We start from the raw sequence: 230,686 nt of genomic DNA, 5'->3' as shown, positions 1-230,686 counted from the left end.
GATTCCGCTCGACGTCGACCGCGAGGGCCTTGAGCGGCGAGACGTACAGCACCCGGCAGCGCTTCTTGGGCTCGGCGGGCGGGGGCGTGCTCGCGAGGGAGTCCAGGGAGGCGAGGAAGGCTGCGAGGGTCTTGCCGGAGCCGGTCGGCGCGACGACCAGGACGTCGGAGCCCTCGCCGATGGCGCGCCAGGCACCGTCCTGAGCTGCGGTGGGCGCGTGAAAGGCCCCCGTGAACCAGCCTCTGGTCGCGGGGGAGAACGAATCGAGCGCGGTCCTCGCCATGACCCCATCGTGCCTCGGACCACTGACAACGGTCGGCCGACGAGCGGTCCGGACCTTGGACGCGCAGGTCAGCGGCGGCGCGCCGGACGCAGAATGGGCGCATGGGGAGCAGCGGTGGCCCGGCGGCGGGCCGGGTGAGCGGGGGCACCGGCGGGCGCGCGTCCGGCGAGTGGGCGCGGCACTGGCAGCATGCCGGGCTGCCCGGCCTCGACCTGCTGCGCGCCCGGTACGTCCGCCACACCTTCCCCCGCCACAGCCACGACGGGTTCGTGCTGGCCGCGGTCAGCGGCGGCATCGAGGAAGTGGGCCTGCCCGAGGGAACGGTACGGGCCGGCCACGGCAGCGTCGTCATGATCAACCCGGAGGTGCCGCACACCGCGCGGGCCGGCGTCGACGAGGGCTGGACGTACTCCACGCTGTACCCCTCCGCCGAGCTGGTCGCCGGGATCGCCGCAGAGACCACCACGCTCCGCGGCACCCCCGGATTCGCGGCGACCGCCGTGACCGACCCGCACACCGCCCGCCTCATCCACGAGGTGCACCGGGCGGCGGAGGAGGGCGACGCGCTGGCCGCCGACAGCGTGCTGCGCATCGTCGTGGCCCGGCTGCTGCGCGCGCACGGCGGCCCCCTCCCGGTCCGTACGTCGCGCTCGGCCGGAGCCCTGCGGGCCGCGCGGGCCCGCGACATCCTCCAGGAGCGGCTGGCCGACCCACCGTCCCTGGAGGAACTCGCCGCGCAGCTGGGAACGAGCCCGTTCGCGCTGCTGCGCGCCTTCAAGGACGCGTACGGCATGCCGCCGCACACCTGGCTCACCGACCTCCGGGTACGCCGGGCCCGGCGGCTCCTGGAGACCGGCAGCACGCCCGCCGAGGCCGCCGTCACGGTCGGCTTCGCGGACCAGCCGCACCTGAACCGGCACTTCACCAGGATCGTCGGGGTGCCGCCCGGCGCGTACCGGCGGGAACGCGGCTCGGCCGGCCGTCAGGGCGCCCTCGCATTCCCGGCCACCGGGAGGGAGCCGGGAGAGGGCCGCAAGAACGTACAAGACTGGCGGGGCGGCCCTGCTTAGCGTGGCGACGTGCCTGAACAGATCGAACAGACCGCACCTCAAGAGATACCGGACCCGCACCGCACCCCCTCGGGCGCGGCGCCGGGCAAGTCCGATGCCGCCGTCATCAGGGACGCGCTCGGCGTCGGCGTCGCCGTCGGCCTCTCCGGCTTCGCCTTCGGGGTCACCTCGGCAGGTGCGGGCCTGACCGTAATGCAGAGCTGCCTGCTCAGCCTCCTCGTGTTCACCGGTGCCTCGCAGTTCGCACTCGTCGGCGCCCTCGGGGCGGGCGGCAACCCGTTCGCCGCCGCGGCCGGGGCGTTCTTCCTGGGCGCCCGCAACGCGTTCTACGGGCTGCGGCTGTCCGGGCTGCTCGGATACCGGGCCGGGGTGAAGCCGTTCGCCGCGCAATGGGTCATCGACGAGACCTCCGCCGTCACCTTCGCGCAGCCCGACCGGCGCAGCGCCCGCCTCGGCTTCACCGTCACGGGCCTGACGCTCTACGTCCTGTGGAACCTCACCACCCTCGCCGGCGCGCTGGGTGCCGAGGCGCTCGGGGACACCGACGCGTGGGGCCTGGACGCGGCCGGGCCCGCCGTCTTCCTGGCGCTGCTGGCCCCCATGCTCAGGACGACCGCGGAGCGCGCCGCTGCCGGGCTCGCCGTCGTCCTCATGCTGGCCACCCTGCCGGTGCTGCCCGCCGGGGTGCCGGTCCTGGTCTCCGCCCTGGCCGCGCCCGCCGTGCTGCTGGCCCAGGGCGCCCACTCCCGTAAGACGTCCGGTGCCAAGGAGGAGAGCCGGTGAACACCTGGATCGCGATCGGCGCCACCGCCATCGGCTGCTATCTGCTCAAGTACGCGGGCCTGCTGGTGCCCGCAGGTCTCCTGGAACGGCCTCTCGTCAAGCGGCTGGCCGCGCTGCTGCCCGTGGCCCTGCTGGCGGCCCTCACCGCGCAGCAGACCCTGAGTGAGGGCAGCCACCTCCTGCTGGACGCCAAGGTGGCCGGCGTCGGCGCGGCGGCCCTCGCCCTCGTGCTGCGCGCACCGTTCCTTCTCGTGGTCGCCGTCGCGGTGCTGGTCACGGCGGGGGTGCGGGCGCTCGGGGGCTGACCTGAAGGGCGGCGGGGCGCACGGCTTACGGGTACGCGGGGGCTGCCCCGAGGGGGCAGCGCGACCCCGCGGCCCTTCGGGGAGCCCCGCCGTGCGCCTACGGGTGCGGGCCCGGCCCGTCGTCCGCCCCCTCCGTGCCCAGCCGGCGGGCGTCCTGCTCCGGGCGCAGGAAGAGCATGACCGCCGCTCCGGCCACCGTCACCAGGCCGGCCATCAGTCCGTACGCGCCGAAGTACCCGGAGGCCACGGTCGCGCCCGCGTCCACGATGTGCCCCATGACGAGCGGCGCGAGCACTCCCGCCAGGGCGAACACGCCGGTCAGCGCCCCCAGCGTGACACCGCGCCGGTCGGCGGGGGAGATCCGGGAGACCGCGGTCGCGGCGACGGTGAGGACGATGTCCGTGACGGACAGCGGCCCCAGCAGCAGGACGATCTTCAGCCACAGCACGTCCGTCGCCGCGAAGCACACCGTGGCCGCGCCTGCCAGGATCATCACCAGTCCGGTCTTCACCCCTGAGGGCCAGCGGAGGCGGGGCGGCAGGCCGGCCGCCGCCCGCTTGACCGACCGCTGCACGAGCACCCCGTGGACCAGCATCGCGGCGCCCTTGGTCAGCGCCGACAGCATGATCAGCAGGCTCGCGCCGCGCAGCGAGAGCCCGCTCACCTCCTGGAAGTAGTCCGCCGACCAGGTCAGCCCCGCCGACAGCGTCCAGTACGCGGCGAACGAGCCCAGCGCGGCCGCCAGCCAGGTCCCCGACAGCAGCAGCCGCCGGTACGGCACGGGCGCTGCCTGCCGTGCGGCCGCCGCCCCGTCCGGAGCACGCCGCCTGCCCACCGCAGGGGCCAGCGGCCCCTCCGCGCCGTACCGGAGCCAGACCGCCGCCCAGACCAGCCCGACGATGCCGACCACCCCGAAGGCCCAGCGCCAGCCCCAGTGGTCGATCACCACGCCCAGCGTGGGCGCCGCGATCGCCACCCCGGCCGCAGCGCCCGCCAGCAGCACCGCCGTCGGCAGCGTGCGGTCCTTCCGCTCGAACCAGCCGTACAGGTGATGCAGCGCCACCGGAGAAGCCGGACCCTCCGCCGCGCCCAACAGGACGCGCGTCGCCACCAGCACCCCGAAGCCGGCCGCGCCGACCAGCATGGGGAGCTGCGCCGCCGACCACAGGAGCGCCATGCCCAGCAGCAGTACGGAGGTGCGCACCGTACGGGTGAGGAACGACCCCGCCAGCGCCGCCAGGCTGAACAGCGCGAAGAACGCCGACGACGCCGTACCGAACTGTTCGCGCGTCAGCCCCAGATCGCGCATCACCGGGTTCGCGGCCAGACCCATCACCGTCTTGTCGGCGAAGTTGACCAGCATGAAGGCCAGCAGCAGCCAGGTCGTGCGCCAGGCCCGTCCCCGTACGTCGGCGGCAGCGCCCGGTGCGACGGCCGGTGCGGCCCCGGCGGCGGACGTCACCGAAGCCGCCCCGCCGCGGCCCCGCCCCCGTCCGCCGTGCCGCACGAACAGCCGTCCTCGTCCGCGTCGGCGCCCGCCACGACACCGACCGCGATGCCTCCGCCGGCCCGCCGACGGCCTCCCTCGCTGCGCGTCAGCTCCGTGGTGAGGTCCGTCCCCCCGGCCACCGCCGCCGACTCCGCTGCGGCCCACCGGAAGACGCCCTGGGCCATCGTGGACGACTCGGCGGCGGCCCGCTTCGCGTACACCTCGGCGCGGACCCGGGCCACCTCGCGGTCCTCCGGCGCCGCGAGCGCCGCCGTCTCCGCCAGATGGGCGGCGAGCCGCAGTTCACCGCGGCCCAGCAGGTCGGCTGCCCGCCGCGCCAGCATCACGGCACCGCCCGCCGCCTCCGCCAGCTCCGCGGCCAGCTCCTCTTCGGGGGCCGGCTTCAGATGCGCCGGGTTCTGGTCGTACCAGCCGCCCCACAGCCGCCACAGGTTGCGGACCACGAACTCCGGCTCGTCGTAAGCGGGGTGGAGGTACGGCTTGGCCAGCAGCTCGGCCGGCACCTTCACCCGGTGCAGGACCTCGTCCAGGCGCAGCCCCGCGTTCATCAGCTCCCGCGTCTGGGTGCACAGCGACTCCAGCAGCTCGGCGCTGTCCCCGAGGGCCTGCGCGACGCGCGACGCCCCGACGATGGGCACGCCGTGCCCGGGGAGCAGCACCTCGGCCCCCAGCTCCGCCATGGCGCGCAGCGCCCGCGCCCAGTCCTCGGGGTAACGCTGCACCTTCTGGGGATTGCCGGCGTTCGGCGAGTTCCAGATGAACAGATCGCCCGTGCACAGCGTCCGCAGCTCCGGGATCCACACGTAGGTGGCGTCGTCCGTCTCGCCGCGCGCATGGAAGAGCTCGAAGGTCAGCTCCCCGTGGCGGAGCGTGAGCCGGTCCCGGTAGGTGGTGTCCGGGTAGCGGTACCGCGTCGGCCAGTTGAGCGACGGCACCCCGAACTGCCGCCGGTTGATCCAGGAGTTGTAGCCCGCCGTCTCCCGGTACCGGTCGAAGCGCGCCGCGACCGCCTCGTGGGCGACGACCTCGGGCACGGCGACACCCCGCGCCCGTGCGTCCTCGTCGAACGGCGCGACACCGAAGACGTGGTCCACGTGCCCGTGGGTGTACACGACGCTCCGCACCTCCTTGCGCGGCGTGCCGTCCTCGGGTGTGCCGAACGCCGTCACCGCCGTGTGCAACTGCCCGGCCGTGCGGACGTCCCCCGAGTCCACCAGCACCAGCCCGTCCGATCCGGTGTCGAACACCGCCACATTGGCGAACGCGGGGAAGAACCCGGTCCGCTCGCCGATGCGCACGAGAGCGTCACCCGTGTACCGCCCCGAAAGATGGGCGAGGAGGGTGTCCTCGCCCTCCCAGACGCGGTCCACGTAGGTGAGGTAGTCGTCGAGGTTGTGCTGCGTCATAGAAAGCGGCTCCCTGCGAAAGGATCGGATGCCCACCGGTGCGCTGCGGCCTTCTCCGGCCGGTGCACCGAGTCTGAGCCGCCCGTGGACCAGGGGACATCCGTCGCCGTCACACCCGCCGACGGCCGGTACTGTGACGCGTCACAACCCTCGCCGTCCCCGTGCGGCGCGGGGCCGCGCCCCGAGAAGGAGGCACGAGTGCCGCTCTCCGAAGCCGCCCGCCGCCTGGCCCTGCGCTGCGAGACGCGCGTCAACGAACTGGCCCGCGAGATGACCGGTGACGTCTTCGCGGACATCCCCGGATACGCCGAGCTTCCCGACGACATGAAGGACGTCGAGATCGCCGCCACCGCGCGGCACGGGCTGCGCCTCTTCATGCGGCGGGCGCGCGGCCAGGACGGCCGCCACGGGGACCACGCGCTCTTCAGGGAGCGCGCCGCCCAGCGCGCCGAAGAAGGGCTGCCCCTGCACCTGCTGCTCCGCACCCACGCGCTGGGCACGTACGCCCTGTGGCGGACGCTGCACGAGGAGGCCGGCCCCGGCGAGGAGGCCGCCCTCGCCGAACTCGCCGACTTCCTCCTCCGCAACCAGAGCAGCGTCATCGGCGCGGTCGCGGAGACCTACCTCGACGAACGTGCCGCCCTGGACGCCGAACGACGCGAGGAACGCCGCACCCTGGCCCGCGCGCTGATCGACGGCGCGCCGCCCGCCGACCGCACCGCGCTGGACGACCTGGGCCTGGCAGGGCCCGCCACGGTGCTCGCTCTGCGCCTGCCGCCGGCCGACGGGCCCGCCACCGCACCGGTCGCCGTCCGGCGCCGGCTGCGGCGCGTCCAGACGGCCCTGGACCGTGCCTTCGGCACCGACGTCCTCACCTCCCTGGACGCCACCGGCGGCCACGCGCTCGTCCCCGGAGCACCCGAGCCCCCGGACGGCCTCGCCCGACGGCTGACCGACGTGTGCGACGGACCCGTGCGCTGCGCCGCCGCACGGGCCGCGAGCCCCGAAGGCATCCCGCACGCCGCCCGTACCGCCTCCGAAGTCATCCGCATCGCCCACGCCGCCGGACGGCCCCCGGAACTGCACCGGCTCGCCGACGTCCTGCTCGAATTCCACCTCACGCGCCACGACGAGAGCAGTCCGATGATCGCCGCCCTCCTCGACCCGCTCGACGGCCGTCCCGAACTGGCCGACACCCTGCGCACCCACCTGGAGACGTGCCAGGACCGCCGCGCGACCGCGCAGGCTCTCGGACTGCACCCGAACACCGTCGACAACCGCCTCGCCCGGATCGCCGAACTCACCGGCATCGACCTGGCCTCACCGCGCGGCACCACCCTGGCGCTGTGCGCGCTGCTCCTCAAGGACAGCGTTCCCCGGCCGCTCTCGGGGGCGACGCCTCCCGGCCCGCCGTGCGCCGGGCCGGGTCAGCCGATGTCCCGCCCGTAGGCGCGCAGCGTCAGCAGCGCCTTGAGCGTCGCCATCGGACGGCACTCCAGCGCGATGCCCGGCGCCCACGAGCGCCAGTTGATCGGCCAGCCGCCGTCCTCCTCCTGGAGCGATGCGAGGTGGTCCAGCGCCCGCTCCATCTCGGCGTCCGTGAACCAGCCGCGCGCCGGGGACGCCGGCGTGGGGGCGTAGTCGTACGCGAAGTGGTGCTCGCCGGGCCCGTAGCCCTCCGCCACGGGCACCTCCCGCGCCCGTTCCGGCTCCACGACGACCAGGCCCTGGTCCCGCACCAGCCGGCCCAGCCGCCCGGCGGCGGCAGCCGCGCGCTCCCGGTCCGGTACGCCCGCCAGGAAGGCCAGCGCGGCCTCGGCACCGTACGGGTGCGTCTTCTCCAGGGACTCCACCGCCCGCCAGCAGTAGTCCGTGGCCCGGAACAGCCAGGCGTGCCACACCTCGTTCCGGTGCAGCAGCCCCACGACGGGGCCGGTCGCCAGCAGATCGCTCGGCGGGTTGTCCGGGATCGGAACCCACGGTGCCGCGGGATAGCCGCGCAACGAGGGGTGCAGCGCGGGCAGCGCGCCCTCGGGTGTCGAGATGTGCGTCAGATAGCGGCAGATCTGCTCCACCCGGCGGCCGTCGCAGCGCCCGATGGCGTCCAGCACACCGAGCGCGTGCGACGTGTGCAGGGGCTGGCTCACCGGGCCGCGCAGGTCCGGCTCCAGGGCGTGACCGTATCCGTCGTCGTCATTGCGGTAGGCGTTCAGTGCGGTCTCCACAGCGTCCGCACTGCCGCCGAGGAAGTGGTACTCGAAGAGGCGCTGTTCCAGGACCCGCGCGGTGAGCCAGATGAAGTGCTCGGCGCGCGCCAGAGGAGTCGTCGGTGGGCTTGCGGTTTCGGCCATGGACCGACCGTAGGGCGGAACCCGCGGCCGGTCAGCGGCTCGCGCACGGCTGCACCCTCAGGGGCGGGATACTGGTGTCATGCGGTTGACGGACTTCTGGCAGCGGATGACAGATCACTTCGGTGCGGCGTACGCCGACACCTTCGCGCGCGATCACGTGATGTCCGAACTGGGCGGCCGGACCGTCCACGAGGCGCTCGCCGCGGGCTGGAGCGCCAAGGAGGTCTGGCGCGTGGTGTGCTCGGTCATGGGGGTGCCGGCGGAGCACCGCTGACCCGACCCCGCGCCCGGCGGCTCCGACCCCGCCCACGTCCGCCGGTTCCGCGCCCCGCCGACCCACCGGGCGACGTGGGCCAGAGTCCGCGATGTCCGACCCGTGCGCGAGACTTGGCACGTGTCCGCGACTCCGAAGCCCACCGGCCCCGACGACCGACGACCGAACGATCCGCACGCCACGCGGATGCCACGCTGGCTGCCGCGCGCGATGGTGCTGGCACTCGCCCTGCTGGCCTGTTTCCAACTGGCGAGCTGGGCGTTCCACCAGCTCATCTCCCTGCTGCTGAACATCCTCATCGCGTTCTTCCTGGCGCTGGCCGTCGAGCCGGCGGTGGACTGGATGGCGGCGCGCGGCATGCGGCGCGGAGTGGCCACGGCGCTGGTCTTCCTCGCCATCCTGATCGTCGGCGTCGGCTTCGTGACCCTGCTCGGCTCCATGCTGGCCGGACAGATCGCCACGATGGTCGGGGAGTTCCCGCAGTACCTCGACTCCGTGATCAGCTGGACGAACGACACGTTCCACACCCACCTCTCGCGCGTCGAGGTGCAGAACAACCTGCTGAAGTCCGACTGGCTGCAGAAGTACGTCCAGGACAGCGCCAACAACGTCCTCGCCGTCTCCGCGACCGTCCTGGGCTCGCTGTTCAACCTGCTCACGGTGGCACTGTTCTCGTTCTACTTCGCGGCGGACGGCCCCCGGCTGCGCCGCGCGCTGTGCTCCGTACTGCCGCCCACCCGGCAGGTCGAGGTGCTGCGCGCCTGGGAGCTCGCGGTCGCCAAGACCGGCGGCTACCTGTACTCCCGCGGCCTGATGGCCCTGATCTCCGGCATCGCGCACTACGTCCTGCTGGAGATCCTGGGCGTGCCGTACGCGCCGGCGCTGGCCATGTGGGTCGGCCTGGTCTCGCAGTTCATCCCGACGATCGGCACCTACCTCGCGGGCGCGCTGCCGATGCTGATCGCCTTCACGGTGAACCCCTGGTACGCGGTCTGGGTGCTCGGCTTCGTGGTCGTCTACCAGCAGCTGGAGAACTACCTCCTGCAGCCGCGGATCACCGCGCGGACCGTGGACATCCACCCGGCGGTCGCCTTCGGCTCGGTCATCGCCGGCACCGCGCTGCTGGGGGCGGTCGGCGCGCTGATCGCCATTCCGGCGACCGCGACGCTGCAGGGCTTCCTCGGCGCGTACGTCAAGCGGTACGAGGTCACGGACGACCCGCGGGTCCTGGGGCGCGGCCGTCGCAGACGGGGCGCCTCGCTCCTGGCCAAGGTGCGCCACACCCTCCGCTCCGAGCAGGCGGCGGCCCCGCTGAAGGAACGCCGGCAGGCCGAGAAGCGGGAGGAAGAGGACGAGGGGCGCCGGGAGGGCGGTGGCAGCCATGCGGAGGACGGGCCCGGCGGCAGCTGAGCCGTGGGCGGTGGCCGGTTTCTCGCGGGGGCCGGGGCGCGGCGTGGCGCGCTTGACACTAAAATCGAACATCCATTCTTATGAGAGCCACGGCCCCGATTTTCCGGGGTTCCCTGGAAGTTATCCACAGGCCGAGGCCGGGTCCGGGCGCATTGTCAGTGGCAGGCGTTAGCGTCATGGACGTGAAGCGATCGACTCAAGCGAACCGGGTGGAACCCATGGCAGGCACTGACCGCGAGAAGGCGCTCGACGCCGCGCTCGCACAGATTGAACGACAATTCGGCAAGGGCGCAGTGATGCGCATGGGTGACCGGCCGAACGATCCCATCGAGGTCATCCCGACCGGATCGACCGCGCTCGACGTGGCGCTGGGCGTCGGCGGCATCCCGCGCGGCCGTGTGGTCGAGGTGTACGGCCCGGAGTCCTCCGGTAAGACGACCCTGACGCTGCACGCCGTCGCCAACGCGCAGAAGGCCGGCGGCCAGGTGGCCTTCGTGGACGCCGAGCACGCCCTCGACCCCGAGTACGCCAAGAAGCTCGGTGTCGACACCGACGCGCTGATCCTCTCCCAGCCGGACAACGGCGAGCAGGCCCTGGAGATCACGGACATGCTGGTCCGCTCCGGTGCGCTGGACCTCATCGTGATCGACTCCGTGGCCGCCCTGGTGCCGCGGGCCGAGATCGAGGGCGAGATGGGTGACTCGCACGTCGGCCTCCAGGCCCGGCTGATGAGCCAGGCGCTGCGGAAGATCACCAGCGCGCTGAACCAGTCCAAGACCACCGCGATCTTCATTAACCAGCTCCGTGAGAAGATCGGCGTGATGTTCGGCTCGCCGGAGACCACGACCGGTGGCCGCGCCCTGAAGTTCTACGCCTCGGTGCGCATCGACATCCGCCGTATCGAGACCCTCAAGGACGGCACGGACGCGGTCGGCAACCGCACCCGCTGCAAGGTCGTGAAGAACAAGGTCGCCCCGCCCTTCAAGCAGGCGGAGTTCGACATCCTCTACGGCCAGGGCATCAGCCGCGAGGGCGGCCTGATCGACATGGGCGTGGAGCACGGCTTCATCCGGAAGTCCGGCGCCTGGTACACGTACGAGGGCGACCAGCTCGGCCAGGGCAAGGAGAACGCCCGCAACTTCCTCAAGGACAACCCCGACCTCGCCAACGAGGTCGAGAAGAAGATCAAGGAGAAGCTGGGCATCGGCGTGAAGCCCGAGGACCCGACGGCGGAACCGGGCGCGGACGCGGCCGGCGAGGCGGCCGAGCCCGCCAAGACCGTTCCGGCCCCCGCGGCCAAGGGCGCCAAGGCAACCAAGGCCGCAGCGGCCAAGAGCTAGTCCGCCGTGACCCGCCGAACGCACTGGCCCGACAGCGGCGAACACGACGCCGCGCCCGTCGCCGATGGCGGCAGCACGGACAGCGGTGGCCCGGCCTCGTCGAGGGCCGGGGACGGGCCACCGCGCACACCCGAGGAGCAGGCACGGGCCGTATGCCTGCGCCTGCTCACCGGAAACCCCCGCACGAAGAAGCAGCTCGCGGACGCGCTGCAGAAGCGCGGCATCCCCGACGAGGCGGCCGAAGAGGTCCTCTCCCGCTTCGAGGAGGCCGGACTGATCAACGACGCGGCCTTCGCCGGGGCGTGGGTGGAGTCCCGGCACCACAGTCGTGGCCTGGCCCGCCGCGCGCTGGCCCGGGAGCTGCGTACGAAGGGCGTGGAGTCCACGCTGATCGATGAGGCCGTCGGACAGCTCGACCCGGAACAGGAGGAGCAGACCGCCCGGGAACTGGTCGACCGCAAGCTCCGTTCCACCCGAGGCCTGGACCGGGAGAAGCGACTCCGCCGCCTCGCGGGCATGCTCGCCCGCAAGGGCTACCCGGAGGGCCTGGCCCTCCGCGTCGTCCGCGACGCCCTCGAAGCGGAGGGCACGGACGACCCCGACCTGCTCGACGACTACCTGCCCGGGGACTGAGGGACGACTCTGCCCGGGGTCTGAGAGGGGAAGCCGCCGGGCAACGCGGACTCTGAAGGAGGAGGGGGTCGGGCGGGGGGAGGGGCCCCCGGATCACGCGCCAGGCGCCCTGACCGGCAGGCCCGCGGCCCGCCAGGCCTGGAAGCCGCCGGTGAGGTCGGTGGCGTGCGGCAGGCCGAGCCGCTGGAGGGAGACGGCGGCGAGGCTGGACGCGTAGCCCTCGTTGCAGACCACGACGACCCGGAGGTCGTGCCCCGTGGTTTCGGGCGCGCGGTGGTCGCCGGTCGGATCGAGCCGCCACTCCAGTTCGTTGCGCTCCACGACCAGCGCGCCCGGGATCGTGCCGTCCCGCTCGCGCAGCGCCGCGTAACGGATGTCCACCAGCAGCCCGCCGTCCCGCTGGACGGCCGCCGCCTCGTCCGGCTCCACCCGCTTCAGCTCCGTACGGGCCTGTGCCAGAAGCTCGTCGATCGCGCTCATTCCCATCCCTCCGGACGCTCGACCTCTTCGAGTCGCAGTACGGGACCGCTGCGGCTGTAGCGTCGCATGAGGGGCAGCGGCGGGTAGTAGGCGTGTACGGAAACGGCGGGCGTGGCGGCCGAGGCGTTGAACACCTGGTGCACATGGTGCGGGCCGAAGGCCCGGCCGCGGCCGTCGGCGAGCCGCCGCTCCCGGTCCGCGTCGTCGGCGAGTTCCAGCGTCTTCCAGCCCTCCGTGGGGAGTTGGGCGGCGAGGGACTGCTCGGTCAGTTCGCCCGCGGCGGCGGCGAACGCGCCCCGCGAACCGCCGTGATCGTGCCAGCCCGTACCCGTACCGGGCGGCCAGCCGATGATCCACGCTTCGCTGCCGCCCGGCCCGTCCAGCCGGATCCAGGTCCGGCCCTCGGGGTCGAGGGGGAGCGAGGTGATGAGCTGCGTGTCCGCGGCGGTCCGGCGGACGAAGTCGAGCAGTTCGGCTGCGGTGGGGCCGAAGTTGTCGGCGGGGCGCGGGGGCGTGGGGATGCGTACGGCGGTGGTGGCGGGTGCGTCGGTCATGGGAACCGTCCTGAATGATCACGAGGAAGCGCGCGGCGTACGGCCCGGCGACGGACAGCGGCGGCCCGGGCGGCCGGATCGCACGGTCCGGCCGGATCGAGCCGGCCGGCAGCCCGATGGCCCTCGGCGCCGGCCTGCGCGGATGCGTGAGGCCACGTACGGTCACGCTCGTGTGGCCACGCATGTACGGCCACGTGCGTATGGCGGCGCCGGGCACGCGTGCTCATGGGCACGTGCGCCGCGCGGAGAGGAAAGGGGATCGGTGACCGGAGCCCGGGACAGGAGCCGGTCAGCAGGACGGACGACATACGCAGCCCGCATAGCGGACCAGGTCCAGATGGACCCTCCGCCAGAAGTGCGAGCCGGTGTCTGTCACGCTCCGTAGTGAAGCATGGCGTTGCCGCCCGGTCAACCGAGATCCCGGCCATCGGCGGCAGGCAGGCATCAGCCGAGATCCGCGCCCGCCGGTCGCAGTCAACAGCCGCGCACCACAGCCGCCCCACAACCGCCCAACGGGCACCTCGCCCAACCGGCGCCCCGCCTGACCGGCGCCTCGCCCAACCGACGCCCCGCCTGACCGGCGCCCCGCTCTAACCGGCGCCCCCGGCCCCCGCCCCCGGGGCCCCGCCCTTCTCCCCACCGCGGCTCTCCTCGGTGAGCTCCGTAGCTGTATCCGCATCGGTATCCGCATCCGTGCCCGTATTCCGGTCCCGCTCCGCACCAGCACCGGGCAGGCCGTCCGCGCCACCGCCGCACAGCTTTTCCGCGCACGCCTGGAGTTCGGCGGGGCGGACGCCGGCCAGGGCGGTGACGAGGTGGCCGTCGGGGCGGATCAGGAGGACGGTGTGGGCGGCCGCGCCCGGGTAGTGCTCGGCGACAAGGATCTCCGTGGGCAGCGGCAGCGCCGCCACCGCGTCGGCCAGGCGCGGCATGAGCCCGGCCGACATCCAGTGCTTGCGGTCCCACACGCCCGTGCCCGGCGCGACGAGGACGACGAGCAGGCCGTGCCCCAGGCGCTCCCGCAGCCGTACGGCCGAGCCGTCGGATGCCGTCACCGTCACGTCGGCGGCCGGGGCGCCCGGCACGGTGTCCACGCGGACCGCGCCGGGCGGTGCGACGGCCGGCGCGAGCGGCGAGCGGTCGTACACCGGAGCGGCGCCCAGCGGACCGCGCCCGAGGTGGCCGTCCGTGAGCAGCGCCGTCCGGCCGCGGCCCGCGGCCGTGACCACGCCCCGCAGCCGCCCCCGGGCGCCGCCGTCGCGCAGCAGTGGCAGCGCCTGGTCCGCGGCGCGCAGCCGGGCGGCGACGGCGCTCCTGCGCTCCGTCTGGTAGCTGTCCAGGAGCGCGTCGGAGGCGCCGTGGTGCCAGGCGACGCCCAGCTTCCAGGCGAGGTTCTCGGCGTCCCGCAGCCCCTCGTCCAGCCCCTGTGTGCCCAGCGCGCCGAGCAGATGCGCGGCGTCCCCGGCGAGGAACGCGCGGCCGGAGCGCCAGCGCCGTGCCAGCCGGTGGTGGACCGTGTGGACCCCGGTGTCGAGCAGTTCGTACGCGGGGACGAGCGAGCCGTTCCCGGCGTCGCCCGGGCCCTGCCCGAAGGCGGGGCCGCCCCGGAAGGCGTGCCCGTCCCCTTCGGCGGCCGTACCGCCCTGCCCGGCACCGGCACCGGCACCGGCCTCCGTCCAGCCGGCCAGCGTGTCGCGGATGCGCGCCACGAGGGCGTCCGGGGTGACCAGGTCGCGGCCGGGCGGCAGCAGCCAGTCCAGCCGCCAGACGCCGTCCGGGAGCGGGCGCGCTGTCACCTCGCCGGTCGTTCCGCCGAGGACCCCGGCCCGGCCCGTACCGGCGGCGCCGCGGCGCGGGGGCGCGCGGTGCAGCAGGGCCTCGCCGGGCCAGGGGAGTTCGGTGCGCAGGGCGGCGACGGCGTGCCGTTCGACGGCGGTGCGCCCGGGGAAGCGGATGTCCAGGAGCTTGCGGACGGTCGACCGCGGACCGTCGCAGCCGACGACGTAACTGCCCCGCCACCACGTGCCCTTGGGGCCGCGGGTGTGGATGCCGACCCCGTCGCGGTCCTGGGTCAGCTCGATGACGCGGCTCTCCGGGACCACCTGTACGAGTGGTTCGCGGTCGAGCGCGGTGCGAAGGGCGCGCGCGAGGGCGTGTTGAGGTACGTGTATGGGTGAGAGCGGGGCGTGTGCGCCGTCGTTGCCGCGCTCCGCGCCGTGACCGGCGGCGTCGGTGTCCGCCGTCCTGACCGCCAGGGCACCGGTCGCGGCGAAGGCCACCCGGTCCAGCAGCCGGCGGCGCTGGACCGTGCGCCAGGCCGCCCAGCGGGTGCCTTCGGAGCCCAGGGTCTCGGCGCAGCCCAGCCGGGCCAGGAACGCGGCAGTGTCGGGGCGGAGCACGGCGGTACGGGCGGGCCGGACCTCGTCACGGCCGTCCGTCTCGTCGAGCACGATGCACGGGACGCCGAGGCGCGCGAGCGCGACGGCGAGGGAGAGGCCGACGGGGCCGGCCCCGGCCACGATCACCGGGTCCACGACGCTCCCCCGAAGCGAAGCGGAGCGAAACCGACGACCGCACCGGCTGCACGGACCACACCGGCTGCACCGGTCGCGCCCGCCGCGCCCGCCGCGCCTGCCATCCCGGCCGAGGAGGCCACACCGGCCGCCCCGGCAACACCGCCCGTACCGCCCCCGCCTCTACCGGCCCCACTGCCGACGCACGCCCCTGAAGGCCCCGCCGTACGTGTCCGCCGGCGTCCCGTGGCAGCGCGCTCCGGGCGGAGTGAGCTGAACGGACCGGGGCTCGGCCGGAGGCTCTTGCGGGACGTAGAGGACATGGCAGTTGAGGCCCGGTGCGCGATCACACAGCGTATGCAACCTAGTGCGGGCGTGCCGCGTCAAGTGACAGAGGCAGCGGCACCCGTGCCGCTGCCTCCGCAACCTTTCGCCCCGTCAGTTGACGCCTCTCCTTGGGGAGTAGGCCGCCGCCCGGGGATGCCGGGTCAGCCGGTCCTGTCCGTCGGGCCCTGGGTCGTCGCCCCGTCGATAGGACTCATCGCGTCGCCGGCCGTCACCGCCTGGCCCGCCTCGGAGACCGCGATACCGGTCTTGGCGCGCCGGCCGCGACGCTCGATCCAGTTGGCGAGCGCGGAGAGCAGCAGACACATGGCGACGTAGATCGCACCGCCGACGATGATCATCGGTACGTACGGGTTCTCGTCGTTGACGACCGTGTTGCCGGCCAGCTGCTGGATCGCGTACAGCAGCTCCTGGTAGGTGATGACGTAGCCGAGGGAGGTGTCCTTCAGGGTCACCACGAGCTGGCTGATGATCGTCGGGAGCATCGCGCGGACGGCCTGCGGGATGAGCACGGACATCATGACCTGCGTCTTGCTCATGCCGATCGCGTACGCGGCCTCGCGCTGCCCCTTGGGTACGGAGTTGATGCCCGCGCGCAACACCTCCGCCTGCACGGAACCGTTGTAGACGGTCAGGCCGATGACCAGCGCCCAGAACTGCGTGCCCTCGCCGGTGAAGCCCAGCTCGGACTTGTAGCTGAGGAAGAGCACCCACAGCACGTAGATCGTGATCAGCAGCGGGACGGCACGGAACAGCTCGATGAAGCCGGTGGCCAGCCAGCGCACGGGCTTGTGGTCCGAGAGCCGGCCCACGGCCAGCAGGACGCCGAGCACCAGCGACAGCACCGCAGCCACCGCGAAGACCTGGAGCGTGGTGAGGACGCCGTTACGGATCGAGGTGCGCACCCCGGCGTAATTGAAGATCTCCCACATCTCCGGCGCGAACTGGCCCTGAGCGGCCAGCCGCAGCACGGCGAAGGCGATGAGCGCGAGCACGGCGAGGGTGCCGAGAACCGTGTAGAGCCGGTTGCGTACGCGGGCCTTCGGGCCCGGCGAGTCGTAGAGGACGCTGCTGCTCATGCTTCCGCCTTGTTTCGCTCGGCCGCGCGCTCGGGCGACGGGCAGTTCGTGGGGGTGTGCTCGCTGAGTGCGTTCATCGGGCCACCTCCAGGCGGCGCTCCAGCAGCCGGAAGAGGCCGCTGATGGAGAAGGTGATGATCAGGTAGGCCAGGGCGATCCAGAGGAAGATCCAGCCGATGGCGAAGCCCTTGTCGCTCAGCAGCTTGGACACGTTGAACAGCTCGGTGTTGCTGAACGCGCCCGCGATCGCGGAGTTCTTGGTGAGCGCGATGAAGATGCTGCTCAGCGGCGGGATCACGGTACGCGTGGCCTGCGGCAGAACGATCATGCGCAGGGTCTGGAAGAAGGTCATCCCGATGCTGCGGGCGGCCTCCGCCTGACCGAGCGGCACGGTGTTGATGCCGGACCGTACGGCCTCGCAGACGAACGACGAGGTGTAGAAGCCGAGTGCCAGCATCGCCAGCACGAACGGGCTCGTACCGGGGAAGAAGACCTGCGGCACGATGAAGAACGCGACGAGGAACAGCAGCGTCAGGGGCGTGTTGCGCAGCAGCGTGACCCAGGCGGTGCCGAAGGCGCGCAGCGGCGGTACGGGAGAGACCCGGAAGCCGGCTATGAGGACGCCCAGGACGAGAGCGAGTGCCCCGCTGGCCGCGGTCAGCGCGAGGGTCCCCAGGAATCCGTCGCGGAACTGCGGGAGATGATCGAGGAGTACGTTCATGGGGTCTCCGCGGTGGCGGTGAGAAGGTGGCGGCGGACGGGCGGGGGCGCCGGCCCCGTACAGGGACGTTCACGAGGCAGCGCGCCCCGTACGCCCGCCGCGGCGGGCGTACGGGGCGCGACGGCTCGGGCCGGTGGTGAGCGGCGTGGTCAGTAGCGGGGCAGCGGCGTCTTCGGCGCCTCGTACGGCGAGCCGGACTTGCCCAGCGTGCCTTCGTACGCCTTCTTGTAGTCACCGTTCTTGATGTGCGCCTCGATGGCGTCGGTGACCGCGTCGCGCAGCGCCTTGTCGCTCTTGGCCATGCCGACGCCGTAGGGCTCCTCGGTGAACGGCTTGCCCACGAGCCTCAGCTTCGTGGGACGCTCCGCCGCGTAGCCCTTGAGGATCGCGTCGTCCGTGGTGACCGCGTCCACCTGGCCGTCCAGCAGCTGCTTCACGCAGAGCGAGTACTTGGACAGCTCGGTGGTCTCGGCACCGTACTTGGGCTTCTTGATCTCCTGGAGCGGCGTGGAGCCGACGATCGAGCAGACCTTCTTGCCCTTGACGCTGTCCGCGCCGGTGATGCCCTTCTCGTCCTTGCGCACCAGCAGGTCGGCGCCCGCGGTGTAGTACGGGCCCGCGAAGCCGACCTGCTTCTTGCGCTCGTCGTTGATCGTGTAGGTGCCGACGTAGTAGTCGACCTGGCCCTTGGAGATCGAGGTCTCGCGGACGTTGGAGTCGATCGTCTTGAACTCGATCTGCTTGGCGGAGAAGCCCAGGTCGGCGGCGACCATCTTGGCGATCTCGATGTCGAAGCCCGTGCGCTCGCCGTCGGAGTCCTGGAAGCCCAGGAACGGCTGGTCCGCCTTGGCGCCGATGATGATCTTGCCGCGCTGCTGGGCCTTCTTCAGCGTCGGGGAGTCGATCTTGACCTTCTCGGCGACCTTGTACGTCCCGCTGAAGACCTTCTCGCCCTTGGGCTTGTCGCCGGCCGTGCCGGACTGGCCGCCGCACGCCGTCGCCGTCGCGGTCAGCGCGAGCACCACAGTGGCCGCAGCGGCCGTCTTACGCATCCTCATGGTGAAGTTCCTTCGGTTCAGCAGGTGTGGGCAGTCATCGGGGCCACTGCGGGCTCAGTGATGCAGGATCTTGGACAGGAAGTCCTTGGCACGGTCGCTGCGCGGGTTGTTGAAGAACTGCGTCGGCTCGGCCTCTTCGACGATCCGGCCGTCCGCCATGAAGACCACGCGGTTCGCCGCCGAGCGCGCGAAACCCATCTCGTGCGTGACGACGACCATCGTCATGCCGTCCCGGGCGAGCTGCTGCATGACCTCCAGCACCTCGTTGATCATCTCCGGGTCCAGGGCCGAGGTCGGCTCGTCGAAGAGCATCACCTTCGGGTCCATCGCCAGTGCGCGGGCGATCGCCACGCGCTGCTGCTGGCCTCCGGAGAGCTGTGCGGGGTACTTGTCCGCCTGCGTGCCCACGCCCACACGGTCCAGTAGCGCGCGGGCCTTCTGCTCGGCCGCGCGCTTGTCCGCCTTGCGGACCTTCAGCTGGCCCAGCGTGACGTTCTCCAGCACCGTCTTGTGCGCGAAGAGGTTGAAGGACTGGAAGACCATGCCGACGTCGGCACGGAGCCGCGCCAGCTCCCGGCCCTCCTGGGGCAGCGGCTTCCCGTCGATGGTGATGCTTCCGGAGTCGACGGTCTCCAGTCGGTTGATCGTGCGGCACAGCGTCGACTTGCCGGACCCGGACGGGCCGATCACCACGACGACCTCGCCGCGCTTGATCGTCAGGTCGATGTCCTGGAGTACGTGCAGCGCACCGAAGTGCTTGTTGACGCCTGCCAGCGCGACCAGATCGTCCGCCGCCGGGGCGGGGCCCCCGGGGTCCTTGGTCACCGATACTTCGCTCATCGGCGGGTAGCTCCGTCCTCCTCGGTTGAGAGGACAGTAGTGACGCACTGCGATCAGCGTCATTACATCTGAGCGGAAATTGAGCATAACGATCCGGCTGCAAAGGGACACTCTGGGTGAACGGGGCGCGGGGTGCGTGGACGCCCCCGGCGGCCGGTTTGCGGAGCGCAACGCTCCATTGCGTACGGGCCGGTACCGGCTGCGTAACAGATGGCCGTACCGGCTCGGCTTCCTCTTGACGGGCGCGCCGTCGATCGCGGTAGATGCCCTGATGGCCCGGGACGCGAGCCGGCGAGAGGGGGAGAGCCGATGCGGCTGCTGCTGGTGGAGGACGACAACCATGTCGCTGCGGCGCTGTCCGCTGTGCTCGCCCGGCACGGCTTCGAGGTGGTGCACGCGCGCAGCGGGGAGGAAGCGCTGCACGCGCTCGTACCGGACGCGGAGGACGCCTTCGCGGTCGTCCTGCTCGACCTGGGCCTGCCCGACCAGGACGGATTCGAGGTCTGCGGCCGGATACGGAAGCTCACCAGCACCCCGGTGATCATGGTGACCGCGCGCTCCGACGTCCGCTCGCGGATCCACGGCCTCAACCTCGGCGCCGACGACTACGTGGTCAAGCCCTACGACACCGGAGAACTGCTGGCCCGCATCCACGCGGTGAGCCGGCGCACGGTGCACGGGCCCGGGGAGCACGCCCCGGAGGAGGCGGCCGGCGAGGACCTGCTGCGTATCGGTGCCGTCACCATCGAGCCGGCCACGAGACGCGTCGCGGTGAACGGCAGCACCGTTCCGCTGACCCGCAAGGAGTTCGACCTTCTGGCGCTGCTCGCGCAGCGTCCGGGGGTGGTGTTCCGCAGGGAACAGATCATCAGTGAGGTGTGGCGTACCAGTTGGGAGGGGACCGGGCGCACCCTCGAAGTGCACATCGCCTCGCTCCGTTCGAAGCTGCGGATGCCCGCGCTCATCGAGACGGTGCGCGGCGTCGGCTACCGGCTCGTGGCGCCCGCTCCCGCGCCTCCGGCTCCCTGACGGACGCTCCCTCCCGTGCGCACCCGCCTCCTCCCGCTCCTCATCGTCCTGCTGGCCGGTGTGCTGCTGGCGCTCGGCTTCCCGCTTGCGGGCAGTCAGGCGGCGGCCGAACAGCAGCGGGTGGTGGTGGACCGGATCGACGACGCCGCGCGCTTCGCCTCACTGGGGCAGTTCGTCACCGCCCGGCCCGGTGCCGACGGCCGCGCGCCCGCCGACGACGAACGGCTGAGCACGCTCCGTACGGAGCTCCAGCGGTACCACGACCTGTACGACATCCGTGCCGGTGTCTTCTACCGCGACCGCACCCCCATGGCTGCTGCGCCGGCCGACTGGCGGGTGCCGCTGTCGGGGGAGGGGCGGCAGGCCTTCGAGGAGGCGCTGGCCGGGCGGCGCAGCCACGACCCGCACCAGGCGTGGCCCTGGGACGACCGCCGGCTGCCGGTCGCCTCGCCGGTCATCAGGGACGGTGACGTGGTCGCGGTGGTCTTCACCGACTCGCCCACGGAGCAGCTGCGGTCGCGGATCCTGCACGGCTGGCTGTGGCTGGCGGCGGGGGAGTCGCTGGCGATGCTGGTCGCCGTGGGGGCGGCGTTCCGGCTCACGGGGTGGGTGCTGCGACCGGTACGGATCCTGGACGCGGCCACTCACGACATCGCCACCGGCCGGATGGCGTCACGGGTGGTCGCCGGTACCGGGCCGCCGGAACTCCGCAGGCTCGCCCGGTCGTTCAACGAGATGGCGGACAATGTCGAGGACGTGCTGGAGCAGCAGCGCGCCTTCGTGGCCGACGCCTCCCACCAGCTCCGCAATCCGCTCTCCGCCCTGCTCCTCCGCATCGAACTGCTCGCGCTGGAACTCCCCGACGGCAACGAGGAGATCGCCTCCGTCCGTACGGAGGGCAAGCGCCTGGCCCGGGTCCTGGACGGCCTGCTGGACCTGGCGCTGGCCGAGCACACCCCGGCCGACCTCCAGCTCACCGATGTCGCGGCGCTCGCCGCCGAGCGCGCCGACGCCTGGCGCCCGCTCGCCGACGACAAGGGCGTGACCCTGCGGTACGAGGGGCACGGCGCGGTCACGGGCTGGGCGGACCCGGTGGCGCTCTCCAGCGCGCTGGACGCGGTCGTCGACAACGCCCTGAAGTTCACCCCGGCCGGGGAGGAGGTCGCGGTCGCCGCCGCTCCCGAGGGCGAGCGGGTCCGGATCACCGTCGTCGATCACGGCCCCGGCCTGACGGACGAGGAGCTGGAGCGCATCGGCGACCGCTTCTGGCGCAGCGGCCGCCACCAGAACGTCTCCGGGTCGGGCCTGGGGCTGTCGATCACCCGCGCCATGCTCGCCGCGGGCGGCGGGGAGATCTCCTACGCCCCGAACGCCCCACGCGGCCTGTGCGTCACGCTCACCGTCCCGCGCGACCGCCCGCACCCGGAAGCGCCCGCGGCCCCCTGACGGCCCCGCCGGGCGCCGTCAGCGCCCCGTCAGGGCTTGGCCGAGACGTAGTACCGCCGCGCGCCCGTGTGCAGCGGCAGCGGGTCGGTGAAGACGGCGGTGCGCAGGTCGACCTTCTGGGCGTCGTGGACCTCGCGGCCGATGCGGTCCCGGCTGTCTATCACCGTCCGGGTCACGGCCCTGGTCAGGTCCGCGTCCTCGCGGTCGGTGGTGACCAGGAGGTTGGCCACCGCGATGGTCTTCACGGCCCGGTCGTCCTGGGTCTCCGGGTACGCGTCGGCCGGCATCACCGCCGCCCGGTAGTAGCGGCTGCCCCGGCCCTGTGCGTGCAGCGGCTCGACCAGGTCGCCGAGCTGCACCAGCCGTACGGGGAAGCGCTCGGCCAGCCGCTGCACGGCCGTGGTCGGCAGTCCGCCGGACCAGAAGAACGCGTCGAGCCTCCCGTGCTCCAGCAGCTGCGGCATCGTGTCGATGCCGACCCGCTCCGCCTGGATGTCCCGGTCGAAGTCCAGCCCCGCCGCGCGCATCAGCCGCCGGGTGATCAGCTGCACGCCGGAGCCGTCGGCGCCGACCCCCACCCGCAGCCCTTTCAGGTCGCGCGTCGAGCGCACCTCGGAGCCCTTGGGCACGACCAGCTGCATGTAGTCGTCGTACAGCCGCGCGCAGGCGCGCAGCCGGTGCGCGTCCCGGCCGCCCTGCACCTGGTAGGTGGCGACCGCGTCGGCCGCCGCGATGGTGAATTCGGCGCGCCCCGAGACCAGCTTGCGGATGTTGTCGACGGAGCCCTCGCTCCGGGTGAGCGTGACGTCGAGATCCGGGAGGTCGTGCGCGAGGTCCGTCTTGAGCAGCTCTCCGTACCGGGCGTACACGCCGGTCGGCACTCCCGTGGCCAGCGTCACCCGGCCCTCTGGGGGCGGCGGTCCGCTCGGCAGCAGGAACCACAGCAGCAGCCCGGCGAGGGCCGCCGCAGCGACCGCCGTCTGCAGTGCCCGGCGTCCGCAGGGCAGGGGGAGGCTGTGGACCATGGCGGAAATCCTGCCAGCCGAGGCCTTCGAAGGGGAGGGGCGAGCGGCGGCCGTCGAGCGGCGCGGGTCACCCCTCGTGCCGATCGATGCATACCCCTGTTATATAATTGCTATATGCATTCATCGTCGACGTCCGACGAACAGCGCATCGAGAACGCCGCTCGTGGGCTCCTCAGGGGCATCGGCAGGCTCTCCCAGGCACTCTTCCGGCTCGGTGAATTCGGGCTGCCGCGTACGCACGCCTCACTCCTGGACGCCCTGGAGGGCGGTCCCCGGCGGGTCACCGGACTCGCCGCGTACACCGGCATCGCGCAGCCCCGGGTCACCGTGGTCCTGCAGGAACTGGAGGAGCGCGGCCTCGTCCAGCGCGAGCGCAGCGCCCACGACCGGCGCTGCATCGAGACGTCGCTGACGCCCGCGGGCCGCGAGCTGCTGGAGCGCGCGCGGCAGCGGATGGCCGCCGCCCTCCTCGAAGGGCTGCGCTCGAACGCCGACGAGCCGGAGCGCGCCGTGGGCGCCGCCCGGGATGCCGTAACGACCGTGCTGCACGCCATCGAACCGGAGGTCAGTTGACCACGCCAGCCACCGAAACCCCGGACATCACCGGCGGCCGCAAGGGCCGCGACCCGGCCCACGAGAGCGCCATCGCGCCCCGGCGCGTCGGCGGGCCGAGACGCTGGTGGGACTGGGTGCTCGCCGCCGACCCCGGACTCGGCCAGCTGCAGGCCGGATGGCGGACGCTGGTAGCCATGGTCACCGGGCTCGCGACCGGTTACGGCATGTCCGTCGCGCTGGACATGCCCGCCATGCTCGGCATGATGGCCGGCGGCATGATGGGCCTGATGAGCGCGTTCGCCATCGCCGAGAACACCTGGCAGCGGCTGACCCGCGCCATCCTGTGGATGCCCCTCCCGTTCTCCGCCGCGCTGCCGCTCGCCGCCTGGCTGCACCAGTACCGCGTGGTCGAACTGACCATCATGGTGGCCGCGCTGGCGGTGACCTTCTTCCTCGCCCGGTTCGGCACCCTGGCGCTGCTGGGCGGCATGCTGCTCTTCAACGCCTTCATGGTCGGCATGATGGCGAACGTCCCGCTGAACCTCTGTGGCGAGATGTTTCTCGTCGCCCTCGTGTCCGCCGTCGCCATCCTCCTGACCCGCCTCGCGCTGTGCTACCCGATGCCGCGCGAGGACCTCCTCCGTACGCAGCGCGCCTTCGTCGTCGAGGCCCGCAGGGTCGCCGACGCCGCCACCGACGCGCTGGACCCGGACGCCGACCACGAGGTCGCCGTCAAGCGGATGCGCCGCAGCCTGCGCCGCCTGAACGTCACCACCGTCACCATCGACGGCCGCCTCGCCCAGCCCGAGGTCGCCGCCGACCCCGACACCGCGGAACTCCTGCACCGCCACCTCTTCGACGCCGAGCTGGCCCTGAAGGGCATCGGCCAGTGCGTGCAGCAGCTCACCCGCCTTCCGGCGCCGGCCCACCTGCGGGAGGCCATGGTCGTGGGCCTGGTCATCGCGCGGGACACCCCGCTCGGCCGGGCCGACGCGCTGCGCCCGGCCGCCCAGCTCATCCAGCAGCAGGCCACCGCCGTCCTGGAGGCGCCGGAGACCGGCGCCGAGGAGGCCGAGGCCGCCGCGCTCGCCCGCCGGGTCGGCCACCTCCTGGACACGCTCGCCGACTCCCTCGCGCACTGGCTCGACCTCGGCTGGAACGCGCCCACCGCGCGCGCCAAGGTGCCCTTCCAGCCCACCGTCGCGCTGGAGCAGAACCGCCCTGCGGGCACCGGCGCCGTCGCCCGCCGCGTGATCGCGGCCCAGAACGAGAAGGGCTGGCGGCGGGCCGTCCCGTACCTGCGCGCTCCCGTGCACGCCGGGCTCGCCGCGGCCATCGTGTGCCCGATCACCGACGCCATCAACCCGCAGCGCTTCTACTGGGGCCTGGTCGGCGTGATGATCACGCTGTTCGGCACCAACACCACCCACGAGAGGCTGCGCAAGCTCGGCCACCGGATGGCGGGCACCATCGTCGGCGCCGTCATCGGCGTCCTGCTGCTCCGCCTGATCGGCCCCGGCCACATCTACTGGACCCTGCTCGTCATCGTGGCCGGCCTGACCTTCGGCTCCTGGGGCATGCAGCGCCAGTACGGCTACTGGGTCGCCGGCCTGGTCACCGCCCTCGTGCAGCTCTACGGCCTGTCCACCCCGTACACCGGCATGGAGACCCTGCTCAGCGAGCGCCTGCTGGACAACGGACTCGGCATCATCATCGCCACGGCCTGCGCCGCGCTGGTCTTCCCCGTCTCCAGCCGCAAGATCGCCCAAGAGGCCGAGCGCGGCTACGTCTCCGCGCTGGAACACCTGCTCTCCCAGGTCGCCGAGCGCTGGCAGGACCCCGCGGCCCCGGTCCGGCTGCGCGGCGCCGCCCGAGGCGTCGACGCCGCCCTGTACCAGGTGCGCGGCGTCGCCCGGCCGCTCGTACGGATGCCGGTCGGCGTCCGCGGCCGGGGCGCAGAGAACCGCCTGGCGCTGCTCGCCGCGGCCACCGGGCACGCCCGCTCGCTCGCTGCCGCCGCCGACATCGACATCGACCTCGCCCCCGAGCTGGCCGGCCGTGTCGACCGGATCATCGCCACCTTCGTGGAGTCGCTGCACGCCCTGGACCACCGCTTCGCCACGGGGGAGCCCGACGGCACCTGGGTACGGGTCAGCCCGCTCATCCGCGAACTGGAGGGCGTGCTGCACGCTCCCTCCGGGCCTCGCGCCGACCGCCTCCACGTGGCGCTGCGGGAACTGGCGGCGCTGGACGAGGCGCTGGCCGGTTACGCCGACGACCGCGGCCTGACCGTCACCACCGCGACCCCGGAGCCGGACCCGGCCACGCAGGCCGTCCCGGCCGCGAAGTCCGCCGCCCCGGCGACGCACGCCGCCTCCACCCTGGACCGCCGCACCCAGGCGGCGCTGGCCGCATGGCTGGCGCACACCCGGCACGAGGGCGCTCCGGGCGCCAAGCAGGTCCCGGTGTCCCCCGGCATCGCGGCCGGGGCCCCCGCCGCCCGTCGGAAGCCGGCCGCTGAGGCCGCCCCGGCGCCCGCTGCCGGGCCCCGCGGCCGCCCGGCGGCCCCCGGCGCCCGTACGGCCTCCCCGGCCGGCGCGTGCACCGTCAGCGGCTCCCTGCACTGCCCGGAGCACCCCGGCGGCTGCGAAGCGTGGATCACGGTCGTCAGCGACCGCGGCAAGCGCCGCGCCGGCGTCCGCGCGGTGGGCGGCCGCTACCGCATCACCGGCCTGGAGCCCGGCGGCTACACCGTCATCGCCTCCGGCTCCGCGCACGCGCCGACGGCCCGCTTCGTGGCGGTCGACCCCTCCCGGGGCGACATCCACCAGGACATCGAACTGAAGCCGGCCCGCCCCTGAGCCGCTGACCGCGGCCGCTTCCCGTCCGCCCCCTCCGGGATGCCCCGGAGGGGGCGGACGGCCTTCGGAAGCACGTACCCTGGTCGATTGAGATGAGTGCGAAGACATACGAGGTGCGCACCCACGGGTGCCAGATGAACGTCCATGACTCCGAGCGGCTGGCCGGCCTGCTGGAGGACGCCGGGTACGTGCCAGCGCCCGAGGGCGCCGACGGTGCGGACGTCGTCGTCTTCAACACCTGCGCGGTACGCGAGAACGCCGACAACAAGCTCTACGGCAACCTCGGCCAGCTCGCCCCGAAGAAGGCCTCGCGGCCCGGGATGCAGATCGCCGTCGGCGGCTGCCTGGCCCAGAAGGACCGCGACACCATCGTCAAGAAGGCGCCCTGGGTCGACGTCGTCTTCGGCACGCACAACATCGGCAAGCTGCCGGTCCTCCTGGAGCGCGCCCGCGTCCAGGAGGAGGCGCAGGTCGAGATCGCCGAGTCCCTGGAGGCGTTTCCCTCGACGCTGCCCACCCGCCGCGAGAGCGCGTACGCGGCCTGGGTCTCCATCTCCGTGGGCTGCAACAACACCTGCACCTTCTGCATCGTCCCCGCGCTGCGCGGCAAGGAGAAGGACCGCCGCCCCGGCGACATCCTCGCCGAGATCGAGACGCTGGTCTCCGAGGGCGTCTCCGAGATCACCCTGCTCGGCCAGAACGTCAACGCCTACGGCTCCGACATCGGCGACCGCGAGGCCTTCTCCAAGCTGCTGCGCGCCTGCGGGAAGATCGAGGGCCTGGAACGGGTCCGCTTCACCTCCCCGCACCCCCGCGACTTCACCGACGACGTCATCGCCGCCATGGCCGAGACGCCGAACGTCATGCCGCAGCTCCACATGCCGCTGCAGTCGGGCTCCGACGCCGTCCTGAAGAGCATGCGCCGCTCCTACCGCCAGGAGCGCTTCCTCGGGATCATCGAGAAGGTCCGCGCGGCCATGCCGGACGCGGCCATCTCCACCGACATCATCGTGGGCTTCCCCGGCGAGACCGAGGAGGACTTCGAGCAGACCCTCCACACGGTCCGCGAGTCCCGCTTCGCGCAGGCCTTCACCTTCCAGTACTCCAAGCGCCCCGGGACCCCGGCCGCCACCATGGAGGGCCAGATCCCCAAGGAGGTCGTCCAGGCCCGCTACGAGCGGCTGGTCGCCCTCCAGGAGGAGATCTCCTGGGAGGAGAACAAGAAGCAGGTCGGCCGCACGGTCGAGGTCATGGTCGCCGAGGGCGAGGGCCGCAAGGACGGTGCCACGCACCGCCTCTCGGGGCGCGCGCCCGACAACCGCCTCGTGCACTTCACCAAGCCGGACGCCGAGGTGCGCCCCGGCGACATGGTGACGGTCGAGATCACGTACGCGGCGCCGCACCACCTGCTCGCCGAGGGCGAGGCCGTCTCGGTCCGCCGGACCCGCTCCGGCGATGCCTGGGAGCGCCGCAACGCCGCTCCGCCGCAGCCCGCCGGCGTCATGCTCGGGCTGCCGACGGTGGGTGCTCCGGCCCCCGCGCCGGCGGAGCCGGCCGGCGGCTGCTGCCCGACCTCCTGAGGCTCCGGCGCCACTCCCGGTGACCGGGACGGCGCCGGCCGCCCGCCGGGCCGGTACGCGCCCGTGCAGGCATCCGCACGGCCTTCCCCGCGTCGGCCGGGAGGCCGCGGACCGATGCCCCACGGCGGCGGGGATACGCTGCGGAGCATGCTCGTAGCTGCTGCTCTGTGCCCCTGTCCGCCCCTGCTCGTCCCCGAGATCGCCGCCGGTGCCGCGGCCGAACTGGACGGCCTGCGGGCCGCCTGCGCGGACGCCGTCGGCGTGCTCGCCGCCGCGCGGGCCGACCGGCTGGTCGTCGTCGGCCCTGCCGAGCCCGAGGGCCGAGGGGCGTTCAAGGAGGGGACCCCGGGATCGTTCTCCGGGTTCGGCGTTGACCTCTCCGTACGGCTCGGCGCGCCGGACGGGGAAGGCGCAACCGAGGGGCGGCAGCTGCCGCCCTCACTGGCACTCGGGGCCTGGCTCCTGGAGCGCGCCGACCGGCGCGGCGTTCCCGTGTCGGCCCTCGGGGTGGGCGAACCGCTCGAACCGGAGCGGTGCCTCGGTGCCGGGCGTCAGCTCGCGGCGTCGGCGGAGCGCGTGGCCCTGCTGGTGATGGGCGACGGCAGCGCCTGCCGCACGGTCAAGGCGCCCGGCTACTTCGACGAGCGCGCCGAAGGGTTCGACGCGGAGCTGGCCCGCATGCTGGGCACCGCGGACGTGGCGGCCCTCGGGGCGCTGGACGAGGAGCCCGCCCAGTCGCTCATGGTCTCGGGACGGTCCAGCTGGCAGGTGCTGGCCGGGGCGGCGGAGGGTGCCGGGCTGGACGGCGCGCTGCTCCACGAGGAGGCGCCGTACGGCGTGGGGTACTTCGTGGCGGCGTGGTCCTGACCGGCCCGCACCAGGAGGCACCGGGGCGCGGCCCCCTGCGAACGACGGTGGCCGGGGACCGCACGGTCCCCGGCCACCGGGCTGTCCGGCTCTCCCGGCCTCACACGGGGTCGCCGGGCCGCTTTCCGGTGCCCGGGCCCTCGCCGGGCCGGCCGCTCGCGCCCGGGCCGTGCGCGCCCTGGCCATCGGACATCCGGCGCAGGGCCTCCTTGGCCTTGGCCGTGCCGGTGCCGATCTGGCCGCTGTACTTGCCCTTCGTCCTGGCGTCGACCGTCCTCCCGGCCTTGTCCAGGCCCCGATCGATCTTGTCCCCGTGCTGCTGCGCGAGGTCGCCGGCCTTGCCCTTGAGGAGGCCGGCCTTGGCCTTGAGTTTGTCCAGCAGGCCCATGAGCCACCTTCCCTGGTCGGAGGACGCATAGTGAGAAAGCGCCCATACCTGGCCTTTACCCTACTCTTGCGGGCCAAACCTCACTCCGCTGCGCCTGAGGGCGGACCGACCGTCCGGCACTCATTCGAAACCGGCCGCGCGGTTTGACACACTGGCTCGGTGAACAACGCAGTTCCCGCTCCGCGGGTCATCGCCGTCGTCGGCCCCACCGCGGCCGGTAAGTCCGATCTGGGCGTCGCCCTCGCCCGGCATCTCGGCGGTGAGGTCATCAACGCCGACTCCATGCAGCTCTACCGGGGCATGGACATCGGCACCGCCAAGCTCACCCAGGAGGAGCGGGCCGGTGTCCCGCACCACCTCCTGGACATCTGGGACGTGACCCAGGCGGCGAGCGTCGCCGAGTACCAGAGGCTGGCCCGTGCCGAGATCGACCGGCTGCTCGATCGGGGACGCACCGCCGTCCTCGTGGGCGGCTCCGGCCTCTATGTGCGCGGTGCGCTGGACAACCTGGAGTTCCCCGGCACCGACCCCGAGGTGCGGGCCCGCCTGGAGGCCGAGCTGGAGCACGCGGGCAGCGGCGTGCTGCACTCCCGGCTGGCCGCCGCCGACCCCGAGGCGGCGCGCGCGATCCTGCCGAGCAACGGCCGCCGCATCGTCCGCGCCCTTGAGGTCATCGAGATCACCGGGCGGCCCTTCACGGCCAACCTGCCCGGCCCCGGCGATCAGCGCGAGGTCTACGCCGACACGGTGCAGATCGGCGTCGACGTGGACCGCCCCGAACTGGACGAGCGGATCGCCGTACGGGTGGACCGCATGTGGGATGCGGGGCTCGTGGCGGAGGTGCGCGCGCTGGAGGCCCAGGGCCTGCGCGAGGGGCGTACGGCGTCCCGTGCGCTCGGGTACCAGCAGGTGCTGGAGTACCTCGCGGGGGAGTGCGCCGAGGACGAGGCGCGGGCAGAGACGGTGCGCGCCACCAAGCGCTTCGCGCGCCGGCAGGACTCCTGGTTCCGCCGTGACCCGCGGGTCCACTGGCTCAGCGGCGCGGCGGACGCCCGTGAGGAACTTCCGGACCGCGCGCTGGCGTTGCTCGAACGACCGGTCACAGCCTGATCACGTCATGGCATCGGGACGCTCAGGCCGTCATCGGGCCCCCTGAGGGCGTGTCATTATCGACCATCGACCGAGCCGTGGCGTCTGGAACTGGGAGGGCATTGGCGATGGAGGCCCGCCCTCGCAGCAGAGCGCAACAGCCGGAGACGCGGCGCGAAGGACAGCGCGGCGCACGAGAGGCGATCCCGGGCCACGCACCCGCCCTCGACGACGACCCCGGGCCGGCCGCCGGCCCCGGGCCCTCGGACGCGGAGGGCCGCCCCGAGGCCGACCGCTTCGCGGACGACCCCGCACCGGGCGCGGACGCCGCACTTCCCGAGCACGACCGCATCGCCCCCGACGACCGCCCGCTCGACGACGATCCGCTCATGGGCGGACACCGGACCCCGGAGGACGACGGGCCGGCGGACGGGGACGCGCTGGACGGCTCGGACGGACCCGACGCGCAGGCGGAGGACGACCGGCCCCCCGAGGGCGCCGCGTCCTTCCGGGAGCTGCGGCCGCCACGCCGCCTCCGCCTCTGGCAGCTCGCGCCCATCGTGGGCCTGGCCGCCGTCGGCTCACTGATGTTCGCCTTCCCGCTGGCCTTCGAGTTCGGCGGGGACGGCGGCGCCGTCTTCGCGATGCTGGGGCTGCTGCTCTGCTGCTGCGCGGCGGGCTGGGGCATGATGGCCGCCCGCCGGGTCGGCCACACCTGGCCGGGGCTGCCGGCCCGCGGCTCGGGCCGGCGCGCGGACTGGCGCGTGGTCGCGGTCTACGTCGCGGTCGTCCTGGTGCTCGCGGCCCTCGCCATCTGGCGCGTGGCCCGGCTCCGAGGCTGAGCCGCCGCCCTGCAGGCGGCGGGCCGCCCGTGCCGATGGCGCCGCTGTCGGTGCTGCCCCGTACGATTCAAGGGTGAGCAACGAGCGCATCGCCTTCCTCAAGGGACACGGCACCGAGAACGACTTCGTGATCGTCCCCGACCCCGACGGCCGGCTGGAGCTGCCCGCCGATCTGGTGGCGCGGCTCTGCGACCGCCGGGCCGGCATCGGCGGCGACGGTGTGCTGCACGTCGTGCGGTCCGCGGCCCATCCGGAGGCGCGCGCGATGGCCGACGAGGCCGAGTGGTTCATGGACTACCGCAACGGCGACGGCTCGATCGCCGAGATGTGCGGCAACGGCGTGCGCGTCTTCGCCCGCTACCTCCAGCACGCCGGCCTCGTCGAGGCCGGCGACCTGGCCGTCGCCACCCGCGCCGGGGTGCGCCGCGTGCACCTCGCCAAGGACGCGGCCGGCGGCGCGACGGGCGACGTCACCGTCGTGATGGGCCGCGCCGAGCTCCCCGAGGAGCAGGTCACGGTCACGGTCGACGGTCGCAGCTGGCCCGCCCGCAACGTGAACATGGGCAATCCGCACGCCGTCGCCTTCGTCGAGGACCTCGGCCACGCCGGTGACCTGTACAGCGCTCCGCCGTTCAGCCCTGCCGACGTTTACCCCGACGGGGTCAACGTCGAGTTCGTCGCCGACCGCGGCCCGCGCCACGTCGCGATGCGGGTGCACGAGCGCGGCTCCGGCGAGACCCGCTCCTGCGGCACGGGCGCCTGCGCGGTCGCCGTGGCCACCGCCCGCCGTGACGGCGCCGACCCCTCGGTGACGGGCAGCCCCGTCACGTACACCGTCGACGTGCTCGGTGGCACCCTCGTGATCACCGAGCTGCCGGACGGCACCGTGGAGATGACGGGCCCCGCGGAGATCGTCGCCGAGGGCACGCTCGACCCCTCCTGGCTGCGCGCGGCCACCGCCTGAGGGGCGCGCCCGGCCGGCTCGGGGGAGAGCCCGGAAGGCGGTTTCGGGCGGTAACGGCCGTGGCTGAAGTTTCGCTCGAATGGGTGATCCGTTTCACTCTGGGCGAGAGGCGGTGAGCGGTGCGTGATGGGCTCGGTAGCATCAAGCACCGGCCCGGACACCGCCGTCACCGCCTGATCGCGTCCGGCCGCCGGTCGATGCTGCCGGAGGTGCCCCATGAGCGCAGAGGCCACTGAACCCAGCGGTGCGCCCGCAGAGCTTCACCCGGCAGGGGCTGCGGTCCGCAAACGCGGCCGCCCCCGGCTGGAACTGAGAGGCCTGCGCCGCTTCGGCCGTGCGGCGCTGCTGGGGCCCGCCCCCCGCGACGGTCTGCCCGACGCCCTGGAGCACGTCGCCAAGGTCCACCGGGCCCACCACCCGGACGCCGACCTCGACGTCCTCAGCAGGGCGTACGCCCTCGCCGAGTCCTCGCACCGCGGACAGATGCGCAAGAGCGGCGAGCCGTACATCACCCACCCCCTCGCCGTGACGCTCATCCTCGCCGAACTGGGCGCGGAGACGACGGCGTTGACGGCGTCCCTGCTCCACGACACGGTCGAGGACACGGACGTGACGCTCGATCAGGTGGGTGAGGAGTTCGGCGCGGAGGTGCGCTTCCTCGTCGACGGCGTCACGAAGCTGGAGAAGGTCGACTACGGCGCCGCCGCCGAGCCGGAGACCTTCCGCAAGATGCTGCTGGCCACCGGCAACGACGTCCGGGTGATGTCGATCAAGCTCGCCGACCGGCTGCACAACATGCGCACCCTCGGCGTGATGCGGCCCGAGAAGCAGGCCAGGATCGCCAAGGTCACGCGTGACGTGCTCATCCCGCTCGCCGAGCGGCTGGGTGTCCAGGCGCTCAAGACCGAGCTGGAGGACCTGGTCTTCGCGATCCTGCACCCCGAGGAGTACGCGGCGACCCGCACCCTCGTGCTGCGGCACGCCGAGCGCCCGGACCCGCTCGCGGCCGTCGCCGCACGCATGGGCGCGGTGCTGCACGACGCCGGCATCGATGCCGAAGTCCTCGTCCGGCCGCGGCACTTCGTGTCCGTGCACCGCGTGCGGATACGGCGCGGCGAGCTGACCGGCGCGGACCTGGGGCGGCTGCTGGTGCTGGTCGCCGAGGACGCGGACTGCTACGCCGTCCTGGGCGAGCTGCACACCTGCTTCACGCCGGTCGTCTCGGAGTTCAAGGACTTCATCGCGGCGCCCAAGTTCAACCTGTACCAGTCCCTGCACACGGCGGTGATGAGCGAGGACGGCCACATTGCGGAAACGCTTATCCGCACCCATCGGATGCACCGGGTGGCCGAGGCCGGCGTGATCGCGCTGGGCGACCCGCACGTCCTCGCCGAGGGCGGCCCGTTCGGCCCTCAGGAGGGCGCGGAGACGCCCGACGGGGAACGGGTGGACCCGACCCGCCCCGGCTGGCTCTCGCGGCTGCTGGAGTGGCAGCGGGTCGCGCCCGACCCGGACACGTTCTGGACCTCGCTCCGCGACGACCTGGCCGAGGACCGGGAGATCTCGGTCTTCCGCGCGGACGTCGGCTTCGGGGCGGGGGCGGACGCGGCGCGCGAGGCGGGCGACGACTCCGGCGACCGCGGTGCGTTCCGGCTGCCGGCGGGCGCGAGCTGCGTGGACGCCGCGTACGCACTCCACGGAGCCGGGGCGCACTGTTGCATCGGTGCGCGCGTCAACGGCCGCCTGGCGACCCTCTCGACGATTCTCCGCGACGGCGACAGCCTGCATCTCCTCATGGCTCCGGACTCCGCGGCCGGCCCCTCCCCGCAGTGGCTGGAGTACGCGCGCACGCCCGCTGCCCGGCTCGCCATCTCCCGCTGGCTCACCGCCCACCCGGGCGCGGAGCCCGTGGAGCCCGAAGCGGCCGAGGAGGCGGCGGAGCGCCCAGAGAGCGGCGCCGAGAGGGCCCCGCGCCACGAGAGCGCCCCGCGCCACGAGGCGGAGACCACCGCCGAGGGCGGCACCACCGACCAGGAGGAGGCCTGCCCGGCCCCCGAGGCGCGCCGGCCGCGGCCGCCCGTCCCCGCCGTCGCCGACCTCCCCGACGCCCCCGTCCGGCTGGCCGGCTGCTGCACCCCCGTACCGCCCGACAAGGTCACCGGATTCGCCGTACGAGGCGGCGCCGTGACCGTGCACCGCGCCCTCTGCCCGGCCGTGGCCCGGATGGCGGCTGCCGGGCGGGCCCCCGTAGGGGTGCAGTGGCGGCGCTCGGCCGCGCCGGACCAGGGCTGCCGGGTCACGCTGCTCGCCGAGGCGTTCAGCCGGCCCCGCCTGCTGGCCGATCTCACCGAGGTCATCGCCGCGCAGGGTGCCGCCGTCGTCTCCGCGGACGTGGAACCGCCCCGCGAGCAGCGCGTACGGCACACATACACGCTGCACCTCCCGGACGCCGCGGAACTGCCCTCCCTGATGCGCGCGATGCGCCAGGTCCCGGGCGTCTTCGACGTGCTGCGCGCGGGCCGCAACCAGCCGGCCGCGACCCTCCGCTTCTGAAGCGGGCGACGCGCGGCTTCGGGGCGCGGTCCCCCGAGTGCCCGTGTGAAGCTTCTCGGCGACGCGCCCGGGAAGCGGGCGGAACCGCTCATTCGGGTGCTGCGCTGCCGCGTCGTCGTTCTCGCGGGTTGCCGTGCTGGTAGCGGTAACGCATGCCCTTTACGTCCCGCCGTACCGCGTTCCCCACCCGCCAGGCGCCGGACCTGCCGCGCCCCGCCGCCCCGCGCCGCCTCGTGGCCGCCCGCCGTGCCGTCCCGGCCGTGCTGGCCGTCGGCGCCCTCCTCGCGGCGGGTGCGCCGGAGCCCGGCCCCCAGGGGATCGGCGACCGCCTCTACCCGCACCTCGGCAACCCCGGCTACGACGTCGACGCGTACGACATCGCCCTGAAGTACTCCGGGCGGAACGACGTCCCGCTGGACGCCGTCACCACCATCACCGCCCGCGCCACCGACCACCTGGACCGCGTCAACCTCGACTTCGCCCGGGGCGCCGTGCGGTCCGTGGAGGTCAACGGCGCCCCCGCACGCCATGCCACGCACGGCGAGGACCTCGTGGTGACCCCCGCGCACCCCGTCGGGCCCGGCCAGGCCCTGCGCATCGTGGTGCGGCACACCAGCAACCCCAAGGGGGGCAAGGACGGCGGCTGGATCCGTACCGGAGACGGGCTCGCGATGGCCAACCAGGCGGACGCCGCCCACCGCGTCTTCCCCAGCAACGACCACCCCTCGGACAAGGCCGCCTTCACCTTCCGCATCACCGCTCCCCGGGGCATCACGGCCGTCGCCAACGGCCTGCTTCTGGGGCGCAGCGCCCGCGGCCCCGCCACCACGTGGACGTACCGCTCGCTGCACCCGATGGCCACCGAGCTGGCCCAGGTATCCCTGGGGAAGTCCGCCGTCGTCCGTCGTCAGGGCCCGCACGGGCTGCCCCTGCGGGACGTCGTACCGGCCGACGCGCGCAAGAAGCTGGAGCCGTGGCTGGCGAAGACGCCCGGGCAGATCTCCTGGCTGGAGCGCCAGGTGGGCCGCTATCCGTTCGAGACGTACGGCGTCCTGCTGGCCGACGCCTCGACCGGCTTCGAGCTGGAGACCCAGACGCTGTCGCTCTTCGAGAAGCACCTCTTCACCAGCGACAAGATCCCGGCCTGGTACGTGGAGTCACTGATGGTGCACGAGCTGGCACACCAGTGGTTCGGCGACAGCGTGACCCCCCGTACCTGGTCCGACGTGTGGCTGAACGAATCGCACGCCACCTGGTACGAAGCGCTCTACGCCGACCGTGCGAGCAAGGGCACGGCCGCCATGGAGGAGCGCATGAGGCGCGCCTACGAGCAGTCCGACGCCTGGCGGGCAGCGGGCGGGCCGCCGGCCGCCCCGAAGGTCCCCGAGAAGGGCCAGAAGATCGGCATCTTCCGCCCGGTGGTCTACGACGGCAGCGCGCTCGTCCTCTTTGCGCTGCGGGAGCGGATGGGCGCCGCCGCCTTCGACCGCCTGGAGCGCGCCTGGTTCGCACAGCACCGCGACGGCGTCGTCGGCACCGGCGACTTCATCACGCTGGCCTCCCGCATCCACGGCAAGGACCTGTCCGGCTTCCTGCGCGCCTGGCTCTACGACACCCGCACCCCGCCGATGCCCGGCCACCCGGACTGGCACGTCAAGAAGGACCAGAAGGAGCCGGGCCCCGCCAAGGCGCACTCCTCCTGACCCCGAAGCCGGTGCCGACCCGCTCACCAGGGACAATGGCAGGGCAGGAAAAGTCGCGTGACGGACCTCACCCGCCGTGCGACCATCGACGGGCCGACGCCGGGACCGCCGGGAATCTCCCGGGGCGTCCGGACGTTGTCACGATCGAGAGTCCCCGGGCCCCGCAGGCCCGATCCCGGGACGTCCCAACGACACAAAGGATCAAATGACCTCCTCTTCTTCCCTTCCTCAGCAGGACCGACAGCGCCTCCACGAGAGCCTTCGGGCCGACGCCCTGATGGAAGAGGACGTCGCCTGGAGCCACGAGATCGACGGGGCGCGTGACGGCGACCAGTACGACCGCTCCGCGCGCGCGGCCCTGCGCCGTGTGGCGGGCCTTTCCACCGAGCTCGAGGACGTCACCGAGGTCGAGTACCGGCAGCTGCGCCTGGAGCGCGTGGTGCTGGTCGGCGTATGGACCTCCGGGACGGTCAAGGACGCGGAGAATTCCCTCGCGGAGCTGGCCGCCCTGGCCGAGACCGCGGGCGCCATGGTGCTGGACGGTGTGGTCCAGCGCCGCGACAAACCGGACCCGGCGACGTACATCGGCTCCGGTAAGGCGCAGGAGCTGCGCGACATCGTGCTGGAGTCCGGCGCCGACACCGTCGTCTGCGACGGTGAGCTGAGCCCCGGCCAGCTGATCCACCTGGAGGACGTCGTCAAGGTCAAGGTGGTCGACCGGACCGCCCTGATCCTCGACATCTTCGCCCAGCACGCCAAGTCCCGGGAGGGCAAGGCGCAGGTCTCGCTGGCACAGATGCAGTACATGCTGCCCCGGCTGCGCGGCTGGGGTCAGTCGCTGTCCCGGCAGATGGGTGGCGGTGGCTCCGGCTCGACGGGCGGCGGCATGGCCACCCGTGGTCCCGGTGAGACCAAGATCGAGACGGACCGCCGACGGATCCGCGAGAAGATGGCGAAGATGCGCCGGGAGATCGCGGAGATGAAGACCGGGCGCGACACCAAGCGCCAGGAGCGCCGCCGCAACAAGGTCCCCTCGGTCGCCATCGCCGGCTACACCAACGCGGGCAAGTCCTCGCTGCTCAACCGCCTCACCGGCGCCGGTGTCCTGGTGGAGAACGCCCTGTTCGCCACCCTGGACCCGACCGTCCGGCGGGCCGAGACGCCCAGCGGCCGGCTGTACACCCTCGCCGACACCGTCGGCTTCGTACGGCACCTCCCGCACCACCTCGTCGAGGCGTTCCGCTCCACGATGGAGGAGGTCGGCGACTCCGACCTCATCCTGCACGTGGTCGACGGCTCGCACCCGGTGCCCGAGGAGCAGCTGGCGGCCGTCCGCGAGGTGATCCGCGACGTCGGCGCGACCGCCGTGCCGGAGATCGTGGTCGTCAACAAGGCGGACGCGGCGGACCCGCTGGTGCTCCAGCGCCTGCTGCGCCAGGAGAAGCGCGCCATGCTGGTCTCGGCCCGTACGGGCCAGGGCATCGACGAGCTGCTCGCGCTGATCGACGAGGAGCTGCCGCGGCCCAGCGTCGAGATCGAGGCGCTGGTCCCGTACACCCACGGTCAGCTGGTCTCCCGGACGCACGCCGAGGGCGAGGTGATCTCCGAGGAGCACACCGCGGAGGGCACGGTCCTCAAGGCCCGCGTCCACGAGGAGCTGGCCGCGGAGCTGCAGCCGTACGTGCCGGCGGCCGCAGGCAGCTGATGCGCCCGCGCCCGTAGGGGCGTACGCACGACGAGGGCCCGCTCCCCACGCCGGGGAGCGGGCCCTCGCGCATGTCCGCTAAAGGGACGCCGTGTCCGTCACCGGCCGGCGAACTTCTTGCTGACCGCCTCGTACACGCCCTTGGCCTCAGCGCCCAGGTGCGGCCCGGCCAGCCAGTCGGCCGTCACCGGCCCGATCGAGGTGTTGGACACCAGCGCGGTCCGGCCCTGCTGGTCCTTGGCGAACCACGGACCACCGGAGGAGCCCGCGGTCATGGAGCAGCCGATGCGGTACATCGTCGGCTGCGCGGTCTCCAGCGACAGCCGGCCGGGCTTCGACGGGCACTCCTGCAGCGTCTGGCCGTCGAACGGCTTCGCGGCCGGGTAGCCCTGCGCGGTCATCGACGGGATCTTCGGCACGGCCGGCGCGTTGAACTGCACCGGGTAGGCCTGGCCGACCGTCTCCTCCAGCGACTTGGTGGTGCCCGCCTCCGGCTTCACGTGCAGCACCGCGAAGTCGTACGGCGCGCCCCGGCCGCCGGTCTTCGCGCCCTGGTCGATCCACTGCTCCGAGGTCTGCGCCGCGTCGGCCCAGAACACGCCCTTCGGGGCCAGCTGTTCCTTCGTGGCGCCCTGCAGCTCGGCCGCCGACCTGCCGCTGTCGTTGTACGAGGGCACGAACGCGATGTTGCGGTACCAGCCACCGCTCTTGCCCGCGTGCACGCAGTGGCCCGCCGTCCACACCAGGTTCGACTTGCCCGGGTTCGCCGGGTCCTCGACCACGGCGCCGGAGCAGACCATCGAGCCCTCGGGGCTGTCGAAGAACACCTTGCCGACGCCGGGCGCGTTGGTGCTGTACGGCGCGCTCACCGGCTGTGCCTTCACGGGCGCCGGCTCGGGGTCGGTGACGCCCTGGTCACCGGAGATGTCCTCCGGCTCGACCGGCTTGTCGGGCTGCTCGGCGTCCTTCATGCGGTCCGGGTCCCACAGCCCCTTGATGTAGGGGTTGACGAACTGGCCCGCCTCACGCAGCCACTTGTCCTTGTCCCAGTTCTTCCACTCGCCGTGCTTCCAGTCGTCCAGGTTCACGCCGAGATCGTTGAGCTTGTCCTGCAGCTCCTTGGGGATCTTCAGCTTGTCCCCGCCCGGCTGTTCCACGGAGGACTGGTCCGGCTGCGCGCCGGCGTCGTCCTCCGAGGGGCCGCAGGCGGTCGCGGTCAGCGCCAGCGCGCCGACCAGCGCGGCCGCGGCGACGGCCGGGCGGACGCCGCGCGTGGGTCTCCGGCCGGCACGCGACCGGGCGGCGGACGGGCGGATGGATCGCATGAGTGGATTCCCCCTGGGTGTGTTCGGCGACCGCTTCGGCGACCGCGGCGGCCGCAAAGGCGGCCGCTCGGCAACCGTCGGCGATCGATATGGACTTGTTCGGACCGTTCCGCCGGTTCTTGTGGCCGGACCGGAATGCAGAGCCCCACTATGCCGGTGCCGTGGGGGACGGCACCGAGCGGGTCCGCGGTTCCGGTCGTCAAGGATCTTTGCCGAGGCCGTGATCCGGTGCCCGTGACGTCGTTGGTACGTACGGGGGGCGGCCGGTCCGTGTTCACGGCGGCCCACACAGCCGGCGACCGGCGCCGCGAGGCGCTCCGGTGGCCCGTTGAACAGCAGGAGGACAACACCGCCGTGGCCTTGACCCAGCCTCCCCCGATGGCACCGCCGCTGGCCCATGAGCAGATCCTGCGGAGGCAGTCGCTCCGCGAATCCGCCGCCCGCACTTACGCGCGTTCGCTGCCCGTCGTCCCCGTCCGCGCCCGCGGGCTGACGATCGAGGGCGCGGACGGCCGCCGCTACCTCGACTGCCTCTCCGGCGCCGGCACCCTGGCGCTGGGGCACAACCACCCCGTCGTGCTCGAGGCGATCCGCGCCGTCCTGGACTCCGGCGCCCCGCTGCACGTCCTGGACCTCGCCACGCCCGTGAAGGACGCCTTCACCAGCGAGCTGTTCGCCACCCTGCCGCGCGAGCTGGCCGAGCACGGGAAGGTGCAGTTCTGCGGCCCGGCCGGCACGGACGCCGTCGAGGCCGCGCTGACGCTCGTACGGACCGCGACCGGCCGCAGCGGCCTGATGGCCTTCACCGGCGCGTACCACGGCATGACTGCCGGGGCGCTCGCCGCGTCCGGGGGCGCGCGCGACACCTCCGTGACCCGTCTCCCGTATCCGTACGCCTACCGCTGCCCCTTCGGGACCGGTGGCGGGCGCGACACCGGAGAAGCCGCCGACGGCGGGGGAGCGGAGGCCGCCCAGCGCGGCGCCGAACTGTCCGCGCGCTGGGCGGAGAACGCCCTGGCCGACCCCAAGAGCGGGGTGCCGCGTCCGGCGGCCATGATCCTGGAGCCCGTGCAGGGCGAGGGCGGCGTGATCCCCGCGCCCGACAGCTGGCTGCGGCGGATGCGCGAGATCACCGCGGCGCACGACGTCCCGCTCATCGTCGACGAGGTGCAGACCGGCGTCGGCCGTACCGGCGCCTTCTGGGCCGTCGAACACAGCGGCGTCGTCCCCGACGTCCTCGTCCTCTCCAAGGCCATCGGCGGCAGCCTCCCGCTCGCGGTGATCGTCTACCGCGAGGAGCTGGACACCTGGCGGCCCGGCGCGCACGCCGGCACGTTCCGCGGCAACCAGCTCGCCATGGCGGCGGGCGCCGCGACACTGGCGTACGTACGCGAGAACGGCCTCGCCGACCACGCCGCCGAATTGGGCGCACGGATGCTCGCACGGTTGCGCGGCCTGGCCGCGCACCACGACTGCATCGGCGACGTACGCGGCCGCGGCCTGATGCTCGGCGTGGAACTGGTCGACGCGGAGGGCCCCGTGGGGTCCGACGGCGCGCCGCCGCCCGCCTCCCGGCTCGCCGCCGAGGTCCAGCAGCAGTGCCTCGACCGCGGCCTGATCGTGGAGCTGGGCGGGCGCGGATCCGCCGTCGTACGCCTGCTCCCGCCGCTCACCCTCACCGACGAACAGGCCGACGCCGTACTCGACCGCCTCGCCGACGCCATCGCGGCGGCGGTCCGTTCCACTCCCGGATCCGCGGGCACCCCCCTCCCCACGATGCGAGGCACCACCCCATGACCGAACGCCTTGGCCCTGCGACGAACGGGCCGGCCGGCCCCTCCCCGGACGCAGCCCCCGCGGCCGAGAACCCGGCGGACGCGGCTCAGCACGCGCCGTCACCGGCCGACGGCCCCGATGCCGCCGCGCCCCCGACGAACGCGCCGAGCGCACCGGACTCCGCCGCGACGGCCCCCCGGGGCGGCCGTGCGACGACCGGCCCCGGCGAGGACGGAGCCGCGCCGCAGCCCGACGTACGGCGCGGTCCCCGCGAAGACGGTGACGGGGCGGCGAGCACGCCGCCGGCCGATGACCCCAGCGTCCCCCGGCAGGCACGACGCATCGGCCACGTCTGCGAGGCGGGCCTGCCGGCGAGTGCCGACGGAGGCGGTGGGGTGGCCGTCGATGTGGCCGCCGAGGCGGCAGCGCTCACCGGGACCGCGCCCCGGCCCGGCGCCACGTCCCTGCCCGGTCCCGCGGCCGGTCCCGTGGCGGGCCCGGAGGAGGGCCCCGACCCGCTGGAGCACCCCGACCCGGCGGTGGCCGCGGACGCGGCGGGCGTCGAGAACCTGCTGCGCTGCTGGATCCGGGAGAACGGCGTCCCGCGGCCGGCGGGCGCCCACCTCCGGCTGCCGCTCGACGCCAGCGGCACCGTCCTCGGGGTCCCCGTGCGCTACTGGTCGGCCACCGGCTGCCACCGCTTCGGCCCGCCCGTACTGGAGCAGGCCCCGGTCGGCGCGCCGCCCGTGGACGCCGTCACCCTCGCCGCCCTGCTCCGCCGCGAAGCGGTCGGCGGCGGAGCGGTGGACGGAGGAGCGGTGGACGACAGCGCGGCGGACGGCAGCGCGGCCGACGGCGGAGCCCCGTGGGAGAAGCCGACCTCCGACGGCGCGGCGGTCAACGGTGTGAGCGCGCACGCACCGACGCCACGTGGCACGACGGCGCACGCACCGGCGCATCTCAACGGCTCGGCCAACGAGCACTCCCGCACCACCGCTCCCGGTTCGGGCGTCTCCGCTCCCGCCTCGGGCACCCCCGCTCCCGTTCCGGGCGGCTCCGCCGAGGACGCCGCCGAGCTGATCGGCCGGGTGGCGAACTCCGTACGCTGCACCGCCGTCATCCTCGGCGAGCGGCGGGACCACCCCGCCACCCCGCACGGTGACCGCTTCCTGGAAGGCGAGCAGTCGCTGATTCTGGGGCATCCGATGCACCCCACCCCCAAGAGCCGCGAGGGGCTGTCCGAGGGGGAGATCCACGCGTACTCACCGGAGCTGCGCGGCTCCTTCCGGCTGCACTGGCTGGCCGTGGACCGGTCCGTCCTGGCCATGGACTCCGCCTGGACCGCCCGCGGCCGCGCCGTCCCGGCCGACCACCTCACCGCCGGCCTCGCCGGTCTCGCCGGCGAAGCGCCGGCCGTCCCGGAGGGCAGCGCCCTGCTGCCGCTGCACCCCTGGCAGGCCCGCGAGGTACGGCACCGCCCCGAGGCCGCCGCGCTCCTGGACGCCGGGCTGCTGCGCGACCTCGGCGCACACGGCGCGCACTGGCACCCCACGTCCTCCGTACGCACCGTGCACTGCCCCGGCGCGGACGCCATGCTCAAGCTCTCCCTCGGGCTCCGGATCACCAACTCGCGGCGGGAGAACCTCCGCAAGGAACTCCAGCGCGGCGTCGAGGTGCACCGCCTGCTCCGCAGCGGCCTCGCCGAGCAGTGGCGCGCGGCGCACCCGGGCTTCGACGTCGTCCGCGACCCGGCCTGGCTCGCCGTCACCGCTACCGACGGCACCCCCGTCCGCGGCCTCGACGTCGTCCTGCGCCACAACCCCTTCGGACCGGCCGATGACGCCGTGTGCGTCGCGGGACTCACCTCCCCGCGGCCCTGGCCCGGCCACGACGGCCTGCGCTCGCGCCTCGCCGACCTCATCGGCACGCTGACCGCGCGCACCGGCCGACCCACCGGAGCCGTCGCCGCCGAGTGGTTCCTGCGCTACCTCCACACCGTCGTACGCCCCGTCCTCTGGCTCGACGGCACCGCGGGCGTCGCCCTGGAGGCACACCAGCAGAACACCCTCGTCATGCTCGACGCCGACGGCTGGCCGGCGGGTGGGCGGTACCGCGACAACCAGGGGTACTACTTCCGCGAGTCCCGGCGCGCCGAGCTGGACCGGCGGCTGCCGGGCATCGGTGTCGAGAGCGACACGTTCGTCCCCGACGACGTCACCGACGAGCGCTTCGCGTACTACCTCGGCATCAACAACGTCCTCGGTCTGATCGGCGCGTTCGGCGCTCAGAAGCTGGCGGACGAGGGGGTACTCCTCGCGGCGTTCCGGCGGTTCCTGGCCTCGGCCGCCACCGAGCCGAAGGAGCACCGCTCGCCGCTCGCCGCGCACCTCCTCGGCGCGCCGGTCCTGCGGTGCAAGGCCAACCTGCTCACCCGGCTGCACGGGCTGGACGAACTGGTCGGCCCGGTCGACACCCAGTCCGTGTACGTCACCCTGCCCAACCCGCTCGCCACGTGACCCCTGCGGCCACGGAACTCCGCCCCCACGAGGCCACGAGAGGAGCACCCGCCGTGCCCCCTGTCGAACCGCCTTCCGCTCCGGCCGACGCCCTCGCCGGTGCCTCCGCCGGTGTCTCCGTCGGTGTCGCCACCGATGCCTCCGCCGGTGTCCCCAGCCCCGGCGAGCCCGACCCCCGCGACAGCTCGGGCGACACCCTCGACCTCGTGCTGCCGCCCGAGCCGGCTGCTCTCGGTGCCCAGGACGTCGCGCCCCGGGTGCGGCCCGGTGATCCGGCGTCCGGGCCGCTGTTGGACGCGCTCGCCGGGTGGGGGCCCGCCGAGACCCCCGCCGGGCCCTTTCAGCTCGTACCGGTACGACTGGAACGCGACCTCCCGCTGATCTCCGGCTGGATGAACGACCCCGCCGTGGCCGCCTTCTGGGAACTGGCGGGACCGCCCGGCAGGACCGCCGCCCACCTGCGCACGCAGCTCGGCGGGGACGGCCGCAGCGTGCCCTGTCTGGGCGTACTGGCCGGCGTCCCCATGAGCTACTGGGAGATCTACCGCGCCGACCTCGACCCGCTCGCCCGCTACTACCCGGCCCGCCCGCACGACACCGGCATCCACCTGCTCATCGGCGGCGTGGCCGACCGCGGCCGCGGCCTGGGCGCGGCCCTGCTGCGGGCCACTGCCGACCTCATCCTGGACCACCGGCCCCGGTGCGGCCGGATCGTGGCCGAACCCGACCTGCGCAACACCCCCTCCGTGGCAGCCTTCCTCAGTGGTGGATTCCGTTTCGCCGCGGAGACCGACCTGCCCGACAAGCGTGCCGCTCTGATGATCCGCGACCGCGCGCTGCGCACCGTCCTGTGACCCGGCACCGGCCCCGGACCCCGGCCTCCTCCGGACACGCTCTCCCCGTATCAGCTCCCTTCGACAACGACCCGCTGCGAATTCCCTTATGCCGCTCACGCCGAGCCCCGAGGAGCCAGCCTTGTCACCGTCCGCCCAGCCCGCCCATACCGCCGGCCCCACCGACCCGTCGGACGTCACGGGCCCGACGGGTGCCGCCGACCGGTCCGGTCCGACCCGCCCGCCGGCCCCGGCCGGCCCGTCCGACGCCGCCTGGCGGCACGCCGCCCGCCGCCTCCTCGCCAAGACCCTCGCGGAACTGGCCTACGAGGAGGTCATCGTCCCCGAGCCGGACGGCACCGCCCCCTGCGGCACCCCGCGCTACCGCCTGACCCTCACCCCCGACGTCACCTACCGCTTCCACGCCCGGCGTGGCGCGTACGGCCACTGGCGCGTCGACCCGGACTCCGTCACGCCCACCGGCGACCCCCTGCATTTCCTCTTCCACGCCCACGAGACCGTCCTGGGCCTGAGCGGTGACACCACCGGCCACCTCATCCGTGAACTGACCGCCACCCTTGCCGCCGACACCCGCCTGGACGCCACCGCCGTCACCGCCGCCGAGCTGGCCGACCTCGGCTACGCGGCCCTCGAAGGCCACCAGACCGGGCACCCCTGGCTGATCGCCAACAAGGGACGGCTCGGCTTCTCCGCCGCCGACGCCGGACGCTGGGCCCCGGAAGCCCGCACCCCCTGCCGGCTGCCGTGGATCGCCGCCCACCGCGACCTGGCCCGCTACCGCGGCACCGGCCCGCTGGCCCTCCCCGACCGCCTGTACTCCGAAGAACTCACCCCCGAACTCCGCGACGCCTTCGCCCGCACCCTCACCGACCAGGGCCTCGACCCCGTCGATTACCTCTACCTCCCCGTGCATCCCTGGCAGTGGGACGAGACCATCGCCCCGCTCTTCGCCCCCCAGATCGCTGCCAAATTCATCGTCCCACTCACCACTGACAACGACCTCCGGCTGCCGCAGCAGTCCATCCGCACCTTCCTCAACACCAGCCGCCCGCACGCCCGCACGGTCAAGCTGCCGCTGTCCGTCCTCAACACCCTCGTCTGGCGCGGACTGCCCACCGAGCGCACCCTCGCAGCGCCCGCCGTCACCGCCTGGGTCCAGGGCCTGCGCGACGCCGACCCGTACCTCCGCGACGAGACCCGCGTGATCCTCCTCGGCGAGACCGCGTCCGTCACCGTCGAACACCCCCTGTACGACCGCATCCCCGGCGTCCCGTACCAGTACAAGGAACTGCTCGGCTGCATCTGGCGGGAGCCGATCAGCCCGCTGCTCGACCCCGGCGAGCGGGCCCGCACCCTCGCCTCGCTGCTGCAGACCGACCCGCAGGGCCGGGCCCTCACCGCCGAGCTGGTGCACCGCTCCGGCCTCGCGCCGCGCACCTGGCTGCGCCACCTCTTCGCCGCCCTGCTGCCGCCGCTGCTGCACTTCCTGTACCAGTACGGCACCGTCTTCTCCCCGCACGGCGAGAACGCGATCGTCTGTTTCGACCCGCACGACGTCCCCACCCGCCTCGCGGTCAAGGACTTCGTCGACGACGTCAACACGACCGACGGGCAGCTGCCGGAGCTGGCCGCCATGCCCGAGGACGTACGCGAGATCCTGCTGACCGAACCGCCCGCCTTCCTGACCCAGTTCATCCATTCCGGGCTGTTCGTCGGCGTGTTCCGCTATCTGGCGCCGCTGTGCGAGGAACAACTGGGCGTACCCGAGGGCGAGTTCTGGTCACTCGTACGGGCCGAGATCCTGCGCCACCACGAGCGTTTCCCGCACCTCAAGGAGCGGCACGCCATGTTCGACCTGCTCACGCCGGAGATCGAACGGCTCTGCCTCAACCGCAACCGTCTCCACCTGGACGGATACCGTGATCGCCCGCACCGCCCGCACGCCGCGGTGCACGGCATGATCCCGAACCCGCTGCACGCCCCCTGACACGACCGTGCGACCGGCCGCGGAGCGGCCTGGACCGGGCGGGGTGTCAGTGGGCCCGCGTAGGCTGGCAGCGCTATGACGAAGCCCTCCCTCCCCGAACTGCTCCATGCCGCCGTCACCGCCGTCGGCGGCACCGAGCGCCCCGGCCAGGTCGCCATGGCCGAGGCGGTCGCCGAGGCCGTCGACAGCGGCACGCACCTGCTCGCCCAGGCCGGCACCGGCACCGGAAAGTCCCTCGGCTATCTGGTGCCGGCGCTGGCGCATGGAGAGCGCGTGGTGATCGCGACGGCCACCCTGGCGCTCCAGCGCCAGCTGGTCGAGCGCGACCTGCCGCGTACGGTCGAGGCGCTGCATCCGCAGCTGCGCCGCCGCCCGCAGTTCGCCATGCTCAAGGGCCGGTCGAACTATCTCTGCCTGCACCGCCTGCACGAGGGCGTGCCGCAGGACGAGGAGGAGGGCCTGTTCGACCCCTTCGAGCAGGCCACGGCCACGAGCAAGCTCGGCAAGGACCTGCTGCGGCTGCGGGACTGGGCGGACGAGACGGAGACCGGCGACCGGGACGCGCTCACCCCGGGCGTCTCCGACCGGGCCTGGGGCCAGGTCTCGGTGTCCTCGCGGGAGTGCCTGGGCGCGTCGAAGTGCGCGTACGGCGCGGAGTGCTTCGCCGAGGCCGCTCGCGAGCGGGCCAAGCTCGCCGACGTGGTGGTCACCAACCACGCGCTGCTCGCGATCGACGCCATCGAGGGCGCGCCGGTCCTGCCGCAGCACGAGGTACTGATCATCGACGAGGCCCACGAGCTGGTCTCCCGGGTCACCGGCGTGGCGACGGGCGAGCTCACGCCGGGCCAGGTCAACCGCGCGGTGCGGCGGGCCGCCAAGCTCGTCAACGAGAAGGCCGCCGACCAGCTGCAGACCGCCTCCGAGACGTTCGAGCGGCTGATGGAGCTGGCGCTGCCCGGTCGCCTGGAGGAGGTCCCGGAGGACCTCGGGTACTGCCTGATGGCGCTGCGGGACGCCGCCCGTACGGTGATCTCGGCGCTCGGCTCGACCCGCGACAAGTCCGTCCAGGACGAGGACGCCGTCCGCAAGCAGGCGCTGGCCTCCGTGGAGAACGTGCACGCGGTCGCCGAGCGGATCGCGAACGGCTCCGAGTACGACGTGGTCTGGTACGAGCGGCACGACCGCTTCGGCGCCTCGCTCCGCGTCGCCCCGCTGTCGGTGTCCGGGCTGCTGCGCGAGAAGCTCTTCGACGACCGCTCGGTCGTGCTGACCTCAGCGACCCTCAAGCTCGGCGGCGACTTCAACGGCGTCGCGGCCTCGCTGGGCCTGGCCCCCGAGGGCACGCAGGGAGAGGACGTGCCGCCCTGGAAGGGCCTGGACGTCGGCTCCCCGTTCAACTACGCGAAACAGGGCATTCTGTACGTCGCGAAGCATCTGAACCAGCCGGGGCGCGAGGGCACCCGTACGGACATGCTGGACGAGCTGGCGGAGCTGGTGGAGGCGGCCGGCGGGCGGACGCTCGGGCTGTTCTCCTCGATGCGGGCCGCGCAGGCCGCCGCCGAGGAGCTGCGCGGCCGGCTGGACGTGCCGATCCTGCTGCAGGGCGAGGAGACGCTCGGCGAGCTGATCAGGGCGTTCGCGGCGGACCCCCGTACGTGCCTGTTCGGGACCCTGTCGCTCTGGCAGGGCGTGGACGTGCCCGGGGCGAACTGCCAGCTGGTCGTCATGGACCGGGTGCCCTTCCCGCGGCCCGACGACCCCCTGATGAGCGCCCGCCAGAAGGCGGTGGAGGAGGCCGGCGGCAACGGCTTCATGGCGGTCGCGGCGACGCACGCGGCGCTGCTGATGGCGCAGGGCGCGGGCCGTCTGATCCGCGCTTCCGGGGACCGCGGCGTGGTCGCCTGCCTCGACCCTCGGGTCGAGCGGGCGCGGTACGGCTCGTTCCTGCGCGCCTCGATGCCCGGCTTCTGGTACACCACCGACCGCAACCAGGTCCGCCGCTCCCTGGCCGCGATCGACGCGGCCGCCCGGGCGGTGGAGGCGGAGGCGTCCGAGAAGGCCGGTACGGCCGCTGAGGCGGCTGCGGACGACGCCGAGGAGCCCGCGTCGGCGGACGCGTAACCGAGGCCGGAGAGGCCCCGCTGAGCCGGCGGAGAGGGCACTCCGGACGCCCGCCCCTCGCCCCGCCGACGGCCCCGGGCGTGTGCGGTCGACGGTCCTTGACGCACGCCGCCCGGCGCCCACGCAGGACCCGCACACGCGGGCCCCGTATACCGATCGGTACACGGGGCCCGTTGCGTTCACCGCGGTCGGCTCCGGGGAGCGGTCTGCTCCGGGGGGAGACGCCGCGGGGCGGTCGTGGTGCTCAGACGCGGCGGAGGACCGCCACCACCTTGCCGAGGATGGTCGCCTCGTCGCCCGGGATGGGCTGGTACGCGGCGTTGTGCGGGAGCAGCCACACATGGCCGTCCTCGCGCTTGAAGCGCTTGACCGTGGCCTCGCCGTCCAGCATCGCGGCGACGATGTCGCCGTTCTCCGCGACCGGCTGGCGGCGGACCGTGACCCAGTCGCCGTCGCAGATCGCGGCCTCGACCATGGAGTCACCGACGACCTTCAGCACGAAGAGCTCGCCGTCGCCCACCAGCTGCCGGGGGAGGGGGAAGACGTCCTCGACGGACTCCTCGGCGAGGATGGGGCCACCGGCGGCGATCCGGCCCACCAGCGGGACGTACGACGCGGCGGGCTTGCCCGTGGTGTCGGCGGTGGCCGCGGCCGGCTGGTCGGAGCCGCGGACCTCGTACGCACGCGGCCGGTGCGGGTCGCGGCGGAGGAAACCCTTGCGCTCCAGGGCCATCAGCTGGTGCGCCACCGACGACGTGCTCGACAGCCCCACCGCCTGGCCGATCTCGCGCATGGACGGCGGGTACCCGCGGCGCTGGACGGAGTCGCGGATGACCTCGATCACCCGTCGCTGCCGGTCCGTGAGACCGGAGCTGTCCGCGCGGATTCCTGGGGGGCGACCGGGCAGCGAGCGCGCCGGCTTCTGGCCCTCCGGGTTCATCGTGGCCTCTTCCATGGGTGCTTTCTGTGCCGGCTCGAAGCGGCCCTGGGAGTGGCTCTGTGCGGCGATGATGGCGCTGTCTGCGGTGGTGGTCACGTCGGCCCCTCTCGGAATGTTCTCCCTAGTTAGCCAACGGTAGTTGCTTTCGAAAGGTTGCGCCAAACACACGTTCGAGTGAAAATTCGCGGATTAGCTGACCTGATCAGGGGATCGGGTGTATAGCCGACAGGCGTCCGAAAGGCGATAACGGGCATTACGGTACCGTTCCGGCCGGGAATTCTCCCCGGCGGGTACCTGTTCCGTCAGTGGTTCCGCGGCGATCACGACGCGCCGCCGTGACCTGCCCAAGTCTGTCATTGCCGCCCCTCGGGAGCGGCCGCCGGGGGGTCTCACGTACGCTCGTGGCTGCCGCGCCGCCGCGACACGCGGTGTGTGCATTTTCTCGCCCGGCACCACATGTAGTGCTTGGATGGGCGACAGCCACCAGACGTTGTGGTCCATGGTCTTCTTCGGCCTGTGGATCGCCTATGCTTGTGGTCGCTCCGGAGGCCCCCGTTCGGGCCCTGTCCGGGCTATTAGTCGTACGTCGGATGACGTGGCGTACGTCCGTTTTCGAGGGTGAGGAGGGTGAAGCCATGCACTGCCCCTTCTGCAGGCACCCCGACAGCCGGGTCGTGGACAGCCGCACCACCGACGACGGCACCTCGATCCGCCGTCGCCGGCAGTGCCCCGACTGCTCCCGGCGGTTCACGACGATCGAGACGGCGTCACTCACGGTGATCAAGCGGAGCGGGGTCACCGAGCCCTTCAGCCGTGACAAGGTCATCGCAGGCGTGCGCAAGGCGTGCCAGGGCCGGCCGGTCACCGAGGACGCGCTGGCCAAGCTCGGCCAGCGGGTCGAGGAGGCGGTCCGCGCGACCGGCAGCGCCGAGCTGTCCACCCACGACGTCGGGCTCGCGATACTGGGCCCGCTTCAGGAGCTGGATCTCGTGGCGTACCTGCGCTTCGCGAGCGTGTACCGGGCGTTCGATTCGCTCGATGATTTCGAGGCGGCCATCGCGGAGCTGCGTGAGCAGCGGCCGCCCTCGCAAGCCTGCGGGAACTGCGGGGAGGCCGAGAATTCGGCGGTCCCCGTGCCCGCCCCCGCCGCCGACTGAGTCGGCGCGCGGCCCAGACCTCGCCGGAGCTGAGCAGGAGCCCCGGCGCAGCAAGACATACACCGTGCCACGGGAAGAAGTGTGCACATCAGGGCGTTTACGCCCGTACAGGGAGGCGGCATGACAGAGACGACGAGCGGCCCGGCGCGAGGCTCCCGCAAGGGCAGCAAGGCGAGCAAGGGTCTGCGTATCGAGCGCATCCACACCACCCCCGGCGTGCATCCGTACGACGAGGTGGCGTGGGAGAGCCGTGACGTCGTCATGACCAACTGGCGCGACGGCTCGGTCAATTTCGAGCAGCGTGGCGTCGAGTTCCCCGACTCCTGGTCGGTGAACGCGGTCAACATCGTCACAAGCAAGTACTTCCGTGGCGCGGTCGGCTCCCCGGACCGGGAGAAGAGCCTCAAGCAGCTCATCGACCGCGTGGTGAAGACGTACCGGAAGTCCGGCGAGGAGAACGGATACTTCGCTTCCCCGGCCGACGCCGAGATCTTCGAGCACGAGCTGGCTTACGCGCTCCTCCACCAGATCTTCAGCTTCAACTCGCCGGTCTGGTTCAACGTCGGCACGAAGCAGCCGCAGCAGGTCAGCGCCTGCTTCATCCTCTCCGTCGACGACTCCATGGAGTCGATCCTCGACTGGTACAAGGAAGAGGGGATGATCTTCAAGGGCGGCTCCGGTGCCGGCCTGAACCTCTCCCGCATCCGCTCCTCCAAGGAGCTGCTGTCCTCCGGCGGCAACGCCTCCGGCCCGGTCTCCTTCATGCGCGGCGCCGACGCGTCCGCCGGAACGATCAAGTCGGGCGGCGCCACCCGCCGCGCCGCCAAGATGGTCGTCCTGGACGTGGACCACCCGGACGTCGAGGCCTTCATCGAGACCAAGGTGAAGGAGGAGGAGAAGGTCCGCGCGCTGCGCGACGCGGGCTTCGACATGGACCTGGGCGGCGACGACATCACGTCCGTCCAGTACCAGAACGCCAACAACTCCGTCCGCGTGAACGACGAGTTCATGAAGGCGGTCGAGACCGGTTCGAAGTTCGGCCTGCGCGGCCGCATGGACAACGAGGTCATCGAGGAGATCGACGCCAAGGGTCTCTTCCGCAAGATGGCCGAGGCCGCCTGGGCCTGTGCCGACCCCGGCATCCAGTACGACGACACCATCAACCACTGGCACACCTCGCCGGAGTCGGGCCGGATCACCGCCTCGAACCCGTGCAGCGAGTACATGCACCTGGACAACTCCTCGTGCAACCTCGCCTCGCTCAACCTCATGAAGTTCCTGCGCGACGACGACAAGGGCAACCAGTCGTTCGACGCGGAGCGCTTCGCCAAGGTCGTCGAGCTGGTCATCACCGCGATGGACATCTCCATCTGCTTCGCGGACTTCCCGACCGAGAAGATCGGTGAGACCACCCGCGCCTTCCGCCAGCTGGGCATCGGCTACGCCAACCTCGGCGCCCTGCTCATGGCCACCGGCCACGCGTACGACTCCGACGGCGGCCGCGCCCTCGCCGGTGCCATCACCTCCCTGATGACCGGCACCTCCTACAAGCGCTCCGCCGAGCTGGCCGCGGTCGTCGGCCCGTACGACGGTTACGCCCGCAACGCCGACGCCCACAAGCGCGTCATGAAGCAGCACTCGGACGCCAACGGCGACGCCAAGCGCATGGACGACCTGGACACCCCGGTGTGGGCCGCGGCCACCGAGGCCTGGCAGGACGTCCTCCGCCTCGGCGAGAAGAACGGCTTCCGCAACGCGCAGGCCTCCGTGCTGGCCCCCACCGGCACCATCGGCCTGATGATGGACTGCGACACCACGGGCGTCGAGCCGGACCTGGCCCTGGTCAAGTTCAAGAAGCTCGTCGGCGGCGGCTCGATGCAGATCGTGAACAACACGGTCCCGAAGGCCCTCAAGCGCCTGGGTTACCAGCCCGAGCAGGTCGAGGCGATCGTGGCCCACATCGCCGAGCACGGCAACGTGATCGACGCGCCGGCCCTCAAGCCGGAGCACTACGAGGTCTTCGACTGCGCCATGGGCGAGCGCTCCATCTCCGCGATGGGCCACGTCCGCATGATGGCCGCCGCGCAGCCCTTCCTCTCCGGCGCGATCTCCAAGACGGTCAACGTCCCGGAGTCGGCCACCGTCGAGGAGATCGAGGACGTCTACTTCCAGGGCTGGAAGCTCGGCCTGAAGGCGCTCGCGATCTACCGCGACAACTGCAAGGTCGGCCAGCCGCTCTCCGCCAAGAAGAAGGAGGAGGAGAAGAAGGCCGAGCCGGTCGCCGAGAAGAAGGTCGTCGAGTACCGCCCGGTCCGCAAGCGTCTCCCGAAGGGCCGTCCCGGCATCACCACCTCCTTCACCGTCGGCGGCGCCGAGGGTTACATGACGGCCAACTCCTACCCGGACGACGGCCTGGGTGAGGTCTTCCTGAAGATGTCCAAGCAGGGCTCGACCCTCGCGGGCATGATGGACGCCTTCTCCATCGCGGTCTCGGTGGGCCTCCAGTACGGCGTGCCGCTGGAGACCTACGTCTCGAAGTTCACCAACATGCGCTTCGAGCCGGCCGGCATGACGGACGACCCGGACGTGCGGATGGCGCAGTCGATCGTCGACTACATCTTCCGCCGCCTGGCGCTGGACTTCCTGCCCTTCGAGACCCGCTCGGCGCTCGGCATCCACTCCGTCGAGGAGCGGCAGCGTCACCTGGAGACCGGTTCGTACGAGCCGGCCGAGGACGAGCTGGACATCCAGGGCCTGGCCCAGTCGGCGCCGCTGACCCCGGCGACGTCCGCGCCGACCTCCACCGAGGAGGTCGTCGAGGAGACCGCTGCGCCGGCCCCGAAGCAGGCGCACACCAACGCGGAGCTGGTCGAGATGCAGCTCGGCATCAACGCCGACGCCCCGCTGTGCTTCTCCTGCGGCACGAAGATGCAGCGCGCCGGCAGCTGCTACCTCTGCGAGGGCTGCGGCTCCACCAGCGGCTGCAGCTGACGATGAGCCCCTCCGGGGCTTGAGGCGACCGCCGAGGGCGGTGGTGGCGAGGTCTCGCCGCCACCGCCCTCGGCGTTTCCCGCAGCAGGCATCAGCCCACGGCGGGCCGGCGTCCCATCCACGAGGCGAACTCCTCGGGGTCGCCGCCGAACCCGCGGACCCCGCTCTTGAACCGCCACTCGCCGTCGTCGTCCCGCACGAATTCCGCGACCACCGCGGCCGTGGAGCCGGCGACCGCACCGAAGTCGTCCTTGGCCAGCTCGTCATAGCCCTCGAGGACGCGGACCACCGTGTTCGCTATGTCGCCGAAGGTCCGGCCGCCGTTCCGCTGCTGAATGGCGACGCCCACCACCACCCGACCGTACCGGTCCGCCAGCCGCGAGAACTCCAGCGTCATGGCCTCGTCCACGCCGAACCCCTGGCCGGTCCTGCTGTCCCGGTTCAGGGTGATGGTGCCGTCGGGGGAGCGCTGGTCGAAGTGCACGAGGTAGTCGGGCTCGCCGCACACGGAGTCCTTGAGGTACGTCGCGGCGATGATGTCGAGGTCGTTGGCGGGCTCACCCTGGGGGCTCGGGTCCCATTTCAGCGTGACCTCGGCCTTGTCGATCCCCTTGTTGAGACTGCTCACCGGTCTTCCCTTTCTCGGACCTGGGCACCGTGGCCGGAGCCGCCCGTCTGCCGCCCGTCTCCGCCCGTCTTCCGGCGGAGACCGCTCCGGCGGCCAACCACCGGCTGCTTCCCCAGACTTACCCAACCTGCTGCTTCACATGAGTCACCCATGCTGCCACGGCGGTGCGACACGCAGTGCGGTGATTTGCCCGGAGCGTAACGGCCGCCGCTGACAACCGCCGGGCGCGCGGGGGCGATCGGGACGTACGCCGGAGCCCGAAACGGAACGTGCGCCGGAACTCCGGTCGCCGTACACGTGAGTTGAAGTGTGCGTTCTGTGACGCGCAGTAACGCGAGGGACACCAGGGCCGTACGATGGCGCGGTGCTGGTCAAGTGGATTCGCTGCACCGTGGTGGACCGTCGGGGGTTCGAGCGGGGGCAGCGCAAGTGGGCGGGGCTGCTCGGCGAGCCGGGCTTCCGAGGGCAGGGCGGCGGGTGGAGCCGCACCCGGCCCGGCGTCGCGCATCTCGTGGCTTTCTGGGAGAGCAGGGCGTTCTACGACTCGTTCATGGCGAGATCGCACGACCGCCTGGCCGCCGCCCAGACCGGCACGTACAAGAACGGCCAGACCCGGCTCTTCGAGCACGAGCTGGACGTCAAGGTCGGCTTCAGTCCCGTCTTCGCCGACGCCGACGTGCTGCGGCTCGCCTACTGCCAGGTCAGGGCGGACCGCGTCGATCACTACAAGCTGATGCAGGAGAAGGTCTGGAACCCCGCGATGGCGGGCTCTCCCGGGATGCTGCGCGGTCTGCTGGGGCGCGCTCCGGGGGAGGAGTTCCTGGTCCTGTCCCTGTGGCAGTCGGCGGCCGAGCGGGGCAAGTACCGCCCGGAACGGCTGGAGCGGCTGGCGCTGAGGGCCCAGTTCGCCGCCGATGTCGCGGGCGTCACGGGCGATGTGGTCGACCTGGAGCCGTCCTGGACGGTCTGAGCGCCGCGGGCGGCCGGTGCCACAGCGGACCGCTCGTTCCGCGGAGCGGATCGGCGCCCCCGCGGGCAGCCCCGTCCGGGGAGCGGATCGGCAGGTGCGCCCGTCCTCACTCGCCCGTCGTGAACACTCCCGCCCGGGCCGCCGCCAGGGTCACCGCCACGGCCTGCTCGGTGTCCTGCTCGTTCAGCCCCTCGCGCGTGATGAACAGCCGGAAGAAGAGGGGGGCCGCGAGCGCGCGCACCAGCGCGCCGGCGTCGAGGGCCGAGCGGGGGCCGGGCAGGTCGCCTCGCGCGACGGCGCGGTCCACGATCGCCTCGCAGCGGGCGAACCTTTCCGTGTAGTACGCGCGCAGCGCCGCCGCGGCCTGCTCGGAGGGGAAGGCGGCGGCGATCACGGCGGAGCTGGGCGCCGCGGTCGTGGGGTCGGTGAACGACTGCAGCACCTCCGTCGCGAGGGCGCGCAGGTCGCCGTCGAGCGAGCCGGTGTCGGGCGGGGTCCAGCGGTCCTCGCCGGCCAGGTCGAGGGTGTCGGCGATCAGCCCGTCGACCCCGCCCCAGCGGCGGTACAGCGTCGTCTTGTGCACGCCGGAGTGCTCGGCGACGTACTCGACGGTGAGGCCGGAGTAGCCGTGTTCGGTGAGGCCGGCCAGCACGGCGTCGCGGACGGCCGTCCGCGTGCGGGCGGTGCGGCCACCGGGCCGCCGGGTGCCCGGCTGGGCGGTGCCGGCGTCCCGCCCGGTCTTCGCGGTCTCGTCTTCGGCAGGCAAAGACTACTCCAGTTGCGTTAGTGGTTACGGTGTGTCATCATGGGCATCGTAACGCAACAGCAGTTGCGTTACGTTCGCTCGGCCGCCCGGTGCGGCCTCGGGGGAGGCGACGATGTTCATTCGGTTCTTTTCGGTGTCCGGGCTCGGCTGGCTGTGGGTCCGTGGCGCCCCGGGCGTGGTCCGTCGCCGCGTTTTAGGCTGGCGGCATGGCACGCCCCCGACGCATCGTCCTCATCAGACACGGAGAGTCCGACGGCAATATCGACGACACGGTGTACGAGCGGGAGCCGGATCATGCCCTGAGTCTGACGGAGCGCGGCATCAAGCAGGCCGAGGAGGCCGGCGGGCGGCTGCGGGCCCTGTTCGGGAGCGAGCGCATATCCGCGTACGTCTCTCCCTACCGCCGTACGCACCAGACGTTCCAGGCGCTCGGCCTGGACAGCGACCTGGTCCGCGTGCGCGAGGAGCCGCGGCTGCGCGAGCAGGACTGGGGCAACTGGCAGGACCGCGACGACGTACGGCTCCAGAAGGCCTACCGCGACGCCTACGGCCACTTCTTCTACCGCTTCGCCCAGGGCGAGTCGGGCGCCGACGTCTACGACCGGGTCGGCGCCTTCCTGGAGAGCCTGTGGCGCAGCTTCGAGGCACCGGACCACCCGCCGAACGTCCTGATCGTCACGCACGGGCTGACCATGCGGCTGTTCTGCATGAGGTGGTTCCACTGGACCGTCGCCGAGTTCGAGTCGCTGTCCAATCCGCACAACGCCGACCACCGCACCCTGCTGCTGGGACCGGACGGGCGGTACCGCCTCGACCGGCCCTTCGAGCACTGGTGTACACCGCAGTCCTACGGCAGCACCGGTTAGAGTGCACTCGATGACCGCCGATCACCGTGACGCAGAGCGCTTCGCGCGGGCCCTGGAGAGCCTGCGGGGGCTCGCCGTGGGCGACGCCCTGGGGTCCCAGTTCTTCGTGCCCGCCCACTACCCCGCGCTCAAGAGCCGTGTCCTGCCGCCGGCTCCCTGGCGGTGGACCGACGACACCGAGATGGCGGCCTCCGTGCTGGCCGTGCTGACCGAGCACGGCCGCATCGACCAGGACGCGCTCGCCCACTCCTTCGCCGAGCATCACGACGTGGACCGGGCGTACGGCCCCGCCGTGGACCGCCTGCTCCGGCAGGTCCGGGAGGGTGAGGACTGGCGCGAGCTGGCCTCGGCGCTCTTCAACGGCCGGGGATCCTGGGGCAACGGCGCGGCCATGCGCATCGCCCCGCTGGGCGCCTGGTACGCCGACGACCCCGAGCAGGCCACGCACCAGGCGGAGATCTCCGCGTACGTCACCCACCAGCACCGCGAGGCGGTCGTCGGGGCGATGGCGGTCGCGGCCGCCGCCGCGGTCGTCGCCGGCCCGGACCGCACCACCGGCCCCGAGGCGCTGCTGGACGCCGTCCTGGAGCTCATCCCGCGCAGCGCCGTCCAGGCCGGGCTGCGCCGCGCCCGCGACATGCTCGACTACGGCGACGCGAGCACCGTCGCCGCGGTGCTCGGCTGCGGCCGGCGGACCACGGCGCACGACACCGTGCCGTTCACCCTGTGGGCCGCGGCGCGGCACCTCGGCGACTACGAGCAGGCGATCTGGACCACGGCCCGGGCGGGCGGCGACGTGGACACCACCTGCGCGATCGTCGGGGCCATCGTGGGCGCAGGGCCGGAGGGCGCGCCGCCGCAGGAGTGGCTGGAGCGGACCGAGGACCTTCCGTCCTGGATGCCGGCCCGTCCCGCCTGACGCCCGTACGGCGTACCCTTGACATCCCCGGCACCACCGGGCCCGTAGGTCTGCCGTGCGCAGGGCCGGTGCCGGGCCGGGACCGACGGGGTGCGGCGGCCGGAGGGGTCCCGGGCCCGCCGGCCAGGACGGTGCCGGCGAGTCGGTGACAATGAGCCGGTGATGTCGAACCGGTGTCGGCGAGTCGGTGACGTTGAGCCGGTCGCATCGAGCCGGTCGCGTCGAGCCGGTGATATCGAGAAGAAGAAGTGGCGGCAGCAGGTCCGTGATGTCACGGGCCGGTGGCCGTCGTCCGAAGGTCAAGGGCATGCGTACGAAGTCCCAGGGGGCACCGCGCGAAGGTCTTCCGCACCCCGTTCCGGAGGGTGCGGGTACCTCCCGTGCGGGACGAATCGCACGAGGGGTACCCGCGGTGCGAGCCGTCGGTGGGCGGGGGCGTACTCTGTCTGGCGCCATGCCCTACGAGCCCCCTACGCACACGGTCGAGCGATCGCTGCGCGCCACCACCGGCGCCAAGATCATCGCAGGAGTGGACGAGGTCGGGCGCGGAGCCTGGGCCGGCCCGGTGAGCGTCTGCGCCGCCGTGACCGGACTGCGCCGCCCGCCCGACGGACTCACCGACTCCAAGCTGCTGACCCCCAAGCGCCGTGACGAACTCGCCGCCGTGCTCAGCGACTGGGTCACCTGCCACGCCCTCGGCCACGCCTCCCCCGAGGAGATCGACGAACTGGGCATGACCGCCGCTCTGCGGCTGGCCGCCGTTCGCGCGCTGGAGGCCCTCCCCGTACGGCCGGACGCGATCATCCTCGACGGCAAGCACGACTACCTCGGCGCCCCTTGGAAGGTCCGTACGGTCATCAAGGGCGACCAGTCCTGCATCGCCGTCTCCGCCGCCTCCGTGATCGCGAAGGTGCGGCGCGACGCGATGATGGCCGAACTGGGCCTGGAGCACGGGCACTTCGGCTTCGCGGACAACGCCGGTTACCCCTCGCCGGTGCACCGCGCCGCGCTGGAGGAGTGGGGGCCGACGCCGCACCACCGGGTGTCGTGGTCCTACATGGACGCGCTGCCCCGCTGGCAGCACCTGAAGAAGGTGCGTGTCACCCCAGAAGCATCCGCTCTGGAGGCCGGTGGCCAACTCGGCTTCGACTTCTGAGCGGTTCGGATGTGAATCCGGTACCCCCTGACATGTTCCGTACCTACGTTTGATAGACATCACTTCATGCCTCTCATCCCCGAGGAGCCTCAGATTCACGAGAGTGTCCCGGGTCCCCGCGCAACTCCGGCCGCCGGCCGCACCGCGTCGACCCCCCGTCCCGTACCTGGTCCCGGCCCCCGCCCCGCGCCTCCGCGCGGCGCTCCCGCGGCCAGTGCCCGCCCCGGTAAGCCCGGCCCGTCCCGCGGACCGGCCGCCGCTCCGCCTCCGCAGCGCACGGCTCCCAAGTCGTCCGCGCCGGGTGCCGCCGCCGCTGCCGAAGCGCAGTTGCAGCTGATCCCCGCGCCGGCCGACGGTGCCGTCGACGCCGCCGACGAGGCGGTCGACCTGCTGCTGGACTCCGGACGTGACCCGAGCGAGGTGCTCGTCCTGACCACCGGCGAACGGCACCCCTGGGCCGCGCACGAGCTGTCCTTCGGCGAGGCGTCCTACTGGGCGCAGCACGACGCCGGGGACGATGTCTTCTACGCGGCTGCCGACGCCGACCGTGCCACGGGCCGCCCCGTGGTCGTCGTCGCGGTCAACGGCGGTTCGGACGAGGCGGTCGCCAAGGCCCTGCCCGCCGCCATGGCCCGGGCCGGCGCCCTGCTGGTGGTCTGCGGTGACCCGCAGCGCATCAACGCCCTCATCGGGGCGTCGGCGTAAACGAGCCGGCTCGGAGCGACCCGGACCGGTCAGTTACGGCCGCCGGGCTCGCTCCGTACCGCCCGCCGCCCGTCACCCAGCGGTGCGACCGCTTCCGGCCGCGCCGGACTCCCGGGCCCGCCGCCGGTGGGACGCCCTCGGTGACGACGGCCCGGTGTCCATGGCCCGGTGTCCGTACGGTCAGCGGGCCGCCGTGCGCCGGTGGGCCTCCGCCGAGCCGCCTCCCGAGCGCCGCGGCGCTCCGGCGGTGACACCGCCGTCGTGCCGTCCGCTCGGTGCCGGCGGCCTCCCGGCCGGTCCCGACAGCCGAGGCTGTTCCGGCCGCGAGCCGATGTACGGGCGCCGCCCGCCGGGGCCTTCACCGAACACCTGCCAGCCGTCACGCGTCAGCGTGATGTACGGGCCGCAGCGCAGCCCGTGCAGCGTGCAGGCGTCGCGCAGCCCCCACATCCAGGCGCCGTCCGCCTCCGTCCACAACGGCTCGCCGTCGCGGCAGTAGAGCAGCACGGCCGTCCGTACCGGTGCGCGCAGCCGCAGATCGTGCGGGGTCACCCGGCGCAGCTGCGCCAGCAGTGCGTTGCGGAACTCCCAGCCGTCGGGGGCGTCGGTACGCAGGACGAAGGACGCGCTGGCCGTCACCCGTTCCCCGGCGTCCAGCACCGCGATCACGGCGGTGGAGGGGCCGGGCAGATGCCGGTCGTGGAGGCCGGTGACGACCTCACGCGCGTTGCTCAGCACGGGAATTCCCGCCGCGGCCCATTCGGAGGGCTCCAGCATGCGGCCCAGCCTGGCGGCCGACGTGGCGGAGGAAGGCGGGGACGCGGTCCGGGGCGGAGTGATGCCGAAGGTCACGGTCCTCCCTTCGTCGACGCGGCGGTGCCGGGGCGGCCGGGCGCAGCGTCGCACCACGACACACCCCTTGGAGCCGCGGACGGCTGGAATGGGGAAGCACCACGATTCTCGCGGTCGTACACGCTTGCGGCAATGCAGAATGCGCCGCGGCGTTCCGGAGTCGTCGGGGTGCGTCCCCTTCATCCTTCCCGCTCAGCAGTCCGGCGAAGCCCACACCGCCGCACCGGCTCCTCGCGCACAACGGGCACCGGCGGAAACACCGTTCCCGGCCGGACGCCCGCCGCCCCCGTACGGACCGCTCCCGGTGCGACGGACCGAACGCCCGGCGCGGACGGACCGAACGCCCGGCGCGGACGGACCGAACGCCCGGCAGCCGTGCCGTCGGCAGCCGTGCCCCGGCAGCGCCGTGCCGGTCAGCTCTGCACGGCCAGCACCAGCGGCAGGACGCCGCCGGCCCCCGCCCGGCGCAGCAGCCGCGCGGCCACCGCCAGTGTCCAGCCGGTCTCGGTCGCGTCGTCCACGAGCAGCACCGGGCCGTCCGCGGCGGCCAAGGCCTCGGCGAGCGGCGGCGGTACGGTCAGCGCCCCGCTCAGCGCACGCAGCCGCTGCGCGCTGTTCGACCGCGGCAGATGCGCGTCGTCAGCCCCGGCCGCGTACGCGATCGAGCCCAGCAGCGGCATGCGGCCGATCTCCGCGACCCGGGCACCGAGGGACTCGATCAACTGCGGCCTGGTGTGCGACGCCATCGTGACGACCCCGACGGGCCGCGCGACCGCGTCCGGATCGCCGCTCGCCCAGCCGCCGGGACCCTTCGCCCAGTCGGCCAGCACGCCGACCACCGCGTCGAGCACGTCGGCGGGCACCGGGCCGTCCGGGGCCTGCGGGGTGAGGAGCGGACGCAGCCTGTTGCCCCACCCGATGTCCGAGAGCCGGCCGAGCGCCCGCCCCGCGGCCGCCTGCTCGCCCGCCGGGATGCGTCCCTTGAGGTCCACGCCGATCGCCGGCAGCCCCGTCGGCCACATGCGCCGGGGCTCCACGACGACGCCCGCCCGGCCCAGCTCGCCGCGCGCCGCGTCCAGCGCGGCGGGGGAGACGTCCGTGGTGAACCGCGGCCCCGCGCAGTTGTCGCAGCGCCCGCACGGCGCCGCCCCTTCGTCGTCCAGCTGACGCTGGAGGAACTCCATCCGGCAGCCGGACGTCGCGGCGTACTCGCGCATGGCCTGCTGCTCCGCCTCGCGCTGGCGCGCCACCCAGGCGTACCGCTCGGCGTCGTACGTCCACGGCTGTCCCGTGGCGGTCCAGCCGCCCTTCACCCGCCGGACCGCGCCGTCCACGTCGAGGACCTTGAGCATCGTCTCCAGGCGGGAGCGGCGCAGCTCCACCAGGGGCTCCAGCGCGGGCAGCGACAACGGCCTCTCGGACCGGGCGAGTACGTCGATCGTCCGGCGGACCAGCTCCTCCGGCGGGAAGGCGATGGACGCGAAGTACTCCCAGATCGCCTGGTCCTCGCGGCCGGGCAGCAGCAGCACCTCGGCGTGCTCCACACCGCGGCCGGCGCGGCCCACCTGCTGGTAGTACGCGATGGGGGAGGAGGGCGAGCCGAGATGGACGACGAAGCCCAGGTCGGGCTTGTCGAAACCCATGCCCAGCGCGGACGTGGCGACCAGCGCCTTGACGCGGTTGCCGAGCAGGTCCTCCTCGGCCTGCTGGCGGTCGGCGTTCTCGGTCTTGCCGGTGTACGAGGCGACCGGGTGCCCGCACTGCCGCAGGAAGGCCGTCACCTCCTCGGCGGCGGCCACCGTGAGGGTGTAGATGATCCCGGAGCCCGGGAGGTCGTTCAGATGCTCGGCCAGCCACGCCATGCGGTTCGCGGCGTCGGGCAGCCGGAGCACGCCGAGGCTCAGGCTCTCGCGGTCGAGCGGGCCGCGCAGCACCAGCGCGTCGGAGCTGCCGCCCGTGCCGAGTTGCTCGGCCACGTCGGCCGTCACCCGGGCGTTGGCCGTCGCCGTCGTGGCCAGCACCGGGACGCCCGGCGGCAGGTCCGCGAGCATCGTGCGCAGCCTGCGGTAGTCGGGGCGGAAGTCGTGGCCCCAGTCGGAGATGCAGTGCGCCTCGTCGACGACGAGCAGGCCGGTCGCCGCGGCGAGCTTGGGCAGTACCTGGTCGCGGAAGTCCGGGTTGTTCAGCCGCTCCGGGCTGACCAGCAGCACGTCCACCTCGCCCGCTGCCACCTCGGCCTGGACGGTGTCCCACTCCTCGGTGTTGGAGGAGTTGATCGTCCGCGCGCGGATACCGGCGCGCGCGGCCGCCTCGACCTGGTTGCGCATCAGCGCCAGCAGCGGCGAGACGATCACCGTCGGCCCGCTGCCGCGCTGCCGCAGCAACGCGGTCGCCACGAAGTACACCGCCGACTTGCCCCAGCCCGTGCGCTGCACCACCAGGGCCCGGCGATGGTCGGCGACCAGCGCCTCGATCGCCCGCCACTGGTCCTCGCGCAGCCGCGCCCTGCCGGTGTCGTCGCCGACGAGGCGGGCGAGCACGGTGTCGGCCGCCGTGCGCAGAGTGGTGTCGTTCGTGTCGTCCATGCGTCCATGCAAGCGCATGGCACCGACAACCGGCGAACCGCCACCGTTCTCACGCGCCGGACAGATGCCGGTCCCCGAGGACGCCCCGCAACGGCGGAACGGGCAGGGTGGCGAGCGGCGAGCCGGGCGCCGCGGTCAGCTCGGCGGTCACGGCCCGCCAGGCACGCAGCAGCCCGGCGGCGCGTTTCCGTTCCGCGGGGCGTGGTGAGCCGACCTTCAGGCGGGGGCCGGCGGGCGAGGGCGGCGCCGAGAAGTGGTGGACGCCGGTGTCGGGCGCGTACCAGGAGCGCAGCAGCCAGCCGGCCGGCGGCGCCGGCGGGCCGACGTGGTCGAAGACGAAGAGGGGTTCGCCGGGGGCGTCCGGGGCGGTCAGCACGCCGGGCGCGACGATCTCCGCGCGCGCCGCTCCGGGCACCTCCCAGTACGCCATGAGGGCCTCCCAGGCCCGGTACGCGATGCTGTCGCGGTTCGCACCGGGCTGCGCGGGTGGACGGGGCTTCGTGGGTGGACCGGGCCGCGCGGGCGGACCGGCCGGCCGGTCGGCGGATGCCGGAGAGGGCCGGCCGGTGCCGGCACCGCCCGCCGCCGCGGCGATCTCCGCCAGAAGCTGCCCGGCCCGCGGTGCGAAGGACCGGGCATCCTCGCAGGTCAGGCGCAGTTCCGGCCCGTCCCAGGCGGCGGTCAGCTCGGCCGTGACGCCCGCGGACCGCACGACCTGCCCGTAGGTACCGGTGTGCCAGCCCGCCGGCGGGCGGTCCCGGCCGGTCAGCACCCGCGAGACACCGACGGCCAGGTCGGCCGCCGCGGTGTGCGGGGCGATGACGTGCAGGCGGAGCCGTCCGCCGGGGTGGTTCCGGGCTGCTCCGGTCATGTCCGCTCGCTTTCGGTCGCGTCGGTGCGGGCCGGGGTGGTGCGGCGCCATGGATACGCGGTGGGCCACCGCCCGAGGACGTCCGGCGGCACCGGCCCGCCCTGGGTGACGACGGCCGCGACGGCCGCCGGGGTGCCGTCGCGCGACGGCAGCGGTGCCGTACGGCCGTGCCAGGGACGCGGCCCGTGCCCGGAGATGCCGCGCAGGGCCACCCCGCCGCCGGGAGCGAAGCCGAGGCGGACCTCCCGCGCTCCGCGGTCCAGGCCCCGCCCGGTCGCCTTGACCGACGCCTCCAGCAGCGTCCACGCGGGGAAGAACGCGGTGGGTGCGGCCGCGGCGGGCAGCGCCGGGTACACCGTGGCGAGCACGCTCAGGGCGGCCGGTACGGGCCGCAGCCGCTCGATGTCCACCCCCAGCGGCCCGCTGCCGGCCACGCCGACCAGCAGCAGGGGGCCGGACCGGGACCAGCTGACGTGCAGCCCCGGGTGGTCCGGCAGATACGGCTTGCCCAGCGGCGTGTACGCGAGGCGCAGTTCCGCGGGCGGCACCCCCAGCCACCGGCCCAGCAGGTCCCGCACCGCCAGCCGGGAGCGGCGGAACCGGCGGGCGGCGGTCGCGTCCAGGAAGGCCCTGCCGCGCCGTTGCTCCTCCTCCGTGAGCCGGGCCCGGCCGGGCGGCGCGGGACCGCCGGCCGGGATGCCGCCGGCCGCGGTGCTCCCGGTCGCACCGGCCGGCCCGTCCCCGTCCAGGTCCACGAGCCACACGTCCACGGCTCTCTCCTCCTTCCGTTCTCCCCGTTCCTCCCGTTCTCCGGGCCGCCCGGCCGCTACAGGCTGAAGACCTGGGTGGCGGAGAGCGAGGGGTCTCCGGGGCGTACGTGCAGTTCGCCGCGGTCCGGGAACATCACCACGGCGGCGACGGTGCGTTCGCCGCGGATGTCCCCCCGGTCCGGCACACAGATCGGCGGCGTCGACAGCAGCGCGAAGTGCTCCTCGGCCCCGCACCCCGGCGCGAGCTCGTCGAGCCCGGCGGTGGCCGCCTTCAGCCTGCGCACCGAGGAGTTGCGGGCGAACACGTTGATCTCGTCGAACGGGACGAAGTCGGGGTGCAGGAAGTGGTTGGTGTGCACCGTCTCCGCGGCCTCGGTGACCCGCAGTTCGTCGCCCAGGGCCTCCACGACGACGGTCCGTTCCCGGTCGCACAGGACGAGGGTGCGGGAGCTCGCCAGGGGCAGGCCGCGCAGGATCTCCAGGGCCTCCGGCACGTCCCGCGCTGTGTCCAGCAGGTGCCGGATGGCGAGGTAGGGCGGTACGCCCGGGTGCCAGTCGCCGCCCAGGACCAGGTTGAGACCGACCGCGAGGCCGTCGCTGTTCAGGCCCAGGTAGCCGAGGAGGCCGCCGAAGCTGAGGACGAGCGAGCGGCGTGCCGACCCGGTGCGGCCGACCTCCAGCACGCTGATGTGGTCGTCGAGGTTGCCGTTGAGGTCGACGGTCTGCGCGAGGACCGGCCCGCCCGCGCCGGTGCGGGCGTACGTCGTGCAGTCGCCCGCCGAGGGCACCTTGCGGTACCCCATGATCTCCCGGCGCAGCTGCAGCAGCCACGCCTCCTCCGGCCGGATGCCGGCCCCCTCCGCGAGGCCCGCGACCTCCTCCGCGAGGTCCGGCGCGGCCGCCGCGACCGCCGCCCGGTAGGCGGCGATCGACGGCAGCAGGCCGTCCAGCGAGACCGGCTCCGGCATGACCTTGTTCAGCCGGCAGAGCGAGTCGTCGAGGAAGGCGCGCAACGGACCGGCGAGGGCTTCACCATGGGCCCGCCCTGCGGCGAAGGGGCCGCCGGGCGCGCGAACGAGAGGTATGCCCACGCCCTCGCTCATCCGACGGCGTCCAGCTGGGCGACCTTCGGCTTCGTGGCCAGCTCGTCCTTCACCCGGGGCCACTCGGCGCGCAGCACGCTGTAGAAGATCGCGTCGCGGCGGCGTCCGCCGGGCATGAAGTTGTAGCTGCGCAGGGTGCCCTCCTCCACCGCGCCGATGTTGCGCAGCCCGCGGCGGGCCTGGGTGTTGAGGATGTCGGTCTTGAACTCCACGCGCTCGGCGCCCAGTTTCTCGAAGGCGTGCTCCAGCAGCAGGTACTTCGCCCAGCGGTTGATGCCCTTGCCCCGGAAGTCGCGGCCCAGCCAGGACCAGCCGATCTCCACCCGGGCGTCGGCCTCCGCGATGTTGCCGTAGCTCATGCTGCCGGCGACCCGGCCGGTGGCCTTGTCGGTGATGATGTGGACGACGCGGCGCCCCGCGGCCTGGTCGGCCAGGCAGGTGTCGAAGAACTTCTCGAAGTCGGCATCGGTCTCGACGGCGGAGACGAAGTACCGCCAGATGTCGGGGTCCATCGCGACGGCCCGTACGGCCTCGCGGTCGGCTTCGGTGACCGGCCGCAGCAGGACGTGCTCGTTCTCCAGTACCACCGCGGCGTTCTGTGCCCAGGCCATGGTTCAGGCCACCTTCTTCGTGTGTCGGGACAGGGACTCGGCGACGCTGCGCAGGGTGCGCATCTCGGCGAGGTCGTGCTCGGTGAAGTGGGCGAGGTCGACGTCGGTCGCCTCGCACACCTCGGTGAGGAACAGCACCTTGTTGAGCGATGTCAGACCGTAGGTGCCGGCCATGTCCGCGTCCAGATCGAGGTCTTCGGGGGCGACCGCGGGGTCGAGGACGGCGGAGAGCGACTCACGGGCCGCGTTCTCGATGTCAGGCAGCATGGATGCCTTCCTTCCTGTCGTGGATCAGTCCGTGGTGAGCGGCGAGGATCTGCTGCCGCTTGGGCTTGTACTGGGACGTGAGCAGGCCGTTTTCGATGCTGAAGGGGGTCTCGGCGACCACGACCCGGCTGATCTTCTCGTCCGCCTCGGAGGCGGCGTTGGTGCGGGCGAGCTGGGCCGCGACGGCCTCCAGGTCCGCGGGCACGGAGGCCGGGGAGACGACGGCGACGAGGTCGGTCTGGGAGGGGCAGAACAGGACGCACTCGGCGATGGCCGGGCTGGTCCGCATGTGCTCCTCGATCGGCCGGACGACGATCTTCTTGCCGTTGTCCAGCACGATGACGTCGTCGGCACGGCCCCGGATGAAGAGGAAGCCGTCCTCGTCGAGGTACCCGAGGTCGCCGGTCCGCACGGTGCCGTCCGGGCCGAACATCCGCTCGGAGGCGCCCGGTTCGGCGTACGCGTACCGGTAGTTGACCGGGTGCTCACTGCGTACGCTGACGACCCCGTCCTCGTCCACCAGTACCTCCTTGCCGCGGAGGACCTTGCCTACGCTGCCCACCTTGTGGGCGCCGGGGTGGTTCTTGGTGACGATGCAGGTCTCGTTGAGCCCGTACCCCTCGAAGATGGGCAGGCCGGCGTCGGTGAAGAAGCGGAGCATGGCCGCGTCGGCCGGCGCCGAGCCGGTCCACAGGTAGCGGATCCGGTCCCCGAAGAGGTGGCGTCCCGCGTCCCGGGCCGTCTCCGCGCCGCCGGAGCGGCGCACCCGGGCCTCGATCTGCCGCCGGGCCGTCTCGTAGAAGGCGGGCACGCCCATCACGACGGTGGGCTTCGCGCGGCGCAGTGCCGCGAAGGCCGCCTCGTAGCTGCTGACGGTGACGTCATGGCCGTGCACCAGCGCCGAGTAGATCCAGTAGCGCTGCTGGAGCAGCGACAGCGGCAGGAAGACGAAAAGGTCGTCCCCCGGCTTGTGTTCGAAGATCTCCTGCACCGCGGCGAGCGAGCTGTCGATGCTGCCGACGGTCGCGCCCAGCCCCTTGGGAGTGCCGGTGCTGCCGGACGTGAACTTGATCGTCGTCACGTCCCGCGGCGCCCACTCCACCGCCGGCAGAGCGGCCTCCTCGGGGCCGTCCGGCTCCTCGGCGAGCCCGCGTACCTCACCGATCGGCACGGTCCCGGGGGCGTCGGTGGGCCGGTCGGTGAAGAGCAGCTTGATGCCGTAGCGCGTCATCAGCTCGGCCGAGGGCGCGAACTTGCCGGGCTCCAGCCCGGCCGTCTCCGCCTTCAGCAGCAGCGCCGCGAGGTCCAGCAGCACCCACTCCGGGCCGTTGGCCGCGAGGATGCCGATCCGGTCGCCCGGACCGATGCCCCGCGCCCGCAGCCGGCGCGCCAGCCGCTCGGCACGCGCGTACAGCTCCGGCAGCTCCATGGTCTCCGTGCCGTCGAGGCGGGAGAAGGAGATCCGGCCGCCGAGCGGTGGCGTGGAGACGATCTGGTTGATCACCGAGTGGCCGGTCACCGGGCCTCCTCCTGCTTCGCCGCCAGCGCCGTGGCCATCGCGGACACGGTGTCCAGCTCCGCCATCACATCGAGCGGGATGGTGACCCCGAACCGCTTGCGGACCGCGGTGAGGATGCGTGCCGCCGCGATGGAGTCGCCCCCGAGCGCGCGCAGGCTGTCGTGCACACCCACCCGGGCCCCGCGCAGCACCGTGGTCCAGATCTCGACCAGGGCCTTCTCGGTGTCCGTCGTGGGCTCGCCGCCGCCCTGCGGAGCCTCGGCAGCGGGTGCCGCCTCCTCGACATCGGTCGCGGCGAGCTTCGAGCGGTCCACCTTGCCGTTCTTGGTGAGCGGCAGGTCCTCGTGCCAGATGACGGCGGTCGGGATCATGTAGTCGGGCAGGTCGCGGCGGAGCGCGTCCCGCAGTTCGGCCTCGGTGGGCCGCACGTCACCGCTCGGGACGAGGTGGGCCACCAGCCGGTCGCCCCGCGCGCCGGGCCGGCTGGCGACCACGGCCTTGGCGACGGCGTCCACGGCGACCAGGCGGGTCTCGACCTCGCCCGCCTCGATGCGGTAGCCGTTGACCTTGATCTGGAAGTCGCTCCGCCCGAGGATCGCGATGGAGCCGTCGGGCAGATAGCGGCCCAGGTCACCGGTGCGGTAGAGCCGTTCGTCGCGCCGCGTGTCGTACGCGAACCGCTGGGCGGTGCGCTCCTCGTCGGCCCAGTAGCCGCGCGCCAGGCCGGTGCCCGCCGCACAGATCTCGCCGGTGACCCAGTCGGGGGCGTCCAGCCCGTCCCGGTCCAGGATGTACGCGCGGTTGTTCGCGTTCGGCCGACCGTACGGGATGGACCGGCTGCCGTCCTCCTCCGGACCCACCGGGTGCAGGATGTTCCAGATCGTCGTCTCGGTCGGGCCGCCGAGCGAGATGACGTCCAGGCCGGGCTTGAGGCGGCGCAGCGCGGCCGGCAGCGCCGGCGGGATGCGGTCGCCGCTCATCATCACCAGGCGCAGCGCGGGCGGCACCACCGCGTCGGCGACGGCCTGTTCGTGCATCATGGACACGATGGCGGGCACGGAGTTCCACACCGTCACCCCGGCATCGCGGCACAGGTCCAGCCAGTGCGCCGGATCCACCGCCCGGTCGCGGTCGGGCATCACCAGCGCGGCCCCGGCGGACAGCGCCCCGAAGACGTCCCAGACCGACAGGTCGAAGTTGAACGCGCTGATGGCGAAGAACCGGTCGTCGGGCGTGATGCCGAACCGCTTGTGACAGTCGGCGACGACGTTCGCCACGTTGCGGTGGGTGACCATGACGCCCTTGGGCGCGCCGGTGGTGCCGGAGGTGTACAGCACGTACGCCAGGTCGTCGGGGTGGGCGCCGGGCAGCGGGGCGGGGAGGTCGACCGGCGCGCCGGTGTCCAGGGGCTCGGTGACGTCCAGGCGCAGCACCTCCCGTTCGCCCGACGGGTCCTGCCAGTCGAGGTTGGTGAGCACCTGGCGCACCCGGCCGTCGCGCAGCATGTAGCTCTGCCGCTCGGCGGGCAGTGCCCCGTCCACGGGCAGGTACGCGGCCCCCGCGAGGACCGTGGCGAGGATGCCGACGATCTGCTCGGGCCCGCGGCCCATCACCAGGCCGACCAGCTCGTCCCGGCCGACGCCCCGGTCCCGCAGCCACCGCGCCGCGGCGGCCGCGCGGCGCAGGACCTCGCCGTAACCGAGGCTGCCGCCGGAGGTGATGATCGCGGGCGCGTCCGGGGTGCGCTCGGCCTGGGCCGCGAAGGCCTCGCCCAGCAGCGTCTCCGGCAGCGGTACGGCCGTGTCGTTGGCCGCCCGGCGCCGCTCGCGCTGGGCCGCCGGCAGCAGGTCGAAGGTGTGCCGCTGCCAGGCGGCCTCGTCGGCCAGCGTGCCGAGCAGGGACTCGTACCCCTGGGCGAGGTCGTCCAGCAGCCCTTCGGGGAACAGCTCGTCGATCCCGTCGAGCTGGACGACCAGCCCGCCGTGCTGCTCCATGGCGAAGGCGTTCAGCCACACCTGCGGGGTCTGGCTGACGCTGAAGACCTCGGGGCCGAACAGCTCCAGCGCGGAGCCGTCGACCTCGCCGTTGACGTGGCCGATGGCGCTGTTGAACGTGAACGGCATCCGGGCGCCCGCCACGCCGCCGCGGCGGCGCGCCAGCTCCTGCATGACGTCGCTGCCGGAGAAGTGCCGGTGGTCCAGGTCGCTGCGCAGCCGTGCCTGGAGCGCGCGGGCCCGCTCCTCGAAGGTGCGGGACCGGTCGACGTCGGCCTCGACCAGGAGGGTGTCCGAGAAGTTCCCGATGGCGTCGAAGACGCGCGGGTGGATCGGCGGGCGGTTGGCCACCGTGGTGGTGAGGGTGAAGCGGCGGCCGGCGCCCCAGGTGGCGAGCGTCTCGGCGTACGCCGCGAGCAGCACCGCCGACGGCGTCAGCCCGGCGAAGGAGGCCCGCTCCTTCAGGGCTTTCCAGGTCTGCCGGTCCAGCCGCACCAGGCGCTGGGTGAAGCGGCTGGCGGTCAGCGCCGCCGGGCTGGTGCGCAGCGGCAGGTCCGGGTGGGGCGCGAGGTCGTCGACGCGGTCGAGCCAGTACTCGCGCGAGCGGCGGGCGGGCGCCTTGCCCCGCGCGGTTTCGAGGGCCGCGACGTACTCCTCGTAGGGCAGCTCGCCCGGCGCGTCGCCGTCCGTGCCGTCGCGGTACTGCTGCCACCAGGCGCGGAAGAACAGGAACATGCTGATCCCGTCCATCACCAGCCCGTCGTGGCTGACGTGCAGCACCATCCGGTCGTCGGCGAGGATCGTCACCTCGGCGGCGATCAGCGGCACCTCGTCGGCGTCGAGCACGCGGTGGGAGCGTTCCTCGCGCAGTTCCCGGCGGATGCGCTCCTGCTCCTCGGGGCTCTCCCCGCGCAGGTCGAGGCGGCTGATGCGCGGCCGGTGCTGGCGGAACTCGGTGACCTGCCGCTCGTCCGAGACGAAGCGGGAGCGCAGCGCGCTGTGCGCGTCCACCACCGCTTCCAGGGCGCTCTCCAGCCGGTCCAGGTCCCACACGCCTTCGAACTCGTGGTAGACGTGGCTGGAGATGTCGCCGATCTCGAAGATGCCGCTGCGGCCGAGCAGATAGGCCCGCTGCAGGGGAGTGAGCGCGAAGCCGGGGCCGTGCCGCTCCTCCTCGGCAAGGTGGGCGACCAGCTCCTCCTTCATGCTCTTCACCAGGGCGATGAAATCGGGGTCCATGCGTTCGCGGCCGCCCTGGAGCCGCAGGTCGTTGCCGGACAGGGAGACGGACAGCCCCCGGCTGTCGATCTCGCGGAGCACATCGCGGTAGTTCATCGGGCCCCCTCACTGAAGGCGGCCAGCGCCGCCTCGTCGGCTCGCTCCTCGATCAGCACGGCCAGCGCGTTGACGTCGTGGCTGCCGAGCAGTTCCTCGACGCTGACGTCCACGTCGAGGGCCTCCAGAATCTGGTACTGCAAGGTCACGGCCTGCAGCGAACTGGTGCCCAGCTGGTTGAGGTTGTTGGCGCTGACCTCGGTGTCCGCCGCCAGCTGGAGCACGGTGCGGACCTGCTCGCTCAGCCACGGCACCAGCTGCGGGCCGGCCTGCGCGGGCCGGGGCGCGGGGGCCGTCGGCCGGAAGAAGACGGCGTCCGCGAGGCGGATCTCGCTCCCCGCGGGGACCAGCTCCACGGTGCGCGGCCACACGGCAGGCTCGGGCAGGCCGAGCGCCGCGGCGAGCCGCGCGGCGAAGCGGGGCATGACAGGCGCTGCCGCGTGCGCCAGGAGGCGGGCCGCGGCGAGTTCGAGGGCGATCGCGGTACGGGCCTCGCTCTCCCAGCCCGCGGTCTCCGCGAGGACGGCCTCCTGGTGGGAGAAGCGCAGCGTGTCCCGGACGATGCCGTCCAGTTCGGCGGCCGCCTGGTTGAGCGAGAAGCCCTCGGAGCCGAGGCTGCCGGTGACCGCGGCGAGGCGGGCGCCGAGCCGGCCGAGGAAGGCGGAGTGCTCCGGCGTCCAGGTGCCCGCGTCCGGCGCGTTGCCGCCGTACCGCTTGGCGACCCGCGCCCCGAGGTCGTTCAGCCAGCCCTGCCAGGTGCCGATCAGCGTCTCGTCGAGGGTCGTGTCGTACGCGGCGCGCTGGAAGTTGGTGCGCCGGCCCTCGGGGCGGGTGGCGGCGAGGAAGTAGCGGACCGCGTCGACGGAGTCCGGGCCGAGGATCTCCTTGCCCCAGATGGCGTGGCGCCGGCTGGTGGAGAACTTGCTGCCCTCCAGCAGGTAGAACTCGTTGACGTGGTAGTCGATGTCCGGGTTCCAGCCCGGGTGGGCCAGCCGGTAGAGGGCCGGGTAGAGCACGGAGTGGTAGAAGCTGTTGTCGTACCCGAAGAAGTGGACGACCTTCCAGTCCTGCTGCGGCGCGGCCGCCTTCCACTCCTCGCCCAGCCGGGCGCCGAGGGACTGGATGCCGTGCAGGAAGCCGTACGACATCTCCGGCCACACCCAGATGACCTGTCCGTCCACGTCCTTCTCGGCGGGCGGGACGCCCCAGCCGGAGGGGTGGCTGATCGGGATGTCCAGGCTCGGGCGGCGGAAGAGCCGGTCGCTCAGCTCCCGCAGCCGGGCGGGGACCCGGCCGAGGCGGTGGTGGTCGGCGATCTGCTCGCGGAAGGAGTGCAGCGGCAGCGTCCAGCGGGCCACGGGGGCGCTGCGCGGGGTCGCCGCCGAGTGCGCCGAGGCGGGGTCGACCAGGTCGGTGACGGTGTTGGGCTCGCCGCACTCCTCGCAGATGTTGCCGCTGGTGCCCGAACCGCACCCGGGGCAGCCGCCCTTGACATCCACCTCGTAGAGGTACTGCCCGCTCTCCGCGTCGAAGAGCGCCTCGGCCTCGGTGGGCCGCACCGTGCCGTCGGAGACCACGCGGGAGAAGAAGTCCTGGAGCCCGGGACGGTAGGTCGGGTCGTTGTCGGTCACGGTGTACTGGTCGGGCGTGATGTCCATCAGCGCCAGCGTCCGGGCGATCTCGGCGCTGTAGTGCGCGGCGGTCTCGGCCGGCTCGCGGCCCTCGGCGCGGGCGGCGCCCACCACGTAGCTCTGGTAGTCGTCGCTGCCCGTGAGGTGCCACGCCTTGGTGCCGTTCATCCGCTGGTGGCGGACGTAGGCGTCGGCGCCGAGGTACGGGCCCGACAGGTGCCCGAGGTGCAGGTCCCCGTTGGGCGTGGGCGGTGTGGAGAAGACGAAGACGGGCCGCTCGCCGAAGTTGGTGCGCTGCGTGTTGCGGGCCGAGGCGAGGGCCCGGTCCGCGTCGCGCCAGTACTGCGTCAGGAAGACCACGTCGGTGTCGCCGGTGTTCTCCAGGACGTGGGACTCGAAGGGCTCGAAGAGGGCCACCGTGCCGGGGGCCGCCGGGTGGCGGCGTCCGTCGACGACGAATTCGCCGCGCCCTGCGACGATCACGAAGAACTCGGTCTCGTCGTGCTGGTGGCTGGCCGAGCTGCGGCCGGGGGCGACCCGTCCCCAGCCGGCGCCCACGCCGAGGCCCTCGATGTCGCTCATGTCGATGCCGAACGCCTCGTGCAGGGCGGTGTCGTCGTACGTGTTGATGATCACGCCGTGTCCTTACGCTGGGAGGGAAGGGGGAGCAGGCCTGCGGTCTCCGCCGCGACGGCGGGGGCGAGCCGGTATCCGGAGCCGTTGGCGGCCCCCGCGAAGACCACCCGCGCGTCGTCGGTGACCGCACTGACCACGGGCTCCATGGCGGGGCCGTAGGCGTCGCAGAAGATGCGGCCCGACACGCAGCGGTCGGCCAGCCCGGGTGCGTAGCGGGTCAGGGTCGCCAGCGCCTCGCGCCGGTCGGCGGCCGACACGCTCGTGGTGAGGGTGTCCGGGGCGACGTCCCACTCCTGGCAGGTGTAGCTGAACAGCCAGTGCCCGCGCTCGTGGTACGGCAGCAGGAAGGCGTCCTCGTCCTGGAAGACGACCGCGCGGTCCCCGGGCGCCGGGGGCACCTCGATGTGCAGGGCCACGATCTTCTTCACCCGGGCGCCCAGCGGCGCGACGAGGTCCTTCCAGGCGGGGGCCGCGAGCCAGGGCCCGGGCGCCAGCACGACGTGACCCGCGGTCAGGCTGTCGCCGGTGCCCAGCGCCAGTTCCACCGCGTCGGCGCCAGGGGTCACGCCGGTGACCCGGACGCCCTCGCGGAATTCCGCGGTGCGGCGCAGGTCGCGGGCCAGGACCTGGGTGAGGGCGTGGACGTCCGCGTACTGGCAGCCGTCCCCCTCCCAGGCGGCCTTGCCGTCCGGCACCAGGGCGGTGCCCCCGGCCACCTCGGCGACCGGCCGGAGCTTCGCCTCGGGCAGGTACGTCTCGTACAGCCGCGCCTCGTGCGCCGCGTCGGCGATCACCGTCATGGCCAGCGGATGGATCGGCAGGTCCGGGCGGGCGGCCTTGAGGGCGGCCCAGTGGTCCTGGCTGTACGCCGCCATGCCGCGGACCCGCTCCGTGGCGCCACGGGGGAAGTGCAGGCCGGCCGAGCGGCGGGTGGCGCCGCTGCCGACCGCGTCCTGCTCCAGCACGACCACGGAGGCGTCCGGGTCGCGGGACAGGATCTCCCGGGTGATCATGCAGCCGAGCACGCCGCCCCCGACCACCGCGAAGTCGGTACGGTTCCCCGTCATCACGCGCCCCACAGGACCTTGGTGCCGGCCTTGGACGACCACTCGATGAACGAGGCCAGCTGCTCGTCGCTGCGCACCCCGCTCAGCCGGTCGGCGATGCGCTGGCTGCGCCAGGCGTTCAGGCTGAGGTTGGGGTCGGCGAGGCCGCGCTGTCCACGGGCCGCGTTCTGCACGAAGATCCGGCGGTCGTCGGGGCCGTCCCAGCGCACCGCGTAGTGCTCGTCGATGCTCAGCTCGTCGCCGTGGCGCTCCAGGCGGTCGGCGATCGGGGCGAGGAAGTCCATGCGGGCCGGGCGGAAGCCGGTGGCCCAGATGATGACGTCCGCCTCGAAGTGCTCGACGCCGTCGGGCTCGTCGTTGTGCCGGACGCTGATGTCCCAGCCGCCGGCGGCGGCGGCCTCGACGCCGGTGACCTCGCGGTTGGGGTGCAGCCCGACCAGGTCCGGGTTGCCCTGGACGAAGCGGTGGACGTAGATGCGCTGGTAGAGGTCGCGCAGCGTCGACTCGGAGATGCCGTCGCTGCTGAGGATGTGCTGCGCGTTGAACGCCTGCCGGATCTCCGGCCGCAGGCCGTAGAAGTAGTCCGAGTGGGACGGCATGTAGTAGTCGTTGGTGAACGGCGAGTCGTCGATCGGGAAGTAGTTGCGGCGCCGGGAGAGCCACGAGATGCGGCGAGGCAGTTCGCTGTCGGGGCGCGACATCAGGTCCAGGCACGCCTCGGCGCCGGACTGCCCGCCGCCGACCACCACGACCCGCTTGCCGCCCAGGCTCTTGGCGGCGTTCATGTAGTCGTTGACGTGGAACTGCGTCTCGCCCTGCATGCCGTCGGCGAGCGGCGGGATCCACGGCCTGCTGCCGACGCCGACGACGATGTTCTCGGCGGTCACGGTGCGGCGGTCGGTGCGGACGGTGAAGACGCCGTCGAAGCCGACCTCCTCCACGTTCTCGCCGAAGACGACGTTCTCGTTGCGGCGGCTCGCCCAGGCCAGGTAGTTGCGGAACTCCAGGCGGGGCACGTCGTCGAACTGGGCGTTGAGGAAGTGGTACACCCGGCCCTGGTCGTGCAGGTAGGACAGGAAGGAGAACGGACTCTTCGGGTCGGAGAGACTGACCAGGTCCTTGAACATCGACACCTGCAGCGTGGCGCCGGGTATCTGTTGCTCGTCGTGCCATCCGAAGGCGGCTTTGCGGTCGAGGAAGAGGTTGCGCACCTCCGGGCGGCCGTGCAGCAGCGACGCCAGGCTCAGGTTGGCGGGTCCCACACCCACTCCTACGCAGTGGTACTGCGCGGAATCGGCCTGGTTGTTCGCGTGCCCCATTGAGATCTCTCCTTCAGGCGGATGTCGGCGGTAGCCGACTCAGTGGTGCCGGATATGAGATGTGATTTGGCGTGATGTCGGGCAGAGGGACGGTCGTGCGGTTCCGGCCGGACGGGCGGTCGACCCGTCCGGACCGGCGGGGGAGGGGAAGTTGTGGGGGGTCAGGCCGGGGAGGCGGCCTTGTGCGCTTCGGGCAGCTCCTCGCTCTCCTGGGGGGCGGGAACGGCGGGGGCCGGTTCCGCCGCTACCGTCGGCGGCCGGCGTACGGCGATCAGGCCGAAGACCGTGGCGAGGAAGGACCCGACGGCCACCGCCGGCCAGACCCATCCGCCGAGCTGGAGGAAGAGCCAGCTGCCGAGCATCGGGCCCACGGCGGTGCCCAGGCCGAACATGAACTGGAAGCTGCCGATGTACCGGGACCGCAGGTGCTCCGGGCCCGCCTTCGCGGGGTAGGCGAACACCGCGGGCCCGCCGATGATCTCGCCGAGCGACCAGATGAGCGTGCCGACGACGACGGCGGCCGGGCCGATCGGCAGCCCGTAGAACGCCACCCCGGCGCCCACCAGCGCGAAGCCCAGCCCGATCGTCAGCTTCAGCGGCCACTCCTGCGAGACCTTGGTGATCAGCAGCTCGAAGGCGATGACGATGAAGCCGTTGAGGGAGACCGCGAAGGTATACCAGAAGAGCGCGAGCCCGGCGTCCTTCATGTAGAGCGGCAGCGTGGACAGGTACTGCATGTAGACCGCGGAGTGGCAGAAGGCCGCGACGAGGTAGAGCAGGTACCGCCGGTCGCGGACCACCGCCAGGTAACCGCCACGGGACCGGCCGCTGTCCAGTGCGTCGGCCGGCACCGCCGCCGGACGCACGCGAGCGGGCAGCGTCCACCACGCGAAGACCGCGTACACCAGGGCGATCATCGCCTCGCCCCAGAACAGCAGGGTGTACTCGTGCCCGCCCGCGTTGTAGAGGCCGTAGCCGACCAGCGGCGCGGCGGTCGCCCCCACGTTGAGCCCGAACCGGTACATCGCGAAGATCATGACCTGCCGGTTCCCGGGCGTCAGCTCCGCCAGCAGCGTCGCGGACGCCGGCCGGAAGAGCTGCGCGCCCAGGCTGACCAGCGCGACGGCCACCAGCAGGGTGCCGAAGTCGGGCAGGTGGAGCAGGGCGGCCGTGAGCACCGCGGTACTGCCCATGGACACCACGGTGGCGGTGCGCACACCCATCCGGTCGGCCAGGGTGCCGCCGATCAGCGAGCCGGCCACGGCCCCGGCCCCGTAGACGCCGAGGGCGGCGACGGTGTGGCCGTCGGAGTAGCCCCGGGCGGTCAGGAACAGCACCAGGAAGATGTTGAGGAAGCCGCTGAGGCGGTTCACCAGGACGCCGGCGAGCACGGTCTTCACCGCGAGCGGCGCCTCCCGGAACGTCCGCCACACCGTGGCCCGTTCCGCGGCAATCGGCTCAGACACCGTGACCGCCCGCCGTTCCGGTGGTCAGCTTCACCGCGGCGCGCACCCGGCGTTCCAGCTCGTCCAGTTCCCCGGGGGTCGGCGCGTCGATGAGGAAGGTCACCGCCCGGTCGTCGGAGCTGGCCAGCGGGGCGAGTTGAGCCCCCTTGGGCTTGAGCACCAGGACCGCGCGCAGCGTCGGGGGCGCGTCCGGGCCGCCCGGCGCGATCTCCGGCCACATGCCGCCCTCGCCCACCCACACCGGCTCGATGCCCGGCCAGTCGACCGTGACGTCCTCCAGCGTGCCGGGCTCGTGGTCGAGGTAGACCTGGCGCGCCCAGCGGCGCGGCGCCGGGTACGAGGCGGGCTCGCCCAGCGCGATCCGGACGATCTCGGGCTCCAGCGGCTGCCCGGTGGCCAGCTGGTAGAGCGCGAGCAGTCCGTCCCCGGGGGTGCGGGCCGCGATCTCCATCAGGTACGGCCGGCCGTCGGCGGCGACCCGCCACTCCGCGTGGGCGATGCCGTCGCCGAAGCCGAGTCTTCGCAGCAGCCGCGCATTGGCCGTCAGCAGCGCCCCGTCGTCCTCCGTACGGGCGTTGGGCACCGAGTGCGAGAGCTCGACGAAGGTGCGGGCGTGCGACTCGGTCGTCTCCTTCCTCGTGACGGAAGCGAAGATCACCTTCCCGTCCTGCACCAGGCTCTCCACCGAGTACTCCTGGCCCTCGACCTTCTGCTCGACCAGCACGGTCTCGTACTCGGGGTACTCCGCCAGCAGCTCCCGCAGTTCGGCGGCGTCCGCGACATGGGCCACCCCCGAACTGGAGTGCCGGGTCGCGGGCTTGGCCACCACCGGGTACGGCAGGTCGCCGAGGGCGGTCTCCTCGCGCTCGCCCGGCGGGATCACCAGCGAGGCGGGGCTGAACTCGTCCAGGTACCAGCGCTGCAGGTACTTGCTGCGGCAGGCCCGCGTCGCCCGCAGCCCGGGCCCCGGCAGGCCGAGGGCGTCCCCGAGCAGGCCGGTCGGCTCCACGAGGGTCTCGCCCACGGCGTACGCGCCGACGATCGTGTACTGCCGCCGCCAGGCCCGGGCCCGGGCGATGAAGCCCGGCACGAACGAGCCCTCCTGGTCGAGGGAGCCGTCGACGAAGGCGACGTCGTCGATGAGGGACGCCGGGTGGTCGGCGTCCTTCATGCACCGCTGCGCGGACTCGCGGTAGCTCTCCGGCGTGATGAGCAGCACCTTCAGGCCCCGCGCCGACAGCTCCCGGAGGTAGCGCGGATTGCGGCAGACCACCCAGAAGGCGCCGGTGAGAACGAAGGCCCGCGGCGGCGGTTCGGGCAGAGCGGCGACAGTCATGATCTTTCTCCCCGTGATGTCGGAATGTCGGAACGGACTACTCGAAGGTGATGCGGACGTCGTGGCCGGCCAGGAAGTCCATCCAGCGGCCGGCCTCCTCCGCGGATTCGGCGGCCCGGTTCAGGCCGGCCGGCAGCGCGCCGGCCAGCAGCCGCGTCAGGCCGAAGGCGAGCGGCAGGGACACGCAGCGGGCCATGGCGCTCTCGGTCTCGTCACCGGTCAGGTCCATCAGGTACGAGCCCTGCCAGCTGTCGCCGCCCGCGGTCCGGACGCCGAGCGCGACCGAGAGGACCACGCGGTCACGGTCGGCCTCCGTGGTCGGGTACCGGTCGGCCAGCTCCTTGGCCAGCGCCCTGGTCCGCGCCTCGTCACCGGCGCGCACCGTGCGGAAGACCTCCTCCCAGGCGGCACGCCAGCCCGCGTTGCGCAGCGTCCCGCGGACGAACGTCCGCAGCTGCCAGCCTTCCGGGATGCCGTACTGCGCGACGAAGGGCAGGCTGTCGCGGTTGGGGTAGACCTCGAAGTCCTCGCCGCCCAGGCGGTGGACGCTGGTGGCCTCCCAGGGGTGCGCCGCGGTGCGCTCCGCGCCCTCGTCGACGTACCGGGCGGGGGAGCCCAGCGCGGCCAGCACGCCGTAGGGCGCCCAGCTGAACCGGTAGCGGAAGTCGTTGGGCACGGCCGGTATGCCGCCGCAGTACGAGGTGAACTCCACCGACTCGGCCGTGTCGCCGACCGCCTCCCGGGCGTGCCCGACGAGCCGGTGCGCCATCAGGTGGTCGATGCCCGGGTCGAGACCGGCCTCGGTCAGTACGACGAGGCCCGCCTCCGCCGCGGCCACGGCCAGTTCGGCCACGGCGTCGGAGACATAGCTGGTGCAGGCGAAGTGGGCCCGGCGGTCGATGGCCAGCCGCAGCAGCCGCGGGTGTTCCGTGGCGGGCAGCATCGAGACGAGCACGTCACCCGCGCCCACGGCGGACTCCAGGGCCCCGTCGTCCAGGGCCCGCACCTCGGCCCGGCCGGTCAGGCCGAGGGCGGCCAGCCGGTCGGCCGCGCGGGCCGCGGTACGGTCCCACAGCACCACCCGCTCGGCCTGCTCGCAGAGCACGCCGAGGCCGGTGCGGCCGGTGGAGAGGCCGGTGCCGATCCAGTGGACGGTGCCGCTGGCGGGTACGGCCTCGGCGGGGCCGGTGGTCGGCCGGCTAGCGGACATGAGTGCTCCCTGTGTGGTCGGCGTGGGCGGCGGCCTCGAAGGTGCGCAGGCAGCGCGCCCAGGCCGGGTCGGTGTCGGTCAACTGGCCGAGCTGAGGCGCCAGTTCGGCGGAGAATGCCCGGCTGGACTCGGCGGGCAGCAGCGAGGGCAGGTTGTCGATGGCGATCAGGTCGGCGGGCCGGTCCCCGTCCCGCAGCCGCAGGACGGGCCGCTCCCACGTGGTGACCTCGTCGTAGACCGGCAGGACGTTGCAGTCCGAGGTCACGTCGCAGGTGACGTCCGAGAGCACCGCGGTGCGGCGGTCCGGCGCGTCGAGGTCCGCGTGGGTCACGAACGGCGGCACGGGCCGCGTGGTCAGCACGGTGTTGACCACGATGTCGTGGCCGAGCAGGGCCGCCCGGTCCAGTGACCGGGTCTCCGCCACGTCCCACCGGGCCGGCGCGATGCCGGCGGCCTCCAGGGCGTCGCAGGCGCCCCGGCCGCTGCGGCCCAGCGCGCCGATCACCAGCGCGGTCCCGCCGTCGCCGGCCATCAGCAGGGCATCCAGCGCGGGCCGGTCGACCGGACGGAGCGGCGTCTCCAGCCGGCCCCGGTGGTGCAGCACCGCCAGCGCGGCACCCACGTAACCGGCCCAGTAGCCGAACGCCGCGAGACGCCGGCCGTCGTCGTCCGTCAGGTACTCCAGGTCCAGCAGCGCACCGCCGCCCGCCGTGAACCGGCCGAGCAGCTCCTGCGCGCCCGACTGCCCCTTGTAGGCGTGGCCGAAGAAGATGTGCCGGTGCCGCAGCCGGTCCGGCCGGCCGGGCAGCTCCTTCAGGCCCAGCACGTAACTGTCCTCCGGCGCCTCCTCCCAGCTGCCCGCCGGCGCGGTCCGGCAGCCGGCGGCGACGTAGTCCGCGAGCGGGAAGGCGCGCTGCGCCGACTCCTCGACGGTGATCTCGACGCCCTGCTCGACCAGTTTCGCGGCGTCCTCGGGAACGAGCGGCGCACGCCGCTCACTGGCACGGGTCTCGTGACGCATCCACAGGCGTGGCATGTCCGGCATCTGGCTGTACTTCCTCTTCAGGGGTCGGCTGTCAGGAGGAAAGAGCTGTACGGACCGCGCTCACAGCACCGGGATACGGGCGTTGGCCAGCGGCCGGTACGCCACCTCGGCCGGCAGCTCCGCCGGGTCGAAGCCGGCGGCGAGCAGCTCACCGACGACTCCGCCCGCGAGGGCCACCGCCAGCTCCTCTCCCGGACAGCGGTGGGCGGCCGTGCTGAACGTGAACACCGCGGGGTCGGGGCGGCCGGGCCGGAAGGCGTGCGGGTCGGGGTTGGCCGCCGGGTCGCGGTTGGCGGCGGCCAGCAGCACCAGCACCTGCTCGCCCGGCTTGAGTTCGGCGTCGCCGTACCGGAACACCTCTGCGGCGAACCGGCGCGTGTTCTGGATGGGCGCGTCGTGCCGCACGACCTCCCGGACGAAGGCGTCCATCGGGCCCTGCGGCCGCCCTTCCCGGGCCAGCGCCAGCAGGGTGTTGCCGATCAGGCCTGCGGTGGCGTCGTACGTCTGGGACAGGAACCCCACCGCGTTGGCCAGCAGCGGCGCCGTACGGGACCAGGAGGCGCGCCGCGCCGCCCGCACCAGCTCGGCGAGGAGGCCCGTGCCGTCCCCGCCCCGCTCGATGCCGGGGCCCATCAGCTCCTGGAGCCGCCCGGCGGCTCGGGCCGCGGCCTGCTGCTGCTCGGGCGTGGCCGAGGCGGGGATGCACTGGACGAAGTCCCCGATGAGCCGCGCCGCTTCGGCGTCCGAGCCGTCGTCCAGCCCGCACAGCGCCGCCACCACCCGCGCCGGCACCCCGAACATCAGCTCCTCGAAGGGCGGCCGGGCGCCGGTCAGGCACGCCCGGGTGCGCTCCGCGGCCAGCTTGGCGGCGTGCGTGGTGTCCACCCGGCCCAGCGCGTCGACGACCACCGCCTTCAGACGCCGCTGCAGGTCCCCGTCGGTCATCCGCACCAGCGACCCGAACACCTCACCGGCGGGCGTGCCCTCGATCCCGGCCGGCACCGGCTCGGCGGCGGGCCGCACCCGCAGCGCGTCGTCGGTCAGCACGGCCCGGACGGCCGCGGCATCGCTCGCCACCCAGGCGCCCACCGCGGGGTCGAAGGCGAAGGGCCGCTCGGCCACCAGCGGCGCGTAGTAGGCGTAGGGGTCCGGCAGCCGGACCGCTTCGATGGGGGTGGTCACCCGGGGAACTCCTTGCTCGGTGGAACGGTTGAGAAAAACGGGGGGGCGGCCGGCGGTCAGACGTCGGCGGCGGCGCGGGCCGCCCGCCGGGTGTCGAGGGTCCCGGCGATGGTCAGCCGCATGACCTCCGACGTGCCCTCGTAGATCCGCAGGGAGCGGATCTGCCGGTAGAGGCGCTCGGTGACGCTGTCCTTGACCACCCCCGACGCGCCGAGCAGCTGCACGGAGGCGTCGATGATGCGCTGCGCCTCCTCGGTGGCGTGCAGCTTGGCGATGCTGGAGTGCCGGGCGAAGCGCCGGCTGCCGCGGTCGGCCTCCCAGGCGGCCCGCGCCACCAGCAGCGCGGCCGCGTTGAGCTGGACGTCCATGTCCGCCAGCGACGCCTGCGTCAGCTGGAGGTCCATCAGCTTCCCGCCGCCGATCCGCCGCGTACGGGCCCGGGCCAGGGCCGTGTCGGCCGCCCGGCGGGCGAAGCCGAGCGCCGCGGCGCCCACGGTCATCCGGAAGCGTTCGAGGAGGTCCATGGCGATGACGAAGCCCTTGCCCGGCCGGCCCAGCACGGCGTCGGCCGGCACCCGGCAGTCCTCGAACACCAGGTGCGCGAAGGAGCGCGGCGCGAGGGCGTCCAGCCGCCGCCCGACCCGTACGCCGGGGGTGTCGGCGGGCACGAGGAACGCCGACAGCCCCAGCGGCCCCGGGCCCTCCCCGGTGCGCGCGATGACGACGTACACATCGGCGATGCTGCCGTTGGCGATCCAGGCCTTCTGCCCGTTGAGCACATAGCCGCCGTCCGCGTCCCGCTCGGCCCGCAGCGCGACCGCCGCGACGTCGGAGCCCGCCTCCTCCTCGGAGACCGCGAACGCGCCGATCAGCGAGCCGGTGGCCATCCGCGGCAGATAGTGCCGCCGCTGCGCCTCGCTGCCGTATCGGATGACGGGGGTGGCGGCCAGCGCCTGGATGGAGAACGCGAAGTCGGCCAGGTCCTCGGCGTACGCGAGCGCCTCGCGCATCAGACAGATCGCCCGGAAGTCGCCGGGCAGGTCCGCCGCCCCGGAATCGGGGTCCAGGAAGGCGAGCCAGCCGTCCTCGCCGAGCTGCCGCACCAGGCGCAGCCCGGCCTTCTCCGGCGACTCCGCGCGGATCTCGTCCCAGAAGGCCGGACGGTCGTCGCACCAGGCGCCGACGGCGCCCGCGAGCCGGCGGTGCGGCTCCTCGTAGAAGGGGAGTTCAAGGATCTCCGGGTCAAAACTCGTGAGCTGTGACAAGGCAGTTCTCCGGGCGGGTACGGGCGCGGGGCGCGGTGTCAGATGACCAGGTCGGCGTCGTCGGGCCGGGCGTCGGGCGCCGGCGGGGCCGGGACGGCCGGCCGGTCGCGGACCTGCTTGACCAGCTCGTGCTCGACGAAGTACGCGAAGGACGCGTAGCCGCGCCAGATGCGGCGCCACTCCCGCTGGACGGCTTCCTCACCCGAGGCCCGCCGCACGTCGTCGAGGTAGGAGACGATGATGTCGGCCGACTGTCGGGCGTGCCCCGCGGAGAAGTTGTCGATCGAGAGGTGCGCCTCTTCGTAGCCCACGTCGAATCCGTGGCGGCGCAGCTTCTGGATCTCGTGCAGCCGCATCTCGCCGAGGCCGAACATCTCGATGCCCAGGTTGTAGCCGAGGATCTCGTTGTAGAGCGTGTCGGGGAAGAGCGACAGGCACACCTGGTGGATGGAGAACCCGTAGAGCCCGTCCGGCAGATCGCCCTGCTCCAGGAACTCCTCCTGCCGGATGTGCGGCAGGTGGATGTCCATGCTGGCCAGCACCTGGTGGATGAGGGTGATGTGGTTCTTGGCGACGTCGCCGCGGCCCATCTCGTCGGCGTAGATGGCGAACAGCATGTGGTCGCTCTGCCGGTGGTCGCGCCCGAGGTTGCCGATGCGGTGCGCCCAGCTGCCGTCGATCAGGCTGCCCAGCGCGAACGTCGACTGCCCGAAGATCACTTCGTCGCGGTCGGGTATCTCCGTCAGCGGCCGGTACGGGTTCACCAGCTTGTCCCAGTAGATCCGCTCGACGCGCTCCATGAGCGCCTCGGGGGTGTACTCGAAGAACTCCGCGTTGGTGAGTTTGCCGCCGGCGCCGTGGGTGAAGAGCAGCTCCGCGTCGGCGAGCCCGGCCTCGGCCCGGTCCCGGGCCACCGGCAGGATGTGCGGGAACTGCTCGACGTTGACGATGCGGTGGAACAGCTCCCGGTCGTCCAGGCCGGTCGCGACCTCGGCGGGCACGGCGTCGGCCGGCTCGGCGCTGCGCAGCGCCCCGGCCCACTCCGCGGCCTGCTCGTCACCCGCGGTGTTCGGCCGGAAATCGAGGTCGGCCGGCTCGCCCGCGGCGATGGAGTCCGCCCATGCCGCGAAGGTGGCGGCCTCCCGCTCGTCGAAGATGCCGAACATCGGTCCGCCGAATTTGATCGACTGCAGGAACCGGCAGGTCCCCGAGCGGCCGGGCTGCGTCTGCCGGGCCTGCCGGAACGCCTCGACGAACTCCGCGAGGTCGAGGTTGTCGCCGTCGAGCCACTCCGAGAGCCGCCGGCCGCCCATCCGGACGCTGCGGTGCTGCTTCCCCGCGAACGGCGCGTGCCGGGCCACGATCTGGGCGACCCTGGCGTCCAGGGACAGGCTGTCGTGCCACGCGGCCAGCTCGGTGAGCATGTCGGTGTGCTCCCGCTCCAGTCGCAGGACCAGCCCGATCGCGGTGAGCATCCGCCGCCGGTCCGCGTCGCCGGTGGGCGACTGCTCGGTGAACTCGAGGTACTCGGCGAGAATCGGCCGGACCGACTCCTCCGGCAGGAACGGCTCGGTGCCCAGCAGCAGGTCGTCGACGCCCAGCGCGGACATCGCGTAGTGCAGGCCCACCACTTCCGGCAGGAAGGACGCGGGGAGCCGGGAGAGCGCGAGGGGGAACGCGGCGTGCAGGGCGGTCAGCGGGCGGGCGCCGGCCCGGTGCAGGAAGTCGACGGTCTCGATCCGGGGCAGATGGACGCCCTGCTCGTCCAGGGCGCGGCGGCGCCGGTCGAGCAGCCCGCGCTGCGGAGTGCCCTCGCCCCGCAGGAGGAAGTACTGGCCGTGGAGGCGGTTGACGACGACGGACGGCTGGGTGGCGGCCTGGGACACGACGTCCAGCCAGCAGCCCGCGAGGAGTCCTAAGGGCGCACGCTGCCGCAGGACCAGGTCGCGGGTCTCCTCCCCGGCCGCCCGCAGCGCGGTCAGCGCCGGCACGAGGCCGGCACGCGCCCGCCCGACGTACGCGGCGACCGCCTCGGCGTCCGCGCACTCCTGCAGGGCGGGGTCGGCCTCGTCGCGGGCCCGGCCGAGGAACGCCTCCAGGACCCGCAGGGCCACGAGGAGCGTGGTCTCGCTCTCCTGGTCGCCGAGCAGCTGCTGGAAGACGCCGGCCGGCTCGCCGTCGAGGACCGCGGCGGCCTCCTCGAACGTCTTGGGGCTGAAGAGGAAGGGGGCGCGGGGCAGGGACGTGGTCAGGTCCGGAAGAGGGAATCCGGTGTGCGCGTTCATCAGAGCTCCTGGGAAGTGGTGGCTGCCGGGGCGGCGGTGGCGGGCAGCTTGCGCAGCATGACGCTCACCCGGACACCGGGAACGCTCGCGGCCAGCAGGTAGTGGCCGTCGTCCCGCAGCTGTCCGGCCGCGCCCCGGTCCACCAGGTTGATCAGCGGGTCGGCGGCGAAGCAGTGGCCGACCCGGCTGATGTTGTCGAGGAACAACTGCTCGGCGGAGAACCCGGCCTGACGCTCCTTCATGACCACGAGCGGCTTGAAGAGGTTGAGGTGCAGCACGCCGTCGATGTCCCCCGGCTTCATGCCGGCCGCGGTGAGCACCCGCTCGTTGACCACGCGGGCGAGGTCCGAGCTGATCTCGTTCGACCAGTCCAGCGACGCCGGGTCCTGTGCGGAGGCCCCGGCGACCAGCTCGTAGCTGTCCGCACCGTGCGGCTCCGTCCCCACCACACAGGCCGCCGCACCATCGCTGAACAGGGCGAAGTTCTCCATGCGCACGGACTCGTCGGTGATCCGGTCGATGGAGAGGACCAGCATCCGGCGGTGCTGTCCGGCGGCCACCAGCGCATGGGCCGTGCGCAGGCCCACCAGGAGGTTCGTACAGCGGTTGAGGGTGATGCCGGTGAAGGCCGCGTCGCCGAGGCCGATACCGGTCATCACCGTCTCCACGAACCTGCCGTGGGTCCGGGGGCCGCCGGGGAACTTGGTCGAGCACACGATGAGGCCGTCGACGGTGCCGGGGTCGACCGCGGCGGCGCGCAGCGCCGCCCGGCCGCTCTCCACGGCGAGGGTCTCCAGGCTCTTCGCCGTACGCCGGACCGTGCCCCACCCCCACAGCTCGGCTTTCGGTGGCATACCGAACTCACGGGCGCGGGAGAGGAGGTTGGCGATGGTCGTGTGGTCGGCCTCCGTCTCGCCGAGGACGTAGGAGGGGGCGGACAGGTACGCCGGTGCTGTGTTCACGGTGTGGGGTCACTTTCCGGGCCGGCCGGCTGCTCCGGCGCCATCATCGTGTTGGCCTCGGCATACGGGACGGCGTCCGCCCCGAAGCCGAAGGTGCCGTGGTCGCGGATTTCCCGGGCGGCGCGGACGACGGCGCCGAGCGAGGCCCGGGACAGCGCCGAGCCGACGCTGATCCGCCGTACGCCCAGGTCGCCGAGTTCGGTGACGGACAGCCGCAGCGCGGGCGAGCCCATCAGGACGTTGACGGGCGCCGAGACGGAGGAGCACACCGCGCGGATGGCGTCGGCGTCCGGCAGGGCCGGCGCGTAGAGCACGTCGGCTCCCGCGGCTTCGTAGGCCTGCAGGCGGCGGATGGTGTCGTCGAGGTCGGGGATGCCCTGGAAGAAGTTCTCCGCGCGGGCGGTCACCATGAAGGGGAAGTCGAGCTCCTTGGCCGCGGCGACGGCAGCCGACACCCGCTCGACGGCCTCCTCCAGCGGCCGCACCGGGTCCGCCGCACGGCCGGTGGAGTCCTCGATCGATCCGCCGACCAGGCCGACGGCGGCGGCGCGCCGGATGGTCTCGGCGACCTCCTCCGGTGTGTCGCCGAAACCGCTCTCAAGGTCGGCAGAGACCGGGAGGGTGGTCGCGGCGACGATCGCCGCCGCGTTGTCCAGGATCTCCTCGCGGCCCAGACGGCCGTCGGGCAGCCCCAGTCCGTGCGCCAGGCCGGCGCCGGTGGTGGCGAGCGCGGGGAAGCCCATTCCGGTCAGGATGTGCGCGGTGCCGGCGTCCCACGGGTTGGGGACGACGAAGGGCCGGGGGCCCTCGTGAAGCTTCCGGAACGTTTCGGCACGGCCCTGCTGGTCTGCGGTGGAGCGGTTCATGGTGCGGGTCCCTTCTGCGGTACGGGTGTCATAGGTGTCAGGCACTGCTCAGATAAGCTCAACGTGCTCATCGACAGGCGCGTTCGCGCCAGGTGCCCCACTTATGAGCGACCGCAGAAGGCCGGTGACGGCGCCGGGACTGCCGTCGAAGTAGAAGTGGCCGCCGTCGGCCCAGTGCCGGTTGACCCCGGCGTTGCTCTCGCGCTCCCAGGGGGCGAGGCCGTCCTTGGTGACATGCGGGTCGTCGTAGCCGTTGATCAGGGTGACGGGGACGTGCAGCGGGGGCGCCGGCCGGTAGGCGTACTCCGCGACCATGCGGAAGTCCGACCGCAGGTTCGGGAGCAGCAGTTCCTGCAGCGCCTCGTCGGCGACGACCTCCGGCGGCAGTCCGCCGAAGAAGCCCACGGCCTCGGTGAACGCACGCCCTTCCAGCCGCGCGGTCTCCACCACACGCTGTGTGGGCAGCAGGGAGGGCGCGGAGCAGCCGGAGGCGACCAGGTGCCGGAAGCCCGGCAGGCCTTCTATGCGCCGCGCGACCTCGAAGGCCAGTACGGCGCCGAAGCTGTGCCCGAAGAGGAGGAAGGGGCGGTCGGCGGCCGCGGCGATCGCCGCCGCGGCTCCGTCGGCGAGGTCCGGCACGGTGGTGAGGGCGGTCTCCCGGTACCGGGGCCCCCGTCCGGGCGGACAGACCGCGACCACTTCCGCGTCCTCTCCCAGGTCCTTCTGCCAGCTGAGGAAGGAACGGGGATTGCCTCCGGCGTGGGGGAAGCAGTAGACGCGGGCGGCACGCCGGGGTCCGGCTTCGTCGCACAGAAACCAGGGGGAAGAAGACACAGTGGGGAACCGATCTCTCGTACCTGACGGGGACTCAGGAAGTCGACCGGGAGCCGGCCGCATTCCAGCCGACATCGTCCAGTCTGGTGTCACCCGTGGGGGCCGCGGATACCGAGGCTTCTGCTGCGTTCACCCCGGGCGCGACCATCAGAAAACTCGCTACCGCGACGAACCCGATACGAAGAGTGAAGTTCGGCCGACGGGGCGCCCGGCTGGACGAGGAAAAGTTTTCCCGCATGTTCTCTGAACCTCTCCTGCGAAGTGGTGGGGAGTCCGATCAACAAAGAGGAGAGCGTCGCCCGGCCGAAGCGAACGCATTCCGTTTGATCGCCTGCAATCAATGTCCCTTGCCTGGAGCCCGAGTTGAAGATCTAAGATGGTTCGGGTTTCCGTACTACGGGAAACTGAGGGGACTTACACGCACTAAAGGGACATGCAGACAGCATGGGGGTTAGAGGCGTGAATGACGCAAATGGTATTAACGCAGGACAAAACGGACAGAAATCTGCGCGATTAGAGTCCATGCCGGAAGATCCGGAGGGCACGGAAGGCACTCTGCGGCGACTGGCCGCACAGTTGGACGAGCTGTCGCGGCTCACGGTGGGCCGTCCGATCGACGGCATCAGCAGCGTTCCGGAGGTGCCGGCGGGTCCTCCGGAACCATTCATTTCTCATCTGGACGGGCTGGAAGCCATAGAGAAGGCCATCAACGAGGCCCTCTCCGGCGCCCGAAGAGAAATCCTGACCGCACAGCCGGACGGGCCCCGGCCGGGGCCCGTTCTGGACAAGGCGCTCGATTCCGTGCGGCGACATATCGAGGCCGGTGTCGCCATGCGGACGCTCTACCAGCACACCACGCGATTCGACGAGGCGACCAAAAGGTATGTGCGGGCAGTATCCGATTACGGGGTGCGGGTCCGGACGCTGGCCGAATTCTTCGACCGGCTGATCGTCATCGACGACACGGTCGCCTTCATTTCGGCGAATGAAAGCCGTACGCATGCAATGGCCATTCGCGAGCCGGCGGTGGTGCGTTTCCTCAAGGATACTTTCGAGCGTTCCTGGGACCGGGCGAAGGATTTTCCGTTCGTTCCGCTGCATGCGGCGAAAGCGGCCGGCGAGGTCATTCCGTCACTCCGGGAATCGATCAGCAGCCTGCTGATCGGGGGGTACTCGGACAAGCGGATCGCGCGCCGGCTGGGCATCAGTGAACGGTCGCTGCAAGGGCACATCGCGGCCATGAAGCAGGAGCTCGGCGCGCACACCCGGGTGCAGCTCGGCTATCTGCTGGCACGGAACGAGACGACGATCGTCCTGTGACGTGCCCGCTCGTGCGAAGAGCGGCGCGGACCGCCGTGGGGCGGTGCACATGACGGAGGGGCCGGCCGGGGACGTTCCCCGGCCGGCCCCTCCTGGGGGCCGTTCCGTGCGCTTCAGCGCGTGCTTTCCGTTGCGGGGGCCTCGGAGCCGGTCGGCTCCGGTCCGGGCGCGGCCGGCGGCTCCTGCGGTGCGCGGATGCCGCGCCTCCGGGATACCGCGACCCCGCCGAGGCAGATGACGCCGCCGAGGAGGGTGACCCAGCCGGGTACCTCCCGCAGGGCGATCCAGGAGATGAGGACCACGACGGCGGGCACCGCGTAGGTGGTCGCCCCCATCTTGCCCGCGGTCGTCCGGGACAGCGCGTACGCCCAGGTGCTGAACGCCAGTGCCGTCGGGAAGAGCCCCAGGTAGACGACGTTGAGGGTCGCCGAGAGCGGCGCCTCGGACAGCTGCGACACCAGCTGCCCACTGAAGGGCAGGCAGCAGACCGTGCCGATGAGGCAGCCGAACGTCGTGGTCTGCATCGCCGTCGCATGCCGCAGAGCGGGTTTCTGCGAGACCACCCCTGCGCCGTACGCCACCGCCGCCAGCAGGCAGAGCAGTACACCCAGTACGGAGGACGAGCCCTCGCCGGACGTGGAGAAGCCGACCACGACCGCTCCCACGAACGACACGCCCATGCCGAGCAGCAGCAGTGGCGGGAACCCTTCCTTGAGCAGCCAGCCGCCCAGCAGGGCGATCACCATCGGTCCGACATTGACCACCATGGAAGCCGTGCCGGCGTCGACTTTCTGCTCACCCCAGTTCAGGACCACCATGTAGACCCCGAACCAGAGGACTCCGGATCCCACAATGCCCGGCCATGCCTTACGAGGCGGTAAACCGCCCTTTTTGACCAGCAATACGCACACCAATGCGACGGAACCGGTCACGAGTCTGCCCAGTGCCAGAGCTCCAGGACTGAAGTGGTCGGCCGAGGCGCGAATGGAGACGAACGCCGAAGCCCAAAGAACAACGGTGACCGAAGCCGCGATCAGCGCACGACGATCGGTTCCGGAAACGTTTGTGGATCGCATCACGCGCACAATCTAATCACTTGTAAACAGCATGAACAGATCGCCCGGAACTCCGGGACCCCTCCAATACCCGCTGGATCGCGCCAAAATGAGGGGGGACGCAGGCGCCGCGCCCCGGCGCGTTCGCTACCGCCATCGGCAACGGAAACCGCTGCGACCTGCACGGTCGGACGTATGTCCGCCGAACGCGCGCGGCAGTTGTCCGGCACCCGCACACCCGTGATGGTTTGTGGAAAACTTTAATCACCCGGGAGTTGTCCACAGGGGTCGCCGCGGCGCGGCGAACCGCGGGATCTTTCGGCTCATGAACCCGCACATCGAGCCGGCCGACCCGGCAGACCCCCGCCCCACCACCCCGGCCGGCCCGGAAGCCCAGGTCACGCTGCGCGGCCCTGCCGAACTCGCCGACGCACTGCCGTACTTGCTCGGTTTCTACCCCGATGACAGCATCGTCCTCGTCGCGCTCCACGGCGAACGCGGACGCTTCGGCGGCCGCGTCCGGCTCGGCATCCCCGCCGACACCGGCCAATGGCCCTACATCGCCGACCAGCTCGCCGACAGCCTGATCACCTCCGCCCGCGAGCGCGGCACCCCGCCCGGCGGCATCATCGCCTTCCTCTGCCAGGACCCCACCGCCACCGAGACCGGCCGCGACGTACGCGACCGCCTCCACCCCCTCGCCCAGCGACTCCGCACCGCCTGCGGCAGCCGCGACGTCCCCGTCCTCGAAGCCCTCTGCCTCTCCCACGGCCGCTTCTGGTCCTACGTCTGCCCCGACGAACGCTGCTGCCCCGCCGACGGCACCCCGCTCGCCCTGCCCGGCACCTCCGTCATGGCAGCGGCTGCCGCCTACTCCGGCGTCCAGGTCCGCGGCTCGCTCAAGGACATGGAGGCCCGGCTCGCCCCGCACACCGGCCGCCGCGCGGACGACCAGGTCAAAGCCCTCGACGCCGCGGCCGCCGCCCTCGTCCCGCGCATGCTCTCCGGCCGGGCCCCCGAGGCCGTACGCGACGAGACCCTCACCCTCCTCACCCGCGCCCTCCACACCTTCCGAGGCGACCCGCCCACCGGCAGCCACCGCGCCAAGGACGCCTGCGACGACGCCCTCCTCAGCAACGGCGAAGCCGCCGAAATGATCCTCGGCCTCCAGGACCGCCTCACCCGCGACCACGTCGCCGCCTGGACGGAAGGCCCCGACGCCGCACCCGCCCTGCGCCTCTGGCGCGCCCTGGCCCGCCGCTGCCCCGACGCCTACGAAACCCACGCGGTACCCCCGCTCACCCTGGCCGGCTGGGTCTCCTGGGCGACCGGCGACACCGCCGCCGCTCGCGTCGCCCTCTGCCGCGCCCTCACCCTCGACCCCGACTACCTCCTCGCCCAACTCCTCCACCGCGCCCTCAACGAGGGCCTCGACCCCGCCAAACTCCGCCACTGCCTCCGCGCCACACGCCGGCCCGATGCTCAGCCGGCCACCGACAACCCGACCTACACCGACACCGGAACCGACACTGAAACCGACACCGGCACCGACACCGCCATTGGGACCAACGCCGATACCCCCATCGGCATCGCCGCCGAAACCACCACCCAGACCACCCCCGACACCGCCGATACCGACGCGGCCGTCCCCCGGACGGGACGTGCGCCGACCCGCCGCTCGCGTGCCGATCGCCGCGCAGGACACCGCATTCGCACCCGTCCCGCAGTACGTCCCCGCGCGGGGCGCCCCCACCCGCGCACCGGTCCCGCGGGAGGCCGCCGGGACGAGCGGAGCGACGACCGGAGCCCGCGATGAACACACCCGACCTGACGTTCCGGCGTGACCTGCGTATCCGCCGCGGCGTTCCCCTGGGTGGCGCGACCCGTACGGAATCCCCACCACAACAGGGAGCACCCCCCATGGCAGGCATGTTCCCCACCCCACCGCAGACCCACCCGGCCCCCGCACGGCAACGCGCCGCGCCGCCGCCCCGCCCACCCGAGCCGCAACCCGTCCACACCGCCCTGATCTGCGTGGCCCTGCCCGCACTCGTCATCTCCTCCGGCACCAACGGGCAGCTCACCGGCAACGGCATGGAAGGGTTCTACCGCTCCGGCAGGCGGGTCCTCGCCCGCTGCGTCCTCCGAGTCGCCGGAGCCCAGCCGCTCACCGTGCAGGCAAGGACGCTCGGCGCCGACCGCGCCCGCTTCACGGGCACCCTCCGCACACCCCACGACCCCGGCCCCGACCCGGGCCTCCTCGTCGAACGCCTGCGGAACGCCGACGGCACCGAACGCATCACCCTGCACAACAACACCCCCCGGGCCCTGCGCCTTCCCGTGGAGATCACCTTCTCCACCGACCTCGCCGAACTGAGCGCCGTCGCCCTCGGGCTTCCCGGCCCCGACCTGCCCGCCTCCGTCCACGCGGCCGGACTCCGCTGGACCACCGACACCGTCCACGCCACCGTCACGGCCACCCCGCCACCGGACGACGCGCTCGCCGCCGCCGGACTGCTCCGCTGGAACCTGGACCTGCCACCCGGCGCCCCACGCACCATCGAACTCACCGTCCGCAGCGGCACCACCGGGCCGACGCACCCACCCACCGGAGGAGCCGCCCTCCCCGCCGCCGGAACGCACGCCACTCGACCGCCCCGCCCCTGGTCCACCGCCCGCCTCCAGTGCGACGACCCCCGCGCGAGCGCCCTGCTCACCACCGCACTCGACGACCTCAACGGCCTCCTGACCCGGGACCCCGCCGTACCGGCCGACACCGGACTCGCGGCCGGCATCCCCTGGCGGTGCACCCCGGCCCCGGCCGAGGCCCTGGCCGCGGCCCGCATGCTCCTTCCGCTCGGCACCCGGCTCGCCGCCGGCACCCTCCGCACTCTCGCCCGCAGCCAACACGCGGCCCCGGGGCCGGATTTCGGCCGAATTCCCGGCCCCCTGAGGGACGCGGGCCCCCACTCGCCACCGAGCTGCACCGGCATCGAGGCAACCCTGCTGTTCCCCGCGGTCCTCGCCGAAGCCCGGCGATGGGGCCTGCCCGCCCCCGACGTCGAACGCCTGCTGCCCGCCGCCGAACGCTGCCTCACCTGGCTGCGCGCCACATCGGCCCGCGTCGCCGGCCCCTCGGCAGGCGCCGGCTGCGTACCCGACCCGGCCCCCGCCGGCCCCTACCGCTGCGAGACCCAGGCGCACGCCCACCGCGCGGCGCTGCTCGGCGCCGACCTCCTCGACGCGTGCGACCGTCCCGGCGCCGAAGAGCTGCGCGAATGGGCCGCCGAACTCCGCCGCCGGTTCCGCGACCACTTCTGGATCGACGACCCCGGCGGCGGTCGCCCCGCGGCCCTGTGCGCACCCGACGGCAGGCCGCTCACGCGCCTCGTCTCCGGTGCCGCCCACCTCCTGGACACCGGCCTGCTCGGCAGCGGGACGTACGCCCCCGGGCTGCTCGACGGCGTCCGTATGGAACAGGTCGCGAAACTGCTGAACAGCCCTGTCCTCGACACCGGCTGGGGCCTGCGCGGCCTCGGCAGCAAGGAGGACGGCTACAACCCCTTCGGGCACCGCAGCGGAGCGGTCCGCGTCCACGAGACCGCCGTCGCCGCATCCGCCCTGGCCGCAGCGGGCCGGGAGGCGGAGGCGACGTCGTTGATCAGAGGGCTGCTGGACGCCTCGGAGAGCTTCGGGTACCGCCTCCCGGAGATGTACGCGGGACACCAGCGCACCGGCGACGGCGCCCCCGTACCGCACCCCACGGCCTGCCGGCCCGCCGCGGTGGCCGCGGCGGGCGCGGTGCACGCGCTGCTCGCCCTGGTGGGCATCCGCCCGGACGTCCCGGGCGGCACGCTCTCCGTGCGGCCGCTCTCCGGTACGCCGCTGGGTGCCCTGCACGTCGCCGGTCTGACGGTCGCGGAGCAGCCGTTCTCCGTCCGTGTCGGCGGCCGTGGCCTGGGGATGGTGGAGGAGGCGGCGGATGGCCTGCAACTGGGGGCGTGAAGAGGTGGACCGCCTGTTTATCGTCAGGCGGACGACTATGATCGCGACATGCCTCCCTACGACCCGTCGGCCTTCCCCCCGTTCGCCGTCACCGTCGACCTGGTCGTGCTCACCGTGCGCAAACACGCGTTGTGCGCGTTGGCCGTCCGCCGCGGTGAGCCACCGTTCCAGGGGCGGTGGGCCCTGCCCGGAGGATTCGTACGGGCCGACGAAGATTTGGAGACGGCGGCGACCAGGGAACTCGCCGAGGAGACCGGCCTGCAGGCGCACGGCCCGGCGGGCCCCCAGCTGGCCCCCGGCGCGCATCTCGAACAGCTCGCCACGTACGGGGACCCCAAGCGCGACCCGCGGATGCGCGTCGTCAGCGTCGCCCACCTGGTGCTCGCCCCCGACCTGCCGGCACCGCGCGCCGGCGGCGACGCGCACGGCGCCCGCTGGGCGCCCGTCGAGACGCTCCTGGAGCAGGAGAACGGCCTCGCCCGGGACAGCGACCAGGCCGCGCCGCTGGCCTTCGACCACGCGCGCATCCTCGGGGACGGCGTCGAACGGGCCCGCTCCAAGATCGAGTACTCCTCGCTCGCCACCGCGTTCTGCCCGCAGGAGTTCACGGTCGGAGAGCTGCGCCGGGTGTACGAGGCGGTCTGGGGCGTCGCCCTGGACCCCCGCAACTTCCACCGCAAGGTGACCGGCACGCCGGGCTTCCTCGTCCCGACCGGGGGGACGACGACCCGTCAGGGCGGCCGCCCGGCCCAGCTCTTCAGCGCAGGCGGCGCCACACTGCTGAACCCGCCGATGCTCCGCCCGGAGGTGTGAGCCGGGGTCGGCGCTTGGTGCCTGCTGCTCTTGGGCGTGCTGTAGCGGCTGTACCGACTGTGTCTGCTGTATCCGCTCTTCATGGGCGAGGGGGTGGCGGGAGGGGGCGGGGGGTGGGGGGAGCCCCCCCCGGGCGCCAGCGGGACACGAGCGTGGCAATGCGCCTGGCATTGCGGGCAAATTGGACATTAAGGGTTACCGTGGCGGGGTGAGTCCTCCAGTCCCCGCAGCGCTCGCAACGTCCGCCCCTGCTTCCCCCGCCCACCCCTCCGGCCGTCCCCTCGGTCACCCCTCCAGTCACCCCTCGGCCTCTGCCGCGATGACGGTGATGACGGTGATGACGACGGTCACGGCGATCGCGACGGTCACGGTCATGGCGGCGGCCGTAGGGCGCGCCCCCGGCGTTGGGCTGCCGCGTACCGTGCGAGGCGCGCGATGATCCAGGCCGTCGGACTGACCAGCGAGGCCCGTCGTGGCCTGCCGCCCGCCGTGGACGACCTGACCTTCGAGGCGCCGGCCGGCCAGGTCACGGTCCTCCTCGGGGCCAGGGGTGCGGGCAAGACGACGGCACTGCGCCTGATGCTGCGGATGGAGCGCGGACGGGGTATCACGCTCTTCCGCGGCCGCCCCCTGCACCGCCTGCCGAACCCGGCGCGCGAACTGGGCGTACTGCTCGGCGACGTACCCGGCCACCCCTCCCGCACCGCCCGGTCGCACCTGCGGATGCTCACCGCGGCGGCCGGCGTCCCGGCGGACCGCGCCGAGGACGTCCTGGAGGTCGTCGGTCTCAGCGGCCTGGCGGAGGAGCGGCTGGGCGAGTTCTCGCGCGGCATGGACCGCCGCCTCGGCATGGCGGCCGCCCTGCTCGGAGACCCGCACACGCTGCTCCTCGACGAACCCGACGAAGGGGTGTCGCCCCGCGAGGCGGCGTGGCTGTACGGGCTGCTGCGGGGATTTGCCGCACAGGGCGGCAGCGTGCTCGTCACGGCTTCGGACCCCAAGACCGCCGCCCGGCTGGGCGACCGGATCGTCACGGTCGAGGACGGCCGGCTGCTCGCCGACCAGGAGGCCGCCGAGTTCACGCACACCCGGCTGCGGCCGCGCGTCAGCGTCCGGTCCCCGCACGCGGACCGGCTGGCGGCGATCCTGATCGACGAGTGGCAGCGTGCCGACCCGGCCGTGGACCCGCGCGCCGAGCAGGCGCTGGAGGTCGTACGCGAGAGCGGCAACCGCATCGCTGTCTACGGGAGCAACTGTGCGCTGGTGGGGGACACGGCGTACCGGCACGGCATCCTCGTGCACCAGCTCGCGGACGAGATCGGCGACGCCAGGCCGACCATTCCGCTGAACCGGGCCGACGGCCGGCTGGCGGCGAGGCTGGCGACCGGCCACGGCGCGATGGTGGCCGCGGAGACCGCCAAGGACGAGGGGGAGTACGAGAAGAGCGACGCGAGGTACGCCGGGACACCGCACGAGCGGTCGGCGGACGACCCGCACGCGGACGCGTACGAGAGCGGGCGACGGCCCGACGATGCCGAGAGCGCAGAGACGCACGCGGAGGCGTACGCAGATACGTACGCCGAGACGCACACCACCCCGGTCGCACCTGACGAAGCCGCCGAGGCGAACGCGAACCCGGGTGAGCCGGTGCGGAAGGATGCGGGAGGCCACTGCGCCCTCATCTCGGGACCCGGCGGCACGCGAGCCGGCGTCTCGGGGTCCGGCGGCACGGGAGAAGCGGAGCGGGCCGGAGGCCTCCAGGCGAGCCGGAGGCGCGTCACCACCTCCGGCCGCGCCCTCTCGGTGGCGGACCGCGGCAGCGTCAACGGCAGCGACAGGGGCAACGTCAACGGCAAAGCCAACGGCAGCGCCAACGACAGCGCCAACGGCGGCGAACTCACCACGACGCTCGAACTCCCCGTCATCCCCGCCGACGACGCACAAGCTCCTCGCCCCGAAAACTCAACGGGCACCTCCAGCGCCTCGTCCCACAGCCACAGCCACACCCACAGCCCCGCCCCCGCCCCCGGCGCCCCCGCCCCCCGTGCGCCGCGCCACGCCCCCACCCCCCGCGGCAGGATCCAGCCCTCCGGCCTCGTGCTGCCGCGGTTGCCCGCTCCGGGGCCCGCGTGGCCTGTCCGGTACGAGATCCGGCGGGCGGTCAGTGACCGTACGGCGATGGGCGTCGGGCTGCTCGTACTGCTCGTGTCGCTCGTCCTGGCGTGGGTGCTGGCGCGCGGTGGTGACGTGTCGGCGGCACGCGCGCTGGCGGGGTGGCCGGACCGGTTGCCGTTCCCGCCCGCCGCGGTGGGGGCCGGCCTGATCGGCGCGCTCGCCTTTGGCCAGGAGTTCCGGTACCCGGCGCTCGCACCCGAACAGGGTTCCGTACCCCGCAGATTGCGGCTGCTGGGCGCCAAGCTGCTGATCAGTGCGGCGAGCGCGCTCGTACTGGCGGTCGCCTCGGCCTTCCTCAGCAGCGTGACCGTGGGCTACGTCTTCGGTGTGCAGGCGTTGCCCCCGGTCGCCGACTGGCCGCTGCTGTCGCTCGGTTGGGCCGCGCTGCTGATGGGGTCCGCGTGGGCCGGTCTCCTCGCGGCGGGGATCTTCCGGTCGACCGCCATGGGACTGGCGGCGGTCCTGGCGGTGCCCGTAGCCGTGGTTCCGCTCGTCCAGGGACTGCTGAGCGATGCGACGGCGCGCTCGGCGATCGGTTTTCCGGCGCGGGTGCAGGCCACGGCCGCGGTCCGGTGGCCGTCCCGGGTCGGTGAGCTGACCGATGCCGCCTGGCGGCTGGCGGCGCAGCCGGTGGTCGGCGCGATGGGGCTGTCGCTCGCCGTCCTGCTGTGCGCATATGCCGTCACGGCCTTGCGCCGGAGGGCACGTTGAGGATGCGCGGGACGCGGAACAGCGGTAGAGGGCGGAGAAGTGAGGGACAAGCCCGTCGAGTGAAGCCGAGTGCATCTGACGGATGAAAATGACAGAAGAACGTGAGACGCGGAGGGCCGGGGAAGGGAACAGAGGAAGCGGGAAGGTGGCCGAGGAGGCCGGGGTCAAGGGTGTGGACGACGCGAAAGGCGAGGTGAGCGGCGGGTTGAGCGCGTAGCGGTACGTCCGGGGCGCCGACGCCTTTCGAACTCCGCATCGCGTGAACTGTCCTCAGCTCCGCGTATTGCGTCTGGTTCCTTCCGATAAAGCGTCAATTGTAGGGTGATGAGCGATCACCCTTTCGTGTGCTTTTCACCAAAGCCCTCAAGGCGGTCCGGCACGTCGCCGACAAAGGATGCGTGAGTACCCTTGCGCACACCATGATGACCGCGACTCGCCCCGCCGACTCCGGCCTCACCGGCCCGGGCGAGCTCGACCGCTACCCCTACGCCGACGCCGTCGGTGGCGAGCGCACCGACCGCGTGGCTCCCGTATGGGACGGCCAAGAAAGCGAGATGGCCCGGGTCGGCCGCCGCACCGCCGGCAGCCGCGGCCGTGGCCTGCACGGCCAACTGGTCCAGCAGCTCGGCCAGATGATCGTCTCCGGCGACCTCGGCGCCGACCGCCCGCTCGTCCCGGAAGAGATCGGCCAGCGCTTCGAGGTCTCCCGGACCGTCGTCCGTGAATCGCTGCGTGTCCTGGAGGCCAAGGGCCTGGTCAGCGCGCGCCCGAACGTCGGCACCCGGGTCCGTCCGGTCAGCGACTGGAACCTCCTCGACCCCGACATCATCGAGTGGCGGGCGTACGGACCGCAGCGCGACGACCAGCGCCGTGAGCTGTGCGAGCTGCGCTGGACCATCGAGCCGCTCGCCGCCCGCCTCGCCGCGGGGCACGGCCGTGAGGACGTGCAGCAGCGCCTCGCCGACATGGTCGAGATCATGGGCCACTCCGCCGCCCAGGGGGACTCCCTGACGTTCGCCCGGGCGGACGCGGAGTTCCACTCGCTGCTCCTCCAGCTCACCGGCAACCGCATGCTGGAGCACCTCTCCGGCATCGTCTCCGCCGCCCTTCAGGTCTCCGGCGGCTCGGCCCTCGGCTGCGAGCACCCCGTCGAGACCTCCGTCGGCCAGCACATGAAGATCGTCGACGCGATCGGCGCGGGCGACGCCGCCGGTGCGGAGGTCGCGATGCGTCAGCTGCTCGCGACCGGCGGCGAGACCGGGGTGCCCGGAGCGGGCGCGGTGGACCACGTGGTTCCCGCCCCTCGCGAGCACTGAACGGCGCCTGGACCCGGTCGCATCTGATCGGACCCGGTCGCACTCGGTCGGACCCGGTCAGCTCTGAGCGGTGTCCGCGCCCGGCCGTACCGAACGACGACGCTGCCCCTGCGGGCGCGCGGCCGACCGGCGACCCGGGCCCCTGCCCAGCAGAAACCGTACGTCGCACCGCCCTCGCCCGGTCGCTCCGCCCGGTCGCCCCGACGGGGCGCGCCGACCGTTCGCCTCGACCGGTCACGTCGGCCGCTCGTCTCGATCGACCCGGTCACGTCGGCCGTTCGCCCGTGGCGGAGGCGCCCCGCCGCGCCCCGCTCCTGAGGCGAGGGCCGCGAGGCGCGTGGTGCCGGCGCGACGCCGCAGTGACCGGGCAGCGCCGCCGCTACGCCGAAGCGCCGTGAGTGACCACGTACAACGCAGCGCAACGCACCGCAGCGCGAGGCGGCGCGAGCACGCGGGCGAGCACCGCAACCAGGCTGTGCTTGCCGCGCTGCCCGCAGGAGTCGGCTGCCCGTACGAGTCGACTGTCCGTACGAGTCGACTGTCCGTACGAGCCGGTGGGCCGGTTGGCGAGCCGTACGCCTTCGTGCGGCGCGGCCGCCCGGCCGGCCGTGTCGCACGCGCGGGCGGCGGCACGGCGGGACGTGCCGGTACCGGCCGACCGCCCGGCGTTCCTCGCGCTCCTCCCGGGGCCCGGGGGTCCGCCGAAGCGCCGCCTCTCGCCCTCATCCCTCCAGTACGCCCCCACATCGATAAAAATGTGACGTTATGGGGTGTGACTCGGGCCACGCGGATTGGGCGTAACGCTCTGCGGGAGAGCGCGATGACTTAAGAGGTGATAGCCGAGGAGGGAATACGGCGGCCGTTCGCGGCGCTGTTCAACTCCCTGGTTGCCCTTGCGCCGTCGGCCCACCCCCGCCGACGGTCGTCGGCTCCGGTCCACAGTGGACGGGGTCGGAAGCCGTTTCCATCGTTCCGAGAGGTTGTTCGTGTCGGCCAGCACATCCCGTACGCTCCCGCCGGAGATCGCCGAGTCCGAGTCTGTGATGGCGCTCATCGAGCGGGGAAAGGCTGATGGGCAGATCGCCGGCGATGACGTGCGTCGGGCCTTCGAGGCTGACCAGATTCCGCCAACCCAGTGGAAGAACGTTCTGCGCAGCCTCAACCAGATCCTCGACGAGGAGGGTGTGACGCTGATGGTCAGTGCCGCAGAGGCGCCCAAGCGCACCCGCAAGAGCGTCGCAGCGAAGAGTCCGGCGAAGCGCACCGCCACCAAGACCGTCGCGGCCAAGACGGCCGCGGTGAAGAAGACCACCGCGGCTGCCCCGGCCATGCCGCTGGCCTCGGCCGCGGCGGTGGACGGCCCCGGCGCCGAGGCGGACCCCGCCCCGGCGAAGAAGGCGGCGGCCAAGAAGGTCACCGCGAAGAAGGCCACGGCCAAGAAGACGGCCGCGAAGAAGACGACGGCGAAGAAGGCCGCCAAGAAGGACGCGGTCGACGAGATCCTCGAAGAGGACGGCGTCGAGGAGACCCCGGCGGCGCCGGGCAAGGGCGATGCGCCCGAGACCCCCGAAGGCGCCGAGGCCGCGGGCTTCGTGCTGTCGGACGACGACGAGGACGACGCCCCTGCGCAGCAGGTCGCCGCGGCCGGCGCCACCGCCGACCCGGTCAAGGACTACCTCAAGCAGATCGGTAAGGTCCCGCTGCTCAACGCCGAGCAGGAGGTCGAGCTCGCCAAGCGCATCGAGGCCGGTCTGTTCGCCGAGGACAAGCTGGCGAACTCCGACAAGCTGGCGCCGAAGCTGAAGCGCGAGCTGGAGATCATCGCCGAGGACGGCCGCCGCGCCAAGAACCACCTGCTGGAGGCCAACCTCCGCCTCGTGGTCTCGCTGGCCAAGCGCTACACCGGCCGCGGCATGCTGTTCCTGGACCTGATCCAGGAAGGCAACCTCGGTCTGATCCGTGCGGTCGAGAAGTTCGACTACACCAAGGGTTACAAGTTCTCGACGTACGCGACGTGGTGGATCCGCCAGGCGATCACCCGCGCCATGGCCGACCAGGCGCGTACGATCCGTATCCCTGTCCACATGGTCGAGGTCATCAACAAGCTCGCCCGTGTGCAGCGCCAGATGCTCCAGGACCTGGGCCGCGAGCCCACCCCGGAGGAGCTGGCCAAGGAACTCGACATGACCCCCGAGAAGGTCATCGAGGTCCAGAAGTACGGCCGCGAGCCCATTTCGCTGCACACGCCGCTGGGCGAGGACGGCGACAGCGAGTTCGGTGACCTCATCGAGGACTCCGAGGCCGTGGTGCCGGCCGACGCGGTCAGCTTCACTCTTCTGCAGGAACAGCTCCACTCGGTCCTTGACACGCTCTCGGAGCGTGAGGCGGGCGTCGTTTCGATGCGCTTCGGCCTCACCGACGGCCAGCCCAAGACGCTGGACGAGATCGGCAAGGTCTACGGCGTCACGCGTGAGCGTATCCGTCAGATCGAATCCAAGACGATGTCCAAGCTGCGGCACCCCTCGCGTTCGCAGGTGCTCCGCGACTACCTCGACTGACGCCGCAGGTCACAGGGCATAGGGGCCCGGCCGCTCCCGATGGGGGGTGGCCGGGCCCTCGGCGTGTCCGGGGTGCGGCGCGCGACACGCTGACTCACTCTGGGTGTACGAAAGCTCCCCCAGAGTCAGGAGTCGGTATGGGCATCCGCATCCGCGCTGTCACCACGGTCCTCGCCGTCATCGCGCCGGCCGTCGCCGTACTCGGAGTCCCGGGACCAGCTGCCGCGGACAGTGTCATCGTGGGCGGACGGCAGGTGCAGGCTTCGTCGAGCCCGTGGGTCGTGGCGCTGGCGAGCCGTGAGCGCTTCGGGGACGAGCGTTCCGGGCAGTTCTGCGGCGGCGTGCTCGTGGGCCCCTCCACGGTGCTCACCGCGGCGCACTGCATGGGCAAGGACGTGCTGGGTGCGTCGCCGGACGCGGTGCCGGACCTGCGAGTGATCGTCGGACGTACTGATCTGCGGGGCCGGGCGGGCAGGGAGATGGCGACCCGCAGCGTCTGGATCAATCCTTCGTACGACGCGACGACGAACTCCGGGGACTTCGCTGTGGTGAGGCTGCGCGGGACCGCTCCGGGGCGTGCGCTGCCGATGGCGAGCACGTACGACCGCGCGTATCGGCCGGGGACGCCGGCGGCGGTCTACGGCTGGGGTGACACGACCGGCAACGGTACGTACTCCTCGGTGCTGCGCGCGGCGCGGGTGCAGGTCATGCCGGACGCGTCCTGTCGCCGGGCGTACCCGAAGAGTGTGGACGGTACGTACGACCCGGCCTCGATGCTGTGCGCGGGGACGCAGCAGGGCGGGCACGACGCGTGCCAGGGGGACAGCGGAGGTCCGCTCGTGGCGAACGGGCGGCTGGTGGGGCTGGTGTCCTGGGGGACCGGCTGCGGTGAGGCGGGCAAGCCCGGTGTCTACACGCGGGTTTCCGCTGCCAGGCAGGCGGTGCTGGGTCAGGGCGCCTGAGGGGCGCTGAGGGCGGCCGCGTGGGCCGCCGGTGGCAGTGGGGGCTGGAGGGCGGTTGGAGAGCCGCGTAAGGGCCCGGGGTGCCCCTCGACGGGGGAGAAAGCCCCGGGCCGTGCGGTGCGAGCTCCCTGGCGGAGCCGTGAACGCCGCAGGCCGTGAGACGGACGGGCGAGTACGAGAGCGGGCGGTCTCCCCGGTGATCCGGGGGAACCGCCCGCGCACGGCTCTTGGCCGTTACTCGCTCGTCGTCGGTGTGCGATGTGTCAGCGTTCCTCTTCGGACGCGGACGCCGAAGTGGCGGTCAGCCGCTCCGTCTCGTCCTGTATCTCCGCGGCGATCTTCTTGAGTTCCGGCTCGAACTTGCGACCGTGGTGGGCGCAGAAGAGCAGTTCGCCGCCGGACATCAGGACGACGCGCAGGTAAGCCTGTGCGCCGCAGCGGTCGCAGCGGTCAGCGGCCGTCAGCGGGCTCGCGGGGGTCAGAACAGTAGTCACGTCGCCTCTTCTCTAGCTCGACGAGCTGTCGTACCAGGGTCAACATCCAACCAGGCCGAAAACGTTCCCGCTCGTGGCTTTTCCTCGAAAATTTTTTTCCGAGGCGGCCGGGTGCTGCCGGGTGGCGGCGAATGAGCCGTATTGCGGTGGTCTGATTCGAGGTGTCGGGTCGGGCCTTGTCCTCGCCGGCTGGGTTGCCGGTCGTTGATGAGGACGTGCCCGGAGCCTAAATGGTTCATGCCTCGAAGGGAACGTGATGTTCACGTCACCCACACGTGGAATAGAACGTACGAGCGAAAACCTACTAGCATGGGCCCGCTTACGGGTGGCGTCACAACGGCTCTACCAAGGCCTCGGTACCCTCTGACCGGCGACACCGCCACACCAGGGTCCGCGGAATGCGGACCACCAGAAATTCAGCGAGGAGCGAACCGCGTGACCGCCGAGATGTCCGTGCCGTCCACCGCCGTGCTGACCGGGGCAGACCGGGACGGATCCAACTACACCGCGCGGCATCTGCTCGTCCTGGAGGGCCTGGAGGCCGTCCGCAAGCGCCCCGGCATGTACATCGGATCCACCGACAGCCGTGGTCTGATGCACTGCCTGTGGGAAATCATCGACAATTCCGTCGATGAGGCGCTGGGCGGCTACTGCGACCGCATCGAAGTGATCCTGCACGACGACGGCTCCGTGGAGGTGAAGGACAACGGCCGCGGCATCCCCGTCGATGTCGAGCCCAAAACCGGCCTCAGCGGCGTCGAGGTCGTCATGACCAAGCTGCACGCCGGCGGCAAGTTCGGCGGCGGCTCGTACGCGGCCTCCGGCGGCCTGCACGGCGTCGGCGCCTCCGTGGTCAACGCTCTCTCCGCCCGCCTGGACGTCGAGGTCGACCGCAGTTCCAAGACGCACTCCATCAGCTTCCGCCGCGGCGTTCCCGGCATCTTCACCGAGTCGGGCCCCGAGGCCCCCTTCGACCCCACCGGCGGGCTCGTCAAGGGCAAGCGCATCCCGAAGACCCGCACCGGCACCCGGGTGCGCTACTGGGCCGACCGCCAGATCTTCCTCAAGGACGCCAAGCTCTCCCTGGAGACGCTGCACGCCCGCGCCCGCCAGACCGCCTTCCTCGTGCCCGGCCTCACCCTCGTCGTACGGGACGAGCGCGGCATCGAGACCGAGGGGACGAGCGAGGAGACCTTCCACTACGACGGCGGCATCAGCGAATTCTGCGAGTACCTCGCCCAGGACAAGGCCGTCTGCGACGTGCTGCGCCTCTCGGGGCAGGGCACCTTCAAGGAGACGGTGCCGGTCCTGGACGACCGCGGGCACATGACGCCCACCGAGGTGACGCGCGAGCTCGGCGTGGACATCGCGCTGCGCTGGGGCACCGGGTACGACACGACCGTCAAGTCGTTCGTGAACATCATCGCCACCCCCAAGGGCGGCACCCACGTCACCGGCTTCGAACGCTCCGTGACCAAGACGGTCAATGAGGTGCTGCGCTCGGCCAAGCTGCTGCGCGTCGCCGAGGACGACGTCGTCAAGGACGACGCCCTCGAAGGGCTCACGGCCGTCGTCACCGTACGGCTGGCCGAGCCGCAGTTCGAAGGCCAGACCAAGGAGGTCCTCGGTACGTCGGCGGCCAACCGCATCGTCGCCAACGTGGTGGCCAAGGAGCTGAAGGCGTTCCTGACCTCCACCAAGCGCGACGCGAAGGCCCAGGCCCGCGCGGTCCTGGAGAAGGCCGTCGCGGCCGCCCGCACCCGTATCGCGGCCCGGCAGCACAAGGAGGCGCAGCGCAGGAAGACCGCGCTGGAGTCCTCCTCGCTGCCCGCCAAGCTGGCCGACTGCCGCAGCGACGACGTGGACCGCAGTGAGCTGTTCATCGTGGAGGGCGACTCGGCGCTCGGTACGGCCAAGCTCGCCCGCAACTCCGAATTCCAGGCGCTGCTGCCGATCCGTGGCAAGATCCTGAACGTCCAGAAGTCCTCGGTCTCGGACATGCTGAAGAACGCCGAATGCGGCGCGATCATCCAGGTGATAGGAGCCGGCTCGGGCCGTACCTTCGACATCGACGCGGCCCGCTACGGCAAGGTCATCTTCCTCGCCGACGCCGATGTCGACGGCGCGCACATCCGTACGCTGCTGCTCACACTCTTCCAGCGCTACATGCGCCCGATGATCGAGCAGGGCCGGGTCTTCTCCGCCGTGCCGCCGCTGCACCGCGTGGAGCTGATCAACCCGAAGAAGGGCCAGGACAAGTACATCTACACGTACTCGGACAACGAACTGCGGCAGACGCTCCTGGAACTCCAGCGCAAGAACGTCCGTTTCAAGGACAGCATCCAGCGCTACAAGGGTCTGGGCGAGATGGACGCCGACCAGCTCGCCGAGACCACGATGGACCCCCGCCACCGCACCCTGCGCCGGATCAACATCAGCGACCTGGAGAACGCCGAGAAGGCCTTCGACCTGCTCATGGGCAACGAGGTCGCGCCGCGCAAGGAGTTCATCACCAACTCCGCCGCGTCCCTGGACCTCTCGCGCATCGACACCTGAGCACCACCGCGCCGGGAGGGCCGTCCACCCACGGGTGGACGGCCCCCCGCGCATCTCCACCCGGGTCCCACCCGCGGGCCGATCCGCACGCCGCCGCGCGTTCCTAGCGTGGAAAGCGCCGACATCGTCCCGCACCCGGAGGCTCGAACCATGGGCGGCCTGCCCACCATCCTCGTCATCGCGGCGGTCGCCGCCCTCGTCATCGTCCGGCAGTTCAGCGCCCGGAAGGTCGCCGCCGACCGCAGGAGCTGGTGGGTGCTGCCCGCCGTCCTGGGCTACGTCGCGATCAGCCGGTCCGGCGGCGCCCTGCTGGACCCCACCCACCCCGTCGGCTCCGCGTTCCTCCTCGGCGCCGGCATCGCCGCCGGGCTCGCCACGGGCGCCGGGATCGCCTGGACCTCGCGCGTGTGGACCGACCGGGACGGCGTCGCGTGGTCCAAGGGGCGCGGCGTGACGGCCGCGGTCTGGGGCGTGGGCGTCGCCGTACGCCTCGGCCTCACCGGCCTCGGCGCGCTCCTCGGCGTACACCTGAACGGCCGGGCCACCCTCCTCACCGTCGCCGCCCTGCTGCTCGCCCAGTCCGGCGCCCTGGCCTGGCGGGCCGGGACGCTGACCCCGTCGTACGGTGTTGCTGCCCCCAGGTGAGCCACGAAGAACAGGAGCGTGCGTCCGTGCCGCTGTCCGTGCCGCTGCGCTCCTGGACGCGCTGGCCGCTGCGCGAAGCGCTCTCCCACGAGGGCATCAGCGTCATGCGCAGGCGGCTCGCGAGGCTCGTCCGCGGCATCGTGCTGGGCGCGCTGCTGTGGACCACGGCAGCCGACCCGGACGTACGCGGCTGGGTCGTGCCCGCCGGAGCGGCCGGCGTCCTCGCCGCCGGCGCCGTCTTCTGGGCCCTCTTCCGCACCTCCCTCCGCCACCTGCTGTGGCCCTCCGTGGCCCTGCTCCTCCTCCTGGAGGCCGGGGCCTTCGGCTTCCACGAGGCGGGGCTTACGGTGCCCTCCGTCGTGCTGTGGTGCGCCTGCGCCGTCACGGCCCTCGAACGCCTGCCGCTGGCCGCGGCGATCCCCTGCACCGCCGCGGCGCTCGGCGGGTACGCCCTGCTCACCGACGACGGTCTCTGGGGCACGGCGCTCACCACCGCCGGACTGGCCCTCGCCGGCTACACCCTGCGGCTGGACGCCGAGGCGCGCGGCAACGCCCACCGCCTCCTGGCCCAGGAACGCGCCGCCCGCGCGGCCGAGGCCGAGGCACGGGCCGCCGAGGCCGAATCGGCGGCGCTGGCCGAACGGGGCCGGATCGCCCGCGAGATCCACGACGTGCTCGCCCACAGTCTCAGCGCGCAGCTCGTGCACCTGGAAGCCGCCCGTCTGCTCATCGAACGCAGCCCCGACCTGGAGGGTTCCCGCACCGAGGTACTCGAACGGGTGACGACGGCCCGCAGGATGGCCCGCGAGGGCCTGGACGGCACCCGCCAGGCGCTGTCCGCACTGCGGGGCGACATGGCGCACGTCGAGACCTTCCTGCGCGAGCTGGCCGCCTCCGAGGGCGCCCGGCTGGACATCGTGGGGGAGAGCCGCACGCTGCCCCCGGAGGCCGGCCTCGCGGTCCGCAGAGTCGCGCAGGAAGCGCTGACCAACGTCCGCAAGCACGCGCCCGGAGCGCGCGTGGAGCTGCGCCTGGAGTACGCGACGGACGAGGTGGGGCTGCGTGTACGCGACTCCGGGGGCGGAGGCGCGCCCGGGGAGCTCGCGGACAGCGGCTCCGGATACGGTCTGCGGGGGATGCGCGAGCGCGCCGAACTGCTCGGCGGAACGCTGGAGTCGGGCCCCGAGGAGGAGGGTTTCGTGGTGTGGCTGCGAGTGCCGGCGTGAACGCGCGCGTGGTGGTCGCCGACGACCAGACCGTGGTGCGCGAGGGCATCGTGATGCTGCTGGGGCTGCTGCCCGGCATCGACGTCGTCGGCTCGGCCTCCGACGGGGAGGAGGCGGTCCGCCTGACCGCCGAACTGACCCCGGACGTCGTACTGATGGACCTCCGGATGCCGCGCTGCGACGGTGTCGAGGCGACGCGTCGCATCAGGGAGCGGCACCCCGCCACGCAGGTCGTCGTCCTGACGACGTACGCCGACGACGAGTCCCTCTTCCCGGCGCTCCGGGCGGGTGCGCGCGGCTATCTCACGAAGGACGCCGACGGCGACGAGATCGTGCGGGCCGTCGAGGACGTGATGTCGGGGCAGGCCGGGCTCTCGCCGCAGATCCAGCGGCGGCTGCTGGAACAGTTCGCCGAGGCGCCGCCCGTACCCGGGGCCCACGCGCCGACGGTCGCCACGGAGCCGCCCGACGGCCTCACCGCCCGCGAGACCGAAGTGCTCGCGCTGGTCGCCGAAGGGCTCTCGAACCCCGAGATCTCCCGCCGGTTGCAGGTCTCCACCGCCACGGTGAAGACCCACATCAACAACCTCTTCGCCAAGGCCGGCCTGCGGGACCGGGCGCAGGCGATCCACTACGCCTACCGGCACGGCATCGCACGGCCCCCGGGGTGACCCGTAAGCGCGTCACCGCCCCGTTCGCGCTCAACACGGCTGTAAAACATCCCAGTTGGTCCGTCACCTGATGGGGTGAAGGATTCGCGATGGATGTCCGGGGACCACCGAATCTGTCCATCCTTGGGCGCACGGCCAGACAGGCCGCGGATCAAGGAGATGCCCGGTGGAGAAGCACGACGGCCGCCCGGCCGGAGCCGTCCGGCTCGACGACCCCTGGTACGACGCCCTCGCCCGGGGACAGGCCGGACAGGGGGCGGCCGAACGGGAGGACGCGGGGGAGGAGCCGGCACAGCAGCCGGACGCGCGCACGTACGTGGACGGCGACGTGCACACGTACACGGATGGCGAAGCGCGCATGTACACGGACGGCGACGCGCGCACGTACGCGGACGGCACGGAGCCGGCCGTCGAAGCACGGGGCGACGCCGCACCGGCCGGCGACGCGCCCACCGGGACGACGCCCTCCGCCCTCGCCTGGCCCGGCCTTCCTGCACAGCGTGCGGGCGCCCCCGAGAGGCCCGGCGACCCCAGCCACGCCGACGTCTACCTCACCGTGCAGCGCAGCGCCGCCTTCCAGGAGGTGCGCCGCCGCTACCGCAGCTTCGTGGTGCCCGCCACCGCCCTCTTCCTCACCTGGTACCTCGCGTACGTCATCGCCGCCGTCACCGTCCCCGGCGTGATGGCCCGCCAGGTGCTCGGCCCGCTCAACGTCGCCATGCTCGCCGGGCTCGGACAGTTCGTCACCACCTTCCTGCTCACCTGGGCGTACGCCCGGCATGCCCGGCTGCGCCGGGACCGTGCCGCGCTCGACCTGCGCTGGGAGACCCAGGAGATGACAGGAGGCAACGTCCGGTGACCAGCAGTCCAGCCGCCCTCGCCGCCACCACGGCGACCGACGACCACCAGATCCTGGCCCTGGTCCTCTTCAGCGCCTTCATCGCCGTGACCCTCGCGGTCACCGCTTGGGCAGGCCGCCGCAGGCACGGTTCCGCAGAGGAGTTCTACGCCGGCGGCAGACTCTTCTCCCCCATGGAGAACGGTTTCGCCATCGCCGGTGACTACATGTCCGCCGCCTCGTTCCTCGGCATCTCCGGCCTCATCGCCCTCTTCGGGTACGACGGCCTGCTCTACTCCGTCGGCTTCCTCGTCGCCTGGCTCCTGGTCCTTTTCCTGGTCGCCGAACTGGTCCGCAACTGCGGCCGCTACACCCTCGCCGACGTCGTCGCCTCCCGTATGCGCCGCCGCCCCGTCCGCATCGCCGCAGGCGCCTCCTCCATCACCGTCTCCGTGCTCTACCTCGTCGCCCAGATGGTCGGCGCCGGCAGCCTCGTCGCCCTCCTGCTCGGCGGCACGGGCCACACCGCACGCACGTGGACGGTCATCGGCGTCGGCGCCCTCATGGTCTTCTACGTGATCTGCGGCGGCATGCGGGCCACCACCTGGATCCAGATCATCAAGGCCGTGCTCCTCATGGGCGGCGCCCTCACCCTGACCCTCCTCGTGCTGCTCCGCTTCCACGGAGACCTCGGCGCGCTGCTCACGACAGCGGCACAACGCAGCGGCCACGGCGCGGACTTCCTCGCACCCGGACTCAAGTACGGCGGCACCTGGACGGCCCGGCTGGACTTCCTGAGCCTCGGGCTCGCGCTCGTCCTAGGGACCGCCGGCCTGCCGCACATCCTGTCCCGCTTCTACACCGTGCCCACCGCCCGCGCCGCCCGCCGCTCCGTGGTCTGGTCGATCGCCCTCATCGGCAGCTTCTACCTGATGACGATCGCGCTCGGCTTCGGTGCCGCCGCCGTCCTCGGGACCGACGCCGTACGGGCCGCCAACCCGGCCGGCAACACCGCCGTACCGCTCCTCGCCCTCGACCTCGGCGGCGGCCCGGAATCCACTGGCGGAACGATCCTGTTCGCCGTGGTCGCGGCGGTTGCCTTCGCCACGATCCTCGCCGTCGTCGCCGGCATCACCCTGGCCTCCTCGGCCTCCGTCGCACATGACCTGTACGGCGCTCTGCGGCGCCGCGGCCGCACCGGACGACGCCCGGCCTCACCGCGGCCGGACGCGGCCCTCAGCGAGCCGGCCACGGGCTTCCGCGAGGTCGCCGTCGCCCGGATCGCCGCGGCCCTGGTCGGAGCGGTGGCCATCGCCCTCGCCCTCCTGGCCCAGGACCTGAACGTCGCCTTCCTCGTGGGCCTCGCCTTCGCGGTCGCCGCCTCCGCCAACCTCCCCGTACTGCTCTACGCCCTCTTCTGGGGCCGCTTCACCACCAGGGGCGCCGTCTGGTCCGTCTACGGAGGGCTGCTGCCCGCGCTCGCCCTCGTGGCGCTCTCCCCGGTCGTCTCCGGAAGCCCCACGGCGATCTTCCCCGGCCTGGACTTCCAGCTCTTCCCGCTGGAGAACCCCGGCATCGTCTCCATCCCGCTCGGCTTCCTCTTCGGCTGGCTCGGCACGGTCACCTCGTCCGCGGCCCCCGACGCCGCCGCCCGCCACGCGGAGACGGAAGTACGGGCACTGACCGGCGCGGGAGCCGCGTGAGGTCGGCACAACCGCCCCGAGGGCCGTGTGAGCCTCCAGCCGCGCCCCGAAGAGCCTCGTGAGCCCGCTCAGACCCAGTCGTACCGGTGCTCCGGCCGGCCCGTCTCGCCGTACCGGAGCGTCAGCCTGACCCGCCCGGCGCGCTCCAACAGCTTCAGGTAGCGCTGGGCGGTCTGGCGGCTCAGCCCCGCCTGCCGCGCCACCTCCTGCGCCGACAGCGCGCCGTCGGCGGAGCGCAGGACGGACCGCACCCGGTCGGCCGTGGCCGTGGAATGCCCCTTCGGCAGCTCGGCGGAGCCCGCGTTGGCGGCACCCAGCGCCCCGAAGATCCGGTCCACCTCGGACTGCTCCGCCTGCCCGCCGTCCTCGAAGGTCCGCCGCAGCGCGGCATACCCCTCCAGCTTCGACCGCAGCCCCGCGAACGTGAACGGCTTGACGAGGTACTGCAGCGCGCCGTGCCGCATGGCGGCCCGCACGGTGGCGACGTCACGCGCCGCCGTCACCATGATCACGTCCGTGTGCAGGCCGTGCTGCCGCAACCGGGCCACCAATTGCAGCCCCGTCTCGTCCGGGAGGTAGTGGTCCAGCAGCACGAGGTCGACCGGCGTGCTCTTCAGAACAGCCAGCGCCTCAGCGGCCGTGTGCGCCTGCGCCACGACCCGGAAACCGGCGATCTTCGCCACGTACGCGGCATTGATCCCCGCCACCCGGACATCGTCGTCGACGACGAGTACGTCGATCATTGTGCGCCTCCCGTGGGACCCGCCAACGATTCCCCATCCACTACCGAACCGTGCGCCTCGGACAGGGCGTCCGCGAGCGCGTCGGGGAGCGTCACCGTGAACCGCGCGCCGCCACCCGGACGCTCGTCCACCTCCGCGCCGCCCCCGTAGCGCTCGGCCAGCCGCCGCACGAGGACCAGCCCGATCCCGCGCTTCCCGTGCGCCGGCGGCTCCTTCGTGGTCCACCCCTCCGTGAAGATCTCCTGACGCCGCTCCCGCGGCACCCCCGGACCGTTGTCACTGACCCGCACGATCGCCGTACGGCCCTCGGTGCGCACCTCGACCTCGACCTGTCCGTCCCGCTCACCCGCCGCCGCGTCCAGCGCGTTGTCGACCAGATTGCCGACGACCGTCACCAGGCCGTGCGGATCCACCACCCGGTCCGGCAGCCGCGTCGACGTCGCGATGCTCAACGACACCCCGCGCTCGGCCGCGACCGTCGCCTTGCCCACCAGCAGCGCCGCCAGCAACGGATCGTGCACCCGCTCGGTGACCTGCTCGGCCGTGGCCCGGTGCACCCCGACCGCGTGCGTCACGAACTCCACCGCCTCCTCGTACAGGCCCAGTTCGAGCAGCCCGAGGAGCGTGTGCAGCCGGTTGGCGTGCTCGTGGTCCTGCGCCCGCAACGCGTCGATCAGCCCCCGCGTACCGTCCAGCTCCCGGCCCAGCCGCTCCAGCTCCGTACGGTCCCGCAGCGTCACCACGGCGCCGCCGTCGTCCGTCGGCATCCGGTTGGCCACCAGGACACGCTGCCCACTGACGGTGAGCAGATCGGCCCCCGAAGCACGCCCGGCCAGCACGTCCGTCGTACGCCCCGGTGGCAGCACCGACTCCAAGGAGCGCCCGGTGTCCTCGGCCCGGAGGTCCAGCAGCCGCTGCGCCTCGTCGTTCATCAGCCGGATGCGCCCCTGCCCGTCCAGCGCGACGAACCCCTCGCGGATGCCGTGCAGCATCGCCTCCCGCTCGGCGAGCAGCGCCGAGATGTCGGAGAAGGCCAGGTCATGAGTGCGACGCTGAAGCCGACGGGCAACGAGGTAGGCCGCGAGCGCACCCACCGCCAGCGCCCCGCCCGCGTACGCCAGCAGATCCGGCACGGTCGACAGCAGTCGCTGCTGCACGCTCTCGTACGCGATGCCCACCGACACGGCACCGACGATGCGGCCGTCCTCGTTCCGCAACGGCACCTTGCCGCGCGCCGAGCGTCCGAGGGTGCCCTCGTCGATCTGCATGATGTCCCGCCCGGCGAGAGCGGCGCTCGGGTCCGTGGAGACGTGCCGCCCGATCTCCCTCGGATCGGTGTGCGACCACCGCACCCCGTGCTCATCCATGACCACGACGTACTCGGCGCCCGTAGCCCGGCGAATCCGTTCCGCTGCCGCCTGGACCGGGCCGCCGCGAGAGGGCCGGGAAGCCTCAAGCGCCTCGTCCAGGCGCGGCTGGGCAGCGGTCGTCTGGGCGATGGCCAGAGCACGGCGCATGGCCTGATCGTCCAGCTGCGCACTGAGCGGCGCGAGGAAGAGGCCGGTCGCCAGCGCGGTCACCCCGGCTGCGATGGCCAGCTGCACCAGCAGGACCTGCGCGAACACACGGCGCGGCCAGCGCAGCCGCAGCCACACCCGGCCGCCGCTCCGCGGCTCACCGGCCGTCCCGGGCCCGCCCGCTCTCTCCTCGGCTCTGTCGCCCATAGGAACGAACAGTAAGCGGGGTCGCGGAGGCGGGGTAATCGCGGGGCCAGGACGAACCACTGGGTGACCGTGGGTGACAGCGGACGGCGGTGGGAAAACCGGTGCCCTCCGGCGAAAGTTATCCACAGGCCGCCCGCGTCTCGGTCAGAATCGCCTAACCTTCAGTCGTGATCACGGAGAGTGATCGAGCGGGCGCGACGATCAGTGGTCACCGCAATCGCAAGATCGCAACCCGTGTCATGCCGCACGGGCGACGGATCAGGCGGCGGACCCGGTGGCGGGTGCGTTCGTGGAGCCGGTCAGTGGTTTCGCGTGGGAAACATCGGCACTGGCAACGGGGCCGGCGGCAGGATCGACAACGGGATCGGCAACGGGGGAGTGGGCAGTGATGCCTGAAACGAACATGTACGTCGGCGGAGCGATGGCGGCTCCACAACTGGCCGGAGCGGCAGCATCACCGGTCCGCTGCTCGACGACGACCTGCCAGGAGCGGCCGTCGGCATGCGCGAGCGTGACGACCCAGGAAGGAGAATCGCCTCCCGCGGACGCCCGGACTTCCGTGCCGGTGACATCGAGGGCGGCGGCACGCTCCTCACCGATCGCCTCACGGACCGCGAGATCCGCCGCCTGCGCCGGCCGGTCCCAGGTGGAGCGGCCCCGGCAGTGGTCGATGACGACACGCCCGTCACGCGCCGCTACGACGGCGTCCTTCACCAGCGGTGCCTCGGCCCGGCCGTACGCGTATCCGTACGGCAGCACGAAGAGCGTGGGGGAGAAGCGGTGGCCACCGATGTGCGTGACCTCCCATGCCTCCATACCGTCCGCCGCCAGCTCCGCGGCGAGCGGCCGGCCGAGCACGGCACAGCAACGATCACGCTTGCCATTGGTGCACACGAGCACCGGTGGTTCGCCCTCGTACGGCTCCCAGATACCGCCGTGCTCGCCCGCACTCAGCGCGGCGAAGTCCAGATCGCGGAGCGAGGCAGGGTCCGCGATGTGCGTCGAGCGGATCCAGGACCGGCCGGGTGCGGTGTGGGCGAGGAAAACGCGGCGCGGCGCCCCGGCCCGGCGGTCGGCGTGCCGGCCGGGACGGCGGATGAGGGCGACGCGTACGTCGGTGTCCGCGGTGGCGGCCTCCAGGGCGCGGCCGACTGCCGGATCGAGATGGCTGTCGGTGAGTGCCTGGGCGCCCCAGGGTCCGCTCTGCTCGATGAGAAGCCAGGTACGGGCGGTGGCCGCCGTACCGGCCAGAGGTTCGGCCGCCATACGGGAGGCGGTTGCGCAGGTACTCACATAGGTGACCCTAACCTGAGTACCGCGTCCCCGACGGACACCGCAGCCGCAATGTCCGGAGCCCGCCGCTGCGTTTCCCCGCGCCAGGCCCTGAGCCCGCGCGATAGACGCGAAATGACCGCTTTCCGCCGTTCGGGTGAAGGGGCGGGGTTGGGAGTGAGGGGGGAGGGGCCCCGGGGTGGAGAGGCGAGGCGCGGCGCCGGGTGAGAAGGCGTGAGGTACGGAGTCGGGTGAGAGGGCGTGAGCTGCGGCGCCGGGTGAGAAGGCGCGAGCTACGGCGCCGGGTGAGAAGGCGCCGGGTCAGGGGGCGGGGAGAGCGAGGCTGTGAGCATTGGGGGAGCAGCGAAGTGTGGCGGTGGCGCCAATATCCTGGAGGGGTCGGCGGGCTGGTGATCGTTCCGGTCATCAGGGGCGTACGACGGTAGGCAGTACGCGGAGTGGTCTCCGGGGTGGCTGTCTCCCGGCTGGGCCGTGTCCGTCGTGCTCGACTCCCGTACTCAGTACCGACCGGACGCACTGGAGGCGCCCCCTTGACCAGCAGCAGCACGCAGTACCCGGGTTCCTCGACGCCGGATGCCGAGGGGTATGGGACTGCCCGAGGCGCGGCGGCGGACCCGGAGTCGGCTTTCGGGCAGGGGCCGGTGCCGGTTGTCGAGGGGCCTGTGGCGCCGCAGATTCCGGTAGTTGTGCTTGCCGGGTTCTTGGGTTCCGGCAAGACGACCCTGCTGAATCATCTGCTGAGCCGGAGCGGCGGCACACGGATCGGGGCGGTCGTCAACGACTTCGGGGCGATCGAGATCGACGCGATGCTGGTCGCGGGCCAGGTCGACTCCATGGTGTCGCTGGGGAACGGGTGCCTGTGCTGCGCGGTCGACACCAGCGAGCTGGACACCTACCTGGAGCGCCTGGCGCGGCCGTCCTCCCACATCGACGTCATCGTCATCGAAGCCAGCGGCCTGGCCGAGCCGCAGGAGCTGATCCGGATGATCCTGGCCAGCGACAGCGACCGGATCGTGTACGGCGGGCTGGTCGAGGTGGTCGACGCGGCGGAGTTCGAGAACACCCGCACCCGCCACCCGGAGCTGGACCGGCATCTGGGTATCGCGGACCTCGTGGTTCTCAACAAGGCCGATCGGGTCGGTGACGGCCGGCGTACGGAGTTGCTGGGCACGCTCGGGCAACTGGCACCCGGTACGCCTGTGGTGTCTGCCGCGTACGGGCGCGTCGACCCGGAGCTGCTCTTCGAGCGGCGGCCTCGGGAAGGCGTGTCCGAGGGGCAGATGTCCTTCGAGGACCTGCTCCGGGAGGAAGTCGAGTACGAGGAGGAAGCCGAGCACGGGGAGGAAGCCGGCGTCGGCGCTGGTGGCGGACATGAGCGCTGTGACGGGCACGGGCACGGGCATGGTCATGGGCGGCATCTGCACTCGGCCTACGAGACGGTCGAGTTCACGTCGGCCGAGCCGATGCACCCGCGGCGGTTGATGGAGTTCCTGGACGCGCGGCCCGCCGGGCTGTACCGCATCAAGGGGTTCGTGCACTTCGGGGTGGAGGGGAGTAGGCAGAAGTTCACCGTGCACGCGGTCGGCGGCTTCCTGCGGTTCTACCCCGGTGAGTGGGACGCGGAGGAGGAGCGGCTCACGCAGCTGGTGCTCATCGGGTCCGGCATCGACGCTCCGGACCTGCGCAAGCAGCTGGACGCCTGCCGGGACACCGCCCCCGAGGAGACCGACCCGCACGCGATGTGGGGCGTACTGCGATACGTACCGTCCGCCGCGCCCGACGAAGAACCGGACGAGACGGACGAGACGGAGGAGACGGGAGAGACGGGAGAGATGGAAGAGACGGAGGGGATGGAAGAGTCGGTGGAGGGCGAGTAAAGCGGGAGCTGTCCCGCAGGGGCGGCCGCCGCACCCCCCAACGCTCCACCTCTCCCCAACGCTCCCCCTACGCTCCACCGCCCCCACAACCGCCGAAGCCCGGTGTCGTACGCCCCCGAGGCCGCACGACACCGGGCTTCAGCCAGACGACCCCACGTCTGTCCTGCACCGTCCGTCCCTACACCGGCCCGGCCAAAGCCCCCACCGACTTGGCCAGCGGCATGCCCGAGCCGTCGCGGCGCGGGTCGGGGTCGGGGAGGGGGACCGGGGCGCCCTTGGTGTCCGCGGCGCGGGCCGGGGCGGCGCCGGCCCAGGCCAGGATGAGGTGGTCCTCGCCCTTCAGGAAGCGCTGGCAGCGGACGCCGCCGGTCGCGCGGCCCTTGCGCGGGTACTGGTCGAACGGGGTGAGCTTGGCGGTGCTGACGCCGTCGTCCAGGGTGCCGTGCGAGCCGGAGACGGTGAAGACGACCGCGTCGGCGGCCGGGTCGACGGCGGTGAAGGAGATGACCTTCGCTTCGGGGCCGACCTTGATGCCGGCCATGCCGCCGGCGGCGCGGCCCTGCGGGCGTACCTGCGCGGCGGGGTAGCGGAGCAGCTGGGCCTCGTCGGTGATGAAGACGAGGTCCTCCTCGCCGGTGCGCAGTTCGACGGCGCCGACGACGCGGTCACCGTCCTTGAGGGAGATGACCTCCAACTCCTCCTTGTGGGCCGGATAGTCCGGTACGACTCTCTTCACCACGCCGTGTTCCGTGCCCAGGGCCAGGCCCGGTGAGGATTCGTCGAGGGTGGTGAGGCAGATCAGCTCCTCGCCGTCCTCCAGGGTGAGGAATTCGGAGATCTTCGCGCCGCCGGACAGGCTGGGTGCGGCGGCTGTCTCCGGTAGCTGGGGCAGGTCGATGACCGACAGGCGCAGCAGCCGTCCCGTGGAGGTGACCGCGCCGACCTCGGCGCGGGCGGTGGCGGGTACGGCGGAGACGATGACGTCGTGCTTGGCGCGCTTGGCGTCGATGTCGAAGGAGCCCTCGCCGCCCGACGTGCGCGCCAGGAGGCCCGTGGAGGACAGCAGGACGCGGCAGGGGTCGTCGGCGACCTCCAGGGGCACCGCGGCGGCGGTGGCGCCGGAGGACTCCAGCAGGACGGTGCGGCGGTCGGTGCCGTACTTCTTGGCGACCGCGGCCAGTTCGCTGGAGACCAGCTTGCGCAGCTCGGCGTCGGAGTCGAGGATCTTGGTCAGCTTCTCGATGTCGGCGCGGAGGGTGTCGCGCTCGGATTCCAGCTCGATGCGGTCGAACTTGGTGAGGCGGCGCAGCGGGGTGTCGAGGATGTACTGCGTCTGGATGTCGCTCAGCCCGAAGCGCTCGATCAGGCGCTGCTTGGCCTCGGCGCTGTTCTCGCTGGAGCGGATGAGGCGGATGACCTCGTCGATGTCGATGAGGGCGGTGAGCAGGCCCTCGACGAGGTGCAGTCGGTCGCGCTTCTTGGTGCGGCGGAACTCGCTGCGGCGGCGCACCACGGTGAAGCGGTGGTCGACGTAGACCTCCAGGAGTTCCTTCAGGCCCAGCGTCAGCGGCTGGCCGTCGACCAGCGCGACGTTGTTGATGCCGAAGGACTCCTCCATGGGCGTGAGCTTGTAGAGGCTCTCCAGGACGGCTTCGGGGTTGAAGCCGTTCTTGATCTCGATGACGAGGCGGAGGCCGTGCTCGCGGTCGGTGAGGTCCTTGACGTCGGCGATGCCCTGGAGCTTCTTTGCGCCGACCAGGTCCTTGATCTTGGAGATGACCTTCTCGGGGCCGACCGTGAAGGGCAGTTCGGTGACGACGAGGCCCTTGCGGCGCGCGGTGACGTTCTCGACGGTCGCGGTGGCGCGCATCTTGAAGGAGCCGCGGCCCTTTTCGTACGCGTCGCGGATGCCGGAGAGGCCGACAATGCGGCCGCCGGTGGGCAGGTCCGGCCCCGGGACGTACTTCATGAGCGTCTCGAGGTCGGCGTTGGGGTGCTTGATGAGGTGCCGGGCGGCGGCGATGACCTCGCCGAGGTTGTGCGGCGGCATGTTGGTCGCCATGCCGACGGCGATGCCGGAGGCGCCGTTGACGAGGAGGTTCGGGTAGGCCGCCGGGAGGGCGACCGGTTCCTGCTCCTGGCCGTCGTAGTTGGGCTGGAAGTCGACGGTGTCCTCGTCGATGGACTCCGTCATCAGGGACGTGGCGGAGTCCATGCGGCATTCGGTGTACCGCATGGCGGCGGGCGGGTCGTCGTTGCCGAGCGAGCCGAAGTTGCCGTGGCCGTCGACCAGCGGCAGCCGCATGGAGAAGGGCTGCGCCATGCGCACCAGCGCGTCGTAGATGGACGCGTCGCCGTGCGGGTGGAGCTTACCCATGACCTCGCCGACGACGCGGGCGCACTTGACGTACCCGCGGTCGGGGCGGAGGCCCATCTCGTTCATTTGGTACAGGATGCGGCGGTGTACGGGCTTGAGGCCGTCGCGTGCGTCGGGCAGGGCGCGCGAGTAGATGACCGAATACGCGTACTCCAGGAAGGAACCCTGCATCTCATCGACGACGTCGATGTCGAGGATCCGCTCCTCGAAGTCCTGGGGCTCGGGGGTGCCCCCTGAGGGTCGGGTCTTCGTGCTGCGGCGGGCCATCGCGGCTGCGGCTCCTTCGCTCGAACTCGGCTTCGCTTACGGCTGGGCGTCTGCTGTTCCGGCGGGGCGGCGCGAGTGCGTGTCCGTCCTGCCGGGCGGCAGGCTCGGTGCCGGTGCTGGGTGCTCAACGGCTGAGCCTGTCGCGGACCATTGTGGCCCGCGGGTCTGACATCGCCGACCGCGACCCGTCCGTACGCCCGTCCGAGCCGGATGTGCGGCGGGCCTCGTTCCGGGGAATCTCCTTGCGGCGGGGTGCCGGGCGGGAACTTCGCCAGATGTCGGCGCGCTTGCATACAGTGACAGAACTTCCTCGCAAGCGGATCGAAGGGACGTACATGCCCATGGGTCACACGGCCACAGAACAAGCCGGGTCCGGCGGCCTGACAGCGACCGAGCACCGGCTGGCCAACGGCCTGCGCGTGGTGCTCTCCGAGGACCACCTGACCCCCGTCGCGGCGGTCTGCCTGTGGTACGACGTCGGCTCCCGGCACGAGGTGAAGGGCCGCACGGGCCTTGCGCACCTCTTCGAGCACCTGATGTTCCAGGGCTCGGCGCAGGTGAAGGGCAACGGTCACTTCGAGCTGGTGCAGGGCGCCGGCGGTTCGCTCAACGGCACCACGAGCTTCGAGCGGACGAACTACTTCGAGACCATGCCGGCCCATCAGCTGGAGCTCGCCCTGTGGCTGGAGGCGGACCGGATGGGTTCGCTGCTGGCCGCGCTGGACGAGGAGTCGCTGGAGAACCAGCGCGACGTGGTGAAGAACGAGCGCCGCCAGCGGTACGACAACGTGCCTTACGGTACGGCGTTCGAGAAGCTGACGGCGATGGCCTACCCGGAGGGCCACCCGTACCACCACACGCCCATCGGGTCGATGGCCGATCTGGACGCGGCGTCTCTGGAGGACGCGCGGCAGTTCTTCCGTACGTACTACGCGCCGAACAACGCCGTGCTGTCCATCGTGGGCGACATCGACCCCGAGCAGACGCTGGCCTGGGCGGAGAAGTACTTCGGCTCCATCCCTGGCCACGACGGCAAGCAGCCGCCGCGGGACGGTTCGCTGCCCGGGACCATGGGCCGGGAGCTGCGGGAGGTCGTGCACGAGGAGGTGCCTTCGCGGGCCCTCATGGCGGCGTACCGGCTGCCGCACGACGGCACCCGTGAGGCTGATGCCGCGGACGTGGCGTTGACGATCCTGGGTGGCGGCGAGTCCTCCCGCCTGTACAACCGCCTCGTGCGCCGCGACCGCAGCGCCGTCGCGGCGGGCTTCGGGCTGCTGCGTCTGGCGGGCGCGCCCTCGCTGGGCTGGCTGGACGTGAAGACGTCGGCCGGCGTGGAGGTGCCCGCCATCGAGCGCGCGGTGGACGAGGAGCTCAAGCGCTTCGCCGAGGAGGGCCCGACCGCCGAGGAGATGGAGCGGGCGCAGGCCCAGTTGGAGCGCGAGTGGCTGGACCGCCTGGAGACGGTCGCCGGGCGCGCGGACGAACTGTGCCGGTACGCGGTGCTGTTCGGTGACCCGCAGCTCGCGCTGAGCGCCGTACAGCGCGTTCTGGAGGTGACTCCGGAGGAGGTGCAGGCGGTCGCCGCGGCCCGGCTGCGTCCGGACAACCGCGCGGTGCTGGTCTACGAGCCGACCGGGCCCGCCGAGGCCGCCGCTGTGGAGGCCACCGAGGCCGACGCGACCGCCGCCCAGCACGACACCGAGACCGAGGAGGCGGCGCAGTGACCGAAGCCGTGACCCCCACCATGACGTTCCACCCGCAGCCGCAGGCCGGGCAGCCGAAGCCGTGGGCGTTCCCGGCGCCGGTGCGCGGCCGGCTCGGCAACGGCCTGACGGTGCTGCGCGCCGACCGGCCGGGCCAGCAGGTCGTCGCGGTCGAGATCAACCTCGTGGCGCCGCTGGAGGCCGAGCCCGCGGGCCTGGACGGTGTCGCCACCATCATGGCGCGCGCGCTCTCCGAGGGCACCGACAAGCACGACGCCGAGGAGTTCGCGGCCGAGCTGGAGCGGTGCGGCGCCACGCTGGACGCGCACGCCGACCATCCCGGTGTCCGGGTCTCCCTCGAAGTACCGGCCTCGCGTCTCACGAGGGCGCTGGGCCTGCTGGCCGACGCGCTGCGTGCCCCGGCCTTCCCCGACGGCGAGATCGAGCGCCTGGTGCGCAACCGTCTGGACGAGATCCCGCACGAGCTGGCGAATCCGGGGCGCCGGGCGGCGATGGCGCTGTCCAAGCAGCTGTTCCCGGCCACGGCCCGGATGTCCCGGCCGCGGCAGGGCACGGAGGAGACGGTGGCGCGTATCGGCGCCGCCGCGGTGCGTGCCTTCTACGAGGCGCATGTGCGTCCGGGGACGGCCACGGCCGTGGTCGTCGGTGACTTCGCCGGGGTGGACCTGGACGCGGCGCTGGAGGAGACCCTCGGGGCGTGGGCGGGCTCGACCGCGGAGCCGGTGGCGGCCTCGCCCATCGTGGCCGACGACACCGGCCGCGTCGTGATCGTGGACCGGCCCGGTGCGGTGCAGACCCAGCTGCTGATCGGCCGCATCGGCGCCGACCGGCACGACCGGGTGTGGCCGGCGCAGGTGCTCGGCACGTACTGCCTGGGCGGCACGCTGACGTCCCGGCTGGACCGTGTGCTGCGCGAGGAGAAGGGCTACACGTACGGCGTCCGGGCGTTCGGCCAAGTGCTGCGGTCCTCCGCCGACGGTACGGGCGCCGCGATGCTGGCCATCAGTGGCTCGGTGGACACCGCCTCTACGGGGCCCGCGCTGGAGGACCTCTGGAAGGTGCTGCGGACGCTGGCCGCCGAGGGGCTGACCGACGCCGAGCGGGACGTGGCGGTGCAGAACCTGGTCGGTGTGGCGCCGCTGAAGTACGAGACGGCTGCTGCTGTCGCGGGGACGCTCGCCGACCAGGTCGAGCAGGAGCTTCCCGACGACTTCCAGGCGCAGCTGTACCGGCGGATGGCCGAGACGGGCACGGTCGAGGCGACCGCCGCCGCGGTCAGCGCCTTCCCGGTGGACCGGCTGGTGACGGTTCTGGTGGGCGACGCCGCGGAGATCGCGGAGCCGGTGCGGAAGCTGGGCATCGGCGAGGTGTCGGTCGTCAAGGGCTGATGCGGAGCGGGCCGGCGGCGGAGCTGTACCGCCGCCGGACGTCGCGGTAACGGTTGTGAATTCGCCCGCGCCGTACGGCGGGAGGGCGGGCCGGAACGGGGCGTACCGGTGCCGTCACGGGGTGGCGTGAAAGCCGTCAACGCCGCCCACATATCAGGACATAGTGGATCCCGGGTCGCCAATGCGGCCCGGGATCTCTGCTTTTGTCCGGAATGCAGTAGGTGGTTGCTCGCGAGCCGTGTGGCGTCCGGCACAAACTCCTGTTTCTGTTTGCTGATCGCGAGATGTCCCGTTTAGCGTCGGTCCGGCTGTTCGACAGAAGTGCGCCGCACCCGCGGCCGCCGGGCAGTCATCGCCGAGTCCCCGTACGGCGCGAGCCAGGGGAGCCGGGGACCCACATGTCCCTTGGGGTGAATCGGGCGACTCCCCCCGGAGCCGCCCGTAGGAGACCTTCCTGCTCCGAACCCGTCAGCTAACCCGGTAGGCGAGAAGGAAGGAAAGGAGTGCGCCGGTCATGGCGTTCACCCGTGCCACCGGCAAGCACCGCCGCCCCGGCCGTGCTGCCCGGACCACCCGCAACATCGCCGGCATAGCCGCGGCGACCGGCGTCGCCGTTTCCATCGCCTCCCCGGCGCTGGCCGCGAACGAGGACCCGGCCGCCACCACCGACACCGGCCTCACCCGCGCCATCGCCGACACCGGCGACCGGGTCGCGGACAACATCGTCGCCCAGGCCGACGCGCAGGAGGAGGCCGCCGAGGTCGCCGCCGCCCGCGCCAAGGTCGAGGACGCGGCCGTCAAGAGCGCCGAGGACGCGAAGAAGAAGGCCCAGGACGAGCGCCGCAAGGCCGCCGAGGCCGCCAAGAAGAAGGCCGAGAAGAAGAAGGCCACCGAGGCCCGCGCCTCACGCTCGGAGGCCCGTACCACCCTCAGCGTCTCGGGCTTCGTCGCGCCGATCTCCGGCAGCTACGTCTCCACGCCGTACAGGGCCTCCAGCGGCCTGTGGTCCTCCGGCAGCCACACCGGCATCGACTTCCACGCCGCGTCCGGCACCGCCGTCCACGCCGTCGGCGCCGGCACCGTCGTCGAGGCCGGCTGGGGCGGCGCGTACGGCAACAACGTCGTCCTGAAGATGGACGACGGCACCTACACCCAGTACGGCCACCTGTCGTCCATCGGCGTCTCGGTCGGCCAGAAGGTCTCCGCGAACCAGCAGATCGCGCTGTCCGGCAACACCGGCAACACCACCGGCCCGCACCTGCACTTCGAGGCGCGCAGCGGCCCGGAGTACGGCTCGGACATCGACCCGATCGCGTACCTGCGCTCGCACGGCGTCAACGTCTGACGACCGCGCACCGTACGGCGCACTCCGCGTATCCCGAAGCCCCGGCCCGACGGCCGGGGCTTCGGCGCACCCGGACGCGCTTCCGTCCCCGCGTTCCCGCGCACCCCTTTCCTCGGCCAAAAAATATCCAGGAATTCGTCACGGCCATCGGAAAAGGCGGCCCGGTGTCATAGAGTCACGGAAAAGGCGCCGCCCGGCGGCGTTTCCGGAGGATTGCGGCGGAGGCACGGACGATGCGAGGAAATATTTCGGCGCATGTGGTCTGCACGGCGATTCGCGACGACATCGTCTCCGGCGCGTTCCCGCCCGGCTCCCGGCTGATCGAGGAACTGCTCGCCTCCCGGTACGGCGTCTCCCGCGTCCCCGTACGCGAAGCGCTGCGCACCCTGGAGTCCGAGGGGTTCGTCACCACTCGCCGGCACGCGGGCGCGTGCGTCGCCGAGCCGACCGAGCAGGAGGCCGCCGACCTCCTGGACATCTGCCTCCTCCTGGAGCCCCTGGGTGCCGCCCGTGCCGCGGCCCGCCGCTCCGCCGCGCACCTGAAGGTGCTGCGCGGCCTGGTCCGGCTGGGGCGCGCGAGAGCCCGCCACGGCAACCCCGACGACCTGCGCCAACTGGACGGCTGGTTCCACGGGACGCTCGCGCAGGCGAGCGGCAGCGCCAGTATGACGGCGCTGCTCGTGCAGGTACGCCGCAAGATCGACTGGGTGTACGCGGTCGACCTGGGGCGGATCTCGCCGGGGGACGTGGACCGCTACTGGCAGGAACTCGGCGCGATCGTGGACGCGGTGGCGCGCGGTGACGCCGAACGCGCCCGCGCACTGACCGCCGCACACGTGGAGCGCACGCTGCCCGCCCACCGGCTGCGCCGTCCCGCACCCGCGGTGAGGGAAGTGAAACCGTCCGTAAACATGGCGCGCGCCCAGAATTAACACCGCTGCCGTATACAACTCCTGGGGGAATTCTTCCCCTGTAATCGGCGTGCCTGGCGTGCCTGAATTCGGGAGTGCGAGTGCGGCGGGGTGGGGGTATTCCGTACGCGGCTTTACGCGTATGCCGCCGAATTCTACTCGGAGCACGGAGGCCCGGCCGGTAATTCCGTACAGGTCGGCAAGGGGGTCCGGTCCGCCGGACGTGGAACGGCTCGGACGCCGAACGGCCCCGCCGGACCCAGGGCGGCCTCCCACTGGACGTGGAACGGCCCCGCCCGTGACCCGTGGGGGCGGGTCACCGTGGCGGGGCCGTGAGAGGCCGTTCCGGCGGCGTGGGCCCGCCGGGTCTGCCCGAAGGGTCAGACCGTCTCCGGGAGCTCCTCGAGGCCCTCGGAGACGAGCTTCGCCAAGCGGTCCAGCGCCGCGTCGGCGCCGTCGGCGTCCGAAGCCAGCACGATCTCCTCGCCGCCCTGGGCGCCCAGGCCCAGGACCGCGAGCATGGAAGCGGCGTTGACGGGGTTGCCGTCGCCCTTGGCGATCGTGACCGGCACGCCGGAAGCGGTGGCCGCACGGACGAAGATCGAGGCGGGGCGGGCGTGCAGACCCTCGGCCCATCCGACATTGACGCGGCGCTCAGCCATTGTGTTGCCCTTCGGGTCGGAGAAGTTGTCTAGACCAGTGTCTCACGCGGGCACCGGTGGTCCGGTGTGCCCAGCCCGGGCGAGCGCTCGGATCCTAGAAGGCCAAGCCTGCGTCACGCCCCGGCTGTACGCATGCTGAGACCCGGTCGTACGCACCGTCCCGCCGCCGGGTACGTACGGTCGTCTCCGTGCAGCCTCCGGGGCACTTCGACCGGCCCCGGATACGCCACCGGTCGTACGCTGTCCGCATGGAGACGCCGTCGGATGCCGCCGCCTACCCCGCCCACTGGGAAGCCGACGTGGTGCTGCGTGACGGCGGCACCGCCCGGATCCGCCCCATCACCCCGGACGACGCGGAACGCCTGACCTCCTTCTACGAGCAGGTCTCCGACGAGTCGAAGTACTACCGCTTCTTCGCGCCCTACCCCCGGCTCTCCGACCGCGACGTGCACCGCTTCACCCACCACGACTACGTGGACCGGGTCGGACTCGCCGCCTTCGTGGGCGGCGAGATGATCGCCACGGTCCGGTACGACCGCATCAACGCCGACGGCCGCCCCGCCACCGGCCCCGACGCCGACCAGGCCGAGGTCGCCTTCCTCGTCCAGGACGCCCACCAGGGCCGCGGCGTGGCCTCCGCGCTGATGGAACACATCGCAGCGGTCGCCCGCGAACGCGGCATCCGACGCTTCGCCGCCGAGGTGCTGCCGGCCAACACCAAGATGATCAAGGTGTTCACGGACGCCGGGTACACCCAGAAGCGCACCTTCGAAGACGGCGTCGTCCGCCTCGAATTCGACCTCGAACCCACCGAGCAGTCCGTGGCCGTCATGCGCGGCCGCGAGCACCGCGCCGAGGCCCGCTCCGTACAGCGGCTGCTCGCCCCCGGCTCCGTCGCCGTCATCGGCACCGGCCGCGCCCCCGGAGGCGTCGGCCGCTCCGCCCTCCGGAACATCCTCGACTCCGGCTTCACCGGCCACACGTACGCCGTCAACCACGCCTTCCCCGAAGGCGGCAGCACGCTGGACCCGGAGGGCGTACCGGCCTACCGCTCGCTCCGCGACATCCCCGGTCCCGTCGACCTCGCCGTCGTGGCCGTACCCGCCGCACACGTCCCCGACGTCGTACAGGACTGCGGCGAACACGGCGTACAGGGGCTCGTCATCCTCACCTCCGGATATGCCGAGGCCGGCCCCGAAGGACGCGAGAAGCAGCGCGCACTGCTGCGCCAGGCCCGCTCCTACGGGATGCGGCTGGTCGGCCCGAACGCCTTCGGTCTGATCAACACCGCGGCCGGCGTCCGCCTCAACGCCTCCCTCTCGCCCCGGCTGCCCGGCGCCGGCCGCGTCGGCCTCTTCACCCAGTCCGGCGCGATCGGCATCGGACTGCTCAGCGCCCTCCACGAACGCGGCTCCGGGGACGGCGCCATCGCCGGGGTCTCCACCTTCGTGTCGGCCGGCAACCGCGCCGACGTCTCCGGCAACGACCTCCTCCAGTACTGGTACGAGGACCCCGCCACCGATGTCGCGCTGCTCTACCTGGAGTCGATCGGCAACCCCCGCAAGTTCACCCGGCTCGCCCGCCGCACCGCCGCCGCCAAGCCCGTCGTGGTCGTCAAGGGCGCCCGGCACAGCGGCACCGTCCCCCTCGGCCACACCGTCCCCGCCACCCGGGTCCCCGACTCCACCGTCTCCGCCCTGATGCGCCAGGCCGGCGTCATCCGCGTCGGCACCGTCACCGAACTGATCGACGCGGGTCTGCTGCTCGCCTCCCAGCCGCTCCCCGCCGGCCCCCGTGTCGCGATCCTCGGCAACTCCGAAGCGCTCGCCCTCCTCGCGTACGACGCCTGCCTCACCGAGGGCCTGCGCCCGCAGCACCCCCATGTGCTGCCCTTCGCCGCCACGACCGCCCAGTTCCGGGCCGCGCTGGCCGACGCCCTCGCCGGCGACCGCATCGACGCCGTCCTGATCACCGCGATCCCGTGGGTCGCCGAGGGCAGCAGCGCGGACCCCGAGGAGATCGCGGCCCTCGCCACCGCCCTGCGCGAGGCCGCGGCCGAAGGGCCCGCCAAGCCCGTCACCGTCGTCCACCTCGCCATGGAGGAGCTCGCCGGGGCGCTGTCGTGCACGGCGGACTCGTGCACGACGGACGGGGGGACGGCGGCCGGCGAAGGAGAGGGTCCGCATGGGCCGGAAGCCGAAGCCGCCCGTGGCGCTGCCACGCCGGAAGCCGACCATGACGCCGCCCCGCCGGAAGCCGCCGAGAACACCCCCGGGGCTCCCCAGGCGCGCCCCGGCGGCCTGCCCCGCATCCCCGCCTACCCCGCCGCCGAACGGGCCGTACGCGCCCTCGCCGAGGCCGTCCGGTACGCGGCCTGGCGCCGCGAGGCCGCGGCACCGGGCAGAGTCCCCGAGTACGACGACATCCAGGAAGCCGCGGCCGGTGCCGACATCGAGCGGCTGCTCGACGAGCTCACCACCGACGCCGAACCGCACCGCTCCGTGGCGCTGCCCGCCGACGAGGCCGCCGCCCTCCTGGGCCGCTACGGCATCCGCGTCCGCGCCGCACTCCCCGCACCCGACGCGGACGCCGCCGTACGCGCCGCCGAGGCTCTGGGCTACCCGGTCGCCCTGAAGACCACGGCCCCGCACCTGCGGCACCGCGCCGACCTCGGAGGCGTCCGCCTCGACCTCCCCGGAGAACGCGCACTCCGCCGCGCCTACCAGGAGCTGACCGACTTCCTCGGGAAGCCCGAAGAGCTGCGCCCCGTAGTGCAGGCGATGGTGCCCCGCGGCGTCGACACCCTCATCCGGGCCTCCATCGACCCCGCGGCCGGCGCCGTCCTCTCCTTCGGGCTCGCCGGCGCCCCCTCCCAGCTCCTCGGCGACACTGCGCACCGCCTCATCCCCGCCACCGACCGCGACGTCGCCGAACAGATCCGCTCCATCAGGAGCGCGCCGCTGCTGTTCGGATGGCGCGGCTCGCAGCCCGTGGACAGCGCGGCCCTGGAAGAACTGCTGCTGCGCCTCTCCCGGCTCGTCGACGACCACCCCGAGGTCGTCGGCATCGACCTCGAACCGGTCGTCGTCGCCCCCCACGGACTCTCCGTCCTCGGCGCCTCGGTGCGCCTCGCCCGCCCACCCGCCACCACCGACCTCGGCCCCCGCCGCCTCCCCGTGTACTGACCCCCGGCCTCCGTCGCCTGCGGGCCGTACCGCCCCCGGCGCCCCGTAGGATGGACCCCATGGCTAAGACCGGTACGACGACCCAGGGGCTGCGCGCGGCGATCGAGCGCAGCGGCTATTACCCGGCACTCGTGGCCGAGGCGGTGCAGGCCGCGATCGGCGGCGAGCCCGTGGTGTCGTACGTGGTCCACCAGGAGACGACCTTCGACGCCAATGAGGTCCGCCGCCACGTCACCGTCCTGGTCCTCACGGACACCCGCTTCATCGTCAGCCACACCGACGAGCAGGCCGCCGACGCCACGTCGCCGACCCCGTACGCCACCACCTCCACGGAGTCCGTGAAGCTCGGCCGCATCTCGTCCGTCGTGCTCAGCCGCGTCGTCGCCAACCCTGAGGCCTACACCCCCGGCCAGCTGCCCCGTGAGGTCGTGCTGACCATCGGCTGGGGCGCCGTCTCCCGGCTCGACCTGGAGCCCGCCAGCTGCGGCGACCCGAACTGCGAGGCCGACCACGGCTACACCGGGTCCTCCACCGCCGACGACCTCTCGCTGCGCGTCAGCGAGGCCGGCGACGGCCCGGACACCGTCCGGCAGACGCTCGCCTTCGCCCAGGCGCTCTCCGAAGCCACCGCCGCCTCGGCCGCCCGCTGATGGCGGGTTACGCCGTGGACCCGGCGTCCGCCTGGCCCGAACCGCTGGACCTCGACACCGCGCCGGTACCCCGCTACGGCACCGGCTCGCTCGCCGACCTGCTGCCCGCCATCACCGCCGGCCAGGGCCTGGCGCACGCGCAGCCGACGGGCCTGGAACTGGCCCCCGCGGACCGCGCCTGCGTCTTCCTGATCGACGGCCTGGGCTGGGACGTGCTGCGCGCCCACCCGGACGAGGCGCCCTTCCTCACCTCGCTGCTCGGCACGTCCATGAACGGCACCGGGCGCCCCATGACGGCAGGTTTCCCGTCCACCACGGCCACCTCGCTCGCCTCGGTCGGCACGGGCCTGCCGCCGGGCGCGCACGGCCTCGCCGGGTACACCGTCCAGGACCCCGGCACGGGCGAGCTGATGAACCAGCTGCGCTGGTACCCGTGGACCGACCCGCACGCCTGGCAGCCTTACCCCACGGTCTTCCAGCAGGCGGATGCCGCGGGCATCCACACCTGCCAGGTCTCCGCGCCCGACTTCGCGCGCACGCCGCTCACCCAGATCGCGCTCAGCGGCGGCACGTTCCACGGCAGGCTCTCCGGCGAGGACCGGATGGACCTGGCCGCCGAGCAGCTCGCCGCCGGCGACCGGTCGCTGGTCTACACGTACTACTCCGAGGTCGACGGCAAGGGGCACCGCTACGGCGTCGACTCCGACGCCTGGCGCGGCCAGCTGATGTACGTCGACCGCCTCGCGGAGCGCCTCGCCGAACAGCTGCCGCCGCGCTCGGCCCTGTATGTCACGGCCGACCACGGCATGATCGACATCCCGTTCGACCCGGAGTCGCGCGTCGACTTCGACGAGGACTGGGAGCTGAAGGCGGGCGTCCGCCTCCTGGGCGGCGAGGGCCGCTGCCGCCACCTGTACGCGCATCCGGGGGCGGCCGACGACGTGCTCGCCGTCTGGCGCGAGGTGGTCGGCGACCGGATGTGGGTGGCCGGGCGCGAGGAGGCGATCGCCGCCGGATGGTTCGGACCGCGCGTCGACGACCGGGTACGGGGCAGAATCGGTGATGTGGTGGCCGCCGCGCACGCCGACATGGTGATCATCGCAAGCGAGACCGAACCGCGGGAATCGGCCATGGTCGGCATGCACGGCTCCATGACCCCGGTCGAACAACTCGTCCCCCTCCTGGAAGTCCGCACCTGAACAACGGCGCCGAGGGCGTTGTCAGTGGCACCCGTTACTGTTTTGAGCAGGGGATCTCCTGCTCCCCCTATGGGGGAAGCGGGGGCGAATCGATCCGGCGGCGCGCATCGGTGCGGCAAGTGCCAGGGCTCCCTCGCGGCTCGGCGCCCGCCGCATGATCCGTCCGCCCTGAGCCCCCCCGTAACCCCGCCCTCGTGACCCCCTCCCCGTAACTCCCTCCCAGTAACTCCACTCCCCTCTTCGTACGACCCGATTGCCGTCGGTACGGCCCGACGCGCCCGAAAGGCGACCACATCCCCCATGGCTGAACTGGTGTTCTTCAGCGGCACGATGGACTGCGGGAAGTCGACGCTCGCGCTGCAGATCGAGCACAACCGCTCGGCCCGCGGCCTGCAGGGCATGATCTGCACCCGGGACGACCGGGCGGGTGCCGGCCGGCTCTCCTCGCGGCTGGGCCTCGCCGTCGACGCCATCGAGGTGGCTGACGACCTGGATTTCTACGCCTACGTCGTCGGCCGGATCAGCTCCGGGGCCCGTGTCGACTACGTCATCGCCGACGAGGCGCAGTTCCTGACCCCCGCCCAGATCGAGCAGCTGGCCCGCGTGGTGGACGACCTGGAGCTGGACGTCTTCGCCTTCGGGATCACCACCGACTTCCGCAGCAAGCTCTTCCCCGGCTCCCAGCGGCTGGTCGAACTGGCCGACCGCATAGAGGTGCTCCAGGTCGAGGCACTGTGCTGGTGCGGCGCCCGCGCGACGCACAACGCCCGTACGGTGGGCGGGCAGATGGTCGTCGAGGGCGACCAGGTGGTCGTGGGGGACGTGCACGCGGCCGGGACCGAGGTCGGGTACGAGGTCCTCTGCCGGCGCCACCACAGGCGCCGTCAGACCGCCGCCTCCGCGCACGCGGCCGCGCTCTCCCCGGACGTCCTTCCGGTCGACGCGGGGAGCGAGCCGGCGGCGTGAGCCGAGGCAGAGGGCCGGTCGGGGGTGACCAGGAGGGCGAGTCAGGGGTCTCGGGGGAGGCCCGGTAGACGATCCGCTCAGCGCTGAATCCTGTGGAACTCAGCGCTGGATCCCCCGGACTCAGCGCTGGATCACCCGGAACTCCGCGCCCTCCGGGTCGGTTACCACCGCGAGCCGCCCGTGCGCCGAGTCCCGTGACTCGCCGGTCACCCGTCCGCCCAGCTCCACGACGCGGCGGGCCGCCGCGTCCGTGTCGGAGACCGCGAAGTACGTGGTCCAGTGCGGCCCCTGCTCACGAGGGAGCGCGTCGCCCACGCCCCGGATGCTCGCCATCGGGCGCCCCTTGAGGCACAGCGTCACGCGGTCGGGGCCGGGCCCCGCCTCCGTCTCGAAGCCGAAGACATGCTCGTAGAAGGTGCCCGCCTCGGCGACCTCTCGGGTCACGAGTTCGTTCCACACCAGGGTGCCGGGCTCGCCGACCACCGCCGTGCCCTTCATCGTGTGGCCCTGCCAGACCCCGAAGACCGCGCCCTGCGGGTCCGAGGCCAGCGCCATCCGCCCCGCCCGGTCGGCGTCCAGCGGCCCGACCCCGACCGTGCCGCCGCAGGCGCGGATGCGCTCCGTGGCGGCGTCCGCGTCGTCGCTCGCGAGATAGGGCGTCCAGGCGATGGCCAGCCGCCGCTCCGGTGGCAGTACGCCGATGCCCGCCACCTCACGGCCGGCGAGCAGCGCTCGTACGTAGGGGCCGAGTTGCTGCGGCCCGGGCCGGAAATCCCAGCCGAACAGCGCACCGTAGAAGTCCTGCGTCGTGGACAGGCCGTGCACCATGAGACTCACCCAGCACGGAGTGCCGGGCACCCGCGGACTCGCTGCCTCGGTCGTCATCGTCGCTCGCTCCTCGGGCCATCGGGGGACCGTACGGGTCAGGGGCTGTGCCGTGCAGATGCTCGCACCCTCGGGTGCGTTGGGCGGGTCGGCCGCGCCGCCCGTCGTCCGAATCGTGAGAACCGGGTGCACGGCTGTGCCGGAGAGCGCCCGATGTGATGAAGCAGGTTCGTTTCTGCCGATGTCACCGCCCGGTGTGACGGCCCTCCTGCCGGCCTGCTGCCGGTCTCCTGTCCAGCCGTGCCTGCGGACCTCCTGGTACGCGGCCCCCGCCCTCTTCGTGCAGCCGGGCACCGCCCTCTTCATGGGCCGCCCTCCGCGCCGGACAGACTTGCCCATGATCGGCGTGGCCCGGCCGTCACTGCGCGAGGATGGGGCCATGAATGCCATCATCTCCGCTTCCGAACTGGCGAGCGAGCTTGCGGGCGGTACGCCTCCGGTGCTCCTCGATGTCCGCTGGCAGCTCGGCGGCCCGCCCGGGCGCCCCGAGTACGAGGCGGGCCACATTCCCGGTGCCGTCTACGTCGCTCTGGACACCGAACTGGCCGGGCCCGCGGGCGCCGCCGGCCGGCACCCCCTCCCGGCCCCCGAGGTCTTCACCGCCGCCATGCGCGCGGCCGGGATCTCCAAGGACAGCGAGGTGGTCGTGTACGACGGCGCCCAGGGCTGGGCGGCGGCCCGGGCCTGGTGGCTGCTGCGCTGGGCGGGGCACGAGTCCGTACGCGTCCTGGACGGCGGCCTCGCGGCGTGGCGGGCGGCGGGCGGTGAGCTGACCGCCGAGGAACCCGCTGTGGAGCCCGGCGACTTCACGGTGGCCCCCGGTGGCCTGCCGGTGCTGGACGCCGACGAGGCGGCGGCTCTGGCCCGTCGTGGGGTGCTCCTGGACGCGCGGGCGGGGGAGCGTTACCGCGGCGAGGTGGAGCCGATCGACCCGGTCGCCGGCCACATCCCCGGGGCGCGCTCCGCGCCGACGAACGAGAACGCCACCGCCGACGGGACGCTCCGGCCGGCCGCCGAGCTGGCCGAGCGCTTCGCCGCTCTCGGGGCCGTCCCGGACGCCGAGGTCGGCGTCTACTGCGGCTCGGGGGTCTCCGCCGCCCACGAGATCCTGGCGCTGGCCGTGGCGGGCGTACCGGCGGCCCTGTACGTCGGCTCCTGGAGCGAGTGGTCGTCCGACCCGTCCCGCCCGGTGGCCACGGGGGCCGAAGCGGGCTGACCGGGACCGGGCGTACGAGGCGGACGTACCGGGGCGACCCTCACCCCACCGCTGCCGCTACCGGGGCGTACGTACCCGGGCGGCAGCGCGTGGCCGGCCGCGGACCGCGGACTATCCCCCCGCGGCGGGGCCAGCCCTCCAGCGGCTGGGGGCACCCATGCAGAACCCCCAGGGGCAGGCACCTGCATGCCCCCCCGGGGTGCCCGTGCAGAACAAGCTGCAGGACCGTTTCCGCACCTGGAGGCCGAAGTTGCTCCGCATCTTCCGTATCTAGGGCCGAAGCCGCCAGGCCGTTACCCGGGCCCGGCCGCCCGCGCCCGACCGCCGGGCGGTCAGGCGTCCGGCTTCTTGCCGCGTCGCGTGCCGAAGACGATCTCGTCCCAGCTGGGCACGGCGGCGCGGCGGCCGGGGCGGACGCCGTCCGCTTCGGCCTGGCGGTCGGTGGTGCCCTTCAGCCGGTCCCGGTGCCCCGCGACCGAACGGGGCATCAGCACGTCCGCGTACGCGGAACCCGCGCCCGCGCTCGCGGCGGGGGCCGGCGGCTCCTCGACCTCGGCCTCCGTCTGCGGCTCGTCGTCCGGCGGCGTCTTCGGCTCGGGGACGACCAGGTCGCCGCGGAAGCTCGGCACCGCCTCCAGGAGGCTGGTGAGCGAGTCCCGTGGGTCCCGCTCGTCGAACTCCTCGGCCGAGGCCGCGGGCACGTCCTCGTCCTCGGCGGCCTGCGGCGCGAGCCGCTCGGCCGGCTGCTGCTGGTCCAGGGAGCGGTCCAGCGGCCGGTCCCGGGGCAGCCGGGCGATCCGCGGGACGAACGGGAAGCTCGGCTCCGGGGTGTCGTCGGTCTCGCCGATCAGCGACCGCGCCTCGTCGTCCACGGCCTGTACGAGCCGCCGGGGCGGGTCGTACGTCCAGCTCGCGGAGTGCGGCTCGGTCGCGACGCGGTAGACCAGCAGCACCTCCCAGGTGCCGTCGTCCCGGCGCCAGGAGTCCCACTGCACGCTGTCCTTGTCGGCGCCGCGCAGCAGCAGCCGCTCGGCGACCGCCTCGCCCAGCTGCGGACCGGTGTTCTCGCCGGGGCGGCGCACGGGTGTCTTCCGGGCGCGCTCGGCCATGAACGCGCGCTCTGCCAGTACGGGGCCCTCGAAGCGCCGCACCCGGTCGACGGGGATACCGGCGAGCTGGGCGACCTCCTCGGCGGACGCGCCGGCCCGTATACGTGCCTGGATGTCGCGTGGCCGGAGGTGGCTCTCCACCTCGATCTCGATCTGGCCCAGGCGTGCACGGTCGTTGCGCACCGCGGCACGCAGCCGCTCGTCGATCGGCAGCGTGTACTCGGTGCTGTCCGCAGCCTTGAGCACCAGCCGTGTGCCGTCGTTCGATACGGCCACGACACGCAGTTCGGGCATGGGGACCTCCCGGGTGGTGCCTGCCGACGTCACGTGCGTCGCTGCTTCCGCTAGTCGAGTGTGGCCTGCCCGGGTGCAGCCTGCCACAACATTGCCGAGTTGCCCGGCGCGTCAGGCAGTGTCCCTGAAACGCCGTTATGACACGGTAACCAGTTTGCGACCTCCGGTGACCGTACCGGTTGCCCTGTGTACCAGCCCCCGTGCCGAATGACGGCGCCCCGGGGCGGGTGCCGCCTTGGAGGCCCCTCCCCTGGGTCCGGGCAGCCGGACGGGAAACCGGGGCCAGGATTCGCAACAGTACTCCATTCGGACCACCGCGGTGGGTAGCCGCGCCGCCAAGTTTTCGCTGGACAGCGGAGTCCGGTCGCCTTGTCGACCTCTCTACATCCGGGTCGCCCGGCGACGTACGCCGAAAATGTGGCCTGCTTCACAGAATCGCCAGAAACGGAACTATCCAGTTCGCCCAAATGTCCCTTCTGTGTGCAAGACCGATCGAAGCGTCGATCAAGGGCGTGGAATGGACGACAGAACCGATAGCCACACAAAGAAGACCGGGAAGGAGAAACGTCTCGACCTGAGCATCCCCCAGGTGGCGGGCGGTGCGCTCGCCGCGGCGGTCGCCGCCTACCTTGCCGGTCGGCTCGGCGTCTACGGAACGGTCATCGGTGCGGGCGTGGTGAGCGTGGTCGCCACCACGGGCGGGTCGATCTTCCAGCACCTCTTCCGCCGCACGGGCGAGCAGGTCAAGGAGGCGACGGTCAGTACGCGGCCCAAGCCGCGCCGCCGACAGCAGCTCGGTGGCCGGGCGGCCGCTCCCGGTACGCCCGCGCGCGAGGCCTCGGCGGCCGCATCGGCTCCCGATCCGGGCGTGACGATGGTCCTGCCCACGTTCGGCCGCGACGGCGCCGAGGACGAGGTGACCTCTGTCGCGGCAGCCATGGACCGGGCCGCCGAGCGCGAGCCCGGTACGGGGGCCGCCGCTGCTCCTGGAGCGGCGGACGCGACACGGGCGCTGCCCGTGCTGTCGGAGGTGGCCACCCGTGCGCTCCGTCCCACCGCCCCCGAAGGCGCGGAGGACGAGACCCGCCCCGTGTCCCGGCACGAGGACGAGACCCGCCCCGTGCCGCGGCATGACGCGCGCACGATGGCGCTGCGTACGGTCGCGGAGCCGCCCGGCGGTGCTTCTGTGACGCCGCCCGCCGGTGCCTCCGTGTCGGAGGCCCCCGACGAGGAGGTGGGCCGGACCCTGTACGGCACCCGATGGCGGGGCCGGCGCCGTACCTGGCTCGTCGGGCTGGCGGTCTTCCTGCTGGCGATGGCCGGGGTCACCGCCTTCGAGCTGGCCACCGGGCACGACGCGTCGGGCGGCCGCGGCACGTCCGTCACGAATCTCCTGCGGTCCGGCGGTGGCGGCGGCAGCGCCCCGTCGACGCCGGCGCCCTCGCCGAGCACGTCGACCGGGGACACGGAGAAGGGCGGCGGCGCCACCGGGTCGCCGACGCCGCAGCCGGAGACCTCGGACGGCGGCTCCTCGTCCCCCTCGGGTTCGGGCACGTACAAGGGCAGCGGGACGGGGAGCGGGCCGGACGGCGCTTCCACCTCGCCCAGCCCGTCGCCGAGCGACGGGGGCGAGCCCTCCTCGGATCCGGCGCCGACGCCGACCGACGGCACGGACGACGGCGCGACCGGCGATCAGGGCACGGACGACGGCTCCGGCGGCGCCCAGGACGCGCAGCGGACGCCGGCCCCCGGCTCCTCCTGAGGCCGGGCGCCAGCCCCGCGGGTCACGCCCCGGGGCCGGCGCCGCGCCTCAGTCGCCGAGCACCCGCCGCAGATACGGGTTGGCGAACACCCGCTCCGGGTCCAGCCGGTCCCGGAGCGCGGTGAACTCCCCGAAGCGCGGATACGCCGCCGCCAGGTAGGCCGCGTCCCGGGTGTGCAGCTTGCCCCAGTGCGGCCGGCCGCCGTGCGCCGTCATGATGCGCTCGGCGGCCGTGAAGTAGGCCTCGTACGGCGTGCCCCGGTACATGTGCATCGCGATGTAGGCGGTGTCCCGCCCGGAGGCCGTGGACAGCGGGATGTCGTCGGCGGGCGCGGTGCGCACCTCCACGGGGAAGCTGATCCGGAACCCGGATCGCTCCACCAGCGCGCGCAGTTCCCGTAGCGCGGCGACCGCCGCCTCCCGGGGGACGGCGTACTCCATCTCCACGAAGCGCACCCGGCGGGGGCTGGTGAACACCTTGTACGGGATGTCGGTGTACGTACGGGCGGAGAGCGCGCGGCTGGAGAGCTTGGCGATGCCGGGGATGGTGGCGGGCAGCGCCTTGCCGACCGCGCAGGCGACCTGGAAGACGCCGTTGGAGAGCAGCTCGTCGTCGACCCAGCCGCTGACGGTGCCGTTCGGTGCCGCGGGGCCCTGGCTGCGGTTGTTGCGCTTGGTGTTGCAGTTCCCGGTGTGCGGGAACCAGTAGAACTCGAAGTGCTCGTTCTCCGTGACGAGGGCGTCGAAGTCCTCGGTCACGCGGTCGAACGGCATGGGCTCTTCCCGGGCGGTGAGCAGGAACTCCGGCTCGACCGCGAAGGTCAGCTCCGTGAGGACGCCGAGCGCGCCGAGGCCGAGCCGGGCCGCCGCGAAGACGTCCGGGTTCTCCTGCGCGGAGCAGCGGAGTACGGAGCCGTCGGCGGTGACCAGCTCCAGGCCCACGATCTGCGCGGAGAGGGAGGCGGAGTCCCGGCCGGTGCCGTGGGTGCCGGTGCTGGTGGCCCCGGAGACCGTCTGCTCCATGATGTCGCCCATGTTGGCCAGCGACAGGCCCTGCCCGGAGAGCGCCGCGTTGAGGTCCTTCAGGGGCGTGCCGGCGGCCACGGTGACCGTACCGGCGGCGCGGTCCACCTTCCGTATGCCGGTCAGCCGCTCGGGGCGTATGAGGAGGCCGTCGGTGACCGCGGCGGGCGTGAAGGAGTGGCCGGTGCCGGCCGCCTTCACGGTGAGCCCGTCGGCGGCCGCTTGCCGTACCGCCGCCGCCAGCTCCTCGGTGGAGGCCGGTGCCATGCTCCGTACGGGGTGGGCCTGGACGTTCCCCGCCCAGTTACGCCACACGTTCTCCCGAGTCGCTCGAACCACTGTCATGTGCGCCCAGCCCTCCCGTCACCGGGGGCAGGGGTGCCCCCGCCCGCGTAGGCGCCGGCCGCAGCCGGCGGTATCCGAGGAACGCGACCGCGGCCGCGAGCGCTCCCGCCACGGCCGGCACGGCGTACCCCGCACGGGCCCCGGCCGCGTCCACCACCCAGCCGGCGGCCGACGAGCCGAGCGCCACCCCGACCGCGAGCCCGGTGCTCGTCCAGGTCATGCCCTCGGTCAGTTGTGCGCGCGGTACATGCTGCTCGACCAGGGCCATGGTGGTCACCATCGTGGGAGCGATGGTCAGGCCCGCGACGAAGAGCGCCACGGCCAGGAACGGCAGGTTCCCGACCAGTTGGAGCGGGATCATACTCACGGCCATGGCGAGGACGCCCAGGACCCAGCGGCGCGCTGCGGGGCCGGCCGGGCGCAGCATCCCGAAGACCGCGCCTGCCGAGCAGGAGCCGAACGCGTAGATCGCGAGGACGAGGCTGGCCGCGCCCTTGTGGCCCTGGGTCTCCGCGAAGGCCACCGTCACCACGTCGATCGCCCCGAAGATCGCGCCGGTGGCCGCGAAGGTGACGACGAGGACCTGGAGACCCCTGGAGCGCAGCGCGGAGCCCTTGGTGTGGTGCTCGCGGGGGTGCGGTACGGGTTCGGTGGCGCGCTGCGCGGTCAGCCAGAAGACGCCCGCCGCCAGGAAGACGCCGGCCAGCAGCGGCCCGGCTTCGGGGAACCACGACGTGGACAGCCCGATGGCGAGGATCGGCCCGACGATGAAGCAGAACTCGTCGACGATCGACTCCCAGGAGTACGCGGTGTGCAGCATCTCGGGGGAGGCGCGGTGGACCTCGGCCCATCGGGAGCGGACCATCGCGCCGACACTCGGAACGCAGCCCGCGCAGGCCGCGAAGACGAACAGAGTCCAGTCGGGCCAGCGCTGCTGAGCGGCCACGAGCAGGGCGGCGAGCGCGGCCAGGGAGACGAGCGTGGCGGGGCGCAGGACACGGCGCTGGCCGTGCCGGTCCACCAGGCGGGAGATCTGCGGGCCCAGTACCGCGGCCGCCAGGGCGACCGTCGCCGAGAGCGCGCCCGCCAGTCCGTACCGGTCCGTGAGCTGGGAGACCATCGTGACGATGCCGATGCCGGTCATGGAGAGCGGCATGCGCCCCAGGAACCCGGCGGCGGAGAAGGACTTCGTGCCGGGGCGGGCGAACAGGGCGCGGTAGGGACTGGGCAAGGGGGCGCTCCGCCAGGTGAGGATCCGCGGGGACCGCGGGAGGTCGGTACAGGGTGGCAGTAAGGAACGTACAGCAGCCATACAGCTTACGGGTGACGCACGGAAGGCGCCTCCGGTTTTCCGGCTGTCAGTGGCGGGTGGGAGGATCGAAACATGCCCGAACAGTCAGTGCCTGCTCCCTATGACGCCCTGCTCCTCCTCTCCTTCGGGGGGCCCGAAGGGCCCGACGACGTGGTCCCGTTCCTGGAGAACGTGACGCGCGGCCGCGGCATCCCGCGTGAGCGGCTAAAGGAGGTGGGCCAGCACTACTTCCTGTTCGACGGTGTGAGCCCGATCAACGCGCAGAACCGCGACCTGCTGGACGCCCTGCGCAAGGACTTCGCCGAGCACGGCCTGGACCTGCCGGTCTACTGGGGCAACCGCAACTGGGCGCCGTACCTCACCGACACCCTGCGCGACATGGTCCGCGACGGCCGCCGCCGCATCGCCGTGCTGGCCACGAGCGCGTACGCCTCGTACTCCGGCTGCCGGCAGTACCGGGAGAACCTGGCCGACGCGCTCGCCGCCCTGGAGGCCGAGGGCCTTGAGGTGCCGCGGGTCGACAAGCTGCGGCACTACTTCAACCACCCCGGCTTCGTCCGCCCCATGGTCGACGGGGTGCTCGCCTCCCTCGCCGAGCTGCCCGAGGAGGTCCGCGCGGGCGCCCACCTCGCGTTCACCACGCACTCCATCCCCACCGCCGCCGCCGACACCTCGGGGCGGCCGGAGGAGCACACCGAGGGCGGCGAGGGCGGCGCGTACGTCGCCCAGCACCTGGACGTGGCACAGGTGATCGCCGAGGCGGTGCGCGAGGAGACCGGCATCGCCCACCCCTGGCAGCTCGTCTACCAGTCGCGCAGCGGCGCCCCGCACATCCCCTGGCTGGAGCCCGACATCTGCGACCACCTGGAGACGCTGCACACGCAGGGTGTCCCGGCCGTCGTGATGGCCCCCATCGGCTTCGTCTCGGACCATATGGAGGTCAAGTACGACCTCGATACGGAGGCCACGGCCAAGGCCGCCGAGCTGGGTCTGCCGGTCGCCCGCTCAGCCACCGTGGGCGCCGACCCGCGGTTCGCAGCGGCCGTCCGCGACCTGGTCCTGGAGCGTGCGGCGGCGGAGCGCGGCCGCTCCCCGGAGCGCTGCGCGCTCGGCGCCCTGGCCCCGAGCCACGACCTCTGCCCGGTCGGCTGCTGCCCGGCCCGCAGCCCCCGGCCCGCCGCCGCGGGCGCCGACTGGAGCGGCGTGCCGGCGGGGGCCTGATCGCACGCCCCGGGCCGCCCGACGGCGTGCGGCCCGGCTGCCCGGCCCGCGGGCGTACGCGCCGCGGCGGCCCGCGGGCCGGCCGTGAGCGCCGCCCGCGGGACCTTCCGTACGAACAAGGAGCACCGTGTCCGATCCCCTGAAGGACGCCTCGCCGTACAGCGGTGAACTGAAGGAAGAACTCCTCGTGCTGGCCTTGGAGGCCGCCCGCCGGGCCGGTGAGCTGCTGCGCGACGGCCGCCCCGCCGATCTCGGGGTGGCGGCCACGAAGACCAGCCCCATCGACGTCGTCACCGAGATGGACATCGCCTCCGAGAAGCTGATCACCGGCTTCCTCTCCGAGCGCCGCCCCGAGGACGGCTTCCTGGGGGAGGAGGGCGCCAGCTCCGAGGGGACCAGCGGGATCCGCTGGGTCATCGACCCCGTCGACGGCACCGTCAACTACCTCTACGGCCTGCCCTCTTGGGCGGTTTCCATCGCCGCCGAGAAGGACGGCGAGACGCTCGTCGGAGTGGTCGCGGCGCCGATGCGCGGCGAGACCAGCCACGCCGTGCTCGGCGGCGGCGCCTTCCTGAACGGCGCGCCGGTCCGGGTGCGGCCCGCGCCGCCACTCTCCCAGGCGCTGGTCGGCACCGGCTTCGGGTATGTGGCCGAGCGGCGCGCCGCGCAGGCCGCCGTCCTGGGCTCCCTGCTCCCGCAGGTGCGCGACATCCGGCGCGGCGGCTCGGCCGCGATCGACCTCTGCGACGTGGCCTGCGGCCGGCTGGACGCCTACTACGAGCGCGGTCTGAACCCTTGGGACTACGCGGCCGGCGAGCTGATCGCCCGTGAGGCCGGCGCGCTGACCGGCGGCCGCGCCGGCGACCCGGTCTCCCCGGGCCTCGCCGTCGCCGCCTCCCCGGCCGTCTTCGAGGCGCTCCAGCCCCTGCTGGAGGACCTGGGAGCCTGGCACGACTGACGCGGGGCCTGGGCGCGGCGTACGGACGCGCGTACGCCGCCGTACGGCCCGTGCAGGCGCCCGGACACGACGAAGCGCCCCGGCACCGTCCCCTCGGTGCCGGGGCGCCCTTCGTACGGGGCGGGCGGGGATCAGACGCTGGGCGCGCCGACCTCCACACCGTGCTCGGAGGCCAGCCGCTGCAGGTCCTCCAGCTCGGCCTGCTCGACGTCGGCGAGGAAGTCGTCGCCGGTTTCGCGGGCCCGGTCCAGGTCGGCTTCGGTGCTCTTTATGCGCTGCAGAATGCCTGCGGTGAACGCGTCCATGGTGCGCCCCCTCGTCGTGGGTCGGTGGCACGGGGGTGTGCCGACGGGTGTGGGCCCCTCGTCCACGGGGGTGTGGCTGAGGGAGATCACGGCGTGGTCCCCGCGGACTGCCGTCCGGTCCCGGTACGGCGTCATGCAAGGCGTGATCGCGAGTGTGCAATCGTCCTCCCCAAGCCGAACCTCACGGAAACCTCAAGAAGTCGGTGAATCGCTGCCAATCGGGTAGCCGCGGTCCCGCGCCGAGCGTCCGCACCTCCTCTTACAGCCGGTTTACGGCTCTTCGGGGCAGGATGGATGTGCTCGAAAATTGTGTGCGCCCCCCTGTTCGGCGGGGCCGTGAGGAAGGACTAGCGACGTGCGTGTACTCGTCGTCGAGGACGAGCAGCTGCTCGCCGATGCGGTGGCCACCGGACTGCGCCGGGAGGCCATGGCGGTCGACGTGGTGTACGACGGCGCGGCCGCGCTGGAGCGCATCGCGGTCAACGACTACGACGTCGTCGTGCTGGACCGCGACCTCCCGCTGGTCCACGGCGACGACGTCTGCCGCAAGATCGTCGAGCTGGGCATGCCCACCCGTGTCCTGATGCTGACCGCCTCCGGCGACGTCAGCGACCGCGTGGAGGGCCTGGAGATCGGCGCCGACGACTACCTCCCCAAGCCGTTCGCCTTCACCGAGCTGACCGCCCGCGTACGGGCCCTGGGCCGCCGTACGACCGTGGCGCTGCCGCCCGTCCTGGAGCGGGCGGGCATCAAGCTCGACCCGAACCGCCGCGAGGTCTTCCGCGACGGCAAGGAGGTCCAGCTCGCGCCCAAGGAGTTCGCGGTGCTGGAGGTCCTGATGCGCAGCGAGGGCACGGTCGTCTCGGCCGAGCAGCTCCTGGAGAAGGCCTGGGACGAGAACACCGACCCGTTCACGAACGTGGTCCGGGTGACCGTCATGACGCTGCGCCGCAAGCTCGGCGAGCCCGCGGTGATCGTGACCGTACCGGGCTCCGGCTACCGGATCTGAGCAGCAGCATGGCAACGACACCCGCGGCGCCCCAGTCGCCGCCCGCACCGCCCAAGCCCACCTGGGACCCCAAGCCGCCGGTCCGCCCCTTCCCGTGGCTGCGACCGACCATCCGGATACGGCTCACGCTGCTGTACGGCGGCATGTTCCTGATGGCGGGCATCGTGCTGCTGGCCATCATCTACATGCTGGCCGCCAACGCCCTCCAGGACGGCAACCAGCTGCCGTTCAAGATCATCGGGTCGGACTTCCGGATCGTCACCGACCGCTGCCCCGGCGCCGCCACCAACAACGTCGACCAGCTGAACTCGGCCATCAACACCTGCATCTCCCAGCAGCGCGCGGTGGCCCTGAACAACCTGCTGAACCGCTCCCTGATGGCGCTGGTCGGCCTGACCATCGTCGCGTTCGCCTTCGGGTACGCGATGGCGGGCCGCGTCCTGTCCCCGCTGGGCCGCATCACGCGGACCGCCCAGCGGGTGGCCGGCTCCGACCTGCACCGCCGGATCGAGCTGGGCGGCCCGGACGACGAGCTGAAGGAGCTCGCCGACACGTTCGACGAGATGCTGGACCGGCTGGACCGGGCGTTCGAGTCGCAGCAGCGCTTCGTGGCGAACGCCTCGCACGAACTGCGTACGCCGCTGGCCATCAACCGCACACTCCTCGAAGTGCAGCTCGCCGACCCGGACGCCTCGCCCGAGCTGGCCCAGCTGGGCAAGACCCTGCTGGCCACCAACGAGCGCAGCGAACAGCTCGTCGAGGGGCTGCTGCTGCTCGCGCGCAGCGAGAACAAGATCGTGGACCGGAAACCGGTCGATCTCTCCGAGGTGGCCTCGCAGGCCATCGAGCAGTCCCGGGGCGAGGCGCAGGCCAAGGGCGTCGAGCTGCGCGGCGTACGCAAGCAGGTCTTCGTGCAGGGCAACGGCGTCCTCCTGGAGCGCATCGCGCTGAACCTCGTACAGAACGCCGTGCGGTACAACGTGCCCGAGGACGGCTTCGTGGAGGTGACCACGGAAGCGCAGCCCGGCTGGGCGGTGCTGGTGGTCTCCAATACGGGCCCGGTGGTCCCCGCCTATGAGGTGGAGAACCTGTTCGAGCCGTTCCGGCGGCTGCGTACGGAGCGCACCGGCAGCGACAAGGGCGTGGGCCTCGGCCTGTCCATCGTGCGGTCCGTGGTCCGGGCGCACGACGGCACGATCACGGCCGTACCGCGTGAGGGCGGAGGCATGGACATGCGCGTGGTGCTCCCGGTGTAGGAGTTCCGGCCACCGCACCCGCGGGTCCGGCTTGACGCGGCCCGGGGTGTCCGGTCATCCTTCGCCCCGAGTTCGCTTTGCGCGGAATTCGACCGGTCCGTTCGTCGGCCCGGACGTGTGTGATCGATCACAGACGCGAATTCCGGGCCATCTACTCTCCGTGATCGCTTTGGCCCGCGGAAGGCCGGGAAACTCCGGGTTTCCCGGGGGGCTGATCACGGGAAGTACACGTGATGGCAAGCGCGAGGTGCGACTTTAGGACCGTGTACGGTCCTATCGCCATCCATTCCGATCACCTCTTCAGGGGTGCGGTTGGGTGTCGATTGAGTAACAGACCTTGATGTGAGGCAAAATCTCCGCCTCAGGTCGGGCACAAGTCCGGCCTCTCACGCGTTACGAGCGCTGAGACACCGCAGACACCCAGAGGGGGAGAGCGACCATGGCTACGGATTACGACACACCACGCAAGACCGATGACGACCTCAACGAGGACAGCATCGAAGAGCTGAAGTCGCGGCGGAACGACAAGTCCGCCTCGGCCGTCGACGTCGACGAGTTCGAGCAGGCCGAAGGCCTGGAGCTGCCCGGCGCCGACCTCTCCAACGAAGAGCTCGCCGTACGGGTCCTGCCCAAGCAGCAGGACGAGTTCACCTGCATGAGCTGCTTCCTGGTCCACCACCGCAGCCAGCTGGCCGCGGAGGACAAGAACGGTCAGCCGATCTGCCGCGACTGCGCGGCCTGACGGCGGGCCGAGGCCGTGGCCCGTACGCGCCCGCGAGGGAGACCGGCGGTCTCCCGGACAGGCGCCGCACCGAGCCGCGGTCACCGGGACGACAGCGTGAGGTGAAGCTCAGTGAAACCGTTCCGTAGAGGCAATCAGGGCGAGACCGGTCCGGCGGCCGGGGCACAGCCACGCGGGGAGACCGCGTCCGTGCCCACCGACCGGACCGCCCTCCCCGCGGAGCGGGGCACCGAAGCGCTGAGAGAGCGTGGCCGCGCGGCCACGCTCGCGGCCAGAACGGTCGACGGCGCCCGCAAGCGCGGCGTCACGGTACGGTCGGGACTCGCCTGGACCGCCGACCGGATCATCGAGACCGCCCCGCGGATCCCGGTCCGCGACCTGGCCACGCTGCGCCGCCAGTTCCCCGGCCTGACCCCCGAGGAACTGGCCGACAAACTCGTCGCGGGGGCGACGAGAGGTACCGCGACCGTCGGTGCCGGAGTGGGCGCCGCGGCCATGATGCCGGTGCCGCCCGCCATGCCGGCCGAGCTGGCCGCCGAGGTCGTCGGCGTCGCCACGGTCGAGATCAAACTCCTCGCCGAGCTGCATGAGGTGTACGGCCTGCGCCCGCAGGGCGGCCTCAAGGCCCGCGGCCTGGCATATGCCCAGGCCTGGACCGAGGAGCGCGGCGTCGACATCGCCGCGCCCGCCTCGCTGAACCTCGCACTCGGCGGACAGATGAAGCGCGAGCTGCGTCAGCAGATCATGAAGCGCATGATGCGGAACCTGCCGAGCATGACGCCGTTCATGGTCGGCGCCGCGGTCGGCGCGTTCATGAACCGCCGGGACACCGCCAGACTGGCCGACAAGGTCCGCCGGGACCTGCGCCGCCGCCAGGTGCCCTGGGACGCGCTCCCGGACCCGGACCCGGCCCCCGCGCGCAAGGGCCTCACCGGCCGCGCCAGAACCGGCCGTCCCGGCCGCCGGGAGCCCGGCCGGGACGACTGAGCCCAGCGCCCCCGAGCCCCACCCGAGAACGTCCCCGCAAGCCCCGAGAACGCCCTCGTACGGCGCCCTCAGGCCCGGATCGCCGCCAGCGCCGCCGACAGCTCCTCCGGGTGCCGCGTCGACAGGTAGACGTACGGCGTCGGGTCCGCCGGATCGGTCACCTCGACCCGCACCGCCGTCGGGATGTAGCTCCGCATCACCATGAACGCACGGGTGTCGGCCTTGTACGTACGCCACGCCCGGGCCTCCTCGGCGTCCAGCACATGCGCCTCGCCCAGCGCCTCGGCGGGGAGCTTCGCGTCCCCGGCGATCAGCGCGCCGCCCACGATCCGGATGCGGGCCGAGCCGTACGCGCTCACCAGCACGGCGGCCAGCGCGGCGCCGCCCACCAGCCCGCCGAGCATCGGCAGCGTCCCGAGCGGCAGCAGCATCAGGGCACAGGCGACGCCGACGGCCGCGGCGATCACCCACCAGGAGCGGGGAGCGGTGAGGCGTTCTTCGTACGACTGCATGGCTCCAGCTTGGCACGTGCGCGCGCGTGTTCCGCGCGCGCGGGTAGGGTCTCCCCCTGTGAGTGGAGACAGGACATCGCTGACGCCGCCCCCGGACGCCACCGCGCCCGTGCGGCACCCCGAAGCGCCCGCGCCCGGCGAGCTGCTCGGCGCGCACTACGACCGCTGCTTCGGGTGCGGCGGAGAGCAGCCGCACGGCCTGCACCTGGAGGCGCGGGCCGGTGAGGGCGTACGCGTCAGCGCCGAGTTCACCGTCAAGGAGGCCCACCAGGGCGCGCCGGGCCTCGCGCATGGCGGCGTACTGGCCACGGCCCTGGACGAGACGCTCGGCTCGCTCAACTGGCTGCTCCAGGCCATCGCCGTGACCGGCCGCCTGGAGACCGACTTCCTGCGCCCGGTGCCGGTCGGCACGGTCCTGCACCTGGACGCCGAGGTCACCGCGGTGCACGGGCGGAAGATCTACTCACGCGCCGAGGGCCGGATCGGCGGCCCGGACGGCCCGGTCGCGGTCCGCGCCGACGCGGTCTTCATCGAGGTGAAGGTCGAGCACTTCATCCAGAACGGCCGGCCCGAGGAGATCGAGGCCGCGATGGCCGACCCCGACCAAGTACGCCGCGCCCGCGCCTTCGAGGTGAACCCGTGACCGAGCCCCTTCAGACACAGCAGACGCGGCACCCCGTGGACGTACGCATCCGGCGCCTCGATCCGGAGGTTCCGCTGCCCGCGTACGGGCACCCGGGCGACGCGGGGGCCGACCTCGTCACCACGGAGGCGGCCGAACTGGCCCCGGGGGAGCGCACGGTACTGCCCACGGGGGTGGCCATCGCGCTGCCCGAGGGGTACGCCGCGTTCGTGCACCCGAGGTCGGGCCTCGCCGCCCGCTGCGGTGTGGCACTGGTGAATGCCCCGGGGACGGTGGATGCCGGGTACCGTGGGGAGATCAAGGTGATCGTGGTCAATCTGGACCCGCGCGAGAGTGTGCGGTTCGAGAGGTTCGACCGGATCGCCCAACTGGTCGTCCAGCAGGTCGAGAAGGTGCGCTTCCACGAGGTGGCGGAGCTTCCCGGCTCGGCGCGGGCCGAGGGGGGATTCGGGTCCACCGGCGGTCATGCGGCGGTGGGCGGCCCCACGGGCGGGAATGGATACGCATCGGTCGGTGCCGACCGGGAAGGACAGTGACGTGTTCGGACGTCGCAAGAAGAACGAGGCTCCAGACGACGCGGTCGAGGCGGTCGATCCTGCCGAGGAGACCACCTCGGACGAGTCCGGCGCGGACGACGAGAGCTACGGCGTGAACCTTCCGCCGGCCCCGCGCCCCGACGGCCCCTGGGACGTCTCCGAGGTCGGCAATCCGGGCGAGGGCCGGGTGGACCTGGGCGGCCTCTTCGTACCGGGCGTGGAGGGCATGGAGCTGCGGGTCGAGGTCGCCGGTGACGCGATCGTCGCCGCGACCATCGTGCTCCAGGACAGCGCCGTGCAGCTGCAGGCCTTCGCCGCGCCCAAGCACGAGGGCATCTGGGGCGAGGTCCGCGAGGAGATCGCCTCCGGCATCACCCAGCAGGGCGGCGTCATCGACACCGTCGACGGCCCGCTGGGCTGGGAGCTGCGCGCCCAGGTGCCGGTGCAGCTGCCGGACGGGACGAACGGCGTGCAGGTCGTACGGTTCGTCGGCGTGGACGGCCCGCGCTGGTTCCTGCGCGGCGTGATCTCCGGCCAGGGCGCGGTGCAGCCGCAGGCCGCCGGGCTGCTGGAGCAGATCTTCCGGGACACGGTCGTGGTGCGCGGCGAGGGCCCGATGGCGCCCCGCGACCCGATCGTCCTCAAGCTCCCCGACGACGCGCAGATGGTGCCCGAGGGCGTCCAGCAGGACGACGCCTCGCAGTCCCGCTTCGGCGGCGGCGTGGAGCGCTTGGAGCGCGGCCCGGAGATCACCGAGATCCGCTGACCGCGCACGTACGCGTCCTGCGGCCCGCGGCACCCTGTACGGCAGGGGCGCGGCGGGCCGCAGGGGTGTGTGGGACGCGGGCTGCGCGACGCGTGGCGCCGTACCGTTTCACCCCTCGTTCCCCCTACGGGGGTGCATTGAGGTCCCCTTCTCAACACAGTAGTCGGCGGCACTGACACCGCCGCCGCCCGCGCGAACCGTCAGGGTCCCGTCAAGACCACCCCCCCAGGCTCACCGTATGCGGCCTTTGTCCTGTTCCTGCTCGGTAGGGTCGGTGACGGAACGGCCCGGTTGTGGGCAGCTCACACGTTGGACAATGGGGCCATGGGACGCGGCAAGCTTCGCATCTACCTCGGCGCGGCACCGGGCGTCGGCAAGACGTACTCCATGCTCTCCGAGGCGCACCGGCGCCTGGAGCGCGGTACGGACGTCGTCGTCGCCTTCGTGGCGCATCACGACAGGCCGCGTACGGAGGTGCTCCTGCACGGCCTGGAGGAGCTGGAGCGCCGGGAGCTGAGCCACCGGGGCACCACGTTCACCGAAATGGACGTGGACGCGGCGCTGAGCCGCCGGCCCGCCGTCGCGCTGGTCGACGAGCTGGCCCACACCAACGTGCCCGGTTCCCGCAACGCCAAGCGCTGGCAGGACGTCGAGGAACTGCTCGAAGCCGGTATCGACGTCGTCTCCACCGTCAACATCCAGCACCTGGAGTCACTCGGTGACGTGGTGGAGTCCATAACGGGCGTACGGCAGCGCGAGACGGTCCCCGACGAGGTGGTCCGCCGCGCCGACCAGATAGAGCTGGTCGACATGTCGCCCCAGGCGCTGCGCCGCCGCATGGCGCACGGCAACATCTACGCCTCCGACAAGGTCGACGCCGCGCTGTCGAACTACTTCCGGCCCGGCAACCTCACCGCCCTGCGCGAGCTGGCGCTGCTGTGGGTGGCCGACCGGGTCGACGAGTACCTCCAGCAGTACCGCGCCGAGCACTCCATCCGCTCCACCTGGCAGGCCCGCGAGCGCATCGTGGTCGGCCTCACCGGCGGCCCCGAGGGCAAGACCCTGCTGCGCCGTGCGGCGCGGATGGCCGCCAAGGGCTCCGGCAGCGAGGTCATGGCGGTCTACATCGCGCGCAGCGACGGGCTCACCGGCGCCTCTCCCAAGGAGCTGGCCGTCCAGCGCACCCTGGTCGAGGACCTGGGCGGCAGCTTCCACCACGTCATCGGCGACGACATCCCGAGCGCCCTGCTGGAGTTCGCGCGCGGGGTGAACGCCACCCAGATCGTGCTGGGCTCCAGCCGCCGCAAGGCCTGGCAGTACGTCTTCGGGCCCGGCGTCGGCGCCACCGTCGCCCGCGACTCCGGCCCCGACCTGGACGTCCACATCGTCACCCACGACGAGGTCGCCAAGGGCCGCGGCCTGCCGGTGGCCCGCGGCGCCCGGCTCAGCGGCTCCCGCGTGCTGGCCGGCTGGCTCACCGGCGTGCTCGGCCCGGTCCTGCTCACGCTGCTGCTGTACAACCTCGACAGCGGCCCGGGACTCGCCAATGACGTGCTGCTGTTCCTCTTCCTGACCGTGGCGGCGGCGCTGCTCGGCGGGCTGCTGGCGGCGCTCGCCTCGGCCGCTGTCGGCTCGGTCCTGCTGAACTTCTACTTCACGCCGCCCACGCACAGCATCACCATCGCGGATCCCGAGAACATCGTCGCCATCGTGATCTTCTTCGCGGTCGGGGTGGCCGTCGCCTCGGTGGTGGACCTGGCGGCCCGCCGTACGCACCAGGCGGCCCGGCTGCGGGCCGAGGCGGAGATCCTGTCGTTCCTGGCCGGCAGCGTGCTGCGCGGCGAGACCACGCTGGACGCCCTGCTGGAACGGGTGCGCGAGACCTTCGCCATGGACGCCGTCGCCCTCCTCGAACGTGAGAGCGACGTCGAGCCCTGGACCTGCGCGGGCAGCGTCGGCGAGGGCAGGGCGCCCCGACGCCCCGAGGACGCGGACGTGGACATGCCGGTCAATGAGTTCATGACCCTTGCGCTCACCGGCCGCAAGCTGCCCGCGGAGGACCGCCGGGTGCTCGGCGCCTTCGCCGCCCAGGCCGCCGTCGTCCTGGACCGTCAGCGGCTGGTCGGCGAGGCGGAGCGGGCCCGCGAGCTGGCCGAGGGCAACCGCATCCGTACGGCTCTGCTGGCCGCCGTCAGCCACGACCTCCGTACGCCCCTGGCCGGCATCAAGGCCTCCGTCACCTCGCTCCGCTCCGACGACGTGGCCTGGTCCGAGGAGGACGAGGCCGAGCTGCTGGCGGGCATCGAGAACGGCGCCGACCGGCTGGACCACCTGGTCGGCAACCTGCTCGACATGTCCCGGCTGCAGACCGGCACGGTCACCCCGCTGATCCGCGACACCGATCTGGACGAGGTCGTCCCGATGGCGCTCGGCGGCGTCCCCGAGGGCAGCGTCTGCCTGGATGTCCCCGAAGAGCTGCCGATCGTGGCCGTCGACCCCGGCCTGCTGGAGCGGTGCGTCGCGAACCTCGTGGAGAACGCCGTGAAGTACAGCCCGGACGGCGCGCCCGTCACGGTCGCCGCCAGCGCGCTCGGCGAGCGCGTGGAGGTACGCATCGTGGACCGCGGGCCCGGCGTCCCGGACTCCGCCAAGGACCGCATCTTCGAGCCCTTCCAGCGCTACGGCGACGCCCCGCGCGGCGCCGGCGTCGGCCTCGGCCTCGCGGTCTCCCGCGGCTTCGCCGAATCCATGGGCGGCACGCTCGCCGCCGAGGACACCCCAGGAGGCGGTCTGACCATGGTCCTCACCCTGCGCGCGGCGCCCGGCCACCCGCCGGTCTCCCCCGGCCTCCCCGCCCGGGCGACGACATGACCGCGCCCGCTCCCCGTACACCGACTGCGGCGGCCCCCGGTCCGTCCGCGGGAAAGGCAGGCCCGATGACCCGGGTGCTCGTGGTCGACGACGAGCCGCAGATCGTCCGCGCCCTCGTGATCAACCTCAAGGCGCGCAAGTACGAGGTGGACGCCGCGCCCGACGGCGCCACCGCGCTCCGGCTCGCCGCCGCCCGCCACCCCGACGTAGTCGTCCTCGACCTCGGTCTGCCCGACATGGACGGCGTGGACGTGATCAGGGGGCTGCGCGGCTGGACCCGCGTACCGATCCTGGTGCTCTCCGCCCGGCAGACCTCCGACGAGAAGGTCGAGGCCCTGGACGCGGGCGCCGACGACTACGTCACCAAGCCGTTCGGCATGGACGAGCTGCTGGCCCGGCTGCGCGCCGCCGTGCGCCGCGCCGAGCCCACGGGGCCCGCCGACGCCGCCGTCCTGGTCGAGACGGAGGGCTTCACCGTCGACCTGGCAGCGAAGAAGGTCAACCGTGCGGGCCGCGACGTCCGGCTCACCCCCACCGAGTGGCACCTCCTGGAGGTGCTGGTCCGCAACACCGGCCGCCTGGTCAGCCAGAAACAGCTGCTCCAGGAGGTCTGGGGCCCCTCGTACGGCACCGAGTCCAACTACCTGCGGGTCTACATGGCTCAGCTGCGGCGCAAGCTGGAGTCGGATCCGTCGCACCCGCGGCACTTCGTCACCGAGCCGGGCATGGGCTACCGCTTCGAACAGTGATACGTATCCAGGCGTTGGTGGCCCCGCTTCCCGGGCGCACGCCGTGATCCGGCCGGGAGTCGGCCGGTACGCTGGATGTATGAGTGCTGGGACCCGTTCCGAGAAGCCGGCCGGACGCTTCCGCCGGATGCTCGACAGGCTGTCCTCCTCCGAGGAGGAGCTGCAGTCCGCCGAGTTGCAGCAGGACGCGCAGAACGCGGGCTGTACGCGGATCTGCGACTGCGACGACCGTCAGATCGTGAAGGTCACGGGCACGCTGCGGCACGTCACGCTGCGTCCTCGGGCCGGGGTGCCGGCGCTGGAGGCGGAGCTGTTCGACGGCTCTGCCGCGCTGGACGTGGTCTGGCTGGGCCGCCGCGCCATCACCGGCATAGAACCGGGCCGTAAGCTCATCGCCTCCGGCCGGATCTCCATGAGCCACGGACGCCGGGTGCTGTTCAATCCGAAGTACGAACTCCGACCGCTCGGACAGGAGTAGCCGGTGACGTCGTTCGAAAAGACGACCACGAGCAACGAGGACCAGCCGGGGGACGGTGCGACAGCGCCGTCCGACCCACGCGGGGCGGCGAACGCCCCCGACAAGGCGGCCGCCGAGAAGGCCATCCTGGAAGCGTTCGGCGGCTTCTGGGGCATGGTCGACACGACGGTCCCCGGACTGGTCTTCGTACTGATCTACACGATCAAGCGGGACATCCACCTCGCCGCGATCGTCGCGCTGGGCCTGACGGTCGTGCTGGCGCTGGCCCGGCTCGCCCGCAAGGAGACCCTCAAGCACGCCTTCAGCGGCGTCTTCGGCGTGGCCTTCGGCGCGGTCTTCGCGATGATGTCCGGCGACGCCAAGAACTTCTACCTGCCCGGCATGCTGTACACGCTGGGCCTCGCGGTCGTGTACATCCTCTCGGCGGTCTTCCGGTTCCCGCTCATCGGCGTCCTGCTCGGCCCGATCCTGCGCGAGAACCTCTCCTGGCGCACCCGCAACCCCGGCCGGTTCAAGGCGTACACCAAGTCCACCTGGGCCTGGGGCATCATCCTGCTCGCCAAGTCGGCGATCCTCTTCCCGCTGTACTGGTGGGGCGACGCGACGCAGCTCGGCTGGGTCAAGGTCGCGCTCGGCATCCCCCCGTTCCTGCTCTGCGTCTACCTCACCTGGATCTTCCTCGCGAAGGCCCCGGCCCCGATCGACGTGATCGCGGAGATGGAGGCCAAGGAGAAGGCCGAGGAGGCCAAGGCGGACGCGCCCGGCGTCTGACCGCTCCGCGTACGGCGAGGGCCCGGAACCGCACCGGTTCCGGGCCCTCGCCGTACGTCGGCGAACCGCCTACTCCGTAGGCTTCCGCATCGACAGCAGGTCCTCCAGCTGCTCCTCCCGCGCCTGCGCCGCGACGAACAGCAGCTCGTCACCGGCCTCCAACGCGTCCTCCTTGTTGGGCGTGAGCACCCGGGTCCCGCGGATGATCGTCACCAGCGAGGTGTCCTCGGGCCACTCCACGTCACCCACCTGGGTGCCCGCCAGCGCGGCCTCCGGCGGCAGCGTCAGCTCGACGAGGTTGGCGTCGCCGTGGCTGAAGCGCAGCAGCCGTACGAGGTCGCCGACGCTCACCGCCTCCTCGACCAGCGCGGACATCAGGCGCGGCGTGGAAACGGCCACGTCGACGCCCCAGGACTCATTGAAGAGCCACTCGTTCTTCGGGTTGTTGACGCGGGCGACCACCCGCGGCACGCCGTACTCGGTCTTGGCCAGCAGCGAGACGACGAGGTTGACCTTGTCGTCACCGGTCGCCGCGATGACGACGTTGCACCGCTGCAGCGCCGCCTCGTCCAGCGAGGTGATCTCGCAGGCGTCGGCCAGCAGCCACTCCGCCTGCGGCACCCGCTCCACGGAGATCGCCGTCGGCGCCTTGTCGATCAGCAGGATCTCGTGACCGTTTTCGAGGAGCTCACCCGCGATGGAGCGGCCCACCGCTCCCGCACCAGCGATCGCGACCCTCATGCGCCTGCCTCCTCGGGCCCTTCGGCGAATGCCGCCTCGACCTTCTCCACGTCGTCGGTGCGCATCATCACGTGCACCAGATCGCCTTCCTGCAGGACGGTCTGCGAGGTCGGCAGGATCGCCTCGCCCAGCCGGGTGAGGAACGCCACCCGTACCCCGGTCTCCTCCTGGAGGCGGCTGACCTTGTGGCCGACCCAGGACTCGTCGGTGTGCACCTCGGCGAGCTGCACACCGCCGCTGGGGTCCCGCCACAGCGGCTCGGCGCCCGAGGGGAGCAGCCGGCGCAGCATCTGGTCCGCGGTCCAGCGGACGGTCGCGACGGTCGGGATGCCCAGGCGCTGGTAGACCTCGGCGCGGCGCGGGTCGTAGATGCGGGCCGCGACGTTCTCCACGCCGAACATCTCGCGGGCCACCCGGGCGGCGATGATGTTGGAGTTGTCGCCGCTGCTGACCGCGGCGAACGCCCCGGCCTCCTCGATGCCCGCCTCGCGGAGGGTGTCCTGGTCGAAGCCGACGCCGGTCACCCGGCGGCCTCCGAAGCCGGAGCCCAGCCGCCGGAAGGCGGTCGGGTCCTGGTCGACCACGGCGATCGTGTGGCCCTGGTTCTCCAGGGTCTGTGCGAGCGCGGATCCGACCCGCCCGCAGCCCATGATGACGATGTGCATCGTCCCGCTTACCCCGCACTCCTCGTAGGCCCGTTGGCCTGCCTCAACACCCTGCTCACAACTTTCTTTCCGGCGTACCGGCCCGCCCGGGGCTCCCGGCCCCGGCAACGCCCGGTCACGAGCTTATGCGGCAACGGGGGAGTTGCCCCCGCTGATGTGCGACACCACCGTAACCGGCAGGCCCGACGACGGGACTTCTGCCCTTCGCCGGACGTGCCGACCCCTGTTCACCGGATGTGCCGGTGGGTGTTCACCGGACGTTCCCCTCGCTGTTCAGGGGTGCGGGGCGGGGGCGGCCGGGCCCTGGCGGGTGCCCGCCGGGAAGAAGAAGCGCGCGGGGGAGAGGGCGAGCGCGCACAGGGGGTCCGTGCGCCGCAGCTCCGGCAGACGCCCGCTCCACTCCAGTACGCCGAGCCGGCCGGTCCCGAGCCGCCCGGAGAGCCGCCCTGCGAGGTGGATCCGGTCCGCGCCGATCCGCCCGAAGACGTGGCCGGGGGCGTACGGCACGGGGACGCGCCAGCTGCCGGGCGGTCCCAAGCGGAGGGTCGCGAGTGTCCCGGCGTCGTCGGACACGCGTACGGAGTCCCCGCTCCAGGAGAAGCGGGCCATCTCCTTCGGGATGCCCCACAGGCCGCGGCCGCCGCGCAGCGAGGCAGCGGAGTCCACCCGGATGCCGTGGCAGTGCAGCCCCACGCGGCGGCCGCGGCGGATCGGGGAGGCGACCGCGAACTCGTCGTACCGGAGGGTCCCCTCCGTGTAGCGCACGAGCAGTACGGCGAGAACGCGCCGGCTGCCGAGGGGGCTGAGGTCGGCGGGGAGCGGCAGCGCCTCGCGCGTGGTGAAGAGGGAAAGCCACAGGGTGCCGCGGGCCCGCCAGGGAGGCGCGGGGAAGCCGGGGTCCGCCGGCGGTCCGGTCCGGTCGGTCACTGCGGGACTCCTCTCGTATGGGCCGAAGTGCTGCTGAGGGCTGTGCGCCGAAATGCTGAGGGCCGGAGCGCTCGTCCGTACCGGAACGCTCCTGAGGGCCGGGACCGGCTGACTCGGTGATCTTCGAACAGGCATGCTGTGCGACGTGTCCTCACTGTCTCCTGTGCCACAGCAGTCCCCACCGGCCCCGCCCACCCCGCACATGGTGGTGTGCGGCGACGACTCACTGGCCCACCGGCTCGCCGTGGAGCTGCGCGAGGTCTACCGCGAGCGGGTCACCCTCGTGGTCCCCTCCGTACGCGATCCGCGCGGCCCCCGTGTCTCCGAGCCCGCCCGCGGCCTCGGCCGGGCGAGCGCCCTCTTCGGCCGGGTGACCGCGGCGGTCGGCCGTACGGGCACCTCGGACGGCGGGCGCGCGTCCGACGGCGCCGGCCCGCCGGACGCGGCGGAGGACGACGTACGCGTCCTCCAGGCGCCGGAGCCGGACGACGAGACGCTCACCGAGGCGGGCGTGGAGGAGGCCGGCGCGCTGGCCCTCGTCTATGACGACGACGAGACCAATATCCACGCCGCGCTGCGCGCCCGCCGCATGAACCCCCGGCTCCGGCTGGTCATCCGCCTCTACAACCGCCGTCTCGGACAGCACCTGGAGGAGCTGCTGGACCAGGCGGCCGCCGTGGTCTGGTCCGACACCTCCGACATCGACGCCTCCACCACCGTCCTCTCCGACGCGGACACGGTCGCGCCCGCGCTCACCGCCACGGCCGTGGCCGGTACCAGCAAGGTCATCGAGGTCGACGGGCTGCTGCTGCGGGCCGTGGAGCACACCCCTGGCGCGCCGGCCCCGCCGCGCGCCGACCGCGGCCTGGCCACCCTGGCCCTCCTCTCCCCCTCCGCCTCGGACGAGACCGCCCACGAGGGCGACCCGGCGCCGGAGTCGCCTCCGCCGGGCCGCCACCGGCACCGCGGCGGCCACCGGCACACGGGGGCCGACGACGACGGGCCGACGCTGCTGCCGGACGACGCCGAGGCCGCGGCGGCGGCCGGCCGCGCCACCGTGGCGCTGGAGACCGTCGCCTACCGCGGGGGCCGGTCGCCGGCCCGCCGCCTCACCGGCCGCGGCGCGCCCCTCGGCTCGCTCTTCTCCCGGCGGCTGCGCTGGGCCGTCGTGGGCGTCGTGGCCACCGTCCTGATACTCGCCGTCGTCTCCACTCTCTTCACCGGCGAGGCGCCGATGCACGCGGTCTACCTCTCCCTGCTGGACCTCCTCGCGATCAACGAGCCGGCGGTCGACGAGCGCATGATCCGCAAGGTGCTGCAACTGCTGTCCGGGTTCACCGGCCTGCTCCTGCTGCCGGTCCTGGTGGCCGCGGCCCTCGAAGCGCTCGGCACCTTCCGCAACGCCGCGCAGCTGCGCCGCCCGCCGCGCGGCCTCTCCGGGCACGTCGTCCTCCTCGGCCTCGGCAAGGTCGGCACCCGCGTCCTGGCCCGGCTGCGCGAGCTGGGCGTACCGGTGGTGTGCGTCGAGGAGGACCCCGAGGCGCGGGGCATTCCGCTGGCCCGCCGGCTGCGGGTGCCGACCGTGCTCGGCGATGCCACCGAGGATGGCGTGCTGGAGGCGGCCGGGATCGCCCGCGCCCGTACCCTCCTCGCCCTGACCAGCGAGGACAGCACCAACCTGGAGGCGTCGCTGTACGCCAGGTCGGTCAAGCCGCAGCTCCGGGTGACGCTGCGGCTGTTCGACGACCGGTTCGCCACCGCCGTCTACCGCACCCTGCGCGCCGCTCATCCCACCGCCGTCACCCGCAGCCGCAGCGTCTCCTTCCTGGCGGCGCCCGCCTTCGCCGGCGCCATGATGGGCCGCCAGATCCTGGGCGCCATCCCCGTGGAGCGCCGGCTGCTGCTCGTCGCCCATGTGGACGTACGCGGCCAGACCGAACTGGTGGGGCGCAGGCCGGAGGACGTGTTCCGGGCCGGGCGGCTGCGGGTGGTGGCCGTGAACATCGGCGCGTCCGCCGACCCGGCCGAGGACCCCGAGAACATGGCGGCGAACGGGCCGAGCTGGGAGCCGGCCCGGCTGGTCCGCGACCTGCCGCGCGACTACGTCCTGCGGCCCCAGGACCGCGTGGTCATCGCCGCCACCCGCGAGGGGCTGGGGGAGCTGCTGGGCCGTCGGCCGCACCTTGCCGGGACCCGCCGGAGCGGACCTGCCGGGACCCGGCAGGATTGATAGCGTCCTGGTGTCCGGGAGTCGGCAATCAAGGCCCCGGAACCGGCCCGCGGGAGCCGGGCAGAGCGGTGGCAGGGAGCATGACAAGTGGAGCGCGGCGCGGCGGAATCGGAGGACCTCGGCGGATACGCCGACCTCCTCGGCGAGATCTCGCGGACCGGGCGGCTGCCCCGCCGCGACGAGCTGGACGCCCTGCGCGACCTGGGCGAGCGGGCCGCCGAGGAGGGCCGTGGCCTGCGCGAGCTGATCGGCCGCTACCTGGGGGAGACCCGCCGGCTGTGGGGCTCGCTGCCCGGGGTGGCGCGGGCCGCGGGGCCCGGCGAGCGGGCCCGTACCGGTGACGCGGTGCTCGCGGCCGTCGAGGCGGCGGTCGCGGCGCTCGGCGAGGGCCACGAGCGGGCGCAGCGGCTCGCGGTCCGGCAGGAGGAGGCGGCCCGCCGCGAATTCGTCGACGACCTGCTCTACGGGCGCAGCGACCTGGGCCGGCTCGCCGAACGGGCCGAGCGCTTCGGGCTGCGGCTGGCCGGGGAGCACGCGGTGGCCGTCGCGGAGGGCCCGGAGCGCTTCGACGACCTGCATCCGGTGGCCCGGCGTGTGGAGCGCGAGCTGCTGACCCGCTTCGGCGACCGGGACGTGCTGATCGCCACCAAGGGCGGGCGGCTGGTGTGCGTGGCGCAGGGCGGCCGGGGCGGCGCCCTGGACCTCTTCGCGCAGCACGCGCGCACCACCGACCCCGGCGGACGCGGCGCGCACCGGGTCGCGGTGGGCCGCCCGCACGCAGGCGCCGGCGGCGTGGTCACCTCGTACGAAGAAGCGCTGAGCGCGCTGGAGCTCGCGGCCCAGCTGGAGCTGGCCGACCCGGTGCTGTACGCGGCCGACCTGCTGGTCTTCCCCGTTCTGCTGCGGGACCGGGCCGCCATGGCCGACCTCGTGCACAGCGTGCTGGGGCCGCTGACCGAGGGGCGCGGCGGCGCGCGGCCGCTGCTGGAGACGATCTGGGCCTGCGCGGCGACGGCGTACGTCAACGCCGAGGCGGCCCGCAGGCTCCAGGTCAGCGTGCGCACCCTCTCCTACCGGCTGGCCCGCATCAAGGAACTGACCGGCTACGACCCGGCCGACGGGCTGCAGCGCTACACGCTGGAGACGGCGGCGATGGGGGCGCGCGTGCTGGGCTGGCCGGACCGGCCGCTGTAGCTCCTCCGGACGTCCGCTCCGCACCGGCTCCGCACGCGCCGGGCAGTGGGGCAAGCGGGGGTCGGTGAGCCATCAAAATCGCGTAAAGATTGCCGGGAACCGGCAATGTGCCGAGGCCGTGGCGAATGCCACCATCGGGTCGCACCGGCGGGTGCACGGCGGGCGGCGCAGCGTCAGGGGTCTGCTCGCCCGCCGGGCCGCCCGCAGCGGATCGGATGTCGGCACCCTCCACGGGGGTGAGGGTGTGGACACCCCGCCCGGGGCAGGCAGTTCCGCCTTTCGGGGGACCCGGAAGGGGGGCGTACGCGGTCCGTACGAGTCAGCGGAACAACGGATTCCGTAGCCCTCGCGGGACCCTCCGCGGGCGGTGCGGACCAGTCGGGCGGCGTGTTCCGAGAGCCGCACCGCCCCCTCGGGTGGCGGGTGGGCGGGGCCCTTGACGAAGGCTTAGCATCCTCTGCGTGTCCAAACTGACCGACGTGCCCAAACGCATCTTGATCGGGCGCGCACTGCGCAGCGACAAGCTGGGAGAGACCCTTCTCCCCAAGCGCATCGCACTCCCCGTCTTCGCCTCCGACCCGCTCTCCTCCGTGGCGTACGCGCCGGGGGAGGTGCTGCTCGTCCTGTCCGTGGCCGGCGTGTCCGCGTACCACTTCAGCCCGTGGATCGCGATCGCCGTCGTGGTCCTGATGTTCACGGTCGTGGCGTCGTACCGGCAGAACGTGCACGCGTACCCGAGCGGCGGCGGCGACTACGAGGTGGCCAACACCAACCTCGGCCCCAAGGCCGGCCTCACCGTGGCCAGTGCGCTGTTGGTCGACTACGTCCTCACCGTCGCCGTTTCCATCTCCTCCGGAGTGGAAAACCTGGGCTCGGCGATCCCGTTCGTGGTCGAGCACAAGACGTTCTGCGCCATCGCGATGATCGTTCTGCTGACCGTGATGAACCTGCGCGGCGTGAAGGAGTCCGGGAAGCTCTTCGCCATCCCGACGTACATCTTCGTCGCCGGCGTCTTCATCATGATCCTCTGGGGCGCCTTCCGCGGCGCGGTCCTCGGCGACGACATGAAGGCCCCCACCGCCGACTACACCATCCACGCCGAGCAGGGCGGCCTCGCGGGCTTCGCGCTGATTTTCCTCCTGCTGCGCGCGTTCTCCTCCGGCTGTGCGGCGCTCACCGGCGTCGAGGCGATCTCCAACGGCGTCCCCGCCTTCCGCAAGCCCAAGTCGAAGAACGCCGCCACCACCCTCGCGCTCATGGGCGGCCTGGCCGTCACCATGTTCTGCGGCATCATCGTGCTGGCCATGGTCACCGGCGTGAAGATGGCCGAGAAGCCCGCCACCGACCTGCTGCACAACGGCACCCCGGTCGGCTCCGGCTACACCCAGAACCCGGTGATCTCGCAGGTCGCGGCCGCCGTCTTCGGCGACGGGACGCTGCCCTTCATCATCCTGGCCGCCGCCACCGCGCTGGTCCTCTTCCTCGCCGCGAACACCGCCTACAACGGCTTCCCGCTGCTCGGCTCGATCCTCGCGCAGGACCGCTACCTGCCGCGCCAGCTGCACACCCGCGGCGACCGGCTCGCGTTCTCCAACGGCATCGTGCTGCTCGCCGGCGCCGCGGTGATACTCGTCTACATCTACGGCGCCGACTCCACCCGCCTGATCCAGCTCTACATCGTCGGCGTCTTCGTCTCCTTCACGCTCAGCCAGATCGGCATGGTCCGGCACTGGAACCGCCACCTGACCATGGAGAAGGACCAGGCGAAGCGGCGCCGGATGCACCGCTCCCGCGCGATCAACGCCTTCGGTGCCACCTTCACCGGCCTGGTCCTGGTCGTCGTCCTGGTGACGAAGTTCAGCCACGGCGCCTGGGTCGCCCTGCTCGGCATGGTCATCTTCTACGTCACGATGTCCGCGATCCGTAAGCACTACGACCGGGTCGCCGACGAGATCGCCGCGGCGGACTCGCCCGACGACGAGGTCGCCCGCCCCTCCCGCGTGCACTCCATCGTCCTGGTCTCCAAGGTCCACAAGCCGACCCTGCGGGCCCTGAACTACGCCAAGCTGATGCGCTCCCACTCCCTCGAAGCGGTCAGCGTGGACGTCGACCAGGCCGAGACCAAGGCGCTGCGCGAGGAGTGGGAGCGCCGCGGCATCGAGGTCCCGCTGAAGGTCCTGGCCTCCCCGTACCGGGAGATCACCCGGCCCTTCATCGAGTACGTGAAGTCGCTGCGCAAGGAGAGCCCGCGCGACGCGGTCTCCGTCTTCATCCCGGAGTACGTCGTCGGCCACTGGTACGAGCACCTGCTGCACAACCAGTCCGCGCTGCGCCTGAAGGGCCGGCTCCTCTTCACCCCGGGCGTGATGGTCACCTCCGTGCCCTGGCAGCTGGACTCCTCCGAGGCCGCCAAGGTCCGCGCCCGCAAGCGCGCCGAGTGGAACGCGCCCGGCTCGGTCCGCCGCGGCCCGGTCACCCAGCCGAAGAAGGAGAAGGCGGCCACGAAGAAGTGAGCGCGCCACCGGGGGTGGGGCCCGGGCCGCCGCGCTGCCCGAGGCACGGCGCGGCGGCCCGTAGACTAGAAGGCTGTTGTCCGCACCCCGTACCCCACCCCCTGGAGTCCGCTCGCCATGCCGCACGAACCGAACAACCCGCAGGCCGGCACCGAGCGGAAGTCCCTCGTCGGTACCGAGTACGAGGTCGAGGTCGGCCCCGTCGCGCACGGCGGCCACTGCATTGCCCGTACGGAGGAGGGCCAGGTCCTCTTCGTACGCCACGCCTTGCCCGGCGAGCGCGTGATCGCTCGCGTCACCGACGGTGACGAGGGCGCCCGCTTCCTCCGCACCGACGCCGTCGAGATCCTCTCCGCCTCCAAGGACCGGGTCGAGGCCCCCTGCCCGTTCTCCGGCCCCGGCCGCTGCGGCGGCTGCGACTGGCAGCACGCCAAGCCGGGCGCCCAGCGCCGCCTCAAGGGCGAGGTCGTCGCCGAGCAGCTGATGCGCCTCGCGGGCCTGACCCCCGAGGACGCGGGCTGGGACGGCACCGTCGTACCGGCCCCCGGCGACAAGCTCCCCGCCGGCGAGGTCCCCGCCTGGCGCACCCGCGTCCAGTACGCCATCGACGCCGACGGCCGCGCGGGCCTCCGCAAGCACCGCTCGCACGAGGTCCAGCCGATCGACCGCTGCCTGATCGCCGCCCCCGGCGTCTCCGAGCTGGGCATCGAAAAGCGTGACTGGCCGGCGATCGCCACCGTCGAGGCCATCGCTGCCTCCGGCTCGCACGACCGCCAGGTCATCCTCACCCCGAAGCCCGGCGGCCGGCTCCCCATCGTGGAGCTCGACAAGCCGGTATCGGTCATGCGCATCGGCGAGAAGGACAAGGGCGTCCACCGTGTCCACGGCCGCCCCTTCGTCCGCGAACGCGCCGCCGAACGCACCTGGCGCGTCGGCAACGGCGGCTTCTGGCAGGTCCACCCCCAGGCCGCCGACCTCCTCGTGGAGGCGGTCATGCGCGGTCTGATGCCCAAGAAGGGCGACATGGCCCTGGACCTCTACTGCGGCGTCGGCCTCTTCGCCGGTGCCCTCGCCGACCGCGTCGGCGACAAGGGCGCCGTCCTCGGCATCGAGTCCGGCAAGCGCGCGGTGGAGGACGCCCGCCACAACCTCGCCGACGACGACCGCGTCCGCATCGAACACGGCAAGGTCGACCAGATCCTCCCCCGCACCGGCATCGAGGACGTCGACCTCGTGGTCCTCGACCCGCCCCGCGCCGGCGCCGGCAAGAAGACCGTCGAACACCTCGCCTCCCTCACTCCCCGCCGCATCGCCTACGTAGCCTGCGACCCGGCCGCCCTCGCCCGCGACCTCGCCTATTTCGCCGCAGCCGGCTACACCCCGAAGCGCCTCCAGGCCTTCGACCTGTTCCCGATGACGCATCATGTGGAGTGCGTGGCGATTCTGGTGCCGGAGGGGAAGCAGGGCGCCTGACCAGGACGTCGCCCCCTGACGGTGTGTGCGGTGCATGGTCCGCGCCGTCGTGCGCTCTGATCTGTGCGGGACGGTGCGGCCCTTCCCGGCGGTGCGCCGTCGGGCCGCCGCGCTCGGACGACTCGGGGCTCGGACCACAGGCCCTGTAGGGGCTCGACCGCCGGGGCCGAGAGCTGAGCCCCTGAAGGCGGGGAACGGACGGAAAGGATCAGCCCGTGGACCAGCCGGCGGGAGAAGCCGCCTCGGGAGAGCCTGAGCAGCAAGCGCTTTTCGGCTGGGCGGAGACCTCACCGGTGCGGACCCCGCATCAGGCGTTCCGGGACAGTCCACAGGCGCGCCGGATGCTCGACGTACGCGAGGTCTACGCCGAGCCGGCGGCCCTCGATTCGCCGCGCGGCCAGCAGATCATGGCCCGGCTGCCGGGGGTGCGCGTGACCGAGGTCGACAGCCACTGGCGCATCCCGTCCCTGCACGGCAACGACGGCAACATCGGCCGGTGGGTCCGCATCAAGACCGAGACGCTCGTGCTCGGTGTCAAGCACAACCTCACCACCCGCCCCAACGGCAGGTCGGCCGACTGGATCGCGCCGGGCCCCTCCAACGGCTGTGCGATGGCCTGCGCCTACTGCTACGTCCCCCGCCGCAAGGGCTTCGCCAACCCCATCACGCTGTTCACCAACATCGAGGCGATCGTGGCCCATGTCCGGCGTCACGTACGGGCTCAGGGCCCCAAGACGGAACCCAACCAGTGCGACCCGAAGGCCTGGGTCTACGACATCGGCGAGAACGGTGACTGCTCCGTGGACGCCCTGGTCTGTGACAACACGGCGGATCTCATCGCCGCGTTCCGTGGCCTGCCGACGGCCAAGGCATCCTTCGCGACCAAGTTCGTCAACCCCGACCTGCTCGCGCTGGACCCGCAAGGGCGTACCCGAGTGCGCTTCTCCGCCATGCCGGGCGACGACGCCCGGCTGCTGGACATCCGCACCAGCCCCGTCGACGAGCGGATCGCCGCCGCCGCCGACTTCCTCGACGCCGGATACGAGGTCCACTTCAACCTTTCGCCCATCGTGCTGCGCCCGGGCTGGCAGCGGGCCTGGGCCGACCTGCTCACCCACCTCGACGACGTCCTGCCCGACCGCGTGAAGCAGCAGGCAGCGGCCGAGATCATCATGCTGACCCACAACGAGGCGCTCCACGAGGTCAACCTGGGCTGGCACCCCCGCGCCGAGGAGGTGCTGTGGCAGCCGGAGGCCCAGGAGACCAAGCGCTCGCGGAACGGCTCGCTCAACGTGCGCTACGCCCAGGACATCAAGCGGCAGTCCCTGGAGCGCATCCGGCAACTCCTCGCCACGCGTGCTCCGTGGCTGCGCGTCCGGTACGCCTTCTGAGAAGGAGACCGGTGTACGGGCCGGTGCACGGCCTCCGCGTCGGCGGCCCCCCCGAGCCGTTGTCCACGTCCCTCAGCCGCGCCCCTGCCGGCTGCGGGCGTTCGCCTCGGCGACGCGGTCGCTCAGTGACCCGGCACGGTGGCCGGTGCCCTTCGTGATCGCCTCGGCCAGCATGTGGGCGACGGGCGCCGAACACACGCCGAGGTGGACGAGGGCGTACCGGCCGTCGCCCGCCCACGGCGTGCGGACGTCCATCGAGGGCAGTTGGATGCCTGCCCGCGTCAGCGCGGACGCGAGGGCGTCTCGGGCGTCCAGGGCCTCCTGGACCTTGAGGTGTGGCGATGGTGCCGTCATGGGATGGCTGTCCTCTCCGGTTCCGTTGTTCTCCTGCTCGGGCTTCGTGAGCTGCGTTACGCTCCGTAGTCCGATCAACACGAGGATGTCTCCGGAACGGGACGCCGACACCGTGGGTGAGCTGTGCTTCCCGGGCTTACGGCGTTGGTGCCACACCTTCCACGGCCGCACGGAGGGAAGCGCGCATGCCGCAGCGACGAGTGATCACGGGCCGCAGCCAGGAGCCGCGTCAGCGGTTCGCGGAGGAGCTGCGATTACTGCGTACGCAGCGGGGCGACAGCCTCCGGCAGCTCGGCGAGCGGCTGGGCTGGGACTGGTCGCTGTTCGGGAAGCTGGAGAAGGGGGAGACCCTGGGCGGCCCCGAGGTCGTCCAGGCGCTGGACCAGCACTACGGAACACCGGGCCTGCTACTGGCCCTGTGGGAGCTGGCGGCCGGTGACCATACGCAGTTCCGCGAGCGCTACCGGCGGTACATGGCGCTGGAGGCGGAGGCGGTGAGCCTGTGGCATTTCGCGGTGAGCGTGCTGCCGGGCTTGCTGCAGACCCCGGCGTACGCGCGCGAAGTACTGACGGCCGGTGGCATCAAGGGCGACGAACTGGCGCGACAGGTCGAGGCACGCACAGGGCGACGGGAGCTGTTAAAGGGGGAGGACCCGCCGCCTTTCCGAACGATCCTGTCGGAGGCGGTGGTTCGTACTCCCCTGCGGAGTCCGGAGGAGTGGCGGGAGCAGCTGGAGTATCTGATCGAGATGGCTGAGCGGCCGAACGTGACCTTTCATGTGCTGCCGCAGAGCGTCGGGTTGCACGGCTTGGTGAGCGCCGAGGTGTGGTATCTGATGCTGCCGGACGGACGCACCGTGGCGTACACGGAGAACGGCTACCGGGGCGAACTCATCGAGGAGTCCGGCCCCGTTGTGCGATTGCAACAGGCGTACGATGCGGTGCGCGACTTGGCGCTTTCTCCTGCCGAGTCACGGAAGTTCGTCCTGCGTCTGTTGGAGGAAGTACCGTGCGATCCATCGACCTGAGTGACGCCGCCTGGCGCAAGAGCAGTTACAGCAATCAGGACGGTGGCGCGTGCGTCGAGGTCTCCGACGACTTCGCCGCCGTCGTCCCCGTGCGCGACAGCAAGACCCCGCAGGGTCCGGTGCTCGTGTTCCCCGCGGGGGGCTGGGCGTCTTTCCTTTCCGCCGTCAAGAACGACCGGCTGACCGCCTGACTCACTGGATTCCTTCGTGGTGCGTTTTTCCCGGGCGCGGATTGCCGTCGCCGTGTCGGCGGTCGGCGCCCTGGTGGCCGGTGTGCTGGTGGTGCGTGAGGTGACGTCACCAGGGAACGGGATCGGGCCCGCGCCGCGCGGCGATTCGTCGGCCTGCGTCCGGGCCCGCGGCCCGCTACCCCGAAACCGTCGCCGGGCAGAAGCTGACGTTCACCGGCCGCGCCGGGGTCGCGGTATGGGGCGACAAGGCGATCGTGCTGCGCTGCGGCATGCGGCCGCCCGCGCCGACCGTGGACCCCTGCGCGACCGTCAACGGTGTGGACTGGGTCTTCCGCGAAAGGCGGTCCAGGAATGGAGCAAAGGTGATCGTCACCTACGGCCGCCGGCCGGCCGTCGAGGCAGTGGTCTCCGGCCGGGTCACCGCCGTCGATGCCGTCCTGGTGGATCTGTCGCGCGTGGTCGAGCCGATCGAGAAATACACGAGGTGCTTGAACTCCGGTGACCTGAACACCCCCTGACCACCCGGTTCGGCCGTCCCCCACGGCGCCCCCGGCGGGCATCGGCGACACTGACCCCATGGACTCCCGTACCCCCGATGATCCGTCCGCGTCCGTTTCCCGCTGCGGGGCACCCTCGCTCGCGCAGGTGCTCGCTGTGGGTGGTATGGAGCTGGTCGAGGTCGTGCGGGCGCCTCGGGGGCTGGATGTGGCCGTGCGCGGGGTCGGGGTTTTCGACGCGGGGGAGACGTTGGAGGCCGCGGGGCAGGTGCTGGTGGCGGTGGGGGTGGACACCTCGTCGGACGGTGCTCCTCGGGTGCTGCGGGATGCCGCACGGGCGGGGGCTGCCGCGCTGGTGATGCGGCGGGGGGCGGAGGGGGTGCCGGAGCGGCTGGCCGCGGTGGCGGACGAGGGCGGTATCGCGTTGCTCGCGCGGGCGCCGTGGATCGAGTGGGGCGAGCTGATAGGGCTGCTGCGGGCGGCGCTCAGCCGGGGCGGGGTGCGGCAGGAGGCCGCCGTCGACGTGGCGCTCGGGGATCTGCCCGGCCTCGCCGTCGCGCTCGCGGCGCTGGTCGGGGGCGCGATCACGATCGAGGACCCGGACTCCAACGTGCTGGCGTACTCGCCCACCGCCGACACCGCGGATCCGTTGCGGCGGCTGACGATCCTGGGGCGGCGGGTGCCGCAGTGGCGGGTGGCCGAGCTGGCCGAGAGCGGGTTCCTGCGGACGTTGTGGACCACGCCCGATGTGGTGCACCGGCCTGCTGACGGGCGGTTCCCGGAGCGGCTCGCCATTGCCGTACGGGGCGGGGACGAGATCCTGGGGTCCCTGTGGGCCGCCGCCGACGGGGAGCCGCTGCCGGCCGGCGCGCGCGACGCGCTGCGGGCCGCGGCGGAGACCGCCGTCCCGCATCTGCTGCACCACCGGCTGCGGTCCCGGTCCGCCGCGTCCCGCCGCAAGCAGGCGGTGCGGGCCCTCCTCGAAGGGCGGCAGCCTGACGTGCCGGACTCGGCCGCGGCTCTTGAGGTCGATCCGCAGGTCCCCTGCACGGTACTGACCGTCGCGGCGGCGCCGCCCGCGCCCCTGCCCGACGCGCTCGACCGCGCCCTGCACCTCGCGTCCCTGCGCGCCGCCGCGCACCACGGCCCGGCCTTCGCGTACCGCGACGGCGACCGGCTCGACGTGCTCCTCACCGACCCGGCAACCGGTGCGGCACACCGCTTGGGCGGCGAGCTGGCCACGGTGCTGCGCGGCAGCGGCGTACGGCCGCTGGTCGCCATCGGGCCCGTCGGCGCGGGGCTGGGGGAGGCCGCCGCCTCCCGGGCCGGGGCCGAGCTGGTGCTGCGGGTCCTGCGGGAGCGGGGCGCTCCGGAGGTCGCCTCGGCCGACGACGTACGGCACGCGCTGGACGCCATGCGGGTGGTGGACGCGGTGGCGGAGCTGAGCCCGTCGGCGACGGACGCGGTGCGGGAACTGCTCGCGTACGAGGCGGAGCACGGGACGGACCTGCCGCGCACGGTGGCCGTGCATCTCGCGTTCTTCGGGGACGCGGCGGCCACCGCGCGTCATCTGGGCGTCCACCCCAATACGCTCCGTTACCGGCTGCGGCGGGTGCGGGAGCTGTTCGGGCTGGATCTGGAGGACCCGGACGTACGGCTGCTGACCGAGCTGGGGCTGCGACGGGCCGGGCTGATTCCCCCGGGCTGATCCCGCCGGGGTGAGGCGGAGAGCCGGAGCCGGGCGGGGACGGCGGGAGGCGGAGCGCGGCCGCGGCGGGCCTTAGGTGCGGTGCACCATGCGTGCGGGCCGACAGTTGTGCCGGTGCACCACGCCGGCCGGACCGCGGCCCGGGTGTTGTGCACCTCGACAGCGGTCGACGCCAGGACTTCGTCGTCCGGCACGCAGACACCGTCCCGTGCCGGCCCGCACAGTGGCGGGAGTCGGTTTCCGATCTCTCGCAGGGGACATCCGTACAGGACTCATCCGTACAGGACCCCGCCACCCCCGTACAGAAGGCAGGTCGTTCCCCATGGCTCTTGATTCCGTCGCCCGCAGGGAAGCGGCCGTGCGTGCCGCCGTCGAGCAGGGGCTGGTCGGCCCGGACGCGCCCGTGCTCGGGCTGCTCGACGTGGACGGGGTCCGGGCCACGGTGCGGGAGCTGCGGGCGGCGTTCGCCGTCGAGGGCGGCGGGGAGGTGCTGCACACCTTCGCCGTGAAGGCGGCCTCGCTCGTGCCCGTTCTCGCGCTGCTGAACGAGGAGGGCGTGGGCGCCGAGGTGGCGAGCCCCGGTGAGCTGGAGCTGGCGCGCGCCGCCGGCGTGCCCGCCGGACGCATCGTCTTCGACTCGCCGGCCAAGACGACCGGCGAGCTGCGTGACGCCCTCGCGCACGGCATCGCGGTCAACGCCGACAACGCGCAGGAGCTGGCCCGTGTCGACGCGCTGGTGGCGGAGGCGGCCGGGCCGGTGGCCCCGCGTGTCGGGATACGGGTGAACCCGCAGGTCGGGACCGGTTCCATCGGCGCCATGAGCACGGCTACGGCTACGTCGAAGTTCGGTGTGGCGCTGCGGGACGAGGGCGCGGAGCAGTGGATTCTCGACGCCTTCCGTGAGCGCCCGTGGCTGACCCGGCTGCACACGCACACCGGGTCGCAGGGCGTCCCCCTGGAGCTGATGGCCGAGGGCGTACGGGTCGTGTACGAGCTGGCGGAGAAGATCAACGCGCAGGCGGGACGGCAGCAGATCGACACCCTCGACATCGGCGGCGGGCTGCCGGTGAACTTCGCGTCGGAGGAGGTCACGCCGTCCTTCGCCGAGTACGCGGAGCTGCTGCGCGCCACCGTGCCGGGGCTGTTCGACGGACGGTACGCCCTGGTGACGGAGTTCGGCCGCTCGCTGCTGGCCAAGCAGGGGCTGATCGCCGCGCACGTGGAGTACACCAAGACCTCCGGCGGCCGGCGCATCGCCGTCACACACGCGGGCGCGCAGGTGGCGACCCGTACCGTCTTCGTGCCCGACTCCTGGCCGCTGCGCGTCGGTGCCTTCGACGGGCGGGGGCGCCCCAAGACGGCGCCCGGGCTGGTGCAGGACGTGGCCGGGCCCTGCTGCTTCGCGGGCGACCTGGTGGCGCGCGGGCGGGAGCTGCCGGAGCTGGCGCCGGGCGATCTCGTCGCGCTGTACGACACGGGCGCGTACTACTTCTCGACCCACTTCCACTACAACAGCCTGCCGCGCCCTGCCGTGGTCGGTTACGTGGTCGACGACGCGGGCGCGGTGACGTTCGCGCAGGTCAGGGCGGCGCAGACGGTCGCGGAGGTGCTGGCGGAGAGCGGCGCGGGGCAGGCGGGCGCGCTCACCGGGCTGCGGTCGGAACGCCGGCCGTGACCACGGCGCAACCACGGCTGTCACTTTGGCTACCCACCAGTTCATAGTTGCCTGAGCAAACGGTTTAGGGTGGCCCGGTCACCCTATGGACATACCGGCCATGCCTATCGGCGCCGGCCACTTCAACAGGTACGCCGTGCTGTATGCGCGCGACCCGCGCACGCCCGGGAACGGGCGGTGTGCGGCGTACCGCTATGCACGGAGAACCATGGAGCACACAGCAGAAGCCGAGCAGGCGGCACCGCCCACGCCGGCGACCGGAGCCCCCGCGGCTCCCGGTACCCCCGCGGCCCCCGGCACTGCCCCCGCGGCCTCCGCCGCCCCGGTCCGCGAGGGCGGCTACGCCGCGGGCCTGCGCAACCGCCAGGTCCAGATGATCGCGGTCGGCGGCGCCATCGGCACCGGCCTCTTCCTCGGTGCCGGTGAGCGGCTGCACGCGGCGGGCCCGATCCTGGTCGTGGTCTTCGCCGTCACGGGCCTGTTCGCCTTCTTCATCGCCCGCGCCATGGGTGAGCTGGTCATGCACCGCCCGACGTCCGGTTCGTTCGTCTCGTACTCGCGGGAGTTCCTCGGCGAGAAGGCGGCGTACACCGCGGGCTGGGTCTACTTCCTGCACTGGGTGTGCAGCGGCATCGCGGAGATCACCGCGGTCGCCATGTATCTGCACTACTGGGGGGCGTTCCGCGACATCCCGCAGTGGACGCTCGCGCTCTTCGCGCTGCTGGTGGTGCTCACCGCCAACCTCATCTCGGTGCGCTGGTTCGGCGAGTTCGAGTTCTGGTTCGCGATCATCAAGGTCGCCGCGATCATCGCGTTCCTCGCCATCGGCTGCTGGCTGCTGGCCAGCCGGCACCCCGTGGACGGCCACAGCACCGGCCCGCAGCTGATCGCCGACCACGGCGGCATGATGCCCAACGGGCTGCTCGCCTCCGTCGTGCTCATCCAGGGCGTGGTCTTCGCGTACGCGGCGATCGAGATGGTCGGTATCGCGGCCGGCGAGACGGAGAATCCCCGCAAGGTCATCCCGCGCGCCATCAACTCCGTCTCCTGGCGCATCGTCGTCTTCTACGTCGGCACCGTGCTGCTCCTGGTGCTGCTGCTGCCCTGGAGCGCGTACAAAGCGGGCGAGTCCCCGTTCGTCACGCTGCTGGGCAAGCTGGGGGTGCCCGGCGTCAGCGGGGTGATGAACTTCGTGATCCTCACGGCGGCCCTCTCCAGCTGCAATTCGGGCCTGTACTCGACGGGCCGCGTGCTGCGGTCGATGGGGCTCGCCGGTTCGGCGCCGAAGTTCACCACGCTGATGAACAAGCGCGGCGTGCCCTACGGCGGCATCCTGCTCACCGCGTCCTGCTACATCCTCGGCATCGTCCTCAACTACGTGGTGCCGGAGCGGGCGTTCTCCATCGTGCTGAACTTCTCGGCGATCACGATGATCGGCACCTGGGTGATGATCATGATCTGCCAGATGGTGCTGCGCCGCCGGTCCGCGCGCGGCGAGGTCGAACGGCCCGCCTTCCGGCTGCCGGGCGCGCCCTTCACGTCCTGGCTGACGCTCGCCTTCCTGGCCGGCGTCGTGGTCCTGATGTGCGTGGACGGCGGGGATGCCGCGTGGTCGGTGGCCTGCGTACCGCTCATCGTCGCCGCCCTGGTCGGCGGCTGGTTCCTGGTACGCGGCAAGGTCGCGAGCGGCCGGCGCTGACGGTGGGCCCGGGCGGCGTGCGGTGACCGGTTGCGCGCCGCGCGGGCTGTCGCCGTCCCGCCGGCCGGACGGGCCCGCTCGGACAGCCGGCCGGGCAGGCCCGCTCGGACAGGCGGTCGGACAGGTTGACGCGATGAACATCCTTGCCCTGTGCGGCAGTTTTGCGGAAGCAGTCGCTGAACGCCGCGGTGCTGCGGACGGCGGCGGAGTTGTGCGCCCCGCCGCACGAGGTCCGGATCGCGCCGAGCGTGGACCGGCTGCCCTTCTCCGAGCAGGACGTGGAGGAGGCGGGCGTACTGCCGCCGGCCGTCGCGGAGCTGCGGGAGCGCGCGGGGGCCGCGCGCGGCAGTGCTGATCGCGACGCCGGAATACGCGCGCGGCACCTCCGACGTGCTCCCCGAGGGTCTGCCGCGTAGCCGCCCGTACGCCGGACTGCCGGTCCACCGGGCCGAGTCCGCGTGGTCCGGGGCGCGTTAGTGGCTTGTTAGTGGTGCATCAGTGGGACCCGGCATGGTGAAACGGTGCGGGACGAGAGTCTCGTACGCGACGACTCGATGAGGGGATTCCCATGTCGCACCACGCCGGTCTCCGCCGTGGCCGCAAGGCCGCCACCGCCACGCTGATCGCCGCCGCCGCGGCCGTCGCGCTCACCGCCTGTCAGGGCACCGGGTCCGGCGACTCCGGTGCCGCCGGGGCGTCCTCGTCCGACGCGACCGCGTCGTCCTCGGCCCCCGCCGCGGGCGGCAGCGGCACCGACAGCGGTAGCAGCGCAGACGCCGGCAGTGGCGGCGAAAAGGCCACGCAGGACGCCACGCGGCCCGCCGCCGGCAAGGGCGAGGCGACCGTCGCCCGTACCGCCTCCGCGCGTACCGCAGCCTCCGCGTCCGCCGACAGCGCCTCCGACCGCTGCACCGCCGACGAGCTGGGCCTGCGTCTGGGCCGCGCCGACGTGGGCGCGGGCAACATCCACACCCCGCTGGTGTTCACCAACAACGGCAGGTCCACCTGCACGCTCCGCGGCTACCCCGGCGTCTCGCTCATCCAGCGCGACGGCCAGCTCATCGGCAAGCCCGCCACCCGCGAGGGCGCGGCGGGCAAGGCCGTCACCCTGAAGCCGGGCGCCAGCGCGTACGCCGTGCTGCACACCATCCAGGACGGCCTGAAGGACACCCCGTGCTGGAAGAGCCCGTACCTCCTCCAGACCTACCCGCCCGGCTCCAAGGAGGCGATGACCCTCCGCACCGACGAGCCGCGGGTCTGCGGCGGCGAGTTCACCGTGACGGCGCTGGAGCCGGGCACCGGTCTGTGACGGGTGCCGCGCAGCGGCCCGTGAAGCGTCCCGGCGGAACGCCGAGGATGCGCGTGAAGTGCCGGGTCAGATGCGACTGGTCGTGGAATCCGGCGGCGGCAGCGGCGTCCCGCGGCGCCATCCCGTCCACCAGCAGCCGCCGGGCGAGGTCGACGCGGCGCGCGGTGAGGTACCGGTGCGGGCTGATCGCGAACGCGCGGCTGAACGCCCGTACGAGATGCGCCGGATGGGCGTGCAGCAGGCCCGCCGCCTCGTCGAGGGTCAGCCCCTCCGCGGTACGCGCGTCGAGCAGGTCGCGCAGCTGCCGCGCGAGATCCGGCGCGTCGGCCGGCGCGCCGGGCTGTCCGCCGCGCCGCTCCAGGTGCCCCCGCAGCCGCTCGGTGATGAACGCGAGCCGGCTCTCCGCCTCCAGCTCCTCGCCGGGCAGGACGAGGCTGTCGTGCAGCCGGTGGATCCGGTCGCGCAGCGCGCCGTCCTCCAGTACGGGCGTGTCGACCGCGAGCCCGATGTACTCCTCGCCCAGGCCCGCCGCCTCCGGATCGAGGTAGAGCACCCGCTTGCGGAAGCCGTCCGGCGTGGCGGGCGAGCCGTTGTGCGGCACATGCGGGGGCAGCAGCGTGACCCCGCTGCGCAGGGCGCCGTGCTCGTGCCGGTCCAGGTCGTAGCGGACCATGCCGTCGTCCACCAGGAGCAGCGTCCACGCGCCGTGCGTGTGGAGCGGATACGCGTGGCCGGTCAGGTGAGCGTGGTAGACCTCGGCGATCCCGGTCACCGCCGGGCGCCAGGCCCTGACCTGAGGACGAGGACGACTGACCATGCAAAAAACGTACAAGACGGGGCCGGGGGCGGCTCGGAAGAATCCACGATATGGAAACCCCGAACATCGCTGAACACTCCGTCGCCCCGGACGCGCCCGCGTCCGCACCCGTCCGCTTCGACACCAAGATCGCCGTCCTGCTCCGCGAGGACCTGGAGACCTGGCAGCGGCTGAACGTCACCGCCTTCCTGGTCAGCGGCATCGGTACCGAGGTGCCCGACGTGATCGGCGAGCCGTACGCGGACGCCGACGGCAATGACTACCTGCGGATGTTCCGCCAGCCCGTGCTGGTCTTCGAGGGGACCAAGGAAACGCTGACCACCGCGCACGGCCGCGCGCTCAGCCGTGGTGTCGCCCTGTCGGTCTTCACCTCCGACCTCTTCGCGACCGGACACGACGGGGCCAACCGCGCCGCGGTGCGGGCGGTCGGCCGGGACCAGCTGGATCTGGTGGGGCTGGCCGTGTACGGCCCGAAGAACGCCGTCGACAAGATCGTCAAGGGTGCGCGCATGCACCCGTGAGCGGGCCCCGCGGGACCGGGTGGGCCCACCGCCGCCACCCGTGAGCGGGCTTCGCAGGCCCGGGTGGGCCCACCGCCGCTACGGTGCCGGCAGCGTGCCGCCGATGCGCAGGGTCAGGTCGCGGGCGGTACGCAGGACCTGCTCGGCGATGCCCGCCTGGCGCTCCGGCTGCACCTCGGCGGCGGGGAACGTCACGGCGACCCCCGCGACGGGGTGCGCGCTGTGATCGAGCACCGGCGCGGCGACCGAGGAGAACCCCGGCGTGACCTCGCCCTCCTCCGTGGCGAAGCCGCGCCGCCGCACCTCCACCAGCAGGTGGCGCAGGGCCGAGAGGGAGCCGGGCCCGTGCCCGTGGCGGACGACGAAGGCGGACGCGTCGGGGAAGAGCGCGCGCACCTGGGCGTGCGGCAGCCGCGCGAGCATGGCCCGGCCGCTCGCCGTCAGGTGCGCGGGCAGCCGTACGCCGACCTCGGTGACCAGCGGCGCCCGGCCCGGCGCCCGCTCCTCGATGACGTAGATGACCTCGCGCCCGTGCAGCACCGCGAGGTGCGCGCTGTGGCCCGTGCGGTCGACCAGGGCGGTGAGCGGCGCCCGGGCCAGCCGCTGGAAGGGGGCCTGGCGGCTGTACCCGGAAGCCAGCTCGAAGGCGCTGACACCGAGGCCGTACCGCCGCTCGTCCGCCAGGTGCACCACGAAGCCGTCCTGCGCGAGCGTGTCGAGCAGGTGGTACGTCGTCGAGCGGGGCAGCCCCACGTCCCGGCTGATCGCGGCCGCGGAAGCGGGGCCGAGCTGGCCGGCGAGGTACCGGAGGATCGCCAGGACCTGGGCGGCTGCGGGGACGATGGCCATGCGGGTGAGCGTAGCCGCGGGTGACCGGTGACTCCCGCCGTGGGGGAGCGGTACGTGGCCCGGTGCCGCGCCGTTGTGGTCGCTCGCGCAGTCCCCCGTGCCCCTGAAGGGGCTTGTCTGGTATCCCAGACACAATGCTTCCGTGGAGCCTGGAACAGGGGTCTTGACCTGGTGCTTCATTGAGGCATGTCAACTGTTGTTATCGACGTCGGCGCGCTTTCCGCCGACGATGTCGTGGCCGTTGCCCGCCACGGCGCCCCCGTCGAGCTGTCCCTCGCCGCCCGCGAGGAGGTCACTCGCAGCCGCAAGGTCATCGAGTCCCTGGCCGACGACGTCACCCCGCACTACGGCGTTTCCACCGGCTTCGGTGCCCTCGCCACCCGGCACATCCCCACCGAGCTGCGCGCTCAGCTCCAGCGCAGCCTGGTCCGCTCGCACGCCGCGGGCTCCGGTCCCGAGGTCGAGCGCGAGGTGATCCGCGCGCTCATGCTGCTGCGCCTCTCCACCCTCGCCACCGGCCGTACCGGCGTCCGCCTGGAGACCGCCGAGGCGTACGCCGCGCTGCTCAACGCGGGCATCACCCCGGTCGTCCGCGAGTACGGCTCCCTCGGCTGCTCCGGCGACCTCGCGCCGCTGGCCCACTGCGCGCTCGCCGTCATGGGCGAGGGCGAGGTCCGCGACGCCGACGGCGAGCTGCGCCCGGCCGCCGAGGCGCTGGCCGCCGCCGGTATCGCGCCGGTCACCCTGCACGAGAAGGAGGGCCTGGCCCTCATCAACGGCACGGACGGCATGCTCGGCACCCTCGTCCTGGCCGCCCACGACCTGCGCCGCCTGCTCGCCACCGCGGACATCAGCGCCGCCATGAGCGTCGAGGGCCAGCTCGGTACGGACGCCGTCTTCGCCGCCGACCTCCAGGCCCTGCGCCCGCACCCCGGCCAGGCCGACAGCGCCGCCAACCTGCGCGCCGTGCTCGCCGGCTCGGCGATCGTCGCCAGCCACCGCGGCCCGGAGTGCACCCGCGTCCAGGACGCGTACTCGCTGCGCTGCTCGCCCCAGGTGCACGGCACCGCGCGGGACACCCTCGGCCACGCCGAGCTGGTGGCCTCCCGCGAGCTGGCGGCCGCGGTCGACAACCCCGTCGTCACCCTCGACGGCAGGGTGGAGTCCAACGGCAACTTCCACGGCGCCCCCGTCGCCGCGGTGCTGGACTTTCTCGCGATCTCCGTCGCCGACGTCGCCTCGATCGCCGAGCGCCGTACCGACCGCTTCCTGGACGTGGCGCGCAACCACGGCCTCAACGCGTTCCTCGCCGACGACCCCGGCGTCGACTCCGGCCACATGATCGCCCAGTACACCCAGGCCGCGATCGTGTCCGAGCTCAAGCGGCTCGCCGCGCCCGCGTCGGTGGACTCCATTCCCTCCAGCGCCATGCAGGAGGACCATGTCTCCATGGGCTGGGCGGCGGCCCGCAAGCTGCGCAAGGCGGTCGACGGCCTCACCCGCGTGCTCGCGATCGAACTGCTCACCGCGGCCCGCGCCCTCGACCTGCGCGCGCCGCTGACGCCCGCACCGGCCTCCGCCGCGGTCGTCGCCGAACTGCGTACCGAGGTACCGGGCCCGGGCACCGACCGCTACCTCGCCCCCGAGATCGAGGCGGCCGTCCAGTACGTGGCCTCCGGCCGGGCGCTCGGCGCCGCGGAGTCCGTCACCGGCCCGCTCCGCTGATCTCCCCGCACGACGATTCCGAGAATTCGATGAAAGGCACTCACATGACAGGCGCTCGCCCCGTCCGCGCGGCCCGCGGCACCGACCTCTCGGCTCTCGGGTGGCAGCAGGAGGCCGCCCTGCGGATGCTGCAGAACAACCTGGATCCGGAGGTGGCCGAGCATCCGGACGAGCTCGTCGTCTACGGGGGGACGGGCAAGGCGGCCCGGGACTGGCGTTCCTTCGATGCGATGCAGCGCACGCTGCGGTCGCTGAAGCAGGACGAGACGATGCTGGTGCAGTCCGGGCGCCCGGTGGGGGTGATGCAGACCCATGAGTGGGCGCCGCGGGTGCTGATCGCCAATTCGAATCTGGTGGGGGACTGGGCGAACTGGGAGGAGTTCCGGCGGCTGGAGCGGCTGGGGCTGACGATGTACGGCCAGATGACGGCCGGTTCGTGGATCTACATCGGTACCCAGGGCATTCTGCAGGGCACGTATGAGACCTTCGCGGCGGTGGCGGCGAAGAAGTTCGGCGGCACCCTGGCGGGGACGATCACCTTGACCGCGGGGCTGGGTGGCATGGGCGGTGCCCAGCCGCTGGCGGTGACGATGAACGACGGCGTGGCGATCTGCATCGACTGTGACCCGCGCGCGATCGAGCGGCGGATCGAGCACCGCTATTTGGATGTGAAGGCCGACAGTCCGGCGCATGCGCTGCAGCTGGCCACCGAGGCCCGCGATGCGCGCAGGCCGCTGTCGGTCGGACTGCTGGGCAATGCGGCGGAGCTGCTGCCGCGGATGCTGGCCGAGGGCGCCCCGGTCGACATCGTCACCGACCAGACCAGCGCGCACGATCCGCTGTCCTACCTGCCCATCGGCGTGGCCTTTGAGGAGATGCAGGCCCTGGCTCGGAAGGACCCGGCCGGGTTCACCGCCCGTTCCCGGGAGTCGATGGCCCGGCACGTGGAGGCGATGGTCGGGTTCATGGATGCGGGCGCGGAGGTGTTCGACTACGGCAACTCCATCCGTGGCGAGGCGCAGCTGGCGGGCTTCGAGCGGGCGTTTGCCTTCCCCGGCTTTGTGCCCGCCTACATCCGGCCGCTGTTCTGTGAGGGCAAGGGCCCCTTCCGCTGGGCGGCGCTGTCGGGTGAGGCGTCGGACATCCACAGGACCGACAAGGCGATCCTGGATCTGTTCCCGGAGAACGAGTCGCTGCACCGGTGGATCAAGATGGCCGGCGAGCGGGTGCACTTCCAGGGCCTGCCGGCGCGGATCTGCTGGCTGGGTTACGGCGAGCGGGACAAGGCGGGTGAGCGGTTCAACGACATGGTGGCCTCCGGTGAGCTGCAGGCGCCGCTGGCGATCGGCCGGGATCATCTGGACTGCGGCTCGGTGGCCTCCCCGTACCGGGAGACCGAGGCGATGCTGGACGGCTCGGACGCGATCGCGGACTGGCCGCTGCTGAACGCCATGGTCAACGTGGCCTCGGGTGCCTCGTGGGTGTCGCTGCACCACGGTGGCGGCGTGGGCATGGGCCGCTCCATTCATGCGGGGCAGGTGTCCGTCGCCGACGGCACCAAGCTGGCGGGCGAGAAGATCCGCCGCGTCCTGACCAACGACCCCGGCATGGGCGTCATCCGGCACGTCGACGCCGGATACGACATCGCCGACACGGTTGCCGACGAGCGGGGTGTGCGTATCCCGATGCGCGAGAACCCCTCCGCGTAACCGTTCCTGCCGGGCGGGGCCGTCGCCAATGACGCCGACGGCCCCGCCCGGCGCCTCTCCGGTCCCGCGAAAGGCCCTTCAGGACCGCGAAAAGGGCCCTTCAAAGCCCTTTTCCGGGCTCTGAAGGGCCCTTTTCGGGCCCCTTCGGGGTTTTCAGTCCCGTGCCGGTACAGGGGGTTCGACCGGCTTTTCCTGGGGGGAATCGGTCACGGCGGCGGCGCCGTTACGCGGACGGAGCAAGAGGAAATGCACCACCGACAGCAGGGCCAGCCAGACGGCCCCTACGATCAGCGCGACCCGGGTGTCCGCGGAGAACGCAAGCAGCACCATCACCGCGGCCATGAAGACCATGGCGATAATCTGTCCGTACGGCCAGAACGGGACCTTGTAGACGATTTCTGCCGTCTCCTTCTCCGACATCTTCCGCCGGGCCGCGTACTGGCTCGCGAGAATCATCAGCCAGACCCAGACGGTCGCGAACGTGGCGATCGAGGAAATGATGAGGAAGATGTTCTCGGGCATGGTGTAGTTCAGCACCACGCCGAGCAGCAGCGCGCCGACCATGATGGCGACGGTCATCGTCGGCACGCCGTTGCGCGAAAGGCGGCGCATGACGGCCGGGGCCTGGCCGCGCTCGGCCATGCCGTACATGATGCGGCCGGCCGCGAAGATGTCGCTGTTGATCGCGGAGAGCGCGGCCACGATGACGACGACGTTCAGTACGGCGGCCGCGGACTTGATGCCGAGGCCGGCGAAGATCTGCACGAACGGGCTGCCGTCCGAGCCGATGTCCTGCCAGGAATTGAGGGACATGAGAACGGCGAGCGTCAGCACGTAGAAGAAGACGATGCGCAGCGGAATGGAGTTCACCGCGCTCGGAATGGTCTTCTCCGGGTTCTCCGCCTCGCCGGCCGTGACGCCGATGACCTCGGTGCCGCCGAAGGCGAACATCACGACGGCGAAGGACATGATGAGGCCCTCGGTGCCGTGCGCGAAGAATCCGCCGTGGCTCCAGAGGTTGGCGACCCCGACGTGCATTTCGCCGCCGCCGATACCGAAGACGAGGATGGCGAGCCCGCCCACGATCATCGCGCAGATGGCGACGATCTTCACCAGCGAGAGCCAGAACTCCAGCTCACCGAAGACCTTGACGCTGAAGAGATTCAGTACGCCGATGATGCCGATGGCGGCCAGCACCCAGATCCAGCGCGGCACATCGGGGAACCAGAAGCCCATGTAGACGCCGAGCGCGGTGACGTCGGCGATACAGACGATGACCATTTCGAAGGCATAGGTCCAGCCGGTCGTGAATCCCGCGAGCGAGCCGAGATACCGGGTGGCGTACTCGCCGAAGGAACCCGCGCACGGATGGTTCACCGCCATCTCGCCGAGGGACCGCAGTACGAGGAAGACGGCCGCGCCGCCGATGAGGTACGCCAGCAGCACCGCGGGCCCGCCGGCCTGGATGGCTTCCGAGGAGCCGTAGAAGAGGCCGGTGCCGATGGCCGAGCCCAGCGCGATGAAGCGGATGTGCCGGGACCTCAGCCCGCGGTGCAAGGTCGTTTTTTCGGTACTCACAAGATGCCCTCTCCTTCGGGAACAGCACGCCCGTCCCTGACGTGCGACATGGGCCGTCGCCTGGCGGGAGCGGCTGTCGCCGCCTCTCACTTGAACACAGGCGCCGCATGTATATGCCTGTATAGACAGGACCGTCAAGGGTCGATCCGGGAAATGGGCAGGCCGGCGCGGAAGGGGTCGCGGCGATGAAAGAGCCCGGTACGGCGGCCACGTCGAGCGCCTCTCCGGCCGTCGGCCGCGCGCTGGACATCCTCACCCACCTCGCCGGGCGCAGCGGCCCCGTACGGGTCGCGACGCTCGCCCGCGACCTCGGCATTCCGCGCTCGTCGGCGTACCACATCCTCACCGTGCTGGCCGGGCGCGGCTTCGTCACCTACCTCCCGCACGAGCAGGCCTACGGGCTGGGCGTCGCCGCCTTCGAGATCGGTTCCGCCTACCTCCGGCACGAGCCGCTCGAACGGCTGGCCCGCCCGGTCCTGCGCACCCTCGCCGGCCGCCTCGCGCAACCCGTGCACCTCGGGGTGCTGCACGGCGCGGAGACCGTGTACCTGCTCAAGGAGCAGCCCGCCGCGGCGCGGCCGGGCACCGTCACGGTCCCGCTGGTCACCGAGGTCGGCGTGCGGCTCCCGGCCCATCTGACGGCCAGCGGCCGGGCGCTCCTCGCGCACGTCGGCGAGGCCCAGCTCAAGGCGCTCTTCCCGCGCCCCGGCGACCTCATCACCCGCACCGGCAAGGGGCCGCGGTCGCTGGGCGAACTGCGGGACCTGCTGGCCAGGGACCGGGCGCGCGGCTGGTCGGAGGAGACCGAGCTGGTCTCGGCGGGGTTCCGCTCGGTCGGGGTGGCGGCGTTCGACCACCACGGGCGGCCCGTGGCGGCGCTGAGCAGCACCTGGTACCGGAACCACCGCCCGCGCGACGAGGCGTACGTGCGCGACCTGCTGCGCAAGGGCGCGGCCCGGCTCACCCACGCGGTCTCGGGCCGCCCGCCCACGGCCCGGCCGTAGCCGTCCGCCGACCGGCGAGCGCCCCTCCGGGGCGGCTCAGCGGTTGTCGAAGGTGCCCTGGAGCCGGTACCGCGACCCCGGGTGCAGCAGCCGCGCGATGCTCACCAGCGCGTCGCCCGACCAGGTACGGCGGTGGATCAGCAGGCACGGCTCGGACTCGGGCACGCCGAGGACTGCGCACTCCTCCGACGACGGCAGCACCGCCTCCACCACGTGCTCGCCCCGGCCCAGCGGCGCCACCTCGGACAGGAACGTGAACGGGGTCCGCCGGGTGAAGTCCTGCTCGAGGTAGCCGGGCGCGAAGTCCGGGTGGACGTAACGGTCCTCCAGCTGGATGGCCACGTCGTCCTCGAAGTGCACCACCCGGGACCGGAAGACCCGGCGCCCGGCGCCCGGACCGAACTGCGCGGCGACCTCCGGATCGGCGGTCTCGGCGCGTACGTACAGCACCTCGGCGCGGTACCGGTGCCCGCGGCGGTGCACCTCGTCGGCGATGTTGTGCACCTCCACCAGCGCCGAACTGCCCTTGTGCAGCGCCACGAAGCTGCCCACGCCCATCACCCGGCGGATCAGGCCCTGGCCCGCCAGCTCCCGCAGCGCGCGGTTGACCGTCATCCGGGACAGGCCCAGCGACTCCACGAACTGGCTCTCCGAGGGGAGCGCGTCGCCCTCCCGCCACCGCCCGCTCATGATCTGCTCGGTGACCAGGTCCTTCACGCGCTGGTACGCGGGCGCCGAACGGGACGCCTGCGCGTGGTACCGCCGCGCGAGGTCAGCAGCCTCCCCGGCCAAGCCGTTCACCGTCCCTCGCACTCGTGGTCACACGCTCCTCGCGGGTGACGCGGGCACCGGAATCCTAGTGGGTCTCGGATCCGAGGAACCCAGGCGCCCGCCCTGGTCCGGAGCCCGGCGCGCGGGTGTGATGGCAGCGGAACACCGAGGAGCTGAGGAACCGTGACGAGCACCGTGCAGCAGGCCGCCCGCGCCACCGACCAGGACCCGGCAGCGCGCCCGGAGAAGTGGGCGGCCGACGCGCCCGCCGAACCGTGGACCGGCCGCGACGACGGCGCCGGCGCCGAGCACCTGCGCTGGCACCACGCCGTGACGCCGTACCCGGCGGCCGACCGGGGAACGGCCGGCGGCCGGGGCGCGGCCGGCGCCTGGGACGCGGCCTTCGTCGGCTTCCGCAGCGACGAGGGCGTACGCCGCAACAAGGGCCGGCCCGGCGCCGCGGACGGCCCGGGTGCGCTGCGCCGCGCGCTCGCCCCGATGGCCCTCCAGACCCCGCTGCGCGCCCTGGACGCCGGGGACATCGAGGTCGGGGACGGCGACCTGGCGGCCGGCCAGCGGCGCCTGGGCCGCGCCGTCACCGCCCTCCTGGACCACGGCCGCCCGGTGACCGTGCTGGGCGGCGGCCACGAGGTCGCCTACGGCAGCTACCTGGGGCTCGCCGGCAGCCGCGCGCTGCGCGACGGCGCCCGCCTCGGCGTGCTCAACCTCGACGCGCACTTCGACCTGCGCGACGACGTCCGCCCCAGCTCCGGCACGCCGTTCCTGCAGATGGCGGAGGACGAGGAGGCCGCCGGCCGGGAGCTGAACTACTGGGTGCTCGGGGTGAGCGCGCCGAGCAACACCGAGCGGCTGTACCGCACCGCCGACCGGCTCGGCGCGCGCTACCTCCCCGACACCGGCAGCGGTCTGCTGCACATGCACCGCGTCGACGCCTTCGTGGACGACTTCCTCGCGAGCTGCGACCTGGTGCACCTCAGCATCGATCTGGACGTGCTGCCCGCCGCCGTGGCGCCGGGCGTCAGCGCCCCCGCCGCGTACGGCGTCCCGCTGGAGGTGGTGGAGCACGTCTGCGCCAAGGTCGCCGCCAGTGGCCGGCTGGCCGTCTGCGACATCGCGGAGCTCAATCCGGATCTGGACGCCGACCACCGCACGGCCCGGACCGGCGCGCGCCTGGTCCACCGCATCCTGACGGGCGCCGCCGGAGCCCGTCAGGTGCCGCCGGCCGCGCCCGCGCCGAGCCGTGCGGGGCTCGGCAGGTAGAGCCCCCGGGCGAGGGCCCGGACGGCGATCTGGGTGCGGCAGACGGCCCCGGGCTCGGGCAGGACGTGCTCGATGTGCGCGGCGACCGTGCGCTCGGCGATGTGCAGCGTGGAGGCGATGCGCTGATTGGTGCAGCCCTCCACGACCAGCCCGACGATCTGCAGCTCCCGCCGGGTCAGCCCGTACAGCTCACCCGGCGGCGACAGCAGGACGACGGCCACCACGTCGTACGGGGGACACGGCCCGCGGGACAGGACGGCCACCCGGGTGTACGCGGACCGCTGCTCGACGGTGGTCGGCGACCGGGTGGGACCGCCGGAACCGCCGGACGGCTCACTCGTCCGGTGCGCGGGGCAGCCGCAGCCGAAAGCACGCACCGCCGGCGGAGGACGGCTCGTACCAGGCATCGCCTCCGTTGGCGCGGGCCAGACAGCGGACGACCCAGAGCCCCAGCCCCGAGCCGTCACCGGCCAGTTCGGCGTTCGGCCCGCGGGTGAACCGCTCGAACAGATGCGGTGCGAACTCCTCCGGCACCCCGTCGCCGTGGTCGCTCACCGAGATCTCCAGCCACTGATGGTCCCGGGCCACGACGCGCGCCCTGACCGGCGGGCGTCCGTGCGTGAAGGCGTTCTCCAGGCAGTTGGTGAGCATCTCCGAGAAGGCCAGCCGGTCCACCCGCGCGACCAGCCCGGGCGCGCACGACAGCCGTACCGCCTCGATCTGCTCCGTGACATTGCCCAGCCGTTCGATCAGGAACGGCAGGACGGGGACGTCCTCCGCGACGGCCTGCGGGGCGGCGGCGTCGATGCGCGCCGCGGTGAGCAGCTTGCGCACCAGCGCCTGGAGGTGGGCGGTGCGCTCGGCGATCCGGTGCACGGCCGCGGACCGCGCCCGGTCCGAGAGCACCGCCCGGTGGTCGAGCAGCGTGTCGGCGAGCACGCCGATCGTGGCCAGCGGATTGTGCAGCTGGTGGGCGGCCACCGCCACCACGATGTTCTGCCGCTCCAGCGCCGCTTCCAGCTCCTGCTGGGCCCGGCGCCGCCCGGTGATGTCCCGCAGCGCCGCGACGTGCAGCAGGTCGGTCTCCACCAGCGCGGTGGTGACCCGCATCTCCACCACCCGCACGTTCCTGTTCGGGAGCATCAGGTCGATGGTCGTCTCCCCGACGACGAGCGGGAAACCGAATTCCTTGCCCACCAGTTCGGCGGCGGGCCGGGAGAACAGCTCCTCGGCCGCCGGATTGCAGAACACGACACGGCCGTCCGCGTCGACCGCCAGGATGCCGTCGGCGGCCGCCGAGACGACGACCCGCCCGATGTCGCCGGGGCCGGCGTCGGGAGCCCCGTTGCCGGCCCCGGCGCCGGTGCGTGAACCGTGGTCAGCCATCGGGCCCCACCGGTGAGGCCGGCGCGCGGTGGTCGGCCGTGCCGTGCGCGCCGGCCGCGATCACGGGGACCCCGTAGCCGGTCAGTACGGAGGAGACGCCGCGCAGCGGCTCGCCGATGTGCATCCCGGTGTCGTCGATGGTGACGTCGCGGATCCGGTGGTCGTGGGCCGAGCCACGGGTCTGGAGCACCGCGACGGCCCGGCCCGTGAGGCCCGCCGTCTCCACGTAGCGCAGCAGGACCGACACATCGGTGAGGCTGGCGACGCGCGCGGCGATGCTCGGGCCGGGGTTCGGCGCCGTGCGGTCGGCGGGCAGCGAGGTGAGCAGTGCGGTGATGGCGCGCGGCCGCAGCACCGCGCCCAGCGCGACGACGAAGTCCAGCAGCGCCCGCGGGGTGGCGATCCGCTCCAGTGCGGAGAGCGTGTCGATGACCAGCCGCGTGGGCCGGAACTCCTCCACCGCCCGCCGCACCAGGATGAAGTGGTCCTCCAGGGACGAGGTCTCGGGGTACTCCGACACCACCTGGAGCAGACCGGCCGCCTCCATGGCCGGCAGGTCGACGCCCCAGCCCGCGGCGTTGCGGTCCAGCTGCTGGCGGGTCTCGTCGAAGGTGTACAGCAGGCAGCGCTCGCCCGCGCCGGCACCGGCCTTCACGAAGTGCAGGCCGGACAGCGTCTTGCCGATCCCGGTCGGGCCGGTGAGCAGGACGACCGCGTCGCGGTAGACCCCGCCGCCGCACATCGTGTCCAGCTCCGCGATGCCGGTGGAGACCCGGTCGCGGATCACGGTTCCCTCGTGCGGGGCGAGGAACGCCAGCGGTACGACGACGATGCCGTCCCGCGGATCGATGGTGAACAGCCACTCGCCGGTGCGGTGCGGCATGCCGCGGAACTTCACGATCTCCAGGGTCCGGCGCCGCCGTTCCTGGAACAGGGTGTTGCGCAGCACGATGACGTTGTCGAGCGCGAACTCCTCCACGCCGAGCCGGGACATGGCGCCGTACTCCGTCCCCCGCTCCGTGGTGATCACCGCCGTCACGCCGAGCGACTCCAGGGCGTCCGCCACGCGCAGCAGCTCCCGGCGGACGACGGCCGGCCCGGGGTAGCGCAGGAAGACCGCGCCCAACGAGTCCAGGGCGACCCGCTTGGCGCCGGCCGTGCGCACCGCGTGCGCGATCCTGGCGGCGAGCGCCTGGAAGTCGTACGCCCCGACGACGAGGCCCTCCTCGGCGTTCCGGGCGGAGGCGTCGACGAAGGCCCACTTCCCGGCACTCTCCCACTCGGCCACGGTGAATCCCAGCGAGGCGACGTTGCGGCGGATGTCGGTGGGCGGTTCCTCGAAGGTGACGAAGACTCCCGCCTCGTCGAAGAACTGTAGGCCCCGGGCAAGGAATTCGGCGGCGAACAGCGTCTTGCCGCTGCCGGCCGTACCGGTGACCAAGGTGCACCGGCCCGCGGGCAGCCCGCCCAGCGCGACCTGATCGAAACCGTTGATCGCGGTGGTCACGCGCGGCACCGTTGCGCCACCTGACGTCATGACCGTACCTCCCGGGAATGCTCGCTCTCGCTGGGCAGGCCCAGGGCGACGGCGGCGCGGTGATGGTCGGACAGGTCACCGACCACCCGCCGCTGCGGGGGCGGGCTGAGCCTGATGACGGTGGGGGTGGCCAGGATCCGCCCCTCCTCCGCCAGTTCGGGACGCTCCACGGCATCCACGATCTGGAGGTCGTACCGACTGCGCAGCCGGCTGTCGCACAACAGACGCAGATTGAGTTCGGCCTCCTGGGAGTGCGGCGTCCGTCCGGCGACGAAGAGCCTGAACGAGTAAGTGGTCACGTGCGTCAGCCTCCTGTCCCCTGCCCGCCGGCCTTCGGGGTAGAGCAGCCCTTCGGGACAACTTTCCTCCGGAAGGCCTCACGCTGCCAGAGCGGGAACCGGTACCGCGGTGCCTCCGGAGGCCCGGCCGGAAGTCCGGCACCGCCACGCCGGGAGGGCGCTCCGGGCTAGGCTGGACCGGCCGACAGTGTGGGGTGGCCAGGATGACCAAGGTGCTGGTGGTAGAGGACCAGCGGACACTCGCCGACGCGCTGGAACTGGCCATCACCGCGCAGCCGGACCTGGAGTGCGTGGGCGCGGTCGGTACGGTCGAGGCCGCGCTGCCGCTCGCCGCCACGGGCACGGACGCCGTCCTGATGGACATTCACCTGCCGGGCTCCGACGGCATCGAGGGCACCGCCGCGATCAAGGCGGCCCACCCGGAGGTCCGCGTGCTGATCCTCACCGCGGACACCGACCCCGCGGTGCTAGCCGCCGCCACGGCGGCCGGCGCCACCGGATTTCTGTCCAAGTCCGGCGCGCTCGCCGACATCCTCGCCGCGCTGCGGGCACCGGCCGGCGGGACGCTGATGGTCGGGGGCGCGGCGCTGGCGGCCCTGCTCGACCCGGCCGACGGCGCCCGGAACGTGCCGCACGGGGTGGCCCCGGTCCGCCTGACGGGACGCGAGCTGGAGGTGCTCCACTTGATGGGGGAGGGGCTGGCCCCCCGGGCGATCGCCGAACGCCTCGTCATCAGCAGGCACACCGCCCGCGGCCACGTGAAGAACCTGCTGATGAAACTGGGCGCCCACAGTCAGCTGGAGGCCGTGGTCGCGGCCACCCGCGCCGGCCTGCTGCCCGGCGAGGGAAAGACAGCCCATTTGAGGGGTGCCGACCGGACCGTTTGAGGCTTCCCCGCCGCCCGGCTCCGCGCTTAGCGTCGGGGACAGTACATGGCGCCCGAGGAAAGAAGGTGACCGGGCGGTGATGGATCAGGAGCGGGGCTTCGGGGAAATCTCCCGGTTCGCGGCTGTCCTCGCGACCGTCCCTTCCGTCGGCGACGTACTCCAGGACCTCGCGCGGTGCTCCGCCGCCGCGCTCGCCGTACGGAGCACCGCGGTCTCCCTCGTGCATGGCGGGGCGCTGCACCCCGCCGGCGTGCTGGGCCGGATGGCGGCCGAGGCGGGCCACGTCCAGGCCGCGCTCCGGTGCGGGCCGTGCGCCGAGGCCCTGCGCACCGCACGGCCGGTCACGGTGCCCGACCTGGCGCGGGACGTGGCGCGCTGGCCCGGCTACGGAGAGCGGGTGCTCGCACTGGGCGTGGCGGCGACCGCCAGCCTGCCGCTGCACTCCCACGGGAAGGCGCTCGGGACGCTGGACCTCTACCACCCCGAGCCGCGGTCCTGGCCCGTCGCCGACCTCCTCCGCGTACGGGTGCTGACCGACATGACCGTCGCCTACCTCACGATGGCCGCCGAGCGGGACCAGCAGCGCCGGGTGGCGGACCAGCTCCAGCACGCGCTGGACAGCAGGGTCGTCATCGAGCAGGCCAAGGGCATGCTCGCGGCCGAGCGCCACATCCCGACCGGCGCGGCGTTCGAGCTGCTGCGCGGGTACGCGCGTCAGCACCGGGCCAAGCTGCGCGAGACGGCCGAGGCGGTCGTCGAAGGAGACCTGCGGCCCTGACGGCGCGGCGGCCCCGAGGGGCGGGCGGCGCGCGCCGGTGGCGCGTCAGTGCGGGATGCCGTCGATCAGTTCGCGGGCGCCCTGGCGGAGCAGCGCCACGGCGACGGAGGTGCCCAGGGTGGCGGGGTCGAGCCGGCCCGCCCACTCGTGGGCGTTGAGGACGGTCTTGCCGTCGGGGGTGAACACGCAGGCCCGGAGCGACAGGTCGCCGCCGCGCTCGGCCCGGGCATACCCGGCGATGGGGGAGTTGCAGTGCCCCTGGAGCACGTGCAGGAACATGCGTTCGGCCTGCGTCTCGCGGTGCGTACCCGGGTCGCCGAGTCCGGAGAGCGCGTCGACGGTCACGGTGTCGTCCTCGCGGCACTGGAGGGCCAGCACCCCGGCGCCGATCGGCGGGCACATCTGCTCGACGGACAGGACCTCCGTGATGACGTCGGGGCGGTCGATGCGGTGCAGCCCGGACACCGCGAGCAGCAGCGCGTCGGCCTCCCCGGCGTGCAGCTTCTCCATCCGCCGGTTGGCGTTGCCGCGCATCGGCACCGTCTCCAAGTGCGGGTGGGAAGCGGCGAGCTGCGCGCGGCGGCGTACGGACGAGGTGCCGATGCGGGTGCCCGGCGGCAGCTCGTCGAGGGTGAGTCCGCCGGGGTGGATGAGCGCGTCCCGTACGTCGTCCCGCTTCAGGAACGCGGCGAAGGTCGTACCGGCGGGCAGCGGCCGGTCGGCCGGGATGTCTTTGACGCAGTGCACCGCCACGTCCGCCTCGCCCGAAAGAAGGGCGGCGTCGACCTCCTTGGTGAACGCGCCCTTGCCCTCCACCTGGGAAAGGTCACCCATCCAGCGGTCTCCGGTGGTGGTGACCGGGACGACCTCCGTGGCGACGCCCGGGTGCAGCGCGGCCAGTTCGGTGCGGACGCGCTCGACCTGGGCCAGGGCCATGGGGGAGGAGCGGGAGACGATACGGATCAGCTCAGGCGCGGACATGAGGCCACGATAGCCCCGCCCGGCCGCTCCCTTCGCCCGGTCCCGCCCTTCCCGCCGGGCCGCCCGGCGCCGCTCCGCCCGCGCCCGTCACGCAAATCTTCGAAGATATCGCCGGTCCGCTCGGACCCGCCCGGTTCGGCCCAACGGTTCGGCGAGTCCTTCCGCCGGTTGATATGACGCCTTCCAAGTGAGCCGGCGGCTCGACGGGAAGGCGATGATTTCCCATGCACATGGCCAGGACTGCGACCACCGCTCTTTCGTCTGTCCTCGCGCTGATAATGCCTGCCGCGATCGCCTTCAGAGGAATGGCGGATACGCGTCCCGGTGAGGCCGGGACACGGACGGAAGAAACCGTGGCGTACACCGGGAAAACCCGGCCGCACGCCACGCGCGCGGGCCACCGGGCGCCCCCGCCGCCCCGCCGGAAGGCCCGGGTCTCCCCGGCAGCGCTGGAGGGACAGGCCGCCACCTTCCTCGCGGCGGGCCTGACGGAGCAGCGGTACGAGGCCGCGGCACGAGCCTCAAGGGCCAGCTCGGAGGCGCGCACGGCGGCGCTGGAGGAGCGGCGGGCACAGCGGCGCGAAGCGGCGAGACGGCAGTTGGAGGCGGCCGGTCCGGCCGGCTGGATCCGCGGCTGCCTGCGGGTCACCGGAGTGCCGGGACACTGGTACGCGGGATTGTGGACGATCGCCCGGCGGGAATCCGGATTCGACCCTCGCGCCTTCAACGGATGGGACGCGAATGCGGTCGCCGGTGAGCCGTCCAGGGGACTTTTCCAGACGACCTGGCCGACTTTCCGGGCGCATCATCAGGCGGGTACGGCATGGGACATCAACGACCCGGTGGCGAACTGCGCGGCGGCGGTGAATTACATCAAGTCCCAGTACGGCGATATTTCCCGCGTGCAGCAGGCGGATTCGGGCAGCCCGCCGCGCGGATATTAGGCCGGAAGGGTTCCGGACGGGCCGGAGGAACGCGGTACTGCGGCCGGTTCAGTCGCCCGGCTCGGCCAGCCGCCGCAGCAGCGTGCCCGCTTCGAGGACGCGCCGCACGTCCTCCGGGGCCAGCGTGGCGAGCCGCCCCGCGAGTGCCTCGGCCTCACTGTGCGCCACGTCGTTCAGCGCACCGACGCCGTCCTCGGTGACGACCACGCGTGCCGCGCGCCCGTCGGTGGGGTCCGGCTCCCTGCGGACCAGCCCGGCCGACTCCAGGCTCGCCACCGCGGCCGTGGCCGTCGGCTGCGAGCAGGGGATCCGCTCGGCGAGGACGCCGATGCGGGACGGGCCGAGCTGGGTCAGCAGGGCGAGCACGATGAGCTGGGTGGGCGGGACGCGGCGGCCGGGGACGGCCCTGCCCAGGCTGCGCAGCAGCCGGTGCAGGGTCACGACCAGTTCCAGGGTGGCTTCCTCGCCGACCGCGCTCAGCGCGGCCTCTCCGCCGACCGCCACGCCACCATCCACTCTCGTTCTAGACCATCGAACCGCCCCGATCAGGTCAAGAAAGTGTAATGGCGGGGGAGTACATGTCCATCCAGAGGGCCAGGTCCAGGGTGCGTTCGAGGCCGCGCCGGGAGGCCTGGGTGATCTGCGGGACGTCGACCTTGACGGCGCGCTGCAGCCAGTCCCGGCTGACCAGGTCGAACACCGGGTGCGAGGGCTTGGCGAGCAGGTCCTTGATGTGGCCCTGGAGCGCGACGGCGTACTTCGGGTCCTGCGTGGAGGGGTACGGGCTCTTCACCCGGTCGTAGACCGACTTCGGCAGGACGTCCGCTGTGGCCTCGCGCAGCAGGCTCTTCTCCCGGCCGTCGAACGACTTCAGGCTCCACGGGGTGTTGTAGACGTACTCCACGAGCCGGTGGTCGCAGAACGGCACCCGCACCTCCAGACCGACGGCCATGCTCGCCCGGTCCTTGCGGTCCAGCAGGACCCGGACGAAGCGGGTGAGGTGCAGGTAGCAGATCTTGCGCATGCGGTACTCGAAGTCGCTCTCGCCGTCGAGCCGCTGCACGTCCGCGACGGCCGTGTCGTAGCTGTCCTGGATGTAGGAGCCCAGGTCCATGGCCTTGGTGACGCTGTCGGTGAGGATGTTGCCGTCGTCACCGAAGTGCTCGGCGAACTGCACCAGCCAGGGGAAGGTGTCCGCCTCGCGCGCCTTGGGGTCGAAGAACTGCTTGTACCCGCCGAAGACCTCGTCCGCCGACTCGCCGGACAGCGCCACCGTGGAGTGCTCGCGAATGGACTTGAACAGCAGGTACAGCGAGGCGTCCATGTCGCCGAAGCCCATCGGCATGTCCCGGGCGCGGATCATCTTGGAGCGCACTTCGGGGTCGGCGAGCTGGTCGGAGTTCAGGACGATGTCCTGGTGCTCGGTGCCCGAGGCGCGCGCCACGTCGTGGACGAAGGGAGTGTCCGGGTCGGCGCGCAGCGCGTCCGGGGTGAAGTTCTCGGTCTGGCCCACGAAGTCCACCGCGAAGCTGCGGACCGTCTTGTCCTCGGCGGCCAGCTGCTGGGCGGCCAGGGCGGTCATCGCGGAGGAGTCCAGGCCGCCGGAGAGCAGGGTGCAGCGCGGTACGTCGGCGACGAGCTGGCGGCGCACGATGTCGTCCAGCAGCGAGCGCACGTGCGCGATCGAGGTGTCCTGGTCGTCCGTGTGCCGCTTGGTCTCCAGCGACCAGTAGACGCGGGTGCGCAGGCCGTTGCGGGTGAGTGTGACGACGGTGCCTGGCTCGACCTCGCGCATGCCCTCGTACATGGCGTGGCCCGGCGTCTTGACGAAGGCGAACAGCTCGCGCAGGCCGTCCAGGGTCACGGTGGGGGTGACCTCGGGGTTGGCGAGGATCGCCTTGGGCTCGGAGCCGAAGAGCACGCCGTCCTCGGTGGCGTAGTAGTAGAAGGGCTTGATGCCCATCCGGTCGCGGATCATCACGAGCTTCTGCTCGCGGCTGTCCCAGATCGCGAAGGCGTACATGCCGTTGAGGCGTTCGGCGACGGCCTCGCCCCACTCCAGGTAGCCGTGGAGCACGACCTCGGTGTCGGAGTCGGTGACGAAGCGGTGGCCGCGCGAGGCGAGTTCCTTGCGCAGCTCGGTGAAGTTGTACGCCTCTCCGGAGTAGACCATCACCACGGGGCCGTCGTCGGTGTCGACGGTCATCGGCTGGCGGCCGCCCGGCAGGTCGATGATGGCGAGCCGGCGGTGACCGAGGGCCGCCGGGCCCTGGACCCACGTGCCGGCGTCGTCCGGACCGCGGCAGGACATGGTCTCGGTCATGGCGTCGACGGTGGCCTGCTCGGACCGCAGGTCACGCCGGTAGGCGACCCATCCGGTGATTCCGCACATGCTGCTCCTCCCAATCCGACCCCGGGCTGGTGCCTCGGGGGCGGCCGGACCACGACAGGGGTCACCGGCCGGATACCCAGGGTCATTTGTATCGAGCACCTATGTATCGAGCATGTGTCAGCCGGATGTCGTCCGTCAACAGGGCCCGACGGGCGATCTTCGGCCGATCGGGTGGAAGGTATAGCGGGCGCCAAGTGCCGGTATACGAAAGGCCTTTGGACGGTCATGAAAGTGCCGCGTCGCCCGTCTCGCGGCCGCCCTGGGAGGGGCCGGAGCGCACATGCGCCGGCACCCCCTTTCTGCCGAAGGGGGTGCCGGAGGAGGGGTGCCGGTGCGGGGCGGGTCAGCTCGCGACGGGCTGGGCCGCCCGCACCAGCTCGCGGCGCTGCTTCATGAACGGGCGGGGCCGGTTCAGGGCGAGTACGGCGGTGGTGCGCCCCTCGCGCTCGTACGCGGCGAGGAAGGTGCGGTCGTCGGGGGAGCCCTCCAGGATCCGCACGGTGTCGGTGGGCCGGCGCCGGCCGGCGAACTGGATCCGGACGCCGTACTGGTCGGACCAGAAGTACGGGACCGGGCGGTGCGCCTTGAGCGTGGCGCCCGCGAGCAGGTTGTGGACGGCGACGGCGGCCTGTTCGGTGGCGCTGGTCCAGTGCTCGGTGCGGGAGCCGTCGACCCGGGCCACGTCGCCGACCGCGACGACATGGGGGAGCGCGGTCACGCACCCGGCGTCGGTGACCACCCCGTCGTCCACGGCGATCCCGGAGCCGGCGAGCCAGTCGGTGTTCGGGCGGACGCCGATGCCGACCACGACGGTGTCGGCGGGCACCAGCCGCCCGTTGGCCAGCTCCACCCCGGTGACCCGCCCGTCCGGCCCGCCCCGCAGCGAGGCGACGCCCGTACCGGTGGCCAGCGCGACCCCGTGGTCACCGTGCAGCGTCGCGCAGATCCGGGCCATCTCCTCGCCGAGCTGCGGCAGCAGCGGGAGCGGCGCGGCCTCCACGACCGTGACGTCATGGCCGAGCGCGGCGCAGGAGGAGGCGACCTCGGCCCCGATGAACCCGCCGCCGATGACCACCACCCGTACCGGCCCGCCGGTCAGGTCGTCGCGGAGCGCCTGGGCGTCGTCGAGGGTGCGCAGCGTGTGCACGCCGGACAGCTCGGTGCCGGGCAGCCGGCGCGGGGTGGCGCCGGTGGCGATGACCACCCCGTCGGTCTCCAGGGACCGGCCGCCCTCCAGGAGCACCGAGCGGCCGTCGGCGCCGAGCCCGGCGGCACGGGTGCCCAGCACCCATTCCGCGTCCAGCTCGGCCACCTCCTCGGCGTCCGCCAGGGCCAGGTGCTCCCGGCCCGTCTCACCCTTGAGGAAGTCCTTGGACAGCGGCGGCCGGTCGTACGGGCGGTGGTGTTCGTCGCCCACGATCGTGAGCCGGCCTTCGAAACCCTGGGAGCGCAGCGCCCGCGCGGCGTACAGTCCGGCCAGCGACGCTCCGATGACGGTGACCGTCCTCATGCGGCGGTGCCTTCCTCGGCGGCGTGGTGGACGTAGATCATTCCGTTCTCCACGGTGACGGGGTGGGTGCGGACGGCCCGGCGGGCGGGCAGGCAGGTCGGCATGCCGGTGCGCAGGTCGAAGGAGGCGGCGTGCAGCGGGCATTCGACCAGGCAGCCTTCCAGCCAGCCGTCGGCGAGCGAGGCGTCCTGGTGGGTGCAGGTGTCGTCGATGGCGTAGATCTCGCCGTCGGCGTTGAAGACGGCGATCGGAGGTGCGGTGTCGATGCGGACGGACTCGCCTGCGGGCAGGTCGGTGAGGTGGCAGACGGGAATCACGGGGCACCCCTCATTACTGTTCGGTATAGTTGAGTTCCGCGATGCGCACGGCGAAGCGCTCTGCGCAACAGAATCCAAGCCGGGAGCCCGCGCGTCAAGCGCCTCCCTTCAGATGCCGGCCCGCGTGGGGTCGCGCCAGGTGGTGAGATCGGATGACGGACAAGGCGAAGAGCACGTCGGAGGGCAGGTCGGCGGAGAAATCGGGCCGTGGAGCGGGGAGTTCGGTGCAGTCGGTGGACCGCGCCGTCACCGTGCTGGAGATCCTCGCCCGGCACGGCGAGGCGGGGGTGACCGAGGTCGCCGACGAACTGGGCGTGCACAAGTCGACGGCCTTCCGGCTGCTCGGCGTGCTGGAGAACCGCGGCCTGGTCTCCCAGGAGCAGGAGCGCGGTAAGTACTACCTCGGCGCCGGGGTGCTGCGGCTGGCCGGGGCTGCCGCGGTGCGCCTGGACATCTCGCAGGAGGGCGCGCCGATGTGCCGGCTGCTCGCCGAGGAGCTGGGCGAGACGGCCAACATCGCGGTGCTCGACAACGGTGCCGCGGTCAACATCATGCAGGCCCGCGGCCCCGCCTCGGTCACCGCGCAGAACTGGCTCGGCCGCCGCACCCCGCTGCACGCGACCTCCAGCGGCAAGGCGCTGCTGGCGTTCCAGCCGGGACCGGTCCAGGACGCGGCGCTCGCCCGCAAGCTGCCGCGGCTGACCGAGCGGACGATCACCTCCGTCGCCGAGCTGCGCGCCCAGCTGGCCGAGGTGGTGCGCAACGGCTTCGCGGTGGCGATCGAGGAGCTGGAGCTGGGGCTGCACGCGGTCGCCGCGCCGGTGCGCGCGCACGACGGCCAGGTGATCGGCGCGATCAGCGTCTCGGCGCCCGCGTACCGGCTGGAGCCCGACCGGATCCCGGAGGTCGCCAAGCGCACGGTCGAGGCGGCGCAGGAACTCTCCCGCCGTATGGGCCACGGGACGTGAGGCCCGCCGGGTAGGCGGAATCGATCGTATGCAGGGACGACGCGGGGCCGGTGTTCACCGGCCCCGTTCGCATGCGCGCCGACAGTACCGGCGCTTTTACCAACGGTTAACTCGTACCTCTTGACGCCGCCGAGAAGGCGTTCCCAGTATGTCTCCCATCGCGCAACGAGTCGTGCAGTGCGCAACACTGAGGGGTAGGCATGCCACACGAGGTCCGTGCTGTCGTCGCGACGAAAAAGGGCGCACCCGTCGAGGTGCAGACGATTCTGGTGCCGGATCCCGGCCCGGGGGAAGTGCTGGTATCCGTGCAGGCCTGCGGGGTCTGCCACACGGATCTGCACTACCGGGAGGGCGCCGTCGGCGACGACTTTCCCTTCCTCCTCGGGCACGAGGCGGCGGGCGTGGTGGAGGAGGTCGGCCCCGGCGTCACCGACCTGCTGCCCGGCGACTACGTGGTGCTCGCCTGGCGCGCGCCCTGCGGCGCCTGCCGCTCCTGCCGCCGCGGCCGGCCCTGGTACTGCTTCGACTCCCGCAACGCCGCCCAGCCGATGACCCTGCTTGAGGGCACCTCCCGGACGAAGTCTGGGGGAGGGACCCCGCTCACGGCCGCGCTCGGCATCGGCGCGTTCGCCGAGAAGACGCTGGTCGCGGCCGGCCAAGCGGTGAAGGTCGACCCGGCGGCACGCCCCGAGGCCGCCGGGCTCATCGGCTGCGGCGTGATGGCCGGATACGGCGCCGCCGTGCACACCGGCGGCGTCGGCAACGGTGACACGGTCGCCGTCATCGGCTGCGGGGGAGTGGGCAACGCGGCGGTCGCCGGCGCGTCGGTCGCGGGCGCCAGAAGAGTCATCGCGGTCGACATCGACGACCGCAAGCTGGACGGCGCGACCCGCTTCGGTGCCACCCACACCGTCAACTCCCGCGGCACCGATCCGGTCGAGGCGGTCCGCCAGCTCACCGGCGGGCACGGCGCCGACGTCGTCATCGACGCCGTCGGCCGCCCCGATACCTACCGCCAGGCCTTCGAGATGCGGGACCTGGCCGGGACGCTGGTCCTGGTCGGGGTGCCCGAGCCGGACATGCGTCTCGACCTGCCGCTGATCGAGGTCTTCTCGCGCGGCGGCGCCCTGAAGTCGTCCTGGTACGGCGACTGCCTGCCCAGCCGGGACTTCCCCGTGCTCATCGACCGCTACCTCAGCGGCCGGCTCGACCTCGAAGGGTTCGTCACCGAGCGGATCTCCCTGGACGAGGTGGAGTCCGCCTTCGACGCCATGCGCGCCGGCCGGGTCCTGCGCTCCGTGGTCGTCCTCTGACTCCAGTGGCCCGTACCCGGTCCGCGTACTCCCTGCCCGACCCAAGGAGCAGCATGTCCCGCACCCCCGCCACCGACGCCCGCGTCGTCGTGATCGGCGCCGGCATCGTCGGCTGCTCGCTCGCCGACGAACTCACCGCACGCGGCTGGCGTGACGTCACCGTCCTCGAACAGGGCCCGCTCCCGGCCCCGGGCGGCTCCACCTCGCACGCCCCCGGACTGGTCTTCCGGACCGGCCCCTCCAAGACCATGACCGAGTTCGCCGCGTACACCGTCGAGAAGTTCAACTCCCTCGAAGTGGACGGGCTGCCCTGCTTCAACCCGCTCGGCGGACTGGAGCTGGCCACCACCCCCGAGCGCTGGGCCGACCTGCACCGCAAGGCCGGACTCGCCGCCTCCTGGGGCGTACGCGGCGAACTGATCACCCCGGCCGAGTGCAAGAAACTCTGGCCGATGCTCGACGAGGCCAAGGTCCTCGGCGGGCTCTACACCCCCGATGACGGCCTGGCCCGCGCCGTCCTCGCCTGCCGCGCCCAGATCACCCGCGCCGAAGCGCGCGGCGCCCGCTTCCTGGAGCGGCACACCGTCACCGGCATCGAGCGCGAGGGCGGCCGGGTCACCGGCGTCGTCACCGACCGCGGCACCTTCCCCGCCGACCACGTCGTCTCGGCGGCCGGCTTCTGGGGCCCGGTGATCGGCCAGATGGCCGGGGTGGACGTGCCGCTGCTGCCGCTCGCCCACCAGTACGCCAAGACCGCGCCGCTGCCCGAGCTGGCGGGCGTCAACGACCCGCGGACCGAGGCGAGCAAGCCGATCCTGCGCTTCCAGGACCGCGACCTGTACTACCGCGAACACACCGACCGCATCGGCATCGGCTCCTACGCGCACCGCCCGATGCCCGTCGACCCCTTCACCGTGCCCGCCTTCGACGACGCGCCCGTCATGCCGTCCTCGCTGCCCTTCACCGAGGAGGACTTCGCGCCGAGCTGGCAGGACAGCGTCGGCCTGCTCCCCGCCCTCGGCGACTCCGAGGTCGAGGAGGGCTTCAACGGCGTCTTCTCCTTCACCCCCGACGGCATGCCCGTCCTCGGCGAATCCCGTGACCTGCGCGGATTCTGGCTCGCCGAGGCGGTCTGGGTCACCCACTCCGCGGGCGTGGCCAGGGCCGTCGCCGAGTGGATGACCGACGGCCGGCCGTCCGTCGACATTCACGAGTGCGACCTGTACCGCTTCGAGGACGCGCAGCGCTCGCCCGCGTACATCGAGGACCGCGGCGCCCAGAACTTCGTCGAGGTCTACGACGTCCTCCACCCCCTCCAGCCCATGGAGCAGCCACGCCCCCTGCGGGTCAGCCCCTTCTACGCCCGCCAGCAGGAGCTGGGCGCGTACTTCCTGGAGGGCGGCGGCTGGGAGCGCCCGCACTGGTACGAGGCCAACGCCCCGCTCGCCGAGGGGATCGACCTGCCCGAGCGCGACGCCTGGTCGGCCCGCTACTGGTCGCCGATCGCCGCGGCCGAGGCGAAGGCGACCCGCGAGAAGGTCGCGCTGTACGACATGACGCCGCTGCGCCGCCTGGAGGTCACCGGGCCCGGCGCCCTCGCCTTCCTCCAGCGCATGTCCACCAACCAGCTGGACAAGAAGCCGGGCGCGGTGACGTACACCCTCCTCCTGGACGAGGCGGGCGGCGTCCGCTCCGACCTCACCGTGGCCCGGCTCGCACCCGACCGCTTCCAGGTCGGCGCCAACAGCGGGGCCGACCTGGACTGGCTGCTCCGCCATGCCCCCGAGGGAGTCCACATCCAGGACATCACCTCCGGGACCTGCTGCATCGGCGTGTGGGGCCCGCTCGCCCGCGACCTCGTCCAGCCGCTCACCCGCGACGACTTCTCGCACAAGGCGTTCGGGTACTTCAAGGCCAAGCAGGCCTACCTCGGACACGTCCCCGTCACGGCCATGCGGCTGAGCTACGTGGGCGAGCTGGGCTGGGAGCTGTACACCACCGCCGACCTGGGCCTGCGCCTGTGGGACACGCTCTGGGAGGCCGGGCAGCAGTACGGCGTGATCGCGGCGGGGCGCTCGGCCTTCAACAGCCTGCGGCTGGAGAAGGGCTACCGCTCCTGGGGCCACGACATGACCACCGAACACGACCCGTACGAGGCGGGCGTCGGCTTCGCCGTCCGCCCCGCCAAGGGCGACTTCCTCGGGCGGGCCGCGCTGGAGGGCCGCAGCGCGGAGACCGCCCGCCGCAGGCTCACCTGCCTCACCCTCGACGACCCCGCCGCCGTGGTCCTCGGCAAGGAGCCGGTCCTCGTCGACGGCGCGCCCGCCGGCTACGTCACCTCCGCCTCGTACGGCTACAGCATCGGCCGCTGCGTCGCGTACGCCTGGCTGCCGGCCGCGGCCGCCGCCCCCGGCACCGCCGTGCAGGTCGAGTACTTCGGCGAGCGGGTCCCCGCGACCGTCGCCGAGGAGCCGCTGTTCGACCCGAAGATGACGCGCATCCGCAAGTAGGGCACCACCCGAGCCGCTTGAGGAGACCAGCACATGACGACCACGCCCGAACTCGCGCCCACTTCCTCCCTCATCACCACGCTGCCCGGCTCCTCCTACACCGACCCGGAGACCTTCCGGCAGGAGCAGGAGAAGATCTTCGAGCGCCTGTGGTTCTGCGCGGTGCGCAGTGCCGACCTGGACAAGCCCGGTGCCTTCCGCACCGTGCAGGTCGGCCGGGAGAGCGTCCTGATCACCCGCAACCGCCGGGGCGAACTGCGCGCCTTCCTGAACATCTGCCGGCACCGCGGCGCCCGGCTGTGCACCGAGGAGTCCGGCGAGAACCGCCGCAACCTCCAGTGCCCCTACCACGCCTGGACCTACGACTTCGACGGCAGGCTCATCGCCGCGCCCAACCTGACGTCGATGCCGGACATCGACCGCACCGAACGCGGCCTGCTCACCGTCCCGCTGCGCGAATGGCTCGGCTACGCCTGGGTCTGCCTGGCCGACGAGCCGCCGTCCTTCGAGGACACGGTGATCGGCGCGGCCGTGGAGCGGCTCGGCGACACCGCCTCCATCGAGCGGTACCGCACCGAGGGCCTGGCCCTGGGCAAACGCATCACGTACGACGTGGCGGCCAACTGGAAGCTCATCATCGAGAACTTCATGGAGTGCTACCACTGCGCCACGATCCACCCCGAACTCACCGACGTGCTCCCCGAGTTCGCCGACGGGTTCGCCGCGCAGTACTACGTCGGGCACGGCGCTGAATTCGCGCCGGAGGCCGAGGGCTTCACGGTCGACGGCAAGGGCGGCTTCGGCCGGCTCCCGGAGATCGCCGAGGACCAGGACCGCCGGTACTACGCGATCACGGTCCGGCCGCAGGTATTCGTCAACCTGGTCCCCGACCACGTGATCGTCCACCGGATGTTCCCGATGGCCGCCGACCGCACCGTCGTGGAGTGCGACTGGCTCTACCTCCCCGAGGTCGTCGAGTCCGGCGCCGACATCGACACCTCCGTCGAACTGTTCCACCGGGTCAACCAGCAGGACTTCGACGCGTGCGAGCGGACGCAGCCGGCGATGGACTCGCGCGGCTACCGGGACGGCGGCGTCCTGGTGCCCAGCGAGCACCACATCGGCGCCTTCCACCGGTGGGTCACCGAGCAGTTGGAGGACGAGCGTGCCTGAACTGTTCATCGACGGACGGTGGCAGGCGGCGGCCGGCGGCGGCACCCGCGAGATCCGCTGCCCCGCCGACGGGGCCCTCGTCGCGGTGGTCGACGAGGGCGGCGCCGAGGACGCCCGGGCGGCGGTGGCCGCCGCCCGGCGCGCCTTCGACACCGGCCCCTGGCCGCACACCACCGCGGCGCAGCGCGGCGCCAAACTGCTGCGGGTCGCCGCCCTCCTGGAGCGCGACAAGGCCGTACTGGCCCGTGCCGAATCGCTGGACACCGGGAAGCGCCTGGTGGAGAGCGAGATCGACATCGACGACATCGCGGCCTGCTTCCGCTACTTCGGCGATCTGGTCACAGCGGAGGGGGACGTCGGCCGGGACGTCGACGCGGGCAGCACCACCGTCGAGAGCCGTGTGGTCCACGAGCCGGTGGGCGTCTGCGCCCTGATCACCCCGTGGAACTATCCGCTGCTGCAGACCGCCTGGAAGGTCGCCCCGGCCCTCGCCGCCGGCAACACCTTCGTACTGAAGCCCAGCGAACTCACGCCGCACACCGCGATCCACCTGATGCGGCTGCTCGCGGAGTCCGGGCTGCCCGGCGGCGTGGCCAACCTCGTCCTCGGCCCGGGCCCGGAGGCGGGTGCCCCGCTCACCGACCACCCGGACGTGGACCTGGTCTCCTTCACCGGCGGCCTGGCCACCGGGCGGCGGATCATGGCCGCCGCCTCCGCCACCGTCAAGCGCGTCGCCCTGGAGCTCGGCGGCAAGAACCCCAACATCGTCTTCGCCGACGCCGACTTCGAGACCGCCGTCGACCACGCCTTGACGGCGATCTTCCTGCACTCCGGGCAGGTCTGCTCGGCGGGCGCCCGGCTGCTGGTCGAGGACCCCCTGCACGACCGCTTCGTCGACGAGGTGGTCCGCCGGGCCCGGGACATCCGGCTCGGCGGCCCCTTCGACCCCGAGGCCCGCACCGGGCCGCTGATCTCCGCCGCCCACCGGGACAAGGTCGAGCGTTACGTCGCCGCCGGGCTCGCCGAGGGCGCCGTCCTGCGCTGCGGCGGCGCGCGCCCGGAAGCGCCGGGCCTCGCGGACGGCCACTACTACCTGCCGACCGTCCTCGACGAGTGCGCCGCCGGCATGTCCGTGGTCCGCGAGGAGTCCTTCGGCCCGGTCCTCACCGTCGAACGCTTCACCGACGAGGACGAGGCGGTGCGGCTCGCCAACGACACCGTCTACGGGTTGGCCGGCGCCGTGTGGACCACCGACCCCGCGCGCGCCGACCGGATCGCGGCGCGGCTGCGGCTCGGCACCGTCTGGATCAACGACTTCCACCCGTACCTGCCGCAGGCGGAGTGGGGCGGCTTCAAGCAGTCCGGTACCGGCCGCGAACTCGGTCCCAGCGGTCTCGCCGAGTACCGCGAGCACAAGCACGTCTGGCGGAACACCGCCCCGAAGCCGCTCCACTGGTTCGACTGATCCGACTGAGGAGAACGCCCTTGACGGCTCCCCGAGACGAGAGACCAGCACGGAACGCACCACCCGCACCGCACACCGCACCGGTTCAGGACGACGAGAGCCTCGCCGAATTCGGGTACCGCCCCGAACTGAAACGCACCCTCGGCAACTTCCACACCTTCGCCGCCGGCATCAGCTACATCTCCATCCTGACCGGCACCTTCCAGCTCTTCTACTTCGGCTTCGGACACGGCGGCCCCGCCTACTGGTGGTCCTGGCCGATGGTCTTCGTGGGCCAGCTGATGATCGCGCTGTCCTTCGCCGAGCTGGCGGCCCGCCACCCCGTCGCCGGCTCGGTCTACAACTGGGCGAAACGGCTCGGCAACCCGCACATCGGCTGGCTCGCCGGCTGGATGATGCTCGTCGCCTCCATCGTCTCCCTCTCCGCTGTGGCCCTCGCCTACCAGCTGACGCTGCCGCAGATCTCCAGTGCCTTCCAGATCGTCGGGGACGGCAGCGGCCGGTACGACGTCGCCACCAACGGCGTCCTGCTCGCCGGGGCCCTCATCCTCTTCACCACGCTGGTCAACGCCTTCGGCGTGAAGCTGATGGCACGCATCAACACCGCGGGCGTCTTCATCGAGCTGATCGCCACCGTCGTCCTGATCGTGCTGTTCGCCGTGCACGTGGTACGCGGACCGGACGTGGTCCTGGAGACCCACCACACCGGCAACGGCCAGAGCTTCGGCTACCTCGGCGCCTTCCTCACCGCCTCCCTCGCGTCCGCCTACGTCATGTACGGCTTCGACACCGCGGCCTCGCTCGGCGAGGAGTCCCTCGACCCCTCCCGCAACGCGCCCTGCGCCATCCTCCGCGCCCTGTTCGCCTCCTTCCTCCTCGGCGGACTGATCCTGCTGCTCGCCCTGATGAGCGCGCGCAGCCTGAACGGCGAGGGACTGGCCACCGACGGCCTCCAGTACATCGTCCTGGACGTCCTCGGCGACACCGTCGGCAAGGCGATGCTGTGGTGCGTGCTGATCGCCGTGACGGTCTGCGCGCTGGCCGTGCACACCGCCGCCATCCGGCTCGCGTTCGCCATGTCGCGGGACAACAACCTGCCCGCCGCCTCGCTGCTCGCCCGGGTCAGCCCGCGCTTCCAGACCCCGGTGCTGCCCGCCGTGATCGTCGGCGTGCTCTCGCTCGGCGTCCTGCTGATCAACATCCGCCAGCCGCAGATCTTCTCCGTCGTCACCAGCATCGGCATCATCATGATCTACGGCGCCTATCTGCTGGTCACCACGCCGATGCTGATCGCCCGGCTGGGCGGCCGCTGGCAGCCGGCCCCCGGCCGCTTCTCTCTCGGCCGCTGGGGCCTGCCGGTCAACGTCCTCGCCGTCCTGTGGGGCGTCGGCATGATCATCAACCTCGCCTGGCCCCGCGAGGCCGTCTACAACGCCACCCCGCCGCACCACTGGTACCTGCGCTGGGGCGCCGTCCTCTTCGTGGGCGCCGTCGCCCTGGGCGGCTTCGCCTACTACTGGCTCGTCCAGCGCCACCGCACGGGCGTACTCGCGGAACACGCCGCCCAGCAGCAGCCCGGAACCGACACGAAGGAGAGGACGCCCACCCATGTCCGGTGAAGCCGAAGAGTTCGACTACGTCGTCGTCGGCGGCGGTACGGCCGGCAACGTCGTCGCCGCCCGGCTCAGCGAGGACCCCGCCGTCACCGTCTGCCTCCTGGAGGCCGGCCCCTCCGACGTCGGCGACGACGACGTCCTGCGCCTGGAACGCTGGATGGGCCTGCTCGAATCCGGCTACGACTGGGACTACCCCGTCGAGCCGCAGGAGAACGGCAACAGCTTCATGCGCCACGCCCGGGCCAAGGTCCTCGGCGGCTGCTCCTCCCACAACTCCTGCATCGCCTTCTGGGCCCCGGCCGAGGACCTCGACGACTGGGAGGCGGCCGGCTGCACCGGCTGGGGCGCGAAGGACACCTTCCCCCTCTACCGCCGCCTGGAGTCCAACGACGCGCCCGGCGACCACCACGGCCGCTCGGGCCCCGTCACCCTGCGCCAGATCAAGGGCGCCGACCCCTGCGGTTCGGCGCTGCTGGAGGCCTGTGCCCAGCACGGCATCCCCACCACCCCGTTCAACACCGGCACGACCGTCCTCCGCGGCGCCAACTGGTTCCAGATCAACTCCGACGAGAACAACATCCGCCAGTCCTCGTCGGTCGCCTACCTCCACCCGATCCTCGGCAAGCGCCCCAACCTCGAGGTCCGCACCGGCGTCCGCGCCAGGCGGCTTCTCATCGACGACGCGCGCCGCTGCACCGGCGCGACCTACCTGGACCCCGACCTCGTCCATACCCGCACCGTCCGCGCCCGCCGCGAGGTCATCGTCTCCTGCGGCGCCATCGACACCCCCAAGCTGCTGATGCTCTCCGGCATCGGCCCCGCAGCGCACCTGCGCGAGACCGGCGTGGACGTCCTCGTGGACTCGCCCGGCGTCGGTGAGAACCTCCAGGACCACCCCGAGGGCGTCATCATGTGGGACGCGAAAAAACCCATGGTGGCCAGCTCCGACCAGTGGTGGGAGATCGGCATCTTCGCCGACACCGAACCGGGCCTGGACCGCCCGGACCTGATGTTCCACTACGGCTCCGTGCCCTTCGACCTGAACACGGCGCGGTACGGCTACCCCACCTCCGAGAACGCCTTCTGCCTCACCCCCAACGTCACCCGCGCCCGCTCCCGCGGCACCGTCCGGCTGCGCACCCGCGACTTCCGCGACAAGCCGAAGGTGGACCCCCGCTACTTCACCCACGAGCACGACGTACGGGTGATGACGTACGGGCTGCGCCTCGCCCGCGAGATCGCCGCGCAGCCGGCGCTCGCGGGGTGGGCGGGCGCCGAACTGGCCCCGGGCCCGGACGCCCGAACCGACGACGAGCTGCTGGACTACCTCACCAAGACCCACAACACCGTCTACCACCCCGCCTGCACGGTGAAGATGGGCGCCGACGGCGACGCCATGGCACCGCTCGACGCCCGGCTCCGCGTGAAGGGCGTCCAGGGACTGCGCGTCGCGGACGGCTCGGTCATGCCGGACCTGGTCACCGTCAACCCGTGCATCACCACGATGATGATCGGTGAGAAGTGCGCCGACCTGCTGAAGGAGGACGCGGCCCGCTAACGCCCCGGCGGACGGGCGCCCTTGCGGAACGGCTCGGGCGCCGCCCCGTCGACCACGGAGCGCGCCAGGTCGTGGAGGCTGCGCTGCTGCGAACGCGCGTACCGGCGCAGCTCCCCGAACGCCCCGTCCGTCGTGACCCCGAACCGCTCCGAGAGCACGCCCTTGGCCTGCTCGATCACGATCCGGCTGCGCAGCGCGTGCTCCAGCTGCCGTACCTGCTCCCGGGCGCTCCGGTGCCGCAGGTGCAGCGCGGCGGCCTCGGCCAGTGCCCGCGCGGGCACCGCATACTCCGGCGGCTGCGGGCCGGCCGTGTCGTGGTACAGCACCAGCGCACCGAGCGCGGTCTCCGTACCGGACGCGGCCGGCTCGTCCTCGGGTCCCGCCGCCGACAGCGGCAGCGCGGTCACCCGGCGCACGCCCAGCTCCCGCGCCCGTACGCTGAACCGCGGCCACCGGGCTGCCCCGGTCTCCGCCAGGGGTATCTCGTCCGCCGCGGCACCGGCCAGGCAGTCGCGCAGCGGGCCCTCGCCCAGTCGTTCCTCCAGCTCCCGCAGCGCCTCGGCCCGCCGGCCCGAGGCGGCGGCGACCGGTGGCCGTCCGGCCACCACGGCCACCGCCTCCGGCGCGGGCCGGCCGCCCAGCACCCCGAGATACTCGATCAGACACGCGGCATGACGGGCCGGCTCCCGGTCGGCGGACGAGGCGAGGTCCAGCAGCGCACGGGTCAGCAGCCGTTCCCGCTCGGGCGGAGCAAGGACGGCGGGCGACTGTCCCGGGGCGGCCGGGTGTGCCGCGTCCGTGGCCAGGCGCGGCGCGGGAAAAGCCTCCATTCAGACAGTCAATGCCCGTGACGCACCTGCCGATATCCATTTTGCGTAGCATGTGGACACCAAGCGCAGTCGTTCGCTCACTGCGCGCGGACGACCGGAGAACGGGGGCGTCGATGACGGGGGAGCCCGGCCGCACGGCGGCACGGACCACAGCGGCGGGCCGCGGCCCCGCGCCCGGCGGCCTGCCGGCGTTCCGCACCGGCGACATCGAACGGGCCCGCGCCTGGATCGCCGACACCCTGTCCTACCCGGTGGTCCTCGACCCGCTGGCCGACCCCGCGGACTTCGCGTTCGCCACGCACGCGGTACGCCTGGGCCCGGTCACCTTCGCCACCGCCACCTACGGCACCGACGTGCTCAGCAAGAGCGAGGGCCTCGGCGTGGCGTACCACATCAACGTCCCCCGCAGCGGACAGGTGGTGCAACTGCACAGGGGCGAGGTGTTCCGGGCCACCGCCACCGGCGGCCGGGTCCCGGTCTTCGAGCCGACCGGCGCCCTCACCGGCGAACTGGACGCCGAGGCCGAGGTGCTGGCCCTCAGCTTCGACCGGCAGGCCGTGGAGAGCGCCCTGGAGGAGCACCTCGAACACCCGGTACGGCCGCTGCACTTCCCCGGCGGCCTGGACCCCCACGACGGCCGGGCGCGCACCCTGACCGAGCTGGCCCGGGTCGTCGCCCGCGAACTGGACGCGCCCACCGGCCTGCTGAGCCACCCGCCGGTCGCCACCGGCCTCGCGGACTCGCTGCTCACGACGATGCTCTACGCCACCCCGCACCAGTACCGGGACGAGCTGGCCGACCCGGCGCCCCGCACCTGCCCGCGCCCCGTCAAGCGGGCCGTCGACGCCATGCAGGCCGACCCGGCCCACCCGTTCACGGTGTTGGAACTCGCCCGCATCGCCGGGGTCGCCCCGCGCTCCCTCCAGGCCGGCTTCAAGCAGCACCTGGAGAGCACGCCGATGGGCTACCTGCGGCGGCTGCGGCTGGAGCGCGCCCACCACGACCTGGTGCGCCTCGGCCCGGCCGTCTCGGTCACCGAGGTCGCGGGCCGCTGGGGCTTCACGCACCTGGGCCGGTTCGCCGCCGCCTACCGGTCCCGGTACGGCAAGCTGCCCTCCCAGGTGCACCGCCGCTGACGGCGGCCCGCCACGGGGTCACCGGCCCTGATGCGCGTCGCGCGCCGTCTCCACGAAGGTCTCCAGCGCCCGCCAGAAGGGCGAGTACGCGGCGTCGAACCGCTCCCCGGCGGCGGCCCAGCCTTCCTCTCCCGCGCCATCGCGCAGCGCCTGCCGGATCGCGGCGTGGAAGTCGCCCGTCGACTTCTGGACGACGAGCGCGACGTCGGCGGCGGGCGGCGGCCCCTCCAGCTCCACGATCCGCACGCACCGCCGGAGGCGGCCGTACTCCGCCGTCTGGCGCTCACTGAGCGGCTGCAGCGCCGCCGCGCTCGCCTCCCCGTACGGCTGCCGCAGCACGTCCGAGACCTCCCAGAACAACTCGCCCATCTTGTGCGTCTGTTCGATCAGGTCGAGGTAGGCGGTACGGCGGCTGTCGCGGAGCCGCTCGCGGCGCTGGGAGTCGGCCGCGGTCTCGGCCTGAATGCGCGCCGCCCGGGTGCTGCCGCGGCTGGTGACCCAGCTGGCCAGTACGGCGGTACCGCCGGTGACGGCGGCGATCGACAGGGTCCACAGCGTGCTCTCGGCCATGGTCGGCAACCGTACCGGCCGGACGGGGAACGGCCGCCGGCCGGTACGGGGTGCGGGGAACCCGCGGGGATCAGCCGACGGCGACCGCGGACCAGGCCGCGGCGACCGCCTTCTGCTCGGCGCTGTCCGCGCCGTAGAGGTCCTTCGCGGCGTCGAGCGTCGCGGTGCGCGCCGCGGCGTAGTTGGTGCCGGAGGTCATGTAGACCGTCAGGGCCCGGTACCAGATCTTGCCGAGCTTGTCCTTGCCGATGCCCTGCACCGTGGTCCCGTTGCAGGTGGGCGAGGAGTGTTTCACCCCGCCGATCTCCTTCTCCCCGCTGCCCTCGGCGAGCAGGTACGCGAAGTGGTTGGCGACCCCGGACGAATAGTGCACGTCCAGGTTCTTCACCGACGAACTCCAGCAGTCCGCCGACTTGGTGTCCTTGGACGGCTTGTCCATGTAGCGCAGCGCCGCCTGTCCGAACTCCGGCCGGACGATCTTCTCGCCGATGAGGTAGTCCCCGGGGTCGCTCGCGTTCTCGGCGTAGAACTCCACCAGCGTGCCGAAGATGTCGGACGTCGCCTCGTTCAGGCCGCCGGACTCACCGCTGTACGTGAGGTTGGCGGTCGCGGAGGTGACGCCGTGGGACATCTCGTGCCCGGCCACGTCCAGTGCCACCAGCGGCCCGAAGACCTTGCCGTCGCCGTCCCCGTAGGTCATGCAGAAGCAGTTGTCGTCCCAGAAGGCGTTGTTGTAGCCGTTCCCGTAGTGCACGCGGTTGTAGGAACCCTTGCCGTCCCCGGCGATGCCGTTCCGCCCGTGCACGTTCTTGTAGTAGTCCCAGGTGGTGTCCGTGCCGTACTGGGCGTCGACCGCGGCCGAGGAGCGGTCCGCGTTGGTGCCGCTGCCCCAGTGGTTGTCGGAGTCGGTGAAGAGGACGGCCGGCGCGCGGCCCCAGCAGATGCCGAGGATGCAGGAGTCGGTCTTGTTCTGCGCGTCACCGGTGTAGGTGCCGCCGCGGGTGGCGTCCTTGAGCTGATACGTTTCGCCGGCCTTGCTGGTGTTCAGCGGCACGGTCCCGCCGTACAGCGACTTGCCGTCCCCGGTCACGCTCTCCAGCCGGTCCCAGGAGTCGATCGCCTTGCCGGTGCGGGCGTCGGAGAGCACGACGTGTGCTTCGGGGTTGCCCTTCGAGTCCTGTCCGGCCGCCGTGGTGCGCCAGGCGAGCCGGGGTGCGCCGTGCAGTGCGTCGATGACCAGCAGCGGCTTGGCGGTGACCTTGCTCAGCACCGTGCCGGTGCGCGCGGCGCGCAGCGCGGCGGTGCCCAGGCCCGCGGCCTTCTCCGCGCTGATCACGGGCTTGACGCTGGGCACGGAGAGGTCGCTGCGGGTGGCACGGGAGGTGCCGCGGTAGGCACCGTCGGGGGAGAGGTGGACGACCAGGTCGCCGCCGAGGACGGGCAGTCCGCCGAAGGTCCGGTCGTAGCGGACGTGCCGGCTGCCGTCGGGGTCGATGACGACGTCGCGTACGGAGGTTCCCTGGGCGGCGGTGACGGCGAGGTCGGCGGCGTTGGCCGCGAGGGCGGAGTCGGCGCTGCGGATTGCTTCCGCGCGGTCGGGGGAGGGTTGCGCGGTGGCGGTGGCGGGCAGAACGGCGGCGACCAGAGCGGCCGCCGCCGTGGCTATGACGCTGGTGACGAGGCGCGGTCTCGATCTCATCGGACTCCTCGGACGGCAGGGCAGCGACCGGCGGAGTGCTCACCGGCGCGCTGATGGCGAGTCACATTAAGCGTTCATGACAACGGCCTGTCCATACCCTGTCCGACACCGGCACATGCGGGGCACGGGACCTCCGCGCGGTGGTCGCCCGGGGCGCACGGGGCGGTGATCTTGTTACGTACGGGGCGAGCCCGGTGACGCGCCCCTTTCGCGAGCCCGGAGCGGCCGACGTGCCCCCGGGATGCCGGCCGGTTCAGCCGCCGAGGAGCTGCAAGGAGCCCCACAGCGCCACCACGGCCAGGGACAGCGTGGCGGGGACCGTGATCAGACCGAGGCGGGTGAAGTCCTTGAGTGCGACGTCGGTGTCGTGCGCGTGCAGGATGCGCCGCCACAGCAGCGTGGCCAGGGAGCCCGCGTAGGTGAGATTCGGACCGATGTTGACCCCGAGCAGCACCGCGAGCACCGCGCCGGAACCGGCCGGCGCGGCCAGCGGAACGAGCACGAGGACGGCCGGCAGATTGTTGATCACGTTCGCCAGCACGGCCGCAAGCGCCGCGGCGCCGAGCAGCGCCGGCAGCGACGAACCGTCCGGCACCAGTCGGCCGAGCGCGTCGGCGAGCCCGTTGTCGACCACCGCGCGCACCACGACACCCAGCGCCAACACGAAGGCCAGGAACGGTAGCGACAGCGAACCCAGCAGGGCACGTACGGTCGTCCGGCGGCGGGTGAGTGTACGTGCCGCGAGCACCAGCGCGCCGGCCGTCGCCGCCCACACCGGCTCGATGCCGAACGCGGAGGCGACGACGAAGCCCGCCAGCGTGCAGACCACGGTGACCAGCGCGAACATCGGCACATCCGGCGCCTCCGCCGCGCTCTCCGCAGGCGTCCCCGCAGGCGTCTCCGCATCGAGATCGGCGGCGAAGCAGCGCCGGAACACCACGTACTCGGTACCGATGGCGACCAGCCACGGCAGCACCATGAGCGCGGCGAACCGCGTGAAGCTCAGCCCGCTCGCGGTGAACGCGAGCAGGTTGGTCAGGTTGGAGACCGGCAACAGCAGCGACGCGGTGTTCGACAGGTGCGCGCAGGCGTAGACGTGCGGCCGCGCGCGGGCGCCCAGCCGGGCCGCGGTCGCGAAGACCACCGGCGTGAGCAGCACGACCGTGGCGTCCAGGCTCAGTACGGCGGTGATCGCCGAGGCGAGCACGAAGACCGCGGCCAGCAGCCGCCGGGGCCGGCCGGCGGCCGCGCGGGCCATCCAGGCGCCGCACGCCTCGAAGAGCCCTTCGTCGGCGCAGAGCCGGGCCAGCACCAGCACCGCCGCCAGGAAGCCGATCACCGGGCCGAGCCGCGCCGCCTCCTCCCGCACGTGCGCCAGGGGGATCGCCCCGGCCGCGATGACGACAGCGGCGGCCGGTACCGCGACGGCCGCCTCCGGCAGCCCGAACGGCCGTACCACCGCGCACACGAGCACGACGACGAGCAGTGCCGCGGAGAGGGCCTCCGCGAGGGGGGTGTTCAGGGTGGTTCCTTTCCAGTGGTCCGAGCGCTGCCTGCAGCTCGGACAAATGTCGCAGAGTATGCGCTGGCCAGGCGTCATGGTGCAGGATGGGGGCAGCGGATGACGCCGAACGCGTGTCACGCGCGGTCAGGTTTGTATGTATATCCCTAGAATTGCTCGATGCAGATATCGCAGATGCCCAGCGCCCTTGCGAGCGAGGTGATCCGGTGACCCGCCCCGACGCCACCGATGAACAGTGGGAGGGCCTCGCCGAGGTCGTCCCGCTGCGAGGTGGCCGCGAGTGGCCTTCGTGGCCCGACCACCGGGCTCTCCCGGACGACGAGCCGGGCGAGGCCTCCCGGCGCTTCATCGTCATCCGCGTCCAGACCTTCGCCGACGCCCGTGAGGTCGCCGAACACCTCATGGCCCAGGTCCCCGTGCTCCTCGACCTGAGCAGCGCCGACGCCGACGTCGCCAAGCGCATCCTCGACTTCTCCAGCGGCGTCGTCTTCGGCATCGGCAGCGGCATGCACCGCGTCGACACCAACGTCTTCCTCCTCGCCCCGGTCGGCACCGAGGTCGACGAACCCCGCGCGGGGTCTGTGCCGCATCAGTGAGGGGCGAGGGGCGGGGCCACGGGCCTGAGGGGCAGGGCAGAACATTCGGGGCCGGGCGGTGAAATCGAGCCGTACTGCCGCGTGCCGGGCCGTATGCGCGAGACCGGAACGTGTTGTCGAGCGCGGGAGCCGTGGGCGAGCCGTCCGCGCGCCCCAGGCGGCCCGCGCCGGGCGCAGCCCCCGTAAGCGCAGCGCGGGCGCCGTGCGGGGGTCCCCCATTCGTAGGAAGGGCTTTCCGGCGTAACGGTTCTCCGCATCCCGGCCTCTCTAGCGTGCCTGGCATGGACCCCTGGAGCCGCAGCGACGGCACAGACGGCACCGACGAGGACACGACGATCCGCACGGCGGACCCGGGCCCGGCCGTCGCGGTGAGCCCCCACCCGCACGGCCCCGCCGGACCGGCCACCGCCCGCACAGCGGTCACCCCGCCGGATGTGGTGGCCACCGCGCAGGACGCGGGGCCCACCGCGCCGCCCACCCGCCCCCTCATCACCGAACTGCGCCTCTCCGCCTTCAAGTCGCACCGCGGCGCGACCTACCCGCTCGGCCCGCTCACCCTCTTCGCGGGCCCCAGCGGCAGCGGCAAGTCGAGCGCGCTCCAGGCGTACGGGCTGCTCGTCCGGCTGGGCGCCGGCGACCCGCTGGAACGCGCACTGGCCGCCGTACCGGGCGGCGCCGCCGCCTGCGCACCGGACCGCGCCGCACCGGACGAACAGGGCCGGCGCGGCTTCCGCATCGGCTGCACGGTCGACGGCCCGGCAGGCCCGGTACGCCTCGACGTCGCCGTACAGACCGAACCCGACCTGCGCATCGCCGGCGAACGGCTCACCGGCGGCGGCCGGACACTGTTCACCACAGCCCTCACCGACCCCGGCCGCCGCACCGTACAGGCCGCATGGCACACCGCCGGGCCCGCACCGGTCACCCGCGCGCCGCTCCCCGACGACCGGCTGGGCACCGCTCTGCTGCCCTTGCGCGTCGCCGGGACGACGGCGGGCCAGCGCCTCGTGCTGGCGGCCGCCGAGCAGATACTGATCGCGCTCCGCTCGTCCTTCCCCTGCGACCCGCGCCCCGAGGCCGTACGCGCCTTCGCGCGGGCCCCGGCGGCCGCGCACCAGCGGCCCGAGGCCGCCCGGCTCCGCCCCGACTGCGGCAACCTCGCCGCCGTACTGGAACGCACCGGCCACGAATGCGCCACCCGCCACGCCCTGCTGGTAGAGGCGGTACGCGCCGGCTGCTCGCCCCAGGTGAAGGACGTACGGGCGGCAGCGGGCGTGCGGGCAGGAGGCCGGGGCGGGGGCGGGGGCGACGGGGCGGCGGCTCGGGCCGTGCTGGAGCGCGGCGGGGCGCTCGGCGCGCTGCCCGTGGACTGGCTGGGCGACGGCGAACTCCGCTACCTCGCGCTGGCGCTGGTCCTGCTGACCGGCCCCGGAGTACTGGCCGTCGATCCGGTGGCCGAGGTGCTGCCGGCCCGTCAGGTGCTGACCGTGGTGGCGGACGGCCTGGACCGGTGCCTGGACCGGCGGCAGTCGGCCGCACTGTTCGAGCTGGCCGTACGGATGGCGGCGCGCGGACACATCCGCCTGCTGGGCACGGTGACGGACGCCCCGGCCGCCGAGCGGCTGCCGGGGATCAGAGTGCTACACCTGGGGGCATGAGTGAAGATCTTCTTACCCTGCAGCGCCGCCTGGCCGACTTCGCGGCGGCCCGCGACTGGCAGCAGTACCACACCCCCAAGAACCTCGCCGCGGCACTCAGCGTCGAGGCATCCGAACTGGTCGAGATTTTCCAGTGGCTGACTCCCGAACAGTCCGCCAAGATCATGACCGATCCGCGGTCCGCGGCGCGCGTCGAGGACGAAGTGGCCGATGTGCTGGCGTACCTGCTCCAGTTCTGCGGCGTACTGGGCATCGACGCGGCGGCGGCACTGGCCGCGAAGATCGAGCGCAATGAGGAACGATTCCCCGCGAATCGCCCCGACCGTCACTCTCCGGAGTGATGATCCTCGCAAACTCGCCTTAGTTGTCCACAGATTTGCGAATTACTCTAGCGCTTTTGGCGGTTCCAGTTCACTCTGGGTAGTGGAAGGTGTGCGCAAGACAGTGGACGAGGGGCAAGGGAAGGGGTCGTGCATGGATGCGGTGCGAATCATCGCGGCCAGTCGGCACGGTCTGGCCCAGGCACGGACGGTCCAGGACATCGTCATAGAGGCGTGGCAGGCGCAGGCCTTGGCGGAGGCCGTGGGCAGCCTCCTGGCGATATCGGGACCGTTCGAGGTGCGGGTCAAGGCACGAAGGCTGGGCGAGGCAGGAGGCCGGTCGGGTGCAGCAGTGCTGTGCCCGGTACCGAGAACCTACGGCCCCAGAGCGGCTCAGCTGTCCGAAGTACAGGACAGCAAGGTCGCGTTGACGGACCTGTGCGGACTGCTGGCCGAAGTGTGCGAGGCACTGGTGGGCGTGGTCTGCGCGGCGGAGGAGGACGGGCTCTACTGGACCTGTGTGGAAGCGATGGACGCGGCCGACGAGTCCCGCGACCGCGCCGCCGCGATCCTCAAACAACTCCTCGTCCGGGACCGCTTGCACGACCACGACCCGGCCTGACTCCTGGCCTCACCCCGGCTCCTGACCTCCCCTCGACTCCTGACCACCACTCCGGCCCCGCGACCTGTGCACGCTCCAGAGCTCGCGGCCTGTTTCTTCCCGCGACCTCGACCAGCTCCTGTCCGCGCCCCGACTCCGTCCGCGGCGTCGCTCTCGTCCGCGATGTCGACCCGGCGCGTCCTACCGGGTGGGGGCCGCGCTCGGAGGTGGGGGAGGGGGAAGATGGGGCCATGGATCTGCGAATTTTCACCGAGCCCCAGCAGGGCGCCGGCTACGACACCCTGCTCACCGTCGCCAAGGCCACCGAGGACCTCGGCTTTGACGCGTTCTTCCGGTCCGATCACTACCTGCGGATGGGCACGGTGGACGGGCTGCCCGGCCCCACCGACGCCTGGATCACCCTCGCCGGGCTCGCCCGTGAGACCAAGCGCATCCGCCTCGGCACGCTGATGACCGCCGGTACGTTCCGGCTGCCGGGCGTGCTCGCGATCCAGGTCGCGCAGGTCGACCAGATGTCCGGCGGCCGGGTCGAGCTGGGGCTGGGCGCGGGCTGGTTCGAGGAGGAGCACAAGGCGTACGGCATCCCGTTCCCCAAGGAGAAGTTCGGGCGGCTGGAGGAGCAGCTGGCGATCGTCACCGGGCTGTGGGGCACGCCGGTCGGCGAGGAGTTCTCGTACGACGGGACGTACTACCAGCTGGAGAAGTCCCCGGCGCTGCCGAAGCCCGCGCAGACCAAGGTGCCGGTGCTGATCGGCGGGCACGGCGCGACGCGTACGCCGCGGCTGGCCGCGCGGTACGCCGACGAGTTCAACATCCCGTTCGCCTCGCTGGAGGACACTCGGCGGCAGTTCGGCCGGGTGCGGGCGGCCGCCGAGGAGATCGGCCGTAAGGGCGACGACCTGGTGTACTCCAACGCGCTGGTCGCCTGCGTGGGCAAGGACGACGCCGAGGTGGCCCGCCGGGCCGCGGTGATCGGGCGGGAGGTCGAGGAGCTGAAGGCCAACGGTCTGGCCGGTTCGCCGGCCGAGGTGGTCGACAAGATCGGCCGGTACGCGGAGGCGGGCGCCTCCCGTGTCTACCTCCAGATGCTGGACCTCGACGACCTCGACCACCTGGAGATCATTTCCTCGCAGGTGCAGAGCCAGTTGGGATAAGGCGCCACGCCTGACCGGACCTGATGAGGGGCGGGGGGCCGTCGCCCGGCTCCCTGCCCCTCAGGATCGCCGTCCCCGCCGGGCCCCGCGCCGCGCCGGCCCGGTGTTCGCGCCGCACCGGGTGGGCGGATATCGAGTGATCATCGTCGAATCCGGCCAGGATGGAGGGATGGGATTCCATGTCGACTCAGAGGTCGGTCGTCTCCGCCGGGTCATCCTGCACCGTCCCGACCTGGAGCTGAAGCGGCTCACCCCGTCCAACAAGGACGCGTTGCTCTTCGATGACGTGCTGTGGGTCCGGCGCGCGCGGGCCGAGCACGACGCCTTCGCCGACATCCTGCGCGATCGCGGCGTCGAGGTGCATCTGTTCGGGGAGCTGCTGGCGGAGAGCCTGCGGGTCCCCGAGGCGCGCGAGCTGGTTCTGGACCGGGTCTTCGACGAGAAGGAGTACGGGCCGCTGGCCACCGACCACATTCGGGCGGCGTTCGCCGAGCTGCCGCTGGCGGAGCTGGTGGAGGCGCTGATCGGCGGGATGACGAAGCGGGAGTTCCTGGAGCACAATCCCGAGCCGACCTCGGTCCGCTTCCATGTGATGGACCTGGACGACTTCCTGCTGCCGCCGCTGCCGAACCATCTCTTCACGCGGGACACCTCCGCCTGGGTGTACGACGGGGTGTCGGTGAACGCGATGCGGTGGCCGGCGCGCCAGCGCGAGACGGTCCACTACGAGGCGATCTACCGGCACCACCCGCTGTTCACGCACGAACGTTTCCACGTGTGGTCCGAGGGCCAGGCGGCGTACCCGTCGACCATCGAGGGCGGCGACGTGCTGGTGATCGGCAACGGTGCGGTGCTGATCGGGATGAGCGAGCGGACGACGCCGCAGGCGGTGGAGATGCTGGCCCGCGGGCTGTTCGCGGCCGGTTCGGCGCAGACGATCGTGGCGCTGGACATGCCCAAGCGGCGGGCGTTCATGCACCTGGACACGGTGATGACGATGGTGGACGGCGATACGTTCACGCAGTACGCGGGGCTGGGGATGCTCCGCTCGTACACCATCGAGCCCGGCGCGAACGAGCAGGAGCTGAAGGTCACCGACCATCCGCCGGAGCACATGCACCGGGCGATCGCGGCGGCGCTCGGGCTGGACGGGGTGCGGGTGCTGACCGCGACCCAGGACGTGCACGCGGCGGAGCGCGAGCAGTGGGACGACGGCTGCAATGTGCTGGCGGTGGAGCCGGGCGTGGTGGTGGCGTACGAGCGGAACGTCACGACCAACACGTTCCTGCGGAAGCGCGGCATCGAGGTGATCACCATCCCGGGCAGCGAGCTGGGGAGGGGCCGCGGGGGCCCGCGCTGCATGAGCTGCCCGGTCCAGCGGGACGGGCTCGGCTAGGGGCGGGGGAGGGCCGAAGCGGCGCCGGTACTTGCCTGTCGCGGGCTCCGGAGCCACCCCTGATGCCTGTCGCGGCCCCTCGCTTCCGTCCCGGAGGCACCCCTTCGCATAGGAATGCGGTCAGTCGTATATACTTCCAATATTCGATTCGACCGTCCCCGTACGCCGCGACCTAGGAGCCTGCCATGGCGATTGACCTCACGGGCCGCCACTTCCTCAAGGAGCTGGACTTCAGCGCCGAGGAGTTCCGCCACCTGATCGGCCTTGCCGCGGAGCTGAAGGCCGCCAAACGCGCGGGCGCCGAGGAGCAGCACCTGAAGGGCCGCAACATCGCCCTGATCTTCGAGAAGACCTCCACCCGCACCCGCTGCTCTTTCGAGGTGGCGGCCGCCGACCAGGGCGCCCACACCACGTACCTGGACCCGTCGGGCTCGCAGATCGGGCACAAGGAGTCGGTGAAGGACACCGCCCGCGTGCTCGGCCGGATGTTCGACGCGATCGAGTACCGAGGCAGCGCGCAGACGAACGTCGAGGAGCTGGCGGCCCACGCAGGCGTGCCCGTCTACAACGGCCTCACCGACGAGTGGCACCCCACCCAGATGCTCGCCGACGTGCTCACCATGATCGAGCACAGCCCCGGCCGCGAGCCGGCCGACCTGGCCTTCGCGTACCTGGGCGACGCCCGGTACAACATGGGCAACTCCTACCTGGTCACCGGCGCCCTCCTCGGCATGGACGTCCGTATCGTCGCGCCGAAGAAGCTGTGGCCCGAGGCGTCGGTGATCGCGAGCGCCCGGAAGCTGGCGGAGCGGAGCGGCGCCCGGGTGACCCTCACCGAGGACGTCGCCGAGGGCGTACGCGGCGCGGACTTCGTCGCCACCGACATCTGGGTGTCGATGGGCGAGCCGAAGGAGGTCTGGGACGAGCGGATCGCGCTGCTCAGCCCGTACGCGGTGACGATGGACGTACTGCGGGCCACGGGCAAGGACGACGTGAAGTTCCTGCACTGCCTGCCGGCCTTCCACGACCTGGGGACGGCCGTGGGGCGGGAGATCTACGCCCGGCACGGCCTGGAGTCGCTGGAGGTCACGGACGAGGTGTTCGAGTCGGAGCACTCCGTCGTCTTCGACGAGGCGGAGAACCGTATGCACACGATCAAGGCGGTCATGGTGGCCACGCTGGGTCGCTGACCTGCGCCAACGCCTCGCCGCCGCTTCCTTCGCCGGGGCGCCGGCTGTGCCGCTCGCTGCTCGGCGGCGCATACAAATACGCCCTTATGGGCGATCATGCAACAATTCGGTTACCATCGGAAATCGAACTCAGGGGGACGGGCCCATCGGCCCGTCCCCTTCTCCGTGCCCGCCCACCCGCACCGGGCACCTCGCACCACCAGGAAGAGAACCACCCATGTCCGCGTCCGGACTGCGCATCAAGTCCCCCGACCTGCTCGTCGCCGAATCCGGTACGGACCTCGAAGGCCATGGCCTCAAGCGCACGATGGGCCTCTTCCAGCTGGTGTGCTTCGGCGTCGGCGCGATCGTCGGCACGGGCATCTTCGTCGGCCTGTCCGACACCGTCGCCGAGGCCGGCCCCGCCGTCGTCGTCTCCTTCGTGCTCGCCGCGCTCACCTGCGTCTTCACGGCGTTCTCCTTCGCCGAGCTGGGCGGCGCGATCCCGGTCTCCGGCAGCTCGTACTCCTACGCGTACGCCACGCTCGGCGAGCGCACCGCCTTCCTCGTCGGCTGGTGCCTGCTGCTGGAGTACGGCGTGTCGGTCTCGGCGGTCTCGGTGGGCTGGGGCCAGTACCTGAACGAGCTGCTGGACAGCCTGGTCGGGTGGCAGCTGCCCACCGCGCTGTCCGCGCCGCCCGGGGACGGCGGCATCGTCAACGTCCCCGCCGTCGTCGTCATGCTGCTGGCCGCCACGCTCCTCGTGCGGGGCATCCGGGAGAGCGCCCGCGCCACCGCCGCGATGGCCGTCCTGAAGATCGGCGTGCTGATCCTGTTCTGCGCGATCGCCTGCACGGCCTTCAGGAGCGGCAACCTCTCGCCGTTCGCCGCGCAGGGCGTCGCCGGCGTCACCTCCGGCGCCTCGGTCGCGTTCTTCTCGTACATCGGCTTCGACGCGGTCACCACGGCGGGCGAGGAGGTCAAGAACCCGCGGCGGAACGTCCCTGCCGCGATCCTGATCTGCATCGGCGTGGTCACCGTGCTGTACTGCCTGGTCGCCCTCGGCGCGGTCGGCGCGCTCTCGGCCGACGCCGTCGCCGACAAGCCCGCCGCGCTCTCCCTGATCGTCGACCGGGTCACCGGATCCGCGCTGGGCGGCGGGATCATCGCCTTTGGTGCGGTGGTCGCCATCGCGTCCGTCGTCCTCGCGGTGATGTACGGCCAGACCCGCATCCTGATGTCGATGTCGCGGGACGGGCTGATCCCGCGGGTGTTCGAGCGGATCTCACCGAAGACCGCTACGCCGGTCCGGGGCACCTGGATCGTCGCCGTCGTCTTCGCCGTCCCGGCCGCGGTGGTGCCGCTGGACGTGGTCATGAATCTGACCACCATCGGGACGCTCGCGGTCATGGCGGTGGTCAACGTCTGCGTGATGGTGCTGCGCCGCACCCGGCCCACGCTGCCGCGCCGCTTCCGGGTGCCGTTCTTCCCGGTCAGCCCGCTGCTGGGCATCGCGTTCTGCGTGTACCTGATCTACGGCACGGGCCCGGCGACGTGGCTGCAGTTCGCCGTGTTCCTGGCCGTCGGCGCGGTGGTGTACGCGGTGTACGGGCGCCGGCATTCGCGGTTGGGGGCGGGGGAATCCGTGGGCGGAGTGACGCCGAAGGGGTGAACTTCCCTGGCATGGGCCCCTCCCTCCCCAACCACCAGCGGTAAGGCCCCTCCCCCACCTCCACCGCACTCCCCAGACCGTACCGCCCCCGCCCGCCCCGCCTCACCCCCTGTGGACAACTCCCACCGCACCCCCCACCGCAGCCCCCGTCCCGTCCCACCCCTCCCCACCGCACCCCGACCCTCACCCCACCGGCCCCGCCGGCAGTCGGAACCACACCACCTTCCCCTGCTCGGTCGGCCGGTAGCCGGAGTCCACGCTGAGGGTGCGGATCAGCAGCAGGCCCCGGCCGCCCTCGTCCAGCGGGTCCGCCTCCGGGAAGGCGTCATCGCCCAGCCCTTCGACCGGTGCGGGGTCGTTGTCGTGTACCTCGACGTGCTGGTGGCCGCTCGGCAGTACCTCGATGACCAGCTCGATCGGCTTGTCGCCAGCGGTGTGCTCGACCGCGTTGGCGACCAGCTCGGCGGTGAGCAGCTCGGCCGTGTCGCTGTCCGCCGGCACGTGCATGTCGGCGAAGGCCTTGCGGATCAGGGCACGCGCGATCGGCACCGCGGCTGTGGTGTGCGGCAGCGTGATCCGCCAGGACGACGGGGCAGCTGGCTCCGGCAAGGGCTGTGGTCCGTTCACAGAGAGCTTGATGTCCTCCTATAACGGTACGAATCTCCGCCGCAAACGGCTCGTCACCGACCGTGGCGATGCCGGGCGGCGGGAGCCGAGTTCTATCGCGTACTCGTGACGACAGTCACAGCACCGTGATAGCTTCGCGAGGCAGGCACCAGCCCTCCGGCCTTAGGGGGCCCGACGCCCATGAGCCCGTTCACCGGTTCCGCGCACGCCACCGACGCATGGGAACACCTCCGCGTGACCAGGGAGGACGGCGTCGTCACCGTCACCCTCGCGCGCCCCGACACCCTGAACTCCCTCACCTTCGGCGCCTACGCCGACCTCCGCGACCTCCTCGCCGAGCTCTCCCGCGAACGCGCCGTACGCGCCCTCGTCCTCGGCGGCGAGGGGCGCGGCTTCTGCTCCGGCGGCGACGTCGACGAGATCATCGGCGCCACCCTGGAGATGGACACCGGACAGCTGCTCGACTTCAACCGCATGACCGGTCAGGTCGTACGCGCGTTGCGGGAGTGCCCGTTCCCGGTGATCGCGGCCGTGCACGGCGTGGCCGCCGGCGCGGGCGCCGTCCTCGCGCTCGCCGCCGACTTCCGCGTCGCCGACCCGTCGGCGCGCTTCGCCTTCCTGTTCACCAAGGTCGGCCTGTCCGGCGGCGACATGGGTGCGGCGTACCTGCTGCCCCGCGTCGTCGGCCTCGGGCACGCCACCCGGCTGCTGATGCTGGGCGAGGCCGTACGCGCCCCCGAGGCGGAGCGGATCGGGCTGCTCAGTGAGCTGGCCGAGGAGGGCAAGGCCCACGAGGCCGCCACCGCGCTGGCGCGCCGGCTCGCGGCCGGGCCCGCGCTCGCGTACGCCCAGACCAAGGCGCTGCTCACCGCCGAGCTGGACATGCCGCTGGCGGCGGCCGTCGAGATGGACGCGGCGACCCAGGCGCTGCTGATGAACAGCGCCGACTACGCCGAGTTCCATGCCGCGTTCACCACCAAGCGCAGCCCGAAGTGGCAGGGAAAATGAGCCCGCAGCCCGAAGTGGCAGGGAAAACGAGTCTCAGGGGAGGGGCGCTGTCCGGCGGCCGGATCGCGGTCGTCGGTGGCGGTCCCGGCGGTCTGTACGCGGCGGTGCTGCTCAAGCGGCTGGACCCGGCCCGCGAGGTCACGGTCTGGGAGCGCAACGCGCCCGATGACACGTTCGGTTTCGGTGTGGTCCTCTCCGACGAGACCCTCGGTGGCATCGAACAGGCCGACCCGGTGGTCCACGAAGCGCTGCGCCGCGAGTACGTGCGCTGGGACGACATCGACATCGTGCACCGCGGGCACACCCTCACCTCCGGCGGTCACGGCTTCGCCGCCGTCGGGCGCCGCCGTCTCCTCCAGCTGCTGCACGACCGCTGCCGTGAGCTCGGCGTATGGCTGCGTTTCCGTACGGAGGCGCCGCCCGCGGCCGATCTTGCCCGTGACCACGACCTGGTGATCGCGGCCGACGGCGTGCACAGCGCCACCCGCGGCGCGCACGCCGACGTCTTCCGCCCGCGGCTCACCACCCACCGTTGCCGCTACATCTGGCTCTCCGCCGACCTCGCCTTCGACGCCTTCCGCTTCGAGATCGCGGAGACCGAGCACGGGGTCGTGCAGCTGCACGGCTACCCGTACTCCCGCCCGCCCCTCGGCGACGGCCGCCTCGACGCCGCCGCCTCTCCGGGGGGCGGGGCCCTTCCGGGGGACGGGGCCAGCACCGTCATCGTCGAGGCGCACGAGGACGTCTGGCGGCGGGCCGGGTGGGACGCCTGTCCCGTCGAGGAGTCCGTCGAGCAGTGCGCCAAGGTCTTCGCGGCCTCGCTGGCCGGCCGGCCGCTGGTCTCGAACAACTCCACCTGGACGGCCTTCCGTACGGTCACCAACGCCCGCTGGTCGCACGGCAACGTCGTGCTGCTCGGCGACGCGGCGCACACCGCCCACTTCTCCATCGGTTCCGGCACCAAGCTCGCCGTCGAGGACGCCCTCGCGCTCGCCGCCTGCCTCCAGGAGCACGTCGCGCTGCCCGACGCGCTCGCTGCTTACGAGGCCGAGCGCCGGCCCGTCGTCGAGTCCACCCAGCGCGCGGCCCGCGCCAGCCTGGAGTGGTTCGAGAATCTCGGGCAGTACATCGACCAGCCGCCCCGCCGCTTCGCCTTCAACCTGCTCACCCGCAGCCGCCGGGTCACCCACGACAACCTCCGGCTGCGCGACCCCGGGTTCGTCGCCGCGGTCGAGCAGGAGGCCGGGGTGGCGCCCGGCACGCCGCCGATGTTCACGCCCTTCCGGCTCCGCGACCTCACCCTGCGCAACCGCGTCGTCGTCTCCCCGATGGACATGTACAGCGCCGACGGCGACGGCACGCCGGGCGACTTCCACCTCGTCCACCTCGGCGCACGGGCGCTCGGCGGCGCGGGCCTGGTGATGACGGAGATGGTCTGCGTCAGCCGCCAGGGCCGCATTACGCCGGCCTGTACGGGGTTGTACGCGCCGGAGCACGAGGCCGCCTGGCGCCGGGTCACCGACTTCGTCCACACCGGCGCGCCCGGCACCGCGATCGGCGTGCAGCTCGGCCACTCGGGCCGCAAGGGCTCCACGAGGCTGATGTGGGAGGGCATCGACCTGCCGCTCCCGGAGGGCAACTGGCCGGTGGTGGCCGCCTCCGCGCTCCCGTACCGCACGGGCGTCAACCAGATACCGCACGCGCTCAGGCCCGAGGAACTGGCCGGCGTACGGGAGGACTTCGTACGCGCCGCCGAGCGGGCCGCGCGCGCCGGCTTCGACCTGCTCGAACTGCACTGTGCGCACGGCTATCTGCTCTCCGGCTTCCTCTCGCCGCTCACCAACCACCGCACGGACGCCTACGGCGGCGACCTCGAAGGGCGGCTGCGGTTCCCGCTGGAGGTCTTCGACGCGGTGCGTGCCGTCTGGCCGGAGGGGCGGCCGATGACCGTACGGATCTCCGCGACCGACTGGGCCGACGGCGGGACCACGGCCGAGGACGCGGTGGAGATCGCGCGGGCCTTCGCCGCGCACGGGGCCGATGCCGTCGACGTCTCCACGGGGCAGGTGGTGGCCGACGAACAGCCCGCGTTCGGACGCTCGTACCAGACGCCGTTCGCTGATCGCATCCGCAACGTGGTGGGAATTCCGGTGATCGCTGTCGGTGCCATTTCGTCGTGGGACGACGTCAATTCGCTCGTCCTCGCGGGGCGCGCCGACCTGTGCGCGCTGGCCCGGCCGCACCTCTACGATCCGCACTGGACCCTGCACGCCGCCGCGGAACAGGGGTATTCCGGCCCCGGAGCACCGTGGCCGGCGCCGTACCGCGCGGGCAGCCGCACCCCGCCCACGGGGCGGACCGACGGGCCCAAGCAGCGGCTCTCACTGGGCAGCTGAGACGCCCGGCGGACGGACCGGGCGGATCGGCCGGTGAACAGGGCCGCGTCGGCTCGCCGTTCAGCTGGCGTACGCGCAGGAAACAGTGGCGGTGAACACCGCGCAGCCGTGCTGTTCCGCGGTGACCGCGACGCGGGGCAGGCCGGCATCGTCACGCCCGGCGGCCTCGGCGCGTACCCAGCACGGGGCGTCCAGCTCTGCGTAGCGGACGAAGGAGCAGTCCATTGCGAGGGCGAGGGAGGGAGCGCCCACGGCGGCGTGCGCGGCCTGCCGTGCGGCCTCGACCATCAGCATGCCCGGGGCGTGGTCGACGGGATGGTCGAAGAGGACCGGGTGGGCGGTGTCGACCCGAAGCTGCCAGCGGTTCTGCCCGGCCGCCGGGGCAAGCACCACGTCCGCCGTCCGGTCCCGGCCGACCAAGGCCGGGTCGACGGACTCGGGCAGCGGGAGCGTGCGCGAGAGGGTCCGTTCGAGGTCGGCGTACGGGCCGCGCAGCCGCCGGTAGACGGCGGGCGTGTGGCAGCTGAGAGTACCGTCGACAGTGCCCAGTTCCCGGCCGTCCCGCAGAATACGGAAGATCTGCCGCATCGTGGCCAGTCGGCTGCCTCTTCGGACGACGTCGTGGTCGGTGACGTGCAGTTCGAGGTCCGCGGGTGTGCCGTTGAGCGTCAGCGCGGCGGGTGCGACGGAGTACCGCAGGCGGCCCCAGATCGCCGGGTGGTCGAGCGGCACGTGGTGACCGACATGGCTGAGCAGGATGGCCGTCTGGCGGGCGGTCTCCGCGAGCATCACCGGGTCGTGCATACCGTGCGCCGGGCCGTAGAAGGAGTGCGCACGCGGCCATTGGGCGTCGACGGTCCAGGCGTCCGGACCGCTGCTCTGCCAGTCGGTGAGGAAGACCTCGGTTATGGCACTGCGGTGCACGTACTCCCGGGGCACGGTCGTGGTCAGCCGCCGCAATGGTGGCAGGCCCGAGCCCCGGGCGGTCGGTCCTGCTCCGTGCCGGGGCACTGAATGCGGCACGGTCAGAGCGACGGTCATGAGGGTTCCCTCCCTGGTGGGCGCTCGCCGCGCCCGCACTCTGCGCCTGTGGACGTGCGTCGACGCGTCCAAGATACAAACCGGCTGGTTTGTTTTCTAGTGCTCCAGGTGAATCTTTGGGCAGAGGTGATACGTGTGACGGAAGGAATCCAGCTGAGCGGCCTGATCGGGTGGGACGAAAACCGGCCGGAGAGTGTGCGGAGGGGGAGGCCGGCGGTGGAGTCAGGCCGCTTCCCGCTCCCGGCGGCCGTTGGGGTCCAGGTGGCTCATCGCGCCCGGCGACGCCAGGCTCGGCAGGATGTGCCGCCACAGCTGGCCGATCCGCTCGTGCAGGTCGTCGCGGTTGCTGGCGGCCAGCGAGAAGAGTTGTACGCCCATGTACGCGGCGACGAAGAACTCGGCGGCCTTCGCGGGATTCACCGCGGGCAGCAGCTCACCCCGGTCGCGGGCCTCGGCGAACATGCCGGTCGCGATGGAGATCCAGTCCTGGTACGGGACCAATGGTTCGGCGCTGAAGGTCGTCTCCACGGCGATTCGGGTGCCGGCCTGAAGGACCGGATCCGTGCGCAACCCCTCGGCCACCCGGTGACTGAAGTCGATCGCGTCCTGCACCCGCGACTCGCTCGGCGGGGGTACCAGCATCTCCGTCTGTTCCGCGATGACCGCGCGGGCCAGGGCGTCCTTCGACGGGAAGTGGAAGTACAGCGCGCCCTTGGTCACCTGGGCCCGCTGGATGATCTCCGCGATGGTGGCCGCCTCGTAACCGCGCTCGCCGATGACCTCGGCCGCCGCCACGAGGACGGCCTGTCGAGTGCGCACTGCCCGTTCCTGCTTGGCCACCGGCCGTCCTCCGCGTGTTCGCTCGTGGATGCGGTCCGCCTTCAGCGGATCTGGCCGAATTCTATTGACGGTGCAAACAATAATCCAACCAGACGGTATTGATCTGTCGTGGAGATTTGGGAAAGCTTCGTTCCGGTCGTACCGCTCACCAGCCGTCGGCCGGCGATCCCGGACGCGGCGCGTGCGGTCGGGACCGCACCCCGGCAGCCCTCTACCCCCAGGAGCCTCCCCCCATGGCCGCGCCCGTCCATCCCACGACCCACCGTGAAGTCCGCCTAGCGGAACGCGCCGACGGCGCACTGACCCCGGACCACTTCACGGTGGCCGACGCACCGATCCCGGTGCCGGTTCCGGGCACGGTGCTCGTACGCAACCGCGTCATGGCCGTGACCGCGGCGATGCGCACGATGATGGGCTCGGCCGACCTGCCCATGCCGTCGTTCCTGCCCGGCCGGGCGCTGTGGGGCGCGGCGATCGGCGAGGTGGTCGAGGCGCCCGGCGGCGGGTTCGCGCCCGGCGACCTCGTCCGGCACGACCTCGGCTGGCGGGAGTACGCCCTGGTGGACGCGGCACGGGCCCGGCGCATCGACCCCGACGCGCTGCCCGACCCGGCGGCCCACCTCTCGCAGGGCGCCACCGCCTGGGGCGCCCTCGTGCACATCGCTCAGGTCCGCCCCGGCGACACCGTGTTCATCACGGGTGCGGCCGGCGGCGTCGGCAGCATCGCGGGCCAGATCGCCCGGCGCCTGGGGGCGCGCCGGGTCATCGGCTCCACGGGCTCCGAGCGCAAGGCCGAGTACCTGGTGAAGGAGCTGGGCTACGACGAGGTCGTGCTGCGCGGCGCCGGGCCGATCGGCGAGCAGCTGCGCCGCGCCGCACCCAACGGCATCGACGTCCTGCTGGACATGGTGGCCGGCGAGCAGTTGACGGCGGCCCTCGAATCGGCCCGCACGGGGGCCAGGTTCGCGCTGGTGGGCGCGTTGTCGGCGCAGCTGGGGAAGGGGGACGGGATCACGGCGCCGGTCGAGCTGGACGCCGGGCTGATCGTCTCCCGGCGGGTCTCGCTGCGCGGCTTCTCGGTACGGGACCACCAGGACCTCGTGCAGGAGTGGACCGAGGAGTTCGGGCGCGGACTGCGCGACGGCACGCTGATCTTCGCGCACAGCCGTCTGCGGGGCCTGGATCAGGCGCCGCAGGCGCTGCGCGAACTCGTGGCAGGCGGCCACACCGGGTCGGTGCTGGTCGAGCTGTGAGCTCCGTGCGGCCCGCCGGGGGGCGGGCCGGGCGGCAGTCGGCGGAGCCCGCCCTGACCGGGCCCCGTCGGCACACGGGCGCGGGGGGGGGGGGGGCGGGCGCGCGCCCCCCCCCCCCCCCCGGGGGGGGGGGGGGGGGGGGGGCCCCCCCCCCCCCCCCCCCCCCCCGCGCCCGTAGAGGAGCGAGGGAGACGGTGCGCGTCGCGCCTCCGGGGCGCACGAGCGACTACGTGGGTATCGATACGAGTGTCTACGTGGGCGGGGATACGAGCATCCACGTGGGCGTCGATACGGGCGTCTACGAGGGCGTCGATGCGGGTGTCCACGTGGGTATCGGTGCCGGGCCATACAGGCACCGATACCGGCAGCGCTACGGGTACCGATACCGGCGGTGCTACGGATGTCGGGCGGTCGCGGCGTTCCCCGGATCCCGTCAGCGCGGCGGGGTGCGGCGCGGGCCGTAGCCGGCCGGGTCGCGTACGGCGCCGCGCAGGGCGGGCTGCGGTACGGCACCGGCGCGCGGTGCGCCGGCGGCGGTGCGTAACGCGCGTCCCGCACCGGGGGCGGGCACCGTGCGGGCGGCCGGCGCCAGTTGCCGCCACATGTCCGTCACGGCCTCCCGGCTCCACCACGTGCGGTCCGCGCGGCCGAGCTCCAGCAGTCCCACGACCATCGTGGTCAGCGCCCGTGCCAGCCGCTGCGGATCGGCGTCCAGGGGCAGCCGGCCCGTCGAGCGGTCGGTGGCGGCCTTCTCCAGGAAGAGCGCGCACCACCGCCGGTGCAGACGGGCGCCGCTGGGTTCGGGATCGCTCTCCGGGCGGATCTGGAGGCCGGCCCGGACAACGATGTCCCGGTCCACCCGCTCCAGGAGGGAGACCGTGAAGTCCCGGGACGCGCTCAGTACGGGATCGGGCGCGCGCAGCAGCTGTTCCTCCAGCTCGCGCAGCGCGCCGAGCGCTTCGTCCCGTACGGCGAGGGTCAGCTCTTCCTTGGACTCGAAGTGGAAGTAGAGGGCGCCTTTGCTGAGTCTCGCGCGCCGGCTGATGTCGACCATGCCGGACGCGGAGACGCCCTTGTCGATGAAGCTCTGGGCGGCCGAGCGGATGAGCGCCTGGCGGCTCTGGATCGCGCGGTGCTGCGTGGGCACTGTGTCCGTCCTGTCTCTCGTCCGGCCGGGGCCGGTCGAGCCGATGGACCGCCCGGCGGGCCATCGGCTCGGTGGTTCGATGGTCAAAGACTATAGAGAAAACCAACCATGCGGTTTCAATATCGTACGACTCGTTTCGAACAGGCGCCGATACCGGCCGCTCCGCCCGAGCGGCAGTGGCCGAAGCGACACCCCCATGATCCGAGCGGTGTGACGCACGTGACGGCGGCTCGTCCCGGGCGCCTCAGGCGTTGCGGCCGTGTACGGGTTGTGTGTGAGGTGTGGCTCAGCGCATTGACAAACAGCGCAGGCGGTTTTTAAATCTGCAAAGGCGAGCAACGGGACGCGTTGCCCCCATGAAAGCCGTTGTAACGCTTCTCTGCCAGGCCCCCGCGGCGTTGCGGACCGACGGAACCGTTTCACACTTCACACATGCCATCGATTTGATTCCCCCGCGGCCGACGGGAGTCCCGGACTCCGACCGGCCCGTCAACGCATCGGAAAGGTATCGAGCAATGCGCGATTCAGCGGACGTCGGCGAAGGCATCGGGGGGGCGCCGCGCGGTGCCGGTACGGTCCCGATCCGGGCGGTCGTTTTCGACTTGGACGGCACCCTCGCCGACACGCTGCCCGCCATCGGCCGGCTGTTGTCGAAGGTGGTCGCCGAGCAGGGCCGCCGGGTGACGCCGCGACAGGCCGCCGCCGCGGTCGGCAAGCCGGCCCCGGCCGCGTTCGGGCAGCTGCTCGGCCGTCCCGAGACGGACGAGGCGGTGCTCACCGCGATGAGTCGCTATCGCGAACTGTTCGCCCACGAAGTGCTCCGCGAGGGGCCGCGTCTGCTGTTCCCCGGCGTCTCCTCGGGGCTGTCCGCGCTGCGCGCGCACGGCATAGAACTGGCCGTCGCCACCTCCAAGGTCTCGCGCAGCGCCGAGGCGCTGCTGGACGTGATGGGCATCCGCGACCTGGTCGGCCCGGTCATCTGCCACGACATGGTGCGGCGCGGCAAGCCGCACCCGGAGATGGCGCTGCGCGCCGTCGCGCAGCTCGGCGTCTCGCCGCGCGAGAGCGCGTACGTGGGCGACACCGTCGGCGACATGCGGATGGCCGTCACCGCCCACATGGCCCCGATCGCCGTCACCTACGGCGTCGGCCGCTTCGGCGAGCTGGCCGCGGTGGCCGGCACCCGGATGTGCAGCTCCTTCCGGGACGTGGTCGCCGCGGTGGCCGCCTCCCGCCCCCGCCCGGTCGAGATGGCCGCGGGGTACCCCCGGATGCGCTGAGGCGCGCCCATGCACGGAGCGCACACCTTGGTACCGCGCTCCCGCCGCCGGACGGGACCCGTCCCGCGCCGCCGGCGCCCGTCGCCCCCGCGGCCGCACCGACCCCCAGGAGGCTCCCGTCGAGGGCCGCGCGTCCGGAAAGACGCGGCCCTGCACGACCCCTGCCCGCAGGGGCCCGTTGCGCCCGTCCGCCCGTCCGCGGCGGCCGCCACCGGTACTCGTCACCCGACCGTCCATGCCTGCCCCGCACGGCGTGCCCACGGCGGAAAGCCCCGCCACCCGCGGCCGTTCACGGCTGCGCGGCGGCACGCCGGACCCCCCATGCGGGGCCCGGCCCGCCGGGCCCCGACCTGTACCTGTACCTGTACCTGTACCGGGAACACGGCGGGCCGGCCGACCGACCGACCAGCCGACCGACTACGCGAGCCACGCACGGCCCTGGCACAGCCCCCGTCGAGCACACGGGATCGCGCACAGCTTTCCCGCAGCGCTCACACGACGCTCACCGAGCACACGACGACCACGCACCGCCCGCGTATGCCCTCACGCGAAGCCCAGGGCGCCCCGCAACCCCGACCGCACGGCGCTCACTCCGCCCCCGCAGCCCCCCGTTCGCCCAGCACCCCGCTCACGTACTCCGCGCCCGCCGCGTGCAGCCGGCGGTGGAGGCGGCCGAAGACGGCGGCCGCGTGGCCGCCCGGCCAGTCCGCCGGCAGCAGCGCCGCGGGCAGGCCGGGATCGGCGTACGGCAGCCGGCGCCAGGCGTCCAGCGTCATCAGGTAGTCGTGGTACGCAGCTTCGAGATCCGTGCTGCGCCGGCGGCTCCAGCGCCCGAGCACCGGCTCGTGGGCGTCGAGAAACGCGCGGTGCCGCGCGGCGATCGCGGGCAGGTCCCACCAGCGGGTCACCGCCTCCGCCGTCGGCGCGAAGCCGGCGTGCGCACCGGTGAAGAGGTCCACGTACGGGTCCAGCTGGAGACGGCGCAGAACGTGCCGGGTCTCCTCGTACAGGTGGCCCGGGGCGATCCATACGCCCGGCGCCGCGGTACCGAAGCCGAGCCGGGCCAGCCGGGAGCGCAGCAGGTGCCGCTTGTGGCGCTCCTCCTCGGGGACGGAGAACACCGCGAGCACCCAGCCGTCGCTCGCGCGCGGTGTGGGCCGTCCGTAGATCCGCCGGTCGCCGTCGGCCAGCAGTTCGCGGGCGTCCGCCGAGAGCGCGTACCCCGCGGCCCCCGACGACGTGCGCGCGGGCACCAGCAGTCCGCGGCGCTTCAGCCGGGAGACGGCCGAGCGCACCGACGGCGGGTCGACGCCCGCCACGCCCAGCAGCGTGATCAGCGCGGCCACCGGTACGGGTCCCAGCGGTGCGCCCTTCGCGTCGCGTCCGTACGCGCCGTAGAAGGTGACGATCAGGGACCGTGGGGTGCGCTGCGGCTGCGGGTCACTCACGCCGTCACTCTAAGTCGTGCCGCCGGGGCCCCGGTGGCCGGTGGCGCTGTTTCACGGCGCTTCCCGGACGGGCGCGCGCAGCCGGAAGCGCTGGAGTTTGCCGGTCGGCGTCCGGGGCAGCGCGTCGTGGAAGACGAACTCGCGCGGGCACTTGTACGGCGCGATCTCGGCCTTGGTGAACTCCCGTAGTGCGTCGACGGTTTCCTCCGTATGGGGGAGGCCGAGGTCGAGCACCACATGGGCGACGACGACCTGTCCCCGGTCCGCGTCGGGCCGGCCCACCACGGCCGCCTCGGCCACGGCCGGATGCCGCAGCAGCGCCTCCTCGACCTCGGGCCCGGCGATGTTGTACCCGGACGAGATGATCATGTCGTCGGCGCGTGCGACGTAGCGGAAGTACCCGTCCGTCTCGCGTACGTAGGTGTCGCCGGTGAGGTTCCAGCCGTCCCGTACGTACTC

Annotated in this window: 190 protein-coding genes, 1 pseudogene and 1 riboswitch (2 of these 192 only partly in view); of the genes and pseudogenes, 111 read left to right on the top strand and 80 right to left on the bottom strand. The window is 72.6% G+C overall.

Annotated elements, in window-relative coordinates; genetic code table 11:
* Positions 1-283: the beginning of an ATP-dependent helicase gene (locus tag ACIGQF_RS28305; protein ID WP_399715715.1), read on the bottom strand. Its footprint begins 4,415 nt before the window's first position; only the first 283 of its 4,698 coding nucleotides appear in the window; its start codon is at positions 281-283; the stop codon falls past the left edge of the window.
* A gap of 101 nt (positions 284-384) precedes the next feature.
* Here ACIGQF_RS28305 and ACIGQF_RS28300 point away from each other — a divergent pair, with 101 nt between their 5' ends.
* Genes ACIGQF_RS28300 through ACIGQF_RS28290 form a run of 3 tightly spaced genes read left to right on the top strand, consistent with a single transcriptional unit; the run spans position 385 to position 2,441 of the window.
* Complete coding sequence (locus ACIGQF_RS28300) at positions 385-1,353, top strand: AraC family transcriptional regulator (protein ID WP_399715713.1); 969 nt, start codon at positions 385-387, stop codon at positions 1,351-1,353.
* Between the two features lie 9 nt (positions 1,354-1,362).
* Positions 1,363-2,136, top strand: coding sequence for an AzlC family ABC transporter permease (locus ACIGQF_RS28295; protein WP_399715710.1), 774 nt, complete (start codon positions 1,363-1,365; stop codon positions 2,134-2,136).
* Positions 2,133-2,441 carry an AzlD domain-containing protein gene (locus ACIGQF_RS28290; protein WP_399715707.1) on the top strand — a complete coding sequence of 103 codons (309 nt, stop codon included), beginning with the start codon at positions 2,133-2,135 and terminating at the stop codon, positions 2,439-2,441. The genes ACIGQF_RS28295 and ACIGQF_RS28290 overlap by 4 nt, the downstream gene beginning before the upstream one ends.
* A 97-nt stretch (positions 2,442-2,538) precedes the next feature.
* On the opposite strand, the gene ACIGQF_RS28285 is transcribed toward ACIGQF_RS28290, so the two are convergent.
* Positions 2,539-3,903 carry an MFS transporter gene (locus ACIGQF_RS28285; protein WP_399715705.1) on the bottom strand — a complete coding sequence of 455 codons (1,365 nt, stop codon included), beginning with the start codon at positions 3,901-3,903 and terminating at the stop codon, positions 2,539-2,541.
* Complete coding sequence (locus tag ACIGQF_RS28280) at positions 3,900-5,357, bottom strand: alkyl sulfatase dimerization domain-containing protein (RefSeq protein WP_399715702.1); 1,458 nt, start codon at positions 5,355-5,357, stop codon at positions 3,900-3,902. The genes ACIGQF_RS28285 and ACIGQF_RS28280 overlap by 4 nt, the downstream gene beginning before the upstream one ends.
* A gap of 198 nt (positions 5,358-5,555) precedes the next feature.
* On the opposite strand from ACIGQF_RS28280, the gene ACIGQF_RS28275 reads away from it, so the two are divergent.
* Positions 5,556-6,806 (top strand): PucR family transcriptional regulator, encoded by a 1,251-nt coding sequence (locus ACIGQF_RS28275; RefSeq protein WP_399715698.1) that lies wholly within the window; start codon positions 5,556-5,558, stop codon positions 6,804-6,806.
* Here the strand turns inward: ACIGQF_RS28275 and ACIGQF_RS28270 are convergent.
* The gene (locus ACIGQF_RS28270; protein WP_399715695.1) at positions 6,785-7,708 is read right to left on the bottom strand and encodes a hypothetical protein; all 924 of its coding nucleotides are present in this window, start codon (positions 7,706-7,708) and stop codon (positions 6,785-6,787) included. The two genes, ACIGQF_RS28275 and ACIGQF_RS28270, sit on opposite strands and share 22 nt — an antisense overlap.
* A gap of 79 nt (positions 7,709-7,787) precedes the next feature.
* On the opposite strand from ACIGQF_RS28270, the gene ACIGQF_RS28265 reads away from it, so the two are divergent.
* The 4 genes from ACIGQF_RS28265 (at position 7,788) to recX (ending at position 11,365) form a co-directional block, all read left to right on the top strand.
* On the top strand, positions 7,788-7,982 hold the full coding sequence (locus tag ACIGQF_RS28265; RefSeq protein WP_361563092.1) for a DUF3046 domain-containing protein: 195 nt from the start codon (positions 7,788-7,790) through the stop codon (positions 7,980-7,982).
* 120 nt (positions 7,983-8,102) lie between these two features.
* The gene (locus tag ACIGQF_RS28260) at positions 8,103-9,392 is read left to right on the top strand and encodes an AI-2E family transporter (RefSeq protein WP_399715692.1); all 1,290 of its coding nucleotides are present in this window, start codon (positions 8,103-8,105) and stop codon (positions 9,390-9,392) included.
* Positions 9,393-9,610: 218 nt separating this feature from the next.
* On the top strand, positions 9,611-10,732 hold the full coding sequence (gene recA, locus ACIGQF_RS28255; RefSeq protein WP_361563090.1) for a recombinase RecA: 1,122 nt from the start codon (positions 9,611-9,613) through the stop codon (positions 10,730-10,732).
* Between the two features lie 6 nt (positions 10,733-10,738).
* Entirely contained in the window at positions 10,739-11,365 is a 627-nt protein-coding gene (gene recX, locus ACIGQF_RS28250) for a recombination regulator RecX (RefSeq protein ID WP_399715689.1), read from the top strand.
* A 93-nt stretch (positions 11,366-11,458) separates the two neighbouring features.
* Here the strand turns inward: recX and ACIGQF_RS28245 are convergent, their stop codons facing one another.
* The 8 genes from ACIGQF_RS28245 to ACIGQF_RS28210 form a co-directional block, all read right to left on the bottom strand.
* Positions 11,459-11,845, bottom strand: a complete 387-nt coding sequence (locus ACIGQF_RS28245) for a rhodanese-like domain-containing protein (RefSeq protein ID WP_399715686.1) — start codon at positions 11,843-11,845, stop codon at positions 11,459-11,461.
* On the bottom strand, positions 11,842-12,399 hold the full coding sequence (locus ACIGQF_RS28240; RefSeq protein ID WP_399715683.1) for a cysteine dioxygenase: 558 nt from the start codon (positions 12,397-12,399) through the stop codon (positions 11,842-11,844). Before ACIGQF_RS28240 ends, ACIGQF_RS28245 begins: the two co-directional genes overlap by 4 nt.
* Positions 12,400-12,688: 289 nt before the next feature.
* Complete coding sequence (locus tag ACIGQF_RS28235; RefSeq protein WP_399715776.1) at positions 12,689-12,844, bottom strand: putative leader peptide; 156 nt, start codon at positions 12,842-12,844, stop codon at positions 12,689-12,691.
* A gap of 145 nt (positions 12,845-12,989) precedes the next feature.
* Entirely contained in the window at positions 12,990-14,933 is a 1,944-nt protein-coding gene (locus ACIGQF_RS28230) for an FAD-dependent monooxygenase (RefSeq protein WP_399715680.1), read from the bottom strand.
* A 467-nt stretch (positions 14,934-15,400) separates the two neighbouring features.
* Positions 15,401-16,336 carry an amino acid ABC transporter permease gene (locus ACIGQF_RS28225; protein ID WP_399715678.1) on the bottom strand — a complete coding sequence of 312 codons (936 nt, stop codon included), beginning with the start codon at positions 16,334-16,336 and terminating at the stop codon, positions 15,401-15,403.
* A 73-nt stretch (positions 16,337-16,409) separates the two neighbouring features.
* Entirely contained in the window at positions 16,410-17,057 is a 648-nt protein-coding gene (locus ACIGQF_RS28220) for an amino acid ABC transporter permease (RefSeq protein WP_399715675.1), read from the bottom strand.
* A gap of 149 nt (positions 17,058-17,206) precedes the next feature.
* Positions 17,207-18,115, bottom strand: a complete 909-nt coding sequence (locus tag ACIGQF_RS28215) for a glutamate ABC transporter substrate-binding protein (RefSeq protein ID WP_399715673.1) — start codon at positions 18,113-18,115, stop codon at positions 17,207-17,209.
* Positions 18,116-18,169: 54 nt separating this feature from the next.
* Entirely contained in the window at positions 18,170-18,955 is a 786-nt protein-coding gene (locus tag ACIGQF_RS28210; protein ID WP_361563076.1) for an amino acid ABC transporter ATP-binding protein, read from the bottom strand.
* 309 nt (positions 18,956-19,264) lie between these two features.
* On the opposite strand from ACIGQF_RS28210, the gene ACIGQF_RS28205 reads away from it, so the two are divergent.
* Positions 19,265-19,984, top strand: a complete 720-nt coding sequence (locus ACIGQF_RS28205; protein ID WP_399715669.1) for a response regulator transcription factor — start codon at positions 19,265-19,267, stop codon at positions 19,982-19,984.
* A gap of 15 nt (positions 19,985-19,999) precedes the next feature.
* The gene (locus ACIGQF_RS28200) at positions 20,000-21,430 is read left to right on the top strand and encodes an ATP-binding protein (protein WP_399715667.1); all 1,431 of its coding nucleotides are present in this window, start codon (positions 20,000-20,002) and stop codon (positions 21,428-21,430) included.
* A gap of 29 nt (positions 21,431-21,459) precedes the next feature.
* Here ACIGQF_RS28200 and ACIGQF_RS28195 read toward each other — a convergent pair whose 3' ends face one another.
* The gene (locus ACIGQF_RS28195; RefSeq protein ID WP_399715664.1) at positions 21,460-22,455 is read right to left on the bottom strand and encodes a TAXI family TRAP transporter solute-binding subunit; all 996 of its coding nucleotides are present in this window, start codon (positions 22,453-22,455) and stop codon (positions 21,460-21,462) included.
* A gap of 114 nt (positions 22,456-22,569) precedes the next feature.
* Here ACIGQF_RS28195 and ACIGQF_RS28190 point away from each other — a divergent pair, with 114 nt between their 5' ends.
* From ACIGQF_RS28190 to ACIGQF_RS28175, 4 genes are all read left to right on the top strand, one after another.
* On the top strand, positions 22,570-23,028 hold the full coding sequence (locus ACIGQF_RS28190) for a MarR family winged helix-turn-helix transcriptional regulator (protein WP_399715661.1): 459 nt from the start codon (positions 22,570-22,572) through the stop codon (positions 23,026-23,028).
* Entirely contained in the window at positions 23,025-25,871 is a 2,847-nt protein-coding gene (locus ACIGQF_RS28185; protein WP_399715658.1) for an FUSC family protein, read from the top strand. Before ACIGQF_RS28190 ends, ACIGQF_RS28185 begins: the two co-directional genes overlap by 4 nt.
* A gap of 92 nt (positions 25,872-25,963) precedes the next feature.
* Positions 25,964-27,451 (top strand): tRNA (N6-isopentenyl adenosine(37)-C2)-methylthiotransferase MiaB, encoded by a 1,488-nt coding sequence (gene miaB, locus ACIGQF_RS28180; RefSeq protein ID WP_399715655.1) that lies wholly within the window; start codon positions 25,964-25,966, stop codon positions 27,449-27,451.
* A 147-nt stretch (positions 27,452-27,598) separates the two neighbouring features.
* Positions 27,599-28,318 (top strand): class III extradiol dioxygenase subunit B-like domain-containing protein, encoded by a 720-nt coding sequence (locus ACIGQF_RS28175; RefSeq protein ID WP_399715652.1) that lies wholly within the window; start codon positions 27,599-27,601, stop codon positions 28,316-28,318.
* Between the two features lie 100 nt (positions 28,319-28,418).
* Here ACIGQF_RS28175 and ACIGQF_RS28170 read toward each other — a convergent pair whose 3' ends face one another.
* Positions 28,419-28,706: an antitoxin gene (locus ACIGQF_RS28170; protein ID WP_399715649.1), complete on the bottom strand. Its 288-nt coding sequence runs from the start codon at positions 28,704-28,706 to the stop codon at positions 28,419-28,421.
* Positions 28,707-28,865: 159 nt separating this feature from the next.
* Here ACIGQF_RS28170 and miaA point away from each other — a divergent pair, with 159 nt between their 5' ends.
* From miaA to hflX, 6 genes are all read left to right on the top strand, one after another.
* Positions 28,866-29,816, top strand: coding sequence for a tRNA (adenosine(37)-N6)-dimethylallyltransferase MiaA (gene miaA, locus ACIGQF_RS28165; protein ID WP_399715646.1), 951 nt, complete (start codon positions 28,866-28,868; stop codon positions 29,814-29,816).
* 368 nt (positions 29,817-30,184) lie between these two features.
* On the top strand, positions 30,185-30,637 hold the full coding sequence (locus tag ACIGQF_RS28160; RefSeq protein WP_399715773.1) for a hypothetical protein: 453 nt from the start codon (positions 30,185-30,187) through the stop codon (positions 30,635-30,637).
* 73 nt (positions 30,638-30,710) lie between these two features.
* Positions 30,711-31,601 carry a diaminopimelate epimerase gene (gene dapF, locus ACIGQF_RS28155; protein WP_361563056.1) on the top strand — a complete coding sequence of 297 codons (891 nt, stop codon included), beginning with the start codon at positions 30,711-30,713 and terminating at the stop codon, positions 31,599-31,601.
* Positions 31,602-31,817: 216 nt separating this feature from the next.
* Positions 31,818-34,154, top strand: a complete 2,337-nt coding sequence (locus tag ACIGQF_RS28150) for a RelA/SpoT family protein (protein WP_399715642.1) — start codon at positions 31,818-31,820, stop codon at positions 34,152-34,154.
* A 152-nt stretch (positions 34,155-34,306) separates the two neighbouring features.
* Positions 34,307-35,857, top strand: coding sequence for a M1 family metallopeptidase (locus ACIGQF_RS28145; RefSeq protein ID WP_399715640.1), 1,551 nt, complete (start codon positions 34,307-34,309; stop codon positions 35,855-35,857).
* A 205-nt stretch (positions 35,858-36,062) separates the two neighbouring features.
* Positions 36,063-37,562, top strand: a complete 1,500-nt coding sequence (gene hflX, locus ACIGQF_RS28140) for a GTPase HflX (protein ID WP_399715637.1) — start codon at positions 36,063-36,065, stop codon at positions 37,560-37,562.
* A gap of 98 nt (positions 37,563-37,660) precedes the next feature.
* Here the strand turns inward: hflX and ACIGQF_RS28135 are convergent, their stop codons facing one another.
* Positions 37,661-38,887 carry a trypsin-like serine peptidase gene (locus ACIGQF_RS28135; protein WP_399715633.1) on the bottom strand — a complete coding sequence of 409 codons (1,227 nt, stop codon included), beginning with the start codon at positions 38,885-38,887 and terminating at the stop codon, positions 37,661-37,663.
* A 354-nt stretch (positions 38,888-39,241) separates the two neighbouring features.
* On the opposite strand from ACIGQF_RS28135, the gene ACIGQF_RS28130 reads away from it, so the two are divergent.
* The 5 genes from ACIGQF_RS28130 to ACIGQF_RS28110 all read left to right on the top strand — a co-directional run bounded on the left by ACIGQF_RS28130 (position 39,242) and on the right by ACIGQF_RS28110 (position 48,141).
* On the top strand, positions 39,242-40,684 hold the full coding sequence (locus ACIGQF_RS28130) for a diaminobutyrate--2-oxoglutarate transaminase family protein (protein ID WP_399715630.1): 1,443 nt from the start codon (positions 39,242-39,244) through the stop codon (positions 40,682-40,684).
* Entirely contained in the window at positions 40,681-43,179 is a 2,499-nt protein-coding gene (locus ACIGQF_RS28125) for an IucA/IucC family protein (protein WP_399715627.1), read from the top strand. Before ACIGQF_RS28130 ends, ACIGQF_RS28125 begins: the two co-directional genes overlap by 4 nt.
* 53 nt (positions 43,180-43,232) lie before the next feature.
* Complete coding sequence (locus ACIGQF_RS28120; RefSeq protein ID WP_399715624.1) at positions 43,233-44,033, top strand: GNAT family N-acetyltransferase; 801 nt, start codon at positions 43,233-43,235, stop codon at positions 44,031-44,033.
* 88 nt (positions 44,034-44,121) lie between these two features.
* Complete coding sequence (locus ACIGQF_RS28115; protein ID WP_399715621.1) at positions 44,122-46,020, top strand: IucA/IucC family protein; 1,899 nt, start codon at positions 44,122-44,124, stop codon at positions 46,018-46,020.
* Between the two features lie 75 nt (positions 46,021-46,095).
* The gene (locus ACIGQF_RS28110) at positions 46,096-48,141 is read left to right on the top strand and encodes an ATP-dependent DNA helicase (RefSeq protein WP_399715618.1); all 2,046 of its coding nucleotides are present in this window, start codon (positions 46,096-46,098) and stop codon (positions 48,139-48,141) included.
* A 244-nt stretch (positions 48,142-48,385) separates the two neighbouring features.
* Here ACIGQF_RS28110 and lexA read toward each other — a convergent pair whose 3' ends face one another.
* Positions 48,386-49,177: a transcriptional repressor LexA gene (gene lexA / locus ACIGQF_RS28105; protein WP_399715616.1), complete on the bottom strand. Its 792-nt coding sequence runs from the start codon at positions 49,175-49,177 to the stop codon at positions 48,386-48,388.
* Between the two features lie 539 nt (positions 49,178-49,716).
* Here lexA and nrdR point away from each other — a divergent pair.
* Positions 49,717-50,238 carry a transcriptional regulator NrdR gene (nrdR, locus tag ACIGQF_RS28100; RefSeq protein WP_361563041.1) on the top strand — a complete coding sequence of 174 codons (522 nt, stop codon included), beginning with the start codon at positions 49,717-49,719 and terminating at the stop codon, positions 50,236-50,238.
* A 120-nt stretch (positions 50,239-50,358) separates the two neighbouring features.
* A complete protein-coding gene (locus tag ACIGQF_RS28095; protein WP_361563039.1) occupies positions 50,359-53,229 on the top strand; it encodes a vitamin B12-dependent ribonucleotide reductase in 2,871 nt (956 codons plus the stop codon).
* Positions 53,230-53,320: 91 nt separating this feature from the next.
* Here ACIGQF_RS28095 and ACIGQF_RS28090 read toward each other — a convergent pair whose 3' ends face one another.
* A complete protein-coding gene (locus ACIGQF_RS28090) occupies positions 53,321-53,857 on the bottom strand; it encodes a TerD family protein (protein ID WP_399715612.1) in 537 nt (178 codons plus the stop codon).
* Between the two features lie 364 nt (positions 53,858-54,221).
* Between ACIGQF_RS28090 and ACIGQF_RS28085 the strand changes: the two genes are divergently transcribed.
* Complete coding sequence (locus tag ACIGQF_RS28085) at positions 54,222-54,827, top strand: YdbC family protein (protein ID WP_361563035.1); 606 nt, start codon at positions 54,222-54,224, stop codon at positions 54,825-54,827.
* A 106-nt stretch (positions 54,828-54,933) separates the two neighbouring features.
* Here ACIGQF_RS28085 and ACIGQF_RS28080 read toward each other — a convergent pair whose 3' ends face one another.
* Complete coding sequence (locus ACIGQF_RS28080) at positions 54,934-55,593, bottom strand: TetR/AcrR family transcriptional regulator C-terminal ligand-binding domain-containing protein (RefSeq protein WP_399715609.1); 660 nt, start codon at positions 55,591-55,593, stop codon at positions 54,934-54,936.
* A 206-nt stretch (positions 55,594-55,799) separates the two neighbouring features.
* Between ACIGQF_RS28080 and ACIGQF_RS28075 the strand changes: the two genes are divergently transcribed.
* The 4 genes from ACIGQF_RS28075 (at position 55,800) to ACIGQF_RS28060 (ending at position 59,239) form a co-directional block, all read left to right on the top strand.
* The gene (locus tag ACIGQF_RS28075; protein ID WP_399715606.1) at positions 55,800-56,459 is read left to right on the top strand and encodes a histidine phosphatase family protein; all 660 of its coding nucleotides are present in this window, start codon (positions 55,800-55,802) and stop codon (positions 56,457-56,459) included.
* A 10-nt stretch (positions 56,460-56,469) separates the two neighbouring features.
* Entirely contained in the window at positions 56,470-57,378 is a 909-nt protein-coding gene (locus tag ACIGQF_RS28070) for an ADP-ribosylglycohydrolase family protein (RefSeq protein WP_399715603.1), read from the top strand.
* 454 nt (positions 57,379-57,832) lie between these two features.
* Positions 57,833-58,534, top strand: a complete 702-nt coding sequence (locus ACIGQF_RS28065; RefSeq protein WP_399715600.1) for a ribonuclease HII — start codon at positions 57,833-57,835, stop codon at positions 58,532-58,534.
* Positions 58,535-58,600: 66 nt separating this feature from the next.
* Complete coding sequence (locus tag ACIGQF_RS28060; protein WP_399715598.1) at positions 58,601-59,239, top strand: hypothetical protein; 639 nt, start codon at positions 58,601-58,603, stop codon at positions 59,237-59,239.
* A 180-nt stretch (positions 59,240-59,419) separates the two neighbouring features.
* On the opposite strand, the gene ACIGQF_RS28055 is transcribed toward ACIGQF_RS28060, so the two are convergent.
* The 22 genes from ACIGQF_RS28055 to ACIGQF_RS27950 form a co-directional block, all read right to left on the bottom strand.
* Positions 59,420-60,091, bottom strand: a complete 672-nt coding sequence (locus tag ACIGQF_RS28055; protein ID WP_399715594.1) for a hypothetical protein — start codon at positions 60,089-60,091, stop codon at positions 59,420-59,422.
* A gap of 413 nt (positions 60,092-60,504) precedes the next feature.
* Positions 60,505-62,676 carry a RecQ family ATP-dependent DNA helicase gene (locus tag ACIGQF_RS28050; RefSeq protein WP_399715591.1) on the bottom strand — a complete coding sequence of 724 codons (2,172 nt, stop codon included), beginning with the start codon at positions 62,674-62,676 and terminating at the stop codon, positions 60,505-60,507.
* Positions 62,677-62,725: 49 nt separating this feature from the next.
* Positions 62,726-63,547, bottom strand: coding sequence for a hypothetical protein (locus ACIGQF_RS28045; protein ID WP_399715588.1), 822 nt, complete (start codon positions 63,545-63,547; stop codon positions 62,726-62,728).
* Positions 63,544-64,317, bottom strand: a complete 774-nt coding sequence (locus tag ACIGQF_RS28040) for a 4'-phosphopantetheinyl transferase family protein (RefSeq protein ID WP_399715585.1) — start codon at positions 64,315-64,317, stop codon at positions 63,544-63,546. The genes ACIGQF_RS28045 and ACIGQF_RS28040 overlap by 4 nt, the downstream gene beginning before the upstream one ends.
* A 56-nt stretch (positions 64,318-64,373) precedes the next feature.
* Positions 64,374-65,408, bottom strand: coding sequence for a C45 family autoproteolytic acyltransferase/hydolase (locus tag ACIGQF_RS28035; protein WP_399715582.1), 1,035 nt, complete (start codon positions 65,406-65,408; stop codon positions 64,374-64,376).
* Positions 65,409-65,416: 8 nt separating this feature from the next.
* Positions 65,417-66,031 carry a GNAT family N-acetyltransferase gene (locus tag ACIGQF_RS28030; RefSeq protein ID WP_399715579.1) on the bottom strand — a complete coding sequence of 205 codons (615 nt, stop codon included), beginning with the start codon at positions 66,029-66,031 and terminating at the stop codon, positions 65,417-65,419.
* Positions 66,032-66,034: 3 nt separating this feature from the next.
* Entirely contained in the window at positions 66,035-66,298 is a 264-nt protein-coding gene (locus tag ACIGQF_RS28025) for an acyl carrier protein (protein ID WP_399715577.1), read from the bottom strand.
* Positions 66,288-67,817, bottom strand: coding sequence for an AMP-binding protein (locus ACIGQF_RS28020; protein WP_399715574.1), 1,530 nt, complete (start codon positions 67,815-67,817; stop codon positions 66,288-66,290). Before ACIGQF_RS28020 ends, ACIGQF_RS28025 begins: the two co-directional genes overlap by 11 nt.
* Positions 67,814-71,146, bottom strand: a complete 3,333-nt coding sequence (locus ACIGQF_RS28015; protein WP_399715571.1) for an amino acid adenylation domain-containing protein — start codon at positions 71,144-71,146, stop codon at positions 67,814-67,816. Before ACIGQF_RS28015 ends, ACIGQF_RS28020 begins: the two co-directional genes overlap by 4 nt.
* Positions 71,143-73,413 carry a class I tRNA ligase family protein gene (locus ACIGQF_RS28010; protein ID WP_399715568.1) on the bottom strand — a complete coding sequence of 757 codons (2,271 nt, stop codon included), beginning with the start codon at positions 73,411-73,413 and terminating at the stop codon, positions 71,143-71,145. Before ACIGQF_RS28010 ends, ACIGQF_RS28015 begins: the two co-directional genes overlap by 4 nt.
* Positions 73,410-74,480: an NAD(P)/FAD-dependent oxidoreductase gene (locus tag ACIGQF_RS28005; RefSeq protein WP_399715566.1), complete on the bottom strand. Its 1,071-nt coding sequence runs from the start codon at positions 74,478-74,480 to the stop codon at positions 73,410-73,412. Before ACIGQF_RS28005 ends, ACIGQF_RS28010 begins: the two co-directional genes overlap by 4 nt.
* Entirely contained in the window at positions 74,480-75,799 is a 1,320-nt protein-coding gene (locus ACIGQF_RS28000) for a lysine N(6)-hydroxylase/L-ornithine N(5)-oxygenase family protein (protein ID WP_399715563.1), read from the bottom strand. The genes ACIGQF_RS28005 and ACIGQF_RS28000 overlap by 1 nt, the downstream gene beginning before the upstream one ends.
* Positions 75,800-75,960: 161 nt before the next feature.
* Positions 75,961-77,265: an MFS transporter gene (locus ACIGQF_RS27995; RefSeq protein WP_399715560.1), complete on the bottom strand. Its 1,305-nt coding sequence runs from the start codon at positions 77,263-77,265 to the stop codon at positions 75,961-75,963.
* On the bottom strand, positions 77,258-78,601 hold the full coding sequence (locus ACIGQF_RS27990; protein ID WP_399715557.1) for an acetyl-CoA carboxylase biotin carboxylase subunit family protein: 1,344 nt from the start codon (positions 78,599-78,601) through the stop codon (positions 77,258-77,260). The genes ACIGQF_RS27995 and ACIGQF_RS27990 overlap by 8 nt, the downstream gene beginning before the upstream one ends.
* Before the next feature lie 37 nt (positions 78,602-78,638).
* Positions 78,639-79,811, bottom strand: a complete 1,173-nt coding sequence (locus ACIGQF_RS27985; protein WP_399715554.1) for a saccharopine dehydrogenase C-terminal domain-containing protein — start codon at positions 79,809-79,811, stop codon at positions 78,639-78,641.
* Positions 79,801-80,856: a saccharopine dehydrogenase gene (locus ACIGQF_RS27980; protein WP_399715551.1), complete on the bottom strand. Its 1,056-nt coding sequence runs from the start codon at positions 80,854-80,856 to the stop codon at positions 79,801-79,803. Before ACIGQF_RS27980 ends, ACIGQF_RS27985 begins: the two co-directional genes overlap by 11 nt.
* 60 nt (positions 80,857-80,916) lie before the next feature.
* A complete protein-coding gene (locus ACIGQF_RS27975) occupies positions 80,917-82,038 on the bottom strand; it encodes a cytochrome P450 (RefSeq protein ID WP_399715548.1) in 1,122 nt (373 codons plus the stop codon).
* A gap of 56 nt (positions 82,039-82,094) precedes the next feature.
* The gene (locus tag ACIGQF_RS27970; protein WP_399715545.1) at positions 82,095-83,303 is read right to left on the bottom strand and encodes an acyl-CoA dehydrogenase family protein; all 1,209 of its coding nucleotides are present in this window, start codon (positions 83,301-83,303) and stop codon (positions 82,095-82,097) included.
* 38 nt (positions 83,304-83,341) lie between these two features.
* Entirely contained in the window at positions 83,342-85,588 is a 2,247-nt protein-coding gene (locus tag ACIGQF_RS27965) for an iron-containing redox enzyme family protein (protein WP_399715542.1), read from the bottom strand.
* Positions 85,588-86,550 (bottom strand): 3-oxoacyl-ACP synthase, encoded by a 963-nt coding sequence (locus tag ACIGQF_RS27960; protein WP_399715539.1) that lies wholly within the window; start codon positions 86,548-86,550, stop codon positions 85,588-85,590. The genes ACIGQF_RS27965 and ACIGQF_RS27960 overlap by 1 nt, the downstream gene beginning before the upstream one ends.
* Positions 86,547-87,461: an oxaloacetate decarboxylase gene (locus ACIGQF_RS27955; protein WP_399715537.1), complete on the bottom strand. Its 915-nt coding sequence runs from the start codon at positions 87,459-87,461 to the stop codon at positions 86,547-86,549. Before ACIGQF_RS27955 ends, ACIGQF_RS27960 begins: the two co-directional genes overlap by 4 nt.
* Positions 87,462-87,464: 3 nt before the next feature.
* Positions 87,465-88,250: a thioesterase II family protein gene (locus tag ACIGQF_RS27950; RefSeq protein WP_399715534.1), complete on the bottom strand. Its 786-nt coding sequence runs from the start codon at positions 88,248-88,250 to the stop codon at positions 87,465-87,467.
* Positions 88,251-88,772: 522 nt separating this feature from the next.
* On the opposite strand from ACIGQF_RS27950, the gene ACIGQF_RS27945 reads away from it, so the two are divergent.
* Entirely contained in the window at positions 88,773-89,570 is a 798-nt protein-coding gene (locus ACIGQF_RS27945; RefSeq protein WP_399715531.1) for a LuxR C-terminal-related transcriptional regulator, read from the top strand.
* Between the two features lie 113 nt (positions 89,571-89,683).
* Here the strand turns inward: ACIGQF_RS27945 and ACIGQF_RS27940 are convergent, their stop codons facing one another.
* A complete protein-coding gene (locus tag ACIGQF_RS27940; RefSeq protein WP_399715528.1) occupies positions 89,684-90,646 on the bottom strand; it encodes a DMT family transporter in 963 nt (320 codons plus the stop codon).
* 304 nt (positions 90,647-90,950) lie between these two features.
* Between ACIGQF_RS27940 and ACIGQF_RS27935 the strand changes: the two genes are divergently transcribed.
* The 7 genes from ACIGQF_RS27935 to ACIGQF_RS27905 all read left to right on the top strand — a co-directional run bounded on the left by ACIGQF_RS27935 (position 90,951) and on the right by ACIGQF_RS27905 (position 103,165).
* Positions 90,951-92,441: a DUF4192 domain-containing protein gene (locus tag ACIGQF_RS27935; protein WP_399715526.1), complete on the top strand. Its 1,491-nt coding sequence runs from the start codon at positions 90,951-90,953 to the stop codon at positions 92,439-92,441.
* Between the two features lie 104 nt (positions 92,442-92,545).
* Positions 92,546-94,630, top strand: coding sequence for a glycogen debranching N-terminal domain-containing protein (locus tag ACIGQF_RS27930; RefSeq protein ID WP_399715523.1), 2,085 nt, complete (start codon positions 92,546-92,548; stop codon positions 94,628-94,630).
* Between the two features lie 48 nt (positions 94,631-94,678).
* The gene (locus tag ACIGQF_RS27925) at positions 94,679-95,443 is read left to right on the top strand and encodes an NUDIX domain-containing protein (protein ID WP_399715521.1); all 765 of its coding nucleotides are present in this window, start codon (positions 94,679-94,681) and stop codon (positions 95,441-95,443) included.
* 435 nt (positions 95,444-95,878) lie between these two features.
* The gene (locus tag ACIGQF_RS27920; protein ID WP_399715517.1) at positions 95,879-98,329 is read left to right on the top strand and encodes an ATP-binding cassette domain-containing protein; all 2,451 of its coding nucleotides are present in this window, start codon (positions 95,879-95,881) and stop codon (positions 98,327-98,329) included.
* A gap of 344 nt (positions 98,330-98,673) precedes the next feature.
* Complete coding sequence (locus ACIGQF_RS27915) at positions 98,674-99,645, top strand: FadR/GntR family transcriptional regulator (protein WP_399715514.1); 972 nt, start codon at positions 98,674-98,676, stop codon at positions 99,643-99,645.
* A 980-nt stretch (positions 99,646-100,625) separates the two neighbouring features.
* The gene (locus ACIGQF_RS27910; RefSeq protein ID WP_361562980.1) at positions 100,626-102,203 is read left to right on the top strand and encodes an RNA polymerase sigma factor; all 1,578 of its coding nucleotides are present in this window, start codon (positions 100,626-100,628) and stop codon (positions 102,201-102,203) included.
* 137 nt (positions 102,204-102,340) lie between these two features.
* The gene (locus ACIGQF_RS27905) at positions 102,341-103,165 is read left to right on the top strand and encodes a serine protease (RefSeq protein WP_399715511.1); all 825 of its coding nucleotides are present in this window, start codon (positions 102,341-102,343) and stop codon (positions 103,163-103,165) included.
* A gap of 263 nt (positions 103,166-103,428) precedes the next feature.
* Here ACIGQF_RS27905 and ACIGQF_RS27900 read toward each other — a convergent pair whose 3' ends face one another.
* Entirely contained in the window at positions 103,429-103,659 is a 231-nt protein-coding gene (locus ACIGQF_RS27900; RefSeq protein ID WP_361562978.1) for a hypothetical protein, read from the bottom strand.
* A 435-nt stretch (positions 103,660-104,094) separates the two neighbouring features.
* Here ACIGQF_RS27900 and ACIGQF_RS27895 point away from each other — a divergent pair, with 435 nt between their 5' ends.
* From ACIGQF_RS27895 to ACIGQF_RS27870, 6 genes are all read left to right on the top strand, one after another.
* Positions 104,095-106,215: a type IIA DNA topoisomerase subunit B gene (locus tag ACIGQF_RS27895; protein WP_399715507.1), complete on the top strand. Its 2,121-nt coding sequence runs from the start codon at positions 104,095-104,097 to the stop codon at positions 106,213-106,215.
* A 108-nt stretch (positions 106,216-106,323) separates the two neighbouring features.
* On the top strand, positions 106,324-106,860 hold the full coding sequence (locus tag ACIGQF_RS27890; RefSeq protein WP_399715504.1) for a DUF1453 domain-containing protein: 537 nt from the start codon (positions 106,324-106,326) through the stop codon (positions 106,858-106,860).
* Between the two features lie 38 nt (positions 106,861-106,898).
* Positions 106,899-108,086, top strand: a complete 1,188-nt coding sequence (locus ACIGQF_RS27885) for a sensor histidine kinase (RefSeq protein WP_399715769.1) — start codon at positions 106,899-106,901, stop codon at positions 108,084-108,086.
* Positions 108,065-108,757 (top strand): response regulator, encoded by a 693-nt coding sequence (locus ACIGQF_RS27880; RefSeq protein ID WP_399715501.1) that lies wholly within the window; start codon positions 108,065-108,067, stop codon positions 108,755-108,757. Before ACIGQF_RS27885 ends, ACIGQF_RS27880 begins: the two co-directional genes overlap by 22 nt.
* Before the next feature lie 358 nt (positions 108,758-109,115).
* A complete protein-coding gene (locus tag ACIGQF_RS27875; protein WP_399715766.1) occupies positions 109,116-109,616 on the top strand; it encodes a DUF485 domain-containing protein in 501 nt (166 codons plus the stop codon).
* Positions 109,613-111,298: a cation acetate symporter gene (locus ACIGQF_RS27870; RefSeq protein ID WP_399715498.1), complete on the top strand. Its 1,686-nt coding sequence runs from the start codon at positions 109,613-109,615 to the stop codon at positions 111,296-111,298. Before ACIGQF_RS27875 ends, ACIGQF_RS27870 begins: the two co-directional genes overlap by 4 nt.
* Before the next feature lie 68 nt (positions 111,299-111,366).
* Here ACIGQF_RS27870 and ACIGQF_RS27865 read toward each other — a convergent pair whose 3' ends face one another.
* The 3 genes from ACIGQF_RS27865 to ACIGQF_RS27855 form a co-directional block, all read right to left on the bottom strand.
* Positions 111,367-112,041, bottom strand: a complete 675-nt coding sequence (locus tag ACIGQF_RS27865) for a response regulator (RefSeq protein WP_399715496.1) — start codon at positions 112,039-112,041, stop codon at positions 111,367-111,369.
* Positions 112,038-113,765: an ATP-binding protein gene (locus tag ACIGQF_RS27860; protein ID WP_399715493.1), complete on the bottom strand. Its 1,728-nt coding sequence runs from the start codon at positions 113,763-113,765 to the stop codon at positions 112,038-112,040. Before ACIGQF_RS27860 ends, ACIGQF_RS27865 begins: the two co-directional genes overlap by 4 nt.
* 258 nt (positions 113,766-114,023) lie before the next feature.
* Entirely contained in the window at positions 114,024-115,058 is a 1,035-nt protein-coding gene (locus ACIGQF_RS27855) for a sucrase ferredoxin (protein ID WP_399715489.1), read from the bottom strand.
* Between the two features lie 686 nt (positions 115,059-115,744).
* Between ACIGQF_RS27855 and ACIGQF_RS27850 the strand changes: the two genes are divergently transcribed.
* Positions 115,745-116,935: a CobW family GTP-binding protein gene (locus ACIGQF_RS27850; protein ID WP_399715486.1), complete on the top strand. Its 1,191-nt coding sequence runs from the start codon at positions 115,745-115,747 to the stop codon at positions 116,933-116,935.
* A gap of 178 nt (positions 116,936-117,113) precedes the next feature.
* Here ACIGQF_RS27850 and ACIGQF_RS27845 read toward each other — a convergent pair whose 3' ends face one another.
* Positions 117,114-119,579 carry a DNA topoisomerase (ATP-hydrolyzing) subunit A gene (locus ACIGQF_RS27845; RefSeq protein ID WP_399715484.1) on the bottom strand — a complete coding sequence of 822 codons (2,466 nt, stop codon included), beginning with the start codon at positions 119,577-119,579 and terminating at the stop codon, positions 117,114-117,116.
* A 341-nt stretch (positions 119,580-119,920) separates the two neighbouring features.
* Between ACIGQF_RS27845 and ACIGQF_RS27840 the strand changes: the two genes are divergently transcribed.
* From ACIGQF_RS27840 to ACIGQF_RS27825, 4 genes are all read left to right on the top strand, one after another.
* Positions 119,921-121,303 carry a M16 family metallopeptidase gene (locus ACIGQF_RS27840; RefSeq protein WP_399715763.1) on the top strand — a complete coding sequence of 461 codons (1,383 nt, stop codon included), beginning with the start codon at positions 119,921-119,923 and terminating at the stop codon, positions 121,301-121,303.
* Between the two features lie 20 nt (positions 121,304-121,323).
* Positions 121,324-122,691 carry a M16 family metallopeptidase gene (locus ACIGQF_RS27835; protein ID WP_399715760.1) on the top strand — a complete coding sequence of 456 codons (1,368 nt, stop codon included), beginning with the start codon at positions 121,324-121,326 and terminating at the stop codon, positions 122,689-122,691.
* Positions 122,692-123,034: 343 nt separating this feature from the next.
* Positions 123,035-123,193: riboswitch (cyclic di-AMP (ydaO/yuaA leader) on the top strand.
* Between the two features lie 12 nt (positions 123,194-123,205).
* Positions 123,206-124,036: a M23 family metallopeptidase gene (locus ACIGQF_RS27830; protein WP_399715481.1), complete on the top strand. Its 831-nt coding sequence runs from the start codon at positions 123,206-123,208 to the stop codon at positions 124,034-124,036.
* Between the two features lie 233 nt (positions 124,037-124,269).
* Positions 124,270-124,968, top strand: a complete 699-nt coding sequence (locus tag ACIGQF_RS27825; protein ID WP_399715478.1) for a GntR family transcriptional regulator — start codon at positions 124,270-124,272, stop codon at positions 124,966-124,968.
* 359 nt (positions 124,969-125,327) lie between these two features.
* Here ACIGQF_RS27825 and ACIGQF_RS27820 read toward each other — a convergent pair whose 3' ends face one another.
* Complete coding sequence (locus tag ACIGQF_RS27820) at positions 125,328-125,609, bottom strand: HPr family phosphocarrier protein (protein WP_030260828.1); 282 nt, start codon at positions 125,607-125,609, stop codon at positions 125,328-125,330.
* 248 nt (positions 125,610-125,857) lie between these two features.
* Here ACIGQF_RS27820 and ACIGQF_RS27815 point away from each other — a divergent pair, with 248 nt between their 5' ends.
* The 4 genes from ACIGQF_RS27815 to ACIGQF_RS27800 all read left to right on the top strand — a co-directional run bounded on the left by ACIGQF_RS27815 (position 125,858) and on the right by ACIGQF_RS27800 (position 131,609).
* Positions 125,858-128,794 (top strand): GNAT family N-acetyltransferase, encoded by a 2,937-nt coding sequence (locus ACIGQF_RS27815; RefSeq protein WP_399715474.1) that lies wholly within the window; start codon positions 125,858-125,860, stop codon positions 128,792-128,794.
* A 59-nt stretch (positions 128,795-128,853) separates the two neighbouring features.
* Entirely contained in the window at positions 128,854-129,444 is a 591-nt protein-coding gene (locus tag ACIGQF_RS27810) for a DUF5998 family protein (protein ID WP_361562956.1), read from the top strand.
* Positions 129,444-130,643 (top strand): alkaline phosphatase family protein, encoded by a 1,200-nt coding sequence (locus tag ACIGQF_RS27805; RefSeq protein WP_399715471.1) that lies wholly within the window; start codon positions 129,444-129,446, stop codon positions 130,641-130,643. Before ACIGQF_RS27810 ends, ACIGQF_RS27805 begins: the two co-directional genes overlap by 1 nt.
* 300 nt (positions 130,644-130,943) lie before the next feature.
* Positions 130,944-131,609 (top strand): thymidine kinase, encoded by a 666-nt coding sequence (locus ACIGQF_RS27800; RefSeq protein WP_399715469.1) that lies wholly within the window; start codon positions 130,944-130,946, stop codon positions 131,607-131,609.
* Positions 131,610-131,729: 120 nt separating this feature from the next.
* On the opposite strand, the gene ACIGQF_RS27795 is transcribed toward ACIGQF_RS27800, so the two are convergent.
* Positions 131,730-132,494 carry a VOC family protein gene (locus tag ACIGQF_RS27795; protein ID WP_399715466.1) on the bottom strand — a complete coding sequence of 255 codons (765 nt, stop codon included), beginning with the start codon at positions 132,492-132,494 and terminating at the stop codon, positions 131,730-131,732.
* Between the two features lie 379 nt (positions 132,495-132,873).
* On the opposite strand from ACIGQF_RS27795, the gene ACIGQF_RS27790 reads away from it, so the two are divergent.
* Complete coding sequence (locus tag ACIGQF_RS27790; protein WP_399715463.1) at positions 132,874-133,710, top strand: sulfurtransferase; 837 nt, start codon at positions 132,874-132,876, stop codon at positions 133,708-133,710.
* Positions 133,711-134,042: 332 nt separating this feature from the next.
* Here ACIGQF_RS27790 and sepH read toward each other — a convergent pair whose 3' ends face one another.
* A complete protein-coding gene (gene sepH / locus ACIGQF_RS27785; RefSeq protein ID WP_399715461.1) occupies positions 134,043-135,146 on the bottom strand; it encodes a septation protein SepH in 1,104 nt (367 codons plus the stop codon).
* A gap of 484 nt (positions 135,147-135,630) precedes the next feature.
* On the opposite strand from sepH, the gene ACIGQF_RS27780 reads away from it, so the two are divergent.
* Positions 135,631-136,875 (top strand): hypothetical protein, encoded by a 1,245-nt coding sequence (locus ACIGQF_RS27780; RefSeq protein WP_399715458.1) that lies wholly within the window; start codon positions 135,631-135,633, stop codon positions 136,873-136,875.
* 48 nt (positions 136,876-136,923) lie between these two features.
* On the opposite strand, the gene ACIGQF_RS27775 is transcribed toward ACIGQF_RS27780, so the two are convergent.
* Both ACIGQF_RS27775 and ACIGQF_RS27770 read right to left on the bottom strand, forming a co-directional pair.
* Positions 136,924-138,243, bottom strand: a complete 1,320-nt coding sequence (locus tag ACIGQF_RS27775) for a D-arabinono-1,4-lactone oxidase (protein WP_399715456.1) — start codon at positions 138,241-138,243, stop codon at positions 136,924-136,926.
* Positions 138,203-139,474 carry an MFS transporter gene (locus tag ACIGQF_RS27770; protein WP_399715454.1) on the bottom strand — a complete coding sequence of 424 codons (1,272 nt, stop codon included), beginning with the start codon at positions 139,472-139,474 and terminating at the stop codon, positions 138,203-138,205. The genes ACIGQF_RS27775 and ACIGQF_RS27770 overlap by 41 nt, the downstream gene beginning before the upstream one ends.
* Positions 139,475-139,627: 153 nt before the next feature.
* Here ACIGQF_RS27770 and ACIGQF_RS27765 point away from each other — a divergent pair, with 153 nt between their 5' ends.
* On the top strand, positions 139,628-140,776 hold the full coding sequence (locus tag ACIGQF_RS27765) for a ferrochelatase (protein WP_399715452.1): 1,149 nt from the start codon (positions 139,628-139,630) through the stop codon (positions 140,774-140,776).
* 127 nt (positions 140,777-140,903) lie between these two features.
* A complete protein-coding gene (locus ACIGQF_RS27760) occupies positions 140,904-141,734 on the top strand; it encodes an inositol monophosphatase family protein (RefSeq protein WP_399715450.1) in 831 nt (276 codons plus the stop codon).
* A 131-nt stretch (positions 141,735-141,865) separates the two neighbouring features.
* Here ACIGQF_RS27760 and ACIGQF_RS27755 read toward each other — a convergent pair whose 3' ends face one another.
* Positions 141,866-142,039, bottom strand: coding sequence for a hypothetical protein (locus ACIGQF_RS27755; protein WP_361562937.1), 174 nt, complete (start codon positions 142,037-142,039; stop codon positions 141,866-141,868).
* A gap of 355 nt (positions 142,040-142,394) precedes the next feature.
* Here ACIGQF_RS27755 and ACIGQF_RS27750 point away from each other — a divergent pair, with 355 nt between their 5' ends.
* The 4 genes from ACIGQF_RS27750 (at position 142,395) to ACIGQF_RS27735 (ending at position 146,033) form a co-directional block, all read left to right on the top strand.
* Positions 142,395-143,048: a response regulator transcription factor gene (locus tag ACIGQF_RS27750; protein ID WP_030062975.1), complete on the top strand. Its 654-nt coding sequence runs from the start codon at positions 142,395-142,397 to the stop codon at positions 143,046-143,048.
* Between the two features lie 8 nt (positions 143,049-143,056).
* Complete coding sequence (locus tag ACIGQF_RS27745) at positions 143,057-144,304, top strand: sensor histidine kinase (protein WP_399715446.1); 1,248 nt, start codon at positions 143,057-143,059, stop codon at positions 144,302-144,304.
* A 439-nt stretch (positions 144,305-144,743) separates the two neighbouring features.
* On the top strand, positions 144,744-145,046 hold the full coding sequence (locus tag ACIGQF_RS27740; RefSeq protein ID WP_003982531.1) for a DUF4193 domain-containing protein: 303 nt from the start codon (positions 144,744-144,746) through the stop codon (positions 145,044-145,046).
* Between the two features lie 189 nt (positions 145,047-145,235).
* A complete protein-coding gene (locus ACIGQF_RS27735; RefSeq protein ID WP_399715443.1) occupies positions 145,236-146,033 on the top strand; it encodes a hypothetical protein in 798 nt (265 codons plus the stop codon).
* A 68-nt stretch (positions 146,034-146,101) separates the two neighbouring features.
* Here the strand turns inward: ACIGQF_RS27735 and ACIGQF_RS27730 are convergent, their stop codons facing one another.
* Complete coding sequence (locus ACIGQF_RS27730) at positions 146,102-146,545, bottom strand: DUF3093 domain-containing protein (protein WP_399715440.1); 444 nt, start codon at positions 146,543-146,545, stop codon at positions 146,102-146,104.
* Between the two features lie 58 nt (positions 146,546-146,603).
* On the opposite strand from ACIGQF_RS27730, the gene ACIGQF_RS27725 reads away from it, so the two are divergent.
* The 7 genes from ACIGQF_RS27725 (at position 146,604) to ACIGQF_RS27695 (ending at position 153,359) form a co-directional block, all read left to right on the top strand.
* The gene (locus ACIGQF_RS27725; protein WP_399715437.1) at positions 146,604-147,188 is read left to right on the top strand and encodes a PaaI family thioesterase; all 585 of its coding nucleotides are present in this window, start codon (positions 146,604-146,606) and stop codon (positions 147,186-147,188) included.
* Positions 147,185-147,724, top strand: coding sequence for a dUTP diphosphatase (gene dut / locus ACIGQF_RS27720; protein ID WP_361562929.1), 540 nt, complete (start codon positions 147,185-147,187; stop codon positions 147,722-147,724). The genes ACIGQF_RS27725 and dut overlap by 4 nt, the downstream gene beginning before the upstream one ends.
* 1 nt (position 147,725) lies before the next feature.
* Positions 147,726-148,490, top strand: a complete 765-nt coding sequence (locus ACIGQF_RS27715; protein ID WP_399715433.1) for a DUF3710 domain-containing protein — start codon at positions 147,726-147,728, stop codon at positions 148,488-148,490.
* A gap of 324 nt (positions 148,491-148,814) precedes the next feature.
* On the top strand, positions 148,815-151,361 hold the full coding sequence (locus ACIGQF_RS27710; RefSeq protein WP_399715430.1) for an ATP-binding protein: 2,547 nt from the start codon (positions 148,815-148,817) through the stop codon (positions 151,359-151,361).
* 65 nt (positions 151,362-151,426) lie between these two features.
* Positions 151,427-152,110 (top strand): response regulator, encoded by a 684-nt coding sequence (locus ACIGQF_RS27705; RefSeq protein ID WP_399715427.1) that lies wholly within the window; start codon positions 151,427-151,429, stop codon positions 152,108-152,110.
* A gap of 79 nt (positions 152,111-152,189) precedes the next feature.
* Positions 152,190-152,588 (top strand): OB-fold nucleic acid binding domain-containing protein, encoded by a 399-nt coding sequence (locus ACIGQF_RS27700; RefSeq protein ID WP_110944724.1) that lies wholly within the window; start codon positions 152,190-152,192, stop codon positions 152,586-152,588.
* A gap of 3 nt (positions 152,589-152,591) precedes the next feature.
* Positions 152,592-153,359, top strand: coding sequence for a DUF3159 domain-containing protein (locus ACIGQF_RS27695; RefSeq protein ID WP_399715424.1), 768 nt, complete (start codon positions 152,592-152,594; stop codon positions 153,357-153,359).
* A gap of 69 nt (positions 153,360-153,428) precedes the next feature.
* On the opposite strand, the gene ACIGQF_RS27690 is transcribed toward ACIGQF_RS27695, so the two are convergent.
* The 3 genes from ACIGQF_RS27690 to ACIGQF_RS27680 all read right to left on the bottom strand — a co-directional run bounded on the left by ACIGQF_RS27690 (position 153,429) and on the right by ACIGQF_RS27680 (position 155,692).
* A complete protein-coding gene (locus ACIGQF_RS27690; RefSeq protein ID WP_361562922.1) occupies positions 153,429-154,100 on the bottom strand; it encodes a TrkA family potassium uptake protein in 672 nt (223 codons plus the stop codon).
* The gene (locus ACIGQF_RS27685; RefSeq protein WP_361562920.1) at positions 154,097-154,765 is read right to left on the bottom strand and encodes a TrkA family potassium uptake protein; all 669 of its coding nucleotides are present in this window, start codon (positions 154,763-154,765) and stop codon (positions 154,097-154,099) included. The genes ACIGQF_RS27690 and ACIGQF_RS27685 overlap by 4 nt, the downstream gene beginning before the upstream one ends.
* Before the next feature lie 273 nt (positions 154,766-155,038).
* Positions 155,039-155,692 carry an acetoacetate decarboxylase family protein gene (locus ACIGQF_RS27680; protein WP_399715420.1) on the bottom strand — a complete coding sequence of 218 codons (654 nt, stop codon included), beginning with the start codon at positions 155,690-155,692 and terminating at the stop codon, positions 155,039-155,041.
* Positions 155,693-155,894: 202 nt separating this feature from the next.
* Here ACIGQF_RS27680 and ACIGQF_RS27675 point away from each other — a divergent pair, with 202 nt between their 5' ends.
* The 5 genes from ACIGQF_RS27675 (at position 155,895) to ACIGQF_RS27655 (ending at position 164,493) form a co-directional block, all read left to right on the top strand.
* Positions 155,895-157,922, top strand: coding sequence for an NAD-binding protein (locus tag ACIGQF_RS27675; protein ID WP_399715756.1), 2,028 nt, complete (start codon positions 155,895-155,897; stop codon positions 157,920-157,922).
* A gap of 87 nt (positions 157,923-158,009) precedes the next feature.
* Complete coding sequence (locus tag ACIGQF_RS27670; protein ID WP_399715418.1) at positions 158,010-159,116, top strand: PucR family transcriptional regulator; 1,107 nt, start codon at positions 158,010-158,012, stop codon at positions 159,114-159,116.
* A gap of 461 nt (positions 159,117-159,577) precedes the next feature.
* Entirely contained in the window at positions 159,578-161,629 is a 2,052-nt protein-coding gene (locus tag ACIGQF_RS27665; RefSeq protein WP_399715415.1) for an APC family permease, read from the top strand.
* Positions 161,630-161,746: 117 nt separating this feature from the next.
* On the top strand, positions 161,747-163,102 hold the full coding sequence (locus ACIGQF_RS27660) for a class I SAM-dependent RNA methyltransferase (protein ID WP_399715412.1): 1,356 nt from the start codon (positions 161,747-161,749) through the stop codon (positions 163,100-163,102).
* A 215-nt stretch (positions 163,103-163,317) separates the two neighbouring features.
* On the top strand, positions 163,318-164,493 hold the full coding sequence (locus ACIGQF_RS27655) for a spore photoproduct lyase family protein (RefSeq protein ID WP_399715408.1): 1,176 nt from the start codon (positions 163,318-163,320) through the stop codon (positions 164,491-164,493).
* Between the two features lie 147 nt (positions 164,494-164,640).
* Here ACIGQF_RS27655 and ACIGQF_RS27650 read toward each other — a convergent pair.
* Positions 164,641-164,847 (bottom strand): annotated as a pseudogene (locus tag ACIGQF_RS27650) (hypothetical protein); the annotation flags it as partial.
* A 185-nt stretch (positions 164,848-165,032) separates the two neighbouring features.
* Between ACIGQF_RS27650 and ACIGQF_RS27645 the strand changes: the two are divergent.
* From ACIGQF_RS27645 to ACIGQF_RS27610, 8 genes are all read left to right on the top strand, one after another.
* A complete protein-coding gene (locus tag ACIGQF_RS27645) occupies positions 165,033-165,875 on the top strand; it encodes a helix-turn-helix domain-containing protein (protein WP_399715405.1) in 843 nt (280 codons plus the stop codon).
* On the top strand, positions 165,857-166,066 hold the full coding sequence (locus ACIGQF_RS27640; protein WP_399715402.1) for a DUF397 domain-containing protein: 210 nt from the start codon (positions 165,857-165,859) through the stop codon (positions 166,064-166,066). Before ACIGQF_RS27645 ends, ACIGQF_RS27640 begins: the two co-directional genes overlap by 19 nt.
* A gap of 269 nt (positions 166,067-166,335) precedes the next feature.
* A complete protein-coding gene (locus ACIGQF_RS27635) occupies positions 166,336-166,584 on the top strand; it encodes a hypothetical protein (protein ID WP_399715753.1) in 249 nt (82 codons plus the stop codon).
* 58 nt (positions 166,585-166,642) lie between these two features.
* Positions 166,643-168,271 carry a PucR family transcriptional regulator gene (locus ACIGQF_RS27630; RefSeq protein WP_399715400.1) on the top strand — a complete coding sequence of 543 codons (1,629 nt, stop codon included), beginning with the start codon at positions 166,643-166,645 and terminating at the stop codon, positions 168,269-168,271.
* A 322-nt stretch (positions 168,272-168,593) separates the two neighbouring features.
* Positions 168,594-169,946 carry a diaminopimelate decarboxylase gene (locus ACIGQF_RS27625; RefSeq protein WP_399715398.1) on the top strand — a complete coding sequence of 451 codons (1,353 nt, stop codon included), beginning with the start codon at positions 168,594-168,596 and terminating at the stop codon, positions 169,944-169,946.
* Between the two features lie 373 nt (positions 169,947-170,319).
* On the top strand, positions 170,320-171,645 hold the full coding sequence (locus tag ACIGQF_RS27620) for an amino acid permease (protein WP_361563126.1): 1,326 nt from the start codon (positions 170,320-170,322) through the stop codon (positions 171,643-171,645).
* 161 nt (positions 171,646-171,806) lie between these two features.
* The gene (locus tag ACIGQF_RS27615; RefSeq protein WP_399715395.1) at positions 171,807-172,061 is read left to right on the top strand and encodes a hypothetical protein; all 255 of its coding nucleotides are present in this window, start codon (positions 171,807-171,809) and stop codon (positions 172,059-172,061) included.
* Positions 172,062-172,213: 152 nt separating this feature from the next.
* Positions 172,214-172,954, top strand: a complete 741-nt coding sequence (locus tag ACIGQF_RS27610; protein WP_399715393.1) for a DUF4232 domain-containing protein — start codon at positions 172,214-172,216, stop codon at positions 172,952-172,954.
* On the opposite strand, the gene ACIGQF_RS27605 is transcribed toward ACIGQF_RS27610, so the two are convergent.
* Complete coding sequence (locus ACIGQF_RS27605; protein ID WP_399715390.1) at positions 172,917-173,771, bottom strand: AraC family transcriptional regulator; 855 nt, start codon at positions 173,769-173,771, stop codon at positions 172,917-172,919. The genes ACIGQF_RS27610 and ACIGQF_RS27605 overlap by 38 nt on opposite strands.
* 50 nt (positions 173,772-173,821) lie before the next feature.
* Between ACIGQF_RS27605 and ACIGQF_RS27600 the strand changes: the two genes are divergently transcribed.
* Positions 173,822-174,292, top strand: coding sequence for a DUF2000 family protein (locus ACIGQF_RS27600; protein ID WP_399715386.1), 471 nt, complete (start codon positions 173,822-173,824; stop codon positions 174,290-174,292).
* Positions 174,293-174,370: 78 nt separating this feature from the next.
* Here ACIGQF_RS27600 and ACIGQF_RS27595 read toward each other — a convergent pair whose 3' ends face one another.
* The gene (locus ACIGQF_RS27595) at positions 174,371-175,141 is read right to left on the bottom strand and encodes an IclR family transcriptional regulator (RefSeq protein WP_399715383.1); all 771 of its coding nucleotides are present in this window, start codon (positions 175,139-175,141) and stop codon (positions 174,371-174,373) included.
* 186 nt (positions 175,142-175,327) lie between these two features.
* On the opposite strand from ACIGQF_RS27595, the gene hutH reads away from it, so the two are divergent.
* Complete coding sequence (gene hutH / locus ACIGQF_RS27590) at positions 175,328-176,866, top strand: histidine ammonia-lyase (protein ID WP_399715380.1); 1,539 nt, start codon at positions 175,328-175,330, stop codon at positions 176,864-176,866.
* Between the two features lie 44 nt (positions 176,867-176,910).
* The gene (hutU, locus tag ACIGQF_RS27585; protein ID WP_399715377.1) at positions 176,911-178,575 is read left to right on the top strand and encodes a urocanate hydratase; all 1,665 of its coding nucleotides are present in this window, start codon (positions 176,911-176,913) and stop codon (positions 178,573-178,575) included.
* A 153-nt stretch (positions 178,576-178,728) separates the two neighbouring features.
* On the opposite strand, the gene ACIGQF_RS27580 is transcribed toward hutU, so the two are convergent.
* On the bottom strand, positions 178,729-180,153 hold the full coding sequence (locus tag ACIGQF_RS27580; RefSeq protein ID WP_399715374.1) for an amino acid permease: 1,425 nt from the start codon (positions 180,151-180,153) through the stop codon (positions 178,729-178,731).
* 185 nt (positions 180,154-180,338) lie between these two features.
* Here ACIGQF_RS27580 and ACIGQF_RS27575 point away from each other — a divergent pair, with 185 nt between their 5' ends.
* Positions 180,339-181,157: an IclR family transcriptional regulator gene (locus tag ACIGQF_RS27575; protein ID WP_399715372.1), complete on the top strand. Its 819-nt coding sequence runs from the start codon at positions 180,339-180,341 to the stop codon at positions 181,155-181,157.
* A gap of 36 nt (positions 181,158-181,193) precedes the next feature.
* Here ACIGQF_RS27575 and hutC read toward each other — a convergent pair whose 3' ends face one another.
* Positions 181,194-181,949: a histidine utilization repressor gene (gene hutC, locus ACIGQF_RS27570; RefSeq protein WP_361567715.1), complete on the bottom strand. Its 756-nt coding sequence runs from the start codon at positions 181,947-181,949 to the stop codon at positions 181,194-181,196.
* 162 nt (positions 181,950-182,111) lie between these two features.
* On the opposite strand from hutC, the gene hutG reads away from it, so the two are divergent.
* Positions 182,112-183,209, top strand: a complete 1,098-nt coding sequence (gene hutG / locus ACIGQF_RS27565) for a formimidoylglutamase (RefSeq protein ID WP_399715368.1) — start codon at positions 182,112-182,114, stop codon at positions 183,207-183,209.
* On the opposite strand, the gene ACIGQF_RS27560 is transcribed toward hutG, so the two are convergent.
* From ACIGQF_RS27560 to ACIGQF_RS27545, 4 genes are read right to left on the bottom strand one after another with little or no spacing between them, the layout of a single operon-like run.
* Positions 183,158-183,586, bottom strand: coding sequence for a response regulator transcription factor (locus ACIGQF_RS27560; protein ID WP_399715365.1), 429 nt, complete (start codon positions 183,584-183,586; stop codon positions 183,158-183,160). The two genes, hutG and ACIGQF_RS27560, sit on opposite strands and share 52 nt — an antisense overlap.
* Positions 183,543-184,595 carry an ATP-binding protein gene (locus ACIGQF_RS27555; RefSeq protein ID WP_399715362.1) on the bottom strand — a complete coding sequence of 351 codons (1,053 nt, stop codon included), beginning with the start codon at positions 184,593-184,595 and terminating at the stop codon, positions 183,543-183,545. The genes ACIGQF_RS27560 and ACIGQF_RS27555 overlap by 44 nt, the downstream gene beginning before the upstream one ends.
* Positions 184,588-186,102 carry a circadian clock protein KaiC gene (gene kaiC / locus ACIGQF_RS27550; protein WP_399715359.1) on the bottom strand — a complete coding sequence of 505 codons (1,515 nt, stop codon included), beginning with the start codon at positions 186,100-186,102 and terminating at the stop codon, positions 184,588-184,590. Before kaiC ends, ACIGQF_RS27555 begins: the two co-directional genes overlap by 8 nt.
* A 26-nt stretch (positions 186,103-186,128) precedes the next feature.
* Complete coding sequence (locus tag ACIGQF_RS27545; RefSeq protein ID WP_399715356.1) at positions 186,129-186,431, bottom strand: circadian clock KaiB family protein; 303 nt, start codon at positions 186,429-186,431, stop codon at positions 186,129-186,131.
* A 203-nt stretch (positions 186,432-186,634) separates the two neighbouring features.
* Between ACIGQF_RS27545 and ACIGQF_RS27540 the strand changes: the two genes are divergently transcribed.
* Entirely contained in the window at positions 186,635-187,318 is a 684-nt protein-coding gene (locus ACIGQF_RS27540; protein ID WP_399715353.1) for a response regulator, read from the top strand.
* Between the two features lie 79 nt (positions 187,319-187,397).
* Entirely contained in the window at positions 187,398-188,096 is a 699-nt protein-coding gene (locus ACIGQF_RS27535) for a GAF and ANTAR domain-containing protein (protein WP_399715350.1), read from the top strand.
* A gap of 45 nt (positions 188,097-188,141) precedes the next feature.
* Here ACIGQF_RS27535 and hemC read toward each other — a convergent pair whose 3' ends face one another.
* Complete coding sequence (hemC, locus tag ACIGQF_RS27530; protein ID WP_399715348.1) at positions 188,142-189,077, bottom strand: hydroxymethylbilane synthase; 936 nt, start codon at positions 189,075-189,077, stop codon at positions 188,142-188,144.
* Positions 189,078-189,430: 353 nt separating this feature from the next.
* Between hemC and ACIGQF_RS27525 the strand changes: the two genes are divergently transcribed.
* Positions 189,431-190,021, top strand: a complete 591-nt coding sequence (locus tag ACIGQF_RS27525; RefSeq protein WP_399715344.1) for a transglycosylase SLT domain-containing protein — start codon at positions 189,431-189,433, stop codon at positions 190,019-190,021.
* Between the two features lie 48 nt (positions 190,022-190,069).
* Here ACIGQF_RS27525 and ACIGQF_RS27520 read toward each other — a convergent pair whose 3' ends face one another.
* The 4 genes from ACIGQF_RS27520 to ACIGQF_RS27505 form a co-directional block, all read right to left on the bottom strand.
* Entirely contained in the window at positions 190,070-190,525 is a 456-nt protein-coding gene (locus tag ACIGQF_RS27520; RefSeq protein WP_361567739.1) for a MarR family winged helix-turn-helix transcriptional regulator, read from the bottom strand.
* Positions 190,526-190,571: 46 nt separating this feature from the next.
* Complete coding sequence (asnB, locus tag ACIGQF_RS27515; RefSeq protein ID WP_399715340.1) at positions 190,572-192,413, bottom strand: asparagine synthase (glutamine-hydrolyzing); 1,842 nt, start codon at positions 192,411-192,413, stop codon at positions 190,572-190,574.
* Between the two features lie 343 nt (positions 192,414-192,756).
* Positions 192,757-193,923, bottom strand: a complete 1,167-nt coding sequence (locus ACIGQF_RS27510; protein WP_399715337.1) for an NAD(P)/FAD-dependent oxidoreductase — start codon at positions 193,921-193,923, stop codon at positions 192,757-192,759.
* Complete coding sequence (locus tag ACIGQF_RS27505) at positions 193,920-194,240, bottom strand: bifunctional 3-phenylpropionate/cinnamic acid dioxygenase ferredoxin subunit (protein WP_399715335.1); 321 nt, start codon at positions 194,238-194,240, stop codon at positions 193,920-193,922. Before ACIGQF_RS27505 ends, ACIGQF_RS27510 begins: the two co-directional genes overlap by 4 nt.
* Before the next feature lie 152 nt (positions 194,241-194,392).
* Here ACIGQF_RS27505 and ACIGQF_RS27500 point away from each other — a divergent pair, with 152 nt between their 5' ends.
* From ACIGQF_RS27500 to ACIGQF_RS27470, 7 genes are all read left to right on the top strand, one after another.
* A complete protein-coding gene (locus ACIGQF_RS27500; protein ID WP_399715331.1) occupies positions 194,393-195,208 on the top strand; it encodes an IclR family transcriptional regulator in 816 nt (271 codons plus the stop codon).
* A 200-nt stretch (positions 195,209-195,408) separates the two neighbouring features.
* A complete protein-coding gene (locus ACIGQF_RS27495) occupies positions 195,409-196,521 on the top strand; it encodes an S-(hydroxymethyl)mycothiol dehydrogenase (RefSeq protein ID WP_399715328.1) in 1,113 nt (370 codons plus the stop codon).
* Positions 196,522-196,574: 53 nt separating this feature from the next.
* Positions 196,575-199,031, top strand: a complete 2,457-nt coding sequence (locus ACIGQF_RS27490; protein WP_399715325.1) for an FAD-dependent oxidoreductase — start codon at positions 196,575-196,577, stop codon at positions 199,029-199,031.
* Positions 199,032-199,064: 33 nt separating this feature from the next.
* The gene (locus tag ACIGQF_RS27485; protein ID WP_399715322.1) at positions 199,065-200,204 is read left to right on the top strand and encodes an aromatic ring-hydroxylating dioxygenase subunit alpha; all 1,140 of its coding nucleotides are present in this window, start codon (positions 199,065-199,067) and stop codon (positions 200,202-200,204) included.
* Positions 200,197-201,669, top strand: a complete 1,473-nt coding sequence (locus ACIGQF_RS27480; RefSeq protein ID WP_399715318.1) for an aldehyde dehydrogenase family protein — start codon at positions 200,197-200,199, stop codon at positions 201,667-201,669. The genes ACIGQF_RS27485 and ACIGQF_RS27480 overlap by 8 nt, the downstream gene beginning before the upstream one ends.
* Before the next feature lie 20 nt (positions 201,670-201,689).
* Entirely contained in the window at positions 201,690-203,288 is a 1,599-nt protein-coding gene (locus tag ACIGQF_RS27475) for an APC family permease (RefSeq protein WP_399715315.1), read from the top strand.
* Positions 203,278-204,843, top strand: a complete 1,566-nt coding sequence (locus ACIGQF_RS27470) for a GMC family oxidoreductase (protein ID WP_399715312.1) — start codon at positions 203,278-203,280, stop codon at positions 204,841-204,843. Before ACIGQF_RS27475 ends, ACIGQF_RS27470 begins: the two co-directional genes overlap by 11 nt.
* Here ACIGQF_RS27470 and ACIGQF_RS27465 read toward each other — a convergent pair.
* Entirely contained in the window at positions 204,840-205,673 is an 834-nt protein-coding gene (locus tag ACIGQF_RS27465) for an ANTAR domain-containing protein (protein ID WP_399715309.1), read from the bottom strand. The genes ACIGQF_RS27470 and ACIGQF_RS27465 overlap by 4 nt on opposite strands.
* A 113-nt stretch (positions 205,674-205,786) precedes the next feature.
* On the opposite strand from ACIGQF_RS27465, the gene ACIGQF_RS27460 reads away from it, so the two are divergent.
* Positions 205,787-206,809, top strand: coding sequence for an AraC family transcriptional regulator (locus ACIGQF_RS27460; RefSeq protein WP_399715306.1), 1,023 nt, complete (start codon positions 205,787-205,789; stop codon positions 206,807-206,809).
* 18 nt (positions 206,810-206,827) lie between these two features.
* On the opposite strand, the gene ACIGQF_RS27455 is transcribed toward ACIGQF_RS27460, so the two are convergent.
* The 3 genes from ACIGQF_RS27455 to ACIGQF_RS27445 all read right to left on the bottom strand — a co-directional run bounded on the left by ACIGQF_RS27455 (position 206,828) and on the right by ACIGQF_RS27445 (position 210,600).
* A complete protein-coding gene (locus ACIGQF_RS27455; protein ID WP_399715304.1) occupies positions 206,828-207,379 on the bottom strand; it encodes a hypothetical protein in 552 nt (183 codons plus the stop codon).
* 70 nt (positions 207,380-207,449) lie between these two features.
* Positions 207,450-209,078, bottom strand: a complete 1,629-nt coding sequence (locus ACIGQF_RS27450) for a M4 family metallopeptidase (RefSeq protein WP_399715301.1) — start codon at positions 209,076-209,078, stop codon at positions 207,450-207,452.
* Between the two features lie 253 nt (positions 209,079-209,331).
* Complete coding sequence (locus ACIGQF_RS27445; protein WP_399715750.1) at positions 209,332-210,600, bottom strand: SLC13 family permease; 1,269 nt, start codon at positions 210,598-210,600, stop codon at positions 209,332-209,334.
* A 206-nt stretch (positions 210,601-210,806) separates the two neighbouring features.
* Between ACIGQF_RS27445 and ACIGQF_RS27440 the strand changes: the two genes are divergently transcribed.
* The 8 genes from ACIGQF_RS27440 to ACIGQF_RS27405 all read left to right on the top strand — a co-directional run bounded on the left by ACIGQF_RS27440 (position 210,807) and on the right by ACIGQF_RS27405 (position 219,187).
* A complete protein-coding gene (locus tag ACIGQF_RS27440) occupies positions 210,807-211,196 on the top strand; it encodes a cell division protein SepF (RefSeq protein WP_399715298.1) in 390 nt (129 codons plus the stop codon).
* Between the two features lie 281 nt (positions 211,197-211,477).
* A complete protein-coding gene (locus tag ACIGQF_RS27435) occupies positions 211,478-212,854 on the top strand; it encodes an ATP-binding protein (protein WP_399715295.1) in 1,377 nt (458 codons plus the stop codon).
* Positions 212,851-213,195 (top strand): nucleotide pyrophosphohydrolase, encoded by a 345-nt coding sequence (locus ACIGQF_RS27430; RefSeq protein WP_399715293.1) that lies wholly within the window; start codon positions 212,851-212,853, stop codon positions 213,193-213,195. Before ACIGQF_RS27435 ends, ACIGQF_RS27430 begins: the two co-directional genes overlap by 4 nt.
* 133 nt (positions 213,196-213,328) lie before the next feature.
* On the top strand, positions 213,329-213,796 hold the full coding sequence (locus tag ACIGQF_RS27425) for a DUF6099 family protein (RefSeq protein WP_399715291.1): 468 nt from the start codon (positions 213,329-213,331) through the stop codon (positions 213,794-213,796).
* Between the two features lie 230 nt (positions 213,797-214,026).
* Positions 214,027-214,950, top strand: a complete 924-nt coding sequence (locus ACIGQF_RS27420; RefSeq protein WP_399715289.1) for an LLM class F420-dependent oxidoreductase — start codon at positions 214,027-214,029, stop codon at positions 214,948-214,950.
* A gap of 169 nt (positions 214,951-215,119) precedes the next feature.
* Positions 215,120-216,346: an arginine deiminase gene (locus ACIGQF_RS27415; RefSeq protein ID WP_399715287.1), complete on the top strand. Its 1,227-nt coding sequence runs from the start codon at positions 215,120-215,122 to the stop codon at positions 216,344-216,346.
* A 185-nt stretch (positions 216,347-216,531) separates the two neighbouring features.
* Positions 216,532-217,536 carry an ornithine carbamoyltransferase gene (gene argF / locus ACIGQF_RS27410; RefSeq protein WP_399715283.1) on the top strand — a complete coding sequence of 335 codons (1,005 nt, stop codon included), beginning with the start codon at positions 216,532-216,534 and terminating at the stop codon, positions 217,534-217,536.
* A gap of 217 nt (positions 217,537-217,753) precedes the next feature.
* The gene (locus ACIGQF_RS27405) at positions 217,754-219,187 is read left to right on the top strand and encodes an amino acid permease (protein WP_399715281.1); all 1,434 of its coding nucleotides are present in this window, start codon (positions 217,754-217,756) and stop codon (positions 219,185-219,187) included.
* Positions 219,188-219,370: 183 nt separating this feature from the next.
* Here the strand turns inward: ACIGQF_RS27405 and ACIGQF_RS27400 are convergent, their stop codons facing one another.
* Entirely contained in the window at positions 219,371-219,796 is a 426-nt protein-coding gene (locus ACIGQF_RS27400; protein ID WP_399715278.1) for an ATP-binding protein, read from the bottom strand.
* A 198-nt stretch (positions 219,797-219,994) separates the two neighbouring features.
* Between ACIGQF_RS27400 and ACIGQF_RS27395 the strand changes: the two genes are divergently transcribed.
* Together ACIGQF_RS27395 and ACIGQF_RS27390 are read left to right on the top strand one after the other, a co-directional pair.
* Positions 219,995-220,822 (top strand): enoyl-CoA hydratase family protein, encoded by an 828-nt coding sequence (locus ACIGQF_RS27395; protein WP_399715276.1) that lies wholly within the window; start codon positions 219,995-219,997, stop codon positions 220,820-220,822.
* The gene (locus ACIGQF_RS27390; RefSeq protein ID WP_399715274.1) at positions 220,819-223,218 is read left to right on the top strand and encodes an oxidoreductase; all 2,400 of its coding nucleotides are present in this window, start codon (positions 220,819-220,821) and stop codon (positions 223,216-223,218) included. The genes ACIGQF_RS27395 and ACIGQF_RS27390 overlap by 4 nt, the downstream gene beginning before the upstream one ends.
* Positions 223,219-223,278: 60 nt before the next feature.
* On the opposite strand, the gene ACIGQF_RS27385 is transcribed toward ACIGQF_RS27390, so the two are convergent.
* On the bottom strand, positions 223,279-224,259 hold the full coding sequence (locus ACIGQF_RS27385; RefSeq protein ID WP_399715271.1) for a ScbA/BarX family gamma-butyrolactone biosynthesis protein: 981 nt from the start codon (positions 224,257-224,259) through the stop codon (positions 223,279-223,281).
* 222 nt (positions 224,260-224,481) lie between these two features.
* Complete coding sequence (locus ACIGQF_RS27380; RefSeq protein ID WP_399715267.1) at positions 224,482-225,078, bottom strand: ScbR family autoregulator-binding transcription factor; 597 nt, start codon at positions 225,076-225,078, stop codon at positions 224,482-224,484.
* A 254-nt stretch (positions 225,079-225,332) separates the two neighbouring features.
* On the opposite strand from ACIGQF_RS27380, the gene ACIGQF_RS27375 reads away from it, so the two are divergent.
* Positions 225,333-226,352, top strand: coding sequence for an MDR family NADP-dependent oxidoreductase (locus tag ACIGQF_RS27375; RefSeq protein ID WP_399715265.1), 1,020 nt, complete (start codon positions 225,333-225,335; stop codon positions 226,350-226,352).
* Between the two features lie 433 nt (positions 226,353-226,785).
* On the opposite strand, the gene ACIGQF_RS27370 is transcribed toward ACIGQF_RS27375, so the two are convergent.
* Positions 226,786-227,499 (bottom strand): TetR family transcriptional regulator, encoded by a 714-nt coding sequence (locus tag ACIGQF_RS27370; RefSeq protein ID WP_399715262.1) that lies wholly within the window; start codon positions 227,497-227,499, stop codon positions 226,786-226,788.
* Positions 227,500-228,014: 515 nt separating this feature from the next.
* Here ACIGQF_RS27370 and ACIGQF_RS27365 point away from each other — a divergent pair.
* Positions 228,015-228,779 carry an HAD family hydrolase gene (locus ACIGQF_RS27365; protein WP_052868594.1) on the top strand — a complete coding sequence of 255 codons (765 nt, stop codon included), beginning with the start codon at positions 228,015-228,017 and terminating at the stop codon, positions 228,777-228,779.
* Positions 228,780-229,366: 587 nt separating this feature from the next.
* On the opposite strand, the gene ACIGQF_RS27360 is transcribed toward ACIGQF_RS27365, so the two are convergent.
* Together ACIGQF_RS27360 and ACIGQF_RS27355 are read right to left on the bottom strand one after the other, a co-directional pair.
* Entirely contained in the window at positions 229,367-230,227 is an 861-nt protein-coding gene (locus tag ACIGQF_RS27360; protein WP_399715258.1) for a PaaX family transcriptional regulator C-terminal domain-containing protein, read from the bottom strand.
* 51 nt (positions 230,228-230,278) lie between these two features.
* Positions 230,279-230,686 carry the end of an AMP-binding protein gene (locus ACIGQF_RS27355; protein ID WP_399715255.1) on the bottom strand. 1,206 nt of this gene lie beyond the right edge of the window, so 408 of the gene's 1,614 nt are visible here — the last part of the coding sequence; its start codon lies beyond the right edge, outside the window; it ends in the stop codon at positions 230,279-230,281.

Source organism: Streptomyces sp. NPDC053560 (assembly GCF_044544605.1).
Lineage (GTDB): Bacteria > Actinomycetota > Actinomycetes > Streptomycetales > Streptomycetaceae > Streptomyces.
The sequence above is the reverse complement of the archived record's forward strand: the minus strand, read 5'-3'. Positions and strand labels throughout refer to the sequence as shown.

What these genes read in the sequence shown, in the direction of transcription:
- ACIGQF_RS27810 (WP_361562956.1), top strand. Translation starts at nt 128,854, where the DNA reads ATGGCTAAGACCGGTACGACGACCCAGGGGCTGCGCGCGGCGATCGAG.
- ACIGQF_RS28025 (WP_399715577.1), bottom strand. Translation starts at nt 66,298, where the DNA reads ATGCTGCCTGACATCGAGAACGCGGCCCGTGAGTCGCTCTCCGCCGTC.
- ACIGQF_RS28030 (WP_399715579.1), bottom strand. Translation starts at nt 66,031, where the DNA reads ATGGCCTGGGCACAGAACGCCGCGGTGGTACTGGAGAACGAGCACGTC.
- hutU (WP_399715377.1), top strand. Translation starts at nt 176,911, where the DNA reads ATGACAGGCGCTCGCCCCGTCCGCGCGGCCCGCGGCACCGACCTCTCG.
- ACIGQF_RS27620 (WP_361563126.1), top strand. Translation starts at nt 170,320, where the DNA reads ATGATCGCGGTCGGCGGCGCCATCGGCACCGGCCTCTTCCTCGGTGCC.
- ACIGQF_RS27755 (WP_361562937.1), bottom strand. Translation starts at nt 142,039, where the DNA reads ATGGACGCGTTCACCGCAGGCATTCTGCAGCGCATAAAGAGCACCGAA.
- ACIGQF_RS27365 (WP_052868594.1), top strand. Translation starts at nt 228,015, where the DNA reads ATGCGCGATTCAGCGGACGTCGGCGAAGGCATCGGGGGGGCGCCGCGC.
- ACIGQF_RS27405 (WP_399715281.1), top strand. Translation starts at nt 217,754, where the DNA reads ATGTCCGCGTCCGGACTGCGCATCAAGTCCCCCGACCTGCTCGTCGCC.
- hemC (WP_399715348.1), bottom strand. Translation starts at nt 189,077, where the DNA reads ATGTCCGCGCCTGAGCTGATCCGTATCGTCTCCCGCTCCTCCCCCATG.
- ACIGQF_RS27465 (WP_399715309.1), bottom strand. Translation starts at nt 205,673, where the DNA reads ATGGAGGCTTTTCCCGCGCCGCGCCTGGCCACGGACGCGGCACACCCG.
- ACIGQF_RS27540 (WP_399715353.1), top strand. Translation starts at nt 186,635, where the DNA reads ATGACCAAGGTGCTGGTGGTAGAGGACCAGCGGACACTCGCCGACGCG.
- ACIGQF_RS27980 (WP_399715551.1), bottom strand. Translation starts at nt 80,856, where the DNA reads ATGCCGGACATGCCACGCCTGTGGATGCGTCACGAGACCCGTGCCAGT.
- ACIGQF_RS27790 (WP_399715463.1), top strand. Translation starts at nt 132,874, where the DNA reads ATGAATGCCATCATCTCCGCTTCCGAACTGGCGAGCGAGCTTGCGGGC.
- ACIGQF_RS27990 (WP_399715557.1), bottom strand. Translation starts at nt 78,601, where the DNA reads ATGACTGTCGCCGCTCTGCCCGAACCGCCGCCGCGGGCCTTCGTTCTC.
- ACIGQF_RS27460 (WP_399715306.1), top strand. Translation starts at nt 205,787, where the DNA reads ATGACGGGGGAGCCCGGCCGCACGGCGGCACGGACCACAGCGGCGGGC.
- ACIGQF_RS27375 (WP_399715265.1), top strand. Translation starts at nt 225,333, where the DNA reads ATGGCCGCGCCCGTCCATCCCACGACCCACCGTGAAGTCCGCCTAGCG.
- ACIGQF_RS28065 (WP_399715600.1), top strand. Translation starts at nt 57,833, where the DNA reads ATGCCCTACGAGCCCCCTACGCACACGGTCGAGCGATCGCTGCGCGCC.
- ACIGQF_RS27610 (WP_399715393.1), top strand. Translation starts at nt 172,214, where the DNA reads ATGTCGCACCACGCCGGTCTCCGCCGTGGCCGCAAGGCCGCCACCGCC.
- ACIGQF_RS28135 (WP_399715633.1), bottom strand. Translation starts at nt 38,887, where the DNA reads ATGCGATCCATCCGCCCGTCCGCCGCCCGGTCGCGTGCCGGCCGGAGA.
- ACIGQF_RS27600 (WP_399715386.1), top strand. Translation starts at nt 173,822, where the DNA reads ATGGAAACCCCGAACATCGCTGAACACTCCGTCGCCCCGGACGCGCCC.
- ACIGQF_RS27510 (WP_399715337.1), bottom strand. Translation starts at nt 193,923, where the DNA reads ATGAGGACGGTCACCGTCATCGGAGCGTCGCTGGCCGGACTGTACGCC.
- ACIGQF_RS27675 (WP_399715756.1), top strand. Translation starts at nt 155,895, where the DNA reads ATGGTGGTGTGCGGCGACGACTCACTGGCCCACCGGCTCGCCGTGGAG.
- ACIGQF_RS28060 (WP_399715598.1), top strand. Translation starts at nt 58,601, where the DNA reads ATGCCTCTCATCCCCGAGGAGCCTCAGATTCACGAGAGTGTCCCGGGT.
- ACIGQF_RS27710 (WP_399715430.1), top strand. Translation starts at nt 148,815, where the DNA reads ATGGGACGCGGCAAGCTTCGCATCTACCTCGGCGCGGCACCGGGCGTC.
- ACIGQF_RS27390 (WP_399715274.1), top strand. Translation starts at nt 220,819, where the DNA reads ATGAGCCCGCAGCCCGAAGTGGCAGGGAAAACGAGTCTCAGGGGAGGG.
- ACIGQF_RS27425 (WP_399715291.1), top strand. Translation starts at nt 213,329, where the DNA reads ATGGATGCGGTGCGAATCATCGCGGCCAGTCGGCACGGTCTGGCCCAG.
- ACIGQF_RS27705 (WP_399715427.1), top strand. Translation starts at nt 151,427, where the DNA reads ATGACCCGGGTGCTCGTGGTCGACGACGAGCCGCAGATCGTCCGCGCC.
- ACIGQF_RS28265 (WP_361563092.1), top strand. Translation starts at nt 7,788, where the DNA reads ATGCGGTTGACGGACTTCTGGCAGCGGATGACAGATCACTTCGGTGCG.
- ACIGQF_RS27555 (WP_399715362.1), bottom strand. Translation starts at nt 184,595, where the DNA reads ATGGCTGACCACGGTTCACGCACCGGCGCCGGGGCCGGCAACGGGGCT.
- ACIGQF_RS27495 (WP_399715328.1), top strand. Translation starts at nt 195,409, where the DNA reads ATGCCACACGAGGTCCGTGCTGTCGTCGCGACGAAAAAGGGCGCACCC.
- ACIGQF_RS27775 (WP_399715456.1), bottom strand. Translation starts at nt 138,243, where the DNA reads ATGACAGTGGTTCGAGCGACTCGGGAGAACGTGTGGCGTAACTGGGCG.
- ACIGQF_RS27630 (WP_399715400.1), top strand. Translation starts at nt 166,643, where the DNA reads ATGGACTCCCGTACCCCCGATGATCCGTCCGCGTCCGTTTCCCGCTGC.
- ACIGQF_RS27575 (WP_399715372.1), top strand. Translation starts at nt 180,339, where the DNA reads ATGAAAGAGCCCGGTACGGCGGCCACGTCGAGCGCCTCTCCGGCCGTC.
- hutH (WP_399715380.1), top strand. Translation starts at nt 175,328, where the DNA reads ATGTCAACTGTTGTTATCGACGTCGGCGCGCTTTCCGCCGACGATGTC.
- ACIGQF_RS27745 (WP_399715446.1), top strand. Translation starts at nt 143,057, where the DNA reads ATGGCAACGACACCCGCGGCGCCCCAGTCGCCGCCCGCACCGCCCAAG.
- ACIGQF_RS27860 (WP_399715493.1), bottom strand. Translation starts at nt 113,765, where the DNA reads ATGGGCGACAGAGCCGAGGAGAGAGCGGGCGGGCCCGGGACGGCCGGT.
- ACIGQF_RS27740 (WP_003982531.1), top strand. Translation starts at nt 144,744, where the DNA reads ATGGCTACGGATTACGACACACCACGCAAGACCGATGACGACCTCAAC.
- ACIGQF_RS27815 (WP_399715474.1), top strand. Translation starts at nt 125,858, where the DNA reads ATGGAGACGCCGTCGGATGCCGCCGCCTACCCCGCCCACTGGGAAGCC.
- ACIGQF_RS28075 (WP_399715606.1), top strand. Translation starts at nt 55,800, where the DNA reads ATGGCACGCCCCCGACGCATCGTCCTCATCAGACACGGAGAGTCCGAC.
- ACIGQF_RS28145 (WP_399715640.1), top strand. Translation starts at nt 34,307, where the DNA reads ATGCCCTTTACGTCCCGCCGTACCGCGTTCCCCACCCGCCAGGCGCCG.
- ACIGQF_RS28190 (WP_399715661.1), top strand. Translation starts at nt 22,570, where the DNA reads ATGCATTCATCGTCGACGTCCGACGAACAGCGCATCGAGAACGCCGCT.
- ACIGQF_RS28045 (WP_399715588.1), bottom strand. Translation starts at nt 63,547, where the DNA reads ATGACCGGAGCAGCCCGGAACCACCCCGGCGGACGGCTCCGCCTGCAC.
- ACIGQF_RS27905 (WP_399715511.1), top strand. Translation starts at nt 102,341, where the DNA reads ATGGGCATCCGCATCCGCGCTGTCACCACGGTCCTCGCCGTCATCGCG.
- ACIGQF_RS27835 (WP_399715760.1), top strand. Translation starts at nt 121,324, where the DNA reads ATGACGTTCCACCCGCAGCCGCAGGCCGGGCAGCCGAAGCCGTGGGCG.
- ACIGQF_RS27730 (WP_399715440.1), bottom strand. Translation starts at nt 146,545, where the DNA reads ATGCAGTCGTACGAAGAACGCCTCACCGCTCCCCGCTCCTGGTGGGTG.
- ACIGQF_RS27930 (WP_399715523.1), top strand. Translation starts at nt 92,546, where the DNA reads ATGGCAGGCATGTTCCCCACCCCACCGCAGACCCACCCGGCCCCCGCA.
- ACIGQF_RS27415 (WP_399715287.1), top strand. Translation starts at nt 215,120, where the DNA reads ATGGGATTCCATGTCGACTCAGAGGTCGGTCGTCTCCGCCGGGTCATC.
- ACIGQF_RS27700 (WP_110944724.1), top strand. Translation starts at nt 152,190, where the DNA reads ATGAGTGCTGGGACCCGTTCCGAGAAGCCGGCCGGACGCTTCCGCCGG.
- ACIGQF_RS28170 (WP_399715649.1), bottom strand. Translation starts at nt 28,706, where the DNA reads ATGGGCCTGCTGGACAAACTCAAGGCCAAGGCCGGCCTCCTCAAGGGC.
- recA (WP_361563090.1), top strand. Translation starts at nt 9,611, where the DNA reads ATGGCAGGCACTGACCGCGAGAAGGCGCTCGACGCCGCGCTCGCACAG.
- ACIGQF_RS27595 (WP_399715383.1), bottom strand. Translation starts at nt 175,141, where the DNA reads ATGGCCATCGTCCCCGCAGCCGCCCAGGTCCTGGCGATCCTCCGGTAC.
- ACIGQF_RS27490 (WP_399715325.1), top strand. Translation starts at nt 196,575, where the DNA reads ATGTCCCGCACCCCCGCCACCGACGCCCGCGTCGTCGTGATCGGCGCC.
- ACIGQF_RS27645 (WP_399715405.1), top strand. Translation starts at nt 165,033, where the DNA reads ATGCCGCAGCGACGAGTGATCACGGGCCGCAGCCAGGAGCCGCGTCAG.
- ACIGQF_RS27825 (WP_399715478.1), top strand. Translation starts at nt 124,270, where the DNA reads ATGCGAGGAAATATTTCGGCGCATGTGGTCTGCACGGCGATTCGCGAC.
- ACIGQF_RS27685 (WP_361562920.1), bottom strand. Translation starts at nt 154,765, where the DNA reads ATGCACATCGTCATCATGGGCTGCGGGCGGGTCGGATCCGCGCTCGCA.
- ACIGQF_RS27865 (WP_399715496.1), bottom strand. Translation starts at nt 112,041, where the DNA reads ATGATCGACGTACTCGTCGTCGACGACGATGTCCGGGTGGCGGGGATC.
- ACIGQF_RS28210 (WP_361563076.1), bottom strand. Translation starts at nt 18,955, where the DNA reads ATGAGCGAAGTATCGGTGACCAAGGACCCCGGGGGCCCCGCCCCGGCG.
- ACIGQF_RS27430 (WP_399715293.1), top strand. Translation starts at nt 212,851, where the DNA reads ATGAGTGAAGATCTTCTTACCCTGCAGCGCCGCCTGGCCGACTTCGCG.
- ACIGQF_RS27800 (WP_399715469.1), top strand. Translation starts at nt 130,944, where the DNA reads ATGGCTGAACTGGTGTTCTTCAGCGGCACGATGGACTGCGGGAAGTCG.
- ACIGQF_RS28015 (WP_399715571.1), bottom strand. Translation starts at nt 71,146, where the DNA reads ATGAACTACCGCGATGTGCTCCGCGAGATCGACAGCCGGGGGCTGTCC.
- ACIGQF_RS28195 (WP_399715664.1), bottom strand. Translation starts at nt 22,455, where the DNA reads ATGGTCCACAGCCTCCCCCTGCCCTGCGGACGCCGGGCACTGCAGACG.
- ACIGQF_RS28000 (WP_399715563.1), bottom strand. Translation starts at nt 75,799, where the DNA reads ATGGGGCACGCGAACAACCAGGCCGATTCCGCGCAGTACCACTGCGTA.
- ACIGQF_RS27840 (WP_399715763.1), top strand. Translation starts at nt 119,921, where the DNA reads ATGGGTCACACGGCCACAGAACAAGCCGGGTCCGGCGGCCTGACAGCG.
- argF (WP_399715283.1), top strand. Translation starts at nt 216,532, where the DNA reads ATGGCGATTGACCTCACGGGCCGCCACTTCCTCAAGGAGCTGGACTTC.
- ACIGQF_RS27780 (WP_399715458.1), top strand. Translation starts at nt 135,631, where the DNA reads ATGGACGACAGAACCGATAGCCACACAAAGAAGACCGGGAAGGAGAAA.
- ACIGQF_RS28095 (WP_361563039.1), top strand. Translation starts at nt 50,359, where the DNA reads ATGACAGAGACGACGAGCGGCCCGGCGCGAGGCTCCCGCAAGGGCAGC.
- ACIGQF_RS28125 (WP_399715627.1), top strand. Translation starts at nt 40,681, where the DNA reads ATGACCGAACGCCTTGGCCCTGCGACGAACGGGCCGGCCGGCCCCTCC.
- nrdR (WP_361563041.1), top strand. Translation starts at nt 49,717, where the DNA reads ATGCACTGCCCCTTCTGCAGGCACCCCGACAGCCGGGTCGTGGACAGC.
- ACIGQF_RS27605 (WP_399715390.1), bottom strand. Translation starts at nt 173,771, where the DNA reads ATGGTCAGTCGTCCTCGTCCTCAGGTCAGGGCCTGGCGCCCGGCGGTG.
- ACIGQF_RS28270 (WP_399715695.1), bottom strand. Translation starts at nt 7,708, where the DNA reads ATGGCCGAAACCGCAAGCCCACCGACGACTCCTCTGGCGCGCGCCGAG.
- ACIGQF_RS28070 (WP_399715603.1), top strand. Translation starts at nt 56,470, where the DNA reads ATGACCGCCGATCACCGTGACGCAGAGCGCTTCGCGCGGGCCCTGGAG.
- ACIGQF_RS27845 (WP_399715484.1), bottom strand. Translation starts at nt 119,579, where the DNA reads ATGGCCCGCCGCAGCACGAAGACCCGACCCTCAGGGGGCACCCCCGAG.
- hflX (WP_399715637.1), top strand. Translation starts at nt 36,063, where the DNA reads ATGACCTCCTCTTCTTCCCTTCCTCAGCAGGACCGACAGCGCCTCCAC.
- ACIGQF_RS28220 (WP_399715675.1), bottom strand. Translation starts at nt 17,057, where the DNA reads ATGAACGTACTCCTCGATCATCTCCCGCAGTTCCGCGACGGATTCCTG.
- ACIGQF_RS27925 (WP_399715521.1), top strand. Translation starts at nt 94,679, where the DNA reads ATGCCTCCCTACGACCCGTCGGCCTTCCCCCCGTTCGCCGTCACCGTC.
- ACIGQF_RS28050 (WP_399715591.1), bottom strand. Translation starts at nt 62,676, where the DNA reads ATGGACGACACGAACGACACCACTCTGCGCACGGCGGCCGACACCGTG.
- ACIGQF_RS27940 (WP_399715528.1), bottom strand. Translation starts at nt 90,646, where the DNA reads ATGCGATCCACAAACGTTTCCGGAACCGATCGTCGTGCGCTGATCGCG.
- ACIGQF_RS27690 (WP_361562922.1), bottom strand. Translation starts at nt 154,100, where the DNA reads ATGAGGGTCGCGATCGCTGGTGCGGGAGCGGTGGGCCGCTCCATCGCG.
- asnB (WP_399715340.1), bottom strand. Translation starts at nt 192,413, where the DNA reads ATGTGCGGAATCACCGGATGGGTCGCCTACCGGCGTGACCTGCGGTCC.
- ACIGQF_RS27535 (WP_399715350.1), top strand. Translation starts at nt 187,398, where the DNA reads ATGGATCAGGAGCGGGGCTTCGGGGAAATCTCCCGGTTCGCGGCTGTC.
- ACIGQF_RS28160 (WP_399715773.1), top strand. Translation starts at nt 30,185, where the DNA reads ATGGGCGGACACCGGACCCCGGAGGACGACGGGCCGGCGGACGGGGAC.
- ACIGQF_RS27625 (WP_399715398.1), top strand. Translation starts at nt 168,594, where the DNA reads ATGGCTCTTGATTCCGTCGCCCGCAGGGAAGCGGCCGTGCGTGCCGCC.
- ACIGQF_RS28110 (WP_399715618.1), top strand. Translation starts at nt 46,096, where the DNA reads ATGACGAAGCCCTCCCTCCCCGAACTGCTCCATGCCGCCGTCACCGCC.
- ACIGQF_RS28150 (WP_399715642.1), top strand. Translation starts at nt 31,818, where the DNA reads ATGAGCGCAGAGGCCACTGAACCCAGCGGTGCGCCCGCAGAGCTTCAC.
- ACIGQF_RS28240 (WP_399715683.1), bottom strand. Translation starts at nt 12,399, where the DNA reads ATGACCGACGCACCCGCCACCACCGCCGTACGCATCCCCACGCCCCCG.
- ACIGQF_RS28280 (WP_399715702.1), bottom strand. Translation starts at nt 5,357, where the DNA reads ATGACGCAGCACAACCTCGACGACTACCTCACCTACGTGGACCGCGTC.
- ACIGQF_RS27765 (WP_399715452.1), top strand. Translation starts at nt 139,628, where the DNA reads ATGCCCGAACAGTCAGTGCCTGCTCCCTATGACGCCCTGCTCCTCCTC.
- ACIGQF_RS27635 (WP_399715753.1), top strand. Translation starts at nt 166,336, where the DNA reads ATGCGGCCGCCCGCGCCGACCGTGGACCCCTGCGCGACCGTCAACGGT.
- ACIGQF_RS27985 (WP_399715554.1), bottom strand. Translation starts at nt 79,811, where the DNA reads ATGTCCGCTAGCCGGCCGACCACCGGCCCCGCCGAGGCCGTACCCGCC.
- ACIGQF_RS27795 (WP_399715466.1), bottom strand. Translation starts at nt 132,494, where the DNA reads ATGACGACCGAGGCAGCGAGTCCGCGGGTGCCCGGCACTCCGTGCTGG.
- ACIGQF_RS28175 (WP_399715652.1), top strand. Translation starts at nt 27,599, where the DNA reads ATGCTCGTAGCTGCTGCTCTGTGCCCCTGTCCGCCCCTGCTCGTCCCC.
- ACIGQF_RS27420 (WP_399715289.1), top strand. Translation starts at nt 214,027, where the DNA reads ATGGATCTGCGAATTTTCACCGAGCCCCAGCAGGGCGCCGGCTACGAC.
- ACIGQF_RS27920 (WP_399715517.1), top strand. Translation starts at nt 95,879, where the DNA reads ATGATCCAGGCCGTCGGACTGACCAGCGAGGCCCGTCGTGGCCTGCCG.
- ACIGQF_RS27830 (WP_399715481.1), top strand. Translation starts at nt 123,206, where the DNA reads ATGGCGTTCACCCGTGCCACCGGCAAGCACCGCCGCCCCGGCCGTGCT.
- ACIGQF_RS28245 (WP_399715686.1), bottom strand. Translation starts at nt 11,845, where the DNA reads ATGAGCGCGATCGACGAGCTTCTGGCACAGGCCCGTACGGAGCTGAAG.
- ACIGQF_RS27660 (WP_399715412.1), top strand. Translation starts at nt 161,747, where the DNA reads ATGCCGCACGAACCGAACAACCCGCAGGCCGGCACCGAGCGGAAGTCC.
- ACIGQF_RS27435 (WP_399715295.1), top strand. Translation starts at nt 211,478, where the DNA reads ATGGACCCCTGGAGCCGCAGCGACGGCACAGACGGCACCGACGAGGAC.
- ACIGQF_RS27500 (WP_399715331.1), top strand. Translation starts at nt 194,393, where the DNA reads ATGACGGACAAGGCGAAGAGCACGTCGGAGGGCAGGTCGGCGGAGAAA.
- ACIGQF_RS28235 (WP_399715776.1), bottom strand. Translation starts at nt 12,844, where the DNA reads ATGCCTGCCTGCCGCCGATGGCCGGGATCTCGGTTGACCGGGCGGCAA.
- ACIGQF_RS28005 (WP_399715566.1), bottom strand. Translation starts at nt 74,480, where the DNA reads ATGACGGGGAACCGTACCGACTTCGCGGTGGTCGGGGGCGGCGTGCTC.
- ACIGQF_RS28115 (WP_399715621.1), top strand. Translation starts at nt 44,122, where the DNA reads ATGCCGCTCACGCCGAGCCCCGAGGAGCCAGCCTTGTCACCGTCCGCC.
- ACIGQF_RS27455 (WP_399715304.1), bottom strand. Translation starts at nt 207,379, where the DNA reads ATGGCCGAGAGCACGCTGTGGACCCTGTCGATCGCCGCCGTCACCGGC.
- ACIGQF_RS28205 (WP_399715669.1), top strand. Translation starts at nt 19,265, where the DNA reads ATGCGGCTGCTGCTGGTGGAGGACGACAACCATGTCGCTGCGGCGCTG.
- ACIGQF_RS27965 (WP_399715542.1), bottom strand. Translation starts at nt 85,588, where the DNA reads ATGAACGCGCACACCGGATTCCCTCTTCCGGACCTGACCACGTCCCTG.
- ACIGQF_RS27450 (WP_399715301.1), bottom strand. Translation starts at nt 209,078, where the DNA reads ATGAGATCGAGACCGCGCCTCGTCACCAGCGTCATAGCCACGGCGGCG.
- ACIGQF_RS27470 (WP_399715312.1), top strand. Translation starts at nt 203,278, where the DNA reads ATGTCCGGTGAAGCCGAAGAGTTCGACTACGTCGTCGTCGGCGGCGGT.
- ACIGQF_RS28215 (WP_399715673.1), bottom strand. Translation starts at nt 18,115, where the DNA reads ATGAGGATGCGTAAGACGGCCGCTGCGGCCACTGTGGTGCTCGCGCTG.
- ACIGQF_RS27805 (WP_399715471.1), top strand. Translation starts at nt 129,444, where the DNA reads ATGGCGGGTTACGCCGTGGACCCGGCGTCCGCCTGGCCCGAACCGCTG.
- ACIGQF_RS27935 (WP_399715526.1), top strand. Translation starts at nt 90,951, where the DNA reads ATGAACCCGCACATCGAGCCGGCCGACCCGGCAGACCCCCGCCCCACC.
- ACIGQF_RS27395 (WP_399715276.1), top strand. Translation starts at nt 219,995, where the DNA reads ATGAGCCCGTTCACCGGTTCCGCGCACGCCACCGACGCATGGGAACAC.
- ACIGQF_RS27945 (WP_399715531.1), top strand. Translation starts at nt 88,773, where the DNA reads ATGCCGGAAGATCCGGAGGGCACGGAAGGCACTCTGCGGCGACTGGCC.
- ACIGQF_RS27820 (WP_030260828.1), bottom strand. Translation starts at nt 125,609, where the DNA reads ATGGCTGAGCGCCGCGTCAATGTCGGATGGGCCGAGGGTCTGCACGCC.
- ACIGQF_RS27875 (WP_399715766.1), top strand. Translation starts at nt 109,116, where the DNA reads ATGTACACGGACGGCGACGCGCGCACGTACGCGGACGGCACGGAGCCG.
- ACIGQF_RS28225 (WP_399715678.1), bottom strand. Translation starts at nt 16,336, where the DNA reads ATGAGCAGCAGCGTCCTCTACGACTCGCCGGGCCCGAAGGCCCGCGTA.
- ACIGQF_RS28300 (WP_399715713.1), top strand. Translation starts at nt 385, where the DNA reads ATGGGGAGCAGCGGTGGCCCGGCGGCGGGCCGGGTGAGCGGGGGCACC.
- ACIGQF_RS27385 (WP_399715271.1), bottom strand. Translation starts at nt 224,259, where the DNA reads ATGACCGTCGCTCTGACCGTGCCGCATTCAGTGCCCCGGCACGGAGCA.
- miaB (WP_399715655.1), top strand. Translation starts at nt 25,964, where the DNA reads ATGAGTGCGAAGACATACGAGGTGCGCACCCACGGGTGCCAGATGAAC.
- ACIGQF_RS27485 (WP_399715322.1), top strand. Translation starts at nt 199,065, where the DNA reads ATGACGACCACGCCCGAACTCGCGCCCACTTCCTCCCTCATCACCACG.